Annotated in this window: 181 protein-coding genes, 2 tRNA genes, 1 rRNA gene and 1 pseudogene; 112 read left to right on the top strand and 73 right to left on the bottom strand. The window is 44.0% G+C overall.

Translation table 11 applies throughout. The features are described from left to right. The first annotated feature begins 87 nt into the window (after nt 1-87). Nucleotides 88-987, top strand: coding sequence for a fructose bisphosphate aldolase (locus FM019_RS08375; protein WP_143835472.1), 900 nt, complete (start codon nt 88-90; stop codon nt 985-987). A gap of 132 nt (nt 988-1,119) precedes the next feature. Then, nucleotides 1,120-1,458, top strand: a complete 339-nt coding sequence (locus FM019_RS08370; RefSeq protein ID WP_143835471.1) for a hypothetical protein — start codon at nt 1,120-1,122, stop codon at nt 1,456-1,458. Nucleotides 1,459-1,467: 9 nt separating this feature from the next. On the opposite strand, the gene ppx is transcribed toward FM019_RS08370, so the two are convergent. The 3 genes from ppx to FM019_RS08355 all read right to left on the bottom strand — a co-directional run bounded on the left by ppx (nt 1,468) and on the right by FM019_RS08355 (nt 5,695). Then, complete coding sequence (gene ppx / locus FM019_RS08365) at nt 1,468-2,997, bottom strand: exopolyphosphatase (RefSeq protein WP_143835470.1); 1,530 nt, start codon at nt 2,995-2,997, stop codon at nt 1,468-1,470. A gap of 39 nt (nt 2,998-3,036) precedes the next feature. Next, nucleotides 3,037-5,100, bottom strand: coding sequence for a polyphosphate kinase 1 (gene ppk1 / locus FM019_RS08360; RefSeq protein WP_143835469.1), 2,064 nt, complete (start codon nt 5,098-5,100; stop codon nt 3,037-3,039). 91 nt (nt 5,101-5,191) lie between these two features. Then, nucleotides 5,192-5,695, bottom strand: coding sequence for a glycine cleavage system protein R (locus FM019_RS08355; RefSeq protein ID WP_143835468.1), 504 nt, complete (start codon nt 5,693-5,695; stop codon nt 5,192-5,194). 336 nt (nt 5,696-6,031) lie between these two features. On the opposite strand from FM019_RS08355, the gene FM019_RS08350 reads away from it, so the two are divergent. From FM019_RS08350 to FM019_RS08305, 10 genes are all read left to right on the top strand, one after another. Then, nucleotides 6,032-6,709, top strand: a complete 678-nt coding sequence (locus tag FM019_RS08350) for a TIGR00153 family protein (RefSeq protein WP_143835467.1) — start codon at nt 6,032-6,034, stop codon at nt 6,707-6,709. Nucleotides 6,710-6,720: 11 nt separating this feature from the next. Further along, nucleotides 6,721-7,989: an inorganic phosphate transporter gene (locus FM019_RS08345; protein ID WP_143835466.1), complete on the top strand. Its 1,269-nt coding sequence runs from the start codon at nt 6,721-6,723 to the stop codon at nt 7,987-7,989. Between the two features lie 240 nt (nt 7,990-8,229). Next, nucleotides 8,230-9,141: a hydrogen peroxide-inducible genes activator gene (locus FM019_RS08340; protein WP_143835465.1), complete on the top strand. Its 912-nt coding sequence runs from the start codon at nt 8,230-8,232 to the stop codon at nt 9,139-9,141. A 74-nt stretch (nt 9,142-9,215) separates the two neighbouring features. Further along, on the top strand, nt 9,216-9,758 hold the full coding sequence (locus FM019_RS08335) for an RNA polymerase sigma factor (protein WP_143835464.1): 543 nt from the start codon (nt 9,216-9,218) through the stop codon (nt 9,756-9,758). Continuing rightward, entirely contained in the window at nt 9,751-10,422 is a 672-nt protein-coding gene (locus tag FM019_RS08330; RefSeq protein WP_143835463.1) for a hypothetical protein, read from the top strand. The genes FM019_RS08335 and FM019_RS08330 overlap by 8 nt, the downstream gene beginning before the upstream one ends. Nucleotides 10,423-10,435: 13 nt before the next feature. Continuing rightward, nucleotides 10,436-11,389, top strand: coding sequence for a hypothetical protein (locus FM019_RS08325; RefSeq protein WP_143835462.1), 954 nt, complete (start codon nt 10,436-10,438; stop codon nt 11,387-11,389). A 175-nt stretch (nt 11,390-11,564) separates the two neighbouring features. Continuing rightward, nucleotides 11,565-12,689 (top strand): beta-ketoacyl-ACP synthase III, encoded by a 1,125-nt coding sequence (locus FM019_RS08320; protein WP_143835461.1) that lies wholly within the window; start codon nt 11,565-11,567, stop codon nt 12,687-12,689. 52 nt (nt 12,690-12,741) lie between these two features. Continuing rightward, nucleotides 12,742-14,766 carry an XrtA/PEP-CTERM system histidine kinase PrsK gene (gene prsK, locus FM019_RS08315; RefSeq protein WP_143835460.1) on the top strand — a complete coding sequence of 675 codons (2,025 nt, stop codon included), beginning with the start codon at nt 12,742-12,744 and terminating at the stop codon, nt 14,764-14,766. Between the two features lie 29 nt (nt 14,767-14,795). Then, a complete protein-coding gene (gene prsR / locus FM019_RS08310) occupies nt 14,796-16,154 on the top strand; it encodes a PEP-CTERM-box response regulator transcription factor (RefSeq protein ID WP_143835459.1) in 1,359 nt (452 codons plus the stop codon). Between the two features lie 331 nt (nt 16,155-16,485). Beyond that, nucleotides 16,486-17,757: an APC family permease gene (locus tag FM019_RS08305; RefSeq protein ID WP_260681571.1), complete on the top strand. Its 1,272-nt coding sequence runs from the start codon at nt 16,486-16,488 to the stop codon at nt 17,755-17,757. 470 nt (nt 17,758-18,227) lie between these two features. On the opposite strand, the gene FM019_RS08300 is transcribed toward FM019_RS08305, so the two are convergent. After that, nucleotides 18,228-19,145 carry a GNAT family N-acetyltransferase gene (locus FM019_RS08300; RefSeq protein WP_143835458.1) on the bottom strand — a complete coding sequence of 306 codons (918 nt, stop codon included), beginning with the start codon at nt 19,143-19,145 and terminating at the stop codon, nt 18,228-18,230. A gap of 187 nt (nt 19,146-19,332) precedes the next feature. On the opposite strand from FM019_RS08300, the gene FM019_RS08295 reads away from it, so the two are divergent. After that, on the top strand, nt 19,333-19,875 hold the full coding sequence (locus FM019_RS08295) for an FISUMP domain-containing protein (protein ID WP_185969226.1): 543 nt from the start codon (nt 19,333-19,335) through the stop codon (nt 19,873-19,875). 227 nt (nt 19,876-20,102) lie between these two features. Here the strand turns inward: FM019_RS08295 and FM019_RS08290 are convergent, their stop codons facing one another. Next, entirely contained in the window at nt 20,103-20,678 is a 576-nt protein-coding gene (locus tag FM019_RS08290; protein WP_143835456.1) for a thymidine kinase, read from the bottom strand. Between the two features lie 85 nt (nt 20,679-20,763). After that, nucleotides 20,764-22,746, bottom strand: coding sequence for a putative bifunctional diguanylate cyclase/phosphodiesterase (locus FM019_RS08285; RefSeq protein WP_143835455.1), 1,983 nt, complete (start codon nt 22,744-22,746; stop codon nt 20,764-20,766). Nucleotides 22,747-23,059: 313 nt separating this feature from the next. Here FM019_RS08285 and FM019_RS08280 point away from each other — a divergent pair, with 313 nt between their 5' ends. Both FM019_RS08280 and FM019_RS08275 read left to right on the top strand, forming a co-directional pair. Beyond that, entirely contained in the window at nt 23,060-24,319 is a 1,260-nt protein-coding gene (locus FM019_RS08280) for a serine hydrolase domain-containing protein (RefSeq protein WP_143835454.1), read from the top strand. Nucleotides 24,320-24,450: 131 nt separating this feature from the next. Next, nucleotides 24,451-25,614: a pyridoxal phosphate-dependent aminotransferase gene (locus tag FM019_RS08275; protein ID WP_143835453.1), complete on the top strand. Its 1,164-nt coding sequence runs from the start codon at nt 24,451-24,453 to the stop codon at nt 25,612-25,614. Nucleotides 25,615-25,630: 16 nt separating this feature from the next. Here the strand turns inward: FM019_RS08275 and srmB are convergent, their stop codons facing one another. Next, nucleotides 25,631-26,848, bottom strand: coding sequence for an ATP-dependent RNA helicase SrmB (srmB, locus tag FM019_RS08270; protein WP_143835452.1), 1,218 nt, complete (start codon nt 26,846-26,848; stop codon nt 25,631-25,633). Between the two features lie 82 nt (nt 26,849-26,930). Beyond that, nucleotides 26,931-28,172 carry a multifunctional CCA addition/repair protein gene (locus tag FM019_RS08265; protein ID WP_143835451.1) on the bottom strand — a complete coding sequence of 414 codons (1,242 nt, stop codon included), beginning with the start codon at nt 28,170-28,172 and terminating at the stop codon, nt 26,931-26,933. A gap of 127 nt (nt 28,173-28,299) precedes the next feature. Between FM019_RS08265 and FM019_RS08260 the strand changes: the two genes are divergently transcribed. Together FM019_RS08260 and FM019_RS08255 are read left to right on the top strand one after the other, a co-directional pair. Beyond that, entirely contained in the window at nt 28,300-29,202 is a 903-nt protein-coding gene (locus FM019_RS08260) for an ExeA family protein (protein ID WP_143835450.1), read from the top strand. Between the two features lies 1 nt (nt 29,203). Continuing rightward, the gene (locus tag FM019_RS08255; RefSeq protein WP_143835449.1) at nt 29,204-30,256 is read left to right on the top strand and encodes a general secretion pathway protein GspB; all 1,053 of its coding nucleotides are present in this window, start codon (nt 29,204-29,206) and stop codon (nt 30,254-30,256) included. A 61-nt stretch (nt 30,257-30,317) separates the two neighbouring features. On the opposite strand, the gene FM019_RS08250 is transcribed toward FM019_RS08255, so the two are convergent. From FM019_RS08250 to mutS, 9 genes are all read right to left on the bottom strand, one after another. Beyond that, complete coding sequence (locus FM019_RS08250) at nt 30,318-31,502, bottom strand: HD-GYP domain-containing protein (protein ID WP_143835448.1); 1,185 nt, start codon at nt 31,500-31,502, stop codon at nt 30,318-30,320. A 119-nt stretch (nt 31,503-31,621) separates the two neighbouring features. Next, the gene (gene leuD / locus FM019_RS08245) at nt 31,622-32,224 is read right to left on the bottom strand and encodes a 3-isopropylmalate dehydratase small subunit (protein ID WP_143835447.1); all 603 of its coding nucleotides are present in this window, start codon (nt 32,222-32,224) and stop codon (nt 31,622-31,624) included. A 9-nt stretch (nt 32,225-32,233) separates the two neighbouring features. Next, entirely contained in the window at nt 32,234-33,628 is a 1,395-nt protein-coding gene (leuC, locus tag FM019_RS08240) for a 3-isopropylmalate dehydratase large subunit (protein WP_143835446.1), read from the bottom strand. Nucleotides 33,629-33,645: 17 nt separating this feature from the next. Then, nucleotides 33,646-34,746, bottom strand: coding sequence for a 3-isopropylmalate dehydrogenase (leuB, locus tag FM019_RS08235; RefSeq protein ID WP_143835445.1), 1,101 nt, complete (start codon nt 34,744-34,746; stop codon nt 33,646-33,648). Next, nucleotides 34,747-36,306 (bottom strand): 2-isopropylmalate synthase, encoded by a 1,560-nt coding sequence (gene leuA, locus FM019_RS08230; RefSeq protein WP_143835788.1) that lies wholly within the window; start codon nt 36,304-36,306, stop codon nt 34,747-34,749. Between the two features lie 358 nt (nt 36,307-36,664). Beyond that, nucleotides 36,665-37,309: a hypothetical protein gene (locus tag FM019_RS08225; protein ID WP_143835444.1), complete on the bottom strand. Its 645-nt coding sequence runs from the start codon at nt 37,307-37,309 to the stop codon at nt 36,665-36,667. A gap of 81 nt (nt 37,310-37,390) precedes the next feature. Further along, complete coding sequence (gene eno, locus FM019_RS08220; protein WP_143835443.1) at nt 37,391-38,683, bottom strand: phosphopyruvate hydratase; 1,293 nt, start codon at nt 38,681-38,683, stop codon at nt 37,391-37,393. A 94-nt stretch (nt 38,684-38,777) separates the two neighbouring features. Further along, a complete protein-coding gene (locus tag FM019_RS08215) occupies nt 38,778-40,409 on the bottom strand; it encodes a CTP synthase (protein WP_143835442.1) in 1,632 nt (543 codons plus the stop codon). Nucleotides 40,410-40,604: 195 nt separating this feature from the next. Further along, nucleotides 40,605-43,178 (bottom strand): DNA mismatch repair protein MutS, encoded by a 2,574-nt coding sequence (gene mutS / locus FM019_RS08210; RefSeq protein ID WP_260681570.1) that lies wholly within the window; start codon nt 43,176-43,178, stop codon nt 40,605-40,607. A 234-nt stretch (nt 43,179-43,412) separates the two neighbouring features. Between mutS and FM019_RS08205 the strand changes: the two genes are divergently transcribed. The 5 genes from FM019_RS08205 (at nt 43,413) to FM019_RS08185 (ending at nt 45,912) form a co-directional block, all read left to right on the top strand. Then, a complete protein-coding gene (locus FM019_RS08205) occupies nt 43,413-43,910 on the top strand; it encodes a response regulator transcription factor (protein WP_143835441.1) in 498 nt (165 codons plus the stop codon). Between the two features lie 96 nt (nt 43,911-44,006). Then, nucleotides 44,007-44,531, top strand: a complete 525-nt coding sequence (locus FM019_RS08200) for a DUF4199 domain-containing protein (protein WP_143835440.1) — start codon at nt 44,007-44,009, stop codon at nt 44,529-44,531. Nucleotides 44,532-44,544: 13 nt separating this feature from the next. Further along, nucleotides 44,545-44,883 (top strand): VOC family protein, encoded by a 339-nt coding sequence (locus FM019_RS08195; RefSeq protein WP_143835439.1) that lies wholly within the window; start codon nt 44,545-44,547, stop codon nt 44,881-44,883. Between the two features lie 60 nt (nt 44,884-44,943). Next, on the top strand, nt 44,944-45,333 hold the full coding sequence (locus FM019_RS08190; RefSeq protein ID WP_143835438.1) for a hypothetical protein: 390 nt from the start codon (nt 44,944-44,946) through the stop codon (nt 45,331-45,333). 201 nt (nt 45,334-45,534) lie between these two features. Beyond that, a complete protein-coding gene (locus FM019_RS08185; RefSeq protein WP_260681595.1) occupies nt 45,535-45,912 on the top strand; it encodes a MerC domain-containing protein in 378 nt (125 codons plus the stop codon). Between the two features lie 4 nt (nt 45,913-45,916). On the opposite strand, the gene FM019_RS08180 is transcribed toward FM019_RS08185, so the two are convergent. The 4 genes from FM019_RS08180 to rsgA all read right to left on the bottom strand — a co-directional run bounded on the left by FM019_RS08180 (nt 45,917) and on the right by rsgA (nt 49,524). Beyond that, nucleotides 45,917-46,615, bottom strand: coding sequence for a glycerophosphodiester phosphodiesterase family protein (locus tag FM019_RS08180; protein WP_143835436.1), 699 nt, complete (start codon nt 46,613-46,615; stop codon nt 45,917-45,919). 29 nt (nt 46,616-46,644) lie between these two features. Beyond that, nucleotides 46,645-47,511: a DMT family transporter gene (locus tag FM019_RS08175; protein WP_143835435.1), complete on the bottom strand. Its 867-nt coding sequence runs from the start codon at nt 47,509-47,511 to the stop codon at nt 46,645-46,647. 5 nt (nt 47,512-47,516) lie between these two features. Beyond that, entirely contained in the window at nt 47,517-48,377 is an 861-nt protein-coding gene (gene asd / locus FM019_RS08170; RefSeq protein ID WP_143835434.1) for an archaetidylserine decarboxylase, read from the bottom strand. A gap of 115 nt (nt 48,378-48,492) precedes the next feature. Continuing rightward, complete coding sequence (rsgA, locus tag FM019_RS08165) at nt 48,493-49,524, bottom strand: small ribosomal subunit biogenesis GTPase RsgA (RefSeq protein WP_143835433.1); 1,032 nt, start codon at nt 49,522-49,524, stop codon at nt 48,493-48,495. Nucleotides 49,525-49,642: 118 nt separating this feature from the next. Here rsgA and orn point away from each other — a divergent pair, with 118 nt between their 5' ends. The 8 genes from orn (at nt 49,643) to FM019_RS08125 (ending at nt 58,748) form a co-directional block, all read left to right on the top strand. Next, nucleotides 49,643-50,188, top strand: a complete 546-nt coding sequence (gene orn / locus FM019_RS08160) for an oligoribonuclease (protein WP_143835432.1) — start codon at nt 49,643-49,645, stop codon at nt 50,186-50,188. A 115-nt stretch (nt 50,189-50,303) separates the two neighbouring features. Continuing rightward, a tRNA-Gly gene (locus FM019_RS08155) sits at nt 50,304-50,379 on the top strand. A 737-nt stretch (nt 50,380-51,116) separates the two neighbouring features. Beyond that, entirely contained in the window at nt 51,117-54,470 is a 3,354-nt protein-coding gene (locus FM019_RS08150) for a TonB-dependent receptor domain-containing protein (protein ID WP_143835431.1), read from the top strand. A gap of 124 nt (nt 54,471-54,594) precedes the next feature. Further along, nucleotides 54,595-55,083, top strand: a complete 489-nt coding sequence (locus FM019_RS08145; RefSeq protein WP_143835430.1) for a DUF4442 domain-containing protein — start codon at nt 54,595-54,597, stop codon at nt 55,081-55,083. A 170-nt stretch (nt 55,084-55,253) separates the two neighbouring features. Then, on the top strand, nt 55,254-55,640 hold the full coding sequence (gene maoP, locus FM019_RS08140) for a DUF413 domain-containing protein (protein ID WP_143835429.1): 387 nt from the start codon (nt 55,254-55,256) through the stop codon (nt 55,638-55,640). Between the two features lie 193 nt (nt 55,641-55,833). Beyond that, on the top strand, nt 55,834-57,552 hold the full coding sequence (locus FM019_RS08135) for an acetolactate synthase 3 large subunit (protein ID WP_143835428.1): 1,719 nt from the start codon (nt 55,834-55,836) through the stop codon (nt 57,550-57,552). After that, entirely contained in the window at nt 57,552-58,049 is a 498-nt protein-coding gene (gene ilvN / locus FM019_RS08130) for an acetolactate synthase small subunit (RefSeq protein ID WP_143835427.1), read from the top strand. Before FM019_RS08135 ends, ilvN begins: the two co-directional genes overlap by 1 nt. Before the next feature lie 381 nt (nt 58,050-58,430). Continuing rightward, nucleotides 58,431-58,748 (top strand): hypothetical protein, encoded by a 318-nt coding sequence (locus FM019_RS08125; RefSeq protein ID WP_143835426.1) that lies wholly within the window; start codon nt 58,431-58,433, stop codon nt 58,746-58,748. Between the two features lie 71 nt (nt 58,749-58,819). On the opposite strand, the gene FM019_RS08120 is transcribed toward FM019_RS08125, so the two are convergent. Further along, complete coding sequence (locus FM019_RS08120) at nt 58,820-59,953, bottom strand: HD-GYP domain-containing protein (RefSeq protein WP_143835425.1); 1,134 nt, start codon at nt 59,951-59,953, stop codon at nt 58,820-58,822. Nucleotides 59,954-60,166: 213 nt separating this feature from the next. Between FM019_RS08120 and FM019_RS08115 the strand changes: the two genes are divergently transcribed. The 3 genes from FM019_RS08115 (at nt 60,167) to FM019_RS08105 (ending at nt 62,388) form a co-directional block, all read left to right on the top strand. Continuing rightward, nucleotides 60,167-60,892, top strand: a complete 726-nt coding sequence (locus FM019_RS08115) for a 1-acylglycerol-3-phosphate O-acyltransferase (RefSeq protein ID WP_143835424.1) — start codon at nt 60,167-60,169, stop codon at nt 60,890-60,892. 55 nt (nt 60,893-60,947) lie between these two features. Then, complete coding sequence (rraB, locus tag FM019_RS08110; protein WP_143835423.1) at nt 60,948-61,301, top strand: ribonuclease E inhibitor RraB; 354 nt, start codon at nt 60,948-60,950, stop codon at nt 61,299-61,301. Nucleotides 61,302-61,608: 307 nt separating this feature from the next. Continuing rightward, the gene (locus tag FM019_RS08105) at nt 61,609-62,388 is read left to right on the top strand and encodes a choice-of-anchor H family protein (RefSeq protein WP_143835422.1); all 780 of its coding nucleotides are present in this window, start codon (nt 61,609-61,611) and stop codon (nt 62,386-62,388) included. A gap of 28 nt (nt 62,389-62,416) precedes the next feature. Here FM019_RS08105 and FM019_RS08100 read toward each other — a convergent pair whose 3' ends face one another. From FM019_RS08100 to pepA, 11 genes are all read right to left on the bottom strand, one after another. Next, nucleotides 62,417-62,638: a hypothetical protein gene (locus tag FM019_RS08100; protein WP_143835421.1), complete on the bottom strand. Its 222-nt coding sequence runs from the start codon at nt 62,636-62,638 to the stop codon at nt 62,417-62,419. A gap of 8 nt (nt 62,639-62,646) precedes the next feature. Continuing rightward, nucleotides 62,647-62,844, bottom strand: coding sequence for a DUF4177 domain-containing protein (locus FM019_RS08095; protein WP_143835420.1), 198 nt, complete (start codon nt 62,842-62,844; stop codon nt 62,647-62,649). Between the two features lie 10 nt (nt 62,845-62,854). Continuing rightward, entirely contained in the window at nt 62,855-63,718 is an 864-nt protein-coding gene (locus tag FM019_RS08090; protein ID WP_143835419.1) for an SPFH domain-containing protein, read from the bottom strand. 244 nt (nt 63,719-63,962) lie between these two features. After that, a complete protein-coding gene (locus FM019_RS08085) occupies nt 63,963-65,615 on the bottom strand; it encodes a diguanylate cyclase (protein ID WP_143835418.1) in 1,653 nt (550 codons plus the stop codon). 7 nt (nt 65,616-65,622) lie between these two features. Then, complete coding sequence (locus tag FM019_RS08080; RefSeq protein ID WP_185969225.1) at nt 65,623-67,077, bottom strand: bifunctional metallophosphatase/5'-nucleotidase; 1,455 nt, start codon at nt 67,075-67,077, stop codon at nt 65,623-65,625. A 226-nt stretch (nt 67,078-67,303) separates the two neighbouring features. Continuing rightward, nucleotides 67,304-68,152: a hypothetical protein gene (locus FM019_RS08075; protein WP_143835416.1), complete on the bottom strand. Its 849-nt coding sequence runs from the start codon at nt 68,150-68,152 to the stop codon at nt 67,304-67,306. A gap of 26 nt (nt 68,153-68,178) precedes the next feature. Continuing rightward, a complete protein-coding gene (locus FM019_RS08070) occupies nt 68,179-69,012 on the bottom strand; it encodes a hypothetical protein (RefSeq protein ID WP_143835415.1) in 834 nt (277 codons plus the stop codon). Next, a complete protein-coding gene (locus FM019_RS08065) occupies nt 69,009-69,578 on the bottom strand; it encodes an RNA polymerase sigma factor (RefSeq protein WP_143835414.1) in 570 nt (189 codons plus the stop codon). The genes FM019_RS08070 and FM019_RS08065 overlap by 4 nt, the downstream gene beginning before the upstream one ends. 174 nt (nt 69,579-69,752) lie before the next feature. Continuing rightward, a complete protein-coding gene (locus FM019_RS08060; protein ID WP_143835413.1) occupies nt 69,753-72,518 on the bottom strand; it encodes a valine--tRNA ligase in 2,766 nt (921 codons plus the stop codon). Further along, entirely contained in the window at nt 72,511-72,993 is a 483-nt protein-coding gene (locus tag FM019_RS08055) for a DNA polymerase III subunit chi (RefSeq protein ID WP_143835412.1), read from the bottom strand. The genes FM019_RS08060 and FM019_RS08055 overlap by 8 nt, the downstream gene beginning before the upstream one ends. Beyond that, the gene (gene pepA, locus FM019_RS08050; protein WP_143835411.1) at nt 72,993-74,495 is read right to left on the bottom strand and encodes a leucyl aminopeptidase; all 1,503 of its coding nucleotides are present in this window, start codon (nt 74,493-74,495) and stop codon (nt 72,993-72,995) included. Before pepA ends, FM019_RS08055 begins: the two co-directional genes overlap by 1 nt. A gap of 252 nt (nt 74,496-74,747) precedes the next feature. On the opposite strand from pepA, the gene lptF reads away from it, so the two are divergent. Together lptF and lptG are read left to right on the top strand one after the other, a co-directional pair. After that, entirely contained in the window at nt 74,748-75,854 is a 1,107-nt protein-coding gene (gene lptF, locus FM019_RS08045; protein WP_143835410.1) for an LPS export ABC transporter permease LptF, read from the top strand. After that, nucleotides 75,847-76,908: an LPS export ABC transporter permease LptG gene (lptG, locus tag FM019_RS08040; RefSeq protein WP_143835409.1), complete on the top strand. Its 1,062-nt coding sequence runs from the start codon at nt 75,847-75,849 to the stop codon at nt 76,906-76,908. The genes lptF and lptG overlap by 8 nt, the downstream gene beginning before the upstream one ends. Before the next feature lie 62 nt (nt 76,909-76,970). Here lptG and FM019_RS08035 read toward each other — a convergent pair whose 3' ends face one another. Continuing rightward, entirely contained in the window at nt 76,971-77,486 is a 516-nt protein-coding gene (locus FM019_RS08035; RefSeq protein ID WP_143835408.1) for an RDD family protein, read from the bottom strand. A gap of 143 nt (nt 77,487-77,629) precedes the next feature. On the opposite strand from FM019_RS08035, the gene FM019_RS08030 reads away from it, so the two are divergent. From FM019_RS08030 to FM019_RS08010, 5 genes are all read left to right on the top strand, one after another. After that, nucleotides 77,630-78,295 carry a hypothetical protein gene (locus FM019_RS08030; protein ID WP_143835407.1) on the top strand — a complete coding sequence of 222 codons (666 nt, stop codon included), beginning with the start codon at nt 77,630-77,632 and terminating at the stop codon, nt 78,293-78,295. Between the two features lie 381 nt (nt 78,296-78,676). Beyond that, on the top strand, nt 78,677-79,852 hold the full coding sequence (locus FM019_RS08025) for an NAD(P) transhydrogenase subunit alpha (RefSeq protein ID WP_143835406.1): 1,176 nt from the start codon (nt 78,677-78,679) through the stop codon (nt 79,850-79,852). Nucleotide 79,853: 1 nt separating this feature from the next. Beyond that, complete coding sequence (locus FM019_RS08020; protein ID WP_143835405.1) at nt 79,854-80,135, top strand: NAD(P) transhydrogenase subunit alpha; 282 nt, start codon at nt 79,854-79,856, stop codon at nt 80,133-80,135. 3 nt (nt 80,136-80,138) lie between these two features. After that, complete coding sequence (locus FM019_RS08015) at nt 80,139-81,515, top strand: NAD(P)(+) transhydrogenase (Re/Si-specific) subunit beta (RefSeq protein WP_143835404.1); 1,377 nt, start codon at nt 80,139-80,141, stop codon at nt 81,513-81,515. A 194-nt stretch (nt 81,516-81,709) separates the two neighbouring features. Beyond that, nucleotides 81,710-81,796 (top strand) — tRNA-Leu (locus tag FM019_RS08010). A 1,143-nt stretch (nt 81,797-82,939) separates the two neighbouring features. On the opposite strand, the gene FM019_RS08005 is transcribed toward FM019_RS08010, so the two are convergent. After that, on the bottom strand, nt 82,940-85,180 hold the full coding sequence (locus tag FM019_RS08005; RefSeq protein WP_143835403.1) for a winged helix-turn-helix domain-containing protein: 2,241 nt from the start codon (nt 85,178-85,180) through the stop codon (nt 82,940-82,942). A 240-nt stretch (nt 85,181-85,420) separates the two neighbouring features. Between FM019_RS08005 and FM019_RS08000 the strand changes: the two genes are divergently transcribed. From FM019_RS08000 to FM019_RS07970, 7 genes are all read left to right on the top strand, one after another. Beyond that, nucleotides 85,421-87,115 carry a DPP IV N-terminal domain-containing protein gene (locus FM019_RS08000; protein WP_185969224.1) on the top strand — a complete coding sequence of 565 codons (1,695 nt, stop codon included), beginning with the start codon at nt 85,421-85,423 and terminating at the stop codon, nt 87,113-87,115. Between the two features lie 308 nt (nt 87,116-87,423). Next, entirely contained in the window at nt 87,424-88,449 is a 1,026-nt protein-coding gene (locus tag FM019_RS07995) for a sensor histidine kinase (protein ID WP_143835401.1), read from the top strand. Then, a complete protein-coding gene (locus tag FM019_RS07990; RefSeq protein ID WP_143835400.1) occupies nt 88,446-89,210 on the top strand; it encodes a LytR/AlgR family response regulator transcription factor in 765 nt (254 codons plus the stop codon). The genes FM019_RS07995 and FM019_RS07990 overlap by 4 nt, the downstream gene beginning before the upstream one ends. A 171-nt stretch (nt 89,211-89,381) precedes the next feature. After that, nucleotides 89,382-90,119 carry a hypothetical protein gene (locus FM019_RS07985; RefSeq protein WP_143835399.1) on the top strand — a complete coding sequence of 246 codons (738 nt, stop codon included), beginning with the start codon at nt 89,382-89,384 and terminating at the stop codon, nt 90,117-90,119. Between the two features lie 23 nt (nt 90,120-90,142). Further along, nucleotides 90,143-90,565, top strand: coding sequence for a nuclear transport factor 2 family protein (locus FM019_RS07980; RefSeq protein ID WP_143835398.1), 423 nt, complete (start codon nt 90,143-90,145; stop codon nt 90,563-90,565). A 532-nt stretch (nt 90,566-91,097) separates the two neighbouring features. Further along, a complete protein-coding gene (locus FM019_RS07975) occupies nt 91,098-91,502 on the top strand; it encodes a DUF2784 domain-containing protein (protein WP_143835397.1) in 405 nt (134 codons plus the stop codon). Between the two features lie 93 nt (nt 91,503-91,595). Next, nucleotides 91,596-92,135: a PepSY domain-containing protein gene (locus FM019_RS07970; protein WP_143835396.1), complete on the top strand. Its 540-nt coding sequence runs from the start codon at nt 91,596-91,598 to the stop codon at nt 92,133-92,135. Between the two features lie 173 nt (nt 92,136-92,308). Here the strand turns inward: FM019_RS07970 and FM019_RS07965 are convergent, their stop codons facing one another. After that, nucleotides 92,309-93,487 carry a DNA-binding transcriptional regulator gene (locus FM019_RS07965; RefSeq protein ID WP_143835395.1) on the bottom strand — a complete coding sequence of 393 codons (1,179 nt, stop codon included), beginning with the start codon at nt 93,485-93,487 and terminating at the stop codon, nt 92,309-92,311. Nucleotides 93,488-93,668: 181 nt separating this feature from the next. Here FM019_RS07965 and xylB point away from each other — a divergent pair, with 181 nt between their 5' ends. The 7 genes from xylB (at nt 93,669) to FM019_RS07930 (ending at nt 105,844) form a co-directional block, all read left to right on the top strand. Continuing rightward, nucleotides 93,669-95,123: a xylulokinase gene (gene xylB / locus FM019_RS07960; protein ID WP_143835394.1), complete on the top strand. Its 1,455-nt coding sequence runs from the start codon at nt 93,669-93,671 to the stop codon at nt 95,121-95,123. Nucleotides 95,124-95,178: 55 nt separating this feature from the next. Beyond that, nucleotides 95,179-96,498 (top strand): xylose isomerase, encoded by a 1,320-nt coding sequence (xylA, locus tag FM019_RS07955; protein ID WP_143835393.1) that lies wholly within the window; start codon nt 95,179-95,181, stop codon nt 96,496-96,498. A 462-nt stretch (nt 96,499-96,960) separates the two neighbouring features. Next, on the top strand, nt 96,961-99,930 hold the full coding sequence (locus tag FM019_RS07950) for a TonB-dependent receptor (protein WP_143835392.1): 2,970 nt from the start codon (nt 96,961-96,963) through the stop codon (nt 99,928-99,930). 185 nt (nt 99,931-100,115) lie between these two features. Continuing rightward, nucleotides 100,116-101,702, top strand: a complete 1,587-nt coding sequence (locus FM019_RS07945; RefSeq protein ID WP_260681569.1) for a tryptophan halogenase family protein — start codon at nt 100,116-100,118, stop codon at nt 101,700-101,702. 7 nt (nt 101,703-101,709) lie between these two features. After that, nucleotides 101,710-103,311: a tryptophan halogenase family protein gene (locus FM019_RS07940; protein WP_185969223.1), complete on the top strand. Its 1,602-nt coding sequence runs from the start codon at nt 101,710-101,712 to the stop codon at nt 103,309-103,311. A gap of 13 nt (nt 103,312-103,324) precedes the next feature. Continuing rightward, nucleotides 103,325-104,875 (top strand): tryptophan halogenase family protein, encoded by a 1,551-nt coding sequence (locus FM019_RS07935; RefSeq protein WP_221934366.1) that lies wholly within the window; start codon nt 103,325-103,327, stop codon nt 104,873-104,875. Nucleotides 104,876-105,166: 291 nt separating this feature from the next. After that, nucleotides 105,167-105,844 carry a hypothetical protein gene (locus FM019_RS07930; protein WP_143835390.1) on the top strand — a complete coding sequence of 226 codons (678 nt, stop codon included), beginning with the start codon at nt 105,167-105,169 and terminating at the stop codon, nt 105,842-105,844. A gap of 34 nt (nt 105,845-105,878) precedes the next feature. On the opposite strand, the gene FM019_RS07925 is transcribed toward FM019_RS07930, so the two are convergent. Then, nucleotides 105,879-107,000, bottom strand: a complete 1,122-nt coding sequence (locus tag FM019_RS07925; protein WP_143835389.1) for a glycoside hydrolase family 5 protein — start codon at nt 106,998-107,000, stop codon at nt 105,879-105,881. Nucleotides 107,001-107,117: 117 nt separating this feature from the next. Next, nucleotides 107,118-107,912: a helix-turn-helix transcriptional regulator gene (locus tag FM019_RS07920; protein WP_143835388.1), complete on the bottom strand. Its 795-nt coding sequence runs from the start codon at nt 107,910-107,912 to the stop codon at nt 107,118-107,120. Between the two features lie 181 nt (nt 107,913-108,093). On the opposite strand from FM019_RS07920, the gene FM019_RS07915 reads away from it, so the two are divergent. The 8 genes from FM019_RS07915 (at nt 108,094) to FM019_RS07880 (ending at nt 117,944) form a co-directional block, all read left to right on the top strand. Beyond that, entirely contained in the window at nt 108,094-109,260 is a 1,167-nt protein-coding gene (locus FM019_RS07915) for a Gfo/Idh/MocA family protein (protein ID WP_409553369.1), read from the top strand. 9 nt (nt 109,261-109,269) lie between these two features. Continuing rightward, nucleotides 109,270-110,340 carry a sugar phosphate isomerase/epimerase gene (locus FM019_RS07910; RefSeq protein WP_143835387.1) on the top strand — a complete coding sequence of 357 codons (1,071 nt, stop codon included), beginning with the start codon at nt 109,270-109,272 and terminating at the stop codon, nt 110,338-110,340. Continuing rightward, entirely contained in the window at nt 110,333-111,559 is a 1,227-nt protein-coding gene (locus FM019_RS07905) for an MFS transporter (protein WP_143835386.1), read from the top strand. Before FM019_RS07910 ends, FM019_RS07905 begins: the two co-directional genes overlap by 8 nt. 8 nt (nt 111,560-111,567) lie before the next feature. Then, a complete protein-coding gene (locus FM019_RS07900; protein ID WP_143835385.1) occupies nt 111,568-112,185 on the top strand; it encodes a gluconate 2-dehydrogenase subunit 3 family protein in 618 nt (205 codons plus the stop codon). Nucleotides 112,186-112,194: 9 nt separating this feature from the next. After that, on the top strand, nt 112,195-113,931 hold the full coding sequence (locus FM019_RS07895) for a GMC oxidoreductase (RefSeq protein ID WP_143835384.1): 1,737 nt from the start codon (nt 112,195-112,197) through the stop codon (nt 113,929-113,931). 52 nt (nt 113,932-113,983) lie between these two features. Further along, entirely contained in the window at nt 113,984-114,838 is an 855-nt protein-coding gene (locus tag FM019_RS07890; protein ID WP_143835383.1) for a sugar phosphate isomerase/epimerase family protein, read from the top strand. Nucleotides 114,839-115,038: 200 nt separating this feature from the next. Next, a complete protein-coding gene (locus FM019_RS07885) occupies nt 115,039-116,394 on the top strand; it encodes a GH1 family beta-glucosidase (protein ID WP_143835382.1) in 1,356 nt (451 codons plus the stop codon). A gap of 23 nt (nt 116,395-116,417) precedes the next feature. Beyond that, on the top strand, nt 116,418-117,944 hold the full coding sequence (locus tag FM019_RS07880) for an MFS transporter (RefSeq protein WP_143835783.1): 1,527 nt from the start codon (nt 116,418-116,420) through the stop codon (nt 117,942-117,944). A 36-nt stretch (nt 117,945-117,980) separates the two neighbouring features. Here FM019_RS07880 and FM019_RS07875 read toward each other — a convergent pair whose 3' ends face one another. The 6 genes from FM019_RS07875 to FM019_RS07850 form a co-directional block, all read right to left on the bottom strand. Then, complete coding sequence (locus FM019_RS07875) at nt 117,981-118,490, bottom strand: gluconokinase (protein ID WP_143835381.1); 510 nt, start codon at nt 118,488-118,490, stop codon at nt 117,981-117,983. Then, a complete protein-coding gene (locus FM019_RS07870; protein ID WP_143835380.1) occupies nt 118,487-120,829 on the bottom strand; it encodes a GH36-type glycosyl hydrolase domain-containing protein in 2,343 nt (780 codons plus the stop codon). The genes FM019_RS07875 and FM019_RS07870 overlap by 4 nt, the downstream gene beginning before the upstream one ends. Before the next feature lie 2 nt (nt 120,830-120,831). Beyond that, nucleotides 120,832-122,175 carry an MFS transporter gene (locus FM019_RS07865; protein WP_143835379.1) on the bottom strand — a complete coding sequence of 448 codons (1,344 nt, stop codon included), beginning with the start codon at nt 122,173-122,175 and terminating at the stop codon, nt 120,832-120,834. A 16-nt stretch (nt 122,176-122,191) separates the two neighbouring features. Then, nucleotides 122,192-123,685 carry a tryptophan halogenase family protein gene (locus tag FM019_RS07860; RefSeq protein ID WP_143835378.1) on the bottom strand — a complete coding sequence of 498 codons (1,494 nt, stop codon included), beginning with the start codon at nt 123,683-123,685 and terminating at the stop codon, nt 122,192-122,194. Nucleotides 123,686-123,687: 2 nt separating this feature from the next. Beyond that, nucleotides 123,688-125,238 (bottom strand): tryptophan halogenase family protein, encoded by a 1,551-nt coding sequence (locus FM019_RS07855; RefSeq protein WP_143835377.1) that lies wholly within the window; start codon nt 125,236-125,238, stop codon nt 123,688-123,690. 109 nt (nt 125,239-125,347) lie between these two features. Next, nucleotides 125,348-128,362: a TonB-dependent receptor gene (locus FM019_RS07850; protein WP_409553368.1), complete on the bottom strand. Its 3,015-nt coding sequence runs from the start codon at nt 128,360-128,362 to the stop codon at nt 125,348-125,350. Between the two features lie 387 nt (nt 128,363-128,749). Here FM019_RS07850 and FM019_RS07845 point away from each other — a divergent pair, with 387 nt between their 5' ends. Continuing rightward, nucleotides 128,750-129,757 (top strand): LacI family DNA-binding transcriptional regulator, encoded by a 1,008-nt coding sequence (locus FM019_RS07845; protein ID WP_143835375.1) that lies wholly within the window; start codon nt 128,750-128,752, stop codon nt 129,755-129,757. Nucleotides 129,758-130,092: 335 nt separating this feature from the next. On the opposite strand, the gene FM019_RS07835 is transcribed toward FM019_RS07845, so the two are convergent. The 3 genes from FM019_RS07835 to FM019_RS07825 form a co-directional block, all read right to left on the bottom strand. Further along, nucleotides 130,093-132,018, bottom strand: a complete 1,926-nt coding sequence (locus tag FM019_RS07835) for a TonB-dependent receptor plug domain-containing protein (RefSeq protein ID WP_143835373.1) — start codon at nt 132,016-132,018, stop codon at nt 130,093-130,095. An 8-nt stretch (nt 132,019-132,026) separates the two neighbouring features. After that, the gene (locus FM019_RS07830; protein ID WP_143835372.1) at nt 132,027-135,317 is read right to left on the bottom strand and encodes a VPS10 domain-containing protein; all 3,291 of its coding nucleotides are present in this window, start codon (nt 135,315-135,317) and stop codon (nt 132,027-132,029) included. A 144-nt stretch (nt 135,318-135,461) separates the two neighbouring features. After that, nucleotides 135,462-138,731, bottom strand: coding sequence for a VPS10 domain-containing protein (locus FM019_RS07825; RefSeq protein ID WP_143835371.1), 3,270 nt, complete (start codon nt 138,729-138,731; stop codon nt 135,462-135,464). 266 nt (nt 138,732-138,997) lie between these two features. Here FM019_RS07825 and FM019_RS07820 point away from each other — a divergent pair, with 266 nt between their 5' ends. Next, nucleotides 138,998-140,194 carry an endonuclease/exonuclease/phosphatase family protein gene (locus tag FM019_RS07820; RefSeq protein ID WP_185969248.1) on the top strand — a complete coding sequence of 399 codons (1,197 nt, stop codon included), beginning with the start codon at nt 138,998-139,000 and terminating at the stop codon, nt 140,192-140,194. Between the two features lie 155 nt (nt 140,195-140,349). Here FM019_RS07820 and FM019_RS07815 read toward each other — a convergent pair whose 3' ends face one another. Continuing rightward, complete coding sequence (locus tag FM019_RS07815; RefSeq protein WP_143835369.1) at nt 140,350-141,198, bottom strand: alpha/beta hydrolase; 849 nt, start codon at nt 141,196-141,198, stop codon at nt 140,350-140,352. A gap of 184 nt (nt 141,199-141,382) precedes the next feature. On the opposite strand from FM019_RS07815, the gene FM019_RS07810 reads away from it, so the two are divergent. Continuing rightward, nucleotides 141,383-143,581 (top strand): winged helix-turn-helix domain-containing protein, encoded by a 2,199-nt coding sequence (locus FM019_RS07810; protein WP_143835368.1) that lies wholly within the window; start codon nt 141,383-141,385, stop codon nt 143,579-143,581. A gap of 82 nt (nt 143,582-143,663) precedes the next feature. Here FM019_RS07810 and FM019_RS07805 read toward each other — a convergent pair whose 3' ends face one another. Then, nucleotides 143,664-144,575, bottom strand: a complete 912-nt coding sequence (locus FM019_RS07805; protein WP_143835367.1) for a type IV pili methyl-accepting chemotaxis transducer N-terminal domain-containing protein — start codon at nt 144,573-144,575, stop codon at nt 143,664-143,666. A gap of 231 nt (nt 144,576-144,806) precedes the next feature. Further along, nucleotides 144,807-145,544 carry an SDR family oxidoreductase gene (locus tag FM019_RS07800; protein WP_143835366.1) on the bottom strand — a complete coding sequence of 246 codons (738 nt, stop codon included), beginning with the start codon at nt 145,542-145,544 and terminating at the stop codon, nt 144,807-144,809. Between the two features lie 121 nt (nt 145,545-145,665). Between FM019_RS07800 and FM019_RS07795 the strand changes: the two genes are divergently transcribed. The 4 genes from FM019_RS07795 to FM019_RS07780 all read left to right on the top strand — a co-directional run bounded on the left by FM019_RS07795 (nt 145,666) and on the right by FM019_RS07780 (nt 148,650). After that, on the top strand, nt 145,666-146,337 hold the full coding sequence (locus tag FM019_RS07795) for a TetR/AcrR family transcriptional regulator (RefSeq protein ID WP_143835365.1): 672 nt from the start codon (nt 145,666-145,668) through the stop codon (nt 146,335-146,337). A gap of 52 nt (nt 146,338-146,389) precedes the next feature. Beyond that, a complete protein-coding gene (locus tag FM019_RS07790) occupies nt 146,390-146,617 on the top strand; it encodes a hypothetical protein (protein ID WP_143835364.1) in 228 nt (75 codons plus the stop codon). A gap of 346 nt (nt 146,618-146,963) precedes the next feature. After that, entirely contained in the window at nt 146,964-147,638 is a 675-nt protein-coding gene (locus FM019_RS07785) for an OmpW family outer membrane protein (protein WP_143835363.1), read from the top strand. A gap of 151 nt (nt 147,639-147,789) precedes the next feature. Beyond that, on the top strand, nt 147,790-148,650 hold the full coding sequence (locus tag FM019_RS07780; RefSeq protein ID WP_143835362.1) for a delta-class carbonic anhydrase: 861 nt from the start codon (nt 147,790-147,792) through the stop codon (nt 148,648-148,650). Here the strand turns inward: FM019_RS07780 and FM019_RS07775 are convergent. Together FM019_RS07775 and FM019_RS07770 are read right to left on the bottom strand one after the other, a co-directional pair. Further along, the gene (locus FM019_RS07775; RefSeq protein ID WP_143835361.1) at nt 148,647-149,330 is read right to left on the bottom strand and encodes a response regulator transcription factor; all 684 of its coding nucleotides are present in this window, start codon (nt 149,328-149,330) and stop codon (nt 148,647-148,649) included. The genes FM019_RS07780 and FM019_RS07775 overlap by 4 nt on opposite strands. Further along, nucleotides 149,327-150,886, bottom strand: coding sequence for a sensor histidine kinase (locus FM019_RS07770; protein ID WP_143835360.1), 1,560 nt, complete (start codon nt 150,884-150,886; stop codon nt 149,327-149,329). The genes FM019_RS07775 and FM019_RS07770 overlap by 4 nt, the downstream gene beginning before the upstream one ends. A 182-nt stretch (nt 150,887-151,068) precedes the next feature. On the opposite strand from FM019_RS07770, the gene FM019_RS07765 reads away from it, so the two are divergent. After that, nucleotides 151,069-151,299: a hypothetical protein gene (locus FM019_RS07765; RefSeq protein ID WP_143835359.1), complete on the top strand. Its 231-nt coding sequence runs from the start codon at nt 151,069-151,071 to the stop codon at nt 151,297-151,299. Here the strand turns inward: FM019_RS07765 and FM019_RS07760 are convergent. The 3 genes from FM019_RS07760 to FM019_RS20980 form a co-directional block, all read right to left on the bottom strand. Then, nucleotides 151,266-153,128, bottom strand: a complete 1,863-nt coding sequence (locus tag FM019_RS07760) for a glycoside hydrolase family 3 protein (RefSeq protein ID WP_260681568.1) — start codon at nt 153,126-153,128, stop codon at nt 151,266-151,268. The genes FM019_RS07765 and FM019_RS07760 overlap by 34 nt on opposite strands. After that, complete coding sequence (locus FM019_RS07755; RefSeq protein ID WP_260681567.1) at nt 153,121-155,343, bottom strand: glycoside hydrolase family 3 N-terminal domain-containing protein; 2,223 nt, start codon at nt 155,341-155,343, stop codon at nt 153,121-153,123. Before FM019_RS07755 ends, FM019_RS07760 begins: the two co-directional genes overlap by 8 nt. Before the next feature lie 592 nt (nt 155,344-155,935). Beyond that, complete coding sequence (locus FM019_RS20980; RefSeq protein ID WP_260681566.1) at nt 155,936-156,109, bottom strand: hypothetical protein; 174 nt, start codon at nt 156,107-156,109, stop codon at nt 155,936-155,938. Between FM019_RS20980 and FM019_RS07750 the strand changes: the two genes are divergently transcribed. Next, nucleotides 156,093-159,536, top strand: a complete 3,444-nt coding sequence (locus tag FM019_RS07750; RefSeq protein ID WP_260681565.1) for a glycosyl hydrolase — start codon at nt 156,093-156,095, stop codon at nt 159,534-159,536. The two genes, FM019_RS20980 and FM019_RS07750, sit on opposite strands and share 17 nt — an antisense overlap. Before the next feature lie 39 nt (nt 159,537-159,575). On the opposite strand, the gene FM019_RS07745 is transcribed toward FM019_RS07750, so the two are convergent. From FM019_RS07745 to FM019_RS07725, 5 genes and pseudogenes are all read right to left on the bottom strand, one after another. Further along, a complete protein-coding gene (locus tag FM019_RS07745; protein WP_143835357.1) occupies nt 159,576-160,589 on the bottom strand; it encodes a cupin-like domain-containing protein in 1,014 nt (337 codons plus the stop codon). A 9-nt stretch (nt 160,590-160,598) separates the two neighbouring features. Then, on the bottom strand, nt 160,599-161,321 hold the full coding sequence (locus FM019_RS07740; RefSeq protein WP_143835356.1) for a SapC family protein: 723 nt from the start codon (nt 161,319-161,321) through the stop codon (nt 160,599-160,601). Nucleotides 161,322-161,397: 76 nt separating this feature from the next. Continuing rightward, nucleotides 161,398-162,957: a tryptophan halogenase family protein gene (locus FM019_RS07735; protein WP_143835355.1), complete on the bottom strand. Its 1,560-nt coding sequence runs from the start codon at nt 162,955-162,957 to the stop codon at nt 161,398-161,400. Between the two features lie 80 nt (nt 162,958-163,037). Continuing rightward, nucleotides 163,038-166,010: a TonB-dependent receptor gene (locus tag FM019_RS07730; protein ID WP_143835354.1), complete on the bottom strand. Its 2,973-nt coding sequence runs from the start codon at nt 166,008-166,010 to the stop codon at nt 163,038-163,040. Nucleotides 166,011-166,643: 633 nt separating this feature from the next. Next, nucleotides 166,644-169,322 (bottom strand): annotated as a pseudogene (locus tag FM019_RS07725) (family 16 glycosylhydrolase); the annotation flags it as partial. 514 nt (nt 169,323-169,836) lie between these two features. On the opposite strand from FM019_RS07725, the gene FM019_RS07720 reads away from it, so the two are divergent. Genes FM019_RS07720 through FM019_RS07710 form a run of 3 tightly spaced genes read left to right on the top strand, consistent with a single transcriptional unit; the run spans nt 169,837 to nt 175,151 of the window. Beyond that, nucleotides 169,837-173,280 (top strand): hypothetical protein, encoded by a 3,444-nt coding sequence (locus FM019_RS07720; protein ID WP_143835352.1) that lies wholly within the window; start codon nt 169,837-169,839, stop codon nt 173,278-173,280. 25 nt (nt 173,281-173,305) lie between these two features. Continuing rightward, nucleotides 173,306-174,205: a glycosyl hydrolase family 17 protein gene (locus tag FM019_RS07715; protein WP_143835351.1), complete on the top strand. Its 900-nt coding sequence runs from the start codon at nt 173,306-173,308 to the stop codon at nt 174,203-174,205. Next, nucleotides 174,186-175,151, top strand: coding sequence for a glycosyl hydrolase family 17 protein (locus tag FM019_RS07710; protein ID WP_143835350.1), 966 nt, complete (start codon nt 174,186-174,188; stop codon nt 175,149-175,151). Before FM019_RS07715 ends, FM019_RS07710 begins: the two co-directional genes overlap by 20 nt. Nucleotides 175,152-175,290: 139 nt before the next feature. Here FM019_RS07710 and FM019_RS07705 read toward each other — a convergent pair whose 3' ends face one another. Continuing rightward, nucleotides 175,291-176,862, bottom strand: coding sequence for a sugar porter family MFS transporter (locus FM019_RS07705; protein ID WP_143835349.1), 1,572 nt, complete (start codon nt 176,860-176,862; stop codon nt 175,291-175,293). A gap of 218 nt (nt 176,863-177,080) precedes the next feature. On the opposite strand from FM019_RS07705, the gene FM019_RS07700 reads away from it, so the two are divergent. The 4 genes from FM019_RS07700 (at nt 177,081) to FM019_RS07685 (ending at nt 183,304) form a co-directional block, all read left to right on the top strand. Further along, nucleotides 177,081-178,250: a sensor histidine kinase gene (locus FM019_RS07700; protein WP_260681564.1), complete on the top strand. Its 1,170-nt coding sequence runs from the start codon at nt 177,081-177,083 to the stop codon at nt 178,248-178,250. After that, nucleotides 178,247-179,059 (top strand): LytTR family DNA-binding domain-containing protein, encoded by an 813-nt coding sequence (locus FM019_RS07695; RefSeq protein WP_143835348.1) that lies wholly within the window; start codon nt 178,247-178,249, stop codon nt 179,057-179,059. Before FM019_RS07700 ends, FM019_RS07695 begins: the two co-directional genes overlap by 4 nt. A gap of 85 nt (nt 179,060-179,144) precedes the next feature. Then, entirely contained in the window at nt 179,145-180,194 is a 1,050-nt protein-coding gene (locus FM019_RS07690; protein WP_143835347.1) for an efflux RND transporter periplasmic adaptor subunit, read from the top strand. Next, complete coding sequence (locus tag FM019_RS07685) at nt 180,191-183,304, top strand: efflux RND transporter permease subunit (protein ID WP_143835346.1); 3,114 nt, start codon at nt 180,191-180,193, stop codon at nt 183,302-183,304. The genes FM019_RS07690 and FM019_RS07685 overlap by 4 nt, the downstream gene beginning before the upstream one ends. A 16-nt stretch (nt 183,305-183,320) precedes the next feature. Here the strand turns inward: FM019_RS07685 and FM019_RS07680 are convergent, their stop codons facing one another. Both FM019_RS07680 and FM019_RS07675 read right to left on the bottom strand, forming a co-directional pair. Next, nucleotides 183,321-184,190: a DUF1295 domain-containing protein gene (locus FM019_RS07680; protein ID WP_143835345.1), complete on the bottom strand. Its 870-nt coding sequence runs from the start codon at nt 184,188-184,190 to the stop codon at nt 183,321-183,323. A gap of 32 nt (nt 184,191-184,222) precedes the next feature. Further along, entirely contained in the window at nt 184,223-185,059 is an 837-nt protein-coding gene (locus FM019_RS07675; protein ID WP_143835344.1) for a DUF2797 domain-containing protein, read from the bottom strand. Between the two features lie 134 nt (nt 185,060-185,193). Here FM019_RS07675 and FM019_RS07670 point away from each other — a divergent pair, with 134 nt between their 5' ends. The 3 genes from FM019_RS07670 (at nt 185,194) to FM019_RS07660 (ending at nt 190,174) form a co-directional block, all read left to right on the top strand. Beyond that, nucleotides 185,194-185,664: a SixA phosphatase family protein gene (locus FM019_RS07670; RefSeq protein WP_143835343.1), complete on the top strand. Its 471-nt coding sequence runs from the start codon at nt 185,194-185,196 to the stop codon at nt 185,662-185,664. Between the two features lie 174 nt (nt 185,665-185,838). Beyond that, on the top strand, nt 185,839-187,728 hold the full coding sequence (locus FM019_RS07665; protein ID WP_143835342.1) for a diguanylate cyclase: 1,890 nt from the start codon (nt 185,839-185,841) through the stop codon (nt 187,726-187,728). 67 nt (nt 187,729-187,795) lie between these two features. After that, nucleotides 187,796-190,174 carry a DNA polymerase II gene (locus FM019_RS07660; protein ID WP_143835341.1) on the top strand — a complete coding sequence of 793 codons (2,379 nt, stop codon included), beginning with the start codon at nt 187,796-187,798 and terminating at the stop codon, nt 190,172-190,174. Nucleotides 190,175-190,195: 21 nt separating this feature from the next. On the opposite strand, the gene FM019_RS07655 is transcribed toward FM019_RS07660, so the two are convergent. Continuing rightward, complete coding sequence (locus tag FM019_RS07655) at nt 190,196-190,423, bottom strand: DUF2892 domain-containing protein (protein ID WP_143835340.1); 228 nt, start codon at nt 190,421-190,423, stop codon at nt 190,196-190,198. Nucleotides 190,424-190,654: 231 nt separating this feature from the next. Here FM019_RS07655 and FM019_RS07650 point away from each other — a divergent pair, with 231 nt between their 5' ends. Both FM019_RS07650 and FM019_RS07645 read left to right on the top strand, forming a co-directional pair. Then, nucleotides 190,655-191,023 (top strand): response regulator, encoded by a 369-nt coding sequence (locus FM019_RS07650; RefSeq protein ID WP_185969221.1) that lies wholly within the window; start codon nt 190,655-190,657, stop codon nt 191,021-191,023. 78 nt (nt 191,024-191,101) lie between these two features. Continuing rightward, the gene (locus FM019_RS07645) at nt 191,102-192,229 is read left to right on the top strand and encodes a MalY/PatB family protein (RefSeq protein WP_143835779.1); all 1,128 of its coding nucleotides are present in this window, start codon (nt 191,102-191,104) and stop codon (nt 192,227-192,229) included. 11 nt (nt 192,230-192,240) lie between these two features. On the opposite strand, the gene FM019_RS07640 is transcribed toward FM019_RS07645, so the two are convergent. Both FM019_RS07640 and FM019_RS07635 read right to left on the bottom strand, forming a co-directional pair. Further along, complete coding sequence (locus FM019_RS07640; protein WP_143835338.1) at nt 192,241-193,458, bottom strand: Nramp family divalent metal transporter; 1,218 nt, start codon at nt 193,456-193,458, stop codon at nt 192,241-192,243. Nucleotides 193,459-193,643: 185 nt separating this feature from the next. After that, on the bottom strand, nt 193,644-195,905 hold the full coding sequence (locus FM019_RS07635) for a TonB-dependent receptor (protein ID WP_260681563.1): 2,262 nt from the start codon (nt 195,903-195,905) through the stop codon (nt 193,644-193,646). A gap of 217 nt (nt 195,906-196,122) precedes the next feature. On the opposite strand from FM019_RS07635, the gene FM019_RS07630 reads away from it, so the two are divergent. Next, a complete protein-coding gene (locus tag FM019_RS07630; RefSeq protein ID WP_143835337.1) occupies nt 196,123-196,776 on the top strand; it encodes a UPF0149 family protein in 654 nt (217 codons plus the stop codon). A gap of 24 nt (nt 196,777-196,800) precedes the next feature. On the opposite strand, the gene FM019_RS07625 is transcribed toward FM019_RS07630, so the two are convergent. Further along, nucleotides 196,801-197,430 carry a tetratricopeptide repeat protein gene (locus FM019_RS07625; protein ID WP_143835336.1) on the bottom strand — a complete coding sequence of 210 codons (630 nt, stop codon included), beginning with the start codon at nt 197,428-197,430 and terminating at the stop codon, nt 196,801-196,803. A gap of 82 nt (nt 197,431-197,512) precedes the next feature. On the opposite strand from FM019_RS07625, the gene FM019_RS07620 reads away from it, so the two are divergent. Continuing rightward, nucleotides 197,513-198,208, top strand: coding sequence for a DNA alkylation repair protein (locus tag FM019_RS07620; protein ID WP_143835335.1), 696 nt, complete (start codon nt 197,513-197,515; stop codon nt 198,206-198,208). A gap of 7 nt (nt 198,209-198,215) precedes the next feature. Here the strand turns inward: FM019_RS07620 and FM019_RS07615 are convergent, their stop codons facing one another. Then, nucleotides 198,216-198,980 carry an isocitrate lyase/phosphoenolpyruvate mutase family protein gene (locus FM019_RS07615; protein WP_143835334.1) on the bottom strand — a complete coding sequence of 255 codons (765 nt, stop codon included), beginning with the start codon at nt 198,978-198,980 and terminating at the stop codon, nt 198,216-198,218. Between the two features lie 269 nt (nt 198,981-199,249). Here FM019_RS07615 and FM019_RS07610 point away from each other — a divergent pair, with 269 nt between their 5' ends. Next, nucleotides 199,250-200,773 carry an acyl-CoA carboxylase subunit beta gene (locus FM019_RS07610; protein WP_143835333.1) on the top strand — a complete coding sequence of 508 codons (1,524 nt, stop codon included), beginning with the start codon at nt 199,250-199,252 and terminating at the stop codon, nt 200,771-200,773. 92 nt (nt 200,774-200,865) lie between these two features. Here the strand turns inward: FM019_RS07610 and FM019_RS07605 are convergent, their stop codons facing one another. After that, nucleotides 200,866-201,102, bottom strand: a complete 237-nt coding sequence (locus FM019_RS07605; RefSeq protein ID WP_143835332.1) for a TIGR02647 family protein — start codon at nt 201,100-201,102, stop codon at nt 200,866-200,868. A gap of 23 nt (nt 201,103-201,125) precedes the next feature. Continuing rightward, entirely contained in the window at nt 201,126-201,623 is a 498-nt protein-coding gene (locus FM019_RS07600; protein ID WP_143835331.1) for a hypothetical protein, read from the bottom strand. Nucleotides 201,624-201,780: 157 nt separating this feature from the next. Between FM019_RS07600 and ubiD the strand changes: the two genes are divergently transcribed. The 4 genes from ubiD to rlmB all read left to right on the top strand — a co-directional run bounded on the left by ubiD (nt 201,781) and on the right by rlmB (nt 207,223). Next, nucleotides 201,781-203,268 carry a 4-hydroxy-3-polyprenylbenzoate decarboxylase gene (gene ubiD / locus FM019_RS07595; protein ID WP_143835330.1) on the top strand — a complete coding sequence of 496 codons (1,488 nt, stop codon included), beginning with the start codon at nt 201,781-201,783 and terminating at the stop codon, nt 203,266-203,268. 8 nt (nt 203,269-203,276) lie between these two features. Further along, nucleotides 203,277-203,975: an NAD(P)H-flavin reductase gene (fre, locus tag FM019_RS07590; protein ID WP_143835329.1), complete on the top strand. Its 699-nt coding sequence runs from the start codon at nt 203,277-203,279 to the stop codon at nt 203,973-203,975. A 111-nt stretch (nt 203,976-204,086) separates the two neighbouring features. Continuing rightward, on the top strand, nt 204,087-206,477 hold the full coding sequence (rnr, locus tag FM019_RS07585; RefSeq protein WP_143835328.1) for a ribonuclease R: 2,391 nt from the start codon (nt 204,087-204,089) through the stop codon (nt 206,475-206,477). A 5-nt stretch (nt 206,478-206,482) separates the two neighbouring features. Beyond that, complete coding sequence (gene rlmB, locus FM019_RS07580; protein ID WP_143835327.1) at nt 206,483-207,223, top strand: 23S rRNA (guanosine(2251)-2'-O)-methyltransferase RlmB; 741 nt, start codon at nt 206,483-206,485, stop codon at nt 207,221-207,223. Nucleotides 207,224-207,296: 73 nt separating this feature from the next. Here rlmB and FM019_RS07575 read toward each other — a convergent pair whose 3' ends face one another. After that, nucleotides 207,297-210,233 carry a hypothetical protein gene (locus FM019_RS07575; protein ID WP_143835326.1) on the bottom strand — a complete coding sequence of 979 codons (2,937 nt, stop codon included), beginning with the start codon at nt 210,231-210,233 and terminating at the stop codon, nt 207,297-207,299. Between the two features lie 135 nt (nt 210,234-210,368). On the opposite strand from FM019_RS07575, the gene FM019_RS07570 reads away from it, so the two are divergent. Both FM019_RS07570 and FM019_RS07565 read left to right on the top strand, forming a co-directional pair. After that, complete coding sequence (locus FM019_RS07570; protein ID WP_143835325.1) at nt 210,369-210,932, top strand: ECF-type sigma factor; 564 nt, start codon at nt 210,369-210,371, stop codon at nt 210,930-210,932. Further along, entirely contained in the window at nt 210,933-213,755 is a 2,823-nt protein-coding gene (locus FM019_RS07565) for a serine/threonine-protein kinase (protein ID WP_143835324.1), read from the top strand. It begins immediately after the preceding gene. On the opposite strand, the gene amt is transcribed toward FM019_RS07565, so the two are convergent. Continuing rightward, a complete protein-coding gene (gene amt / locus FM019_RS07560; RefSeq protein WP_143835323.1) occupies nt 213,752-215,611 on the bottom strand; it encodes an ammonium transporter in 1,860 nt (619 codons plus the stop codon). The genes FM019_RS07565 and amt overlap by 4 nt on opposite strands. Nucleotides 215,612-215,851: 240 nt before the next feature. Between amt and FM019_RS07555 the strand changes: the two genes are divergently transcribed. The 19 genes from FM019_RS07555 (at nt 215,852) to rplQ (ending at nt 227,824) form a co-directional block, all read left to right on the top strand. Beyond that, complete coding sequence (locus tag FM019_RS07555) at nt 215,852-217,489, top strand: AMP-binding protein (RefSeq protein WP_143835322.1); 1,638 nt, start codon at nt 215,852-215,854, stop codon at nt 217,487-217,489. Nucleotides 217,490-217,632: 143 nt separating this feature from the next. Then, nucleotides 217,633-219,006 carry a DUF4397 domain-containing protein gene (locus FM019_RS07550; protein ID WP_143835321.1) on the top strand — a complete coding sequence of 458 codons (1,374 nt, stop codon included), beginning with the start codon at nt 217,633-217,635 and terminating at the stop codon, nt 219,004-219,006. A 334-nt stretch (nt 219,007-219,340) separates the two neighbouring features. Next, nucleotides 219,341-219,709 (top strand): 50S ribosomal protein L14, encoded by a 369-nt coding sequence (gene rplN, locus FM019_RS07545; protein WP_008846203.1) that lies wholly within the window; start codon nt 219,341-219,343, stop codon nt 219,707-219,709. Between the two features lie 12 nt (nt 219,710-219,721). Beyond that, nucleotides 219,722-220,036 (top strand): 50S ribosomal protein L24, encoded by a 315-nt coding sequence (gene rplX, locus FM019_RS07540; RefSeq protein WP_143835320.1) that lies wholly within the window; start codon nt 219,722-219,724, stop codon nt 220,034-220,036. Nucleotides 220,037-220,052: 16 nt separating this feature from the next. After that, entirely contained in the window at nt 220,053-220,592 is a 540-nt protein-coding gene (gene rplE, locus FM019_RS07535) for a 50S ribosomal protein L5 (protein ID WP_143835319.1), read from the top strand. A gap of 11 nt (nt 220,593-220,603) precedes the next feature. Continuing rightward, nucleotides 220,604-220,909: a 30S ribosomal protein S14 gene (rpsN, locus tag FM019_RS07530; RefSeq protein ID WP_143835318.1), complete on the top strand. Its 306-nt coding sequence runs from the start codon at nt 220,604-220,606 to the stop codon at nt 220,907-220,909. Nucleotides 220,910-220,922: 13 nt separating this feature from the next. Further along, entirely contained in the window at nt 220,923-221,315 is a 393-nt protein-coding gene (rpsH, locus tag FM019_RS07525) for a 30S ribosomal protein S8 (protein ID WP_143835317.1), read from the top strand. Nucleotides 221,316-221,328: 13 nt separating this feature from the next. Beyond that, a complete protein-coding gene (rplF, locus tag FM019_RS07520) occupies nt 221,329-221,862 on the top strand; it encodes a 50S ribosomal protein L6 (RefSeq protein WP_143835316.1) in 534 nt (177 codons plus the stop codon). A gap of 12 nt (nt 221,863-221,874) precedes the next feature. Then, nucleotides 221,875-222,228 (top strand): 50S ribosomal protein L18, encoded by a 354-nt coding sequence (gene rplR, locus FM019_RS07515; protein ID WP_143835315.1) that lies wholly within the window; start codon nt 221,875-221,877, stop codon nt 222,226-222,228. Between the two features lie 9 nt (nt 222,229-222,237). After that, nucleotides 222,238-222,741 carry a 30S ribosomal protein S5 gene (gene rpsE / locus FM019_RS07510; protein ID WP_143835314.1) on the top strand — a complete coding sequence of 168 codons (504 nt, stop codon included), beginning with the start codon at nt 222,238-222,240 and terminating at the stop codon, nt 222,739-222,741. After that, nucleotides 222,742-222,927, top strand: a complete 186-nt coding sequence (gene rpmD, locus FM019_RS07505) for a 50S ribosomal protein L30 (protein WP_409553367.1) — start codon at nt 222,742-222,744, stop codon at nt 222,925-222,927. It abuts the gene before it with no gap. 3 nt (nt 222,928-222,930) lie between these two features. Beyond that, nucleotides 222,931-223,365, top strand: a complete 435-nt coding sequence (gene rplO, locus FM019_RS07500) for a 50S ribosomal protein L15 (protein ID WP_143835312.1) — start codon at nt 222,931-222,933, stop codon at nt 223,363-223,365. Nucleotides 223,366-223,370: 5 nt separating this feature from the next. Next, entirely contained in the window at nt 223,371-224,690 is a 1,320-nt protein-coding gene (gene secY, locus FM019_RS07495; RefSeq protein WP_143835311.1) for a preprotein translocase subunit SecY, read from the top strand. Nucleotides 224,691-224,714: 24 nt separating this feature from the next. Further along, nucleotides 224,715-224,831: a 50S ribosomal protein L36 gene (rpmJ, locus tag FM019_RS07490; RefSeq protein ID WP_143835310.1), complete on the top strand. Its 117-nt coding sequence runs from the start codon at nt 224,715-224,717 to the stop codon at nt 224,829-224,831. A 130-nt stretch (nt 224,832-224,961) separates the two neighbouring features. After that, nucleotides 224,962-225,318, top strand: a complete 357-nt coding sequence (gene rpsM, locus FM019_RS07485; RefSeq protein ID WP_143835309.1) for a 30S ribosomal protein S13 — start codon at nt 224,962-224,964, stop codon at nt 225,316-225,318. A gap of 12 nt (nt 225,319-225,330) precedes the next feature. Next, nucleotides 225,331-225,723 (top strand): 30S ribosomal protein S11, encoded by a 393-nt coding sequence (rpsK, locus tag FM019_RS07480; RefSeq protein WP_008846191.1) that lies wholly within the window; start codon nt 225,331-225,333, stop codon nt 225,721-225,723. A gap of 24 nt (nt 225,724-225,747) precedes the next feature. Next, the gene (rpsD, locus tag FM019_RS07475) at nt 225,748-226,368 is read left to right on the top strand and encodes a 30S ribosomal protein S4 (RefSeq protein WP_008846190.1); all 621 of its coding nucleotides are present in this window, start codon (nt 225,748-225,750) and stop codon (nt 226,366-226,368) included. Between the two features lie 22 nt (nt 226,369-226,390). Continuing rightward, nucleotides 226,391-227,380 carry a DNA-directed RNA polymerase subunit alpha gene (locus FM019_RS07470; protein ID WP_143835308.1) on the top strand — a complete coding sequence of 330 codons (990 nt, stop codon included), beginning with the start codon at nt 226,391-226,393 and terminating at the stop codon, nt 227,378-227,380. Between the two features lie 42 nt (nt 227,381-227,422). After that, nucleotides 227,423-227,824, top strand: a complete 402-nt coding sequence (gene rplQ, locus FM019_RS07465) for a 50S ribosomal protein L17 (RefSeq protein ID WP_143835307.1) — start codon at nt 227,423-227,425, stop codon at nt 227,822-227,824. A 118-nt stretch (nt 227,825-227,942) separates the two neighbouring features. Here the strand turns inward: rplQ and FM019_RS07460 are convergent, their stop codons facing one another. After that, complete coding sequence (locus FM019_RS07460) at nt 227,943-228,707, bottom strand: hypothetical protein (RefSeq protein ID WP_143835306.1); 765 nt, start codon at nt 228,705-228,707, stop codon at nt 227,943-227,945. A gap of 440 nt (nt 228,708-229,147) precedes the next feature. Between FM019_RS07460 and FM019_RS07455 the strand changes: the two genes are divergently transcribed. Beyond that, nucleotides 229,148-230,683: ribosomal RNA gene (locus tag FM019_RS07455) — 16S ribosomal RNA — on the top strand. Nucleotides 230,684-230,686: the final 3 nt, after the last annotated feature.

Below are 230,686 nucleotides of genomic sequence, written 5' to 3'. Positions count from 1 at the left end.
TTACGAAACGATTGAAAAAAACAAGAAACGCAGAAGCGTTCTAAACAACCTTTGTATTCTACCAAGCTTTAAAAAGGAGTGTTGCGAATGGCATCACAAGCACAATTAGACATGCTGAAAAAGATTGAAACTGAGAATGGGTTTATCGCCGCACTTGACCAAAGTGGAGGAAGCACACCAAAAGCCTTAAAACTTTATGGTGTTGATGAAAGTGCCTATACAAATGACGAGGAAATGTTTGCCCAAGTTCACGCAATGCGCACTCGTATCGTCACAAGTAAAGCATTCAATGGTAAACGGGTGTTAGGTGCAATTTTATTCGAAAATACCTTAGACAGAGACATCGAGGGTAAAGCCAGCTCACGTTACTTATGGCAAGAAAAAAATGTCGTCCCTTTTCTGAAAGTTGATAAAGGTCTGGAAGACGAGGCCAACGGTGTTCAGTTAATGAAACCCATTCCAGGGCTAGATGAACTGTTGGATAAAGCAAATGCCAAGGATGTGTTTGGTACTAAAATGCGCTCAGTGATCAAACTCGCGAATGAGAAAGGTGTGCATGATATTGTGGAGCAGCAATTTGTCGTCGGTGCCCAAATTCTTGCCAAAGGTTTGGTGCCTATTATCGAGCCAGAAGTCGATATTAATAGCCCAGAGAAATCTGCTGCCGAATTATTGTTGAAAGGCGAATTGCTCAAACACTTGGATGCATTACCAACAACACAATCTGTCATGTTAAAATTGACCTTACCTGAAATCGCTGGATTCTATGACAGCCTTGTTGCTCACCCTAGAGTGTTAAAAGTGGTAGCGTTATCTGGTGGATACAGCAGAGAGGAAGCAAACCGCCGATTAAGCGAAAATAAAGGCATGATAGCCAGCTTTTCTCGTGCGTTATCGGAAGGACTGCTATATCAACTCACTGATGAAGAATTTGAAGGGACCTTAGATCTATCCATTCAATCCATTTACGATGCATCAATTACCTAATTCACTCAACGCGAGTTAATGGGGTAATGCTGTAAAAATTAGCCGAGCAATTGCTCGGCTTTTTTAATTTCCTATTTGCACAGACAATTTGCTCGTCTATATTGAAATACATCTAACGAGAAAAACGACGCAATGGACTACGAACTTCCGCTACCACTATACAAAAAATTAACGGTGACTTTCCGAGTTGAACCTGGATGTCTGGGGCCGGATGGTGCTGAGCATATTGAAGGCTTTTGCAAACACGCAAAAAAAGCAGTCGCTAATTTAGACTCTGATTTTGTCCGTTGGGTTATCACTCCTCGCTATGATAAAGCGTTGCCCGAAACAGAGTATCGAACCAATGGTAAAAAACTAGACCACGCCAAAGCATCAGCCTATTTGAATGTATTTTCAAAAGACTTGGATGAATTTGAAGAACATTTGGATGAGAAATTGTCTGAACTCATCGACGAATATCTTGGACGCTAGTTGCGTCTATTAAGCAAATTTTAATTCCAACCCCAGCGCGTTCAAATATTGCTGTTCACGACTCAAATCTGCCATGAAAATTGGCTTTTGTTCTAACCAATGCGGAGGAAATGTCAGCACTATTTTGTTTTCTGAAGCATCTACGTCAAACTCTGGAATAATGTCATCTTGACGTTTGATATTCAGCAGCACACTAATCCTCAGTAATGCCAGCAACTTAAACACGACTTGCGCGTCAAATTGCCAGAACTCGGGGATTTCTTCGGGGCGAACTTTTTTGCGATGGAACCTGATTAATATCGACAGTAAACTTTGCTGTTCTTGATTAAAACCATGTAAATCAACATTTTGTATGATATACGCAGAATGACGCTGGACCCCACGGGTATTAATTTGCAGTCCTATTTCATGTAAAAGCGCAGCCCACCCGAGCATATTGTTATTTTCCTGCCCACCAATTTTCCAACCCTTTCTGCATTGGTCGTAAATTGAAAGTGCGGTGTTATGAACTCTTTTTGCTTGTTCAGTGTCGACGTCATATCGAGTTGCTAAACTTTGCGCAGTGCGCTCTCGAATATCGCGATGAGAAAGTTGTTCTTCCATTTCATAAAGTACACCCTCGCGAAGTGCAGCAGGTGAGTACTCCATAGTTAATATCTTTAGACTTTTGAATACGCCTATGAGAACAGCGATCCCCGCGGCCAATACGGGGCGTCGATCGGGTGTGATTTGTTCAAATTGAAGGTTTTCGATGTGTCCAGCGTCTATACACTGGTTGCGAAGAATTTCCAAATCATCTAGCGCAACGAATCCTTCGGGGTTGGATTCATCAAGCGACTGTGCCAATAATACTATCGCTTTGATGGTTCCTGAGGTTCCAATACAAGTTTGCCAACCCGTTTTTAAGTACTTGTCGTCAATCAATTCTAATTCTTGCTGCGCGGCAGTTGTTGCTTTTTTAAATGCCTGGCGAGTGAGTTCGCCACCACTAAAAAACCTTTTAGTATAGCTAACACAACCCATCTGCAGACTGCGAAGCAACTTGGCGTCGAAACCTTCGCCAATAATGAATTCAGTAGACCCACCACCAATGTCTACAACCAAGCGTTGTCCTGTATCCTGATTTGTGTGCGCCACACCGGAATAAATCAGACGCGCTTCTTCGATACCAGAGATCACTTCAATAGGGTAGGGGAAAACCTTTTTAGCTGCACGAATAAACTCCTTGGCGTTTTTCGCTTTTCGCAATGTATAGGTGGCTACGATTCTTACCGTGTCGGGTTCGAATCCTTTCAGGCTTTCGGCAATGACCTTCAAGGTATCTATACCTCTGTCGATGGCTTCTTGCGAAAGTATGTTGTGTTGATCTAAACCATTGGCAAGTCGCACTTTTTGTTTGATGCGATGCAGTATCTGTACGTTGTCAGCAACAATACGAGCGACGACCAGGTGGAAACTGTTCGAGCCTAAATCTAGCGCCGCGACCTGAGTCGTTGGTCTTGACTCTATATTATCAAATACTTCACTTACGTCAGGCACGTTGGGTCACCACTTAATGTTGATGAAAGATATTTCACGTTATTCCAAGTTTTTTAGATAGTGGTAGATTTCCACTTGAGATCGCAATTTGCGGCGATTCCCCCGCTTGACGTATTTGTTGCTTTGTTTTGCGTCAATCACTCTTGCTTTAAGCGTATCTTTTAACTGTATATCTAAAATATCAATAATTCGTTGTTTTAATTCTTCATCGTAGATTGGGCAGCCGACTTCGATACGGTTATCCATATTTCTGCCCATCCAATCAGCGGAAGAAATAAACACTTTGGGTTGACCTGCATTTTTAAACACCATAACCCTCGGGTGCTCCAAAAAGCGGTCAACAATACTAATTATGCTGATATTTTCACTTAATCCTTTTACGTTTGGTAGCAAACCACACATGCCTCGGAGGATAATTTGAACCTTCACTCCCGCCTGGCTCGCCCGATACAAATCATCAATCAGCTCCTGATCAACCAGATTGTTTACTTTTAGTGTAATACCGTTTGGTAGACCTTCTATCGCGTTTTGAATTTCTTGTCTGACAAGAATTTGAATTTTAGTTCGAGCATTCAAGGGCGACACCTGCAAATGCTGGAACTTTGTGCGCCTGTACGGAAGTTGAATCAGGTCAAACACCAATAAAGCTTCCTGAGCTAATTCTTGATTACGCGTAAACAAACTAAAGTCGGTATAAATTTTGGCGGTTTTTTCATTGAAATTTCCCGTACCAAAATGCGCGTAATTCACCAGCTGTCCATTTTCTTCGCGACTGACCACACATAATTTGCTGTGTATTTTAAATGACGGAGAACCCAGAACAACACGAATGCCCGCGTCAGTCATGGTTTTTGACCATTCTATATTGGCTTCTTCGTCAAATCTGGCCCTAAGTTCCACCACCACAGTAACCGTTTTTCCGTTGTCCACGGCATCAATCAGTGAACTGACGATCCGTGATTTGTTGGCAACTCGATAAATGTTTAATCGAATGTTTTTTACGCTCGGGTCAAAGGCAGCCTGCCGCACAAATTCAGTAAAATGCAAAAACCGATGGTAGGGGTAATAAAGTAAGATGTCCTTGTGAGTAATAGCATCAAAAACGGTATCAAATTCGGAAAATACCTTGCTATTAATTGCTGGTAGTTTTGGATTTTCTAAATAGCTTCTGCCAACGTTAGGGAAGCCAATGAAGTCCTTAAAATTACGATAGGACCCGCCAGGAATAAGGCTGTCATAAGATGAAATCTTTAAACGCTTCTTAAGGTTTTTAAGCATATCTTCTGGCATATCACCATCGTAGATAACACGCACAGGTTCAGCAATGAGACGCTGTTTCATACTTTCTGACATCTTCTCGACGAAACTTTCATCAATCTCATCGTTGATTGAATATTCAGAATCTCTAGTGACCTTAAAGGAGTATGCGTAAAGCTCGTCAAATTCTACAAAGCCTTTGAAAATGATATCTAAACAAAGTTGGATAACATCATCGATTAAAATTATGTGCTTCTTTTTGCGACTGTTTTCAGGTGGAATTAATATAAAGCGCGACATGGCCTCGGTCGGCAGTTCAATAGTGGCATACTTAGTGGCCTTTCCTTCTCTGACGATGGCCACATAAAGAAAGGTACCAACATCATTAAGCCGCTTTACAAGATCAACTTTTTTATGCAACAGAATTGGCGCGATATGTCTTAAGATTTTGTTACGAAAATAATCAATTAGCCAACTTTTTTGAAAGTCACTGAGCTGATCTTTTTGAATAATATGAATGTTGTACTTACTCAACCCCTTGATTATGTCTTCGTAAAGCTTCTCAAATTGTTCAGTCATGATTAAAACTTTATGCTGAATCTTTACCATCAATTCTTTTTTTGATGCGGCAGCCACCTCGTCATCTTCGTCCATATGGATATAAATCTGACGTTTAACCTCTGCGACACGAACACGATAGAACTCATCCATATTACTGGAAAAAATACCAAGAAAGCGTATACGTTCTATGATGGGATTATTTTTATCAGCGGCTTCTTGTAACACTCTTTCGTTGAAAGACAACCAACTGAGTTCTTTAGGATAATACAATTCTGTTACTGACATAGCTTATACGTTGGGCCTCTTTTATGACACAAACAATCCATAATCCACAAATTAGATGAACTTAGTATGACAATAGGTCGTTTACTCCAGACTACTTGATAGTGACATCAACGACGAGATCATTGGCGACCCCCTCTAATGCGCCGGTCAGTTGGTCCGTATCAAACCCCTCGGGTATTGTTACGGTTGCCTGGGCTTTAAACAATAAACTTCCCCAATTGGGGGCGCTTTCACAACCAGAAGTGAACTTGACGATATTTATATTGAAGCCATGCAATACTGAGGTTAGCTCTTGGACTATTCCAGGTTTATCGTTTCCAATAATTTCAATTTGTGCGACATTATCGGATGATTCGTCAGCAGATTCTGTGCTCACTGAATGAATGGTTAGGTCAGGGTGACTATTTAGGTATTCAACAAATCCTTGATGCTTGTCTGCGGGAATGTTCAACTCCACAAATCCAGCAAACTGACCAGCCATATGAGAAAAATTACTCGATAACCAATTCCCTTCTATTGAATAAACCTTTTGTGCTAGAGACTCGATCAGCCCTGGCTTGTCGTTTCCTATCAAGGTTAAAATAATCGGTTTCATTTCAGCTTCCTTAATTTTAAAACTATGCCTTTTAGCATAGCCTAAAGGCGCGGTTAAATAAGCTTAATTATTTGATTTTTTGAGATAAGTTAAGCTCAGATATGATTTGTTAAGCGATATCGCAATGTCGATGCAATTGTTAGCTTACTTTGACATCGCTTTGTTGTTGTTTGTCGTTAACTTTTACTCGGTTTTTCTGCGTTAGTGAGCTTAAATTATCATTGGATTGAAATTTACCCGGCTCGACTTTTGTGCGTAAAAGTCATGTAAAGCTAAGAAAGTTTCAAGTATGATGCGTCGCAGTAATGGCCAAACGAAAGTTAAAAGAGAAATCTTATGCCTACAAATTCCTTTTTGGGAGTGTTTGCTAAATCGCCCCTAAAGCCATTGGAAGACCACATCAATAAGGTCGACCAATGTAGTCAGCTACTTACATCTTTTTTTCAGCACGTTTATCAAAACGATTGGGACGCTGCAGAACAGGTTCAACAACAAATCTCAAAGCTTGAGAAAGAAGCAGATAAGATTAAACGAGAATTGCGAACCAATTTACCTAGCGGACTGTTCATGCCAATTCAGCGTTCGGACATTCTGGGATTGCTCACTCAGCAAGATAAAATTGCCAACAAAGCAAAAGACATATCGGGTCGTGTGCTCGGCCGGAAACTGCAAATTCCAGCGCAAATTAAAGATGGGTTTGCCCAATATTTAGAACGTTGTCTGGATGCCACTTCACAAGCAAAAAATGTTATCAATGAGCTTGATGAGCTACTAGAGGCAGGTTTTAAAGGGCGCGAAGTTGATTTGGTTGAAACCATGATCAAAAAATTAGACCTCATCGAAGATGACACAGACTTCATGCAAGTCGGATTACGAAGAACGTTGTTAGAACTTGAAGCAGACTTAAACCCAGTGGAAGTGATGTTTTTATATAACATCATTGAATGGGTTGGCGAGTTGGCTGATGTAGCGGAGCGCGTTGGCGCTAGACTCGAATTGATGTTGGCAGGTTAAGGTTTTTCGCAATGGAAATTATAAATAGTTACGGGATTATCCTGATAGTAATCGCGGCTGCGGTCGGCTTTTTAATGGCATGGGGGGTTGGTGCGAACGACGTGGCCAATGCCATGGGCACATCCGTAGGTTCAAAAGCGCTTACGATTAAACAAGCAATCTTTATTGCCATGATATTTGAATTCGCCGGCGCCTATTTGGCGGGCGGAGAAGTTACAGCGACTATCCGAAAAGGTATCATCGATGCAGCCTATTTTGTCGATACTCCGGAGTTATTGGTATTCGGCATGATATCTGCGCTGCTCTCAGCTGGAATATGGCTAGCTGTGGCATCCTATTTGGGTTGGCCGGTCTCAACAACGCACTCAATTATTGGCGCAATCGTTGGCTTTGCCGCCGTGGGAGTGAGTGCTGATGCCGTTGTATGGTCGAAAGTAGGGGGTATCGTTGCTAGCTGGGTGATCACACCGGCGATTTCGGGATTCATCGCTTACTTGATCTTTATTAGTGCTCAACGGCTTATTTTTGACACTGATAATCCATTCAAAAGTGCTAAACGATATGTGCCGTTTTATATGGCGCTTGCCGGTTTTGTAATGGCGTTGGTTACCATCAAAAAAGGATTAAAACATGTTGGTCTAAACCTTAGCCAAATTGAAGGGTACTCATGGGCAATTGGCATAGCGATAGCCATCGGTTTGGTTGGGCGGTTTTACATCAACCGAATTAAATTTGATGAAAGTTTAGACAAATCCATGCACTACACCAATGTTGAAAAAGTCTTTGCGATATTAATGATCGTCACAGCTTGTTGTATGGCATTTGCGCATGGTTCCAATGACGTTGCCAATGCTATCGGGCCATTGGCTGCAGTTGTGTCAGTAGTAAACAACGGTGGTGAGATTGTTGCAAAGACCCCTCTTGAATGGTGGATTTTACCCCTGGGAGCCTTCGGTATTGTAGCGGGCTTAGCATTGTTTGGTCACCGCGTTATCCGTACTATCGGCAAGGGAATTACACATCTTACGCCAAGCCGAGGTTTTGCTGCCGAATTAGCAGCTGCGTCTACTGTCGTAATAGCTTCTGGTACAGGCCTACCCATATCAACCACACAGACACTTGTTGGGGCTGTGCTGGGTGTGGGCATGGCAAGAGGAATTGCGGCATTGAATCTTGGCGTGGTCAGAAATATTGTTGTTTCCTGGGTTATTACTTTACCGGCGGGGGCAGCGCTGTCAGTTGTTTTCTTCTATATGTTAAAGGCCATATTTACGGTTTAACGTATTACAATTTTGTAAAAAGGCGCGTTAGCGCCTTTTTTTGTGACCTTTAACTCACAAAGTATTAATGCATATCAATTGTCGGAAGAGATTGTAAATCAAGCTTTCGCCTGATTGCCGCATCCCAATTCCGATTCGCTAACTGTGCGAATTTTTGGCTGGAACGAACAGGTAAGTAACAATATTTAAAAAATTGATTTAAACTAGTGATACTAATCAGTTTTTCAGAATCGCGTTTGTATGAAATGGCCAAACCTTAAACACCTTCAGTATCTTGTCACCTTGCATCAAGTGCAGCATTTTAATAAGGCAGCACAACAGTGTCACGTTAGCCAGTCGACGCTGAGCACCGCTATCCAAAACTTGGAGGAACAGTTTGGTTGTCAACTGTTAGAAAGGGATCACAAAACCTTTGTGTTTACACCGTTTGGGTTGGAGCTTGTTGAGAAAAGTAGAAAACTGCTAAATGATGCAAATGAATTGGTTGATTTTGCGCAAACTGCCGGCAATTGGCAGGCAGGAAATCTAAAGCTCGGGGTTATTCCAACCATTGCGCCTTTTGTATTTGAAGATGTTATTAACACTGTGAATAGCGAGCTGCCGGATATCAATTTGCAGTTGCAAGAAGATACTACTGAGAATTTGTTAAAACAGTTGGGCGATGGCGAACTCGACATATTGATCCTTGCTTTACCAATGGATACGCCTGGATGTAAACAGCTGGTTATTGGTCATGATCCTTTTCATTTAATCGCCCACAGTGATCTCGTCAGCACATTGCCACAACCCATGGATGTCTCGGCATTGCCAAAACAAAGTGTATTTTTACTGCAAAAAGAACACTGCATGACAGGACATGCGGTTAGCGCATGTGGGTTGCAACATGCAGAACAGGTTAACAATCTAGCCGCTTCAAGTTTATATACGCTGGTTCAGATTGCGAATAGCAAATTGGGTTATACCTTTATGCCTGAATTAGCTATCAAACATCATATTCTTAGTACTTCACCGCTGATCTCGATGCCTGCCGAAAACAATGCGTTTCGCGAAATTGGCTTAGTTTGGAGAGCGGGTACTACACGTATCCGACTATTCAGATTATTAGCCGAATTATTGTCGCCACTAATGCCTATTCCTACCTTAACTAAATAATTATTGTTGATATCCAAACTTTTTTAAAAAGCGTGTCGACTTTATCAATAACTAAAACAAAGGATTACTAATAAGTGTTTGAGAAGAGCGATGAACACCTCATTCAAAAGGCATTAAGCGGAAACAAACGTGCCTGGTTGAATTTAATCAAACGCTATGAAGCCCAAATATACAATTATGGTATTCGCATGACAGGGAACAACCACGATGCGTTGGATTTGATGCAAGAAGTTTTTATTTCTGTGTTTCGAAATCTAGCAAACTATCGCGGAGACGGTAGCTTCAGAGGCTGGTTGTTTAAGATTGCACACTACCGCTGTATTGAGTTTTATCGGCGTAAAAAACCGCACCAAGGGCTAGAAGATAGCCCTGAAATAGAGAGTACAGAGCCGAGTTTGGAACAAGTGTTAGCCAAATCTCAGCATAATCATCAATTAGTTGAAGCTATGCAGCGATTGCCGATGTCTCAAAAGGCCGTTGTTGAGCTGAAGTTTTTTGGTCAGTTTACGTTTGATGAAATAGCAGAACAGCTGGGGATTTCATCAAATACTGCAAAATCGCAGTTGTACAGTGCGCTCGCAAAATTAAAAACCTTTATGGAGGTTGAATATGCCTAATTTGAACGAACAACAATTACTTGCCGCTTGGATGGAAGGCGAGTTAGATGACCAACAACGTCAGGCGTTTGAACAACGCTGTGCACAAGATGAAGAATTTGCCCAGCAAGTTCAAATGGTCAACAGCACACTGTTGAAAGCTCAGGACTACCAAGCAGCTGAGGTGCCAAATTGGGATCGTGCCTCTACTTTTGAACAGGGTGAGCAAACAAAATGGTGGCAATGGTCAGGCTTTCCAGCGTTGTCTACAGCGTTATCTATCTTCGCCGTTGTATTGGTTTTTAGTGGGTTCGAAGCACAGGTTGAAAACGGCCAATTAACAGTGAGTTTCAATAAAAATCGTTCTTCAGATGTGCAAATGATAGTCGATCAACGACTTGCTGAATTCCAACAAAATCAACAACTTGCAATGAATGCTTATGCCCAGTCCTTGCGAGAACAACAGTTGGATGCGAGTACTCAATTGACCAACTATTTGCTGGCCTCTAGTCGACAAGAACGTAAAGAAGATTTCGGCGAACTGATCAAATTTATCAATGAGCAGCGTAGTGAAGATCAAATTTTTTACGCGCGTCAACTAAATCAATTACAACAAGAAATATTCGATAGTGCCAACGCACAACCCTGGTCCGGTGAAGCGTCGTTACCTGTTACAAACGAATAATTAGGAGTAGAAAATGAAAACTTTTAAGAGCACAAAACGAACGTTGATTTCCGCCAGTATCGCAATGCTAGTTTCCAGTATGTTATGCGCAAATGCTATGGCTAAAACTAACCTGGTCGAGCTTAACAATGAGCTGGAAATTATGAGCAATATCTTAAAAACATCGCTGAAACAGGGTGATAAAAGAGAAGGGATTACGGTCAGAAATTTTGAAGTGACTTATTTGGCGAATCAAGGTGTTGTGTTTGAAGTGAGCACAAGTTCGGGTCGTAATAGCTTTTCATTCGAATTCTGGGACGGGCACGACATGATTGTTGCACCTAAACCTCCTGTACCACCGCTTCCAGCTATTTCTGGTGGTGAAGGAACCTATCTCATTGATATTGATGATAGTGAATGGTCAGAAGAAGTCGAAGCAGCAATGGAACATGCGCATGAAGCAATGGAACAAGCCAGAGAAAGGCTAAGAGATCTGCGTCAGGAAGAACGTGATTACTCTTGGCAACGCAGGAACAACGAGCGTCGGTTAAGAGACATTGAATTTCAAATGCGTAATGCTGACGGCGAGCGCCGAAAAGAATTAACAGCAGAAAAAAATGAACTGCAAACTGAAATTAACACCTTGCAATCGCAGCAAGAAGAGGTTGAGAAGCTCAGTAAAAAACTCGCTGAAGAGCAAAGACAAAGGAACGCTGAAAAAGTCGCCTTGCGGAAAAAGCAATATGCTGAGTTTCTCGCGCAGTTTGAAAGCAATGTTGCCACTACGTTATGCAAATATGGTAATGGCCTAAAGGCACTCCCCGAATCTGAAAACATCAGTTTCGTTTTGTCGAGGTTCGGGTCTGCCGAGCAGCGTACTCGCCAGGATCGAATCTATGTCTTCAAAAACAAAGACGTACAGTCATGCGTAAAAGATAATCTATCGGTTAAAAAATTGATAGAAAGGTCCGAAGGCTATGTTTTTTAGCGGAGAACTGACGCATCATACGAAGAAATAAAATATACTCTAGTCATCTTTTAGGCTACTCAATTGAGTAGCCTTTTTTGTACAAGGCCCGACCACCATTTGTGTCATGACTTTTGGCAATGAAACCGCTAAGCTTATGCGGTTAATAGTTGTTAAAAATATCGGATTCTAATAAATGACAAAGCAAGTCGTAATAAGTGGGTCAGGCCTATGGACGCCTCCACACAGCATATCAAACGAAGAACTGGTGGATAGCTACAACGCCTTTGCAGAAAAATTCAATCAAGAGTACAAAATCGAGATTGAAAACGGTGAAATTGAAGCAAAACCTTTTTCGAGTGCTGAGTTTGTTGAAAAAGCATCTGGGATACAAAGCCGTTATATTTACGAAAAAGACGGTGTGCTCGATGTCGATAGAATGCGCCCAAGAATTGCGGAACGTGCTGACGATGAACTTTCTCATCAGGCAGAAATTGCGATTGAAGCGGCGCATAAAGCACTTAAAGCAGCGAATAAAACCCCAGCAGATGTTGATGCTGTGATAGTTTCATGTGCTTACACGCAACGTTCCTATCCAGCAATTGCGATAGAAGTTCAGGGTGAACTGGGGATCAAAGGGTTCGCATTCGATATGCTGGTCGCCTGTTCAGCAGCAACATTTGGCGTACACAGAGCTTATGAGATGATTGCGGCGCAAACCGCTAAATGTGTGTTGGTAATTAATCCTGAGTTGGTATCTCCACAGATAAATTATAAAGATAGAGATAGTCACTTTATTTTTGGCGATGTCGCCACGGCAATGGTCATTGAAGATCGGGAAACTGCAACCAGTGAACATCAATTTGATATTCTAAGTACTAAAGCCGTTACCGATTTTTCGAACAACATTCGATCCAATTTTGGCTACATGAGCCATGCTTATGAGTCATCCCCATATACTGAGGACAAATTGTTCCATCAAGCAGGACGTAAGGTGTTCAAGGAAGTTTGCCCTATGGCTGCCGAGCATATTGCCGCACATTTACTTCGTCACGACCTGACCCCAGAGAATGTTAAGCGTTGGTGGTTACATCAGGCCAATATCAACATGAACACCTTAATTACTAAAAAATTGCTTGGTCGACAACCAAGCACTGAAGAGGCACCTATCGTGCTAGATCGTTATGCTAATACAGCATCTGCTGGTTCCATCATTGCGTTTAATTTGCATCATCGAGACTTACAATCTGGTGACTATGGACTGATTTGCTCGTTTGGTGCAGGCTATTCAATTGGTAGTATGGTCGTGCAAAAACGCTAGTGGTTAATGAGAAAGGTGTTTTAGTTGTTGAAAATATTAACGTGTTACTGCCATGATTGCTGATCTCGGTTTTGCATTGAGTGCAGTGAGCTACAGCTTACTGTTGTTACTGCTATTTACTGTGCGTAAATCTGGATTAGCAAAGTATTTGTTAATACTAGCTACTGCAGGCACTGCGTGTTGGTCACTGTTTCATATCAATATGTTGTTCGGAGCCATTAATCTGCACAATTTGTTGGTATTTGATACATTTAAGCAATTGATTTGGTTGGTATTTTTGCTTTCGTGTATAAAAAACGACTTCAGAAGCTTGAAGCAAGTTCTTGCCAGCCCGTTTTCATTGATAATGATCGCAATACCTGTTGCATCGATCGCATTGTCATACACGGTCGTTATGCCTGTGTCCTGGAGCTTCGTTATCCAAACCGTTATTGCCTTGCAAGTATTGGTCATGCTTGAGTTGATTTATCGTCAAGCTGGAGAGCATAAGTGGGCCTACAAACCTTTGATTCTATACCTGGGTGCAACAAATTTATTTGAGTTTGTTACCTTTGCTAATGCTGCGATGGTCGGCAGTATTGAAGTGAATTACATCGCCGCTCGTGGATATATCTATACAGCGCTGTTGCCGTTGTTGGTTTTGGCGATACGCCGAATCAAACATTGGGGGGTTGATATTTTTATCTCCCGTGAAATCGTCTTACATAGCTCGTTGTTGATGGTGGCAGGGGGCTATTTGTTTTTAATGGCATTAGCCGGCTATTTCGTCAAATATATTGGTGGCGAGTGGGGGGGCACAATTCAGATTGTGCTTATTGCGCTTTCGACTGCCTTGCTCATGACACTGTTTTTATCCAATAGTTTGCGGGTGAAAATTCGTGTATTCATCACCAAACACTTCTTTGCAAACCAGTTCGATTATCGAATTGAATGGTTGAAGTTGACCGAAGCATTACCTTCAAACGAGTCTGACATCAGTGCCGTATACCAAAACGCGTTGAATGGGTTAATGCAGGCTATCGAATATGAAGAAGGAATGTTGCTTAAAAAAGAAGGTCAATTGCTCAACGTAAAAGCGTCAATTCATCAACAAGAATTGACTGACAAAGAATGGCAGTTGGTTCAGGAGTTATGTCAATACTGTGAAAACAAAGAGTGGATCATTGATATCGAAGAGTTGCGTTACAAGCCCTTCGTTTACGAAGGGCTAAAACTTAACCATGCTTTATTAAACGAATGCTCATTCCAAATTGTATTACCGATTTATAAGTCAGGATCTCTGTGGGGGCTGGCTTTACTCAACAACCAACAAGAGTCGAGAAAATTAAATTGGGAATTGCGAGACTATTTGTCTGCAGTGACGGCACAGGTGTCTAGTTATGTTTTTCACAATGAAGCGGGTAAAGAGGTTGCTGAGAACGCGCAGTTTGCGGCATTCAATAGAATGTCTGCCTTTGTCTTGCACGATCTAAAAAACGTGCTTGCTCAGATTGACCTTATCCTTGCGAATGCAGAGCAGCACAAAGATAATCCAGAATTTATTGCTGACACCTTTGAAACCCTTGAACACACCAAAGCACGAATGGATAAAATGCTTAGGCAGCTGACGGATAAAAATGAACAGCAAAAAAGTCACCACAAGTTATGCGACGTCTCCGAGCGTTTGCATGACGTTATTCATCAAAAGTGTTCTGGCAACCTCCCTATACCAAAATTAAATGTTGTGCAGGAAAAACAACTGGTGATAGATGAAGAAAAATTCTGTAATGTTATGTATCACCTGATCAGTAATGCACAGCAAGCTACGCCAGACGATGGTGAGGTAATTATTACCGTTGATTTGTCCGTCGATCATCGTTTCTTGTTGGTTATCATTACCGATTCAGGTGAGGGAATGAGTAAAGATTTCATCGAAAACCGCTTATTCAAACCTTTTGACACGACAAAAGGAAATGCCGGGATGGGTATAGGTGCCTATGACGCAAAGAACTTTGTAGAGAAAATTGGCGGTAGCGTTAAAGTTGAAAGTGAGCAAAATAAAGGCTCAGTATTTACGTTGAGTTTTCCGACAGAATAATAATTACAAAGAAGTGGAGCCAGGATTAAGTGGACAGAATATTAGTTGTTGATGATGATTTGGGGATACAAAAACAGCTCAAATGGAGTTTGAGTGACTATGAGGTAGTGTTTGCAGAGGACAGACAATCTGCAATCAATCAACTTCGACGTTATGAGCCTAAGGTGATTACGTTAGACCTTGGACTTCCCCCCGATCCCGCCAATGCATCTGAAGGATTAGCGGCTCTGGAAGAAATACTGGCATTAGCGCCACAAACAAAAGTGATTGTGGTGACAGGCAATAACGACAAGGAAAATGCGTTAAAAGCCATTTCACTTGGTGCTTATGACTTTTATCAAAAACCAATCGATTCAGACACCATTCAAATACTCATCAATCGAGCGGCGAATTTATATGATCTCGAGCAAGAAAACAGGCAACTAGCAAAAACCTCTTCTTCAATGAGTAAAATCATTGGAAACAGCGAAAGCATTCAACAGGTCAGCCGCAAAGCAGAAAAAATCGCACAAACTGACATCAGTACTTTATTACTTGGTGAAAGTGGTACAGGTAAAGAAGTTTTCGCCCGCAGTATTCATGATCACAGTTTGCGTAAAGACAAGCCTTTTGTGGCCATCAACTGTGCATCGATCCCTGAAAATCTGTTGGAAAGTGAACTTTTTGGTTATGAAAAAGGCGCTTTCACGGGGGCAAATAAAACGACGTTAGGAAAAATAGAGACGGCCCAAGGAGGCACTGTATTTTTAGATGAAATTGGTGATATGCCGCTGGGTTTGCAGGCAAAAATGTTACGATTTTTGCAGGAGCGTATAATAGAGCGCGTTGGCGGACGCAGTGAAATTCCCGTCGATATTCGAGTCATTTGTGCGACACATAGGAATCTTCAGGATATGGTCTCCGAACAGACATTTCGTGAAGATTTGTTTTACCGGGTCGGTGAAATTATTATCAGCATTCCGCCTCTAAGAGATCGTGAAAACGATGTTATTTTGTTGGCCAAAACCTTCCTCAATCAATACAACGAAGAGTTTGGCACTAAAGTTAAAGGTTTGAGTGATGGCGCAGTTAAAGCCATGCTGCAACACAAATGGAATGGCAACATTCGCGAGCTTCAAAACAAATTAAAATCGGCGGTTATTCTCGCGGAAGGTAGTACCATTCAAGCCGATGATTTGGGTTTAGTTTATCGTGAGAACGGCGAAGAAAGTGAAAGCTTGAATTTGCGTGAAGTGCGTGAGCAAGCGGAAAGTAAGGCCATTAGGCGTGCTTATTTCCAGTCAGACAAAAATATGTCTCGCACTGCGGAGTTACTGGGAGTCACCAGACCAACATTGTACTCGTTGATCGATAAATATCATTTGGACGATATTAAAACTGGGGCTTAGTTCGTCTTGTTGAATAGCAGATCCCTGCAGACTTCTCAAAAAGCACAAAGTAGGGATCTTTTGAAGACCAGGATATTTACTCAACTAGTTTTGTAAACTGTTTTCCTGCTCATTAGATTAAAACTGAGATTCGTCAAACATATTGTTAGTAGTACATAAGATTAAAAAGACCTTTAGTTGATTGTGCGCCATTTGTTTTATGGTAGCTGAGGTTTAGATGCTATTGGTAAATTTCAGCTTTCTGCGTTTTAACGTTATCAAGTCACATTACTTTCACCTACAATGCAACTAAGTTGCTGATTATTATATTAATATATCCTGGAGGGGCTGTTTGAAGAACACTATCTCAAAGTATCGTCGTGACATGGGAATGCTCGGTGTCTTTTTCATTGTGGTGAATGGTCTGATTGGCGCAGGCATTTTTGGACTCCCCGAAGCGCTTCATGCTGCCGTCGGCACTTTTGCACCCTGGTTGTTACTCTTAGGTGGGGTATTGGTCATGACTATCGTACTTTGCTTCGCCGAGCTCACCAAACTCACCGATCGCTCGGGCGGACCACAGCGTTACGTAGGCGATGCGTTCGGTGCCTATCCGGGGTTTGTCGTTGGCTGGACATTCTTTGCCGCACGACTGATCAGCCAAGGCGCCAATGTACTGGTGATGGTCGCTTATGCGGCAGCTCTTTGGCCGGCTGTTGGCGAGGGAACGGCAAAAATTGCACTGATCATCTGTGTATTGGGTGGACTTACTATTATTAACGTTATCGGCATAAAGAGAGTCGTCGCCGTACTAGGTACTATGACTCTATTTAAGCTTTTGCCCTTGTTGATTTTGATGGTCATTGGCATTGGTGCAGCCTCAAACGATGGTGAAGTGGTGCTACCGCAATTTAGTGCTGTTGAAGGTATTGCTTTAGCCGCCCTTTATGCCTTTGTAGGCTTTGAGAATGCAACCATTCCGGCGGGTGAAACAAAAGATCCCAGATTCGCTATGCCGCGCGCGTTGATGATTGGCCTCGCAGTCGTCACGCTGATTTATTTTGGACTGCAATGGGCATACAGTCACAGTGTAATAGCGGGAACAGGGCCCGAGGCTCCATTGACGTCGTTAGCTGGTGAGTATGGCGGCGATATTGGCGCGTTGCTGGTCGCTGCGACTATTGTTGTGAGTGTATTGGCTAACCTCACAGCAGGCCATACTTCGGCGAGCCGAATGCCACCGGCACTTGCGGATGATGCACTGTTACCTGCCTGGTTCGGTAAGGTATCGCGTTGGGGCACACCTGCTAACTCCATTATTTTTTTTGGGATTGGAGCGATCTTGTTTTCGTTATGGGACGATTTCCTAGCGCTAGCAGCTGTAAGCACACTGGCTCGATTGCTCGCTTATATCTTATCGATCATTGCGCTGCCGACTCTTCGTCAACGCGCTGGCTATCCGGCATTTAACCCAACTATTTTGATTGCAGCGCCCATTGCGCTGTTACTTAGCATCTGGTTAACGACACAGACTAATGTGACGCAATGGCAGACCCTCGGTGGCTTCGTGTTGGTTGGCACATTCTTGTTCTTTATTGCTCGAAGAAGTAACCGCTCAGATTAGTATCAACACTGAGCCTCAATTCAAGTGGGAATAGAAAAATCAGGTCCGATGTAAGGAATTATCTGATTTGTAAGGTTAAGCGTTACAGAGCGATTCAAGCTGCCTATACAATCAGGCATGAGACATCACGGGGAACATGAGTTTGTTGTTCTCAAAAATTCCGTGTTTGTCGTCGAGTACAAATAGAACATCGTCAGGAATCAGTTTATGTATGTCAAATGCACCGCTATCAAGCGGGGTAAAGCCTAGCACTACCGTATACCAATCCACATAAAGAAGTGATCAGTCAGAATGCGCCCAGCGGTTTTTGAACAAAGCGTCGCTATGCCCGAAGGGTGGTTCCCTTTCAAATAGCGACAATGCAGGTCAAAAGCCGCTGGGACATTCCCTTCGGGCGAGATTTAAATGGGCGTACTCAGCGTTGCTTGAACTTAAAAGAGCCCCACTCTTCCTTCATTCAAGCGCCTTGATTACGCCCATTTACTTTCTCGCTGCCTGACCACTTCTTTGTGTGGATTGGTATTATTAACGGCATCGTTTGCGAGCGCAGATACCACTTCATCTAATGCCACATCACTCTGAGAATAAACATCGTGTAAATACATGACGCCATCTTCAAAGTCTGCTATCGCTAAGGCATTAAGTTCATCAATCTGATAAACGTTTTGTGCCAAAAAAACGGTGTAGTAAAACAGAACAAGTGAAGCATTCTGGATCATAGAAAGTTTAGATACAGGAATCGAGCAATTGATTTTATCGTGCAGGAGTTGCTTGTTTTCAGGCAATGACATATCAAGTTTAGTGACGTTATGATTGTTGCCTTTAGCAATAATTTGTCTAGCGTATTGCCACTGGTCTATTTGTCTAAAACCAAATTTTGGATAGAAATCGAGAACGGTATTATTTGCAAATAGGTAGATTAAATCGCAATTATCACGCCAATCTTGCAGCACTTTTTCAAGCAGAAGCTTGTTTAACCCTTGATGTCTTTTGTCCGGATTGGTCATGACGGAGCCAATTTGAATAAATGTGCGCTTTTTTTCATCAACCAGAAAATCAATAATGCTTATCGATACATTGGATACCATCTCATCGCCTTGCATCAATGCATATGGGATGTATTTCTCACCCCAGTATCCGTGCTGGTGCCAATTCTCAAAATCGAATCCATATACTCTCTTGGTTAGTCGATTAAAGGGGATTCGAAGCGAGTCGTCATCCCTAAAACCAATGTGTAGAGTGTATTTTTGACCTTTGTGAAAAATTGATTCCATAATAGATTTATTGACCGTTATCTTGGAATTGTATGACTGTAACTGAATATTTTCGACTGTCCAAATTAGTTTGAGGGGACGTGAAATTTCATCAGGCGTTTCGTTCAGATACATTTTGCAGTAACCCTATTCGCATGATTCCTGCCCAGTCTCAAGAAAACAACCGTTAAGTCAAATACACCAAAAAACAAGATTAAGAGAGTTTCACTGACGAGTGAAAGGTGTCAGTATCGCTTTATATTCTCTGTTGCAGAAAGTAATCCGCATGCTCTCGAATAAACTTCTCCTCCTAAGTCTTTCTATGTTGTTGACAGTCGATGCTTATAGTCAGGTAACAGATATAGATGGTAATCAATACCAAACCATCGAAATTGGCAACCTGGAATGGATGGCATCAAACCTTCGAGTCACAAAGTCATCAGAAGGCAGGCAACTAAACATCTATCCCCCAAATCAACAACAGGATAAAACGGAGAAGTATGGATTACTTTATGATTTCAACAGCGCCACACAAGCCTGCCCCCTTGGCTGGCGCCTTCCAGGAAATTTTGACTGGCTAGAGCTGTTCGAGGGTGAGTTGCAGTCAAATGCGGGTAACTACAAAGCAAAAAATGCCTGGGGGGTAGAGGTAAACAAGGATACAAGCGGATTCTCTGCTCTCCCTGCGGGATACGGTAATAATGGCGAACATCCCAATAAGTTTACTAAAGTAGCAATTTTTTGGTCTAAGGATATGGAAGACAAGGAATTTGGATGGACTTTCATACTGGAGCTCAATTCAGAGGATATACGCCAGGCTTCGCAACACCTTGAATATGGATTTTCAGTACGCTGCGTCCGTTAGAACTCCTAAGCAGCTTTAAAAGGGAATTAATTCCATTTGGATTTTGACATACTCTAAAATTGCACTAGCTGGTATTGTCCTTGCGATAAAGTCACTCGTTATTTAGACCGAAACATTCCGTAGGCTAATCTCACCAATACACTTAATGTACCTTACTACTTAAAAGTTCCCTAACGGCTTATTTTGCGTGCACCACGAAGCGGGGATCTCTATTAGAAAAGAGGCTTTTACCAAACTAGTTCTGTAAAGTGTTTACGACACATAGATTCGTAGGAATCATTTCCGCCCACCTGTACTTGCGCCCCTTCTTTAACCGCAACGCCTTTGTCGTCGCGCCGCACCACAAAATTTGCTTTGCGACCGCAGTGACAGACAGTTTTTAGCTCTATCATTTTGTCTGCCCAGGCGAGTAAGTAATGGCTGCCTTCAAAGGTTTCGCCCAAAAAGTCGGTACGCAACCCATAAGCCAGCACCGGAATGCGCAGTGAATCCACAACTTGAGTTAGTTGTTTGACCTGTTCTTTCGATAAAAACTGAGATTCATCAATAAACACGCAATCAATCTTGCCTTGTTCGGAAAGTTGTTTGATGTCCTCAAACATATTGCTTTGAGCACTAAACAAGTTGGCTGTTGCATGCAAACCGATTCTCGAAGAGACCTTGCCCTGACCATAACGGTCATCCAAAGCCGCTGTAAAGATCTCAGCACGCATCCCTCTTTCTTGATAATTATAGGCTGATTGCAACAACGAGGTCGACTTACCTGCATTCATAGCAGAGTAATAGAAATAAAGCTGGGCCATAGGAGCTTCTCAAATTCGAAACGCAGTATTGTGCCCGTGGCGCGGTAAACTTTCAATTCGGATATTGGAAGTTAATCAGGATTTTTTAAAATGCGGAGTTTGTGGTTAGGTGCGCGGTTTCCTGTTTTTCCACCCACAGACGCAAATCATCATTGGTCATAGGTTTGGCAAACATAAATCCTTGAAGGAAATCCACGCCCATTTCAGACAACTTGATCGCCTCGTGCTCTGATTCAATACCTTCAGCAACAGTTTGGCTACCAAATTCGTTGGCGATAAATAAGGTTGCTCTGATAATCGCTTCACCGCCAGATTGCATATTTTGAACAAATGAACGGTCAATTTTAATCACGTCAAAATTCAACATTTGCAGCTGGCTCAAAGAGGAGTAACCGGTGCCAAAATCATCAATGGAAACCTGAACCTTACGGGACTTGATGGCGTCAAGTTGGTCCCTGACACGCTGTTTATTGTCAGCAAACATGGATTCAGTAATTTCAAGATGCAGTCTTTCCGGGGGTAATTTACTGGTTTCGAGTGCTTTATCGAGAATTTTAATGAAATCTTCATCCATTAATTGAATGATCGATACGTTAACCGATACCGATGCATCTGGACTATGTTGCCATTGACTTGCATCGATACAAGCTCTATTAAGCACCCAAGCGCCAATATCGTGAATAAATCCCGATTGTTCAGCTAATGGAATAAAGATATCAGGACGGATTAATGTGTTGTCAAAGTTCCAACGTAGCAAGGCTTCAAATGACCAGGGTTCTTTTGATTTACAGCATATAATCGGCTGGTAACACAGGTAGAGTTGCTTTTTATTAATAGCTTCCTGAAGTCCATCTCGTAACGCTTCGACATTCTTTAGACTTTGGAACAGATCATGGGTAAACATGCGAGGTGTGCTTAGTTGCAACTTTTTCTGTTCAAACATGGCGAAGTCGGCTAGTTGGATCAGTTCGAGTTCATCGGCTGTATGCTCTGGTAGCATTGCGATACCAATAGTGGCATCAAGGTGCAGTTGATTCGACATCACATCCAACGGTTGAGAAATTCTAGCCTGCAGTGCGTTGGCGACAGACATAGCGGTGTCGCTATCGGCATAGGGCAGTAACATTAAAAATTCATCACCACCCCATCGACCCGCTTGGTAATCATTCGCGAAGGCACCTAAACGGTTGGCTATTTCAACTAACACGGCATCACCCACCTGATGACCCAAAGTATCATTTATCTTTTTAAATCCATTCAAATCAATAAAAAGCAAGGCGATCGAGTGGCCCCTTTCTACGCTTGCATCAACTGTCGCTTTCAGTTGTGCAATGAATGCTGAACGATTATAGAGTTGTGTCAATGGGTCGAGGTTGGACAGTTCACGGATTTCCTCTGTTCGCCTCTCTACTTCTTTTTCAAGCGAGGAATTTGCTTCGTTTAGACGCTCGTAGGCATCTGAAAGTTGTTTGTGAACATCGTCTACTTGTGCGATTTCACTATGCATTTTGTCGACTAATTGCTTATTCTCATTGCGCAAAGCAACGGTTTCGCTGGTTAGTCTAGCTGTCTTGACCCCTGACATACTTAGCGCAACACTAAACATCAAACCTAAAATTCCCAAATAAAAATGAATTTGGGTCCCCGCTATGACGGCCATTGATGAGATAGGTACCAGCATAAGCAAAACAAATAAAATCGCTGTTTGTTTGTGGCCAGACAATACACTGTTTGAACCTGCGGCGATGCTACATAAAATAGCCATGGTTACGGCAAACTCAGTTTCTGACATAGTGTCAAAAAATCCTACCGCAAATACACTCCATAACAACGCGGTTGCTACAGCACCGGTGATAAAACGAGTGATCGCAGCTCTGCCTTCAAAATTGGTATCTTTAAGACGGTAATACCAATATAAGCCGTCGACAATTCTTACTACCATAAGCACGCAAATTGCACTGAACCAAAGAACTTTTAGACTGTGTGTGGTTGGCTCGGCAAACCCAAATACTAACACTGCAGCCGCCACGATACTGCCAAGCATTCCGGGAATGACGTTTTTATACATGACGCTGGCTTTATCGCGCAGATTATCTTCGATAATTTTTGTAGTATTAATAATTCAAACTCTTGGCAGCCCAGAGAAAAAGCACTAAATGCGAAGTGCTGAAGGACGATTATAATACACTTTTAGCAAACAGGTAAAAAATCTGATAGGTAAAACTGATTCATCAATAATCTCAGCCAAGGTGCTGAATAACCAGTTAAATCCACTATTGTGATTATTTATATTTGGCTATTCAGATTTATCATACACTGCGACCTTGCCTGTGACGATTAGCTAGCTAGACTGTGATTAACAAAAATAAACGGAAGCGCTAATGAAACACACTTTTGCCCTAATCTTGGCTTTGACGCTATTCGCGTGTCAGGCCACTTCATCTGTCGATTTAGACTTTGCTGCCCAACAATCAAATCAAGGGTTTTCTGAACAAAGGCTTGCTCGTATTGCTCCGGTAATGCAGCAATATATTGATGACGAGAAGTTGGCTGGCGTAATGACTTTGGTTGCTAGAAACGGCCAAGTAGTGCACTGGGCAACTCAGGGCATGCAAGATCGGGAAAACAAGGTGCCGCTAAGTGAAAATACCATTTTCCGAATCTATTCAATGACTAAACCTGTAACTGCTGTGGCAGCGCTAACGTTGTGGGAGCAGGGCAAGTTTCATATGCAGGATCCTATCGACAAATATTTACCTGAATTGAAAGATCTCAAGGTTTATGTGAGTGGCTCCGGGGACGATATGGTAGTTGAAGATGCAAAATTTCCGATCCGCATTATCGACTTATTTACCCATACCGCCGGTTTTAGCTACGGATTTAGCAATAGTGAAGTGGACAAGCTTTATCAAGCCCTGATAGCCGAAGGACCGGCAAAAGATTCCGCTGAAGCGCTACGTTCCATTGCCAAATTGCCTTTAAATCACCAACCTGGAACTGCTTGGCATTATGGTGTGAATACCGACATCATCGGCTTTTTAGTTGAGCGCATCTCTGGTATGAAATTGGGTGAATATATGCAGAAACATATTTTCACTCCACTTGCGATGAATGACACCGGATTCAGCGTTTCTGCGGAAAATCTTGATCGTTTTTCACAAATCTATACGGTTGGCGACAAAGGCCAAACAATCGTTATGGAAAATGAGCCTTTAGGTGACTACATGAGTGATCCTGCTGTTCACAATGGCGGTGGCGGCTTGACTTCGACCATGACCGATTATCTTAAATTTGCGCAAATGTTGTTAAACGGTGGCGAGTACAATGGCGTACGGGTCCTGGGACGTAAAACCGTTGAATATATGCGCAGTAATCACCTCCCAGATAACCTTATTCCTTTTAATGCAGAGTCAACAGGGGAAGGTTATGGTCTTGCTATGTCAGTGACAGTAGATCCAGGCCAATCAAGGTTTATGAGCTCAAAAGGGAATTATGGTTGGGGGGGCGCAGCGTCTACCTACTTTAGAATTGATCCAAAAGAAAATCTGGTCATGATATCTATGGCGCAGTTTATTCCCATTGGGTTTCATCGTTATCATGACGACTTTAGAAACTTGGTCTATCAATCACTTGTGGACTAGCTAACCCACCATGAGTAGTGAATGCCCAATTAAGTGGGCATTCTTGTACGATTTTGGCGGTCGCTAGAAAATTAGCGTTCGAAAGCGTTTTAATTTAGGCTGTTAGCACAATTTGGTTGCAAGGAACCGCTATGGCTCAACGACTATCGACCGCTTCTCGCAGAATGTTTTTAAAGACTGTCTCGCAAGGCATGGTGTTAGCCGGTGCTGGACTGTTAATTCCGGCATCTTTTGCTCAATCAAGTTCTTTTCTGGCGTCTCGACAGGGAAAATCTGAGCTATTGCTTCACTTCAATGAAAACTCACTGGGTATGTCAGCCAATGCTCTCAAAGCAGCAAAGAACGCTGTTGAGCTTATGGGGAACAGATATGCTGACAAGGGGGTCAATATTCTCAGGTCAGAGCTAGCAGCCCAACATGGTGTCAAATCAGAGCAGGTTTTATTAGGAAATGGGTCTACCGAAGTTATTGGTGCTGTGGTGACCTATGCGGCGCACAACAAAGCCTCAGTGTTAGAACCAAATCCAACCTTCGGCGATGTAAAGCGACGCAGCCAAGCTCAAGGTATGGCAGTTCAGCGAGTTGATGTGGGTGAGGGATTTGTCACTGACATAGCTCAACTCAAGAAGCAGGCCAGAAAAATTAAGGGTCCTTTGCTGATCAACATATGTAACCCAAATAATCCAACGGGCACTATTGTTGATCAATCGGCTTTACATGAGTGGGTCTTAAACGCGCCTGATAATCATCTGTTTTTGATCGATGAAGCTTACTTCGAATATGCGCAGCTCAATCCTAATTACGCCAGCGTATTACCTCTGATTAAATCGGGTAAAGAAAACCTGGTGCTCACACGTACGTTTTCAAAAATCTATGGCATGGCAGGTATGCGTGTCGGATATGGGATCGCTGCGCCGGCTACCGCTAAAAAAATTGAGAAATTTGCGACTACCTTTAATCTCTCAGCGGCAGGCGTAGCAGCTGCCAGTGCCTCCCTCAAGGATGACGCTTTTTATCAGCACAGCTTAGCATCAAACCAACAAGCCAAAACAATCCTTACCGATACACTCTCAAAACTGCATTTGCCTTTTGTTCCTAGCAATACAAACTTTGTTTTGCATAGGATTAACAGCGACTTGGCTACCTACAGCGAACGAATGAAACAAAATAACATCCGTGTTGGCAGACGGATGACAAAAGAACACGGTTGGAATCGAATATCCGTTGGGACGCCAGAAGAAATGCAGGAATTCACTCAGGCGTTGAAGGCTTTTAGGGATAGGGGCTGGGTTTAGGAAAACACGCTCTAGCCTAGCGTTTATTCTTCTTAGGCTTTTTCACTTTTTTCTTTTCACCTTTGGGCTTTTTCTTCTTCATCGGCGGCTTAGCTTCTTTGTTCTTTGGTCTAAGCTCGTCTATCACCCGGCGTTTTAAGCGCTGATTCGTGTAACGCTCAATTTTTGCGACAATCCCCATATCGTGAGCTTCTGCGATAGAAATAGCCGTCCCCTTTTTGCCAGCTCTTCCTGTGCGGCCAATTCGATGAACGTAAATATCTGCAGTGCGCGGCATATCATAGTTGATCACATGGCTGATGTTTTCCACGTCGATACCGCGAGCCGCGACGTCTGTAGCGAGTAAAATTTTAATTTCGCCGGCTTTAAAGTTTGCCAAGGCAGCGTTACGTTTGTCTTGAGGCATTTCGCCTTGCAACCAACAAACGGTAAACCCATCGCGCTCTAGCATCTGTTTAAGCTGATTGAGGCGGTCTCGAGTTTTAACAAAAACCACAGCAGAAGTGACTTGATGTTCTAATATGTGTTTTAACAACGCATATTTGTGATGTATGTCATCAGCTAAATGTAACCACTGTAATATTTTGGCGTGTTCTTTACGGCTAGGGTTGGCTTCTAATAGCACCGGCTCGTTTAATAAGTCTTTGGCAAAACGGGCAATCCCAGCACCTTCCAACGTGGCAGAAAACAGCATACTTTGTTTGCGCCATCTTGCTTCGGCAGCGATTTGATTAACAATGGCACTAAACCCCATGTCTAACATGCGATCAGCTTCGTCCAAAATGAGACTTTCGATTTCTCGGCAATCAAAACTTTCTTTTTCTATGTGTTCAAACAATCGGCCTGGTGTAGCGACGAGAATATCTAGGTTTTGCGCGAGAGTATCTCTATCTGTTCCATAGTTGATACCACCTGTGATCACCCCACAAACTAAATTTGTATATTGGGTGATTTGCACTGCCTGCTCGTATACCTGTACGGCCAATTCTCGTGTCGGTGTGAGGATCAGAACGCGACAAGCACCGGGCTGTTGTCGAGGAAAATCGAGCAAAAATTGACAAACTGGCAGTAAAAACGCGGCGGTTTTACCCGTGCCCGTGGGCGCACTAGCGAGAATATCTTTGCCTTCCATAGCGGGAGGAATGACAAGAGACTGTATGCTGGTGGGTGATGTATAACCCATTTGGGCCACGGCACTGCATAATTTGTCATCCAGATCTAATTGTTCAAACATAGTCTCTCGCGTTCATGATTAAGGGGTTGTGTGGAATCGGCGCAATTATAGATGACTATTGCCACCGAAGGCACTTAATTTGTTAGTTTGCTTCAGGCACCGGCGTATTGCGCTTTAGCTCAGCGATAGCTTGGGTGCGTTTTTCGTCCAATTTTATCTTGATGTCTTTGCCCTTAAATCCATCAGATACAATCTCTTGTACGTCTACTCGTTGCGCCACATCAAGGGTTTCAAGTAAATAATCTGCCTGTTCATAAGCGATATGTTCAAAGCCAGTTCTTCCACGTGCATCCGCTTTACAGGTGGTTAACATATCTTGGTATCGCTGCGGTTTGCGCCAAGCATCACATCTGTTGAGCATGTTTAAAATTGTCGACGGCTTAAGCTCGAAGGCGCGATGTACGTGACTGTGGAATTCACTCATAAGCACCGCAAGGTCATTGCAATGATTGGGAACCTTTAATCTTGCACTCAATGCATTGATGGGTTCGATTCCCAGTTTTTCATGACCACGATGAGAAGGCCACAGTGCTGGATTAGTCAGCCCTTTTCCAAAGTCATGCACAAGTGCAGCATAACGAATTGACAGATCGTCAGACAACATTGCAGCTTGTTGCAAAACCATCATTGTGTGGACCCCCGTATCGATTTCAGGGTGCCACTTGGCAGGGTTAGGGATACCCCAAAGTTTGTTTAATTCTGGGAACCATACCCGAAGCGCACCACATTCCCTGAGCAATTCAAAAAAAACTTGAGGAGCAGGTTCTAGCAGCGCCCGTGAGGTTTCTTTCCACACCCGCTCAGCAATCAAATGGTCTAGTTCGCCATCCCTAACCATCAACGACATAAGCTCCATAGTTTCTTCTGCTACCTGGAATCCTAGATGATGATAGCGGGCGGCAAATCGCGCAACACGCAGAACCCGCAATGGATCTTCACTAAAAGCAGGGGAAATATGGCGTAATATTTTGTTTTTCAGATCTTTTTGACCATTGTAGGGGTCAATAAGCTGTGCTTCTTCATCCATTGCCATAGCATTAATCGTTAGATCTCTGCGCAACAGATCTTGTTCAAGTGTTATGGTTTGACTGCTGTCGACTTCAAATCCGGTATAACCTTTACCGTTTTTTCTTTCGGTGCGAGCTAAGGCATATTCTTCTTTTGTTTTGGGGTGCAAAAATACCGGGAAATCATTTCCAACTTGGATATAACCTCTGTCCAACATGGCTTGCTCAGTTGCGCCAACGACCACCCAGTCTTTATCACTGACTGTCAGGCCTAATAATTGGTCGCGCACTGCCCCCCCAACAAGATAGATATTCATTCGATTTCTTTACTCCTCAACTGCCATATTATTATGCCTGAAAACCCCTGCAAATGCAGTCTTTGACATCAATGCAATAAGTGTTACCTTATCGTTCGACAATCTGTACTGGCTCGTAAAAAACAACATGTATCTGAATTATTTTGGATTATCGGATAATCCTTTTTCCATTGCACCTAATCCGGACTATCTATATATGAGTCCGCGGCACCAGGAAGCGCTTGCTCACCTGACTTTCGGTCTCAGGGAAAGTGGCGGATTTGTAATGTTGACCGGTGAAGTAGGTACAGGTAAAACCACGGTTTCAAGAAAGCTTTTGCAGCAACTTCCAGAAAATACCCAAGTGGCGATGATACTCAACCCGACATTATCGGCGATTGAACTGTTAGCCACTATTTGTGATGAATTGAAAATTCGTTATCTAAAAAAACAAGCAAGTCTTAAATATTTTACTGACAAAATTCTCACCAAACTGACCACCAATCATCATAATGGCATCAATACCGTACTCATTGTTGATGAAGCACAACATTTGTTACCAGAAGTATTGGAGCAATTGCGATTGCTCACTAATTTAGAAACTAATCGCGAAAAGCTGCTTAAAGTGGTACTCATCGGTCAACCGGAGTTGCAACAGCTGCTCAAACGCAACGAGTTAAGGCAGCTCGCCCAGCGCATTACCGCTCGCTATCATTTGTTGCCTCTGTCACCTGCCGAAGTCAGAAACTACATTGCTCACAGGTTGTCGGTAGCTGACGGCAATGAACATATATTTAGCAAACCGACGATACAGGCGATTTACCAGATTACCGGTGGGATCCCTCGCGTCATAAACTTGTTATGCGACCGAGCATTAACCCTTACTTTCACCAAGCAGCATCCTTATGTTCATAGGCATATTTTTATCGCTGCTGCGCGACAAATACTGGGTGATGACGTTGTCAAACAGCGTCAAGGAAGACAATGGACAGCAATACTGGCGTCATGTTTTGTCTTGTCGGCACTGTTAGGTTTCTGGGTAGGGACTTGAGATGACCAAACGGATTAATATTTCAGATTTGAAAGAAGGCATGGTGATTATCAAAGTCACTGCGCAAAATGGCCCAGTGAAGATCAAAAAATCTGGTTTGGTTAACAGCCGCGATATGATCAATGCGTTAACCGAGATGGGGGTACAAGAAGTTGAAGTCGACCCCGATATGACGGTTGAAATTAAAAAGCCTAAAATTACCAAATCCAAAACACAACAATGGTTAGAAGACACCGGCAACTACGCTCAACAAAGCGATCAAGGAATATCTGAACAATTTAACCGTAGTTTATTTTTGCCAACGGTTCAGGAGCTTCCTGAAGCTTGGCAGTATTATGGCAAGAAAGTCGGTATCGTTGTGACAGTTGTCGTAGGAGGTTTTTGCATAGGGTTAGTTGGAGCAAACCTGACCTCTTGGGTGCAACAACTCTCTCAACCAAAAGTGGAAGTCACGCAGCAGACACCCGCTGACACAGCGATGCCGCCCGCTAGTCAATCAAACTCTTCGACTATTGCGCCTGCGCCTGAAACAAGTGCTCCAGCTTCTACTCAATCTAATCCACTCGTTACAAATCCAGTATCTAGTGCACCAAATGAAAAAGAGGTGGATGCACTACCTGAGCAACAAGCTCCTCAGGAATTAGTGTTGGGCGTGCCCTTAGAAGAACGAGAGGCCAATTTAGCCAATCAAGCCGATAACGTAGAAGCACAAACTGTCATTCCGCCCGATCTCATCAAGCGCTTTCAAGATGCCATGACGGCATTAGGCGATACCCAACCGCAAGACCCCGCGGTTGACGTTCAACCGATTAAGAATGTGCCACCGGTGACTGAGTTACCTGCTTGGGTTTTAACTCAGCTTCCTAGTATTTCCTTTTCAGCCCATTTATACGCATCGGAGCCAGAGGAACGTTGGGTAAGAGTGAATGGGCGAAGAATAACAGAAGGGCAAGAAATAGAAGAGGGTCTGCGCGTCGTAGGGATAGAGCCTCAACACGTTATAATGGTGTTCAAAGGACAAGAGTTTAGTATGGATGCCTTGTCTGATTGGTAAGCGGCAAGGACATCACAGTATTTTCCGAATCATTGAGGTTGAGGCCACAAATTCCGGGCAATTAAATCGTGCTGGCAAATATTTCTCGGAAGAATTTCGTCAGGTTTAAACCAAATTCTTCTGGTCGAACCGCACCCTCGATTTGCACTTTTGATTGGCTCAAGTCGATCTTTTTCACTTCAGAATAGTTACCCGTTTTCAGGTGGTAAAAGGTTGCAACGACGGGTTGGAGAGGGACGTCTTTGTTACCCCTGACGACAATTCCTAAACGATCATTATTAAGTTTTACCAAGGAACCAACCGGGTGGACACCAATGCATTGGATAAATTCTGCGACCAGTGTTTGATCGTATCCGTTATCCTGCAATAGTCGGCGAAGTGCTCTGGATGGCGTGATGGCTTTTTTGAACAAGCGTTCACTGATCATCGCATCGTAGCTGTCCACAATGGCTGCCATACGAGCATACTGACTAACATCTACATCACTTTGAGCATCTGGATAACCCGAACCGTCGAAACGCTCGTGATGGTTATAGATGACGTCGCGAACATTGTCAGAAATTGAACCGCAGCGTTCAACCAAATCCAACCCTATGTCGACGTGAGTGGTAACCACTTCTTTTTCAGCGTCAGTGAGCTTTTTGCTGGATTGTGTGATGTCTTTTGGCATGTTTGTCATACCGACATCCATCAGTAAACCGGCTAAACTCAAATCTTCGATTTCAGTCTTAGACATACCCTTATGTTGGCCAAACATGGTCATTAAAATGGAACAATTAACCGAATGTTCTAACAAATATCGACCGGTTTTGTTGAGCAACGACAAGCAACATAAACCATTAGGCATCTCAAAAACGGCATCAATGATCCCTAAACTGAGATCTTTGACTGCTTCCAAAGAGGGAGTGTCATTTACTTCCAAACGTTTGAAAAATTTGCTCTGAATAGTAAGGGCTTGATCATACAGCTTGATAGCCGCTTCAATCTGTTCTTGATCTGTCATCTCGCGGGGCGAGGATGAGGCACCAGCACTGTTTTTAGTAGGTTGATCTGCAGGCTGTTCTAAACCGTCACCACGTGTTAAATCGATTTCCAACTTAACAACGCCTTTGGCCTTTAACAAAGCGACCGATTTTTCAGTTTTGACCAATCCCTTTGTTTTGATTTTCAAAGTGCCGGTTTGTTCGATCACGTTGTTGACGAACATCCCTGGCTTTAGATCATCAATGTCAATTGCCTGCAGCATTTACCACTCATCTCGTTGCTTGTTGATAAAAACCGTATACTAAATCAAAGCGCCTAACAAATCTTCCTTAAAATCACGATTTTAAGTCACTTTGTTAAGCGAAACTTGACGATAATAAACTATCTCATCCAGGTCAGTGCATTTTCTTCATATTGAAGAATTTTGTCGTCCAATTCTAGCGTTTGACCAATCGCATCCAAACCTTTAATCAGGTTGTTTTTATGGTGCTCTGCAATCTCAAAAGAAAATGTGTGTTCATTAACTTTGACAGTTTGCGCCGGTAAATCAACCAAAATTAGAGTGCTTGCTTGAGCCTTGACGGCGTCGAAAATACTATCCATATGTTGGCTGCTAAGCGCAATCGGGAGCAGTTGATTATTGATACAATTACCATAAAAAATGTCTGCAAAACTTGGGGCAATAATTACCTTAAATCCGTAATCATCAAGCGCCCAAGGGGCATGTTCTCGGCTTGAACCGCAGCCAAAATTTTCTCTTGCTAATAAAATACTGGCACCTTGATGCTCAGGCTTATTTAAAACAAATTCTGGATTGGGTTCTTTTTCGTGAAGGTCTAGGTAGCGCCAATCGTGAAAAAGGTGTTTACCATAGCCGCTGCGGGTAACACCGGTTAAAAATTGTTTTGGGATAATCTGGTCCGTATCAACATTGGCTTGATCAAGGGGGACAGCGTTACCGATGTGAGTAGTAAAACCTGGCATAAATTGCTCCTATAATTCCCGAACGTCTGCGAAACGGCCTTTAATGGCTGCAGCTGCAGCCATTGCTGGAGAGACTAAGTGAGTTCTAGCTCCTCTACCTTGCCTACCTTCAAAGTTACGGTTACTGGTTGATGCACAGCGATCACCTTGAGTTAATACATCATCGTTCATACCAAGACACATGGAACAACCTGGCAATCGCCATTCAAAACCGGCGTCGATAAATATTTTATCCAGGTTTTCCTGTTCAGCTTGCTTTTTCACCGACACCGACCCGGGCACCACAATTGCGGTAACCCCTTGTGCAACCTTGCCTTTCTGAGCGACTTTTGCTGCTGCCCGTAAATCTTCGATTCGGCTATTTGTACAGGATCCAATAAAAACATTATTAATTTCTACATCAACCAACTTGGTGCCGGGTTGTAAATCCATATACTTAAGGGCTTTAATCGCTGATTCGCGATCGATAGGATTGGTAAAATCGTCCGGTGAGGGAATCGGCACATTTACGCCGATTACCTGACCTGGGTTAGTTCCCCACGTAACCTGTGGAAGAATGTCTTGAGCATTGAGCTCAACCAGGGTGTCAAAGGTTGCGCCTTCATCTGAATGCAGTGTTTGCCAATACGCCAGGGCTTTGTCCCATAATTCGCCTTTGGGGGCATATTCTTTGTCTTTTAAATAGTCGAATGTCGTGTCGTCGGGTGCGATAAAACCTGCTTTGGCCCCGGCTTCAATGCTCATATTGCATACCGTCATGCGTTCTTCCATGGACAGTGCAGTAATAGCTTCTCCGGCGTATTCGATGACGTGGCCGGTCGCTCCTGCATGACCGATTTTGCCGATGATGGCTAAAATAACATCCTTGGCAGTGATCCCTTCGTGGAGTTGACCATCCACTCTAACCAACATGCTTTTTGCTTTGGATTGTTTTAACGTTTGCGTGGCAAGTACATGCTCAACTTGTGATGTGCCTATACCAAACGCCAAAGCACCAAACGCGCCATGGGTAGCAGTATGTGAATCACCACAGACCACAGTCATACCAGGTTGGATAATCCCTAACTCAGGACCTATGACATGCACAATACCTTGTTTTTGATGACCAACAGGAAACAGCTCAATGCCATGTTCGTCGCAATTCTTTACCAGCGTCTGCAGCTGTAATTGATTGTCTGGACCACAAGCATCCAGTGCCAACGAACGTGTAGAAATACTGTGATCCATGGTGGCGATGGTTTTTTCAGGACACCGTACTTTGCGTTGTTTGTCATTTAATCCTGCAAAGGCTTGAGGTGAAGTCACTTCGTGGATCAAGTGACGATCGATATAAACTAACGAGTCGTCTCCCAATTCATCCACAATATGTGCTTGCCAGATTTTGTCGTATAAAGATTTAGCCATTGGTTTGTCCCGTGATATTAGTTTTGATCTGACAAAATCAGAGCGCAAATGTAGTCGCCTACTTCTGACGTTGAACGTGCAGCATGTCTATTTTCAGGTGCAAGAAGCTCACCGGTCAATACACCGTCAGCCAGCGTTTTTATTACTGCTGCTTCTATACGGTCCGCTGCCTCAGATTGGTTCAGACTGAATCTTAATAACATTGCAGCTGAAAGAATTTGGGCAATTGGATTAGCGATACCTTTGCCTGCAATGTCTGGTGCTGAACCGCCCGCTGGCTCATAAAGTCCAAACCCATTTTGATTGATGCTGGCTGAAGGCAATAAGCCCATCGAGCCGGTGATCATGGCACATTCGTCAGAAATAATGTCGCCAAATAGATTAGAACACAACATCACATCAAATTGATTTGGATATCGCAGCAACTGCATGGTCGCGTTGTCGATATAAATATGTTCGAGGGTAACCTGAGGATAATCTTGTGCGACTTCTTCAGTGATTTCACGCCAGAGTCTTGAACAAACCAGTACATTGGCTTTATCAACTGAGGTGACGTGTTTACCTCTTTTCATCGCTGCTTCGAAGGCACTAACGGCAATTCGGCGGATCTCTTTTTTGCTATACCGCATGGTGTCATAGGCAAATTGCTCTTCACCTTCCCCTTCAATCCCTTTAGGTTGGCCAAAATAGATCCCACTGGTCAGTTCGCGAACCACCAATACATCGAAGCCACTTGCTGCAATGTCGGCGCGAAGCGGAGATAACGACTCCAAGCCTGGATATATTTTTGCAGGTCGCAAATTACTGAATAAATCGAAGTGGCTTCGCAGCTTTAACAGTGCAGCCCGTTCAGGCCTCAGCTCCAAAGGCAAATCGTCCCACTTCGGGCCGCCAATTGAACCAAATAATATGGCGTCTGCTTGTTCACAGCCCTCCAAGGTATATTCAGGTAGGGCATGACCATGGTTGTCAATGGCACAACCACCTACATCAAATTCGTTTAATGAGAAGCTGAGGTCGCTGGTGGATTCAATCGCTGCCAGGACTTTTTTGGCCTCAACCATGACTTCTGGACCAATACCGTCTCCCGCTAATACCGCGATGTTATAGTTTGACATTTATACCCCTGCAATTTTAACTTGTTGTTTTTTCTGTTGATCAATTTGGTCAGCTAAATGAGTGTTATTTAATACATATATTAATGCCTTAACACCACTTTCTACGATGTCTGTTGCCAGACCAATACCATTAAAACGTCGACCATTATATTCTGCCACCACACTCACTTGTGCCAGCGCGTCGGCGCCTTTACCTTTTGAATCCAATTTGAAGTCAACCACTTCAACTTTGTTGTGGCCGATGGCTTTGGTAATGGCATTATAAGCTGCGTCAACGGGTCCATTTCCTATCGCAGATTCAGTGACTTCTGTGTCTCCGATACGCATTTTAACCGTTGCGCTAGGGATAATTTCCCGTCCGGAATTTGCTTGTAAATAAAGTAATTCGTAGTGCGCTTCTTCTTGTTTTTGTTGATTAAAAAACAGTAACGCTTCCAAATCGTAGTCAAATACCTGGCCTTTTTTGTCAGCCAATCGAACAAAGGCTGAATAAATATCTTCCAGATTATAGTCGCTGTTCTGATAGCCCAATTCACTCAACCGATGTTTAATCACATGGCGACCTGAGCGAGAGGTCAAATTAAGGTTGTTCTTGTTAATGCCGACACTTTCGGGTGTCATAATTTCATAGGTGTTTTGCGCTTTAAGCACGCCGTCTTGGTGAATACCTGATGAGTGACTAAACGCATTCGCACCGACAATCGCTTTATTGGATTGCACCGGCATGTTACACAACTGACTGACAAGTTTTGATGTGCGAGAAATTTCTTGTGATTTGATGTTAGTTTGCATGCCTAACATTGCCTGACGGGTTTGCAAAATCATCGCAATTTCTTCTAACGAGCAGTTTCCGGCACGCTCCCCTATGCCATTTATTGTCGCTTCAACCTGACGAGCACCTTGTTCTACTGCGGCCAATGAATTGGCTACCGCTAGGCCCAAATCGTTGTGACAGTGCACTGAAATAGTCGCTTTATCAATATTTGGTACACGGTTGAATAAGGACTGAATAATACCACCAAATTCTGTTGGTGTAGTATAGCCAACGGTGTCGGGAATATTAACTGTGCTTGCCCCAGCGTCAATAGCGGCTTCTACCATTCGACACAAATAATCAATATGTGTACGCCCCGCATCTTCACAGGAAAACTCGACATCATCGGTATATCTTCGAGCGTGTTTAATGGCGTGAACAGCCATCTCAACAACCTGTTCTTGTGATTTTTTTAGCTTGGCGTCGACGTGAATGTCTGAAGTGGCAATAAACGTATGGATCCGGAATTGCTCAGCGACGCGCAAAGATTCTCCGCAGGCATCGATATCTTTTTCCAATGCTCGGGACAATCCGCACACGATAGAGTTTTTCACTTCTCGGGCAATGCTTTGCACTGAGGCGAAATCTCCTGGCGAAGAGACAGGGAAGCCGGCTTCGATAATATCTACACCTAATCGTTCGAGGGCCAGGGCAATTTGTAGTTTTTCCTTAACAGTGAGGCTTGCAGGCAAGGCTTGTTCACCGTCGCGCAAGGTTGTGTCGAATATTTTTACTTGATTTGACATCATCTTTCTCCTGTTATCCTCGATTCCAATTGAGGATTGCCCATACAAAAAAACCCGTGCGATGCACGGGTTTTGAAAATTGGTTGTGACTAATACAACCTACCCGTGCAGTCTCGCTGCCAGAAGGAGTAGGATGTTGAGTAAAATAGCAAAAGGTTTGTTCACTTTTGTTCTCTTAGTACGTTTATTCTCTTTAGTGCTTAGTTGATTTCTAAAGCACTTTGTCACTATGCGTATTTGTATCGTCATTCGCGTAAAGCGTCAACCAAAGTTAACATCTTCGTATATATCGCTTTGGAATAAGTAACCCTTATAAGAGATTAAGTAATCCCATCGGCAGATTACAGAACCACTTTCGCTAGCCTTTAAACGTCTTCCAATTGATCTTGGTCGACAACAGAAGTTCGCGCAAACTCAGTGCGCGAGGCACCGACTTACCTTTGTGATTCCAGGTATGTCCACAACAGGCTGCGGTGAGGTTTAGTTTGTTCGGCAACAGCAAAACCTTCTTTTGGTGAGGATGCGAGGGTTCGCCTTCAAAGCTGCCGTCTAAATGAAACCAACCGTGTTTGTTTACATGTAAACGATGGCTATCTTGTTCAATACGGTCTATCGAATCCAATTCAATCGATTCAATGCCCATATCGTTGACATAAACCGGTACGGGTAATCCCATGCTCGCATGGCTATGGAACCAGGATTGACTTTTCTCGCTATTATGTTTTTGTACAACGCATTTAGCAGATTGTTTCGCCTGCCAACTGCCATTGTGAATATCTACTTCAATCGGTGCAGTATGATCGAGTAAATATTCCGCAGCATTTTTTATATGGTAGGGGAGACCAGAAAGTCGTCTTTGTAACAATTTGATATTATTAGGGGCTTTTTTACCTAACGCATACAGTTCCCGTTCGTACAGGGCGTTGCACAGCTCGGCAAAGTGGCGCTGTCTATTATCGTTAGCGAAGATATCAACTTGCTGTTGAGGACTGGTATCGGACATCTTCAGAGTTATATCAGACAACTACCTGTTTTGTCAGCAAGTGTCTGAGCGCTAAGCCCAGACACTTGATAAACGAGGTGGCTATTGGCCTTTTATTTCTTTACGACCTGCATAACTTGCAGCACTTCCCAGCTCTTCTTCAATGCGCAGTAATTGGTTGTACTTTGCAACGCGGTCAGAACGGCAAAGGGAACCGGTTTTAATCTGACCCGCTGCGGTACCTACCGCCAAATCAGCGATTGTCGCATCTTCTGTTTCTCCGCTACGGTGGGAAATTACAGCAGTAAATCCGGCATCTTTAGCCATTTTGATGGCATCTAATGTTTCTGACAACGAACCAATTTGGTTAAACTTGATCAGAATAGAGTTACCGACGCCATTGTCGATGCCGCGCTTCAAAATTTTAGTGTTGGTCACAAAAAGATCGTCGCCAACCAATTGTACCTTGTCACCTAGAATTTTAGTCAGGTAAGCCCAACCGTCCCAATCACTCTCGTCTAGCCCATCTTCGATGGAAATGATTGGATACTTCGAAGAAAGTTCTGCAAGGTAGTCACTAAACTCGTTGGAGCTAAACACTTTACCTTCGCCTTTCATGTCGTACTGACCGTCAACATAAAATTCAGACGACGCACAATCAAGTGCTAAGGTCACATCGGTATCCATTCTATATCCGGCGTTTTCTACCGCTTGAATAATCACTTTCAGTGCTTCTTCGTTAGAGCTTAAGTTAGGCGCAAATCCACCTTCATCACCCACAGCCGTGTTTAATCCTTTGCTTGATAACACTTTTTTCAAACTATGGAATATTTCAGCGCCCATTCGAAGCGCTTCACGAAAGTTTGGTGCACCGACAGGCTGGACCATAAATTCCTGAATATCTACGTTATTGTCGGCATGCTCTCCGCCGTTGATGATGTTCATCATAGGCACCGGCATAGAGTATTGACCTGCGGTACCATTAAGCTCTGAAATATGCTGATAAAGTGGAATTTTCTTTTCCATTGCCGCCGCTTTTGCTGTCGCTAACGACACCGCAAGAATGGCATTTGCACCAAATTTTTCTTTATTTTCAGTGCCATCAAGATCAATCATGACTTGGTCAATATTACGTTGATCGAGGGCGTCCAATCCAACCAACGCAGATTGAATCTCGTTATTTACAGCAGCAACAGCGGTTAATACCCCTTTACCTAAATAGCGGCTTTTGTCACCGTCACGTAATTCCAACGCTTCGCGCGAACCCGTTGATGCACCCGATGGTGCACATGCGCGACCCCAAGCACCACTATCCAAATAGACGTCTGCTTCTACAGTTGGGTTACCACGCGAGTCCATTACCTCACGGCCAATAATCTTGCTGATTTTTGCCATTTTTGTTGCCTTATAAAAATGTTAATTGATTCTTGTTCCCCAATTGCCCTAATTGAAAAAATTATTGTTAGGCGCGCACTGGGATGTTTACCTACTAATTATTATTTTTATGATATTCCCCCGCAGCTTTGACAAACCCACTAAACAATGGATGTCCGTCGCGAGGAGTAGAGTTAAATTCAGGGTGGAACTGGCCTGCTATAAACCACGGATGTTCTGGCAATTCGATGACTTCGACCAAACGTTTATCTGTCGACAATCCAGAAACTACCATCCCGGCGGATTCAATTTGCTCGCGCAAATTATTATTCACTTCATAACGATGACGGTGACGTTCATAAATTTCGATATTGCCATAAGTCTCGTGAGCTTTTGTACCAGGAATTAAATGACACAGTTGACTCCCCACACGCATTGTACCACCTAGATCTGAGCTTTCATCTCTGACCTCTGTGCTACCCGCTGCATCGAGCCATTCTGTAATTAGGCCAACGACTGGGAAAGGGGATTCAGGATCAAATTCAGTGCTATTGGCTTTTTCCATACCTACAACGTTGCGAGCAAATTCGATAAGAGCTACCTGCATGCCCAAACAAATGCCTAAATAAGGCACATTATTTTCTCTGGCGTATTTAGCTGCGGCAATCTTACCTTCAATTCCGCGTTCGCCAAATCCACCGGGTACTAGAATCGCATCTAGGTTTGTCAAAGCTTGTTCGCCTTTACTCTCTACATCCTGCGAATCAATATAACGAATGTTGACGTGGAGACGATTTTTAAGACCCGCATGCTTTAGGGCTTCATTGACCGATTTGTAAGCATCTGGCAACTCAACGTATTTGCCGACCATACCAATATTCACTTCACCCGTAGGGTTTGATTCTGCATAGAGCACTTGTTCCCATTCGACAAGATCGGCCTCAGGGCAATCCAAACCAAAACGATTGACGACTAATTCATCCATGCCTTGGGCTTTGAGTGCCGCAGGGATGCGATAAATACTGTCTACGTCTTTTAACCCGATAACCGCTTTTTCAGGCACGTTGGTAAATAATGCTATTTTTGAACGTTCGTTAGAAGGCAGTGCGCTCTCTGAACGGCAGACCAAAATGTCAGGCTGAATACCGATTGAGCGTAACTCTTTTACTGAGTGCTGGGTAGGTTTGGTTTTCACCTCACCAGAAGCGGCCATGTAAGGAACTAATGTAAGGTGCATGTACATGGCACGTTCACGGCCTAATTCTGCGCCTAGCTGACGAATTGCCTCAAGAAACGGTTGTGATTCAATATCACCTACCGTGCCGCCAATTTCTACAATGGCAATATCGTTGCCTTCAGCACCATCGATGACTCGCCGTTTTATTTCGTTAGTAATGTGCGGGATAACCTGAATGGTCGCACCTAAATAATCTCCACGACGCTCGCGCTTTAATACTTCTTCGTATACACGGCCCGTCGTAAAGTTGTTTCTTTTTGTCATGCGAGTGCGAATAAAACGTTCGTAGTGACCTAAATCCAGATCGGTTTCAGCACCATCGTCTGTGACAAATACTTCTCCGTGCTGAATGGGGCTCATGGTACCAGGATCAACGTTGATGTAAGGATCCAGTTTAAGCATGGTTACCTTCAATCCACGAGCTTCTAAGATAGCCGCAAGTGACGCAGCAGCAATACCTTTTCCAAGTGATGAAACCACACCACCTGTGACGAAAATATAATATGTCATGTAAAACCTAAGACGTTTGGAGTTGAGTAAGAATACGTGACCAAGGTACCGACAATTTTCGGCTAATGGACGGCGTAACAGTATACTAAAGGGCGACGAACCATACAATTGCTCCAACCAACTTTATTGATTTTTTTATAGGGTTTGGCACCTCAGCCACTACACCTATTGAGCCTACCTAAACGCTAATAGGCCTCAATCGCTAAGCTTCTTTAGGATGTAGAGCAGTTCGAGTGCTTGTTTAGGTGTTAGTTCATCGGGATCAGTATTGCGCAGCTTTTCTTTTAGCGGGTCAATTTCATCCAGTAAATCCATTTGGTGTAAGTGATCACTCACTTCACTTAAATCTTTTTCGACGACTGGCTCAGATTCCAATAACTGCAGTTTTTTCTTGGCTGATTGGATCACACCGCGGGGCACGCCAGCCAATTGTGCAACTTGTAATCCATAGCTGCGGTTTGCTGGTCCTTCCTGTACGGCGTGCATAAAACGAATCGTATCTTGGTGTTCCACTGCGTCAAGATGCACATTTGCCATATGCGATTTATCATTTGCTAATTGGGTTAATTCAAAATAATGCGTCGCAAACAAGGTAAACGCTTTAATTTTATTGCCTAAATACTCTGCACACGCCCAAGCTAACGATAGTCCATCATAAGTGCTGGTGCCTCGACCAATTTCGTCCATTAACACCAGACTATTAGCGCTAGCGTTATTTAAAATGTTAGCTGTCTCAGTCATTTCAACCATAAACGTCGAACGACCTGAAGCTAAATCATCCGATGCCCCAATTCTGGTGAAAATGCGATCAATTGGTCCAATGACAGCCTCTTGAGCAGGGACAAAGCTGCCGATATAGGCCATCAACACAATCAACGCACTTTGCCGCATATACGTAGATTTTCCTCCCATATTGGGACCAGTAATCACGAGCATACGTCGGGAGCTAGACAGGGCAAGTGGATTGGCAATGAAAGGGTTTTGCATCACCTGTTCAACAACAGGGTGGCGACCTTGTTCGTAGAAAATGCCCGTATTATCACTAAGCGTTGGACGATGCCAATCCAGGGACTCAGCACGCTCCGCCAAATTACACAAAACATCTAATTCCGCTAAACCCAAAGCACATGCCATCAACTCGTTTAAATGAGGAAGTAATTGATCGAATAATTGCTCGTAAAGCTGCTTCTCTAAGGCTAACGCACGGCCTTGGCTGGTTAACACTTTGTCTTCGTGTTCTTTTAGCTCAGTGATGATATAGCGTTCATTATTTTTTAAGGTTTGTCTGCGCACATAATCCGCCGGCACTTGATCAGCGTAACTGCGGCTCACTTCAATATAATAGCCGTGAACTTTGTTATAACTGACCTTGAGCGTTGGGATGCCGGTTCTTTGTTTCTCTCGTTGTTCTAGTTCATCCAGGTAGTCGGTTGCGCCTTTGGCGAGGTTTCTTAATTCATCTAATTCTTCGTTATAGCCATGTGCGATGACACCGCCGTCACGGATCAGGACCGGCGGATTATCAATAATGGCTCGTTCCAACAAATCCAAGAATTGAGGGAATTCAGATATATCCTTACGCATGTTTGCGAAAGCGGGTGATAACGCTTTGAGTTGAGCTTGGATGTCGGGAAGTTGCGCTAAGGCGCTGTTGATGCGCGAAAAATCTCTGGGGCGGGCAGAACGTAGCGCTAATCGAGCGAGCGCCCGTTCCATGTCGCCAACCTGTTTAAGATTGGATTGAAGCGCATCGTAATCGGATTCGATCAGGGATTGGATCCTTTCCTGACGGTTTTTCAAACAGTCAATATCGCGAATTGGGCTTTGTATCCAACGTTTCAAAAGTCGACTTCCCATTGCCGTTTTGGTGTGATCCATCACACTGGCTAAGGTATTTTCAGTTGAGCCAGATAGGTTAATAGTCAGCTCCAGATTGCGCCTTGTGGCGGCATCCATTAATACTGAATCTGTGGTGTTTTCCATTTTAATCTGGCGCACATGGGGCAGTGCAGCGCGCTGAGTGTCTTTAACGTATTGCATCACGCAGCCAGCGGCGCAGATGGCAAGGGGCGCATTTTGCACACCAAATCCATCCAAGGTTTGTGTGCCAAACTGCTGGTTCAATTGTGTGGTGGCCGTTTGAAAATCAAATTCCCATTCTGGTCTGCGTCTGAGTCCTTCACGATTATCAATCAAATGTGAAAAGGCAAAATTCTCTGGATAAAGCAGCTCGGCAGGATTGGTACGCTGCAATTCTGCTAATAAAGATTCTTCTTCCGCCAACTCTACGACACAAAAACGGCCGCTGGTCAGATCCAATGTCGCATAACCAAACCGTAATTTACGCTCAAACACTGCCGCCAACAAGTTGTCGTGTTTGTCTTCCAGCAGGGCTTCATCAGTGACTGTGCCTGGGGTAACAATACGCTGAACTTTACGCTCGACCGGCCCTTTGCTGGTGGCCGGGTCACCGACCTGCTCACAGATTGCAACCGATTGGCCCATCTTAACTAGGCGCGCCAAATAATTCTCAACAGCATGGTAAGGAACACCCGCCATTGGAATAGCATTGCCCCCGGACTTCCCCCGGGCTGTTAACGAAATATCCAATAACTCTGCGGCCTTCTTAGCATCATCAAAAAACAGTTCGTAAAAGTCACCCATACGATAAAACAACAAAATATCTGGGTGTTCAGCTTTGATTGTCAGGTATTGACGCATCATAGGCGTATGGTTATCGAGTTCGCTAGGGAGCGCGTTTTGAGTCATCGAAAAAGTGGGCTCTTTGATTACAGCAAGCACACCTTGATATGGGTGTTTTTTGCCAAGTTGTTATTTTAATGCAGAGCATTATAAAAGCTAGGGTAAGATTTGCCATAGACAAACTTGGATTTGTTTTTACAATTTCTAAATGATTGAATTGACGGACAACAACTTTGATCATTCTACCGCTCGTTGATAGCATCAGAGGTGAAATCTATTCGCAAATGGTAAACCTTGTTCATGAATAAAGAAGCTAAAGCATCGATCTGGCAAGAAATCTTGCAGCGAATACGTAACATTCCTTTGATCTTGCGTTACGGTCTTATCCTCAGTTTAGGTCTAGTGTTAGTTAAAACCCTTGAATATCAATTGTTTTCCTATCGTTTCAGTATGGAGTTATACACTGGATTGTTGGCGGTATTTTTCCTTCTTGTTGGGATAGCGACAGGTCTTGGATGGTTGCAAACCAGAAAAGTAAAGATGGATAAACCGGACATCAAGCGCTCCAGCGAAACGGTAATTGAAGAACCTTTGACGGCCAAAGAAAGAACAATATTGCAAGGGTTGCTCGCCGGCATGAGTAATCAGCAAATAGCGGATTCACAACATGTTTCTGTGAACACCATCAAAACACACCTTAAAAACCTTTATCGAAAGCTATCTGTGGCAAACCGTGCCGAGGCGGTCGCTAAAGCTCAAGATTTGGGATTTGAAAATCGACCCGTTCAGGTGAAATGAAAACCACCCGTTTTTCACCCTAAATTCACTCCTACATTTTCAAAACAATTAGCTATAGTTAGCACAACTTAAAATCGTATCTGTAAGGAAAACAAGATGGGCAATCTCGTTGTTCGCTATGGGTGTTATTATGGTCTCGCACTGATGGTTGGATTTGGCTTGTCCTATATTCTGATCGGCACATCTCCTGAAAATTTCACCAAAAGTGAGATTGCTGGCTACAGTGTCATGGTGCTCAGTTCAATCAGTATTTATTTTGCTACGAAACAATATAAGGTCAATAAAGAAGGGCAACCCATGCTGTTTTCAGATGGGCTTAAAGTTGGGTTAGGTGTGAGTGCAATTGGCGGACTCTTTTTTGCTCTTTACAATTGGCTTTATGTCAACGTGCTCGAGCCAGGTTTTCTTCAAACTTATTTACAGTATTCAGAACAACAGATCCGTGAAAGTGGCGAAGACGCTGCAACAATTGACAGGCAACTTCAAGAGCTAGCAAGTTACTCTGATTTGATGAACAGTCAGCTATTTTATTTGTTCGTGATGTTTATGACGGTGTTTTTGATAGGCGTTTTGTTCACTTTAGTGACAGCCATCGCGATGAAAGACCAACCAAACAATTGAAAGAGGAATTAATATGGAATTAGGACAATTTTCTGTCAGCTTAGCCGTTAAGGATATCGTTAAATCGAAAGCATTCTACGAAGATCTTGGCTTTGTGACACATGAAGAGTGCGGAGGAATTGAAGATAAATGGTTAATTTTGCAGAAAGGCGAGGTGGTAATCGGCCTTTTTCAGGATATGTTTGATCACAATATTCTGACTTTTAATCCGAAAGACGCCAGAGCGATTGAAGCCCATGTAAAGGGCAAAGGTCATGAAATAGAAACTGCCACGACAGGAGAGAGTGGCCCCGCTCATTTCATCATGAAAGACCCTGATGGAAATGTCATCATGTTTGATCAGCACCAATAAGCTTGTTTCGTTTACATTGTTGATTTAGATTGAGACAAGATCTATTTCTGGACCCTGATTATGCACAATGATTTGTCATGCTGGCAGTGCGGCGTTGAACTGACAGACGTTATTTTTCCGATGTCGCGACGGGAGGAATGCCCGCAGTGTGGCGCCGATCAACATGTTTGCAGAATGTGTAAAGAGTACGATGGTCGGGGAGGGTGCAATGAACCTCGCGCCGAACATGTCAGCGATAGAGAAAAAGCGAATTTTTGTGACTATTTTTCTCCTTCAGGCCAAAACTTTGAAGTGACTGGAAATCAAAAAGCGCTAAAGGCCAAAGCGCAACTCGCTGCGCTGTTTGGCGAGGAGCCTGATTCAGAAGCAAATACGTCAAGCGAACAGCAACAAAACCTAACCCCAGCGCAAATCGCAGAGCAGAAGCTTCGCGATTTGTTGGGGGAATAGTCCTATGGAGTCATTGCCTATCACAATTGGTGTTGCTTTTCCCAATTGGCAATACTAGTAACCCAGTACAATAGATCTAGAGTGCGATAATCCAAGTAAGAAAGGCTTGCAAAATTCACGAAATGTTATACTATAACGTCCGTTTTACAAAAGATGGCTATCAGGAAACATTTCGTGGCACAAATACAACGCAAATCAATAATGGATAGGGTAGGGATCTGGACATCCAGTCTCTGTGCTTTGCATTGTTTGTTGTTGCCCATTTTGATCCCTGTTTTGCCTTTTGTAAGCGCCTCTTTTTTTGCAGAAGATTGGTTTGAAAAAACCATATTGTCTTTATCCATGATCATTGGGTTTTGGGCGTTGCTTTCTGGCTTTTACCGTTATCATCGTCAGCTTTATCCTATTTACAGTCTGTTGATTGGCGGTCTGGTCTACTGGAATAAAGATATGTTTGGTGAAGCGTACGAACCATTGACGATAGGGTTCGGCGCGTTGCTTATCGTTGCCGCACACGTACTGAATATTAAGTTATGTAAAAGTTGTAATTCGTGTCAAGAGTGCAGCTCTGCGCACTAACCACCTACTTTAAATTTTTAATGATCCGCTTAGCGTTTGCTGGGTGATTACTAAATACCATATCTACTCCCCAACTTTTAAGACGCGCCAAATCCTGTGCTTGGTCAACGGTGTAGACACCAATTTTTAGTCCTCTAGCATGGGCATCTTCAACAAATGCCTGATCGACAAAGGTGACATCTGCATTCATATATTCCGCCTGTAAATCTTCTGCGAATTTTGCATAGGTCAGAGGTTTGTTAGCGGTAAGTGCACCTATCCGTGCGTCGGGTTGAAGCGATTTTATTTCTTTCAGTAAATGATGATCGAATGAGGAGTAGATGATGTTATTTGCAGGAATGTGTTGCTCAGTAACAACTTGATTAACGTAAGACAAGATTGCTTGAGCGTCTTGTACGCCTTTCATTTCGATATTGATTTGGCATGCACCAGAAATTCGGGTCAACACTTGTGCCAAGGTAGGGATTTTTTCACCCTGTCCAGCATTGAATGCCTGTAGCTCTGCAAGTGTAAAATCGTAGATATTGCCTCTGCCGTCGGTGGTTCGGTGTAACCAACAATCATGGATCAGGATAAATTCATTGCCGTGTTGGTAAACGTCAAATTCGATACCATCTGCGTTGTGTTGAACGGCAGCAGAAATCGCCAATAACGTATTTTCAGGCGCTATGGCACTGGCACCTCGATGGGCAAAAACGAGCAAAATGACTCCTTAGATCGCGCGAAGGTATATTATTTGCGATGTAATTTTTGAGCATTAACAGTTTCGTAAATTGCGGCGGATATTACCAGTATTCCACCAACAAAAGTTTGCCAATTGGGTTTTTCGTCTAAAACCAATATCGCCAAAATCACACCATAAAGGGGTTGCATACAAGCGACCAGAGCAAATGTTTTGACACGCAAATGTTTGAGGCTCGCCGCTATCATTGCATGGGGCAGGGCGGTCAAGAAAATTCCTAGTACAATCAACCAGGTATAGGTTTCACTGCTGGCAACAAACAAATCTTCAGAAACGAAGAATAACAGACTGACAAAAATGACCAGAGTTTGGTAGGTCATGGCATGCGCCCCGCTATAATGCGAGAAATACTTGCGATGAAATAGATTTCTTAGGGCGTACAAAATTGCAGAAAAAACACCAATCAGAATCCCCAGAGTAACGTCGTTTTCCAGCGAAACCTCTGGCACAATCAAGAAAATTCCTAAGAAGACAACCAACGCGCTGACAAGATCTTGCCAAACTAGCCGGATCCCTTCAAAAAAAGGCTCTAATAGCACTGCGATTACCGGGAAAGTAAATAATGCGATCATGCCTACTGACACCGAAGAGTATTGCATTGCGGCAAAATAGGTGACCCAGTGTGCGGACATTAAGAAGCCTAGTGCGATAGCAAAACCATAATCTCGCAGAGATTTGAGACGTAATCGGGTCCCAGACAGTTTGACAATCAGTGCCAAAACCACAAATGCCACAATTGAACGACCAAACGTGATATCGGTGGCAGACAAAGGAATGATTTTAGACATTAAGGCCGTCGCACCCAGTAGGATGACAGTTAGGTGTAACGACCAGAGGCTTTTTTTTACTGGGTCCACGCTGATCAGTCTTTCAGCGTCGCAAAAACTTCACCTAGTCTCGTTACATCGCCACTTTGTTGACCATTAAATTCAACCATACCTGGCTCGAAACAAGCCACGATTGTAGAGCCGAGCTTGAATAAGCCCATTTCTTCCCCTTTTTTAAGGCTTACAGTATTTTCGCTATCTGCGGGGTAGCGCCAATGTTGTACATTTTTGCCAGCAGGCGGTGTGACTGTACCTGCCCATATTGTTTCGATGCTGGCAACAATCGTTGCACCGACCAATACAATTGAAAATTTACCTTTGGGTGAATCAAATATACATACAACCCTTTCGTTTCTGGCAAACAGACCGGGAACGTTTTCTGTGGTTAGGGGATTTACCGAAAATAAATCACCAGGTACATAAACCATATCGGTCAAAACTCCATCCATAGGCATATGAATGCGATGGTAATCTTTAGGAGATAAATAAATGGTGGCGAATTTCCCACCTTTGAATGGTTCTGCCAAATCTGGGTTCCCACCCAACAACGTTGTTAAGCTGAAATCGTGACCCTTGGCTTGAAAGATTGTATCAAAGTCGATATCGCCAATTTGACTTACTGTCCCGTCAACGGACATCGCTAGCTGATTTTGTTCTGAACAGATGGGTCTGACGCCGTCTTTTAGTTCGCGAGTAAAGAATTCATTAAACGTGCGGTAATACGCGGGATCTGGATTTTTGGCTTCTGACATATCAACGTCATACTGCTTAATAAAAAGTTTAATTAATGACGTGGTTAAGGAACCTGCTTCAGCCGCTGCCAGTTTGCCCACAAGACGAGACAGAAGGTGTTTAGGCAACATGTACTGAAACTTAATTTTTAGCCAATTTATCAAGGTCGGAAACTCCAAATTAAAACCGCCGAGATTGTATCTTACTTTTGACTTGGCGTGTGAGAATCTGTCGGTCTAACTCATAATTTTTTTGTTGTATTACCCACTGCAAAATCCTTTACAGCGGGATAACCCTGTTTGGCCTATTTTCCAGCATTGAAGCCAATATCTTGTGGTAGCTGTCATAACGTAACATGTCGATTTCCCCTTGCTCCGCAGCCTGCCTTATCAAACAGCCTGGATCGTCAAGGTGCTTGCAATCGCGGAATTTACAGCCGCCTACATAGTCACGAAACTCAACAAACCCGTTGGTTATACTTTCAACGGGTAGGTGCCATAAAGCAAATTCTCGAACCCCAGGGGAGTCGATAAGATCACCGCCTTGTGGAAAATGCAGCAGTTTTGCTGCTGTAGTGGTATGTTGGCCAAGTCCTGAATTATCAGAAATTTCACCAATGGCTTCGTCTGCATCAGGCAGTAGCTGGTTAACAATACTGGATTTACCAACACCAGACTGGCCGACAAAGACGCTTATCTTGTCTTTCAACAACCCTGTCAATTCATCTATGCCTTCACCGGTTTTGCAACTGGTTAACATGACTTGATAGCCAATATCTCGATACATATCTAGTTGTTGGTTGACTTCTTTTCGAGATGTTTCATCAAGCAGTTCAACCTTATTTAACAGTATGATGGGTGTGATCCGGACATCTTCGGAGGCCACTAAATAGCGATCAATAATATTGAGTGATAATGCAGGCAGTACAGAGCTGACGATAATAATTTGATCAATATTGGCGGCTATCGGTTTCACTCCATCGTAAAAATCGGGGCGTGTTAACACTGAATCTCTATCATGCACAAGTTCAATTATGCCATTAACCGATTGGGAGGCGTCTTTACCGGGGCGGAATTCAACTCTGTCTCCGCATACCACACTGTCTACAGTGCGTCTGATATGACACTTTGTAATGACACCGGAAGACTCTTCTACATCTGCATGCTTACCAAAGCGACCAATGACAACACCTGCTCGGCTTTCACCAAGTTGTTCGTCGTCGCTAAAGGTGTCTTTTGATGATAGACGTTTTTTACGGTTGCTTGATACTTGCCGTTTTTGTTTATGTGTTAACTTGGGTTTTTTTGCCACGTTATAAAATACTGTATTGTTTCAGAAAACACTTACATGTTAACTTCAATAAGAAATATGAAAGGCATTCTATCACTTGCTGGTGAGGATTTCATAAACGCTTATAAAGGGCCTGCTGATGACTATCAATAATGAAAATTTGGTTTGGATTGATCTTGAAATGACAGGGTTGGATCCCGCAACCGATGTGATCCTTGAAATTGCCACCATTGTCACGGATAAGAATCTAAATATTTTGGCTGAAGGTCCAGTATTGGCGATAAAACAAAGTGATGAAATATTGGATAACATGGACCCGTGGTGCATTGATGTTCATGGTAAGTCAGGGTTGACGCAAAGGTGTCGAGACAGCAAAGTCAATGAGCAAAAAGCAGTGGATCAAACCATCGCTTTCCTCGAAAAGTATGTTCCCTCTGGACAATCACCCTTATGTGGCAACACTATCGGCCAAGACAGACGTTTTTTAGTAAAATACATGCCAGCTCTTGAAAATTATTTTCATTACAGAAGTATTGATGTCAGTACCATTAAAGAGCTAACCAAGCGCTGGAAACCAGAAGTGCTAGATGGATTTCAAAAGAAAGGCACGCACCAGGCGCTAGACGATATTCGTGAATCCATCGAAGAAATGGCTTTTTATCGTCGCCAAGTGTTTAATATTTAAGCGTTAGTTAAATTAATTAAAAATAACGCTTGCTTCGCGTCATTATTTTTGTAAAATGCGCACCCGGTTTAGGATGAACCGCACCAAATATACGGAAATTTAGCACCACCTCTATGCGGGAATAGCTCAGTTGGTAGAGCACGACCTTGCCAAGGTCGGGGTCGCGAGTTCGAGTCTCGTTTCCCGCTCCAAATTTTTAAATCCAAAAAAATTGAACCCACAATTTCAGACAGTCTTTCACTTCATCAGCGAAATCTTGGGTGCTTGTCAGCGATTCATCTTTAGTCTTTAGCACGCTCAATTTTTTCATTCCATTATTTGGTCATCATACTCGCCTTTGTTTACACCACCCCATCTTGATTTGAGAGAATTCGAATTTGGATAAACACGCTTGTAGTCAGGGTTAATTATGAATCAATCATGATTCTTTGCTGAAAATGCACTTTTTGCATAATCATGCACAGTTAATTTCCTGTTTTTACTCAAAAAAAAAGTACTAAATTCTTAGTATTGAATGATTAGTCACATATTCGTTGAGCATTTCTGGTGCTTTCGTGCACGTTTTTGGGAAATTTGTGATTTTTTTATGAAACATGCTATGTTTCAAACAAGCCTGCTGCACTTTGTTGGTGCGCACATGGGCTTGAAACAGTGAAGTTTTGCACTTGTGTGCGAGTGAACTGAATAATTATTCATTTTTAACTCGATTATCACTTGTTTAACTCACGTGGTGATGCGAAATCAGGCATGATTCATGCTTCTTCTTTTGTGGAGAGGGTTACAAAGAATCACCGTTTGCTTAGCGAGAACCAATCGGTCGTACGGGTAGTGACAGAAATAAAATAATAATAATTAAAATAAGAAAACGTATACACAACAACTGTTTAACAACAAATTTGGCATTTTCGCCATGTTGTAGGAGACCACAATGAAATACCATAAAAACCCGATGTTGAAGCTGTCGGCATTAGCCTTAGCTATGTCTGGAACAAGCTTTAGCACATTGGCACAGGACGCCGCAGCACAAGAACAAGATGTAGAGCGTATAGCCATTACTGGGTCACGCATCATCCGTGATGCGAATATCGGTTCTGGTGCACCCATACAATCGGTTTCAGCAGAAGACATCCGATCTTCTGGTGAGTTTAATATTTCCGAAGTTGTCAACGATATTCCCGCATTGTTTTCATCAACAACTACCGGGACTGCAAATTCCAATAACGTCGGTGATGCAGGTTTGGCCGATGGTGCTAACGTGTTAAATCTAAGAGGCCTCGGTGCTAACCGAACGCTTGTATTGGTCAATGGCAAGCGCCATGTGGGCGGTGCGCAAGGTTCTGGTGCCGTGGACATTGGTTCAGTTCCAACCAACTTAATACGCGACGTAGAAGTATTAACCGGTGGTGCATCGGCCGTTTACGGAGCGGATGCGGTAACCGGTGTAGTTAACTTTATTCTCAAAGACGACTTTGAAGGGTTTGAGTTTGATGCGCAAGCAGGTACTTCTTCAGAAGGGGATGCGTCACAGTTCAAAATCAGCGCACTATTTGGTGAGTCGTTCGACAACGACAAAGGTAATGTGGTTATCAGCGTCGAGTACGGAAGTAATGATGGATTAAAAGCCTCTGATCGCGGTGAAGAAGGCCTATTCGTGGGAACGGGACGAGATTGGACTAATCCAGCAAAACGTTTTCAACAAGGTGATATTCAAGCCAGCAATATGCCGAATTTTGCACAATTCTTTAGCCCTGCCAATGATCGTTCTTCTTTCGGTTTAGCGGTGCCCGGCAGTGCTGACGCCTTTATCGAAGATTATAACGCTGCCTTTGGCAGTGATCCTGATTTAACCCAGGCTGAATTAGACTTTATCTCTGCGGCTGCAGCAGCGCCGCAAAGGGCTGTTTTGCCTGGCCGGACTTTCCCGTTCACTTCTGGTTACGGGCTAATCGTTCCGGGCAACGCTTTTACATTTGACGGCTTTGACCCCAATACCCCGATCGACTTAAATAACAACGGCGTGCCAGATTGTTACGACTCATCGACAGGTTACCAGTCTGTCTTTGGCACAGAGTCTTTTGGCGCAATTGGTGGATGCTGGACAGTGTTGGCAGACGGGACAGTTCGCCCTACTCAAGATGGTTTGGTGTCTAGTGCCACTCAAGGTTTCGGAGGAGATTCATTTGATACTATCCAACGCGCAGATAGCTATTTGTTGATCCCCGAAGAGAAGATCACTGTCAATTTGCTAACTAAATATGATATCAATGACGATACGCAGATTTATGGCAGTATAAAATACTCTGCGCAAGAGGTTGAAAACAATGCTCAGCCCACATCATTCTGGGATTTATTGCTAGGTAAGCCTGATAACCCATATCTACCTACTTTTATTCAAGATACAGCTCGAGCAACTGGCGGCGTGAGTATTACTATTGACCCGATCTCCATTGGAGATGGTGATACCAAAAACAAACGCGAAACCTTTCGTGTTGTTGGTGGAATCAAAGGTGTTTTAGATAACGATTTCAATTATGAAGTTAGTGCTGTTTATGGTCGATTTGACCTGGAAACCACGCGCAATAATGCCGTCATTAACGATAGATTCTTTGCAGCGATAGATGCAGTGACTGATCCCGCTACCGGCGAAGTAGCCTGTCGTTCGCAAGTCGATCCAACAACTGAAGCACAAACAACACCTTTCGATATTCCAACATACGACCCGGGATACTTCTCATTCACTCCTGGAGACGGTACCTGTGTACCACTAAATATCTGGGCTGGGGCTACAGGTATTACCCAGGAGGCAGTCGATTGGGTAACCGTTCAAGAACGTGACAAAATCACCCTTGAACAGACGATTCTCAGTGCAAGTTTAGCCGGTGATTCGTCAGAATATTTTGAATTGCCAGCAGGTTCAATTGCGTTCGCAGTGGGTGCGGAATACCGAAAAGAAGAGTCTGAAGCGCGCTTTGACCCTTGGCAACGAGGCGTCATTCCTGAGGGGGCCCCATTTGCTGCAGGAACACTTCTAAACACGGTTTCGGACAATAACAAACTGACTTTCCGTCCCGCTACATTAACCATCGATGAAACCGGTGATTATGACGTCACAGAAGTGTTTGCCGAATTATCTGTTCCACTGCTAGAAGGAGCACCGGGTGCAGAAGAACTGACGCTAGACTTAGCTGCGCGTTACTCTGATTACTCTACTATTGGCACCACGACTACCTGGTTAGCTAGAGTCGTTTGGGCACCTTATGAGGACTTACGATTCCGCGTTAACTTGTCTGAGGCTGTACGTGCACCGAATATCACCGAGTTGTTTGGGCCGCGTACTGGAACCACTTTCCGCCCAACTGACCCTTGTGATGCGGCGCAATTGCAAGCATTACGTGACGGTGGACAGGCAGACTTGGCTAATAGCACACAAGCCAACTGTGTAGCATTCTTCCAGGGCATTGGCTTCGATCCAACTGATGGAGCAGGTAATTATGTTTTTGCTGATCCATTAACCGCTGCATTTGGTGGGATAACGGGTGGTAACCCCAACCTTCAAGAAGAAACCGCTGAAACAACCTCTTATGGGTTTGTTTTCACACCGAGCTTCTTGGAAGGCTTTAGTTTAAGTATCGACTATTGGGACATCTCAATTGAAGATGCCATCAACGCGGTCAGTGGGCAAAACATTGCTGACGGGTGTTTCCAAGGTAATAGTTTGAATCAACAGTTCTGTTCATTATTATCGAGAAACCCTGCTAATGGCGGTTTCAACTTCATTGAATCAGTATCAATTAACTTCGCAAAACGTGAAACCAGTGGTTACGATTTCTCGTTAGCCTACGAATTTGATATCGATGCTCATGAATTTGAGATCAAAGTTGGTGGCACTAAGGTTAATGAGTTGGATGATTTCACCAACCCACTTGATCTAACAGAAGTTGATCCTGAACTAGGCGAAATTCGTCGTCCAGAGTTGGCAGGTAATGTCACCTTGTCTTGGGAATACGAAGGCTTGCGTCTATCGTTGCAAAACCAATATGTTGACGAAATGCTACTTGGTTTCTTAGAGATCGAAACCGCCCAATCCTTGTATGGAGATTCTGTATTCCAGGATGAAATGTGGGTACATGATTTATCATTTAGTTATGATATTGATGAGTCACTGCAAGTCTATGGCGGGTTGAATAACATCACAGACGAAAAGCCATTTATCACCAACTATGCTTACCCAGTAAGTGCGGTTGGCCGATATGCATTCTTGGGTTTCAATGTGAAAATATAGTTAATCACACAGGTGTAACAAAAAGCTCGGCAATCGCCGAGCTTTTTTTGTGCTTGAAACTTTAGTAAGAAAGGTTCAGACTTCTAGTGGTCCAACCAGATAAATTAATAATAAAGGTTTTATTATGGCAGTTGCTAATCCGCTTAGAAAATTCGTCGACAAAGTTAATGGTTATCCAACATGGCTGAGTTCATTTCTTATGACCATGGTCTTTCGGCACACCGTGAAATTAGCGGGTACGGTGAGAGTTAATATTCTCGGAACCGACGGCAAGCAAGTTACCTTTAAACAAAAGAACATTCGTAAAGTACGTAATCACATTGGTACTGTGCACGCGGCGACTATGGCGCTCTTAGCTGAATCTGCGACCGGTTTTATCGTAGGAATCAATCTGCCAGGAGACAAATTACCATTGATAAAGACAATGAACCTGAACTACGTCAAGCGCTGTTCTGGTGACATTATAGCGGTAGCGAGTCTAACAGATGAACAAATAGCATTGATGCAACAAGAACCTAAAGGCGAGGTGAGTGTAAAAGTGACTATTACAGATGGTGCCAACATCACCCCAATGGAAGCAGAAATGATCTGGGCATGGGTGCCTAAAAAGTAAACTTTTTGAACCTCACCAACTTATAAAATAACGGGTCGCTGTTTAAGGTTGAGTTTCGACACAAAAATGTCATGTGATTTTTATTGACACAAGGTCAATTTGATTCTAAATAACAGGCTGAAAACGACGCTTTACTCTTTTAGTTATTTTGTATTTTGGGATGTTCACTAATGGCAAATGTTTCAAGAGAATCTTTAACAAAACGCATCTTCAACGACGCTAAAAACTATCCTTATGGTTTTTCTCGTTCAGGAGATTTTTCGATTAACGAAAGCAAAGCACTCAGTCAATTTGGTGCTTTGCTTGCCGCTTTGGTGGATGGCCAAATATCTGCCGAGTCTGCAGAGGATGAGCACTTTCTCATGGTTGCTTATGGAAAAGCGGAGCCAGAGACGATTGCAGAAAGAGCTTGGTTAAAATACCAAAAACGTATTAATCGTCCTAAATTAGGCAGCATTTATGGCAATAAGCCAACCCGAGTGAGTGAGGATGACGATACAGACATAGAAGATGACGACCTTGAGCTAGAGGTGGATTTAGATGACGAGAGCTCTTAATTTGTAAATCAAATGTAAATATATCCTAATATATAGCTTGAAATTGTCTCAAAATAGGATGCTTGTCCTAAAAAAGCTGTATATTGGGATACGTATCTCACTTTATCGCCTTTTGCTGTTTTATCTTCCTAATCTGTCACGTATAGTCCACTTAAATTAGAATTTAATTGTTTTGTCCCTAGGAGGAACGCTGGTGGAAATGATGTCAGGAGCAGCGATGGTTGTTCGCGCGCTCAAAGATTCGGGAGTCACACATGTATTCGGTTACCCTGGTGGAGCCGTTCTTGATATTTATGATGCGCTTTATGCACAAGATGATGTCAAACATGTACTCGTCCGCCACGAACAAGCTGCAGCACATATGGCAGACGGTTATGCCCGTTCGACAGGTAAGACAGGTACAGTTCTTGTTACTTCTGGGCCTGGGGCAACAAACACGATTACCGGCATTGCTACCGCCTACATGGATTCGATTCCTATGGTTGTGTTGTCTGGACAGGTTCCTTCCATGCACATTGGCGAAGACGCATTCCAAGAAACTGATATGGTGGGTTGTTCGCGTCCTATCGTTAAGCACAGTTTTTTAGTTAAACGCGCAGAGGATATTCCTAAAGCTATTGCCAAAGCCTACTACATTGCTAACACAGGACGCCCTGGACCTGTTGTGGTGGATTTACCTAAGGATTTGGTCAGTATTCTTGACGAACATCCGTATCAATATCCAAATGATGTGACGATGCGTTCATACAATCCAACGCTTAAAGGGCACAGCAAACAAATCAAGAAAACGGTAGAAACCTTACTTGGCGCTAAACGCCCTGTACTTTATGTTGGTGGAGGAGCGATTACTTCTGAAGCCTCGGAATTGATTACCCAGTTAGCTGAAAAGCTTAATGCGCCCGTAACGTCAACATTGATGGGCTTAGGTGCGTTTTCTGGTATACATGAACAATTTGTTGGCATGCTTGGTATGCACGGCACCCTTGAGGCCAATAAAACCATGCACAATGCTGATTGCATATTCGCTTTAGGTGCAAGGTTCGATGACCGAGTAACAAACAATGTCAGCAAGTTTTGTCCACACGCAACGATTATTCATGTGGATATCGACCCCGCGTCAATTTCAAAAACGGTTGCTGTGCATATCCCTGTTGTGGGGTCCGTAGACAAAGTATTAGAACAAGTACTTAAACAACTTGAGAATCAAGACTTGTCTGAACAACCGGCAAAACTGGCTGACTGGTGGAAACAAATTGATCAGTGGCGGGCGCGCAAGTGTTTGCATTATCAGACTAGTAGCGAAGTAATAAAGCCCCAGCAAGTGGTTGAGTCAGTATACAAACACACTAACGGTGATGCATTTGTTAGCTCTGATGTGGGGCAACATCAAATGTTTGCAGCCTTGTATTATCCTTTTGCCAAACCACGCAGATGGATCAACTCTGGCGGACTCGGCACCATGGGCTTTGGATTACCTGCCGCGATGGGTGTGCAGATGGCAAATCCTGATGCGGTTTCGTTAGTGATCACGGGTGACGGCAGTATTCAGATGAATATTCAGGAGTTGTCAACCTGCTTGCAATACAACTTGCCAGTAAAAATAATCTCGTTGAATAACCGCGCTCTGGGCATGGTGCGCCAATGGCAGGATATGATATACAAAGGGCGTCATTCCCATTCCTATATGGATTCGATGCCGGATTTTGTTAAATTGGCGGAAGCCTACGGCCATGTTGGGATCAAAGTGGACCATCCATCTGAACTCGACGATGCAATGCAGCGTTGTTTTGCAGAGAAAGACCGATTGGTCTTTATGGATATCTCAGTTGATCAAAATGAACACGTTTACCCCATGCAAATAAAATATGGTGCTATGGATGATATGAGACTTAGCAAGACGGAGCGCACTTAATGAGACGAATCATTTCAGTATTAATGGAAAATGAACCCGGCGCATTGTCTAGAATCGTTGGTGTGTTCTCGCAAAGAGGGTATAACGTCGACTCACTCTGTGTTGCACCAACAACAGATGGCAGTTTATCTCGCCTAACCATAGTGACACATGGTGACGATAAAGTGATTGAACAAATCACCAAGCAAGTGAATAAACTAATCGATGTGTTGAAAGTCACCGACTTAACAGAAGGCACTCATGTTGAAAGGGAGCTAATGTTAATCAAGGTTTCTGCAAAAACTGATGCTGTGCGTTCTGAAGTAAATCGCACCGTTGATATTTTCAGAGCCCAAATCGTTGATGTCGACGCTAAGAATTACACAATTCAAATAACTGGAACTAGTGACAAATTGGATTCGTTTTCGCAAGCGATGTCTCAACAGACTGAAGTTATTGAATCTTCAAGAACGGGAGTCTGTGGTTTAGCAAGAGGTGAAAAAGTCCTACGCTTATAAAATGTGAACGGTTATTTTCCCGAAAAGCAGCCTCTAGTGGCTGCTTTTTTATTGGATTTACATAGAAAACCCCTGGATTTAGGTTAAATTTTTTAACAATTCTGAAAGTTTCACTAATTATTGCGATAATATGTAATAAAATTACATACCTTTTTAGACGTAATAGGTTTAAGAATATTCTATTACGTTATATTGGATTTAGTATAAATCATTTAAATACAAATGTTTACGATTTTTACTGTGTGGTTTTGACTATCGTTTACATCAATTTAAACTAACTTAAACAGTAATAAAACAACAATAATTTGTAATTAAATTACAATATCTCTCGCTGGTTAGATAAACCATGCATTTCAATTTTATTATTTAAGAGGTATTGATATGAAAAAAGTAATTCTAGCAACTTTGTTCTCAGCAGCGGTTTCGTTCACAGCTTCAGCATCTAATGCTCCAGCGAACGTTAAGTATGTTGGTGACACTCACTTCGCGCCATTTTGTAAAGCCGTAATCAACAATGATGTAAAATTGTTCAAGATCGCTTTGAACCGTTTTGTTGGTGAATTAGGTTCGTCACAAAAACGTGTTCTTAACCGTGTACTTGAATCCAACAGTGTAACCTGTGCTGGTCAAGACCTTGTAGATTTCGCACAGTCTCGCAAAGCAACTGCTATTGACTCGTTCATCAGCACCAAGGCGTAATTGTGAGTAACCTTCGACGAGCTGGCGCAGTAAAATAAGCCAGCTCGTTAACCTTTCTGTAAGTAGCGAGTTTATTTAGTTAACAGCGCTGCCATACCGCGATTAAAGTGGCCCATCCAAGTTTTACAAAACTGACCTTCAGCGACGCGATTAATTTCAATTACGGCTTTCTTTTTGGGGCGCTTGACATGACCCGTGTGAGCACGCGAGTGAGTGAGTGCGTCAAAAGTGTCCAAGATAGCAAGTAACCTGGCACCATCGCATATCTCTTTTTCTTTGATCCCAAGTGGATAACCACTACCGTCAATCCGCTCGTGGTGTTGCATCACGATTTTACGAGCACCATTCCATTGATCCAGATGCTCGAGCAAGCGCGAGCTTTTATATACATGTGAGCGCATTAGGTTAAATTCGTTCTCTGTCAATTTGTCTTGTTTATGCAAAATTTTGAGTGGCATAAATGCCATACCAAAGTCATGCACATAACAAGCAACAGCAAGCTGGTCCTCTTCAATTGGTTTGTCCGCGAGATTGTTAATATAAAATGCGAGTTTTGCGATCCGGTCACCTCTGCCTTCCCAATACATTGAACGACGCTCAATAGGTTTCATGATTTCTCGGAAAAACAGTACATCCATTTGCTTTTCACTGCTCAAGCCTTTTGGAATACCAGTATTTGCTAAAGTAACGGATCTAGAAGGTGTTGCATCTTGTTCTGCATCTTCTTGACCAAGGTCAAGACTTGGATCAAGCAACAGGACTGCATCTGCAAGCAATTTCTCATGTTGGGTAGGGTTTTCTGGCGAAATTTTTGATACGTGACTGACAAGCAATTTGTACAATTCAGGGTCATATTCAGCTTTGCCTTTTTTGAAACAGCCTTCGACGAATATTTTAACCCTATCCATTGTCAGCAGCACCAAATCACTCATGGTACTTGTGTACTTAATCTGGCCTTTTCGCAAATAGTCCAGCAAGTCTTCCACATGCTGCAAAAGCGGGATCATAGGGGAGAAGCTGACGAGACCTAGGTCCCCTTTAATAGTGTGTACAGAGCGAAATAAAGAACGTTGAAGTTCATTGTCTTCTGGACGCAATTCCAATTCAATCAAGGTCTGCTCGCTTGCCTCGTAAAGTTCGTTAATCTCTTCGAGAAGGTCGTTAAGAATATCGTCATCTAAGTCTTCAGGAGTAAACGTTTGCATTGGAAAGGATCACCTCGTTTTAAATTGGCGCTGTGCGCATGACGTCTTTTTATCGGCCACGGTGTATTAACTTTAGCTTATGATTTGACCTTAGCATGTCAATGTATGCTTTAACAGAAACTCATCAGACGAGCGGTGGATTTTGTCGTATTGAATTTGGCATCCAAAAGAAACGATGTATACTCAGCGCCGGTCAAAATTTTGAGAGTACACGTGTTAGCTTTAATTCGCATCGTCTCCATTTTTATATATTTTATTTTCGCCAATCTTCTGTTGATATTGATGTGTGTTCTGCGTCCATTTCATCGGGATAACGTTTACGTTATTGGCAAAGTGTATGGCGTCATGTCCAAAATGGTGGGTGTGAAAGTTGAATTAAGAGTACCGGATTCAGTAAAACATGGCGGTCCTTATGTGTTCATCGCCAATCATCAAAATAGTTATGATCTGATCACGGTTTGCTTGTCAGCGCAAAAAGGCGTAGTCACAGTAGGTAAAAAAAGCCTAATCTGGATCCCAGTCTTTGGCTGGCTTTATTGGCTATCGGGTAATATTCTTATTGATCGAAAAAACAAGGGCAGGGCCCATGACACCCTCGCGCAAACAGTTGAAAAGATCAACAAACGACGTTTGTCAGTGTACTTCTTCCCCGAAGGAACACGAAGTCGTGGTCGTGGTTTACTGCCATTTAAAACGGGTGCGTTTAGAATCGCCCAAGCGGTCAATGAACCGGTAGTGATGGTATGCACCAGCAATTTGCAAAATAAAATCAAGCTCAATCGTTGGAATAATGGCACCTTACTCATTGAGCTGTGTGAACCTGTTGTTGTTGATGACAGCAAAGATGCCAAACAATGGGCTGACTATTTCCGCACTTCAATGGCGGCTAAAATCAGTGACCTTGATGAGCAAGTTGCGCAACTAGACAAAGTTCAATAGATTAGGCATACCTTTTGTCATCTTTAAATGAATAAAATTTTCAAGGATATCTTTGATGAGCAATGAACAAGAAAAACAGGAATGGTATGAGTTTAATCAAGAGACCGTTGACGCTTTGATAGAAGATGGCAGCAACAAAAGCTTACCTCACACTATTGAATATCATTTTGCTCATGCGAATTTTGATGTGTTAGAGAAAGCAGCCGTAGACGCATTTAAAGCCGGTTTTGAGGTCGGTGACGCTGAAGAATTGATGCTGGATGATGGTGGGACCATATTCTGCTTTGATGCTGTTGCTGAACGTATGTTGGATATTGATGCGATCAATAAAGATACTGACGCTCTATTAACCATCGCCGACAAACACAGTATTCATTACGACGGCTGGGGAACATATTTTATCGAGTAATCGTAGCCTGACGATTTAACTACTTAATCTCAATTCGATGTATAGACTCCACCACTGTAGCTAAGCTGGAGTGGTGGAGTCTATACATAGAGTTGCGGCTACTTATATTTTCTGAGTCTCGCGCTGCAAGTCATGCAGCGCTCACTTCTACATCATTCACCCCAGATCCTGGATTGAGAAATTTTCCTTACCTCATCTTATTCTCATCAGAATATTTTTTAGCGGTTAAGTTTGTCTTCAGCTTTTATTCATCTTTGTCTTGTCACAATACACTTAAGAATTAAGGAAAAGCTCAACTGGAGGTCTCATGACTCGATTTACATTGCTAAGTTTTTTGTTTTTATCTAGCGTGCCATTTACCCAAGTGGTCAACGCCCAGGAGTCGACTCGAACTGAGCAGATCAGCGTATCATCTAAAGAGTCACAACATGGCCAACAACTTGCCATAGTTACTAAGAAAGGGGTTACTAAGAAAGGAATGACTGGAAGCGATAAACCTACGTCTTTGGAGGGAACGGCTGGAAAGCTCAGTAAACATCAGGCCAAGCAATTGGCTGCGCCTCTTTCCAAGCCCTTTGATAAAGACTTGCGTACTTCAGTGCCTGACCCTGATTTTTGGATTTATGATGCGTTTGTCACCTTCAATGTTGACGAAGATTTTGATGGCTATTATTCAACCTTTACCGTTGAATTTGATGCCGATACTGTTTACAGCGAAGCAGAAGTCTACGCTAGGTTGTACTTAACACGAGGTAGCGTGTTTGAAGAATATCATACCACCTCACTGTTTATTATTAATGGTGATTCAAGCACTGATAGCTTTGTGGTCGAAAGTGATTTATTGAGTGGTTTCCCCAGCGGGGACTATGAATTGCTAATCGAGTTATACGACGGGTTTGATGACAGTTTAGTCGCCACATTTGATGGATTTAATGACGCGGACCTAACCCTTTTGACCCTTGAAAGTAAAAGTTTCGAAGAAGTTGATACGGTGGTCGTAGTAACTGAATCTGGTGGAAGTTTTGGAATTCTTGCCTTGCTGTTGATTCCTGTACTAATGCGGAGGATCCTCTTCACAAAAAGTTAGTCAGGTTAGGTAAGATTTTCGGGAGGCATTAGCCTCCCTTTTTTTGGTTTTGCTCTAAATCAACGGTTTGTTCAACAACCTGAGTGACAGCTTGTTGAACCAGTTTAACTCGGCCACTTTTAACTAATGCCTCTCTCAACACATATTCGATTTGAGCATTGAGGCTGCGTAACTCATCGTCAGACCAGCGTTGCATTGCGGCGAGTACATCTTCGTTGATCCTTAATGGATAGGCTTTTTTGGCCACAATATCCTCTTCTATTTAGGCCGTTTTAACACGGCGCTGAATGCTTTGCTGCCAAACCCAGTCATGTTGGGTGGAGAAAAGCTCACTAACTCCCAACCGTTTCGACCAAGCTCGTTAAGGTAGTTTTCTACCTCTTGCGTTTCCCAACTGCTGTTAAACAATCCTTTTTGTTTTGCAGCAATATCAATGATCTTGTATTCCCAGCTCATTGTTTATTCCTTAATAGATAGTTCCTGTGTTGACGATAGGCTGAGTGCTCTTGTCTGCACATAAAACGACTAGCAGGTTGCTAACCATCGCTGCTTTTCGCTCTTCATCTAATTCTACGACATTCTTTTCTTTGAGACGATCCAGTGCCATCTCTACCATGCCCACAGCTCCTTCAACAATTTTATTTCGTGCGGCGATAATCGCTGTTGCTTGTTGGCGTTGTAACATTGCGCTAGCGATTTCCTGTGCATAGGCGAGGTGGCTTATTCGTGCTTCGTGCACAGTAACGCCAGCTTTGCCTAGTCGGTCTTGTATTTCTCGTTTTAGATTTTCAGAAACCTCTACAGGATGACTACGTAATGATATGTCTTCCTCATTTTGAGGATCATAGGAATAAGTGCTGGTTAGATTTCTCAACGCCGATTCACTCTGAATAGTGACATAGCTTTCATAATCATCCACTTCAAACACTGCTTCTGCAGTATCGGTCACTGACCAAACAACAATGGTCGCTATTTCAATCGGATTGCCCAAATTGTCGTTGACTTTAATTTTGCCACTTTCGAAATTACGAATTCTTAGTGAGATGGATTTACGCATAAAAAAGGGTATGGTCCAACGCAACCCATTGCGCTTTTCTGTGCCCACGTAGCTTCCAAATAACGTCAATACTTTGCCTTGGTTAGGTTGGACCATAAAGAATCCTGCCAGGCAACCTAAGACAGCGATCATGTATATCAAAATGATAACTTCAGAAATATTAAATGGGGCGTTGACGTTGCTCATCATTGTAAATCCCACTAGTAAGGCGACTAGCCAAATAATAATTGCAACATAACCATTTGCTGAAAATCCTTGTTTTTCATTCACCATGCTGTTTCTCCTCATACAAAGTGATATCAAATTGATATCATAATAGATCGTGAATTTGGTTATTGCAAGCATTGATGAATTAAGGGAATGGCCAAGTTGCGATGAGGAATAAAAGAATTAGGTGACACTAAAGTCAGCTACAGTGGCGCGAATTATGAGAACTTAAAGGGGTAAAGTTTTAGCGTCGGACGCTAATTGCAGTGCTAGAAAGTATAAGGACATACCCCGAGTTTAACCAGGCTTTTTAAGCTTGCTCCGCTCGATTTCTACCTAGTTTTTTCGCACAATACAGCGCCATGTCAGCTTGTTTAATCAACTCATCTGCCGTTATTGTCTTTGCGGATTCTTCAGTCATCGTGGCGAAACCAATACTAACCGTGACGACGTCGGAGACTTCACTGCTTTCATGTTTGATAGCGATATTCTCAACAGATTCTCTGAGCGAATTTGCCACTGTTTTGGCGCCTGCCTGGTCAGTATTTGGCAGGATTACAGCAAACTCTTCACCACCGTAACGTGCGACAAGATCGATATCGCGTTTTAGCCTATTTTTGAATATCCCAGCGATCACTTTTAAGGTGTCATCACCCATTTGATGGCCATATAAGTCGTTAAAGTTTTTGAAAAAGTCTACGTCGATGATAAGTATCGATAAGCTTTGATCAAATCGTTTTGCTTGAGAATATTGTTTTGCCCACTCTTGATCAAAGGCTCTTCTGTTGGCAATCCCGGTTAATCCATCTAATAGCACTAACTTTGATAGTTCTTCCTGTTGCGCTTCAATTTTTTGAGTAAATTTTTGGAAAGTTTCAGCAATATCTGAAATTTCGTCATTTCCACCTATTTCTATTTTTGTGCTCTCCATACCAATTTTGCCTCGGACCATGCTGTCTAGTTCTGTTAATCGGTTGATGACTCTCGACTTAAGAAACCATGTGATGGCAAACAAAATCAGCAGCGAAATTCCCAAAGAGATAGATATGATGTTCACTTGCTGGTCTATCGCTCTATTTTTTTCGATGGATTCTGCTAAAACGTCTTGGCTAATCAGTGAAGCTTGGAAACGTACTGAACGAGCAAAGTCAGAAACCAGATTGACCGTAAAGTGGCCTCGCCCAACTGCTCTGCCTTCGATCCTAAGTTGTTCCATTCGCTGATTTATCAGTCCTTTTTCCGACAAGACAAATAAATGAAAATCTTTGTACATGTCATTTATTCTTGATTGCGCTAGTAGAGTAGGAAATGAAGAAGAAGCGGGTAAGTTTTCTACCGAAGCGGAAATTTGACTTTTCAGCAATCGAAGTTCATTGAGCTGTGTCAGTGTTAGGCTCTTGGTAACCAAAGCAAATAAGTCCGAGTACTGCTTCGTCCAATTGCGATTGAACGTATCACTAAACCCTTCGGAGTCCAAATTGGCAAATCGTGTCAACAAGTCATATATTTGTTGCTCAGATTCTTTTAGCTGGTCGACAATTAGTAAGCGCTTGGCAACTAAATTTGATAATTCTATGAGCTCATCTGAAATGGTGGCAAATTCCGCCACGGTAATCGAATCAAAATTAACCTTATAAAACAACTCACTTATTTCCTGCACCTTTGCGTTCGTCTGCGCCCTGGCGATCCTTAATGAAGGAGGGTTTCTGGCACTGGATAGCTTTTCTGTATAGTGCCTCAACTCACTGGCAATATTGGATATTTTTTCAAACTCCAATATTCGAGGTATGGAGGTGTCTGCCATCTGCTTAAACACCTGATTAGTTTGCACCAAACGATAAAAAGTAAAGGTGGTAACCCCTGAAAATAAAAAGAACAAGGCGCTAAGTGACAAGGTGAAGACAAATCTAAGAGAGTGTCTTTTGGCGCGTTTGTTTTGTTGATTCTTGTTTAAAACCGTCATGCTTAAATCATTCACCAATATTGACGATGCGTTGCTGTTCAATTGAATTAATTATTTTCTCACGGCTTAATTTGTATCTAACAACTTCAGCTATGGTAACTAATGGTTCGCTATATTTTGCAATCACGGGCATATTCGTAAAACTGACATACCCATCACCACCATCATGCAAATAATCCGTTGTTGCCAGTTTGTAGGTCTTTTTAGGAGATATCGGCTTGCCATCAATGGTGATAGAGACAAGTCGTTCATTCACAGGTCGCTGACTATCGAAGGTGATCTGCATGTTGGCCACCTGAGGAAATTTCCCTTTGTTTAAATGATATTCATCAAGGGAATCTTCAATTGCCTGAAGTAAACTGGCGCCATCAATTTCTACGACAATCAAACCAGATCTGAACGGCAGTTCTGTTGCTAAACTTTTGCGCGTAAATGCCTCACCAGTTTGGTAATAACGATCGCCTCTGATAATACCGCTGTTGATCAACGCAATATCAGATTGTGTCAATTCAACCATAGCGTCGGTGACAAGATTTCCGAAGGCACTCTCATTTGAACGGACTTCGTTTCTCAATGTGTTGAACGGCGTCTCTACTTTTGCCAGAGGTAAATTCATCAATCGATTTAGGCGTTTTGCATAGTCATCCCGAAGCTCTGCAATATTTGGTTCTTCTTGCAGTGACAGAATGGACTCCTTCTGCCACGAAATTTGCTTGGTGTTTTCACTAACGGCCATGTTAACGACTGCTATATCGCCAGGTTCTGTCAAAAACACAGCTTGTGCATCAAAAGGTGATGAGAGTGTTGGGCGGGCGGTTGAGTAGCGATCTTTGACCAAACTTAAATCGATAATACCCTCGACGATGAGCTCTTCGATCTCCGGGAAAATTTTCCCATGCATGACCGCAATAATATCTGCGCCTTGTTGTCGAAGCTTTTTTGATTCTTTCCTCAAGCTCTCTTCGACGTCGAGTATTTCGATGCGCTGCAACAAATACTGCTTTTTGGCTGCAGGATCAATCACTGCGAGAATGCCAAGTTTGATGCCTCCTCTGTCCAATAGAACCGATTTAACCAGACCATCTTGCATCGCTTGGTTTAAGGGATCATATAAATTGGAAGCGATCATTGGAAAGCCGGCTTCATAGGCTCTCAATGAAAGTTGTTCCTCGTAATAACTATATTCTCTTTTTGTCACTCCCATGGCGTCGGGCTCTAGACTATTGAGTAAATCAACAATATGGGAACCACTGTCGTAAGTAGACATTGGGCTTGGGCCGAGACTGTTGCCGCCAAACAGGAAAAAAGTGGGGATATTGCTTTGCCGATACAAGTACAGTGCGGTACCGAGTTTTGGGTAGGTGCCTTGGCTATTATCACTGATAATTGGCATGTCTGCCGCAAAAATTAACTTGGCTTGTTTTTGTTGTCCATGGGCGCTTTGGGCTGGAATTAACAACATGGCCAATATCCAGACGAAAACTGGTAGCATCGTTGCAATCTTGATGTAAAGGTTAGGTATAACAACCCTTGTTGAATAAACCTGCATGAAGTCCCGTCCGAGCATAGGCCATATTAATTGTTAGCTTTAGAATTAAAAGCTTATCAAAGAATATGGCTCTGTTGGGATGTTATTGTAAGTTTTTTAACTATTCGCTGTATCAGTTTAAAAATTCACACTGACCAAGCTATTGGCGCAGGTAAAAGTCACCGCTATAGGAAACGAGGGTTAACGTTTGTTCCCCTCCATTGACAGTTGCGGCTAACATGCTTCCAATAACAATTTCTTGTCCGGAACGATCTGCGTTACGTTTAACTTGATCTTCCGAAACAAAATCAGCACTCAGCCCAGAATAAATTTCGCCCTTATAGTTTTGCAGTTTTATTTTCGCTTTGCTTTTGTTCGATAAAGTGACATCGATATTGCCACTGTGACTAGCTATTGACGACGGGTTTTGCTCACTGAATTGGCTAAACGCGACAACGATATCAGAGTCGTAAGTTTCGGCAACTATTGGTCCAGTCACTCCCTTAGCAACAATTCCAGCTCGCCAGGTTTCTAATTCCAAAGCACCAGTAATGTTGTCAATGTTGATTTCGCCACCACGATACACCTCTGCCGACACGGAGGCACGTTTAGGGACTCGCACAAGGATTTCGACAAATTTGTCCGATCGTTCACTTTCAATATAAACGCGATTATTAGACTCTCTAATACTGACCTGTAATGCGTTGCTACTAATTTTGCGTAGGCCTTCAGAAGAGCGTGGTGGGTTCTTCTGTTGCTGACGGGTGTACTGTTGATGTTTTTCCTTCACATCGCTTTCTTTGGGTAAATCAGCTCGGGCATTGACCATAACAATGATCTCTTCACCATCGTAACCTTGAACATTCACCGAACCGTAATAGACGTCAACATTTAAGTTGACAGGTTCCCCAGGTTTAGACAAATCAACTTGGTACTCTTTTTCTTTGCCTACAGAAGGCATACAGGTTAGTGCTAGTGCAGCAACTAACGAGGCTATAACGATTTTCATATTACTTCTCCTAATCGATGTCTGATCTATGTCGATGCTGTCGCTTTGATGTCATTGATCCACTGGCGCAAGTCCGGATGCAATTGCTCTTGCTTACCCAATTCTAAAAGTGCTTGTATTGTCGAAGGCGACCCCTGTGAATACAGCAAACGACTCAACTCTATTTGCACAAGAACATTGTTTTCTGCTTGAATAATCTCGAGCAATGCCAGCTCAAAGCTGTCGATGGCGTTAGCTGACAGAGCATTAATGATGGCCAGTTTGACCGGTGTTGCACTATCGTTTCGCAGAGTTTGCAGCATTAAATTAGACAATTCTTGATGGTGTAAATTGGCTTTTTGGGTAAACGCCACACCTGCTAACCGCTCACTGGCATTGGGTTGCTGCAACAATGAAATCGCCATCATGGTATTAAGCGACGATACTTGTTCATTAAGTGCATCTAGCTGCAGACTTGAAGCGCGATCACTTTCGCTACTGTTCAGATAAAACCCAAGCATGAAAACAACAACTAGTGAGGCAAATTGTGCAATGTGTTGAGGTGTGAACCAACGCTTAATTCGACTGAATAAGAGGTCGACCTTTGTGCTTACTGCACTCGATTCTGCCGTCGGTATGGATGGATATCTTGCCTGAGCGGACTGGGCACTGGCTAACATTTTGTAAAAGCCCAAGTCTAGATCAGCAGAGGGCTGTTGCAGTGACACAGTATTTGGATGCCAAATCGCTTCTAGAAAGGCGATTTCCTGTTTAAGTTCTGGATTTTGTTCGATAAGTGCTTCTCCTGCACTGTCGATAGGCACATATTGCTCACCACAAAGTTGCGCGATTTTACTTTCTAAAATTTGTTGTTTGTTCATGATGAAGGGTCTCCCTCATTCGTTAAATCTTGATATTTTTGGTGCAATCGATTGAGCGCTGCCTGCATTTTTGATTTCAACGTATTGACGTTGCAGCCCAGTAACATGGCGATGTCCTCGTATTTCAGTTGATGTACACGACTGAGTAAGATAATTTCGCTGTCTTGCACCGATATCTGTGCCAAACAGCGTTGAAAAATATCCTGCTGTTGTGCCTTGTGTAGCTTCTCTGTCAAGTCATTACCTTCACCACTTTCAGTAGAAGGTTGCTGTGCATCTAAGGATTCGTGTTGATCGCTTTGTTTGTGTTTTCGATAGTGATCAACGGCAGTATTCCTAGCCACACCGTAAAGCCAACTGCGGAATGTACCCTGAGCACCGAAGCTATCCCGATATGCCAAAACTTTTGTAAAGGTTTCCTGCACCAAATCTTCACTCGCGCTTCGGCTATGCCCGCGCTGCAAAAAATAGTTAAACAATCTGACCTTGTATGCTTCAAAAAGCGGCGCTAATTTGTCCAGTTGGCCTTGTTGAACAAGCAACATTAGCTGGCATTCTTCTGTCATTGTGTTCCTGGTTGAATGCGTTAAATTTAATTCTCTTGAATAACTACAGCACTTTTTTCAAAAAGTTGAATTTAAAATGAAATTAATTTTTATTTCTCGCTTTAAAGGCGAACAATGCAATCAAAAAACCCCAGCATAAACTGGGGTTTTTTTGTAGTTAATGGCGGAAAAACATCAAAGTGCTTCGATGGTCTCTCGCTGTGCTTTTAGCTTGTCGAGCTGCATCTGGAAATCTTCCAGCTTGGCTTTTTCTTTGTCGATGACTGCTGCTGGGGCATTGCTGACAAATTTTTCATTGCTCAATTTACCCTGTGTACGAGCATAGTCTTTTTCGATTTTATCCAACGCTTTAGCAATGCGTGAAAGTTCAGCGTCTTTGTCGATCAAACCCGCCATGGGAATAAGGATTTCCATCTCACCCACGAGTGCGGTCGCTGAGGCTGGGCCTGTTTCACCTGCAGATAACTGCGTAATGCTTTCAAGCTTGGCCATTTTAGCCAGGAAGCTATCACTAAGCGCTAATCGTTGTTGATCTTGTTCACGGACATTTTTAAGCAGCACATTCAACGGTTTATTTGGTGAAATATCCATTTCACCTCGTATGTTGCGGATACCAACGATAAAACTCTTCACCCATTCTATGTCTGATAAAACCTGGGCATCTTGCCTGTTGGCATCTTGCACAGGGAAAGGTTGAGTCATAATGCTGTCGCCCTCAATTCCGCACAATGGCGAAACACGCAACCAGATTTCATCTGTAATGTAGGGCATAAATGGATGCAACAAACGCAGCAAGTTTTCCAATACATTTATCAGCGTGTGACGGGTACCGCGTTTCTGTGCCTCACTGCTAGCGTCGGCATTTAACACAGGCTTTGATAGTTCTAGATACCAGTCACAGAATTGATTCCAGGTAAACTCATAAACCGCTTGTGCTGCAATGTCAAAACGATAATCCTTTATTGCGGATTCAAATTCATTAAGGGTGTGTTGGAATCTAGCCCATATCCACTTGTCTGCAAGGCTTAATTCCAGTTCACCACCGTTTGAACCGGTGTCCTGATCCTCTGTGTTCATCAACACAAAGCGAGAGGCGTTCCAAAGCTTATTACAAAAATTGCGATAGCCTTCCACCCGGCCCATGTCAAAATTGATGTCTCGACTTGTCGACGCCATCGCAGCAAAAGTGAAACGCAAGGCATCGGTGCCGTAAGCATTGATTCCTTCTGGAAACTGCTTTTTGGTGCGCTTAGTTATGGCTGCGGCTTTTTTCGGCTGCATCATTCCCGCTGTGCGTTTTTCGACTAACGCATCAAGAGAAATACCGTCAATCAGGTCAATGGGATCGAGCACATTGCCTTTAGATTTTGACATTTTGTCGCCCTGTTCGTCGCGAATAAGGCCTGTAATGTAAATTTCTTTGAAAGGGATTTTGCCAGTAAATTTTTTCGTCATCATGATCATTCTGGCTACCCAGAAGAAAATGATGTCAAACCCTGTGACCAAAACCGAACTTGGCACAAAGGTTTCCAGTTCTTTGGTATCGTGCGGCCAACCCATAGTGGCAAAGGGCCATAATGCCGAAGAAAACCAGGTGTCGAGTACATCTTCGTCTTGGCGCAGTGTTACATCATCCGAAAGTTTATGTTTATTTCTTACTTCTGCTTCATTTCGGCCAACATAAACATTGTTCTGTTCGTCATACCAAGCAGGGATGCGGTGTCCCCACCACAATTGGCGTGAGATACACCAATCTTGAATGTTATACATCCATTGATAGTAAGTCTTATTCCAGTTCTCTGGTACAAACTTGATTTCGCCACTTTCTACTGCTTCGATTGCGGGTTTTGCCAGTGATTCAACCGCTACGTACCATTGATCGGTAAGATAAGGTTCAATGACCGCACCGGTGCGATCTCCGCGGGGCACTTTGAGTTTGTGATTTTCAACTTTAACTAAAAGGTTTTGCTCTTCAAGCTGGGCAACAATTTGCTTGCGCGCATCAAATCGATCGAGTCCACGTAACGATTCTGGGGCGTTATCGTTTATCTTGGCGTCAGCCGTAAAGATGTTAATCATTTCCAGGTTGTGACGTTTTCCCATGTCGTAATCGTTAAAATCATGGGCAGGGGTAATTTTAACGCAACCAGTACCAAATTCTGGATCTACATAATCATCTGCAATGATGGTGATCAAGCGATCAGTAACGGGCAATTTAATTTGTTTGCCAATCAATCCTTGGTAACGTTCATCTTCAGGGTGAACGGCTACGGCGGTGTCACCGAGCATTGTTTCAGGACGCGTCGTGGCAACGACTATCTCACCTGAACCGTCTGCCAGTGGATATCGCATGTGCCACATGAAGCCATCTTCTTCTTCGTTGAGCACTTCAAGATCGGATACTGCTGTGTGTAAAACCGGGTCCCAATTCACCAAACGTTTACCGCGATATATGAGACCTTCCTCGTGCAATTTCACAAAGACTTCTTGAACCGCTTCAGACAGATCCGGATTCATGGTGAAAGCTTCTCGCTCCCAATCCGGCGAGGTACCTAAACGACGCATTTGTTGGGTGATAGTGCCACCGGAGTGTTCTTTCCACTGCCAAATTTTGTCGACAAAGGCTTCCCGTCCGAGATCGTGACGGGTTTTATTTTCGGCATTCAACTGACGCTCTACAACCATCTGGGTGGCGATCCCAGCGTGATCGGTACCACACTGCCAAAGGGTATTGTCGCCTTTCATTCGATGATATCGGATGAGCGCATCCATAATTGTGTGCTGAAATGCGTGCCCCATGTGCAAACTACCGGTGACATTGGGCGGTGGAAGTAAAATACAGTAAGGGTCACCTTGACCACTTGCCTTGAAATAGCCACTGTCTTCCCAATGTTGATAGCGTTGTTGTTCTATATTTTGGGGACTAAAAGTCTTATCCATTTTGGTTCTCGTAAATGCTGCTAGCGGGCAAAGAATGCATGGTAAACCTTGCCGCTCGATATTGTTTGTATCTCTCTCTGGCCTGTTGTTTGGCGGTGTCTTCCACAGGGACAAAGTCGAAAACATGTTTTAAGCCTTGTAAGTTCGAAGGCATGTCGTCGGCCAAATTGATTAGCACCGGCCTTGTATGTGTTGTGGTTTGCTGCCAGCTTATTTCAACTGGCGCACCTCCATTAGGGCCTTCGCCAACCAGGTTATGAGGAATGAAGCCATCGAGTGGCCGTTTCCAAAGTAAATCGTCGAGGGCTTCTGCTTGCTGTTGGTTATTACACAACACTAGGCAGCGCCTTTTGTTGCGATAGCATTGAGCGACAACTTCGCACGCCGTGACCCAATGGTCCGGCGCACTAGGGTCTGTTGAAGCTTGCAGATTTGACGATTCTGCTTCGTGAGTATAAAAGGTCACGTCAGCCATTAATCTTCGCTTTCAATACCTGCACGATTCATCAAAAACTGAGAAAGCATTGGCACTGGACGACCTGTTGCCCCTTTATTTTTGCCACTGCGCCAAGCGGTGCCAGCGATATCCATGTGCGCCCAATTATATTTCTTGGTAAAGCGCGACAAGAAACACGCTGCGGTGATTGTGCCAGCGGCACGGCCACCAAGGTTGGTCATATCGGCAAAAGGACTGTCTAGTTGTGATTGATATTCGTCCCAAAGTGGCAAACGCCAAGCTTTGTCGCCACTTTGCTCAGAGGCATTTAGTAGCTCATGAGCCAGAGGATTATGGTTACTCATGATCCCCGTTGCGTGCGCGCCCAAAGCGATAATGCAAGCGCCAGTCAGGGTAGCGACATCGATAACCAAATCTGGTTCGTAACGTTCGACGAAGGTCAATGCATCACACAACACTAATCGGCCTTCTGCATCTGTGTTTAGTACTTCTACAGTTTGCCCTGACATGGTTGTGAGGATATCACCGGGGCGGTATGCATTGGCGTCAGGCATGTTTTCACAGCCCGCTAAAATGCCAATTACATTAATGGGCAAGTTAAGCTGCGCAATAGCGTGCATAGTACCTAACACGCCCGCGGCGCCGCCCATGTCGTACTTCATCTCGTCCATGGCTTCGCCAGGTTTGAGAGATATTCCTCCTGAATCGAAGGTCAAACCTTTACCAACAAGCACAACAGGCGCTTCGCCTTCTTCACCACCTTTGTGATGAATAATCGACATGATCGATTCGTTTGCTGAACCGCGACCTACCGCTAAGTAGGAATGCATTCCTAACTCATGCATCTGTTTTTCATTCACTGATTCAACAGCTACACTGGGGTACGTTTCAAGTTCTTTTGCCTGATCGAGTAGGTAAGCGGGATTACAAATATTCGGCGGCATGTTCGCCACATCTTTTGTGGTTTTCATGCCAGCAGCGATTGCCAAGCCGTGCTCTACCGCTCTCTCGCCGATAGGTAATTCGCGCCGAGTAGGGACGTTAAAGACGATTTTCCGCAGTGGACGTCTTGGCTCCCCCTTTTTGGTTTTCATCGCCAGGAAGCTGTAAAGCGTATCTTGGGTAGTTTCTACTGCCTGACGAACCTTCCAGTAGATGTCACGGCTTTTAACATGCAACTCGCTAAGGAAACATACAGCTTCCATTGAACCTGTTTCGTTGAGCGTTTTGATCGTTTTGGAAATGATTTGTTTGTATTGACGTTCGTCAAGCTCACGTTCTTTGCCACAACCAACCAGCAATACTCGTTCACTAAGGATGTTGGGTACGTGGTGCAAAAGCAGCATTTGGCCAGCTTTACCTTCCAGGTCTCCCCGTCGTAGTAAATTGCTGATATAACCTTCACTGATCTCGTCTAATTGTTCTGCAACCGCAGTCAACCGGCGTGGTTCGAATACACCGACCACAATACAAGCGCTGCGTTGCTTTTCAGGGCTTCCGCTTTTAACGCTAAATTCCATGCTGATTCCTCACTTCTACGAAACTTTTTGACTGACGAGCAGACTAATTGTGCAAGTCATCAATCAGGTTTATGTTAATTTTTGGGATTATCTGCCATTGCGGTTCACAGTGCCGAAGGACATAATCTATGAAATTCAAGTTTAGAGTGGCTTTATTTCAGGCCATTCATACATTAAACTTGTCAAAACATTAAGTTTACTTAAAATTTCGCATCATGCCACTAAAAATGCGACTTTTCCTTTGGGATATGTGTGCTGATATTTCGCTATTTACTTAAAGAAACTGTGAAATCGCAACTTGCGGTTTTTATGGTCATTATGGCTATTTTCCTCACGCGCAACTTTGTTAGGGTGCTCGCGGACGCGTCTGATGGCGAAATACCTGCAAGTCTTGTCTTAGGCTTCTTAGCCCTGAGCACACCTTATCTAGCCTCGCTTATCCTTCCGCTAAGTCTGTTTTTGGGCATTATGCTCGCTCATGGTCGTTTGTACGTCGACAGTGAAATGACTGTCATGCGCGCTTGTGGGATCAGTGAATGGTACATCACACGTATCATGCTGGCATTGTCGGCATTTATGGCGGTCATCACCGCTGTGCTAACCCTTTGGTTGGCGCCATTGTCTGTAGAAAGTGAATATCAACTGCAAGAAAAAGCGGGCTCCGAGAGCGGGCTGACCGCGCTGCTTCCTGGGCGTTTCCAAGAGACAGCAAATAGAAGAGCGGTCATATTTGTGCATGACATCGATTCTGATAACGCCAGCTTGAACAAGGTTTTTCTAGCGCAACATGATAAGCAAGACGAAGAAGGCGTCCACATCGTTTATTCGCAAAGCGGCACGGTGCGTCTTGCGGATGATGGCTCTCAGCAATTAGTGTTAGAACAAGGTTTGCAATACGAAGGTGAGCGCGGTGAGGTGGATTATCAAGTGATTGAGTTTGATGAATATCAAATCCAAATATCGGAGCAAGCTGCTGAACAGAAGCGCCGTAAGATGACCGCCATACCAAGTAATGAATTACTTAATGACAATTCAATCGAAGCGATAGCTGAGCTGCAATGGCGAATAGCGATACCTTTGTCTTTACCTTTTCTGGTGTTAATTGCCGTGCCGCTTAGTGCCGTGGACCCTCGGCAGGGTCGATTTGGCAAAATGTTCCCAGCTTTGCTGCTGTATCTCGGCTATTTTATGTTGCTCATGGCTGGGCGCAAAGTGCTAGAAGATGGCAAAATCCCACCACAATTGGGTTTGTGGTGGGTGCATGCCGTTATCTTCCTGATCGGCGTTACCCTCGTGATGAAAGGCCGGCCCATTGGCGTGCGTTTTCGCGCTGCGTTAGGTGGGGGTAAAAATGTTTAAAATCCTCGATCTTTACATAGCCAGAACGCTACTGGGTACAACCGCCATTAGTCTATCGGTTTTGGTTGGTTTAAGTGCGTTGATTAAATTTATTGAACAGATGAAAAGCGTCGGGCGTGGCAGTTACGATATGACCGTCGCTGGAGTCTATGTGTTGTTAAGTTTACCCAGAGAGCTTGAACAATTTTTCCCGATGGCGACATTACTCGGCGGGCTGATTGGCATGGGGATGTTAGCCAGTAATTCAGAACTTGTAGTCATGCAATCAGCGGGACAGTCTCGCTGGGACATCACGGTTTCTGCGATGAAGTCGGCACTACTTATGGTGTTGTTTGTGATGGCCATAGGTGAATGGGTGGCGCCCATCACAGAAGCTAAAGCTAAAGAAATACGCACCCAGGCAATATCCGGCGGTAGCTTATTCTCATCAGATCGTTTGGTTTGGGCAAAAGATGGCGACAACTTTGTTAGTATCGGTGAGGTAGTCGATCGGACTAATTTGCTAGACATTAATGTGTACGAATTTGACAATGAGTTGAACCTCCGGCAGATCACCTCCGCTGAATCAGCGGTTTTTGTCGATGACAAATGGCAACTTACCGATGTGAATTACACCTTCATTGGCGATCAACGTATTCGTGGTCAGGCAATAGAATTAGGTGACTGGCAATCTACCTTAACGCCCGACAAGTTGGGGGTCGTTACGGTTAAGCCTGAAGCCTTGTCAATCCTAGGGTTGTATGACTATGTCAATTACTTGGAGAACAATAGCCAGGACTCTGGTCGTTATAATCTGGCGTTATGGCGTAAAATATTTCAGCCTATTTCGATTGGTGTGATGCTGCTAATGGCGTTATCTTTTGTTTTTGGGCCACTTCGAAGTGTGACAATGGGCGCAAGAATTATCATGGGGGTGCTGGCAGGGTTTGCTTTTTTCATCAGCAATGAAACCTTTGGCACTTTCAGTCTGGTTTTCCAAATCCCACCCATTTTAGGCGCACTAGTTCCAAGCTTCGTTTTTGCCGGTATCGCAGGGTTTTTGCTTCGACGCTAAAGCCCTCATACAATGGCTGAATCACTCTTGGCATGTCTTGAGTCATGCCAAGTTGAGATTACTCAATCCTGAATCGACTTCCATGCTTTATGATGGTTTGCATCTTTTGTCAGTACCAACATTTCTGTTTTTGCCAGTCTGTCCTGCAGCGATTGCTTGTGTTTAATATCCAGTAAAACCAGCAGTGTGCCTATTCCGCCCAGAGAACACAGCACCCTCAATAATGCGCGCCCATAGCCCATTGGGCGGTCTGTTGTGCTAAACAATCGAAGGCGCCAAGCTCGCATTCCAATTGTTTGCCCACCATTACGCCAGAACCACAAGAAAAATCCTAAAACCCAAGCACCAACCCAGAGTTGCGCAAGTGTTTTATACAGCAAAGATTGCTGGAAAAAATCCATGAAGTGTTCGTAACCTTGTTTGGGGATCAATCCATTCTCAAAACTTAACAACATAAACAGCATAAAAACCAAACCCGCGCACATGGCGACCGCCACGGCGACCAGCAAATCATATATCATTGCTGCTAACCGTCTGAAAAAACCTGCTCTTGGGAAGCCGCTTTGTGCCTTTGTCATGGATAACCCTTACGTTATTTGTGTACTTAGCTAGTATTTTTGGGTAGATCGAACTTCTCAAATATTGTGGGGACTCATAATACGTATCATTACGAGTTTGTCGATTGCCAAAAAAGTCAATAGCGCCTAATGTATAGGCATGTATGTCTGATCTACTTATTATGACTAAAACAACGACCTCTGCCTACAACGCAGATATAAAACTTCGTGAAATCAATCGTCTAAAACAAAAAATCACCTTTGGAAATGTTCCGGCATTTTATCATGCCGTATCGACATCGCTAGGTTTGGCAGAAGGAATGTTTCGGTACGGCTTTGAGAACTCCTTGGATCTGGTGTTGAATCAGGGAAACTGGAATCCAAAAATGCTCGAAGGAAAAGACGGTGAGCTGGGATCAACAATATTTACTCAAAGCCCGAGGCTGTCAATCTACAAAGTGTTTACGCATAGAGGGTTCGAGATTCATTGCATTCCATGGATGAAGAATCGTGAGGTAGATACAGAGTTAATCAATCATCCAGATATGGAATTTAAACGATGGATCCCATCGACGATGAAGGTGCTATTTCGCATCGCACAATTGCATACATTTGTGCAATCTTATTTTGATGTGGGTGACGAGGCCGATTTGGAACTGATCAAATATGCGCACAACATCACCGAGGATTTTATTGAAGATTTGCAAACCAAATTAAACGTCAAGAAGGCGCATGGAATTTCAATCAAAGCGTTTTTTGAAGTCATGCAGAAGAAGCATAAAGCAGGAGAAGATTTCTATTTGCCAAAAGTTTATGACTTCAGTGAATGAGTTCAACCCCATTCATTCATGAAAGTAATTCCCAGATTAAGTTCGATTTATTGGTCGCCTCGATAATACTGATCTTCTATAAAATTAGGCCTTCGAAAACCCGTTCAAAGCGAAAATTCGGCAAAGATCTAGCGTAAATCTGTTGATTAATATTCGTACAAGTTTAAATCGGCAAGATAAGCCACCAAACATCACACATTAAATTAGTATCCTATCTATTTGATAAATATCTAAAAAATGCTCTAAAAGTATCATTGGGATTGTGACTTCACGCAGTCTAACAACCTAATCTATGCCCCACATAAATATTATGAATTACATGTTTTAACTCTATAAGTGCATAGTCGTTGGAACGTTTTGCACGTTTTAATTGGAGGGGGCATGCCCAATATTGCTTTTCCTAAAGAGGAAAATACCGCTGAAAAACGATGTTCGCTTTTACCCATCAATGTCAAAGCTTACAAGTCCATGGGCGCAGAAGTGCTGGTTGAAGCAGGTTTGGGGAATCACCTTTTTATTTCAGATGAAGAATACAAAGCGCACGGCGCAACCATCGTAGAAAATCGAACAGAATTACTGAATAAAGCTGACTTAGTTCTGACGCTGCACAGATTACCAAAGCGCGACTTGCCTCATCTGGCAAATGAATCGCCTATTCTGATCAGTTTTCTCGATCCATTTAATGAGTATCAGTACGTAGGTGAACTTTGCGATTTGGGAATTACCGGCATCAGCATGGAAATGATCCCAAGAATTAGTCGCTGTCAAAAGATGGACGCATTGAGTTCTCAAGCGAGTCTCGCTGGCTACGTAATGGTGATGAAAGCGGTAAATCATTTGCAAGGGGTGTTGCCAATGATGATGACCCCCTCTGGCACACTAAAGCCGGCAAAAGTGTTTGTTATTGGTGCTGGGGTAGCGGGTTTACAGGCTATTGCTACGGCCAAACGCCTTGGTGCTAGCGTAACGGCATTTGATACAAGAAGTGTTGTTGCTGAACAAGTCCAATCCTTAGGTGCCAAGTTCCTAGAGATCGATTTAGGTGAAACCGGTGAAACTCAACAAGGGTATGCACAGGCGTTGACGCCAGCTCAGTTGGAAAAGCAACAGAAAGAGCAGGCCAAATGCATCATCGAATCCGACATCGTTATCACTACCGCCCAATTATTTGGTCGAAAACCGCCGTTACTGATCGATGCCGACGTGGTAAGTCAGATGAAACCTGGTAGCGTAATTGTTGATATGGCTGCTCAAAACGGTGGCAATGTTGCTGGCTCTGAAGGGGGAAAAACGGTCGAAAAAAATGGTGTCACTATCATCGGAACAGGGGATTGGGCTGCAGGTGTTGCTATACATGCAAGTCAAATGTATGCCAATAACCTGTTCAATCTTGTCAGTGAATTTTGGGACAAAGAACGCAATCTTTTTGACATTAATATCAACGACGAAATTCAATCAGGATGTGTGATCACTCACCAAAAGGAAGTGGTTAATAAAACCATCAAAGAGTATTACGCGTCATTCGATCAACTAAATAAAACGGCAGGAGCGGCGTAACATGGATGCAATCTATCTTTTATTCATATTGATACTGTCAATATTCGTGGGATTTGAACTGATCCATAAAGTCCCTGCGACCTTGCACACACCATTAATGTCAGGCGCAAATGCCATTTCAGGTATTACCGTTGTCGGGGCAATAACCATTTCTGGTGGCCCTCTAGATCAATACGCTACCTATCTCGGTGCATTTGCAGTATTTCTTGCCACCATTAATGTGGTGGGAGGGTATTTAGTGACGGACAGAATGCTCGCCATGTTTAAAAAGAAGGAGGGCTAAACCATGGAAACTGATTTAGTTATCAACTTCACTTATGTATTGGCGGCAATTCTGTTTATTTTGGGCTTAAAGTTTTTAGGACACCCATCTTCAGCTCGTAAAGGAAACGCATTATCAGGGGCAGCCATGTTGCTGGCAATTGTTGTGACACTTTTGGATCGGTCGATCGTTTCTTTTGAATGGATTCTCTTGGCGATGTTTGCAGGATCCATCGTGGGGATCTTTGCTGCAAGATTGGTAGCGATGACAGCGATGCCTGAAATGGTCTCTCTGTTTAATGGCATTGGCGGATTGGCCAGTTTGTTTGTTGCCTGGTCAACCCTTGAAAAAGGCATTAACTTGAGTCAATTTGTATTGATAGCAACAATGTTGGCGCTTTTAATCGGTGGAGTGACATTTTCTGGCAGTATTGTCGCGTGGGCAAAACTTAGCGAGAGGATCACTGGCCGTGCCGTTGTATTTCGCGGGCAGGCCATCGTAAATAGCGCCATTGTTGTCGCAATACTTGTAGCAGGTTATGTGCTAGTGACCCAACCAAATATACCAAATATACCAAATATTTTATATATCGCTATGGCCTTAGCACTAGTTATGGGCATCATGCTCGTCATGCCAATTGGTGGCGCGGACATGCCTGTTGTTATTTCCCTTCTCAACAGCTACTCAGGATTAGCCGCTTGTGCAGCCGGTTTCGCGATTCAAAATAACCTGCTTATTGTAGCGGGATCATTGGTTGGAGCCGGTGGGATTATTTTAACAAGTATTATGTGTAAGGCGATGAACCGCTCGTTAAGCAATGTATTGTTTTCTGGGTTTCAGCCTGTTCACACTTCAGACATGGTTATAGAGGGCGAAGTTAAACCCCTGAGTGCAGATGACGCATATTACGTGCTGGAAGCCGCCCAATCGGTGGTGGTTGTTCCCGGTTACGGGATGGCGGTGGCGCAAGCACAGCACGCAATGAAGGAGCTGCAAGAATTGCTTGAAAACAATGGAGCAGAAGTGGCATATGCGATTCATCCGGTAGCGGGGAGAATGCCAGGGCACATGAATGTATTGTTAGCCGAAGCTGACGTGTCTTATGAGCAACTTTTTGAAATGGACGAAATCAATAATCGTATTGAAAACTTTGACGTGGCGTTGGTGATAGGCGCAAACGACGTGGTAAATCCAGCCGCGCGAGAAATGCAGGGCAGCCCGATTTATGGAATGCCGGTTATCAACGCGGATTTGGCTAAAAACGTTTTTGTTCTTAAACGAGGTATGGCTTCAGGATTCGCTGGAATAGATAATCCACTGTTTTTTAAACCAAACAGTAGAATGATTTTTGGTGATGCTAAAGACACCTTGAACAACATGATCAGACAGTTTGCAGATTGAAGGGGTAGGGGAGTTGTGAGAGGTTGTTCGAATAGATTGAATGACACGGTTAAATTGATGTGCATGAAAAATCACCAAACGTTCGATTCCTTTCACAAAATGCTTGCAAGCTTTAATGGGCCCGCTATAATGCCTGCCACTCTTTAGCACAGCGAGTGACTACCTGATTTAATCACAACGATTAAATTCCCGATGCCAGAGTGGCGGAATTGGTAGACGCAGCGGATTCAAAATCCGCCGCCAGTAATGGTGTGCCGGTTCAAGTCCGGCCTCTGGTACCAAACATCTAAACCAACTTTTTAGTTGGTTTTTTTGTGCCTGAAATTGGAGGTTGTTTTCACTCGCCGGACTACAGTTTAGGGGCGTTACTTCGAATAAGGTCTGCACAAAACGCAGAATGAACCCGTCCTTGGTAACGCACCCAGCCTTGCCATCCATGGCAAGTCGTTCAGTCGGGCGCAACTCCGTTGCTAAAAAGACCGACTTCACCCTCTGGTACCAAACATCTAAACCAACTTTTTAGTTGGTTTTTTTGTGCCTGAAATTGGAGGTTGTTTTCATTCGCCGGACTAATATTACACGTCGTCCCGGCAACGCTTTTAGGCCGGGATCTGGTGGGCTGTTATACAGATCTCCGATAAGAGCACTCGGAGATGACGTTTTGGAAGGTTCGGAGATGATCTTGGGGGAGAGCACTAGGAGATGACGTTTTGTAAGGTGCGGAAATGAAGATGGTAGAGAGTGCTCGGAGATGAGGATTTATGCGTTTGATAGGTGCGACACTTCTAATTTATTCAGCACAAAAACGCAGAATGAACCCGTCCCTGGTAACGCACCCAGCCTTGCCATCCATGGCAAGTTGTTCAGTCGGGCGCAACTCCGTTGCTAAAAAGACCGACTTCACCCTCTGATACCAAACTTTAAACCAATTTTTTAGTTGGTTTTTTGTTTTCTGCGTCTAGGTTATTTCATCTCGCCGGATTAATATTACACGTCGTCCCGGCAACGCTTTTAGGCCGGGATCTGGTTAATTTCTCTGAGGTGTAAAAAAGATCTCCGCCAAGAGCGCGCGGAGATGACGCTGTGGGGGAGAGCACTCGGAGAAGACGTTTTGGAAGGTTCGGAGATGACGTTGGTGGAGAGTATGCGGGGAAGGCATTGGGGGAGAGCGAAGATGACACTTTGTGTTGATTTGCATTGGTCAAATACTCAATCTGAAACAGTCGCTAGTGATGTACCAAATCATATTCACAATTCAAAAGTTAATTCTCTTAGTTGGGTATGGACGTGGGTTGGAAAGATGGCATTAAAAAAACAATGCTCTAAGTAGCGGCAATCAAGCGTGTTTCCCCATACGCGACAATATCACTGTCTGCCACTTAAGATAGACCAATAAGTTTATCATTTTTCATTTAGACCACTGATTAGAGCGTTTTTGGTGAACTAATGGGTTTTTGCCACAAAGGTTGCAGTGGTTGTAATGCTAAAAAGTAAGTGTTGGGTTGCCATCCTACTTTTTGTAAGTGCTGCAGCAAGTTATTGGCCTCTGTAAGCTGATTGTTCATGACTAATAATAGCAATTTGGTGAGTTGGATTTGCACGCCATTGGGGGCATTTTGTTCAAACGACTCAATGTGACGACTTAGTACTTCTTGACTATCTATAAACAACGCCTTTTCGCCGGCGAGTTGATAAGCAAAACTCAAAAAAGGACGGAATTCGAGAATAAACGTGGGATCTTGGCCACTCTCACTATTTAGAGCGTGCTCCAAAAATTCAATTGCTTGCGTTAGTTGATTATTGAGCAGCAAGGCTATGCCAGTGCGTGCCGCAAATACTGGATAGACAAAACGTTTTTCATTAACTGAGGGCGACGCTGCAATTTTCTCTAATAAGGCTTTGCAATACTCGAGCAAAGCTTGATGTTCACCACTTAACCACAGCCACAAGAAGTAAGTACGCCGAATCTGCAAATGTGAACTGTTTTTCGCATCGATATATTGCAATATCTCGCTTGCCTCAGAAAAGTTTCCTAGTTGCAGGTAGATGTATGCCAGCGCACTTTGATTCAGAGGATCATCTGGCTGTTTTTCCACCGCATGCTTTGCCCACTGTTCTGCCATTTGATGTCGGCCTACGTTGCTAGCAACAATGGCTGCGTATCGATGGTAGCTTAAAGGGACATCTGGTTGTGCGAACACGGTTTCATAACGCTGCAATCCAGGAATAATATCGCCTTTGTATATCAGTGCTTCTGCCAAATTCACATTGATAAGAGGATCCAGTGGCGACAATTTAACCGCCTTACTTAATGATTCAACCGCGAGGTTGTATTGCCATTGACTAAGGTGCAATAAACCAATTCGCATCCACACTTCAGCGTTGTTAGGGGCCAATTCCAATGCTCTGAGGTACGATCGCATGGCACTCTCATTGTCGCCGAAAGTGGCTTTTAGAAAGCCAAGGACTGCATGTGCATCGGCGAGTTGACTGTCTAAACTTAGGGCGGTGAAAACGGCTTTTTCGGCCAAAGATTCAATCTCAGCCTTTTCCTGCTCCGTATAAAACGAAGAGAGAAGGTATGCCTTGGCAAGGGCGCTAAATGCGGGTGCCATTTTAGGATCCAATGTTGTAGCTTGAGACAACAATGCAATGGCTTTTTGTAGCGATTCCGGCTGCCGTTTATCGATATGAAATTGCCCCAGAAGATATAAATCGTAGGCGACAAAGGGGATGGGTTCGGCGGTTTTTTTTTGTTGACTAAGGCTAAATACATTTAGAACGGGCTTCACGATTTTCTCGCTCACGAAGGCCAGATTATTTAGCCCAATGGATACTGACTGCCGGTGCACAACTTTTTGACTATGGATGTCTGTTAATTGAGTTTCAATCTTATAACTTTGTTTTAGCTGCCGCACTGAGCCCGAAAGAACATAGGAAATTTCTAGTTGTTGTGCCATATCTTCCAAGCTAAGTTGAGCGACGCCGGGGCGGCGGGTGGTCGTCATATCGAGTAACTGTAATCTATGATTGGTGCTTAATTGTTGATGAATGTTATCTGTTATGCCATGCAGAACGTGAACAGGAATGTTTGAATCGCCTTTTTGATTGAACGGCAGTACAGCCATGTATATCTGTGTGGCAACATTGTGCACTGCGGTTTGTTGGGCTGGAGTAGGTGACAGTCTTTGCAGCCACCACGAGCTAATTGTCACTACACATACCAAGAACACAATCAAGGCAGTTGACCCCCACTTTACCCGTTGGCTAGTTGCGTTTTTTACTGCCTGATCCCGTTGCGTTGGCGCCAATAGTTCATGCCGATTGTCGGGAATAGCCTTAGTGTTTGTTTCAATGGTTAGTTTGTAACCTACTTTTGGGATGGTATGGAGTAAAGTCGGTGTTGTTGGATCGTCCATTAAGGCTTTTCGAATTTTAGCAATAGCATTGGTAATCGCGTTATCAACTACTGGCGTTCCGAGCCATACCTGTTCTGCAATTTGTCCTCGGGTTACCACTTGATGGTTGTGCTGCAAAAGAAAGACAAAAAGTGCCATGGTTTTCGCTTGTAGTGTAATGACCTCACCCGAGGTGCCAAGTAACTGATTGGCTGTCATATCCACCTGATAAAGTTGGCCATTATTTAACTTAACTGAAAGTGTCAACCGCTATTCCCGTGAAGTATTTATGTGCAAAAACTAGAAAGATACTAGCACAATATCACAAAACTCCAGAGTATTAGCTGTTTGTAAATACGCAACTTTAATATCTAACTTATTGAAATTTAATAAAATAAATTTGGTTTGTTTTTGGTGTGCAAAAAATCACATATAAATTTTGCCCAGATGAGTACAGCCTTCAATCACTCAGGTTTAATGCCAGTCACTTTGACAGGAGGTATTTCAATGAATATTAAACAACACTCTAAAAATACGATAATTCGTCCACTACTAATTCCCGCTCTTATCATGACGTCGCTAAACACTTACGCCGCTGCTGATATAGCAGGAGTTATTTCACCCGATGGCAAAAAAATCGCATTTGTAACAGACAGAGAAGGCGACTACGAAATTTATGTGGCAAATCGGGACGGTAGTAATCCGACAAACTTGTCGTTTAATCGCGGTCAGGATTTATGGCCAACGTGGTCGCCAAGTGGTAGTCAGCTTGCATATTCGCATGGTGCAGGTGCCACCGGACAGCGATTTGTATATATTATTAACAGTGATGGCAGCAATAAAACGCGCTTAACCGAGGGTAACGACCCAGATTTTTCTCCAGATGGTAAAACCTTGTTATTTACACGTTATGGTGAAAAAGGCAACCGCTCTGCCACGCTACACACGTTTGATCTCACCTCAAAATCTCTTAAGACCTTGCAGTTCGGAGCCCAACCGGATCTCGTTGCAGCGCCGCGTTTCTCAGCGGATGGTAAACACATTGTGTTGGTTGCCACAGACGATACACAAACTAATCAATTGGTAGTGTTAAATACCGATGGAACGGATCCTAAAATCATATACAAAACGGCGAATAATATCGCCTACATAGATTGGAGTAATGACAACAAACAGGTCGTGTTTTCAATGCGCACTAACGGCAATGACCATATATTTACTATTTCACCGACAGGGAAAAATTTAAAACAACGCACTTTTGGGCACAGCAATAACCGTTACCCGAAATTTGCACCTGATTCAAGCAGCGTCACTTTTACCTCGAACCGTCATGGTGGATTAGGGTTTGATGGCGACTTATATCAATTGTCCCTCGCTGATAATAGCGTTAAACGTATCACCAAACGAAACCTGGATCATCAGTACCCTAGTGTGTCTGAAAATGGCAACCGCGCCTATGTCAGTAGTCAACATGGTAACAGAGAGTTGATGTTGCATAGAAAAGGGCAAGAGCAGCACCATCGCCTCACACATTCCCAAGGCTTTGAAAGTGAAGCCGAAATATCACCTGATGGTCGTTATATTGCTTACACAACAATGGTTGGCAATAACAAGGATATCTTTGTCCTCGACACAGGTACCTTAAAAACGCGCAACGTTACGCATTCCAAAATTAATGAGCAAGATCCTCGTTGGTCTAAAGATGGTAAACAACTGATTTTTAGTGGGACACAAAATAGACAAACGAGTATCTATCGAGTGAACGTTGATGGAACAAATTACACGCAGATTTCCGGTGATGATTTATGGCACTACCGCCCACATTGGGTAAGTGAAGAGTATCCAATCATCTTTTCCAGTCCAATCGAAGGTAATTGGGAAGTGCTTGCAATGAATCAGGCAAATGGTGAATTTATCGAATTAACTCAAAATCCATCTGCCGATTTTGATGCGAGCCTGTCACCCAATGGCCGATTAATAGCCTTCGTATCTGACCGTAGCAATGGCAGTGATAACATTTTTGTGATGAAAGCGGATGGAACTGAGGTAAAACAACTTACAGAATTGACCGGTGCCGTGGCATCGCCTCGCTGGTCAACCGACAGCCAATTGGTGTATTTTGAAGCCGATGTGAAAGGTCGGCGTCACATTTTTTCTGTAGATATTAACGGAAAACACTTGCAAGACCACAGCCTTGAATAACTGATAATGTGATGCCAGGAGTGTATCCCGATGCACTCTTGGATACCAATTTTCCTCCTGGTTAATGTACAACAAGCAGGAGTTCTATTGACAAAATGCGCACCAACTAATTAGAAACGATTCGGACATGAAAAGGTTTATCGTTTTTTGCGGCTGCTACGACAAACGTAGATTGCTTTTTTCTTGCTGCGATACGCTATTCTCAACCATCATATCGTTGATTGGTACTCGAACTGCCATCAGGCTTTTAATTTGCGCATGCGTCATACTAAACTAAAGTGGTGATCACGTTTTTTAACGGAAATTCCTTGTATCAATATCCCTTTCTGCGCATAGCTCATGTTTTGTTTTGGCTTCTCTATGGCGCCGCTGAGCATATTAGTCATGTCATGTATGGAGAAAATCATTGGCAAGGTAGCTTGTTCGCACCGATGACGGCCATGATCTGTACTGCTATCTTTGCGTTAATTTATGAGCGCACGGAAGATCGCGCGCTGGTGTTTAGAGTACCTGTACTTGTTTCAGTGGGTCTGGTTTCTGTATTTATCTGGCACAACCTGAGCCGACTTCTACATTATCATATTACCTTCGAGGAATTGCTAAAGTCGCCGTTTCTTAACTTGTGGGAGGGGAGTTCTTATAGTGTTTTGGTTATATTAGTTTGGGCAGGATTGTTTGTTAGTGCTCACATTTATTTACAGAAAAAAGCCCAACAAGAAGAATTACTAAGTATTAAAAGTAGTGCAAGAGACGCACAACTACAGCAATTACTCTACCAGCTTAATCCGCATTTTTTATTCAACGTTTTAAACTCTATTGATGTTGCTATTTTGCAAAAACAAAACGATACCGCACATAATATGGTGGTGAAACTTAGTAGGTTTTTGCGCAGTACGTTGGAGCACAAGTTTAATAATAAAATCCAGCTACAGCAGGAACTCGATCTGTTGAATAATTTTGTAGAGATAGAACAACAACGGTTTCATCAGCACATTCAGATTAAGAATCATATTCAGGAAGCGGCACTTACGGCTTTCCTTCCGCCATTACTATTGCAGCCACTGATGGAAAATGCCATTAAGTTTAGTTGGCAATTAGGGGGTAAATGCACTATCGAACTTAGTGCTAGCATTACACAAAAACACCTTAAGATATTGTTGAAAAACCCCTATGATGCGTCAAAAGTCGGGTCATCAGCAGGTACCAACACAGGGCTTGAGAATGTGGCTAATCGACTGAAATTGCTTTACGCGGAGAATGGCCAATTGCAGACATTCTGCAATGATGGCCAGTTCGAGGTCATTGTAACATTGCCACTTGAGGTGGCTTTATGAGTATTCGTTGTTGGATTATCGATGATGAACCGGCCGCCCACAAAGGAATTGAAATAGCGCTTGGTGCTCATTCTGATATCGATATTCAATTACATGGTTATTCAGTGACTGCAATAAAAACAAAAGCGCTAGCAAAACCTGACTTGGTCTTTCTGGATATCGAATTGCCCGGTGAAGACGGTTTTGGGCTGCTAGATCTCTGGCCAGATAATCCGCCGTTAATTGTGTTTATTACCGCTTATAACCAATATGCGATAAAAGCCTTCGATAACAATGCCTTGGATTATTTGCTCAAGCCCATCGAACAACTTCGATTTGATGAGATGATGCAAAAGGTCAGGCGGCGTCTTCAGGAACAACACTTGATGTTTAAAAAAGACACTGTGGATGCTCTATTTCAACAAATTAAATCTAACGAGTCTCAACTGGGTCTTAGTGTGAAAACCGGTGACGGCTTGTACCGTATTAAACAGAAATACCTGATTTACCTTGAATCAATTGGCGACCATCTGGCTTTGTATTACCACGATGACCAGCATGATCGACACGCTACGTTGATCACCCGCGACTCATTTAAACGACTGGCGACAGAGTTGGATCCGGCGTTTTTCTTTCGCACTCATAAATCCTTTATGGTGAATTCTGCTCATGTGGTGCGTCTTGAAAGGGGGCGATTTGGAGATGGATTTGTAGAAATGAGTAATCAAAAACAAGTCAAATTCAGTCGACGATACAAAGATCTCCTTGCTGTTTTGTCGTAAGCCTGCAAATTATTATTCTTCAGACCCTATACTTTTGTCGTCGCTTTCACTGGTGTTTTTAAGGTTTAACAAGCCGCTTATCGTGAATATGTTGCCGCCTGTATTGTCTTGTCTATGGGTTATTTTTTGTTGTGACATATTGGCGACGATTTCGAATTAGCGGAGATTGTTATGAAATTAGGAAAATATGCAGGTCTTGTCACCTTATTGGCGGGGCTCAATGCTACTGACGCATCAGCAATAGTACCATCACCTTATTTTGTGGTGGCTGACGACACCATTGCCCCTCACCTTGTACAAGATCATGAAACTGCCTTGGCACGTTTCAAACAAAAGGTAGATGAAACTGGCTATCAACAAAGCTGGCGTTTTTATCAATTTGATGACGGTCGTCATGTAGCGTTCAATGCGCAAAAAAGCCATGACTATCAGGCACAAAGTGACGCCGATTGGGCTGAAGTGGCAGAGCATTTTGATGCTGAATTTCTTGCCAGCAATGGCGCTGTTTATACGAAAACTATAACGCAACAGGATTATTTTCTCATCAGTTACAGAGATAGCATGTCATCGGAACCCACCAAAGAGATGAAATCTCCGTATTCTCATATGGTGTTTGTAGAGATTCAATTAAATCGTGATGCGAATATTCGCAAAAGTTTTAGCGAATGGGTAGTAACTCAGAAAAAAGCAAAAGCGCCCCTATATTTTTCTACTTATGTGAAACAGTACGGAAGCAATTTGCCCACAGTCTTTTTGGTATTTCATAGCGATTCAATTATTGAATTTTATAAAAAGCTAGAACAAAAAGGGGTCTTTGACCCTGTGCAATTATTGCCGCAAGAGGTGAAAGAAGGCATCAGCGAATATCGAATCAGCCTTGCAAAATATCTCCCTGAAATTAGCTATTAATTTAAGATTAGGGGCATTGACAAATGAAATACTTAGTTAACTTATTCGCGGCAACCATACTGTTGACTACCTGCTTACCTGACGCTTTTGCAAGAGATAAGTCCGGTGATTTTGATGGGGTGTTAACCGCATTGCAGAAATACTTTGACGGCACTTCCAAAGGCACGCCAGCAATACTCAAAGACGTGTTTATGCCGGGAATGAAATTACAGTTTGTGCGAGACGGTAAGGCCATTTCATGGAATGCTGAGGATTATGTCGCCGGATTCAAGGAAGGGGTAATGTACCCTCGTGTTGGACGCGTTATCAGTATAGATATAACAAACGCCGTTGCCATGGTAAAAGCGGAAATCGAAATGAACGACCAGATCTATGTAGATTATTTACTACTATTAAAAGAAGCAGGTCAGTGGAAAATCACTAATAAAGTTTTCTCAGTGCGGTAGTAGAAATGCAACTGCGAAACAAGGCATTAAAACACTTGATTCAACATTTTCATTCTCGTTACAAAAGAAGGCACTATCGCTGCTACGACACACCGTGATGACGTTAGGAGAGCGCTCGGAGATGACGTTTTATGCGTTTGATAGGTGCGACACTTCTAATTTATTCAGCACAAAACGCAGAATGAACCCGTCCCTGGTAACGCACCCAGCCACGCCATTCTTGACGTGTCGTGGGGTTAGGCGGAGCTTCGCTCTTAGGAAATCCAACCTTACGCTCTGGTACCAAGAGAGGAAACGTGATCCCGCCAATGCTTTTAGGGCGGGATCTTGTTAGACCAATAGAAGTATTAAAAGATCTCTGATAAGAGCACTCGGAGATGACGTTATGGGGGCTTTCGAGGATAAAGCTTAAGGAACTCTTGGGGGGAGCTCAGTGTGGTGGCGCATATTTTAGCGTCGAGCAAGCGTTGAGCTACCGATAACATGCGCAATAAACTATTATTGAAATACCAACGCTAACCGCTAATTGTTGATGGCTAAAGAAACTGTTTATTTGGTTCTGGCAGACAGCATTCTTATTGTTCACACCTTATTTGTGGCATTTGTCGTGGTTGGATTAGTGTTGATATACATGGGTTACTGGCTGATCTGGCCTTGGGTAAAAAATTTTTGGTTTAGGTTAGGTCATCTCACTGCGATTACCTTTGTGGTTGTTAGCACATGGCTGGGTAACGATTGTCCACTGACTGTATGGGAAATGGCGCTACGAGAAGCAGCGGGGGAGTCGGTTTATCAAACATCCTTTATTCAATATTGGCTGCATCAAATTTTGTATTACACTGCTCCTGACTGGGTCTTTGTAGCGATATACACTGCATTTGGTGCTCTGGTTTTAGCCAGTTGGTTTCTGATCCCTCCTAATCCTTTGAGAAAATGACAGCCGTTTTCATTAGATTCGTCGTGAACTCTAAATCTATGTGATGAATTTTGATATGCTATTGAATCAATTTAGGTTGTAGTAAAGAGAAATATGAAAGTCCGTCTTCGTCAGCTCAGTCGTTCGCTTCACCTTTGGGGCGCACTTGTTATTTTTATTCCCATTGTGATAGTGATTGGAAGTGGATTGCTACTGCAGGTAAAAAAGCAAGTTGAGTGGATCCAACCTGCGACACAAAAAGGTGAATACAAAAGCCCTTCACTGTCTTTCGATGTGATTTTGCAAATCGCCACGCAGGTCCCAGATGCAGGCATTGACACTTGGCAGGATATCGACCGACTTGATGTGCGACCAGGCAAAGGGATCGTTAAGATCCTCAGCAAAAATAATTTTGAAATTCAAATTGACGGGCACACAGGAAAGGTATTGCAGGTCGCTTATCGTCGCTCAGATACCATCGAAGCGATCCACGACGGTAGTTGGTTTTTTGAAGACGCTAAACTGTGGGTATTTTTACCCGTTGCCGTTGTGCTTCTGTTTCTTTGGATGAGTGGGCTAGTGCTGTTGTATACCACATTCACTTCGCGCTTTAGACGCAAAAAAGCCAGAATTCAACAACATACGTCGGACTAGAATACATAGGTTAAATTGAATCGAATATTTGGGGCCATAGCATTGTCTTAGTGATGCTAGTTAGTCGAGGCCTTGTCAGGTCAGTTATGACGGTAAACCTCCCCTCATTATCTGTCGCTAAACCATGCAAACTGGGTGGGTTCAATATGACATTTATGTGCTTGATTCAAGCTTCACAATACGTTTGATCGGTTTTGCTGCTGATACTGCTTGGGTGTGAGGTTATAGTGTTTTCGAAACACCGCGTACATATAGGGGAGCGATGGATAGCCGCTAAGTGTGGCAATTTTTGGTAACGGCTTATCTCCTTGCGCAAGCAACTGGCATGCTTCTTTGAGCTTTCTTTCGTGGATTGCATGATGAATACTGTGACGACATTCCTCCATGAAGCGATTTTCCAAGTTAGAACGTGAAATACCGACATAATCTAGTACCTGCTGCACTTTAATACCTGAGCAGGCATTTTGACTGATAAAGTGGATCGCCTGTGCAACAAAAGGATCGCCCAGCGCTTTGTAGTCAGTGGATTGACGGCCTATGACGCCTACTGGTGGGACGGTTACGATTTTGTTTTTAAGGTTAGGATTGTCGAGTCGGCGATGAAGCAGCTTCGCCGCTTGGTAACCCATTTCCAACGCTCCTTGGGTAACTGAGCTTAGGCTAATTCGACTTAAATTACGGGCTATGTCATCGTCATCTATGCCGACAATAGAAATTTGCTCAGGCACCAATTTGCCAATTTGATCACAAGCTTGCAGTAAATGTCTTGCTCTGGCGTCTGTGACCGAGATGATCCCGACAGGTGAAGGTAAACTTTGTAGCCATTCAGATAAGCTGTTCATAGCGCCTTGCCAGGTTTCTGGTCGTGTATGATGCCCCCGGTAAACAAAACATTCATAGCCATCTTCATCACATAGTTGAACGATCGCTTTTTCTCTTTCGATAGCCCAGCGGTGATAGTCATCTTGCGGCAAACCATAAAAAGCAAAACGTTCCAATCCTTTTTGTTTTAGGTGTTCGTAAGCGGCTCGAATTACCGCTAAGTTGTCGGTCGCTACATAGGGCACATCGGGATAGTCTGCCTGGTCTTGATAGGAGCCTCCAACACCCACTATCGGCAGTTTGCTGTGTTGCAAGGCGCGTTGAATCGACGGATCATCAAAATCCGCAATGATGCCGTCGCCTACCCAATTTTCAATGCGCTCTATGCGAGCTAAAAAGTCTTCTTCCAAGTACACATCCCATGCCACTTTGGAAGATTGCAAATATCGACCAATGCCCTCTATTACTTGCCTGTCGTAGACTTTGTTTGCATTAAACAACAACGATATACCATGTCTTGATGTGTGCATTGTGTGCCAGTTACTCCACTCTCAAACATTACTTTTTTTATTATTGAATTTAGCTTAATACAAAATTAAGTAAATGGAGACAAATACGAAATTACGGAATTTAATTATCAAATTTCGTAATTGATTATTGTTTGATTCTCGTAAAAAATTTGTTAACAGATTTTGAATCGGAAAACGAATTATGTATCTAGGCGTTGATTTGGGCACATCCGGGATTAAAGTGATCCTAATGCTCGACAATGGAAAAGTCTTAGATACCGAAAGCTATGATCTGAGCGTTTCGAGGCCCCAGCCACTTTGGTCAGAGCAAGATCCCAATCATTGGTGGCATGGGTTGGATTCGTGTATGACGTCTTTGTCTGAGCGCCAAGATCTCAGTCGAGTGCTGGCGATGGGGTTGTCCGGTCAGATGCATGGAGCGACCTTGCTTGGCGCACAAAATCAAGTACTTCGGCCCGCAATATTGTGGAATGATGGGCGTAGCGAAGCGCAGTGCCAAGAATTGGAAGCGTTAGTACCTGATAGTCGCACGATTACGGGCAATGTCATGATGACAGGGTTTACAGCGCCTAAATTGTTGTGGATTAAGCAGCAAGAACCCGATCTCTTCTCCTTGATCGCAAAAGTATTATTACCCAAAGATTTTTTACGATTTTTACTCACCGGTGACTTTGCGTCTGATATGTCTGATTCGGCAGGGACAGGTTGGCTTGATGTGGGTAAGCGCGATTGGAGTGAAAGGCTTTTGGAAGCCTGTGATCTTAATCGCTCACAGATGCCAAAATTGTTTGAAAGCAACCAAGTTACAGGTTATGTCAAGCTTGAACATGCCAGGCGCTGGGGCATGTCTAGTGTTCCAGTCATTGCAGGTGCAGGCGATAATGCTGCAGGGGCAATGGGTGTCGGACTCACCCAAAGCGGTCAAGCGATGATCTCGCTCGGTACGTCAGGCGTGTATTTTCTGGTTACCGATGGGTTTACAGCAAATCCTGACAGGGCAGTACATAGCTTTTGTCACGCGCTACCAGATCGATGGCATTTGATGTCGGTATTGCTCAGTGCGGCAAGTTGTTTGCAATGGTTTGCAGACAATATCGTACAAAAAGAGGTTGCGGAATTACTCGATGAACTGGGGGCCGCGCAAGTTAACAAAAAAAGCGCTCCGCTTTTTCTACCTTATTTAAGCGGTGAGCGCACCCCTCACAATAATCCTCATGCAAAGGGTAATTTCTTTGGATTAACCCATTCAAATGATCGTGCCAGTTTGACCCATTCGATACTCGAAGGTGTCAGCTTTGCGTTTGCAGACGGTGTCGATGCGCTTCATGAATCCGGTAAAGCAGCCCAAGAAATTAACTTGATAGGCGGTGGGGCGAAAAGCCAATACTGGCGCCAAATGTTGGCAGATGTGTTGGGCAAAAAAATCATTTATCGTGCAGGCAGCGAGGTTGGGCCCGCAATCGGAGCAGCGCGACTGGCGCAGTTAGCCATGCAACCTGAACGACCCATTGAACAGGTTTGCCCTGTTCCTCAAATTGAGCAAGTGCATACACCGGATCCGCAGTGTTTTGAGCTTTACCAAAAGCGGCGTCAACGTTTTCAATCGCTTTATCAACGACTTCACGACTTATGTTAACTCAATTATTTACTTGGACAGGGCGCGTATCAATGCCACATCAGGAGGTTTATTAATGGCCACTTACTTTGAACATATTAACCCTATTCAATTTGAGGGCACACAGTCAGACAACCCGCTGGCTTTCCATCATTATGACCCTGACGAGGTGGTACTGGGAAAATCCATGAAAGAGCATTTGCGCTTTGCGGCGTGTTATTGGCATAACTTTTGTTGGGATGGGACAGACGTATTTGGGCAGGGCACATTCAATCGCCCTTGGTTACAACCTGGCGATCCGATGCAACGTGCGAAACAAAAAGCCGATGCAGCGTTTGAGTTTTTCAGCAAATTGAACATTCCTTATTACTGTTTTCACGATATTGACGTAGCGCCAGAGGGCGACTCCATTCGAGACTATGTCAACAACTTCGAAGCTATGGTTGACCTCCTGGAAGCAAAACAAGCTGAAACAGGCATGAAACTATTGTGGGGTACTGCGAATTTATTTAGCCATCCTCGTTATGCGGCGGGTGGCGCAACCAACCCCAATCCTGAAGTGTTTTCATATGCGGCTTCCCAAGTGTTTCATGCTATGAATGCGACGCAGCGTTTGGGCGGAGAAAATTATGTGTTGTGGGGTGGGCGTGAAGGATATGAAACCTTACTCAATACAGATCTTCGGCAAGAACGAGAACAGTTGGGACGCTTTATGCAGATGGTGGTTGAGTACAAATACAAAATTGGCTTTGAAGGTACCTTGCTAATAGAACCCAAGCCACAAGAACCCACCAAGCATCAATACGATTATGATAGTGCGACGGTTTACGGTTTTCTGAAACAGTTTGGTTTGGAGCAAGAATTTAAAATGAACATCGAGGCCAATCACGCAACGTTGGCAGGGCACTCATTCCATCATGAAATTGCTACCGCTATTTCATTGGGCATCTTTGGTAGCATCGACGCCAATCGAGGGGACCCTCAAAACGGTTGGGATACCGACCAATTTCCCAATGCAGTAGATGAGCTTACTTTAGTTATGTATGAAATTCTTCAAGCCGGCGGATTTTCAACTGGAGGGTTGAACTTCGACTGTAAACTTCGTCGCCAGAGTTCAGACTCTGCGGATTTGCTCTATGGACACATCGGCGGCATGGACCATATGGCACTTGCATTAAAAAAGGCTGCGGCAATGATTGAGGACAACTTTCTCGCTGCAAACGTAGCAGAACGCTACGCTGGCTGGAACACCGAATTAGGTCGACACATCATGGCCGGTCAACACAGTTTGGCATCCCTAGCTGATACAACCCTTAATCAAGATTTCAAACCGGGTCACGTGAGTGGCCAACAGGAATTTCTAGAAAATAAAGTGAATCGGATTTTGTATGGTTAATAACAATCAGATTTTAAGCTTTTGTATACGCACAGTTTGTCGTTATGAAAAAAATGTATAGCGCTTACAAAATGGTGGGTTTTATGGGTGATTTTTGAGTTGCTTGAGGGCCAGCGAAATCTTGGATTTTATCTTTAGCTCAGCAAAATAAACCGAAGTCATTCTACGAAGTTATAAATGTTAAAAACATTAACAATAGGGCGTAAAAGGTGGTTAAAATGTTAAAATACTGTTGCAAATGTCGATTTCAGCACTTATTATCATTACAAGTGACGAGTTTTTTTGTCTTATTCCACTTAGGAACCACTCCTAATTTTGCACATAAAACTAAAGGTAAAATAAACAAAATATTAATAATATAATTAAAAATGTAAGCGCTTTCTAATAATAAAATAGCTTACAGAATTAGCATTTGTTTTTTAATAAATTTTCAACACACATTGACTCCGGAAGGACAGATAGATGAAGAAATACAAGAGCAAAAACGCCGTTCACGCTCGAAACATCGAATGGTCACCTTTTAAAAAATCATTTTTAGCGGTATGCATTGGTGCTGCCACTATGAATGTTCCCGTTTACGCTCAAGAAGCTCAAGAAGACGACACAGATCAAATTGAAGAGCGTATTGAGGTCCGAGGTCAACGATTAAGCTTGACCGAGGCGCAAGCAATAAAACGAAATGCAGATACCTTTGTAGACGCGATTTCTGCCTCGGATCTTGGTGCATTGCCAGACGCAAGTGTGGTTGAAGCATTGCAACGTGTGCCCGGTATTGCGATTGAACGATTCGCGGCACCTAATGATCCGGATCACTTCTCAACCGAGGGTAGTGATGCAACCTTGCGTGGTCTTCCTCAAACCCGCACGGGCATTAACGGCCGTGACAGTGTCGCCGCGGATTCGACAAATGGATTGGGCTTTGACGACATTTCTCCACAACTACTCGGTAGCGTTGAGATTTTCAAAAACCAAACTGCGGATATGATTGAAGGGGGTATCGCCGGTACAATCAATTTGAACACGCGTAAACCGCTAGATAGCTCATCGCGTATTGTGAGTTTCGAAATTCAGCGCAGCGAAGGTAATTTGTCAGAAGAGCCTGAATTTGGCTTCTCCGGTTTGTATTCAGATGTGTTCAGTATTGAAAGCGGTGAAATTGGCTTCTTGGTTAGTCACAGTGATGTTGACTTAACCTTCAGAGCTGATGGTTCTGAACTGGGTCAACACAACCTGGTAGAGGACGCTGCCGGTGCCGGACAAGATCGCTATGTACCAATCAATGCAGGGGTTCGCTCAACCACTACAGAGCGTCAACGGCAGGCATCTTCTGCTTCTGTGCAATATCAGAATTTGGATGAAACCTTGCTGCTAACCGCAGAATACATCCGCTCTGACTCGACTACCAAGTGGCTGGAGTATGCCTTTTTCTCTGATGATCAAGCCTATGGCAGTTTGGGCGATGACGTAACCTATAATGATGTTTCATTCACTGGAGGTACCTTAGTTAACATTCAAGGTGGACTGGGTCCTCAAACACGTCAAAGTAATGCCGAAGAGATTCTCGAGGAATTTACCTTTAATGCACAATATCAAGTAAATTCTGACTTACGGGTTGAGTTCGACGTGCAAAGAGTCGACGCGACAACCGACATCGTTGATTTGTCAGTTTTTGGCGGTTTTATCCCAAGTTCGGGTAGCGGTATTAACATTCTGGTCGATGCACAGGGTGATACACCTGTAGTAGACTTTTTGACCCCTAGTACCAGTACTCAAAGTGCCGAAGATTTCTTCAACGACCCAAGTAACTTTTTCTATCGCGCAGCGATGGATCACCTTGAAGAATCAGAAGGTGATCAAACAGCATTCCAATTTGATGTGGACTATGAACTTGATCATGAATATCTCGATTCGGTAGAAGTCGGTGCACGTTACGCAGAACGCGATCAGACCACCCGTTGGTCGACCTACAACTGGCAAAATCTTTCCGAAGAATGGGCCGGCGGCTGGGTTGATTTTAATGGTGACAGACGTGCACCCTCATGGGACGGCGACCCCTTTGCTGACATCGGCGATGTGCCTATCGCAGCCCCAGTACAATTTGGCTTTGACGGGTTCCACAATGGCAATGCAGGTGGCGCAGTAAATGGCTTGTTTGCAAATCCTAGTTTGGTGGCAGACTACGACAGCTTCATAACTGGTTTGGCTGGGTTTGGCAGACCACCGTTGTCTGCACGTGGCGGTGCGGTGGATGGTACAAGCTATTTGCCCGGTGAAATTAACCGTATAACTGAAGAAAATACAGCATTCTACGCAAAGCTAAACTTTGGCGGTGAGTCTCGCTGGTCAGGTAATGTAGGGTTACGCTACGTGAATATTGATACCAGTGTTGCGGGGGGAGAAAACTATCCTGTGCAAACATCAGCGAACTTGCAGCTAACGCCAGAACAAGCCGCTTTCTTTAATGGAGACAGCATTGTTACGTCGACAAGCAGTAGCTATTCAACCGTGTTACCCAGCTTAAATGTGAAGTATTTGATTGGTGAAAATCTAATTGCCAGATTTGCATTTTCGAAGTCTGTTGCTTTTGCCGACTCGGGTAATTTACGCTACAACTACAATTACACAGCGGACACCGTTGAAGTCGATCCAAACCTTGAACAATCTCCAGTCGTCATCGACGAAATTGAGCGGCGCAGCGGTAACCCATTCCTGGATCCAATGGAATCCACAGACTTCGATCTGTCTCTGGAATGGTATTTTGACGATGCAGATTCGCTATCTGTTGGTGTTTTCCACAAATCAATTGAAGGATTCTTTTCCAATGACACCTTTAATCAGGACATTACTCACAACGGCGTGACATTGCCGGTAAGTGTGTCGACAACCATCAATGTCGGCGACGGCAATTTGAGCGGTTTAGAGGTGGCCTATCAACAATTCTTTGACGAATTACCCGGGATATTTTCAAATTTGGGTGTGCAGTTCAATGCGACATTCTTAAGAGAAAGTGGGGTGCCTAATCAAAATACGCGACCGAATGAATCAGGTAGTCCATCGGATGTATCAAGGGCGGAGCTACCTTTTGATAACCTGCCGCTGCAAGGATTATCGAAGCGCACATACAACTTTGTGGGAATGTATGAAGACGACGATTTTCAGGCGCGTATTGCCTACAACTATCGCTCTGATTATCTGCTGACAATTCGCCAGGTCAACCTTGGCGTGCCCATTTTCAACGAGGCAAGAGGGCAGGTTGACGCGTCAATCTTCTACAACTTGACTGATGAATTGCAAATAGGTGTGCAGGGGCAAAACCTCACAGAGTCTGAATCCAACACTCGGATGCAGGTTAACCAAGGAGGGGACACTGTGGTGAGGAGCTCCTTTACCAATGATAGACGGATCTCCTTTATTTTGAGAGGGTCTTTCTAAGGCCTATGATTGGAACTAAAGGGACGCTTCTTTGGCGTCCCTTTTTATTCGAATGATGGACTATTACGTTCTCTTATCAACATCAAGCTGCTAAGCTAACAAAAAGAGTACACGCCGAAAAAGTTCTATAATGTTGGATGTCGCAAACTGGGCAAATTGATACGCCCGCTCGAAGTGTAATTTCTATGCAAGAAGAAAAAGAAAAACAAAAAAAGCAAGACATGCAAGATGACTCCATAAAGTCGATAATTATTGTAGGTGGCGGCACGGCTGGCTGGATGACAGCAGCGGCCCTTTCAAATCTATTGACGCACACTAACATCACCTTAATCGAATCTGACCGAATTGGTACAGTTGGAGTGGGTGAAGCGACATTGCCCCATCTGCGCTATTTTATTAAGCGTCTTGGTATTGACGAACAAGAATTTATGCGAGCAACCAATGCTACCTATAAGACCGGTATAGAATTTGTTAACTGGGGCAAGGTAGGAGATGCCTATATTCATCCGTTTGGCGACTTTGGCGAGCCTATCAAAGGTATTGATTTCCACCATTACTACGTTAAATTGCGACAAAACGGGCACATCAATCCAATTGGCGATTATTCACTTCCTGTCGTAGCGTCCAAAGCGCAGAAGTTTGATTATCCTGACACGGATGAGCGGTCGATTTTATCAACTTTCTCTTATGCGTTTCATATGGATGCGGGATTATTTGCAAAGTATCTGCGTGAATATTCAACCCAGCGAGGAGTCACCCGCCAAGAAGGGATCGTCACCCAAGTTAAACAACACCAGGATTCTGGCTTTATCCAATCGGTAACCTTAGAAGATGGTACCCAATTAAGTGCTGACTTTTTTGTCGATTGCTCGGGATTTAAAGGCTTGCTAATCGAAGACTGTCTCAACACAGGTTACGATGACTGGCGTCATTGGTTGCCTTGTGACCGCGCCATCGCGATTCCATGCCAAGCCAACACGCCGCCTTTACCTTACACCCGAGCCACTGCTCGCGAGGCAGGGTGGCAATGGCGAATTCCGCTGCAAAATCGCGTTGGCAATGGACACATTTACTCAAGTCCTTACATGGACGATAACACTGCCCTAGATATCTTACTGAAAAACCTCGATGGTGAGCCGACTGCTGAGCCCAATTTTTTGCGCTTTACTACCGGCAAACGCAAAAAGGTCTGGAACAAAAATTGTGTTGCCATTGGCCTCTCTGCTGGGTTTTTAGAGCCTTTGGAAAGTACCAGTATCCATCTTATTCAGTTAGGTATTATGAAATTGCTGGATTTTTTCCCAAACAAGCATTGTGAAGCCGTGCGCGTGGATGAATACAATCGCATGATGCAACTGGAGTTTGAACGCTTGAGAGACTTTTTGGTCTTGCATTATCACGCGACCCAGCGCGATGACTCTGACTTTTGGAAATACGTGCGCACCATGCAGCTTCCTCAAGGGCTGGCACATAAGATAGACCTGTTCAAAGAGCGTGGACGCGTCGTGCAATATACCGAGGGACTTTTTCTTAAAGCTAGCTGGTTGGCGGTTTATTTTGGGCAAGGGATTATACCTAAACACTACGATTGGCAATTAGATGCTCTTCCCATTGAACAAATTAAGCGGCGTCTTGATGAGGTAAAGTCACAGGTGAGTCTGGCCAGTGCCCAGATGCCTATGCACGCAGAAAGTCTGGCCAAGCATTGTGATTTAGAAACAGGCTGGCAAACACCACCGCCACCGGCCAACTTAAGTCTGTATGGATGTTGATGTACATATGCAGCAAAAACCAATCGAACCGCTAAGCCACACTCAGCCGTCCAACACACCTTTGAATACTATTGTTGTGGTCGGTTGTGGTTTATATGCCTGGACGGTTGCAGCCTGTCTTGCTCGAAGATTATATAAAACACCAACAAAAGTGATGGTTGTAGAAGAGCTCAATGCACCGGTTGATAACCTGGGAGAATCGACGTTACCTGCCATTGACTATTTTCATCGCGTGCTCGGTTTGACAGAACGACAACTGATGGCAGTTACAAAAGGAACTTATAAGCTTGCTACTGAGTATGTATTACCGGATTCAACGTTAGCTGCAGAGACTAGCCAGTCTAACGTTTTCTATCATGCAATGAGTCCTTATGGTTCGGTGATTGACAATATTGCATTCCAACATCATTTAACCAAAGCAAAACGGGCGGGTGTTCCGATAGATTTGAACCGGTTCTCTTTGCCAGCGGCGGCTGCAGGCAAAGGCAAGTTTGGCTTACCCCAGGCTGGGGCACAGAACCTGCCATTTTCCTATGCAATTCATGTCGACGCCAAACGGTACGCGGCTGGGATGAAAGACTTTGCGAAAAAACTTGGTGCTACCAGTGTCGTGGGTGAAATCTCTGCTGTGAAAACAGTCAACATTGGCAGCGAAAATGATAAACAATGCACTCATATTCAGTCGATTTGTTTAGATAATACGCAACATATAAGTGCTGATCTTTTTATTGATTGTACGGCGCACAGCCGCTTGATTGACCAGGCGCTGCAAGTTGGGTTTGTCGATTACAGTGATTACTTGCCGTGCGACAACAGTATTCAGTATGTCACTGACAACAAACCTAAGCCTAAAGCCACCACGCAAATCAACCCCAACCAAGCTGGTTTTAATCTTAATTTTCCGTTGCAGGCGCAAACAGTGAATGAATATCACTACAGCAGTGCACATCAGACACAAGAAGAGGCGTTAGCGTCGTTAGATTTGGATTCGGCGGCTTTGGAGACTGTTATTTTCCGTCAACAGAAATCACAACGTGTTGCGTCATTTTGGGTTGGAAACTGTGTGGCAATGGGCGACGCTGCGGGCAGTCTGGGACGAATCGCAGCGAGTAATTTCCATTTGGTGCAATCTGCTGTGCTAAGACTGATTGATCTGTTGCCAGACAGAAGCTTGAACGAACATGTTGAATGTCCAAGTAGAGATGAGTACAACAATCTCTGTGAAGAGGAATATGCCAGGGTGTTAGATTACCACTGTGCGTATTTTGCGCTCCTAGCCCGAGAAAAAGCCCCCATCGATAGTCCGTTCTGGCGCGCCCAAACGCAAGCCAAATGCCCCGAATCCTTGATGCACAAAATGAAGCTTTTTGAGCAAACCGGCCGTTTCCCTTTTTACGAGCGAGAAACCTTTTCCGAGAAAACATGGTTGTCTTTGTTTTTAGGATTGGGATTGTGGCCCAAGGAATACGATCGTCTACTAGATGTCGGGCAACAAAACTTGCAAGACAGCTTGGATGCATTTGAGCAACTGGCAGGCTTAATAGACCAGATAAGCGACAAGATGCCAGCGCATTATCATTTTTTACAGCAATTCTGTGGTGCAAAATAGGAGTCTACCCACCATGCAACAAACTCATGCTTCCGAACCGGCGCTAATTGCTGATGAACAAGTCAGAGACGTTCTTATTGTTGGTGGTGGCACAGCTGGATGGATGGCGGCCGCTGCACTGTCAAAAAGTTTCTATAAAAAAGGTCGTCGAATACGATTGGTCGAGTCAGACGAAATCGGTACGGTAGGTGTAGGTGAAGCCACAATCCCGGCAATACGCACTTTCAACGAAGTGCTTGGCATAGATGAAAATGAGTTTATTAGAGAAACTAAAGGGACCTTTAAGCTCGGTATTGAATTTGTTAACTGGGGCAACTTGGGTGAACGATACATTCACCCCTTTGGTGTATACGGCTCACCGATGGCCGACAATATTCCTTTTCACCATTACTGGTTAAAACTCAGAGATGCAGGATACGATACTGATCTATCGGATTTTTCTCTTTCTATCGCCGCGGCAAAACGTGAGCGCTTTTCTAGGCCTAAAAACATCCCCAATTCCCCTCTTGCACAGATGGCGTATGCGTTTCAGTTTGATGCAGGGCTTTATGCAAAGTATTTACGTAAGTTCGCCGAAAAACGAGACGTACAGCGCATAGAAGGAAAAGTGAGCTCTGTCTCTCTGCGCCAGGACGACGGGTTTGTTGAATCGATCACCTTGGAAAATGGCGAAGTATTGACGGCAGATCTATTCATCGATTGCACAGGTTTTCGTGGCCTGTTAATTGAAGGTGCATTAAAAACCGGATACGAGGATTGGACACACTGGTTGCCATGTGACCGCGCAGTCGCCGCGCCTTGTGAGTCAAACGGTCCGCCTATTCCTTATACGCGCTCCACTGCACGAAAAGCTGGCTGGCAATGGCGAATCCCCTTGCAACACCGCATTGGCAATGGGCACGTTTATAGCAGTCAGTACATGAGTGATGATGAAGCCACGTCTATTCTACTGGATAATTTAGAAGGTAAATTACTAGCCGAGCCAAAGTTACTGCGTTTCACCACCGGACGACGCAACAAATTCTGGAACAAGAATTGTATTGCAATCGGCCTGTCTGGTGGATTTATGGAGCCGCTGGAAAGCACCAGCATACATTTAATTCAAACTGGCGTGACCAAACTCATGAGCCTGTTCCCTGATAAGCGCTTTAGCCAAAGTTTGATTGATCGATACAACGAGTTGACGGTATTCGAATATGAGCGGGTGCGTGACTTCCTAATTTTGCACTACAAAGTCAATCAACGTACCGATTCCACGTTTTGGGAATACTGTCGAAATATGCCCATTCCTGATTATCTTTCGAATAAATTGGAGTTGTACAAAACCGGAGGCCACATTTTCCGCGACAACGAAGAGCTTTTCGGCATCCCCAGTTGGCTGGCAGTGATGGAAGGGCAGAATTTCCGGGCTCAAGGCCATCATCCATTGTCTGATGCCAGAGAGGCCAGCCGACTCAACGAGCATTTATCCAAGATGAAACAGGTGATTGCACATTGTGCGGAGAGTTTGCCAACGCACGCTGAATTTATCGCACAACACTGCGCTCATACTGACCAAGATTGATATCCTGAGCAGCCTTTAGTCCTGGATGTCGCGCCATACCAGACATTTTTTTTGTGTGGAAGAGCGAAAGAGACTTTACGTGAGCATTTTGTAGTAAGTGAAAGCTTGGTAAATAGGAAAGCGATAGATAATCATTTGAATGGCGCTGTGAACCCATCCCTGGGCGCTTGGCGAAATCGTCCCTGATTTCCACACATTCAAATGTTTATCTATCGTTTTCCTAAAAAGTGTCAGTCGATTAAATTTTAAAATGGCTAATAAATTGTCATTAAATTTGGTAAGGAGAACAGTATGAACAAAACACCTTCAGGTAAAATATCTAAGTCAAGCTTGATGACACCTCTACGTCCTAAAACACATGGAACCATAGCTTTGGTGCTAGCTCTGTTTTTATCTATATGTTCTTTTGCAAGTTGGGCACAGGATAAATCAAAAGAGATTGATATCATTTATGCCAAACTTATCAGTGAAATGCCCGTTGAAAGCAGTCTAATCGCTGTACCTTATGCAGACTCAATTAATCATTTTGGTGACATTGCTAGCGGCAAACTTAATCAAAATAGTGATGCTGTTGGTGGTGCATCTTATGAAATCGACGTCAAACAAGCGGGCCGTCAGCCATACGATGCTGGGGCCTATATGACGATTGGTGGCGAAATCAAAAAAGGTGACGTTGTGTTTGTTTTATTCTTTGCTCGCTTGTTAAGCGATGAGGGAGGGGATATTCGCCAGGCCGCATTGCAGCTTAGTCAGTCACCTTACTCCGCCAGTTTCAGCAAACGATTTTCGATCAGCTCACAATGGGCGTCCTATACTTTTGCAGGAAAAGCCCATACCGACTTTGCTAACAATGAATCACAAATTAGTTTTCAACTGGCGGCACAAAAACAACGCATTGCGCTGGGTCCTGTGTATGTGTTGAATCTTGGCAACGAGGTTGCTATCAAAGAGCTACCCTTTCTCGATTAGCAGCACCTATTCTAGAGGTGCTCAACCGACTGTGCTACTCGGTTAAAATCTCCATTTCAAAACCCCAGGTATTTGTGCTGCGGTCATAGGTGCTAAAAGACCCACCATCATCCCAAAAGGTGGCCGCAATACCGTATTTTTTGATCATGGCAACCGAAGTGCGCAAATAATCAGCGCGTTCGCTCGACGCACACACGTTTTGTGGATTTTGAAAATCAAATTTCGCTGAGCCAAACTCGTTCATCATGATCGGAATGCCGTTAGTATCTGACCAATCCCTGGCGTGCATGTAGTGGTTCTCCATATTGGTTTTGTCTTCTTCGCTTCCCCACGGTTGCACACAAATTCCCGCGAAATTCCATGGATCGTAGCTATGGAAATTCGCTATGAGGTACTCATCTTGCGGATAAGGGATAGCAACATTAAATAAGTCATCCAATGCAGACCACTCATTGCCAGCGTAGATGATAATGCGGTTACGGGTTTGGTTACGAATAATATCCATGGTGCGCAAATTGAGTTGGTTGATTTGATTGATACTCAATCCACGAGGCTCGTTTATTATCTCAAAAAGTAACTTGGCGGATTTGTTTTTGAACCGCTCGGATAGGGTTAACCAAATGGTATCGAATCGATTGCGTTGACTGATGTCGTCATAGTTTTCCTTTATCCAGCTGTCGTGGTGAACATTGATGATGGCGTACATGTCTCTGTCTAATACCCAATCTACAATCAGTTCCACCCTATCCAGAAAATCAGCATCGATCGTGTACGGCGCTTGCTCCTGAATCCGGTTTCCCCAGGTGATAGGTATTCTTACATGCTTGAACCCGGCATCTTGAAACGCCTGAATGTAATATTCTTCAGCTGCCAGTGCCCAGTCCCCTTCGTTTGGCGCATCAAGGGTATTACCGAGGTTAATGCCAATCCCCATCTTAGCAATAACGTCTGCCGGCATCTCTGCGTCAGCAAGCGTATTTTGATTGACAACAGGCAAAGGTAAAGGTGACTCTTGTGCCACCGTAGGCGGGCTGCTCGGTGGTATTGGAGTGGGATCTGCTGGTGAATTGGAACTGCTACCACATGACATTAAGCCAGTTAGAATCAGGGCGAAACCCATCGATTGCAAAACCGTTTTACTTAACACTGATTTCATCTTGTCAGCCTCATATTATTGCTACTGCAGTATAATTACTCCAGTGTATAGAAGAGTGTGTTCGACAAACTAAGACAAATTCTCCTTGTTATGCCACGAAATCGGCGATATTGAATATCAAAGATGTTGATCCTGCTCTATCGCATCCAGATCCGAAGTGCTGACCTTGCGCGTGACTTCTTCACGTAAGTCTGAAGGCAGTACGCCGAACATTGATTTAAACTGGCGACTGAAATAGCTATGTTCTGCAAAGCCGCATTGGTTGGCGATCTCCAGGATTGGCAATCGCGTTTCAATGAGCTTTCGACGGGCATTCTCCAAGCGAATTTCGTTAATAAATTGCTTAGGCGTTTTGCCCAAATATTTTTTAAATCGACGTTCCAGTGCACTAACCGACAAAAACGAGATTTCTGCCAGTTCGGTGACGCTGATTTCTTGGTGGAAATTTTTTCTGACAAACTCAACCGGTGCTTTGATGGCTTCAACGTTTGAGAGAGTTTGTGCGCTTTGCTCCAATGAATGTGTGAATCCGTAAGAACCAATAATGTTGTGGTGACTATCGAACAAAGGGCGTTTGGATGTTGAGTACCAACTGAATTCGCCAGACGGCTCCATGTTGAGCTCGACGCGATTTGTCACTATTTCTCCGGCCATCACTTTCTGATCATCTGACATATATTGGCGGGCCAATTGCGGGGGAGAGATCGCGTAGTCGGTTTGCCCCAAAATGTTACTGATACACCGTAAACCACTGTGTTCGACAAAGAGTTGGTTGGCATGAATAAAGCGACAATCTTGGTCTTTTATCCAAAACAAAGTCCCGGGTAGCAGATCAAACATACTGATTAATTGCGTCATATCCAGTTTTTCTAGCATCGCAACTGCCTCTTCGCGAGTTCTCATTGACATCATTTACCCCAAATATCATTCAAAAATTTTAGTGACGCCGAATTTGTTGCATACAGCACCGATTTTTTAATAACACTTTTCGGGATTAATTGGTAATACTTATTACAATTATTTTACATCTCGATGTGGCACTTGAACTGAGTTTCAAGCTCGCTCAACAAAGCGAAGTTAAAACGAAATTATCATGGTAAGAAAAATAAAAATGGGTATGGTCGGCGGCGGTGAAGGTGCCTTCATCGGTGAGGTGCACAGAATGGCATCCCGTATTGATGGCCAGATAGATTTAGTGTGTGGGGCTTTTAGCTCAGACCCAGAGCGGTCGATTAATTCAGGCCGGTCTCTGTATCTTGATGAAAAACGCTGCTACTCAGATTTTAATCAAATGTTAACGGCAGAGGCGAAGCTTCCAAGTAGCGAAAGGATGGACTTTGTTGCAATAGTAACGCCTAATCATTTACATTTTCCCGTCGCCAAAGCCGCCTTAGAGGCGGGTTTTCATGTGTTGAGCGATAAACCCGCGACCTACTCTCTTGAAGAAGCGCTAGCGCTCGAAAAGGTGGTTAAGCAAACGGATCAATTGTTTGGTCTGACCCACACTTATACGGGTTATCCCATGGTTAAGCAGGCGCAAGCTCTCGTGGCAAGTGGCAGGCTTGGAAAGGTAGTAAAAATCATAGCCGAATATCACCAGGGATGGTTAGCCGCTTCGGAAGATGCAAGCTCCAAACAAGCAAGTTGGCGGATCGATCCCAATCGAGCAGGTGTGAGCTGCTGTATGGGAGACATCGGTGTGCACGCTGCCAATCTAGTGGAATTTGTCACCGGTTTACACATTACCGAACTGTGTTCCGATCTTGCCTCTGTAGTGAACGGCCGGCAACTAGATGATGACGGCACTGTGCTCATGCGTTTCGACAATGGCGCACGGGGAACTTTGATGTCGAGTCAAATCGCTGTCGGAGAGGAGAATAATCTCACCTTGCGTGTCTACGGGGAACTTGCAAGTTTGTCGTGGCAACAACAAGAGCCAAACAGTCTTTGGTTGAAACAGAATAATGCACCAAGCCACCTGTATCGCACAGGTGTAGGAGACATGGCTACCACTGCGCAAGCAGCGACCCGCACACCCGCTGGCCACCCTGAAGGATATTTAGAGGCGTTTGCCAATATTTACCAGGATTTCGCTAAGCAAATTCTGGCTTACGAAAGGGGGCAGGAGGTCGCCAACCCCGTGCCCGGAGTCACAGATGCGATTCGTGGTATGGCGTTTATTGAAAACGCAGTCGCTGCTAGCCAATCAGAGACCAAATGGCATCCGTTTGAAACCACCAAAACACCCTTGAAATCATAAAGGCATAGTATGAATCAAATTAAAGGCCCTGCAATTTTTCTCGCTCAGTTTGCATCGGATGACGCGCCATTCAATAGTTTTGACAGCATTTGTGAATGGGCCGCTTCAAAAGGATTCAAAGGTGTCCAGGTGCCAACATGGGATGCGCGACTCTTTGATCTGGAACGCGCGGCTACAAGTCAAACATACTGTTCTGAGTTGATGGGGATTGCCGCATCTCATGGGCTTCAAATCACAGAGCTTTCAACCCATTTACAAGGACAGTTAGTCGCGGTTCATCCTGCTTATGACAGCATGTTTGATGGATTCGCACCGGATGAAGTCAAAGGCAATCCGCAAGCGCGCACGCAATGGGCGAACCAACAAATGATGTGGGCAGCCAAAGCCAGTCAAAATTTTGGATTAAATGCTCATGCGACGTTTTCTGGTGCACTGCTTTGGCACACATTTTACCCTTGGCCACAACGTCCGAAAGGCTTGGTTGAAACAGGATTTGCCGAATTAGCCGACCGTTGGGTACCGATACTGAACAAATTTGACGAATGCGGTGTCGATGTCTGCTATGAACTGCACCCAGGTGAAGATTTGCACGACGGTGCAACCTTTGAACGCTTTCTTGAGGCAACAAATCATCACCCCCGTGCAAATATTCTTTATGACCCAAGCCATTTTGTGTTGCAACAATTAGACTACTTAGCGTTTATCGATTTGTATCATGAGCGGATCAAAGCCTTTCACGTCAAAGATGCTGAGTTCCATCCATCAGGAAGAATGGGCGTTTATGGTGGCTACGAAGATTGGATTAATCGCCCTGGAAGATTCCGATCACTGGGCGACGGGCAAGTCGACTTTTCGCAAATATTTAGCAAGTTGACCCAATACGGTTATGAAGGATGGGCGGTATTGGAATGGGAATGCTGTATCAAACATCCAGAGGACGGCGCCACTGAAGGAGCTCCTTTTATCGCCAAACATATCATTCGTCCTACCGATAAAGCGTTTGATGATTTTGCTGGTGGCGAAACTGATGAAGCAGCTAATCGACGCACACTAGGATTGAAGGAGAATCACAATGGATAAACTGCGAGCGAATAAAGTATTTATTCTTTGCTGTCTAGCACTCACTGTAACATCGATGACGTTTGCCATTCGTGCAGGCATTTTAGGTGAGCTTGGTGCGCAGTATGGTTTGTCTGCCAATCAGCTGGGCTGGGTAAACGCGATGGCGTTTCTAGGCTTTCCGTTAGCCACTATGTTCGGCGGTATTTTGTATAACGCAATGGGCGCCAAGAAGCTCATTACGTTAGCCTTCGTCTGTCACTTACTTGGTCTAATTCTGACAATTAGCTCAGGCGGTTTTTGGGGGCTATTGATTTCAACATTTTTAATCGGTTTTGCTAACGGCTCAGTTGAAGCAGGTTGTAATCCACTTATTGCTGAAATATACGAAGACAATAAAACCACTATGCTAAACAAGTTTCATGTCTGGTTCCCAGGGGGCATTGTCATTGGTGCACTCATTTCAAACGTGATGACAAGCGCAGGACTGGGTTGGCAGTTACAGGTTGCTACGATCATTGTCCCCACACTCATTTACGGGTATATGCTGCTATCAAGTGAATTTCCTGAGTTTGACCGCTCGCAACATTCTACCGTTGACAACATTAAACACCTTTTTACACCGCTATATATCTTTCTCGTCGCCTGCATGACATTAACGGCAACAACAGAGCTTGGCACACAACAGTGGATACAGGGCATTTTAGGCGCATCAGGTGCATCGCCAATGATTATTTTGGCTCTGATGACGGGCATTATGGCGGTGGGTCGCTACTATGCAGGCCCGATCGTGCATCGCTTGAACCCAGCGGGTGTCCTATTGTTCTCAGCTATTTTTGCAAGTATTGGTATGCTAATGATGAGCATGGTGTCAGGTGGAATGATTTATCTAGCGGCAATCATATTCGCAGTGGGTGTATGTTATTTTTGGCCTACAATGCTTGGCTGTGTTTCAGAGTATTTACCCAAGACAGGCGCACTTGGACTGTCCATCATCGGCGGAGCCGGCATGTTTGCAGTTAGCATGTGGAACCCCGTGATAGGCACCTGGATTGACGATGCGACAGCCAGTGCAGAGGCGCAAAATCTTGACCCGACTCAGGTACAAATACTCGCAGGTCAAGAGGTGTTGCAAAACTTGTTACTCTTCCCTGTGATTTTAATCGTTGCCTTTGCAGTGTTGTTTTTTATTGTCAAACGAATAACCGGTCAGCGCATCGCTACCGCAACGCAAAACTAGGACGTGTGATGAGTAAACAAAACATCTCAAATTCGCAGGATAGCCGACGCTGGTTTTTAAAAAAACTCGGCGCCACCCTTGGTACTTCTGTTGCTGCGACCTTAGTTACTGCAACAGGCGTAACATCTGCGTTAGCTTATACACCTAAAAATGATAGCCACTTAAGTGATGGTAAAGTGTTGAATAAAAAACAAATGCAGGTATTGCGCGAGCTGTGTGAAACTGTCTTGCCGCGCACGGATACACCCGGTGCAGCAGACGTAGATTGTCACGGATTTATCGACCATCAACTCAGCCAATGTCATTCAAAACAACAACAACAATCGGTGAGAGAACTTATCAATACAGTAGAAGGCCGTGCGCAAACCCTCAAGGTAAGTTCCTACACTAAGATGACTCCGCAACAGAAAACTGATCTTCTGGTTAAAATCGAAAGCAGAGACGGGTTTCCAGAGACGTTACATGCAGATTTTAAGTTTCTCAAGGGGCTCATTCTTTTTGGCTATTTCACCAGTGAGATTGGCGCCACGCAGGTACTCAATTATCAAGCAGTGCCTGGCGGCTACAAGGGCTCAGTTCCAGTGACAGCGGAAACCAAAGTCTATGGCTCATTGAATTATTATTAGGCAATATTAATGCAAGTGAACGACATTTTTGTAAAAGACACCCAACAAGAATTTGATGTTCTTGTGATTGGATCCGGCGTCACTGGAGGCTGGGCAGCCAAAGAATTCACCGAACGTGGTTTCAAAGTGCTAATGGTAGAGCGTGGTCGTAAAGTCGAACACAGAAAAGACTATATAACCGAAGGCAAAGGCCCTTGGACATTTGCTGAGCGCACTAAAGTTAATAATATCTTAACGCAGGAACAACACCCAGTTCAGTCAAAATGCTACGCGTTTAACGATGCGACCAAACACTTTTTTGGCAATGACAGGGATTTGCCTTATTCCACGGAAAAAAACACCGATTTCAATTGGATTCGAGGCAATCAATTGGGAGGGAAATCCCTCACTTGGCACCGACAATCCTATCGTATGAGCGAGTACGATTTTAACGCCAATAAAGCGGATGGCCATGGCAATGACTGGCCTATTCGTTACAAAGACTTGGCGACCTGGTATCAATATGTAGAAAAACATGCCGGTATTTCTGGTGCAAAAGATGGGCTGGCTCAACTCCCTGACGGTGATACGTTACCGCCCTTTGAAATGAACAAAGTGGAATTGGATCTGCAAAAGCAATTGGCGCGATACTTTCCAGAACGTCCAATGGTCATGGGACGAACTGCACACTTATCGGTGCCAACGGAATATCATATGAGCCATGGTCGGGTGATGTGTCAAGCGCGTGATGAGTGCCATAAAGGGTGTTCATTCGGAGCCTACTTTTCGACACAGAGCTCGACGTTGCCCTTTGCCGCAGCCACTGGCAATTTGACCATCGCCGTTGACAGCATCGTTCACAGTGTGATTTACGATGAAAAGACTAACCGCGTCAAGGGTGTCAGAGTCATAGACGACAAAGATTTATCCACTCGTGAATACTTTGCCAAAGTGGTTTTTCTATGTGCTTCAACCTTAGGGTCGACGCAAATTATGCTGAATTCGACTTCGCGCAAATTCCCTAATGGGATTGCCAATACGTCAGGTGTGCTGGGTCATTATCTAATGGACCACAATTATAATGCTAATGCCGGGGGCATAGTTGAAGGCTTTGATAACGAGTATTACTCGGGCCGACGACCCACGGGTATTTATGTACCAAATTTCCAGTTTGAACCGAGCCGCTATAAAAAACATTATGTGCGTGGTTATGCTTTGGGTGGCGGCGCAAGCCGAGGTAATTGGAAGGGCGCTGAGCAAAAAGATGGCATCGGCGCTGATTACAAAGCGAGTCTAACCCGTCCAGGTGATTGGTATTTTGGGTTTTATGCGCAGGGTGAGATGCTGCCCCGATTTGACAATCAAGTGACCCTCCATCCTACCAACAAAGACAAGTGGGGAATGCCGCAACTGCATTTCAATGTGCAGTGGTCTGAAAACGAAAAGTTGATGATGGAAGATTGCGCAGAAGAATGTGAAAAGATGCTCAAGAAGGTGGGGGTAAAGCATGTGTCTAGCCGTGTGACAACCGACTCAAACCCTCCGGGGTCAGCCATTCATGAGCTGGGCACCGCGCGAATGGGCCGTGACAAGAAAGACTCAATACTCAATGGCTATAACCAAGCCCATGATATTCCAAATCTATTTGTGACTGACGGAGCTTCTTATTGTTCATCGGCGACGGTTAATCCGTCATTGACCTTTATGGCGTTAACCGTTCGCGCCGTAGATTTTTGCGCTCAGGAAATGAAGCAAAGACGAATTTAAGTGTATCTGCCAAGGTTGCAGGTTCAGACTGACAGCACTATGTGAGAATACGATGAAAAAATTAAAATTAGCCCTTCAGGCCAGTGTGATATTACTGACTACCTCGATCTCATCAACGCTGTTCGCCCATGAAATTGGCCTGCAACTATACAGCTTGCGACACCAGATGGAAAAAGACCTGCCTGCAGCGATTGCGGCTGTCGAAGAGTGGGGATTACACTCAGTCGAGGGCGGTGGGAATCTCTATGGTCATTCATTGAGTGATTTTAAAGCGTTGTTGGACCGCCACCACGTGCAAGTTGTCAGTGCTGATACGAGTTATGAAGAAGTCAGAGACAATCCGATTGCTGTAGCTTATAAAGCGAAATTCTACGGTGCTCGATTCGCAACCTTTTATTGGATTCCCCATGAAGGTGTATTTAGCATTGAGGACGCAAAGGCCGCTGTTGATGTACTTAACAAGGCAGGCAAGATACTTGCTGCCAACGGCGTGACGCTGCAATACCATCCCCATGGTTATGAATTCTTCCCATACGAAGATGGCACCATTCTCGACTATATGTTGAATAATGTTGAACACGCGACCTTCCAAATGGATGTATTTTGGATTAAACAAGGTGGTCAGGATCCTGTGGATTTTCTTACGCGATACCCGGGTAAATTTACTTCATTGCATCTAAAGGATCGTAAACATGGCTCACCTGATAGTTCAGATGGTCGTGCTGATGTTGAAGTGAATGTCGTGTTAGGCACCGGTGACGTGGGAATCGACAAAGTCGTTGAAGTCGCAAAGCAACAGGGCATACGTTACTTTTTTATTGAAGATGAATCATCAAGAGTGATGTTGCAGGTACCCGAAAGTATTCGTTATTTGATGAAGCTAAATGGTCAAACCGTCAATCACTAAAACCAAGCATTTCGCAACAAGTCTCAGCACTTAACCTGCCTGTTGGTAAGCCTCGTATGCCAATACAAAATGGAAAATAAATGCGCACTTTAATGAAAGCGCTTTCATTTGCGGTTGAATTAAGCTATAAACTGTATTCATTAACATTTTTTTAATCTTTGGCGACTTAAATGTTTGCCCTACCAGTTTGAGTGAGTACCATGAATAAAGCTTTGCAACTCCCTTCTCAGTCTCCGATGATGGACCGTTCTTTTATATTCGGTGTTGCAACGTCTTCATTTCAAATCGAAGGGAGTGCTGATGAGCGTCTACCCAGTATTTGGGATACGTTTTGCGCAACGCCCGGCAAGATTGCAGACAATAGCCATGGCTTGATTGCTTGCGAACACATAAAACGTTTTCGAGACGATGTGAAAATCTTAGTTAAGTTGGGAGTGGATGCATACCGATTTTCGATTTCATGGCCACGGGTGATGACTCAACAAGGCGAGCTAAACGAGAACGGTATTCAATTTTATGAACAATTGATTGAAGCATTGCGGGCAGAGGGCATTCGTCCTTTTGTGACCCTGTACCATTGGGACTTGCCACAATATTTGGAAGACGCAGGTGGTTGGCTTAATCGTGACACAGCCTTTGAATTCGAAAAGTATGTTGATGCAGTGGTTGGCCGGTTAGGGGACTCTGTGGAGTCCTATGCGACATTCAACGAACCCTTTTGCTCGGCTTATTTAGGCTATGAAGTAGGCGTGCATGCACCTGGGCTTACAGGGGTGAGTCAAGGCCGTACTGCTGCACACCACATTTTATTAGCCCACGGCCTGGGGATGAAAGCTATTCGTCGAAACACCGAAAAGGCGCTGGCAGGAATAGTACTGAATTTTACTCCTTGTTACCCATATTCTAATGATGAAGCAGATCTCATAGCAACCAACGATGCTGATCAATACATTAACCAATGGTACATAAAACCTTTATTTGATGGTTGCTATCCAGATGTGATTGACAAACTGCCTGAGGCTCATCGTCCGCCAATTCAAGAGGGCGACTTTTCAATCATGCAGCAAAAGATGGATTTTTTAGGGATTAATTTCTACACCCGGTTAAGGTATTCGGCCTCGGATGATCCCGCCCAGTTGTACTTTGAACATCCTCATTTATCGCCCAAGACAGACATTGGATGGGAAATTTATCCGGCAGCACTGACTTACTTGCTTACCAGATTGCACGAGATGTACTCACTACCGCCCATTTATATTACAGAGAATGGGGCGGCAATGGATGACAAAATGGTAGATGGTCAAGTCTATGATCTTGACCGAATCGAATACTACCAAATGCACTTAAAGGCGGTGCACGACGCAATGGAAAGTGGTGTTGTCATCAACGGGTACTTTGCTTGGAGCCTGATGGACAATTTTGAATGGGCAGAGGGTTATTTAAAACGTTTCGGATTAATTCATGTTGACTATGCTACGCAAAAACGTACGTTTAAAGCCAGTGCTCATGCCTATCGTGGATTGATTGAAAAACGTAATTTCGCTACAGCCGTATAAAAGTAGAGATTGTCGAGATGCAGATTGAACAACTAAAACTACAAGAAAAAATCGCCTATGCACTTGGTGATGCAGCCGCAAACTTGGTTTGGCGTGGTGCACTTGCTTATCTTGCCGTCTTTTATACTGACACATTTGGGATCTCAGCCAGTGCAGCGGCACTTCTTTTTCTGGTTGTTAGATTGTCGGACGGCATCACGGACATTATTATGGGTATGGTTGCCGACCGCACCAATACGCGCTGGGGAAAGTTTAGACCCTGGATCTTCATATCAACACCTTTTCTAGGGTTGTTTATGGTGTTGTGCTTCACCACCCCTGATTGGTCGGCACAAAACAAACTCATTTATGCCTACGCTACTTACATTGGCTTGACACTGGCGTATACATTTAACAATGTGCCGTATTCGGCGTTAATGGGCGTGATGACTAGCTCTGACGTAGAACGTACGTCGTTGTCTGGATTTCGCTTTGCGGGTGCATTTTTAGGTGGTCTGTTTGTGATGGGCTTCCTCCCCGACATGGTTGCTTACTTTGGAAGTGGCAATGATGCGATTGGCTATCAATACAGTATGTATGTGTTTTCTGCGCTACTCATGTTTCTAATGTTAATTACTGTTGCCGGCACCAAAGAGCGTGTTGTTCCTGTGGCTAGCACTGACTCATCTTTGTCCCGCGAAGTCATTGATTTAAGTAAACAATTGCCATTTATTCTGCTGCCACTTTTGGCGATTACCTTGTTTTTCTATTATCGCAGTTTACCTACCTTTGTTTTTTTAGTGCTGATAGCAGCGTTTACAGCGTTTGCTATCAAAAGGCTGAAGAATCAACCAGAAAGTGAACGTTCTCGCGTGCAACAGGATATGGTGGATTTATTATCCAACAAACCCTGGCTTATCTTACTGGCACTGGGTTTTTTAACGATGATGTTTAATGGCATCAAGTATGGTGTTGTTGCCTATTATTTTAAATATTATGTCGGTGATGAGCTACTTGCAGGTAAATACTTTGCAGCGCTGCTGATCGTGTCTGTCATCGGTGCATTGTGTACTGAATTTTTCGTCAAACGGTGGGGGCGAAAACAAGTTTTTATCATGGCATTGATTGCCAGTGCTGTTTTGACAACGTCAATGTATTTAGTGGGTGCCGAGCAAATCTCCTTGATCTTCATTCTCGGTTGCAGTGCTGAGTTTTTTGCTGCCATGATGCCCACTTTGTTCTTTTCAATGTTAGGGGATTCTGCTGATTACTCCGAATGGCGAACAGGTCGCCGTGCAACTGGGTTAGTATATTCCGCAGGCACTTTCGTGCAAAAAACCGGAGGGGGCTTTGCTGGTGCGCTGGTGCTGGTGGTACTCGCGTCTTATGGTTATAACGGCATGGATGTGAATACCGCGGTGCAGTCTATACCTGGCATGCTGTTGTTAATGAGCGTCATCCCATCTGTATTTGCCTTACTCGGAGCAGCGGTGATGATGGCTTATCCCATCAATAACCAGATGCAGGCGACTATGACAACTGAACTGATTGCCAGGCGGGCAAGCGTATAACGCTAGTATCGGCTTGTTACGGCTTTCAAAGATAATTCAGTTAAAGCCCAGACGCGCTGTTAGTGAGTCCTTCAAACTTGCTAGTGGCTGATTGGCGTCCATTAACATAATGTGTTCGTCATCGTTGGGTAATTCCAGACTTTCAAATTGCGAATGCAATAAATTGGCATCAAAGAAGTGCTCTGAGCGCCTTTGTAACCTTGCTGCAATCACCTGTTTAGACGTCTGCAGCATAATGCACTGAACAGAATAAGGGAGTGCTAAGAATAACTTTCGATGCGCTTTCCTCAGTCCTGAATAAGCCAGCACAAAACACTTATCTTCTGTCAGGTTTTGCTCAATAAATTCGATTATTCTGCCTATCCACGGCAACCTTTGCTCGTCCGTTAGCGGCACTCCAGCCGCCATTTGCTGTCGAGCAGACTCTGAATGAAAGTCATCCGCATCCAGAAATGAAGCACCAATTTCATCGGCTAACTGCTGTGCAACGGTGGTTTTGCCGCTTCCGCTCACGCCCATGATTATGATGAGGTGAAAAGGTTTCATGGGCTCACCGGTAACTTAACGACAACCGAAACATGTTTGTTGTAGGGTTCACATACCCAATGTTGTTGAATGACGCTCGCACCTTGGGCTGAAACCTGAATGTCTGTGACCTCAGTATCGCGTTCGTACTGAACTTGGTAGTAAACGCCTCTAAACCACCTCGCTGCCGAGGCCTTGTGCCAATCCGATGGCAATTGGGGCGCAACACATAAGCCTTGCACACCACCTTTTAATCCAAACAAACCTTCAATGACGGTTTGGTAGTACCATGCCATCGTGCCCGTGTTGAATAAATGACTGGATCGTCCTGCATGTTGTGGAAACTGAAAATAGGCTCCCCGGTAATAGTTTGGAATGTAGACCGGAAGTTGGCCTCTTTGCGAGACATCTTCTTCAGATGGCAACATGTTTTTCAACACTGCATAACCCTTGTTTCCGAACCCAGCTTCAAACAGTGCACACGCATAAAATACAGCAGCATGATTGTAAACGCTTCCATTTTCAGCCACGCCGGGAGATTTTTGGGTTACGCGGCCGATATCAGCGCGGAACTTGGTGTAACTGGGTGCCAATAACATGGGACCATAGGGAGTGTACAAATGCTTTTCGACTTGCTCAATGATTGTGTTGAGTTCATTTTCATTCTCTATGGCGCCACATAACACTGCCCAGCTCTGAGGATTAAGAAATATCTTCCCCTCAACATCCGTTTCTATTCCAAACACGTTATTGTCGTCAGTTATACCTCGAGCAAACCATTTACCAAGCTTAAAAAATTCTCGGATCTGTTGATTCAGTTGGTTTTGGCACGCTCGCCAATACTCTGCTGTTGCTGAATGGTTTGATTGCTCACATAAGGCTGACCACAACTTAAAACTGTAGGATGTGGCCATGCTAAGCCAAGCCGAAACACCTTTTCCTTTGTGACCCACCATGTTCATTGGATCACACCAATCGCCCTGATGAATCAGCGATAACCCTCGTTCATCCAAGTTCTTGTATAGGTGCTGCATCGCAGCTTCTACATGGTCGAATACGGTCTCTGCCCCGGCATCTGCGTAGGGACAAAACTCATTTAATATTTGCCTGTCGCCCGTCTCTCGTATGTAAGCATCAAGGAAAATGATTAGCCATACATTGTGGTCTGAATGGGGAACTTGATTGATATATTTCAGTTCAGCGTCGGGATGCAGCAAAATACCATCTGGCATTTCGCCCGATGAATGCTGTTGCCGCAGGGCAAATAGGAATGCGTCTTTTGCTTTCTCAGGATTGAGATAAAGCATCCCCATTTGATCTTGCAGATAATTGCGCGTTTGTGGATCGGTTGTTAAGCGGTTAGATTCTCCGTGATACTTCACCTGACGTGGTAACCACGTATTCACAAAGGTGCTAAAATCTGTATCGGGGCAGTCAATCTCAATCGGTGCATTGGTTGCACTGTCGGGCTGGTTGTTTGGGCCCTTGAATATAGAGAGTAAGCCGCGGATTTCATCTTCGTTATGAGCGGGACCAAACAACCACTGAAAGGATTCACAGTCACCTGGTTCAATGGTTAAGTCGAATTGCATTGCCGCAGTAGGTACTTCGTAACACGCGTTTTGTTGTGGCAACTTTGGTTGCATCACGCCATCAGGCTGCTGCAATCCGCCCATTCCTTCAAAGCTTTGTTGCATCGCTGTCCAGCTATCTGGCGTCCGATCTGAAGCGAAAAACGATTTGTCCTTTAATGCACTGATTTTCGCTTGGTCAGAGACTTTTTGGTAAGGCGTAATGCTGCTGGCAATTATCGTGTTAAGCTCTGGCGAAAACACTGCGCTTTGGTTCATCCACGACATGTAACCGAAAGGAAAATACGGATAGATTGACAAACTCCGGGCAACCTTGCTGAGGTTTTCAATCTTCAATGTCCAATGTTCAACAGCTTCATCTTCTGCTAGCGTTAGCGTTAAAGTATAACGGATAGATTGCTCTTCGATCACCCAGCGCAGTTTATTCTGAAAGTGTTCAAACAAGTATATCTCCGGAGCGTGCCTTACTGGTTCAAAGGGCATAGAAAACAGCGATTTCCCTGCTTCTTTAACGTAAACAAAACGCCCAGGGTGATGAGCAAAGTAGTGATGTTCTGGTTGCATGAAGGTTTGCGCTTCAATGTTCGGCGGTCGCGCATATTTTGCCGGTTCAGGCTGCATGAATTGGGCAACCGCATAACCTCGACAATTCATCTGAATCATCATTTTGGGATTCCACAAGAAGCCACATGCATTGGGTATTGCGGTTGGACTATGTAAATTGACTGACGCAGTGTCTGAATTAATCGAATAAATCCCAGACGGCATAATTAGGCTCCTTGAGTGGAGCGTTGTTGCGCTAACTGTTGATGAATGTCAACCATCTGCTGTTCACTCAATTTGTAAAGGGTTATACAAAACACAGATAGCAGTGCAAATACGCCAGGAATGATGGATATGAGCAAAACGATACCATGATTGGATTCGTGGGTTTGCACAACATTTGCTTGGTATCCAACGGCCGCCAATACCCAGCCAATGGAAGCGCCAGCCAAAGCGCCACCGAGTTTTTGTGAGAATGCCGCGGCGGCAAAAACCATAGCCGTTGAGCGTCGCCCTGTTTTTAACTCGGAGTAGTCTGCAGTATCTGCATACATGGAAAAAACTAAGGGAGACTTTGGTCCCAAACACAAACCAATGGCGATTTGTAACGCAAATATAAGTTCAATCTGGTCTTTTTCAACAAAATAGAACATGACTGAAAACACGGTGACAAGTGACATAAGCAGGATTAACAGTTGCCTTTTACCCAAAAGCTTTGTCAGTAACGGGGTACTGGCAGCACCAATGGCGAGCGAAATCATATATAACCCGGTAAATAGACCAATCAGATCTTCTCGCTCGACAAAGTACTTAAAATAAAAGGTGCCGACACTGGCTCTGATGGTAATGGTGAGCATGATGATCAGTGCCAGAGAAAACAGCACGATCCAGGGTTTATTGTGCAATAAGTCTTTGATGTCTTGCACAACCGAATGGGTTTCTTTCGCTATGGGTTGCACACGCTCTTTGCAAGATAAGAAAGTGATGCTGAATAAAACGGCGGCGATAACACCATAGGTAACCATGGTAAGTTGCCAGCCTACTGCATCATCTCCATTTCCATACCAACTTACCAGTTCCGGCGTAATATAAGCGACAATTGTGCCGCCTGAAAAGGCGCCAATGAATCGAAAGCTACTTAGCGCTGTTCGTTGTTGACTGTCCTGACTGATTACGCCCAACAGTGCACCATAAGGAACATTAATAAAGGTGTAGGCTAGCATCATAAAAACGTAAGTTGCGTAGGCCCAAATCAGGCGGCCATCTTGGTCCAAATCCGGTACGGTAAAAGTTAATACGCCGGCCGCGGCAAGGGGAATGATGCCCCACAATAGGTAGGGGCGAAACTTGCCAAATCGGGTTTTAGTGCGGTCAGCCAGTGCACCCATCATTGGATCAGTGAACGCATCGATGAGGCGAGTTACCAACATCATAGTGCCAACAGCGGCAGGAGATAGGCCGACGATGTCGGTGTAGAAGATAAATAGAAACACATCAAACACGCGCCAGTAGAAGTTGGAGGCTACGTCGCCCATCGCATAACCGAGCTTCTCTTTTAACGGCACGTGCATGTTACTTTCCTTTTGTTTATTGTTGTTTTAAGTAATGAGATAAGAATTCGGTGTGACTGGGTAGTGAAGTTAAGCGTTTGTCCACATCGTTTTTGATGGTTGCCATGAAACGCGACAATTCAGCTTGGTCCATTTCATCTACGATACGATGAAACTGTTTAGGCACTAGGCCCTGGCCTAACATCACTTGGGTCCAGGAGTCGACTCTAAATATGTCAAATTCATCCAGAAACACGCGTCCAGTGTCTTCAAACAACTGGAGTTTGTGCGCCAAAGAATCAGGTACATCCATCTGCTTACAGTAGCGCCAGAATTCGCTGTCATCTCGCTGAGTCACTTTGTAGTGCATTGTGATGAAGTCGAGAATACAGTCCATTTCGCAGCCAAGTTTGCGATTGTATTCGTCGGTTGCACTCTGAGTTACACCGTCAAATGGAAATAGCCGCATGAGCCTGACAATAGATGTCATGATAAGGTGAATACTGGTTGATTCAAGGGGTTCAATGAATCCCGAAGATAAACCAATTGCAATACAGTTTTTCTTCCAAGGTTGCTTACGTTTTCCAGGACGAAAACGAATATGATTGGGCTGATTGAGCGGCTCTCCGGTGACATTTTCACGTAGACGTTGTTCCGCTTGTTCTTTTGACAGGTGAGAACTGGAATACACCATGCCATTTCCGACCCGGTTTTGCAGTGGAATTTGCCACCGCCAGCCCGAATCATGAGCGATTGAGCGCGTGTACGGCAATGGCGCCTCTGTGGGTGAAGTTTGCATTGCCACGGCACTGTCGCACAACATATAGTGCGACCAATCTTCGTACCCAGAATGCAGTGCTTGCTCAATTAACAAGCCTCTAAATCCGGTGCAATCGATAAACAAGTCAGCGGTGAGCGTTTTACCTTTGTCTAAACTCAAACTAGAGATAAATCCAGTTGCCTGATCTACGCTCACCTTGTCGATTTTACCTTCAACCCGTTTTACGCCATGCTTTTCAGCGAACACACGTAAGAATTTTGCATAGCCAATAGCATCTAAATGATAGGCAAAGTTGATAGGGTTCTGCTCGTTGAAGCCAAATTTCTGTTGCTGTGCCGCTTTAAGCTCAAAGCAATAATCGCCAAACGCTTCGGCAATACCAAGCTGTTGCGCTTTTAGCCAAAAATGATGGAATTCACCGGCCCAACACTCTCTGCCCGTTACACCAAATGAGTGAATGTATACGTCATTTGCGGTGCGCCAATTTTCAAATTGAATGCCTAATTTGAAGGTCGCTTGTGTGGCGCGCATAAAGTCTCGTTCGTCGATGCCTAACAATCGATGAAAGGTGCGGATAGGTGGGATGGTCGCTTCACCCACACCTATGGTGGCAATTTGGTCTGATTCCACCAAGGTAATATCAAGTGATTTGCCAATTAACTTTGATAGGGCGGCTGCGGTCATCCAACCTGCAGTGCCGCCCCCTGCGATAATCACCCGTTTGACAGAATTTTGATAAGTCGTATTCATTTTTAACCTGTTTGTGCCAATCCACTTTGGGATTTTGCTGTCAGCCAATCACGATTAGAAGGTAATCCCTGTAACAGGCGAGAAACATACTCTGTATTTTTTGCGAATAATTGCTGACAGTGTTCAAGTTCAGCAGTGGACAACGAAGTGGATTGAGTGTGATAGTCCATTCCGTACAATACATATTGATAGCTGGCTGATGGGAAGACTTCTTCGTTTTCGATGAAGTCATACCTAGAGGGTGATTGGTGGCGCCAAAGCTCTAATAATTCGTGCAAAGAGTCTGGAATACTATTTTGGCTGCGGTTGTCTCGCCAATATTCGCTGTCTGTGCGCTCACTGATAGCATAATGAAGCTTGATAAAATCAATTACTCTTTGCCAACGATAACGAAAGCGTTGGTTGAATCGCTTGCGCACGGTGGGCATTTGCGTCATTAGACTAGGTAAGTGGTCACAGAGCATCGTCGCTGATAACTCGACCATAGCAAGAGCGGAAGCCTCTAGAGGTTCGATGAAACCCGAAGACATGCCAATTGCTACGCAGTTGCCTTTCCAGAATTCTTGTCTGTAGCCGGGTTTAAAATGCAAGACCCGCGGCGTTAATGCGCTCATAGCATCTTTACTCATTGAGCGTGCTAGATATTCTGTCAGCGACTGCTCAGCAGTCGCAGCATCGGTATATTGGCTGGCAAAAACATAACCTACACCCCGTCGGTTGCTTAGACCAATATCCCAAATCCAGCCTTCGGACTGCGCTGTGGCTAGGGTTGTTGAAACAATATCAGTTTGTGCAGAGTCATAGGGGGCCTGAACCGCTACAGCAGAGTCGTTAAATAGTACATGGCGTTGTGATATCCAAGGGACGTTAAAATGCTGGCCAATTAGCAGGGAACGCATGCCAGTGCAATCTACAAAAAGATCCCCCTGCACCATGCCATGTGTTTTACAGGTGACGGCATCGATATCATTGTTTGGATGTGCCGTAACGGATTCAACATGATCAACTAAGCAATTCACGCCTAACTGATCAATACAATGGTTTTTGACCAATTCGACAAATTTGTCCGCGTTGAAATGGTATCCATAATTGGTCACGCCAGCATAATCTGGTGTTTGAAGTTGTTTGGGTGCTTTACCATATGCACAGACTTGTGATTGTGCGCTTACGGTATCTGAGTAGGCTCGGTCTGGGTGCAATGCTCGCCAACCCGATGCGATATCTAGCTCTGCATAACCCGGTGGAGTCGTAAACGGATGTACGTAGTAGTCATTTTTTTCACCCGAACGCCATCCGTAAAAACTTGAACCTTGTTTGAACGACGCGTTGCAATGCAGCATAAATTGGGTTTCTGGTATGCCAATCTGTTGCAGTGTGTGCCGCATAGATGGCCATGTGCCTTCACCGACACCAATTGTCGCGACATCTGGGGATTCTATCACCGTGATTTTGATACCTTGTGAACGCTGAGCAGTGATTCGTGCTGCTAGCAGTCCAGCAGTAAGCCAACCGGCACTTCCGCCGCCAACAATGACAATATGATGATTATGCATTTACAGTTACTGGTTGTGATTATTAACTTCAGAATAGCCTGTGTCGATCCCTAAGGGAAGCTGCCATCCTTGGCAGACTCACACACACGACTTTCACAGAAACAGTGGCTTAAAACGAGGCCCTAATACCCAGAGCGTAGCGGGCACCTAATTGTTCCAAGCGCCATAGTTGAGCAGACGTTCGACCATGTCGACGACTGTTCTCTTCAGTGATATTGATCCCTTCAAGGAACACCGTCATTGTGTCGTTGATTTCGTAAGAAATGTTGAAATCTATTTGCGACAAGGACTCCGTATAACCCGGTTCGTTGACATATTGTGTTGCGTTGTCGAGGAAGTTGTCGCGCCAGTTATAGGCAATCCGCGCTTGAATGGCATCTTTTTCGTACATCAAAATCAAGTTTGCCGTATCACTCAAACCAACTAGTGCAAACTGTGTAACAGACGGGTCGGCGTTATTATCAAAGCCTACATCGCCGTTTACGGTTGTGTAGTTAGCATGGACGCCGAAACCACTGTCTCCGAAGAAATGTTGCGCAGCTAATTCGAACCCATAGATATTGGCACTTTTGTTATTAACGGGTTTAGCGTTAATAAATGTTAGCAAAGGGTCGCTATCGTTAGGCAATACATCGAATTGTGCTTCAAACTGCTCATCACTAAGAGAGAAGTAATCAATACCATTTTCCATAGCCGCAACCATATTGAATAGCGTGGTATCACTTAGTGGAATGCCCAAGCGCTCCAATTCGGCTTGCGCTGCTTGAGCACGAGGACCAGCGGTGGCATCACGTAATCCGAATACGCTTTCTTCAACCTGTTCGTTACCAATGAAGTTGCGCACACGTTTGTCATAGAAGCCGACAGACACGTAGCTTGTTTCATCGAAATAGTATTCAAAGGACAAATCCAAGTTGTCAGACTCTAGTGGCACAAGCGATGGGTTACCCGAACTAGCTGTTGCGGTTGCCTCTCCGGTGATCAACGTAGGGCCGCTTGGAGGACTCACTGTTGCTGCTGCACTGAGGTTGTTATAGGTGGGTCTGGCTATCGTTTTACTGTATGAGAACCTCGCCATCATGCCTTCAGCAACTTCAAGGTTAAAATCTAAAGCAGGCAGAACATGGTCGTAAGAGGACGTCACGCTCACATCTTCCATGGCACTTCCGAAACGCACGTTAAAATCGTTGTTGCCTTCCCATGCAACACCACTTGGTAAGCTAATGTTGGCAATAGACGTTGTTTCAGTATCTTCGTATCTGACACCAGCAAGAACGTCGTAAGGCATGCCGTTAAGCTCGCCACTAATATCAAATTCAAAATAAAGTGCAGTGATGTCTTCTTCTATTGTTCGATTAGTTGCAAATGGATTGTTTGCTACAAAATCAAAACCATATGCTTGCGAAGCAAATGCACCCAGTTCGGCGACATTGCCAGTGAAACCTTGACTAAAGATACCACTGGTATTGTAGTCATTAAATTCTTCAGCGAGGCTGATGGGAGAGAGGATACCAGCAGGCAATTCACCAGGGTTCTCGATACCCCAGTTACCCATTGTATGCCGAGTAAGCGACTGCATGGATGTGCTTTCCATTGCACGTGACTCAATACCAAAATTAATACTTCCGTCATCAAACATGTACTGACCATCAATGCGGGCTTGAGTTACGTCGGTTTCTTGGGAACTAAACTGCATGTCCAAAATCGATGTGCCGACATCGTCCTGATCCAGAACTCCATTTGGATTCAAGTTCCCACGAGCTTCGTCATCAAAATCAACTAACATGATTGGGAATTCGCCGCTAAAGTCAACACCTTGACCTCGCACAACATTTGCCCCTAAACCAAGGTTGGTCCAAGTACCATAGGGCGCATCGGGAAGACCATCAGCTGAAGAACGGTGGAAATCAAATGCCAAGAACAGATCATCGGTGACATTGTACTCAACATTTAGACCAATAGATTTGTTTTCATTAACCTGGTTCAACTCTTGAACGGCTAACCCTAAGTCTCGCGGTAATAAGTCGCGACGTTCTTGGCGAATGCCAATAGGGGTTTTGACCGTTTCATTATCAAACGTCAGTTCAGCAAAATAGCGATCATCCATCCAAATCGACTGTTCCGCTCTGGCTTCAAATAAGTCTTGTTTAGAATAGGTGTAATCTAAAGTTGCAACAATGTCGTCACTCGGTGCAAATTGCACTGTCAACTGTGCGTTTGTTCTTTCACGCTCTCGGTCAGCGATAAAGTAGCGTAAATCAGACGGTATTGCGAAAAGCTGCCCCATAGCCGGAGCATTATTTAACACAACGGGGGCACCACTGGCAGGGTTGTTTGGATCGGGTGATTGCGGCACAGTGCCGTCAAAAGGATTGACCCGCCACTGGTTAACGAATGCGCCCACGGCAGCACTGTCACGGTCTTGGAAACTTGCAGAAAGTGAAACACCAAAACGTTCGTCTTCATCAGTCCAATTAACAAACGTCGAAACTTCAGGGGTGACATCATCACCTACACGGTTGGTTGTATCGTGAAGTGCCTTGATACCAACGGTAGCTGAAAAACCCGATTCAACAGCGTCAAAAGGACGCGCAGTACGAATGTTGATTGAAGCACCAATACCACCCGTGGCAATACTTGCTCTGCCGGTTTTATACACTTCTACCGCACGCACACCCTCTGATGCGAGATCGGAGAAGTCGAATGCTCGGGAATTAGCCGCCCCGCCACCGGCAGGTAGCGCAGACCCCGGCATTGTCCGACCATTCAACGTCACCATATTGAAGTCAGGACCAAACCCACGCGCGGTAACCTGATTACCTTCACCATTATTTCTTGAGATTGAAATACCGGTAATACGTTGTAAAGATTCAGCCAGATTAGTGTCTGGGAATTTACCAATATCCTCTGCAGAAATGGCATCAACGACGCCCGATGATTCTCGTTTTATGTTCATGGATTCTTGAACACTTCCACGGATACCAGTGACCTGGATTACTTCAACATCATCTGCATCTTGTGCAAGAAGCGGAAATGCAGTACCCACACCAAGAATAACCGACACGCTTCTCGCGATTAAGGTGTGTTTAAAATTAGTCTGTTTAGCTTTCATGTATAAGCCCATAGTATGTTAATTGGAGCCCCTAAACAGAGCCCTTAGTGTGCAATTGCTCATTGCTGTTGTTACGGCAATGAGTCACGCTTTGTAATATTTTGGTGTAAGCGCTTACATTTAAGCCTAATTCATGACTTGTATTTGATCAACTTATTTTTAACATTAAATTAAAATATCACGAACATAATTATTATATTGTTGATATTAAAGGATAATAAAACTCGTCTGGAATCTAAGTTTGGCTATTAAATGTACTGTGATTGTTGGTGTAAAAAGTAATAAAAAATGAATTACGCTTACATTTTTGGTGTTTTCTTTGTGCGAATATACACAAAAAAGTGGTGTTAAATTTTATCGGTGTGTTATAAGTAAGCGTCGATGTAAGTGAAGTGATTTATGGCAACTATATATGAAGTATCTAAATTAGCTGGGGTATCGCTGGCTACTGTGTCTCGCGTTATTAACGACAGCAGCGCCGTCAGAAAAACCACCAAAGATAAAGTTGAGCGGGCGATGAAGCAGCTCAATTACAAGCCTAATTCGGTTGCTAAGTCATTGGCTTCTAACCGATCTGATTGTATAGGTGTATTGGTAAGCGAGTTAAAAAGTCCTTTCTTTACTCGAATGATGGGAGCTATCGACGCGGAGTGTCGACAATTCGAAAAACATATCGTTGTCACAGCCAGTGAGAATGACCCTTTGCATGAAAAAGAAGGCATTGAATTTCTCATCGGCCGTAACTGTGATGCCTTAATCCTGCACGTTGAGAGTTTGTCCGACGAATACTTGATAGAGTTGAGTCAGGGCAAGGTACCTATCGTGATATTGAATCGTCAAATTCCACAAATTAGTGATCATTGTATTAGTCTGAACAATGAATTGGGTGGGTACTTGGCAACAAAAGCGGTTATCGAGCATGGGCATAGGAACATCGTATATATATCTGGCCCCGAACATAAAAAGGATGCTATACAGCGTTTAGCAGGCCACAGAAGGGCCCTAATGGAAGCAGGGATAGGTATTGATCAGACACGAATTTTTACTGGTGACTACTTGCAAACTGGCGGCCAGGAGGGGTTTAAACACTTCCATGACAGCGGCATACAATTCAGTGCAGTGGTGTGCGGAAATGACGAGATGGCAACAGGTGTAATGGCTACTGCTCGAGAATGTGGTTTGTCTTTGCCTGAGGATTTATCTGTCATGGGATTTGATAATGTCGTATTTTCTCGTTATACCTTTCCCCGTCTTTCCACGGTAGACAACCCAATTACTGACATGGGCAAGATGGCTGCACGCATCATAATGGAAGATGTATATAAGAAATCGATGGGCTCGATTAACAAATCATTCGAACCGTCACTTGTAATTAGAGAATCTGTGTCTCGCATAACGAAGGACTAAATTAACATAGAGGCCTATTACCCATTATTGAACCTGTCAGCATTTAAGCTTTCTTTTGAAGAAAGCGCCATGCAAGTACCTAACTTAAGGCTCTGGGCATATAACCTAAACAGCAATGTTTAAGTTAACAAATATTGAACACGTTAAGAGTGCTGATTCTATAAAAACGTCTGGTAACAAGTGTTATATTGTTGATGATTTGTGCTTAAAAAACTTTGTCTACCTGGCGAAACACTTATGGCGCGCACTCGTTATTTTTATTCCTGTTGTGATAGTGACTGGAAGCGGTTTGCTACTTCAAGTAAAAAAGCGAGAATTCAACAAATTACTTCCGACTAAAATACATAGGTTAAATTGAATTCAATATTTGGGCCCAGCGCATTGGGCGCTAAGTCATCAGTGCTTAGCGCATAGACCTTATCAGTGATATTTGATGCCAACACTCGCATGGACAAAGACGGCGATATCATGTGCTGGTAACCGGCACGAAAATGTACAACTTTCTTTGTGGGTAACTCACTACTGCCTACTCGTCGATGTGCGTGTCGATAAGCCATGTTGATCCACAGTTCATGTGAGTCCTGATGCCAGCCCAGTTTCATATTGTGTTGATGTGGGCTCACATCATTGATGGGCATGTCATTATTATCTTCACCCCACAACCACTGCCCATGTAGTTTGAGGTACAGATTCGGCGACAAGATCCAATGAGAGTGATAACTGACACCATCAATTTCAGCATCGCCCAGGTTAACGTATTGTTGAAGCAAAGAGCTCAAATCAATACGTTCAATGTAATTGTCGATTTGTTGATGGAATACGCTGACACCCAATGAAACATGTTGCCCTTGATAATCAATATCTAGCTGTATATTTTTAGCGTTTTCAGTCTCAAGGTTAGGGTCACCTTGGGATATCCCTCGTGGCGTATTGCCAAAAAAGAAACGTTCGGTGAGTGTGGGGGTGCGAAATGCGCTACTCAAATAGAAGCGAGTTGACCAGCTCTGGGACCACTGTTTTTTAGCAACCAAAAAAGCACTAAGATTGGAATCACTGACACTTATTGACGTTCCCACATCAGAGTGCTGGGCTATGTGCTCGAGTCTCACTCCAGTCGCTATGCGCCAATCTTTCAATTGCCGAACAATATCCGTCGATAATGACCACGCTTGCTGATGAGCATCAAGGTTGGTTCTATCAAATACCAATTCTCCTTCAGCTGTTGCCTCTTGTTCGGAAGCCTTTACGCCACGACGGGCGTCAAACGCCAGTTGCCAATCTAATTGCCAATTTCCAATAAATGACGTGTCGCCAACTCTGGCTCCCCAACCAAGGGCCGCGTTTTGTAGGGAATTGGTTCGTTGCTCTGGACGCACGATCGATGTATCAAGGCGAGCTTTGTGCGCATAAACCCCGGCATTGAGCCAATCAAAATCCAGCTTAGCAAGCCAATGATCGTTATTGGGGTATCGCGTTAGGCGACTGTTGATGGGATCAGAATTGGCTTTACCTATGTTATTCGCGCTCGAAATAACAAAGAGTGCATCGCTTATTGAATATTCTTCCGATGTTTGTCTGATCCAAATGACTGACTGTTCAAAGCCATTGAATAGAGGCTGGTTTGCGCTGTCTTTACCATTGTTAGCGTGACGAAGGCTTCCCCCCCAATAAAGGCGGCTGTTTTCTAAAACTCGTCCACCTAATGTCTGAATGCTTCGATAATCTTGTTGCAGATCCAACGTCGTGCTCAGCGTTGGAGTGGTGGTGGCGGCAAGTTGTAAATCGATACCACCACCTAATGCGCCTGATCCTAACTGTGTTGACGCTGCGCCTGACAACACATAGGCACTGCCAACCATACCTGGGGCGATAAATTCTGCGGCGTTACCCGATCGCCTTTCACTATGGATAGGCACACCTTCGATCATTGTTTGAATGCGCCATCGAGATAGGCCGCGAATGCTGAGAGTTTGCAGTAGTCCCCCTTGACCATTAAAATTTACGCTTGGTGAGGCAGTAAACAATTCCGCAATAGAGCCTGTTTGCTCAATGGCTGAAGTATCGACAACGTCTATAGGCAGTAACCCATTGAGGTCGTTCAGGTAACTCGGCTTTTTGCCGACAACCAGCACATGGTCGTTCACTTGTTCAGATGCGTGTGTAAGCAATCCAATTGTGCAGGATAATAGAGCAAAAATTCTTGGAAAAAGGATCATAGATGAAAGCGAAATCGAGTCGCCGCCAACAGTGCGACGACTCATAGTTAGCCTTATAGTGTTGGCAAAGGTTGTCCCGGCGCCCAAGGTGCGCCAGCATCTTTAAGCTTTTGTTCAAACGCAGGGATACGTTGCTCAAGGATGATATTCAGTGCCTTGCTAAGCTCTCGCAATTCCTCAGTCGCGATGTTCAGACTTTCGCGTATCGCGGGCGTTGGGCCATAGGTCGATCTAAATGTACCAATACTCGCATGGCTGAGCCGATCGTAAATACCCGGATGATTCCATGCACCCACCTGATTTTTCGCTTTGTTACCATTAAGTTGGCTGTCTAGAGCGTTCAAGCTATTTCTAAGTTGGGTATATTGTGCATCCAAGGTTCCCGGTGCCGACAATGCTCTGTCCATTGCGATTTCTAAAGAGGCCAAATGCTTATTCGCGCCTTCAAGTGCTTCACTGACTGCACTAGCGACGCCTTGCACATTGGCTAATTGCTTCCAAAATGCAGCGACTTCTTGTGGTGTTGCACCGTCCAAGGCGCCGCCTTTACGCAGTGGTTCAACCTCAAACGTTTGCTCACCGGATAAATCTGTAACCACGCCATTGACCTCTTTGCTCATGGACAAAGAATAGGTACCGGGAGCAACCATCATGCCTTGAGGATCTCCCAACCAAGAGCCTTCGGTAATACTCACCGCTTCATGAGGTGGCCAACGCAGGTCCCAAGTTACCCGCTGGATCCCTTTTTTGGTTGGCCCTGATATACGACGCACAACATTGCCTTGAGCATCTTTAACGGTAAACCAGATGGCAGTTGGTTGTTCACGTTCCTCTGCTTCTAACGCTTCCCAGCTTGGGAAAGAAATCTTCTTTTTGTCTTCTTTCAGTTCTTTTTCTCGCTTTTTGCGAAGGGCTTTTTGCGTTTTTAATTCGTCTTTTAAGTAATAAGTAAAAGTGGCACCATACTCTGGATTAGGGGCGGCGTATAAACTTGCGCCTTGCGAACCTTTATCTCTTAAGCCTAGGGTGCCTCTTTCGATATACCACCACGCTTTGCGAGTAGGGAATAAGATCGCCTCCTGTTGCAGGGCTTTTTCTGATAGGTTACGCAAAGCTGAGTAGTCATCAAGGACATAGAATCCTCTACCGAAACTTGCACCGACTAAATCATTTTCACGGCGTTGAATGGCTAAGTCACGGAACGAAATTGTGGGTAAACCACCGTCCAGCTCAACCCATTTTTTGCCACCGTTGGGCGTGAAAAATAAACCAAATTCAGTACCAGCGAACAACAAGTTTCTATCGACATGATCTTGCACCACGCGCCAAACCAAATGTTTGTCAGGTATGTTACCTGCAATAGATTTCCACGATTTTCCTCGGTTAGTGCTTTTTAAAATATAGGGTTTGAAATCGCCATATTTGTGGTTGTCCAGGGTGACATACACGGTGTCTGCATCAAATAAGTCAGCTTTGATATCATTCACAAAAGCGGTGTCAGGTACCTTGGGTAAATCACCAACTTCTATCTTACGCCACTTTTGTCCGCCATTCTCAGAGACTTGAATGAAACCATCATCAGTACCAGCGTAAATCAAGCCTTCTTGCAAAGGTGATTCAGCCAGAGATGTAATGGTTGAGTATTGTGACATTGCATAGATATCCCATGCACCGTCCCAGCTTTGTTGGCCCCCCATAATAGGCTGTCGAATTCGTTCGCGATTTCCAGTCAGATCGCCCGAAATGGCCTGCCAGGTATCGCCACGATCTTCTGAGCGCCACACCCTATGAGAAGCAAAATATAAACGGGTTGGCTTGTGAGGACTCACCAAGATTGGTGCATCCCAATTGAATCGCTCCGGACCTTCGCCTTTGGCAGGTTGAGGTTGTACATAAACCATCTCACCATTGGTGCGATCAAAACGTGTTAAGTTTCCCTGTTGCCACTGGGCATAAACGATGTCTGGATTACCTGGTTCAGTAGCTGGCTGATGGCCATCACCAAAAAGAATAACTTCCCAATCCGCATTTAAAATCCCATGCAAGGTGTCAGTACGAGAGGGACCACCTTGAGTGTTGTTATCTTGTGTACCACCATAGATATTGTAAAAGGGTGCTTCATCATCAACGGCGACTTTGTAATACTGAGTTATTGGCAGGTTGCTGACGTAACGCCAGTTTTCTCCATTGTCAAAGCTCTCATAGATCCCGCCGTCAGATCCTACCATCATGTAGTTTTTGTCAGAGGCAACAAATTCCATCGCATGATTGTCAGAGTGTTTATCCTCTTCTTTCATAGTGACGAAGGTCTTACCGCCGTCTTTAGATTCTTGCATACGCACGCCAGCAAGATAAATATGATCGAAATAGTGGGGGCTGACATAGAGTTCCTGATAATAATGTGGGCCGGTTCCACCGGCTACCGCGTCAGCGCCTTTCTCCCAAGACGCGCCTCGATCTGATGAGCGATACACTGCCCCTTTGCGGCGATCAAGTTCTATCGCGGCATACACTACATCAGGCTGCATAGGTGAAATGGCTAAACCAATTTTACCCATTTCACCTTCAGGCAAGCCATTCTCAAGCTCAGTCCAGGTGTCCCCTCCGTCGACCGATTTATGGATGCCAGATCCTGGGCCACCACCATAATAAGCCGCAACTGTTCTATGCCGTTGCCAAGTAGCCGCATAGATCACATTCGGGTCTCGTGGATCCATGACAATATCAGTAACGCCGGTCCACTCATCGTCGCCAAGTGTACGGGTCCAGGTATCGCCACCGTCGGTAGATTTGTAGAAGCCACGCTCCCCACCTTTGGCCCACAGGTTGCCTTGTGCAGCGACCCAAATCGTATTCGAATCTTTAGGATGAACGATGATTTCAGAAATATGTCGACTGTCTTTGAGCCCCATATTTTTCCATTTGTTACCGCCATCTTGACTGCGATAGATACCGTCTCCAAAACTAACGTGTCGGCCACCAACATTTTCCCCGGAGCCTACCCAAATGGTATTCGAATTCTGCGGATCCAGCACTACTGCACCAATAGAATATACCGGTTGTTTATCAAAAACGGGCTTCCAGGTTACGCCAGAATTGACGGTTTTCCAGACTCCACCTGATCCAACGCCAACATACCAGGTACTTTCATCGTTGGGGTCGATGGCGATATCGGCAATTCGGCCAGACATAAACGCTGGCCCGATATTACGAAACTTCAGTTCTTTAAACGTTTCACTGGATAAAGCTGAATCATCTTTATCGTCTTTTGCTATCGCGGTTGACATAGAACAACTGATAGTCAACGCGGCGGCCACAATTAGGCCGTTTATGCGTTTAAACATAGTATTTCCCTAACTCTTTATTGTTTTTTGGGGTAAAAAATCGTTCAGTCCAAGATTTGTATATAGAAAATTGCGTTGAGACTCAAACACGCTCGGTTAAGTGTTTTAATCAAAGCCGCCTAATGAAAGGCGGCTTTTTTCTACTTACTCTATCGTGGGAATCCGGCCCGGTGTCCAGGGCGCACCAACAGATTCAAGCTGGTTTTCGAGCGCCGTTAACTCAGACTGTAACACTTTGAGTTGGTCTGCTACGCGAGTATATTCAGCTTCTGCGATATCCAATGACGCCAAATGGTTACCCGATACTTTGTTCTGACTACCACTAATTGCGTAGTACAAGCTGAAAGTACGGCCTGATACAGACCAGGGAACCGGTTCTTGGCGAGCTCTTACTGTAGCATCTCCATCCAACAGCACGCTTAATTGTGCCAGTCTAGCTGTTAGTGCTCGAACTGCCTGGGCATGTTGCTCAGTCGAAGACGGTGTTAAGTCTACTGCTGCAGTTAAATGCTTGATACGGTCGCGCAATTCACCTTGTGCTTTAGACGCTCCACGCACTGAGCGGAATAAATTAGCAGCCCGCTGCTGAACCGCCAGCAATCCTTCGCGGTCATTGGTGATTTCAGGGCTGTTATTCAACAGTTTTAAGTTGAATGTTTGTGGTTCAGACAGCGCTGATACTTTACCGAATTGTCGCTTTTTAAGGGTGACGGTGTATTGTCCGGGTAATGCGATAGGGCCTTTAGGCGGGATTGCCCAAGGTGGCACATAGCCTGAAGGTTTAGATAGGTTGACTGGCGCAGAAGACGGATAGTGCATGTCCCATGCGACACGATGAAAACCCTTGCTAGCAGTAGCATCAACACGGCGAATGACTTGACCTTGCGCATCTTTAACTTCTAGAAATACACTCGGCGCTTCTTCTTGATCTTCTTTTCGCAAGGTATCCCAGCTAGGGTAGGGGGTGTCACCACCTTCTTTTTCAATGACTTTTTCTTTTTCCCGTCGTTGTTTTTGTAACGTCTCAAAACCATCTCTCAAATAGTATGAGAATACCGCTCCATAAGCAGGGTTGTCGGCAGTGAAAAAGGCATCACCATTAGATCCATTGCGTTCGCCGCCGTATTGATAGCCTTGCAGATACAGCCAGCTATCTTTAACCCCAAACAGTGTCGCGGTCTGCTTTTTCAAGTCATCAGCTTTTGTCCGCAGTGGCGAGTAATCGTCCAAAATGTAAATCCCGCGGCCAAAGGTACCAACAACTAAATCACTTTCACGACGTTGGATTTCCAAATCACGCACGGCGATTGTGGGGAATTTTCCTTTCATGGGAGACCAATTTTTACCGCCATTTTGACTAACAAACAGGCCAAACTCAGTGCCGACAAACAACAGGTTTGGATCAACATGATCTTCAGCTATGGTATGCGCCGAGCCCCAATCTGGAAGGTCGTTGCTGATGAGTTTCCAGCTTTTACCTTTGTTGGTCGTTTTGAATACATAAGGTTTATAATCACCACGTTTGTGATTGTCGAATACCGCATAGGCTACATTTTCGTTGTGCAGAGAAGCGATAATATCTTCCACTAAAGACATGTCGGGCACACCGCGGAAACTGTCCTCGGTACGCCAATTCTGTCCGCCATCCTCTGTAACACTGATCAGTCCGTCATCTGAACCGACGTAAATCAAACCTTCTTTTAAAGGACTTTCGTTGAGTGCAATGATCGAGCCGTACATGGATGTCGACGCATTCTTAGCGATAGTGTCCACACTCCAAACTCTATCCATCACTTTTAACTTGTTGCGGTCGATTTGGCGAGTTAAATCAGGGCTGATAACTCGCCACGTTTCACCGCGATCATCAGTTTGGAACAATTTCTCTGCGGCGTAAAAAAGTCGAGTTGGACTGTGTGGACTCAATAATAACGGCGAATTCCAATTCCATTTGTAGGCATTTTCTCCCATTTTAGGGTGAGGTGTAATTGACACACGTTCTCGGGTACGCCTGTCATATCGAGCTAAGCCACCGTATTGGTATTGGGCGTATATGATGTTTGGGTCATTTGGGTCAATTTGCGGTTTATACCCGTCTCCACCAATGACGATATTCCAGTCTGCATTGGTGATGCCATGAATAACCTCGGTGCGAGAGGGGGCGCACAAGGAATTGTTGTCTTGAGTGCCACCGCATACGTTATAAAAGGGTTCTGCGTTATCGGGTTGTGCGCGGTAAAACTGCCCAAGTGGCAGATTTTGCGCCCATCGCCATTTTTGGCCTCTATCCCAACTTTCGTAAACGCCGCCATCACCACCCATGATGAGGTGATTGGTATTTTTTGGATCTATCCAAAGAGCATGATCATCGACGTGACGAAATTCATTGGAAAGAGCGTTGAAGGATTTTCCGCCATCTTCAGACACTGTGGTAAAGGTATCAAGGGAATAAACACGCTCTGGATTTAGCGGGTCTACCACTAATTCGTTGTAGTACTGTGGACTGCTGGTCATGTGCCCCGAGCGTTTATTCCACGTTTGACCAAAATCTTCAGAACGGTAGACACCCTTATCTTTGTCGTTGGATTCAACAATGGCATACAACATGTTGGGAGATGAAGGCGCCATTGCAATGCCAATGCGGCCCATGTTTTCTGCAGGCAGGCCTGACGAAATACGCGACCAGGTTTTTCCGCCATCGGTAGTTTTGTGTATACCGCTGCCTGGCCCACCATTAATCAGCGTCCAGACATGCCGACGACGTTGGTAACTAGTGGCAACAATGTTGTTGGGATCGGCCGGGTCGACAACAAATTCATTCACCCCAGTGTAAATATCAATATCTAAAATACGTTCCCAAGACTTTCCACTATCTGTGGTTTTATATAAGCCTCTGTCACCACCATTACTCCAAAGAGGGCCTTGAGAAGCAACTAGGACATGGTTGATGTCGTTGGGATCAATCCAGATTTGTGAAATGTGGCCTGAGTTTTTTAAGCCCATATGCTCCCACGACTTTCCGCCATCCGCAGACTTGTAAACGCCATCACCATATGCCACAGAACGCTGCGAATTATTTTCGCCTGAGCCGAGCCATAGTACATTGGAGTTTGAAGGTGCCATTTCAATGACCCCAATCGCATAGGCTCCTTCTTTTTCAAAAAGGGGAGTCCAGGTTGTCATGTTGTTTGTGGTCTTCCAGAGATTCCCAGAAGCAGTGGCAACATAGAATTCGTTTGAGTGATTAGGGTTGACTGCGAAATCAGAGATTCGCCCTGAAATCATTGCTGGTCCTATGTTGCGCAAAGGAATATTAGCGAGTGGATTTTCAGGTGCATCTTTAGCGACGATGTGCGTTGATGTGACAAAAAACGCGACAGCAAGACTACCTAATACTAGATATTTAGATATTGACATGATTTTGTTTCCTGAGGGGAAAGTCCCTTTTCTGACGTTTTATTTTGTTTTTTATTTACACAAACATAACACAATCAAGCATATTCGCTATTTGAAAAATAAAAGTAATTGTCGATCCACAACGATTTTTGTATGGGTTTATGTACTAAATATTAATTTCCAAACTTTCTATACATGCAACTTAATCTGGGTTTACAATTTTTGAATTAGTATCTTCAATACACTCGAGTGAGGCATTTGTGGCGCGGAAAACGTTTAATGGGAGAATGACCGTGAATAAGTTACATCTGCTCTGGATATTTTTATTGACCGCATGTAGTGCAGTAACCCCCGAACCTAACGAGTCCAAGTCGATTACCATTGCGAGTTTTAATGTCAGCATGGAAGCGCGCAATTATACCGATCCTGATAATCAATCTGAACTTGCTCCGGGTCCGCAGGTATTGATGGAGCATCTAGCGACCGGACAGCATCCTCAAATTAAAAATATTGCGGAAATTATTCAACGTACGAAGCCAGACATCGTGTTATTGAACGAATTCGATTTTATCGACAATCCAAAACACGGCGTGCAAGCGTTTGTTAAAAATTACTTGGCTCATTCTCATAATGGCAGTGTACCGATCCATTACCCCCATGTTTTTTACGCGCAGTCAAATACCGGGTTACCGACACCTTTTGATTTGGACAACAATGGTGAATATGAAAAATTCGGCGCCGACGCTCAAGGCTTTGGCATGTATTCTGGTCACTATGGAATGGTGTTGTTATCCAAATATCCAATCGTTAACGAAGACATTCGAACCTTTCAGCGCTTCCTTTGGGCGGATATGCCCAATGCACTTGTTCCTATAGATCCGGTGAGCGGCAAGCCTTTCTATAATGAGTGGGAATGGGGAAATTTAAGGTTATCCTCGAAGTCTCACTGGGACATTCCTGTGCGAATTAACGATGAAGTCATTCGAGTATTAGCCAGTCACCCAACACCACCTGTTTTTGATGGGCCTGAAGATCGAAACGGCAAACGTAATCATGACGAAATTCGCTTTTGGCTTGATTATATTACACCGGGGCAGGATGATTACATTTACGATGATCGGGGGAACTATGGTGGCTTAACTAACGGGGCAAAGTTCGTTATTTTGGGTGATCAAAATGCCTCGGCCGACAGAGTCAATGACACCAAATCAGTGATTGCACAGTTGTTAGCATCTAATCAAGTAAATGATGTTTTCACACCGCAAAGCGAAGCCGGTAGACTAAACCGACCTGAAAATCCTTATGCTAAGTATCATACTGCCAGTTGGGGAGCCCGTGCGGATTATGTGATCCCATCAAAGCACTTTGAGGTGCTCGACGGAGGCGTATTCTGGCCGAGTCATGATGACGCCCTACATCGACTAGTCGCCGATCGCGCTAGTTCATCAGATCATCGTTTAGTCTGGTTGCAACTGTCGATGTAAAGGAAAACGCCTATGCGCTTGTTGATAATCATAGTGGCTTGTTGAAATTTCCTCTGCTAATCCAACGCCATCAAGCTCAGTCATTCTGGTTAGCGAAGTCTTTAGCCTATCATGATCAATTCGCTTATCTATAAGATGATAAATACAACGATGATTTATTTTACATCCTTTTCGTTTAGCAACTCAGCTAACCACGTAACGCCGCTGATACCTGTGGCGGGAAATGCGCTTTGATGATCGCCTTTTATTACCTTGTGAGTAATGGCCAGTTTTTTGTCGTTTCTTTTATTCAACAGTGCTACAAAGGTTGCGATAGGTTCGCTGCTAGTGGTCTCTAAATCACCGTGTGAAATATAAACATTGGCATCGATGTTTTTGCTGGTGAACTCAATGGCAGAATCCTCCTTAGTTAGCAATTGAACCGAAGGGCTGCCGAGAATGTAGTGTTTGAAGGTTTCGGGTTGAGTGAGTAAGGTGTAAGCGCCAAATAATCCACCTAAGGAATAGCCAAAATAAGATCGATTATCGGGACTAGTTTGATAGTTGCTTTCGATAGTTTTAAACACATCATTGCGAATGAAAGCCAAATGACTATCAGCCTGGCCAAATTTCAGCAAAGGGTGGTTAGGGTTGGTTTTGGTCCAAAAAGAATAGTCAGTAAAACGACTAGCATGATCACCATATTTTTGTTGCAGCGCACTACTAATATCTGTTTGCCAGGAAACGCCAACCAAAATAACGTCTTCGAGTATAAACGCCGTTGCTGCGGACAGTAATTCAATATGCCATACAGCATCGGTGAAATACACCACTGGGTATTTTTTGTCTTTATTGTCAGCGTACCCTTCTGGCAATTTAACATAGAGTTCATACTGTTTGTTTGACTGAGAATCTTGAATCGGAATGACTTGAGTTCTGGGAATTTCGAATGGCTTATATTCGCTTGCCTGAACCTGAGTGAAATGTAGCAGAGTTATCAAGATAAAAAGTACATATTTGCTCATGTTGTTTGCCGTCCGTCAAAGTGCTTGGTGAGCCAGATTGAAGCAAATGAAACTCAAACACATGAAGGGATTGTGAAATTTCGCTGATTTTTTGCTGACGTTTTGTTTTACTGGGTAGTCATGAGCTGAGCTTGTGTTAGGATTCTGACCTGTTTAGTTTCTTGTTTTTCAGGTATCCGCTTTTATGGCAAAACAATACTGGTTGGGTGAATTCTTTGTCGACTTATCCAGAAACCAGATCAGCCAACATACTCAGTCACAGACACTACCTCCCAAAGCGTTGTCAGTGCTCACTCATCTTGCTGAGAATCGTGGAAGGGTCGTCAGTTATGACGAGTTGCTCGACAAAGTGTGGCCTAATACTGTTGTCACGCCTAATACGCTGCAACGCAGCATTGCACAATTGCGTAAGGCGCTCGGAGAAAACAGTAAAACACAAGGCATCATCAAGACCCACGCGAAACAAGGCTATAGTATCGAATGCGACGTTAACTGGTCTGACAGTGCGCGCGCAGTTGCAGCTGAAAATGATAACGTTGCGCAAACTGAAGAAATGTCTGCTGACATTGGCGATATCCCACCTCAACAGGATGTAAGCTATTCTGTTAGCCAACAGACTGTAAAAACAACGTTAGATAACAAAAAGACACATAGCGCCTACGTTTGGCCAATGATTATTGTAGCGTTGTTGATAGCATCGTTTGCACTATTTAGGTCCCAGAATACGGCGTCAGACTTGAAGCTTAGGGAGCTTAACTATCTAACAGCCACTGACAACAAAGAATACGGTGCAGCGTATTCACCCAACGGCGAATACGTGCTTTTCCATCGCTACTTTGACAAAGTATGTATGAATAATATCTGGGCGAAAAATGCCAGCACATTGGAGGAGTACCAGCTAACCAATGAACGCGGAACTTACGCTGACCAGAACCTATCGCCAGATGGCAAAAGGCTGACCTATATTAAAGAAGAGGACTGCACCAAACCAATCACTCAAAATACCTGCTACAAGCTAATGAGCTTGGATTTCGAACAAGCATTACTTGAACCTCAAACGGCAGAAGTGCTTTTGCACTGCCAAAATTCAGCGATAAGAAAACCCATTTGGCTGGATAATCAGCATATTGCAATGATGCAAAGGGAAGACCAATACTGGCGCCTTATCCGTTACTCAACTGAGAATAAAAGCAGCTCAAACCTCTATCAAATTGAAGGAGGGCATGTATTCAACTATGCATGGTCGGCGCAGCGGCAATTGTTCGCAGTTAACACGGTTAAAAATGACGGCGAGCATCACATCGACATTCTGTATGCAGATGGCAGTGTAAAATCAAGCCATCCGATCAAATTTCCAGATAATTCGCCGCGCCTATTGAAGTTGCACTTTCAGTTTGTTCCCAACACTGAACACCTTGTATTGAACTATGCTGGGCAGCTATTTAGCTTGTCTGAAAACGGCGAAGTTGGTTCGGTGGATTTTCCGTTTGATACAAATATTGGCGGCGCAAGCTTTCACCCCGATGGCAGTCGAGTGTTACTCATCAAGGGGCGTTACGACAATGATGTTGCTCGCCTAGTGCTACCCAAGCTTTTAGAAAATGAAGCAAATCATCTTGAATCCTTGACTGGAAAAACCTTGGAAGTTTCTGTTTTCGAACGGTCGATAGACAGTGAATATATCGCCAAATTTCAGCCTAATGAAAATTCAATTGCCATGGCCTCTGGGCGCACAGGAAGTGAACAGATTTGGATGTTTGGAGACCACCCAGCCAAAATAATGAGCAATTTCCCTAGAGGCTTTTACATTAGGAATATGCTTTGGGATCCTCAAGGTACAGAGCTATTGGTATTAGCTGATATGGGTTTACATCTGTTGCATCCTAACGGGGATAAAACCAGAATCGATTTCTCTCACATGGTTACTGATGTATTTCATTGGGATGCCGAGAGTCAAAGTGTTACGGCAAATATTCGGGTCAATGGTCTTCGAAAACTGGTTAACATCGATTTAAACACCCGCGATTATCAGCGTATTAATGATAAGGGCGTGCAATGGGCAGCACAAAGTCAAAGCGGGGCCTTGATATTTGTCGACCAAATGCATCGATTCTGGCAGCGAGGAGGTATTGAGGATACATTGATTGAGCCGCTGTTAGAACAAGGTTCATCAAAACGATTTGTGATTGAAAATGATGTGATTTACGGCATCAATCGTGACAACCAGCTCTGGTCTTTTGATCTCAAAACTGACTCGCTGACTGTACTCGGTTTTGTTTCGCCCGACATTGATTACATCACCGATATCCGTGACGGCGAGTTGTTGGTGACACTGGTCGCGTCAGAGAAAAAAGAAGTGATTGAGTTGTCGGTCGCTAACTAACCCCTATTCGGGATAAGTAAGACTGAACGCAATCCTGATATCGAAATTCAAAGCAAAAATTACAGCTAGTGATACTTCTATATCATTGTGTTTCGTAAGCTAACGACTCATACATTTCGACTGCGTGATTCATATTGCGCAATAGTACTAGATTCAGATGTGACAGTGAGTCAAAAAAGACTTCTTGATCTTTTGGATTTTTGTTAGTTCCGCATGACTTAAGTAATGTTTTAAATGAGAGCCAGTCTTCGGACACTTTTGACAATTGTTGTTTGATTTCAAATGTAGGCTGGACTTGCAAATTTAGACTTTCATTTCCTCGCACTAACCCATGGTGAACTTTCTCAAACTCCTTTTGACTATTGCTAAGCTTTTGCAGGTTCGTTTGTCGTTCCATACCCGCTTCGACAAGTAAGCACTCTTTAGCCATTTTTTGCGACAACATTCGCTGTCTGCCGGCAAGGTTAATGGTAGTAGGTAGAGTTTCGGGCAAATTAGATAACTGCTCATCAGCAACGTTTTGAAAAACCACAACCATTTCATCTAATTCGATTAACAACTTTTCATTGGTCTCAGTGACCAACTCGACTAATTTGTCATCAATGCTGCGGGAAAGTACCGAATCTTCCAGTGCCGAAAAGTAGGCTTCCCAAAGCGTCAATATGTTTTGCATTTTCTTTAGTTGCGCTTGATCGGTAGTTTTTGGAAGTCCCAGCACCTCGCTACCGTGCATTAATCCTAACTGTGCTTGGTGGAATTGCGTCGCTGTGTCGGCAAGGCTGGTTAGCTGGTGGACCTTCGATGTTTGCAACTTGGAAAAAAGTACTTCTTTGCTGATCTTTTGTATCAACATGAGCTGCTTACCTGCAATATTAACCGCGGTGGCGTAAGCGCTTTTGTTTTCTTGAGTAAACGCTCGAGCTGAGATAAAAACACAGGCGACAGCCACGCAGAATAAAGCTACTTGTTTGACAATAAACAACGTTTTTCGCAAAAGATTAGGCCTTATTGATTGGTCTTAAGACATACAAAACATTCTAATCACACTGAGTACGCCAACTCAATGGGTTAAGTTCATTTTTGCTTCAATGCTTATTTACTTCATAATGAGCTAAAGTAACCGCACTAAAAGAGTTTAATGCGGTTTGTCTAAACGAATTAGCGAATAGATAAAAAGTTATTTGTATCGGCTAATTTTTAGATATGGGACAGAATTGTTAAAACCTTATTCCCCTCCTAAATCAGCAGTCACGAAATTATCGGCATAAGATTTGTAGCCTTCGCCAAACATTTTAGCCATCTCGTCAGGGAAGGCGTGGAATTCGTCTTTTTCCAATGCCTCTAAAATACTTTGCGCGACCACACTTGCTGGCGCAACTTGATCAAATCCTGCTTGCGCACCCATATCCGTATCAATCGGGCCGGGGTGAACACTAACAACCTTGACTCCTTTGGGCGCTAAGGTTTCTCTTAAAGCTTGAGTCAAAGAATATGAAGCAGCCTTTGATACCGAATAGGTCGCAAACGCTGAAAAATTGCGAATCGATACGACTGAGTTAAGTTGGACTAAAGCACCCTTATTTTGCTCTAACGCTGGGGCAAATGCGTTGGCTACATTAAGCAGTCCAAATAAGTTTATATCAAGTTCGTTCTTTAGGGCGGCTTCTGTGTCGGCTCCAATAGCTGGAGCGCTTGCCAAGATACCCGCATTATTAATGACGACATCCACATCGGTTGCTTGTTCTGCTAACGCTTGTATAGAGCGCTTGTCCGCGACGTCAGCTCTCAGGGTTTTTACTCTATCACCGTAAGATTTTTCAAGTTCACCGGTTGAAGCGGTATTACGAACGGCTAAATAAACTTTCTTAGCGCCATTTGCTAATAGGTGTTCAACGATGCTTTTGCCAATTCCGCGATTTGCGCCAGTAACCAATGCGATTTTGTTTCCAATTGTGTAGCTCATTTTTATATCCTCTTAAATTTAAAAAATATTGTACCGTTCGGTATGGTTGATAAATTTATACCGTTCGGTACAATAACGCAAATAAAAATCAAAATTTAAATATATCTAACGGAGATATCTTATGGCAGGTGGGAGAAAGTTATCATTTAACAAAGAGTTAGCGCTCGAAGCGGCCATGCAAGTATTTTGGCAAAAAGGGTATGTCGGAGCGTCATTGTCTGATCTTACTCAGGCGATGGGGATCAATAAGCCGAGTATGTACAGTACTTTTGGCAACAAAGAGGCCTTGTTCACCCAAGCAACAAACTTATATGTGGAACAGCAAGCGGCTCCTCATCTGCAATGGTTATACAAAGTCAATATGACGATTGAAAAGAGAATCAAGGAATTTTTAATGTCGACTGTTGTTGGTCAATGCGAGAATACTTCGCCTAAAGGTTGTTATATCAGTGCGTGCATTAATGAATCAAGCAATGACACTATACCGAGGGAGTCTCGCCAACTGATCGTTGATCTTAATCAGCATATGCAGACTGAGCTTGAGAGGTTGTTGCGTGAAGATGAAGAATCTAAATCACAAGGTTACGACAAGCGTGCCAATGAAATTGCCCTGAGTCTAAATTCGTTATTATGCGGCACGGCTACCATGGCAAAAGCAGGTCGCAATGAAAAGGAGTTGGAATCCGTCGTCAACACCATGTTGTTGGGCTTGGGGTTGGTCGAAAGCCGGCAGCACCCGTTCCGTGAAAACAAAACGCCGTCACAACCAAGCGACGGGGCGGGCTTTACTTAGCAGCAAACTATTTACGCTACTTAACCAAAATGAAGATTAGAATTTGTAACGAATGCCTTATCGAACCTTGCGGCGGCTTATTTTAACGGGGGCAGCAGCAAGAAGCAGAGAGCCTTTTTGTGCGCTTAAATTTCTTGCTGATACATCCTATGTTCCACCAACACTATTAGCCAATGTTGCCTTCACACAGGGAAACGCGGATGACGGCTTCGAATATCTTCAGCAGGCTTTAAAAGATCGCTATACAGACATCATCTTCATTACGTTAATCGAATGTTAGATGGATTGCGAAGCGATCCTCGTTATATCTTGCTGGTCGACAGGTTAGGAGTTCTTTCCAACTCGCAAAGTCTTCCAAGGCTATTGAGCATTACCCATCCAAACCGCCAATCTTAGTGCTCAATAAAATCACGAGAATCTGTAAAGAGCCTGCATTCTGCCTGCAATTCTGACGGCTATAGCAATGCATGTATATCAATAATGTGTATAAAAATCATAGGGGTAACGTTTTTACACTTGCCTAAAACACCCAATTTTTAATCTAATTTTAATGTTTGTGTAAAGTCTTTTTCAGGTTCTTTCACTACCATTGCGGCTGTCAAAAACAACCAATATTAAGGTACGTTATGAAAAAAAGCAGCGTCACTCTACTGGCCCTATCTACAATCTTTGCATCACAACATGTGCTGGCGTTTGAAAAAGGCGATTTTATCATTCGCGCAGGACTTGCCACGGTTGCTCCTGATGAGTCATCGTCAAATATTGTTGTAGGTGGGAATGATCTGGGGGTTAATTTGACCGTTGACAATAACACCCAACTAGGACTTAATTTTGCGTACTTTTTCGCGGACAACATGAATGTTGAGGTTTTGGCAGCAACGCCATTTAAGCATGACGTGAATTTTGGTGTTAACGACCCGTTAGGTACCGGCGATCAGTTAGGTGAAGTAACTCACCTTCCGCCCACAGTGTCGATAAATTACTATTTCACTGATAGCTCCAGCCAATTCCGTCCTTACGCTGGTCTTGGACTCAACTACACTATTTTCTTCGATGAAGAATTCACGTCTGCTAATGGAGGGGCAGGCTTAGCTGATTTGTCTTTGGATAATTCATTTGGTCTAGCCGCCCAATTGGGTGTAGATTACATGTTAAACGATAAATGGTTTATTAATGGCTCAGTTCGTTGGATTGACATTGATACCGAAGCTTCCTTCAACTTGAATGGCACCGCAGGATCAGTCGACAGTATCGAAATTGATCCTTGGGTTTACACGGTTTCAGTGGGGTACCGTTTCTAAAAGTAAAGCGATATTTACAACAGTAGATAGGTGTAATGTGAAACTCATCAGATGAGTGAAAAAACTCCGTTATTAAGTGAGCCAAAAACGATAAAGTAAAGTATTTACGATTAGCAATAATTTTATCGTATATATTTATAGAGGAATAAACATGAGTAAAATCAGTGTAATTGGTAAAAAAAGCGTCATAGCTCTAGCGTTAACCAGCGTTTGTGTATTCTCAGCTTCAGCGAAAGATGTAGCTGACAGTGTCGTAGAAAAACAGCGCGCCTCGCTTGAGAAGAATACAGACGGAAAGGGCTTTGGCCCTCAATCCCCTCGTGATATCGATCAAGATTATGGCACCAACCAGCGTGTATTTGGTTATGCGCCAAATCGCAGTCAAATGAATTTATGTAATATTCATTTCCACAAAAATGCTGAGCACAAGGGTGGTGAATTTACCACCTATGCAGGCAATGGCGACGGTAAAGGTAAAAACACTGGTTACGTCTACAACGGCCAACTGTCTCAAGCACAACTTAAACAAGTTAGAGGTGGTGTCTGTGCAGCTAAAGGTGATCCTCTACAGGCAGGCGATACCATAGAAGTGCATTGGGTTTTCTCTGCGGCACAAGTGCAGCCCGGTCCAACTTTAGGTGCATGTTTGGCTGACTCAACCATGAATCCGGGCCTTCGCGTTGAAGGGCAGGTTTTTGTATTGGCTAACGATGAAAACGCGCTAGATTTTAACGAACTTGCTGCCATTAACAATGTCAATGGTTATGCTCAGGCGCCGAACATCCCAAGTAATACAGGCTCTCCCGTTGAGTATCTTGGCTCAACCACTGGTCCCTCATACAACGAGCAGGGCTCGCCGCTTCAAGTTAGCTGGAGTGTTAGACCACAGGTTGCGACGCTGGACATCAATTCAGTTGGTGATTGGTGTAAAGACAACGTATTTAACGAAGATCATGCACACGGTGTGCGCAATTTAGTAACTAACCCAAAACTATTGTCTGCTATCAACTAGCCCTCGTTTGAGCTCAGGCGATAACCATTTCCCCTAAGCGTTTGGATGGTGATCTTAGGGTCACCATCTAGCTTTCTTCTCAGTTTACTTATATAGACATCCACAATATTGGTTTGCGGATCGTGATACGTTTGCCAGACGCGACTTAAAATACGCTCTCTAGACAATACTTTCTTTTGATTTTCCGCCAGATACAGCAACAATTCGAATTCAATCTTGGTTAGCGATATTTCCTCGCCCTTTAACAATGCTACACGTTCATCAAGTGCAATTTTTAGTTCGCCAACCTCGATAGTGTTTTGATTAGGTTGAATGGCTTTATCAACCCTTCTTCGCAAGGCAGTAATGCGTGCTAGCAACTCATCAAAATCGAAGGGTTTACACAAATAATCGTCAGCACCGTGTTGCAGTCCTTTGACCCTTTCGCTGACTTCGTCCAAAGCGGTGAGCATCAAAATCATAGGAGGAGACGGTAATCCTTTAATTGCTTCGATGATGCTGATGCTGTCTTCACTGCCAAACAACCTATCTAACACCATCAGAGGAGGCTTATTTTTTCTGACAAAAGGTAGCACTTCATGCAGCGTGCTAATCGTATGACATTCGTATCCTTCGGCACGCAGACCACGCTCCAAAAAGCTCAATAGCGGTTTTTCATCATCAGCTAATAATATTTTCATGAGCGCGTCTCTGCGGGAATTGTAATTGAGAATGCGGAGCCTTCTCCTTGGTTTGATTCAACAGTAATTGTACCTTTATGGGCTTCAATTATCGCTCTGGCAATGGGCAAGCCTAGGCCCAACCCTTCATTATGTTTGCTAAAGCGCACAAATCGCTCAAATATGTTTTCAATTTCTGCTGCGGAAATACCAGCGCCTGAATCCTTAATAGTCACGCAAGCAAATGATCCTTTAGCAGCAACGTACACTTCAATTGGTTGGTCAACGGCAGAATACTTGGTTGCATTGTCCAGTAAAATTGATAGGACTTGCTGAATTCGAGGCGTGTCCGCAAGCACATTCATGGTGTGCAGTTGAGTGTCAGTTTGCAATGTAATTTGGCGAGATTCATGTAAACGTTGCCATTTGGCTATTTCTGCGCTCACTAGAGGTAGAATATCAATAGCACTAATTTCTAAGTGAAGTTGATTCATTTCCGCACGAGTAAGCAACAACAAATCATCTACTAGTCGACTTAAACCTACGGATTGTTCCAAAATCGCTGCCAGTGTTGCTTTGTAATCCTCTTCAGAGGCGGAGTGCATCCTCAAAGTCACTTGTGCTTCACCTCGAATGATAGTTAGCGGAGTGCGTAACTCGTGAGAAACATCTGCAATAAACTGCCTGCGCCGTGAGTCAATTTTTGTTAACTGTAAGTTTGCATTAGTGAGTTCATGTGTGCGCTGTTCAACTTCAAATTCAAGCTGTTTTCTTGATTTGATTTCATAGGCTTGGTGTTCCTGCAACTGCTTTGCAAGCTGGTTAATCGCCGCAGCTAATGCTTCAAATTCATCATCGAGTTTTTCAGAAATCGGACGGTCATAATGCCCGGCTGCAATGGCGTTCGTTGCGCCTTTGATTAAGATTAAAGGTTGATAGAGCTGGTTGAAAAGCCAGTAACACCCGTAGATGATGAGTGGAACTGATAACGCCCCCAATCCAATCGTAAACCAAACCATGGCTGTATTGAGTGTATCTATTCTTGCGTTGATTGCTGCTACAACACGACTCTGTCTGGAAACTGCTGCGTTGATGGCTTCTCTAAATTCATTGTCGATGGTGTCTTCAAGCAATCTACGTAATCTTTCTTGCTGATTCAATGGTGTTGCATCGTTACTACCCACGACACCTTGGAATTCTGCAATAATTTGGTTAATCAAGGATTCAAGCTCACTGGTATCTTCGACGCTACCTTGGGTAACGGCTGCGCCCAATGCTTCTCTTTGCTGCAGCTCAAGTTGGCGGATATTGGCTATAGACTGAGTTATCATGGTCTGCTTTTTACGCACTTCAGATTGATTCGCATTTTGGCCGAAGATAACTTCGTCGGTGAGTTGCTTGAATAGTCGATAAGAAATACTGGATAACTGCTGATGCTCCACCAACAGTGTTTGGGCAACAGTGCTTTGTTTCAGATTTTCTCGAGTGAGTTGCGCTGAGATTGCTGTGCAGATCAGCGCGACTAACAAAATGAAGGCGGAGGTCAGGCCAAAATAGAACAGTTTCCGTTTGTACATTTACTTAATTTAACTCAGTGACGATAGTAGAGTAACTACGCTGATTTCACAGTAAAGGACCAACAATATTTGTGCTCTTTTTATTGGCTGAAACGCTTTATGCAAGCCGACTAACCAGATCCGATTAAGCCAGATGGCTATTGCCATGAACGCCTATATTGTTTTCTATTTCAAAGAGATTAATGCTAGAGGTAACAGCAGCAAACGCATTGCCAAAGAGCCCAAAAAGATTTGCTGTGCAGCTAGAGCTTTCATCTGAAGATGCATCAACGTTCCACTGCAAAGGAAAATATTCTCCTATTGGACGTAAACAGACCTTTGGAAGCATTGATTTAATCGGTGTTAATGCACTTGGTATCGGAATTAGCGAATTAAATCCCTATCCCGCTTTGGCAGATAACGAATTGTGTTGATATGACATCCCATAACCGATGGCGAATTTAGGTTCGTAAGGTTCATCGCCGATATTCACAGTCGGGAATGATGTTTCTGGCCAGCTAAAGGCGAGTTTGCCGGAAAAATCGACATCACCAAATAGTACATCAGCCACTCCTAAACCTTCAGAACCGGGTAGCCAAGCCGCAACAAAAGCATCACAAGCATTCAATACATTATTGATAATTAGCGGACGGCCAGAAATCATGATGGTAACCACGGGAATTGACTTTTGGTTGAGATGCTCAATGATCTCGAGATCTTGGGGATGCAATGCACATAGCTCAAGTGTGTGCCCTGAGGCCTCTTGTAACTTAATTTGGCCATTAATACTTTTTCCAGATTGCATAATAAAATGGTCATCGCCACGAATGTCACCGTGACCTTCTGCATAGGGTGTTTCACCAATCACCACCACAGCAATGTCGAATTGATCTTTTTCTACGTGTTGAATGTCCTCTGGTGCCACCAATTTCGATTCGGACGCCTTCTGTTGAATTCCCTCCCAGATAGATGAACCGCCAATGATCTCATCGTTGCCATCAAAACCTTGCCAGTTTACGGTGAATCCACCACATTGATGACCAATATTATGCGCATTTTTGCCGCAAACAAGCACTTTCTGGTTATGCCGTAAAGGCAACCTATTCCTATCATTTTTCAGCAGTACCAGCGATTTTTGCACGGCTTCTCGGGCGATATGGCGATGAGGTTGCTGGCCAAAATCTGCCGACAAACTGGTTGGCCGTTGCGAGGGACGAGGTTTATCAAAGAGGCCCGATGCTAATTTAACAGTGATTATTCGTCTGACCGCATCATCGATTCTTTCCAGCGAAACGGTACCCAGTTCAATATGGCTTGTCAGGTTTTCTATAAACTCTCGCCAGTTGTCAGGTACCATGAACATATCAATACCTGCATTTACGCCCTGCGCTACGGCCAAATAAAAATCATCTGCAAGGTAGTCGATGCCTTGCATATCTGAAATGACTATGCCTTCAAATCCCATGTCTTGCTTGAGTACCTCTTTGATGAGATGGTGATGTGCATGACATTTGTCGCCATTCCACGAGCTGAAAGACACCATAATTGAGTGCACGCCAGCTTCGATGGCTTGTACATAGGGGGCAATATGAATTCTTTTTAAATCATGCCAATTCAGTATGGTGTCACCCTGATCAATGCCATTGATCGTTCCACCATCTCCAATCCAATGTTTTGCACAAGCGATGACTCCTTGGTTTGAAGAGTTGTCTTGCAAACCTTTGACCATGGCTGTAGCAAAACCACCGACTAGTTCCGGACTCTCAGAATAACTTTCATAGGTTCGTCCCCAATGGTAATCCCTAGCTACTGCAAGATTAGGAGAAAATACCCAATCAACGCCAGTGGTAAGCACCTCTGAAGCGGTAACCCGAGCAACTTTTTCAACCAAAGCTAAATCATACATAGCACCCAAGCCAATATTGTGAGGGAAAATCACAGCGCTTTTTAAATTGCTATTTCCATGTACTGCATCGACACCATACAAAATGGGAATGGGAATGTGGTGATCATCATCCGCCATTGACGCCAACCAATATTGATCGTTCATAGTGACCCAGTCTTGCGGCGTATTGTCGCCAGGACGGGAGCCAGCCGCGCTAAGCACCGAACCCAAATGAAAACGGTAAACATCATCTGGCGAGCAAGTCGTTCGCTCAGCCTGAGTCATCTGGCCAATTTTCTGTGCTAGATTCATCGAGTTGAGGATTTCTTCAACTCGTTGTTTGTCAACGTTTTCATACGTAGAGCGCTTTTTAATCACTAATTAACTCAAACTCTGTGCGCAAATTCGCTGCAGAACTTCCTCCAACCCAAAGGTGAAATCGGCCTAATTCTGTTTTTCGACGGTTATCTCGCGCATAAAATGCAAGTTCGTCGGCATTTAGCTCAAATTCCACTTGTGTACTCGTTTTAGGTTCAACCCTTAAGCGTTGAAACTGTTTCAATTCTTTAACTGGTCGTGTAACGCTGCCCACCAAGTCCCTCACATACAGTTGCACTACTTCTTCGGCAGCACATTCACCTACATTGCTTAGTGTGGCGGTTATCGTTAAGGTTCCGCTTTGGTTAAGCTTATGTGAATTTAATTGTAATCCGCTGTATTCAAATTGTGTATAAGAAAGTCCATAACCAAATTCAAAAAGTGGGGTGAAATGCGTGTCTAAGTGGGTGGCAGCCATCCCCAACGATGTCTGTTCAGCTCGCTGGGGAATATTGTTCATGTGTACGAAGTTGTCATTGGTAGCGGGTTTCCCACCATGCTTTTGATTATAATAAATAGGGATTTGACCAACGACTCGAGGAAAGGTTACTGGCAATTTTCCCGAGGGCGATACCTCACCAAATATGATATCTGTCAATGCTGGGCCAGCCATCGTGCCTGGATGCCATGCAAATAAAATACTATCAACTTTCTCTAATATAGGTTCAATCGTCAGTGGTCTTCCGGCCATGATAACCAGCACGATAGGTTTGCCGACTGAAGATAAACGATCTATCAGCTCATGTTGTGCACCAGGCAACGAAATGTCCGAGCGGCAGTGTGCTTCACCAGATAAAATCGATTCCTCACCAAGACATAAAATAATGGCGTCACTTTGATGTGCCGCTTGGAGTGCATGGTCAAACAAATTAGTATCAGTCGAACGACTATTTTTTAGTCCCTGACTGGCGAGGATTTCGACATCTTCTGGCAAATAGGATTTCAAGCTGTCTAATAGGGTTACACTGTGATGCGCTTCACCATCAAAAACCCATGTGCCTAGTTGTTCGTACCCATCATCTGCCAAAGGTCCAATTACAGCTAAGCGTTTGATTGACTCTTTACAAAGTGGCAAACATTGCGCTTTATTTTGTAAAAGTACGCAGCTCTTTATGGCCAGTTCTTTGGCTGTAGCCAAATGCTCAGGTAAGTAAAAATCAACGGGATTGAAGCGGTTAGATTGCTCTTCGAACAATCCCAAACTGAATTTAGTTTCCAAAATACGCAGGACACAGGTATCTATTTGCGCTTCGCTTATCTTGTTTTCATCGATTAGAGACTGGAGATGTTCAGAGTAGGATTTTGAAACCATCTCCATGTCCACACCAGCGTCAAAGGCTAGTTCAGCCGATCCTTTGTCATTCTCAGTCACTCCGTGAACTTGTAATTGTGAAACGGACTCCCAATCGCTGACCACAAATCCGTTGAATCGCCATTCATCTCGTAAAATATCCTTTAGTAGCCACTTATTGCCACTTGCTGGAATGCCGTCCAAGTCACTAAACGATGACATAAAAGTGCATACTCCCGCTTTGGCGGCAGCATGGAAGGGCGGCAAATAGATATTTCGGAGCTCGTTTTCTGGAATATTTGTTGTGCAGTAGTCGCGACCACTTTCTGATGCACCATATCCAACGAAGTGTTTAGCACATGCAGCAATGCTAGTCGGTTCGCAAAGGTTTTCACCTTGAAACCCCTTGACCATTGCGGCACCCATCACAGAACAAAGCATTGGGTCTTCACCCATGCTTTCAGCAATGCGACCCCAACGTGGATCTCGGCTGATATCGATCATTGGAGCAAATGTCCAATTGATGCCCACATTAGATGCTTCAAATGCAGCGATTGATGCAGCTTCTTTTACCAATTCTGGTGACCAACTGGCAGCTTGACCTATGGGAATAGGGAAAATCGTTTTAAAACCATGGATCACATCTCTACCAAACAATAACGGTATACCCAGGCGTGTTTGGTGAACGGCTATATGTTGAAGTTCTTTAAGAGTATTAGGTTCAACTTCGTTGATCACAGAACCTACTTTGCCAGCCCGAATATTTTCAGCTAGATCATGACTGATCTGCCCGTATTCGCCGGAAACCTGGCACATTTGACCAATTTTTTCTTCCATTGTCATTTGTGCTAACAATGACAACGATTTTTCAGAATATGTGAGCTTAGCTGAGTATTCACTCAACGCCACGACTTGATTTTGCATAGGGTATCCCAACGCTCTTATAGTTTTATTGTTGGAGTGTAAATTTGTTCTCAGCGAACTTACCTTTGATAACCTTAATTCACCTTTCTCCCATATCAATTGAAATAAGACACGAAGGACTTATCGACAGTTGAAATGGACCTGCGCGTTCTTAACTTAGACTAAGGTCTAAGGTACCGATGCCGCCTTATCTCTAAAGATGCCACGTCTCACCGTATTTGCATTGTTCAAATGCTAATACGGTGTAACGTATTTGTTAACATTTGTACCAACGTATCGAAGGCATGATGCATATTTACAACTGGTGCAGACGATGGAAAGAATATGATCTTTTTGTAGTTGTTGTAAAAGATCTTATTTTCAAAATTTGTAAGTCATGCAAGGGTTGCTAGCGTTGGCGAACAAGCTCTCTGCGGTTTCTACAAGGCCGCTTCTATTTAAATGGTTAACTTTGGTTAATCGGTGAATTCGTCTCGTTTCCATTGATGTATATTCACTTCTGTTTTGGATAAAAAATGAAAACGAGATCAATCATTGCATCTAGTGTTTGTCTGGCATTTCTGACTGCCTGTGGTTCAGGCTCAAATTCTACTCAAGAAGGTCCATCGGTTGCACCCCCTGCCGTACCCGAGCCGCCACCACCACCACCGCCGCCACCGCCACCGCCGCCACCGCCGCCACCGCCACCGCCGCCGCCACCTCCACCTGTGGGCGAATCTGCTAAGGTGACAAACTTTGGTGCGGGCAATGTGGTAGATAAGTTCAATGAAGAAGGTTATCGGTGTACCGAGGACTATGGTTTCTGGGTTTATAACGCAGGCGTAGTTCAACCAGGCGTCAGTGGATGCACAACGGATAACAAACCTGTAGGCACTATCACCAAACGTTTCCCACAAGTCACTGGGCCAGCCGCTGAAAAACCCTTTGCGTCTCATCGTTGGTGGGGTTCAGTATCGTTTTTGGGAGAGATGACACTCCAGGACCCTGACAGCGCTGCATACATTACGCCTGACCCTATTATCGCCAGAATCAGCCAATCAGGTGTTCGCGTTATGGGTATTCCTAGCGGTTTGCAATCAATGGATGAGATAAATTTCCAATATCCGATCCCGGACCCTTTTGCAGAAGTGTTTGATGGAATTGCTGTTGCAAATTCAATGCATTTCAATTTAGAAGGTTATTTGAAAGAAAGTAGCGATGGTTCAATGACCATTGAATGGCAGGCCTCAGGTAACCCTGTAATGGAAGCCACATTTTTGCATGGTTCGCCCTATGTGTTTTTTAAAACCTATGAGGGTGACTTTGTAATCAAAACATTAAGAGAAGATGGTGGCGAGAAAGGAACGTTTTCAACAGGCGATAATAGTTTAGGGCTGTGGACAAGGGTCGCTGGGAATAAAAACACTTATTTATTAATTGGTGATGAAGGAACAACTTTTAGCGGTGCGACATCCAACAGCATCACTATCAATTCGCAGACTAACGAATTCACCCTAGCATTGTTGCCACCGTCGAACTTAGACACGCCAACTCAAGGTACGGTAGATGAATTCAAACTTTACGCCAGAAATGTGGTCAGTAAGGTCGACATTACCTACCAAATCGAGAGCGAGTCGCAAGCCGTTAACATTACTCATCATTATCTCGATCAGTCTGGTGAGCCTTTAGACACAATGATGGGACTGCATCCTCTGCATTGGAAAAATGCAGGTGACATTATTTCAACACAAAGTGTGCGCAGTGCCAGAGGAACCGTTAAATTTTTACCAGGTCAAGACTTTTCCTATCAAATACCTTCCGTGGGAGTACTCCCATTTTTGCCAACCATCGACGGTAGCATAGATAGGGCAGTGTTGACGCAACTTGTCAATGACTTTATCGCACAAGGTCAAGACAATTGGAATACCTTTACAGACACCTATTGGTCGGGTAAAGCTTATTCAAAAGTTGCCGAGCTAGCGGCAATTGCGCGATCTGCTGGGCTTGATCAACAAGCCGACGTATTCATTAATTGGCTTAAACTCGAGCTTGCAGATTGGTTTACCGCTGCAACTGGCGATACTTTCGATGAAGACAAGTACTTTGTTTATGATGAAGATTGGGATACGTTATTAGGGGTCAGTGAGTCCTTTTTATCCCATCAAATGCTTAACGATCACCATTTTCATTATGGATACTTTGTCCGCGCAGCCGCTGAAATATGTCGAGTCGATTTGGCGTGGTGCTCCGAAGCACAATATGGCCCTATGATTGAATTACTGATTAGAGACTATGCGGGTGGGCGTGATGACGAGATGTTTCCTTATTTACGCCATTTTGATCCAGCAAATGGCTTCTCTTGGGCATCGGGGATGGTCAATTTTGCCAGAGGCAACAATAACGAATCGACTTCTGAGGCAGCTAACGCCTATGGAGCAATTACGCTCTATGGATTGATAACCGGGCAACAAGACTTGGTAGATCGCGGCACCTATTTGCATGCCTCTACAGCCGCAACTTATTGGCAGTACTGGAACAACATTGATCATTATCAGGGTAAACCCGAAGAGTATAATAATTTTCCTTCAACCTACGATAAAATCACAACGTCAATCATATGGGGCGATGGTGCCGTATTTTCCACTTGGTTTAGTCCGCGTTATGCCCATATTCTAGGAATTCAGGGTCTGCCTATTAATCCCCTTACTCTCCACGTTGGTCAATACCCAGATTATATGCGCGACTACATTGAGTTGGGAATGTCTGAATCAGAAAATGGTAAACCTTCTGGGTTAGATGAAGACCAGTGGAGGGACGTTTGGTGGAATTTGTGGGCAACCAATGATGCCCAAGCCGCATTAGACGACTATGAAAGTATGGCAGATTATGTGCCAGAGTTCGGCGAAACTAAAGCACATACCTACCATTGGATACACACCTTTACTCAGCTGGGGAATATGCTTACAGGAAACGGCGATGTTACCGCAGATGACCCGGCTTCAATGGTGTTTGAAAAAGACGATAATCGCACTTATCTGTCGTATAATTTTTCCGAACAGGAAAAGACCGTCAATTTCTCAGACGGCGTATCGCTGCTTGTTCAACCAGGGGTCATGACACGAGTAACTACCCAAGAGCTTGAATTGGATGATCAACTGCCGCCAGAATTTGCGGGTGACGTCATGGTGTCTAACGTGAGGCGAACATCCGTTGATTTGGGCTGGGACCCTGCAACGGACAACGTTCGTGTTGCATCCTACGAAATTCAAATTCAACAAAACGGTGTCACGGTTCAAACTGTTGTGAGTACATCAACTTCGAACCAAGTCCAAGGTCTGTCGGATAACACAGCTTATAGCGTGATTGTCACGGCCTTGGATGTGGCAGGAAACCGTTCAAATTCAATTGAAGCTGAGGTGACAACGGCCGATCTCAATGCCGATTTACCTCCTCAAATGCAAGGTGTTTTGGCCGTCGAGAATATCACCGCAACACAGGCTACAGTGCGCTGGCAAGCAGCGGAGGATGAGGGCAGTATAAATAGCTACAATGTCGTGCTGTCTGGACCGGATAACTTTGAAGTGGTGACATCGGTAAACCGTCTAGAAACCACCCTCAGTGGCTTGTCCGAACAAACGACTTACACGATTAGTATCAGTGCCTTAGATGACAGTTCGCAAGAATCTATTGCTATAACAACAGAGTTTCAAACAGCGTCGTTGATAGCGCCACTGGTATTGCTAGATGATCAACTTCAAGATGGCTACAGCATCGGAAACTTTCCGGGAAATAACGAAGCAGACAATGACAGTATTACACTCAATAGTGGCACGTTAGAGGCTGATTTTAGTATGACAGGCAATGTTTATCTCATTGCTCCAGTAGTCCTTGATCTAAGTGCTTACGAACAGGGATTTCTGCGTTTTGATTTAAGGCTAGCGAGCCTAGGAAGCCATACGGATGTGTTCGTTAAAATAGATTCAGGTTGGCCAAATCTAAGTGACGTGAATTTGTCCGATTATGGTGGACTGCCCGTTGAAGGAGGGGATTTTCAGTCATACAGTATCCCTGTTTCAGATATTAGTGCTGCGAGTAATTCGCTATCACCGGGAAATCAGGTGGATTTAACCTCGGTAATAAATCCATTTGTGCTGGAAGGAAATGACGGTGGTCAAGATCTGCATATTGTTGTAGAGAGTATTCGAATTGAATAACCACTTTTGATAGACCAAATGGGTATAAGTAGCCTGTTGCTAACGATTGAGTTTGTTGATTAATGCTGCACGGATTTGCCGTGCAAGGGTTTCATCCAGTGGATTCAAGCTTCCCCGTCGCTCAGGAGGAATATGGGTTGGCTCCCGAGCCGAAAATACGTAATGCTCAAACATGTTTCGCCATATATCTCTTTGTGCTTTGGGCAAATCTCGAATACTTAAGATCCCATGATTTAACGCATCGAGTGGCGTACCCATAAAATTGGGGACTTGCCGCCACCAGTAGTTGACTAAAACATTAAAGTCCTCCAAGCCCTCGACATGATGCCACCACATACTAGGAATAAATAGCGCGTCGCCGGGCGCTAGTTCTATAATAATGCTTTGCTCAATGGCCTCTTTAAATTTCGGAAACTGACGGTAGTCAACATTATGAAAGTCGACCATGCTGGCAGACTGTCCAGCGGGAGTGAAATCTAACGGGCCTACATATAAATTATCTATTTGATCTGGTGGAAACAAAGTAAATCGCCTTTTTCCAGTAGCCACACAGGCCAAGTTATCTGGGATGTCATAGTGAGCGGCGATCCGCGAAGGCGTACCTACCCATATGCTCACTAAGGGCGAATCTTTGAGCAGATCAACTTCGTTGTGCAAACGAAACTCGGGCAATATGTGATTGATTGATGTCGAACCCAAATAAGTTGAATCTAAAGCTGGATTATTTGCATGAGCAAAAATATCGTCGATTACGTTTTTGAAGTTTGTTGTTTTTGGCGAGAAATTAAAGCCATCCATTGTTTCGTTGTAAAAAAAGCGGCCTTGTTCGGCAGCACCAGCCACGAAGGCTTGCACGGGACGGTCATTCGCACTACTGGTTAAATAGTCTGCAGCATGCTGTGCGCTTTTCTCAGCCGCTTGTACTAATGGCCAGGATTTAATAAGCCCTCTAAGAACAGCGGGTTCATTGCAACATAATAACTCAGAGGTCAAATCTGATTCGCTGGCAGAATGTATCTCTTTAATCGTATTTTTCGAGCTAAATGACAGCACTTTGCATCTCTATAGGGTCGCGTTTTTCTTTTCTATCAACGGAGAAAGATTGGCCATTGATGCCTCGATCATATGGATCATTTGCAAGTAGCCTTTGCTATGTAAATTTTGCAAATCCTCGCCGCTCAGCGCTGCCACTTTTTCTTCGTTGATTGTGTAAATGCCTGTGAGTTCGTTGTTACTTCCATCTTTGACAGTGACTTTTATGCTAACCGATTCAATCAAATCCTGTGAAAGCAGTTCTGCAACAAATTCATCTGTGAGTTGGTGCCCTTCGTTAACAGCCTTAAGTACCGATGTCATGTGCTGTAAATAATCGCTTTGCCCCCCTTGTTCCAAAAATACAGGCTCACCAATTTCTTCAGAAACTCGTGGACTATCCATATCAACAAAGACCACAGGTTCCTGAGTTAGTACACCATCAACTTGAGTATTTTGAAAACCAATCAAGAAAGGGCGACGTTGAATACTCAATGGCACATAGTCGCCTTGCCAGCCTTTTTCGGTTAAATACAAATTCTCCATTTCAGCAAAGCCGAACATGGCGATGGCTTCAAATTTTCCTGACTCTGAATTCTTTCTAAAAAAGATCGGATAAACACCTTGTACTTGTCTGAACTCAGATACAAAAATATTCGCATAGCTGACATCGTCACCGAGTCTGGGAAGCATGTCGGTTATGATTTTTAAATCTTTGTGCGTCACATTGTCGAGTACTTGATGGTTTGGCATAGAGTGTCCTGATTAGTTATTGTATTTCTTACTAGCACCTAGACTAGTTGTTGGTTTGATTGTCTCGTTTTCCGAGTTAAATGCGCTGCAATCCAAACTGACGTATTTTATTGATGAGTGCCCGATTTGTTGGCAGTCCTTTTATAAGCTTTTGGGTCAGTTGTTGGTTTTTGCGAAAATTCTCCATCGCAAGTTGTTTATCTAATGAGCGTCTTTGGGTGCCAGCAGATTCGGTTTTAAATCCCATTCCATACAACACATATTGATAGCTGGCAGAAGGGAATACTTCATCAATTTGCGTGAAATCGCTATGCCAAGGGCTATGATATCGCCATAGCTCCATTAGCTGTCTAAGGTCTTCCGGGATCGTTTTCTTATCGCAATTATCCACCCAATAATCGGTATCGGTGCGCTTGGTTAAAATGTAGTGAAGTTTAAGAAAATCAATGATTCGATCCCAGCGATACAGGAACTTATCGTTAAAGCGTTTTGCGACAATATCCATTACACTGCGCGTTGCGGGCATTTGCTCGCTGATCATTGCAGCCGACAGCTCAACAAGCACTAACGCTGACGCTTCCAGCGGCTCGAGGAACCCTGCTGATAGCCCTACAGCAACACAGTTTTTATGCCAAAATACCTGCCTGTGGCCAGGCACGATGGGGATTTTTCGAACCTTTAATTCATCCGCTTTATCACCAATGCTTTGCTTTATGTAGTCTCTCAATTCCGTTTCTGCATGCTCAACCGTGGTGTGGTCAGAAGAAAAAACATGGCCTACACCGCGTCGAGAGGGCAGTCCAATGTCCCAGATCCAGCCTGCACTTTGCCCCGTTGATATAGTATGAGACGCAATAGGGCTTTGTTCAGTTTCATAGGGCACGTGCACTGCAAGTGCAGTGTCATTGAAGAGAATATGGCGTTTGTTAATAAATGGAATTTGGTAATGCTTACCGATTAATAGTGCATTGAAACCTGTGCAATCAACGAATAGATCCGCTTCCAATTCCCCTGACATTTTCGTATTGATAGAACGGATATCGCCGTTATCGTGACTGTTAATGTCGGTAACATGGTCAAGGATATGAGTTACGCCAAGTTTCTCGGTGCAATGTTTAGTCAAAAATGTGGAAAATTTACCGGCGTCAAGATGATACGCATAGTTTGCAACATGGGCATATTCTGGCGTGGTATTTTGTTTTGGGGCCAAGTGCTGATCACATAGGTGCCCTTGAAATGAGACGGCATCGGCAAACGAAACCTTGTCGGCTTGTTCTTGCCAAAACGGCGCTAAGTTAATTTGCTCGTATCCTTGAGGAAGAACAAGTGGATGATAGTAGGCATCATCTTCAGCACCTGTAACCCATTTGGCGAACTTTGCCCCTTGTTTGAACGAGGCGTCACATTCGCGGATAAAATCCGTTTCGCTAATTCCCATTTTGCGCAAGGTTCCACGCATAGTTGGCCAGGTACCTTCGCCAACACCTATGGGGCTCACGTCCGGCGATTCTATCAAGGTTACTGATATTCCTTGCTCAGAGTTGGCTAAATGTTCTGCAGCAATCACACCCGCTGTCAGCCATCCAGCGGTGCCACCACCGACGATAACAATTTTTCTAATTTGATGATCGACCACTTCTTACTCCAAGTGAACAGATTAAAAAAAGCATATCAAAAAGCCGCTTAAAAAGCGGCTTTTTTCATAACAACCTTCGCTTAGAAGGTGTAACGTGCACCTAGGTTGTAACGGGAACCATATTGACGAGCAAACAAGAATTGCTCTTCGTAGCGTCCGTAACCTTCCTCGGTTTCATTGGTTATATTTAAACCTTCAAAAAACACCGTTAGATTTTCAGTAATATCGTAGTTAATACTGATATCAGTTTGTGCGTATTCTTTACCGAATTGAGGCGGAGATTCAGCAGAGCCTTGCTGTTGACCAACACCAATCAAATAATCATCACGCCATGCGTAAGTAATTTTTGCTGAAAGGCCATCTTTTTCGTAGAACAATTGAATATTGGCTGAGTCACTCAGGCCGTTTAAAGGTGCTTGTCTTTCAAAGCTGTCTACGTCAAATTCTACGTCACCATCAACTATTGTAAAGTTAAAGCCAGCACCAAAGCCGGTTTCACCAAACATATGCTGGATCGCGAATTCAAATCCATCTACAGTCTTGTCATCACCATTTTCAGGACGACTCACCAACCATTCAATAAGTGGGTCATCAGGGTTCTGACGGATGATCTGGGTTTGACAACAGGCGTCATCGATTCCTTGGCCACTGTCAATCAACTGCTGCCAAATTGCACCGTCAGTAACAGGGATTCCGGCAGCAACGAGCTCAGCTGTCGCTTGCGCGGCACGTGGACCATTTAGCGGGTCACGTAAACCTTCGAAAGTCAGCAGCGTCTGATTGTTGCTTATAAAGTTTTTCACGTCTTTTCTGAAATACCCCAGTGCAATATAACTCGCTTCTTCGTAATAGTACTCAACGATCAAATCCAGGTTAGTCGATTCAAAGGGTTGCAAGTTGGTGTTCCCCGCCGCACCATTTCTGCTACCTGGTTTAGGGGCTGGCGATAGTGAACGTGCACCAACTAGATTTCCTAGCGGTGCTCGGGTAATCGTTTTACTTGTAGAGAGTCTGGCAATAATATCGTCGGTCACCTCTACCTTAATATCCAAGTTTGGTAGGTACAAATCATGCTCGCCGGTAAACTGAACGCTGCCGGTCTCGCTTGGTCTAAAGCGCAACTGCCACTCCGTTGGGTTAGTCCAAACAACAAAGTCTTCAACATCCTGATCGACAATACTGATTACGTCTGTCTGTTCATAGCGCACTCCCACATTGACATCTACCGGCATATCTCCGATTTCGAAGTACATGTCTGCTGCGACATAGGCACTTTGTGTTTCTTCGGTCAAGTCTGCTAGGCCTTCCGTAACAAAAGATTCAAACGGATCTGGATTAAAGCCAAAGAAAGACTGCAATCTACCAACTGCCTCAGCATAATCAAACGCGTAGTAGTAATCGGTAGTGAGGTTTGCACCGCCATTAGAAAATTCGTCAAGGAAGTCACCTGAATCTCGTCTTACAAACATGCTATCTGGGAAGATAGCTTGGTTGCCATTGTAACCGCCGGGACCTTGGTTGCCACTAAAGGCGTTTCTTCCACCAAAGGTTTGGTCGGTAATGGCAATACCAGCACGAACGCTCATTAGGAAGCTATCATCAGGGTTAACCCATTCGGCATCTAATTGCAGTTGTTCGACGGTAGACTCGCCCACACCACGGCTAAATTGAGCAAACAACGGATCAAAATCGGCTGGACTTGCCTCGGCGGCGTTATCTGGCCAGGTCATGACAAATTGCGGAATGCCACCTTCAGAAAAATCATAGGTTTTAGTCACGATGTTGTTCGGTCCGAGAATGATGTTACCAGAGTGTCCAGTACCATCATCAGCACCATTGTCGGTCTCGGTTTTTGAATCGTGATAATCCAATTCAAAATGAATGTCGTCAGTGATTTGCCATTCGAAATTAAATCCGATGGAATCACTTTCTACCAATAAAGTTTCTCTATTGGCGGAGTGCGCAAAATCATTGGCGGTTTCGGTAAAGCGAATGGCCGTTCCGCGCTCATCCAATTCATAACTTGTCACATTTCCGCCAAAGTTAAACCAGATGCCATAGCCTAAACCCGACGTCGCTGTTTCCGCTTCAGAATAAACATAGTCCAGAGTAAAGGTCATATCGTCTCGAGGCGCATATTGCAAGGTTGCTTGCCCGTTGAAACGAGAGCGTTGAACATTGTTAATGTTATATGAAATCTGGCGGGGGAAATAGGTATGACCGGCCTTACCATCGGCAGTGGTCGTGCCACCCATTATGTCTTCTTCTTCATTGGCTGCGTCTGGACGCAAATCTATTGCCGAAGTCGCGTTGCCAAATGGCCCTTGGTCGGCTTGCCAACCTGGAATATTTGCACTTTGTTGTTGGAAGTCACGATCTTGCATCGACAAAGATATGGCCAAACCAATAGTATTGTCTGCGTAGGTATCGCTATACAAAGCAGACAATTCTGGAGTGACATCATCCCCTTCAACGTTTGACTCATCATAAATTCCTTTGGCGGACAATGAATATTTCAAACCAGGAGATGCCAAAGGTCTTGCTGTGACAATATTTACCGTTGCACCTAGTCCACCGGATGGAATATCTGCACGGCCAGTTTTATATAACTCCAAGGCGCTAACACCTGACGATGACAAGTTTTCCAATTTGAAAGAACGAGTATTACCTGTTCCTGGCATTTGACGACCATTTAAGGTAATCAAGTTAAAATCTGGACCAAATCCCCGCACGGTAATTTCACTACCTTCACCGTTGCTTCTGCTTACCGTGACACCGGTAATACGTTGCAGTGATTCGGCAAGGTTAGTATCGGGGAATTTACCCATTTCTTCAGCGGATATAGCGTCAACAACGCCTTGTCCGTCGCGTTTTAAATCTTGCGCGCGCATTAAACTGCCGCGGATCCCTCGTACAGCAATGACTTCTACATCCCCTCCAGCGGCATCGGCATTATCTGCCTCTTGCGCTGAAATTTGAGGTACAACTGCTGTGCCCAAAAGCACAGAGATGGATGCGGCAAGGTATTTCTTACTGAAGTTCATGTCTTTCATAGTTACCCTACTTATAATTTTCTTCATGTGGCTGTTTTATCCCGCTGGCGCATTGTGTAAAGTTCCGCGGGATAAAACCCTTAGTGTGTTCAGTATCAATTAATTGGTTGTGATCATGGCGTTGTCGATACGATAAATCGCTCCACCGCCCGTCTGCCATGCTGGGAAAACCATCACTACATCAATTGCACTAAGGTCCAGGCCTGCATCAGACAAAGCGAGTAGATCGAATGTATAGGTTTGCCATTGTCCTACTACGGGGTCTTGTCCTTCATTACTGGTGTTCAAATTAACTTCCGCAAAAGACGTGTTATTGTCTGCTTCAACTTTAAGCAGCCAGTTTGTATCGCCTCCTGAAGGAGGCGTCACGATTTTCATTTCGAAAGTCAGGGTACCAGTCGTTAGGTATGCACTAGCATCTACAGGTGAACCCGCATCCCGGCTGTAGAAGCCAAGCACTGTTCCTGCGTTATCAAGGATTTGGAATTCTGCTGTTGCGCCGTGATCTGCATCGTCAGCAGCCACTGTTGGCGTAGTACCGCCGCAACAATCCCAAAGCGGCCACTCTGCATTGGCGTCATCTTTGAAAAATGTGACAAGTGAGTTGCCATCTTGCGCTTGACCCGTATCACCAGGATTTCCAATCACCAGATTATCTACGCGGTAAACTGCGCCTTCTCCGGTCTGCCATGCAGGGAATATCATGATGACGTCAATAGCACTGATATCTAGCCCTGCATCGGACAAGGCTGAGAGAGGGAAGGTATAAGTTTGCCACTCACCCGTCACTGGGTTAGCCCCTTCAGTGCTGGTATTTAGTGCTACTTCAGCGAAGGATGTATTATTGTCAGCTTCAACTTTCAATAACCAGGTCGTATCTGCAGTCGGCGGACTTACGACTTTCATTTCAAAGCTAAGGGTTCCTGTGGTTAACAACGCTGAGGCGTCAAATGGCGCGCCATCATCGGGAAGTCTGCTATTAAATCCAAGTACAGTCCCATCATTATTGAGGATCTGGAACTCAGCAACTGCACCATGATCAGCATCATCGGTTTCAACTGTTGGCGTGGTTCCGCCGCAACAATCCCATAGTGGCCAGTTTCCGCTCTCTGCATCGGCAAAGACCACTTCACGAGGACCTGTTGGTCCACTCGTAGCATTCGGGTTGAAGATTTTGGCGTTGTCCACGCGGTAGATAGCCCCTTCACCGGTTTGCCATGCAGGGAAAATCATTAAGACATCAATCACACTGATATCTAAGCCCGCATCAGCAAGGTCTGAAATCGCAAAGGTGTAAGTTGCCCACTCTCCGGTCACAGGATCTGCACCACCATTACCGGTTGACAAGTCGACTTCTACTGCCGATGTGGCACCGTCACCTTCAATTTTGAACTTCCATACTGCATCAGGTGAAGTTGGTGCATTGACAACTTTCATTTCAAACTGCACGACACCATCAGTAAGTAGTGCTGACGCGTCAAAGTTAATGCCAGAACCATCCGCTGGTTTGAACCCAAGTACAGTGCCGTCATTGTTTAGGATTGAAAATTCAGCAACCACGCCATGATCGGCATCATCCATTTCTTCAGTAGGCGTTGTACCACCACAGCAATCCCACAATGGCCAGTCTGGATTGGCTTGGTCTTCAAACAGCACTAACTCAGGGAACACCTGGCCACCTGGCTCGGCAATTTCTACGTTATCAACGCGATAGATTGCGCCTTCACCGGTTTGCCACGCTGGGAATATCATAATGACATCAATTGCGCTGATATCTAAACCTGCATCGCTCAACGCTTGTAAAGGGAAGGTATAGGTTTGCCACTGACCAGTAACCGGATCTGCGCCTTCGACACTTGTGTTCAAGGCAACTTCGGCAAATGAGGTGTTGTTGTCCCCTTCGACCTTTAACAGCCAGGTCGTATCAGAAGTCGGCGCATTCACAACCTTCATTTCAAAGGATAAATTACCCGTCGTTAACATCGCCGAAGCGTTAAACGGTGTGCCACCTTCTGAAACATCAGGGCGGCTATTGAAACCTAACACTGTGCCGGCGTTATCCAGTATCTGGAACTCAGCGACTGCGCCATGTTCGGCATCATCAGTTACAACAGCAGGTGTTGTACCACCACAGCAATCCCAAAGCTTCCACAAAGGATTTTCAGCATCGTCAAATATAGTAATAGGCACTGCTACGTCAGGCGTTGGAGGCGTTGGCGTAGGTGCTTTACCTTCAACCAAAGTGTTTTCGTCTTTGTAGCCACCACGAACGGTTTCACAACCCGCTCCTGTGTCAGGATCGATAGAACATTCGTAAACACGAACGTAGTCAATTTGGAATGCTTGTCCGCCAGCGAAGGCTGACTCATCAATACCCAAATTGTTGACGTTTTCCGGCCAGCTCCCGCCAACAGCAAAGTTTAGGATTAAATGAAAATCCTGATCAAAGGGTGAGCTATCCCAAAATACTTGTTGCTCGCCTGTAGCGATGTCGAAATATTCTGCAAACCAACCTCTATGGATCAAGCCAACTGCTTCATCTTTGCTATTGAAACGCACCTCAGAGGCCATTTGTGTGGCATAAAGGTAACCATCCATATACCAACGAATTTCGCCTTCTTGCCATTCAATCGCATAGGTATGGAATCCGTCTGATGGATTCACGCCATTGGGAAGAAGATAAGGTTGGCCTGAGCTTTCATTGTTAGGAAAGTCGCGCCCATAATGAAGGGTTCCGTAGATATTGCGCTCTTCTACGCCTTCTTCTGAAACCACTCCTAAGTTAACGGATTCAAAAATATCAATTTCGCCAGATTTTGGCCAGCCACCATAGACCTCATCTGTAGGAAGCATCCAAAACGCGGGCCAACTGCCTTGGCCAAAGGGCACTTTGGCGCGCATTTCAATGCGGCCGTATCTAAAGTCACCTTTATTTTTCGTAACCAGGCGAGCTGACGTGTAGGGAAGCGGCAAACCCGTATCCACAGACTCAGAAGTTGGCTTAGCGACTATGTTTAACATACCGTCGGCAACAAAAGAGTTTTCGTCAGAATCGGTGTAGCACTGCTTCTCTTGGTTACCGCCGCCAGCACAATTTACTTCATGTGTCCATTTGTTGGCATCTATTCCGGCGCCATCGAATTCATCATTCCACACCATTACCCAGTCAGAGACTGGCGCGGACGTGTCAACCGCTTTTATATCGGTATTTGTATTTGAACCACCACCACACCCGCTAAGGGTCAGTGCTGCCAAAATACTGGCTGTAACCGAAAGTTTGTGCGTCTTATAATTAACGCTCTTAATTCCCATGGTTTTCTCCGAACAATCAAGGTGACTTTGCCTAACACAACCATTATTGCTCAGTGTCGAGAAACAGCCGTGAGCGCACAGTGGTGGTGCTAGATGTTAACTACCTGTTTACATGTGTAACATAAAGGTTAATAGCCTTGGAATTAAATACGGTGAGACGGGACAGCAAAGAGATGGAGCGGACTGGTACTATAAAAGAGGTGTTTACATTTACATTTATAAATGCCTAATTGAGTGCGACTGATAAACAATTTATCCGCCCATTGTGATACAAATCTGGTAAGCAATACAGCCTCCTTGCCGCAATAACAGTCCGCTTGAGCTTGTTTACGTTGCACCCCTTCATTCATCGAATAAGGTTTGCGGTTGAGACCAATCATTTCGACAAAAGGTATAGGTATGAAAAAGAGTTAGTTCAGGACAAGAAAAACTGGCAATAGTTTGTGCAAATTTTTCGCACAATAAATACAAACTAGCTAATCGCTTTTTCTAACTCTTTTCAGAATAAAAAATTATGAACAGTACTAGTACACAAAAAGTTTCGGGTCAATTCGTCAATTTGGGCGAAGATCGCTTTTATAAAATAGCGCATGTCGATCAAATGCCGCCATTTTTTATCAGCTTGATATCGCACAGTGATCATTGGTTGTTTGCTGCGTCCAACGGCGGATTAACAGCGGGTAGAATCTCGCCTGAGACAGCACTGTTTCCGTATGTAACCGTAGATAAAATCTACGAGAGTACGCCTCATACAGGCTGCAAAACGCTGTTAAAAGTAAAAACATCCGAAGGTCAGTTTCAATGGGAACCTTTTAACGTAGAACGTTTCCACACTGACAAGATAGAACGCAATCTATATAAAAGTGTTTTGGGTGACGTGCTGGTATTCGAAGAAATCAACCTGACGTTGAATCTTAGCTTCACGTATCGTTGGTCGTTTAGTGAAGAGTTCGGATTTTGCAGAGATGCCAAGGTTACAAATTTGCGCAACGATGTGACAAGTATCGAAGTAATCGATGGCCTCACTAACTTATTGCCTGCGGGTACACCTAGGTTTACTCAAACCCAATCGAGCAATCTCGTCGACGCATACAAATTTTCAGAATTGGACGCCGATACAGGGCTGGGGATATTTTCGCTCTATTCTGGCATCACGGATCGGGCGGAACCCAGCGAGTCGCTAAGAGCTAATACGGTGTTCTGTTTGGGGCTTGAAAACACGCAATTTCTGCTATCTGAACAGCAACTTAAGCATTTCCGCTTGGGCCAAAATGTGATAACCGAGTCACATTGTCGAGGTATGCGAGGTGCTTATCTTGTTCATAGTAAATTTGAGCTTGCGGCAAACGGTTATAAAACCTGGAAAATTATCGCCAATGTTGAACAAGACCAAACTCAAATTGTGGCGTTATTGAGTCAACTCAATGAGCTTGAGTCACTTGCAACAGCGTTGAATGATTCGATCAAACATGGTCATGATCAATTGGCTAGAATTATGGCATCTAGCGACGGTATGCAGTGTACCGAAGAAGAAAATGTCTCGGTACACCACTATGCAAACACCCTGTTTAACGTTTTGCGGGGCGGTATTTTTAATGACCAGTATCGTATTTCTGCGGAAGATTTCTCCGCCACCATCAAGTCATTCAATAAAAAGATTTATCAAAATCATCAAGACTTTTTACAAAACCTGCCACAAGTTATTAGTGTTCAAGAGCTTCACACACGGGTGGAGCAGCAAAACGACACACAATTATTGCGGCTTACATTAGAATATTTGCCCATTACATTTGGACGCCGTCATGGAGACCCAAGCCGCCCTTGGAATCAGTTTGCAATTGAGTTAAAGGACAAGCAGGGCAACCCACTCCTCAGTTATCAAGGAAACTGGCGCGATATATTCCAAAATTGGGAAGCGCTTACCTTTAGCTATCCTGAGTTCATCGAAAGTGTGATTGCAAAATTCGTCAATGCCTCAACGATGGACGGTTACAACCCTTATCGTATCACTAAGCAGGGCATTGATTGGGAAGTGGAAGAGCCAGATGACCCCTGGAGTTACATTGGCTATTGGGGAGATCATCAGATCATTTATTTGCTTAAGATGTTGGAATTGTCAGAGCAGTTTCATCCACAAACGCTGACTCAGTTATTATTTAAGCCGGTGTTTTGTTATGCCAACGTTCCTTATCGAATCAAGCCTTTTGAAGAGTTGGCCAAAGATGCCAAAAGCACTGTGCTGTATGATGAAAAGGTTGCTGCAAACATCGACGAAGTTGTCGAAACTTTGGGTGCTGATGGCAAGTTAATTCTTACTCCAGATAATGAGGTCTATCAGGTCAATTTATTGGAAAAGTTGTTAGTACCCCTGCTAACCAAATTAAGCAATCTGGTGATTGATGGTGGGATTTGGTTAAATACGCAAAGACCAGAATGGAACGATGCTAATAATGCCTTGGTTGGCCAAGGTTTATCCATGGTCACTCTTTATTACATGCGTCGCTACATTGCTTTTGTGCAGAACTTGGTTGCGACTCAATCCGGGACTGTCGAGTTATCCAGTGAAGTGGCACATTGGCTAGAAACAACGGCCAGTGCGCTGCAAACAATGAGCAAAACGTTAGATGACGGTCCTGTGACTTCACAGCAGAGCTTGGCGTTTTTGCAAGAAATTGGGCGTTTAGCCAGTGATTATAGACAGCAGGTTTACGCCAATAATGGCTTTGCTGATAAGACAACTCTTGAGTGCGAGCTGATTAAGGAATTGTTAGCCTCGTCAATGAGTTGTATAGAGCACAGTATCAAGCAGAACCAGGGCGACGATGGTCTCTATCATGCCTATAATTTGCTTGCAATTAAGTCTGACGAACTGCAGGTTAAACACTTATATCCTATGCTTGAAGGTCAGGTTGCGGCACTTAGCAGCGGTGCAATTAAAGGCCAACAGGCAGTGGATGTGCTCGAAGCCTTGTTTGAAAGTGACGTCTACCGGGACGATCAAAATACTTTCATGCTCTATCCAGACCGCAAACAAACCCCATTCTTGCGGAAAAACGTTATCCCAAGTGAATCAATTGCAAGCATTCCGGTGGTCGCACAAATGCTGTCAGACAATGACATGCGATTACTCACTTGTGATGCACGAGGCGATCATCGATTCAATGCAGACATTAAAAATGCAGGAGATTTGGCTGACGTATTAGCACAACTTAAAGGTAAATACGGCCAATCTTTAGAGCAATCGATTCCTACCATAATGGCGCTTTATGAGTCGGTATTTCAGCACGCTGAATTCACCGGACGTTCAGGCGGAATGTTTGGTTTTGAAGGATTGGGCAGTGTTTATTGGCACATGGTTTCAAAACTCTTGTTGGCGGTTAAAGAGCAGTTCTTTTGGGCCATTGAGGATGGTCAAGATCTTGCCGTGATCCATCGATTGGGTGAGTTATATTATAAGGTGCGTCACGGGATTGGATTTAATAAAACGCCTGAAGAATATGGTGCCTTCCCAACCGACCCTTATTCACATACACCGAAACACGCCGGTGCACAGCAACCGGGAATGACAGGTCAGGTGAAAGAAGAGGTGCTGACGCGTTTTGGCGAACTTGGCCTTCAGGTAAACAAAGGCAAGGTCAGTATTGTGCCTAAGTTATTGCGCCAAAGAGAATTCCGTAAAACAGATAGCCCATTTTACTATTTGGACGTTTCTGGAGAGTGGCAACTTCTAAATATTGAAAAAAATTGTTTGGGCTTCACTTGGTGCCAGGTTCCGTTTATTTACTCGCTAAATGACGGCGAGCCTGCGGGTATCACGGTGTTTGACCAAGGACAAAATGCCCAGTGCAGTGACGAACTAGCTTTGACACAAGAGCAGGCAAATCATTTGTTTAATCGAACAGGGCAAATCTTGAAGGTTGTTGTTAACTTGAACTCGCACCAACTCTTTGGCCAGTAGTGCACCGACTAAAAAGGAAAGAATAATGTCTAGCCGTTATTACAGACGCAGAAATCTGGCGGGGATCAACTATAAGAGTCTGAGCCTCGATCAAAAAAAGCAATTAGTAAGTGAACGCTTAAAACAAAAAATTCATGGTATTTCGTTTAGTCCGTATATTCGTGGACAGGGGCCTGGCACAGAGGTCACAGAAGAGCTTATCGATATGCGACTTTCTATCATTAGCCCTTACGTCAACTGGATCAGAACCTTTTCTTGCACTGAGGGTAACCAATTGATCCCTAAAGTCGCCGCAAAAAAAGGTCTCAAATCTTTAGTCGGCGTTTGGCTTAGTGACGACTTGGAAAAGAACGAAGTTGAGATACTTAACGCCATCGAAGTCGCTAAAAGCGGTCACGCCGATATGATGGGCGTAGGTAACGAAGTTTTGCTTCGCGGTGAGTTAACTCCTGATCAGTTGATTGACTACATTAAACGGGTACAAACCGCTGCGCCTGGTGTTCCCGTAGGCTACGTAGACGCTTACTTCGAATTTGTTGATTATCCAGAAATTGCCGACGCTTGTGATGTGATTTTTGCTAATTGTTATCCGTTTTGGGAAGGGTACCCGATTGAGCACGCACTTATATACATGAAAGACATGTATCGTCGTGCCCAGTCTGTAGCAAAAGGCAAGCCGGTTGTCATAAGTGAAACAGGTTGGCCAAATGTGGGAAGCCCTGAACGAGGCTCAGTGCCTTCGTATAACAACGCGATTGAGTATTTCCTGAGTACGTACAAGTGGGCTGATGAGGAAGACATCAATATATTCTATTTCTCGTCCTTTGATGAAGCCTGGAAAGTCGAAGATGAAGGTGATGTTGGCGCGTTTTGGGGCCTGTGGGACGAAGAAGGTAAAGCAAAGTATGGGCAATATGATGACTGATTTTTCATTACAGTTAAAACATAAAAATGCCATTTGTTATTCTGGCTATCGTCACGGACAGGACCCTCGCTCAGGCGTATTTCCCAGCTATGAACAGATTAAAGAAGACCTACTAATTCTAGTTCAACATTGGTCTGTTCTGCGGTTGTATGATTGTAGTCACCATGCTCATATGGTGCTAAGCGTTATTAGAAATGAGAGTCTACCTTTGCAAATCATGTTGGGTGTCGATCTTGCCGCTGAAGTGAGTAACCCAAATTGCCCCTGGGGAGCGCATTACCCTGAACATGAATTACAACTCAACCAACATGTCAATCAGCAGCACATTATGCGCATGATAGATTTCGCTAATGCCTATCCGGAGATTGTTTTTTCGGTGTCTATTGGTAACGAAGCGAGTGTCGAATGGAACGATCACATGGTACCCGTTGATAGGCTTATTCATTATGCGCGACAAGTAAAAGCCGGCTGCACACAACCGGTTACCTTTTGTGAAAATTATGTGCCTTGGACTAACAAACTGCTGCCGCTGGTTGAGCATCTCGATTTTATATCCATTCATACCTATCCTGCCTGGGAGTATAAGTCTGTTGACGAAGCTATTGCTTATACTCAAGAAAATTATCAACTGGTAAAAGCGGTTCACCCAAAGGTTCCCATTGTCGTTACAGAAGCAGGCTGGACAACCCGTTCAAACGGACGCGGCATTGAAGTGCACAATGCCAATGAACAAATTCAGATGAAGTATTATCAAGATCTTATGCATTGGGCTGAGCTGAATGATGTGCTGACCTTTGTTTTTGAGGCGTTTGATGAACCTTGGAAGGGGTCTGATGATGAAAATGAACCAGAAAAACATTGGGGACTTTTCTACGAAAATCGACAGCCAAAACCTGTCATGCAAGCTCTGTTTGACCAGCCTCAAAGGTATAATAAAGCGGTGTGACGTTTTTTATCAATCAAAATTAATGTTGCCGAATGAAAAAGGGAGACTAAATTTAGTCTCCCTTTTTTAAGTCTGGGTTACTGCATATTCATTGGGCTTTAGGGCTCTGCTGGACAGCTATGCTTATCTCTAGTTGAGGTTATCTAGCTAATTCGACCTCTAACTCTTCCAGTGAGCGCCCTTTGGTTTCTGGTAGATACCTGATCACTATCATTAACCCTAGGGTTGCAAACAACGAATAAAGTGCGAAGGTCGTTGATGCACCAAGGGTTGCAAGTTCCCAGGGGAATATAAACTGCACAAGGAAGCTGATGGCTGAATTGATGAGGCCAACAAAAGAGATTGCAATGCCTCGCACTTTGTTTGGAAACAACTCTGAAAATAGCACCCACATAACTGGGCCTAAAGACACAGCAAAACACGCTACAAATCCCAGCAAACCAACCAATACCACCTGTTGATTAAGGTTAATGGCTGCCGCGATCAATGAGGATTCATGTTGGCTGGCAATGTCAGCGCCAAGTTGCGCAACAAGTGCTGCTTTGAATGACACATCGTTAGAAAAGACTTGCCCGATTAATGGTAATTGCTGCAATGACGGCGAACTGACAAGGATTTGCTGGGCATCTTCAATTGATAGCTGATAAGTGGCAGCACCAAACTGATAGGCGAGTGTTGCCATACATAGTGCAATACCTCCCACACCGACGATTAAAAGCGCCTTTCTGCCAATTTTATCGATTAATGATATCGCTAGTATGGTAAATACCAAATTGATAATACCCACTAAAATAGCTTGCATGAAAGACGCGTCTGTACCAAATCCACTTTGTTCAAATATCATCGGCGCATAGAAGAATACGGCGTTGATACCAGTAATTTGCTGAAGTACAGCGATAGAAATACCGATAAGTAGCACGAAACGCAAAGACGGGTTTAGCAGATCTCGAATAGCGCCTTTAGCCTTTGCTTTATCATGATGAATGCTTTGGTTGATCTCGACAATGGCGGCGTCTACTGCTTCTTCTGAGGCCGTATTGAGCAGTACATTCTTCGCTTTTTGTTGTTCACCTTTTAGTAGCAACCAGCGAGGACTTTCGGGAACAAATAGTAAAGCAACCAAATAAAGCACTGCTGGAATGGCCTCAACCCCTAACATCCAACGCCAGTTGTGCTCGGCAAATTGCAGTGCCTGCTGCCACGCCTGCTGTTCTTGTGACCACTGAAGGATCAAATAATTACTAAAAAACGCAACGGTGATCCCAATGACTATGTTGAGTTGATTAAACGAAACAAGCCGGCCACGTAGATGTGCAGGAGCAATTTCTGCGATGTACATGGGCGCAATGATAAGCGCTGCCCCCACACCCAAACCACCTATCATACGGGCCAGAATCAAGGTGATAAAATTGGGTGCAAAGGCAGACAACACGGCTGAAATTAGAAATAAAAGTGCGGCAATCATTAAAACGGGTTTTCTGCCCAGCTTGTCGGCTAATGGACCAGAAATCATCATTGCCAAGGTTGCTGTTAGCGTTAAAGATGACACAGCCCATCCCAACTCAAGTTCGGACAAATTGAATTCAAGTGTGATGAATTTATTCACACCGGAAATGACAGAGGCGTCAAAGCCCATTAAAAAACCACCCAGCGCGACGATGAGTGAAATGTAAGCGACGTAAAAAACGTTATGACTATTTTGAGTATGCATGGGCTGAAAAAGAACTCTACAAATAATTGAATTAATGGCTAATGCCGATACTATTAACATTTGTGCAACAAGTTAGCGCGTTATCCTATTCATTATTCATGATTTTTAGGGCCAATTGCGATAAACCGGACTTACAGTCGGATGGATAGGACAACGTAACTGGTCGACATCCAGAGCAGCGTGTAGACTCTTTGCAGCTCAAAACTTGGGAAGTATCTGTGACAACACAATATTCTAAAAACAGAGTGTCATCTTTTCACACCCCCAGAGATTATTGGTTGTGGCAATCCGGTTTTTGGACTTTTGTTAGTATTAACAGTTTTGTTATTTTGACCCTATGGTACGGCCCATATGGCCAATCACACCTCTGGCATATCGTATTACAAGCAATCGTCGGGTTCATTTTGTCTGTGCCGCTGTATTGGACCTTCATGCGTATTTGGGATCGGTCAATCCGATATCGATTAGTCGTCGGTTCTGTCGTGGTGTTTATCGTTTCATTTATCTGGACATTAGCCCGGGTTCAGATTTTTATCTCGCTGACAGGGGAAACCGAAGAATGGGAACAGTTAGGTGGCTGGCACTTCGCCAGTATCTTCATTTATTTTTGTTGGACGGGGTTGTTTCACGGACTCCGATACTACGAACTATTGCAAACTGAGCATGTCATCATGTTGCAAGCAGAATCAGATGCCCGTGAAGAACAATTGAAGCGAATGAAGGCGCAGAGTGTCGCCCGAGATGCACAGCTTAAAATGCTTCGTTACCAACTTAACCCACATTTTTTATGCAACACACTCAACGCAATTAATTCCCTAGTGGAAGACAATGAAACTCAAAAAGCTCAGAATATGACAGTGCAACTCAGCAAATTTTTGCGTCACTCGTTGGATAATAATCCCGATACAAAAATCACTCTTGAGCAGGAAGTTAAGGCGCTTAATTTGTATTTGGAAATTGAAAAAACGCGTTTTGAAGACCGGCTTCAACTTGATTTTAACATCGAACCTCAAGCTACTTTAGCCCTGGTGCCTAGTTTGTTGTTGCAGCCAATTATCGAAAACTCAATGAAACATGCCATAGCAAAGAGTGAAACAGGCGGCACTATTTCCTTGTACGCGACAGCAAAAAATCACAGATTAGCATTACAACTTAGCGATAGCGGGTCGGGCGCTAAGACAGCCAATACCAAATTGCATAGCTCCACGGGAAGGGGGGTAGGCCTGCGAAATACTGACGAGCGGCTCAAAGCTCTGTACCACGACAATTATTCAGTCAACATCCGCTTGTTGCCATCCGGTGGATTAGAAACGACAATCGATATTCCATTGGAATTTCATTCTAAACAGAGTAAACACATCCAAACTAAAGATGAGACAACTGCATGACAAAACTTACCGCGATTATTGTTGATGATGAACCTTTAGCGCTAAAACTGCTCAGGTCTAAGCTGCAACAACTCGACATGGTCGAAATTATCGGTGAAGGTAAAAATGGACGTGAAGCCATTCGGTTGGTGATGGATTTGAATCCTGATATCGCCTTTTTAGATATTGAAATGCCAGGGCTTAATGGTTTTGATGTGGTGAAAAACTTGCAAAGCGATATCTTGCCCTTGGTCGTTTTTACCACAGCTTATGAGCAATATGCTCTGGATGCGTTTGACATTCATGCGGTGGACTACATACTCAAACCTATCGATCTTCAACGAATCGAACGAGCAATTGAGCGGGCTATAAAGCGCGTGGCTGTTGACAAGGTTCCTGAAAACAAACCTCGAATATTGAGTGCTATCAATACCATCAACAATTCAGGTAACGAAGCTGATCTTGCAGAACCTTCACCTGCGCAGTCTAGTGCTCCGGTTGAAAAGAAGATCGTTATCCGGGAGCGAGATGAAATAACACTGCTTAAACAATCAGAAATAAAATGGATTGATGCAGCAGGGGATTACGTTTGTCTGCACGTAGATGATGTGACACATATAAAAAGAAGCACTTTAAAAGAGTTATTGAGTGAACTTGATGAAGATATATTTAAGCGGGTTCATCGATCTACTATCGTTAATCTGAATTTTATCGAGAAAGTGATCCCGCATACAAAAGGAGAGTTTTTTCTGGTCCTAGGCGAACACGATCGCATCAAGGTCAGTCGAAATTACAAAGATGCAATTAAGGATTTTCTCAAAACGCCATAATACTAGTTTTAGCTTTGATTAACGAAGGTGATCAGATATCGAAGAATAACAGTATCAGTTACAACCTAATAAGAATAGATGATCCATGAAAAATCACTTAACTCAGAGCTCGTTATTAGTCGTCTTCACATCATTTTTATGTGTCAGCTCTGCTTTAGCGCAACAATCCCGCGGTGGCAACAGGCCTGCCAATGTTATCGTTGAACCAGTAAAAATCGATATTCAACAAACTGTTGTGGAAGCTGTAGGCACTGCAGAGGCAATTAACTCGCTAGCGATTTTTCCGGCCGCCGCGGACAAAGTGGTGGCGGTGAATTTTGTACCGGGCCAATGGGTCGAGAAGGGCAGTGTGCTAATCGAGCTGGACGCCAGACGACAAGTTGTAGCCTTACAACGAGCGCAAATTCAGCTTAAGGATGCAACACGAAACCTTGAGCGGCTGGAACAAAGCAGAGACAAAGGCGCGGTGACTCAAAGTGCCCTAGATGACGCAAAAACGGCGAAAGAATTGGCCAAAGTGGATGTGCTTGATGCTCAAGCTGACCTGCAAGACAGACAAGTGATAGCGCCTTTTAGCGGTACGGTTGGCCTAACTGAAATTGAGGTAGGAGATCGGATCACGCAACAAACATTGATCACAACCTTAGATGATCGCAGCCAGTTGTATATCAATTTCAGAGCACCTGAGTCTTCTGTGGCCATGTTATCTAATGATAGCCAAGTTACTCTGCAACCATGGACAAATCGTGGAAAAAGCCTAGTCGCTAAAATTGCTCAGTTAGATTCGCGTATTAGCACTGACGATAGAACGTTACGCATTCGCGCCATTTTAGACAACACTGCCGACGAATATCGCCCTGGAATGAGTTTTAGAGTCAATTTGACTGTTGCCGGGCAGGCATTCCCTATGGTGCCTGAATCTGGTCTATCTTGGGGTGCATCAGGGGCTTTTGTGTGGAAGGTCGTAGACAACAAAGCCGTAAAAGTGCCAGTACAAATCAAACAACGTTTGCGCGGGTATTTGCTCGTCGAAGGGGACTTATCTGATAACGACACGCTCATCACTGAAGGGATACAACGGTTGAGGCCTGGGCAAGAAGTAAACTCGCAGACTGCATTGGCACAATTACCGTGAAACCCTCTTTTACTGATTCAAATACCGCTCTTACACAAAACGACTTGCCTTCATTGTCGGTGAGGCGCCCTGTACTTATTGTCGTTGTGAATTTGCTCATTATGATCGCAGGATTGGCGGCCCTAAGCGGATTGGAAGTACGTGAACTGCCCGATGTTGACCGACCCCGATTGACTGTCACAGCCAACTTTCCAGGCGGTTCCCCTGAGACGGTAGACACCGAAGTGACTAGTCGATTAGAAGGCGCGATTGCGCGCGTCAGCGGTGTGACCTCTATTCGCGCCCAAAGCGAAGAAGGTTTTTCTAGAACCGTGGTCGAATTCAGACCCGGTATCAATTTGGAGGATGCCGCCAATGAAACCCGCGAAGCGATAAGTCGCGTTCAACGAGAGCTTCCCGATGACGTCGAACGTTTGTCGATTATCAAAGCAGACAACGACGCACAAGCTGTGGTCAGCCTCGCTGTGTCAAGTCAATCGATGAGCATGGAAGCGATGACCGATATGGTTGAAACAGATGTTGCGCCAATGTTTCTAAGCATTCCCGGGGTTGCCGATGTCCGGCTCAATGGTGAGCGGGAGCGGGTTTTGCGCGTGACGATCGATCCATTGCGATTGACCAGTTTTGGTCTGTCGGTCACTGAAGTTGCTTCAGCATTACGACTTGCGCCTTTTGATGTACCTGCCGGGAGCTTGCGTTCAACCGATCAAACATTGATAGTCAGAGCGGACGCTACCTCAGTTAATGCACAACAAGTCGAAAACATCATTGTTCGTGGGGACACCCGAATCGGCGATGTGGCTAGCGTATATTTTGGTCCGGCTGATGCGCAAAGCATGGTGAGATTAGACGGCACACCCGTTATCGGCATTGGTGTGCTCAGACAAGCAAGTTCCAACACGATCGAGATCTCCGACGAAGTGCTTGCTATGGTCGAACAGTTACAAACCCGTTTCCCCAATTTGGAGATTACTGTTACCTCAGATGATGCGGAATTTATTCGAGGCTCCGTTGAAGAGGTGTTAACGTCGCTGGCATTTACCATCACTCTTGTTGTTCTGACATTGTGGGTGTTTATTGGCTCAGGAAGAGCGACTATCGTTCCAGCGTTTGCTATCCCTGTGTCACTCATTGGTGGCTTGGCCGTTATGTGGGCGCTGGGGTTCTCAATTAATATATTGACCTTGCTCGCGCTAGTATTAGCTACCGGATTGATCGTTGATGATGCGATTGTTGTGTCAGAAAATATCCAGCGTAGACGGGGCATGGGGTTAGGGGCTAGGGCATCTGCGGTCATTGGTAGTCGCGAAGTTTTCTTTGCTGTCGTTGCGACAACGGCTGTGTTGGCAGCGGTATTTATCCCCATCGCATTTTTACCTTCAACAGCAGGCAGGTTGTTCCGCGAATTTGGCGGAGTATTGGCCAGCACGGTGATCATTTCATCGTTTGTTGCCCTGTCGATTGTGCCAGCACTTACAGCACGGTTGCCCCTCAAAAAGAACAACAAACACTTTTTAGGGGGGATAGGTCAACGCATTTTAGATGGCTACCAAACCAGCCTTAAGTGGAGCTTAAAATTTTCCTGGCTTATCGTTTTGCTGAGTCTAACTACCGCAGGAATTGCAGCTTACTTGTACACATCTCTAGATAATGAACTCCTGCCGCCTGAAGATCGCGGAAATATACGGATTTTTGCTCGTGGGCCTGATGGTGTAGGTATCAATTTCATGGATAGGCAAGCGATCAAAATGGAAAACATTTTGCTACCTTATGTCGAAAAAGGTGAAATCAAATCCATTTATACTGTAGTGGGGCAGTGGGATCCCAATATCGTTTTTATTACAATTCCTCTTAAACCTTGGGACCAGCGCAGCGAGTCCCAGCAAGAAATCATCGATAAACTGCGCCCGCAAATTGCTGCAATACCCGGTGCACCGGGCCGAGCATTTGGCTCGAATAGCTTGAATTTGCGTGGCCGTGGAGGCGGTTTAGAGCTTGCACTAACTGGTGAAGATTATTCGCAAATCTATCAAGCAGCACTGGATTATAAAACGCTAATCGAACAAGAATTAACATTGTTTGGCAGTATACGCATTTCATATCAGCCAACCCAACCACAGCTAAGGGTCAACATCGACCGCAGGCGTGCAGAAGAACTCGGTGTGTCATTTGCGGACATATCCAGTACATTGCGAGCCGCGATCAATGGAGATGATATCGCTGATCTTAATGTGGGTGATCAATCCATCCCCATTATTTTACAGGCTTCAAATGCTAACCTCAGCAATCCTTCTGATCTTACGAACCTCTATGTGGCGTCAAATAACGGCGGTCTGGTGCCTCTATCCAGTTTAGCGTTTATTACCGAAGAGGGCGTCGCTGCGGAGCTAGAGCGACATGCTCAACGTCGGGCAATCGAGCTGGATTTTGAGCTAAATGAGGGCGTTACCATGCAACAAGCGGTTGAAAGCTTGCGTGGTTTAGCGCAAAGCAGCTTGCCGGATGGGATTGGCGTGGTGTTTTTGGGCGAGGCAAAAACTTTCCAGGAAACCTCCCAGCAAGTGCTGATGACCTATGTCTTGGCCTTTGTTATTGTGTTGCTTGTACTTGCTGCACAATTTGAAAGTGTAAACAGTGCCTTGGTCGTTATGATTACCGTGCCCTTCGGTATTGCAGCAGCGTTATTTGCCTTGTATTTCACCGGTACATCAATCAACATTTATTCGCAAATTGGCTTAGTGATGCTTATCGGTCTGCTAGCCAAAAATAGTATTTTGCTGGTGGAATTTGCTGATCAGTTGCGTGATCGAGGTGCCTCAGTATACGACGCTATCCTAGAGGCTGGTAAAGTTCGCCTGCGTCCGATCATGATGACATTGGTATCCACAATCCTCGGTGGGCTTCCTTTGATCCTATCGACTGGAGCCGGTGCTGAGGCCCGCAATGCGATTGGTTGGGTGGTCTTTGGTGGCTTGGGGATTGCGGTCGTATTTACTTTGTATCTTACTCCCGTTCTATACATGGCACTTGCGCGTTTTACGCGCCCAAGAGCAGATGAAGCCAAACGTTTACAAGAAGAGTTGGAAAGTGCAGGGCAACACGTCAATTAGTCGTGTAAAAGGTTTCTTATCCAAATAACTTGGGTATCAGCACTGGCGTAGTTTGTTTGTATGCTAAATAGTCGGGATTATCTGACCACTTGCTGTCAGCTTTTTGTTCTAACATAGGTACGCCACTTACTTTAGTAAGCAATAAATATACAAAAACTGGTGACATCAACACTAGATGTTGCCAACCTGAAAGCATAGGTAAGGCTGCGATAGCAACACCTACCCATAGGGTGATTTCACCAAAATAATTTGGGTGCCGAGACCTTGCCCACAAGCCATCTCGAATAAAGTCGCCATTGTTTTGCGGGTCACGTTTAAATCGACGTTTCTGATCATCTGCTATCACTTCAAAGGCAAATCCAAATAGCCAGATCAAGACACCAATAATAGTTAGATAATTCAAGTGGCTTTGTTGGGTTGAGGTGATCACCATGAAAGCCGGACTGGCAGTGAGAAACACCCAAAGACCTTGTAATGTCCAAGCAGAGAAAAAGCGATATTTGTTAGGTTTTATTTCGTTAAACCGATTGTCGCTGCCATCTTTAAGGATCCTAGAAAACAAAAATGTACCCAGTCGAGCCGACCATATGATGACCATCGCAGCAAGTAAGATAGACGTGATGGAAAGATCCCGTTGTGAATACAGTGCAAGAAAGGTCACACAAACAAAAGTAATGCTACCGGTTAAGTCGTAAAAACGCTCGGTTTGATAAAGATAGGAAGGAATAAACACTAACCACTGAATTAAGAAAGCGATCAGCGCACACAATAACATCGGCGACTCAAGTAAATTAGTGTGATGTTGTGTGCCATGGGCCCAGGTTAAAACCGCGGTAAATAAACTAGCAATCGCAACAACTATAAGTGCCCGAAGTGCGCTATTCATGCTCTCACCTTTTATGATTGTTTGTTAAATCGTTATACTTCTATGCTCAAATCATAACCCGAATATTTGCGCATGTTGATGACACGGTTATTGTCGAGTAGCCAATATTGTCCTTTTATACCTTGCAAGACCCCTTCAAACTCTAGCTCTTTATCAAGATTAATCGATTTAATTTTGTCTGGGTAATGGGTAACCGGATATTCTATATCTACGGCTGGCATGTCGACCAGGCTAATAGCTTGTAATCCATGTTCAGAAGTAATTTGATCCAATTCCATTTCAACCAGTTCAAATAAGCGTTCTCGCAATGCAATAAGGTCTTGTTGATCAGGTTTGCCTTTAAGCATGGTACGCCAATTGGTTTTGTCAGCAATATGTTGTTTAAAAACGGTTTCAACCAAGCCACTTAACAAACGATTTTTTACTCGCATAATCGGGATCGCCTGGGTTGCACCCTGATCTACCCAGCGGCTGGAGATACCGTCAGTCACATGCCGCGTAATACCCACTTTTACTGCGCCCGTGTTGGCCAGATAGACAAAATGGTCTTGTAGACAGTTGGCTTCACCCCATTCAGGTTCACGGCAGGTGCCTTGATCATAGTGGCAATTTTCAGGTTTTATTATGCAGCTATCGCACTGTGCTAATTTCATTAAACAACGATAGCAATATCCCTGATTAAAGCTCTTCTTGGTCTTCGCCTGGCAATGAACGCAGTTTATCGTTTGCGAGAATTGAACACTAATGGGTGAGCCAATAAGTGGATTCACATCCAGCAGGTCATTGCCGATTGGCAGTTGATAGGCCACTGTATCACCAATGTGCGCGTGTCCCTGCATTTTACGTATATTACCCTGATAAATTGTCATCTAAGTTTTACTTTTGTTGTTATCATTAATCTGTCTATTAGAAACTAAAATGCAACGGTATTTCCAGTGTTTAAGCAGGTATTACACAATATCGTGCCGCAACCTTTGGGAAGCCAGACAATTCGGGAACCTTTATGCGCACATTCATGCTGACTTTGCTGATCACTTTTTGTTTACCCTCTTTTGCTTACGAGCTTTACTTAGTGCGACATTTTGAAAAACAAACTAATCAATCCGACCCTGAACTCACCTTACAAGGTTTAAAACGAGCGGAATCTTTGGTTCATGTCTTGACAGATAAACAATTGGCGGTGGTTTACAGCACGGATTATCGACGCACTCAGCAAACTGCGACACCAAGTGCAATAGCCAATGATTTAAACGTAACGTCATACGACCCTTCGAATTTGCAAGATTTTGCTCAGCGGCTCAAAAGTGATCAACAAAATGCCCTGATTGTTGGGCACAGCAATACAACACCGGAGTTGTTATCGCTATTAGGTGGTGAATCGAAAAAGATCGGTGAAGCGGATTATGGCGAATTGTTTATTCTTATCATGCTGGAGGACAAGGTAATCACCCAAAATATCATTGTCAGTGATTAACCCGCTCTCGTAAAAGGTTAAAGTCCAATCAAAAGGTATAAACGTCAATAATTTTGATTCCGTGCAAATGTTGTACACTTTAAATACTGCTACTCAAGTAAAGAAATCGATTAATTTTACTTTTCTTTATTAACGATGTAACGGTCTATCAACTTGAAGGATAAGAGGTGTGCATTGCGTCGATTAAATTGGCTACTAGGATTGTTGTTGACGCTGACATGTATGAGCGCTATCGCTGCGCCCATTCGTGAATGGAGCGATCCGTATCGCGAATGGATTATGCAAATCCCCAAGTCTCCCGGTGATGTATTGGCTGCATTAAATCAAATTCCTCCGGCTCAATTACAAGACCCCAATGTTATCGCACAGCATCATTCGGCACTGAGTATGGTTTACTTTGCGTTGAGCTATCCTCAGAAATCTCTGGACAATGCGCAAACCGCGCTCAAATACGTGGATAGAGAAGAACAACCCTGGCTGTTTCACATGACAAAGCTCAACGAATCACAAGCATTTGACATTGTAGGTACGCCTAATAGTGGGCTGTTAGGAGCCAATGCGGCTGTAATATGGGGAGAATTAAACGACGATTTGGACATGGTCGTTAATGGACTTTTTGTACGGGGTGTATTACGAAACAGTCTGGTTGACTATCAAGGTGCATTAAAAGACTTGCAGCGGGCATATGAATTGGCCCCCAGCGCAAAAAACCTAAGCCGAGGTGACATTGCTGGCATGCTCGCTTTGGTTTACGAATATCGTCGAGAAGACGCACTGGCAATCCCCTTTTTTGAAGAAGCCGCTGAATTCCATCGAGAAAATGAAAACGATTTAGAATTGAGTATCGCACTGTACGGTCTCGGTAAGGCTCACAACAATTTGGGTAACACCGAGCTAGGACGTTCGTTATTAACCCAATCAAAAAATCTGGCACAAGTTGCGGGTGATTTGCAGGGCGTGGCTTATGCATTAAAGGAGTTAGCGGGCATATCTCTGACGACAAATGATTTGCAAAGTGCCGAGGAACAATTGCAACAAGCTCTGGATATATTTTTGCAAAGTGACAACAAGTTCATGCTGGTAGAAGCTTATAAAAATATGCTTTTAGTTGCCCTTGCAAAAAATGAACTCACTGAAGCCGAACGTTATTTAAACTTGGCAGACAGTGTTATTGATAAGCAAAATATGCCAATACAAAGCATTGAGTTAGACGAGACTCGAGCCCTGTTTTGGGCAAAAAAAGGTGAAAATCAAAAAGCGTTTGAATTGTTATATGAAACGGTTAGTGAAAAACAGCAGTTGCTTAGTCAGCAGAGCACCAGACAGTTGCACAGTTTACGGTCTCAATATGAGATTGATATGAAGGAGCGAGAGAATCAACTACTCGAACAACAAAATCAACTGCAAAAATCCGATCTCAATGCCGTAGAAACAAAAAATCTACAGCTACTTTTATTGTTTGGGGCAACACTGATAATTTGTGGCCTGTTGATCATTATGGTCTATCGCGCCCTAAAAAATAGAGCGAGATTCGAAAAACTCGCTAACACCGATAGTCTGACCGGACTTTCCAATAGACGCAGCGCAATGGAAAAACTACATAATCAAATGGAGCTTGCTCAGCGCCATAATTTGCACCTGGCAATTGCGATCGCTGACATCGATCTGTTCAAAAAAATTAATGATACATACGGTCACGCAGTAGGGGACAAAGTGCTTAAGCGCTTTGGACAATTGTGTACAAACACGTTCAGGCAAACTGATGTCGTGGGGCGTATTGGTGGAGAAGAATTCTTAATTGCTTTGCCTCATACCAGTTTACATGATGCGGAAAACACCTTGAAAAGCCTTTCTTTGAAAGTCAAAACTCTGTCAGAACAGTTTTCCCAAGAAGGACTAAAGCTTTCAATTTCCATTGGATTGACGCAGTTTCAGCAAGGATTAAGTGCAGAGGAAGTGCTACTTCACTGCGACACCGCATTGTATCAGGCAAAAAGAGGAGGACGAGACAAAGTGGTTATTTATGACAAAGAGGACCCAGCAATGCTGCAAATGGAATTGTGAACACGTATACTTGCCTCAATCGATTTAAGCAAGCACGCAAGCGGTCAAAGGAGCAAAGTGTCTGAATTTGTGTGAGCATCAGCAAGGGTTTATTCTCACTAGAAAACAACTAGAGCTGCGCGGTAAAACTTATCTGGAATTTTGGCTATCAACGAACAAGGGACCTGTAAAATTAGTCACAGAAGCCCAGCGTTTGGTTCTGTTTGTGGCTCAACAAGACGAAAAAACAGTCAATGCATTGTTGCGACGCAATAACCTCAATGCAAATAGCAATGTTACATACCTCACGTTAAAAACCTTCTCGCATTTTCCGGTATGCGGTGTGTATTTTCAGTCCTCGTTCGACTTCTATCGAGCCCGCGACATTTTTCGGGTCGCTGGCATCAGTTGTTATGAAAACGATATTCGTGTCTCAGATAGATATTTAATGGAGCGTTTTATTTATGGCGCGGCAGCTTTTGTCGGGGTGACGCAATCACAACAACAAGGTGATTTAAAACCGCTTACAGTGATCACCGACGCAAAGTTGAAGCCTTGTGAATATTCACCAGACTTAACGCTTCTATCCATCGACATAGAATGCAGCATGCAAGGCGAGCTTTTTTCCATCGGTTTAAGCAGCGGAGTTTTTAAGCAAGTCATCATGATAGGTGACCCTCAAGATGCAGAGGAATGGATTGTATGGGTTAACAATGAACGCCAATTACTGCAACACTTTGTCAAACAGGTTCAATCGTTTAACCCGGATATTATTATCGGCTGGAATCTGATCAATTTTGATTTTAAAGTTTTGGTCGAACGCGCTAAGTTGAATAACGTTAAGCTTAACCTAGGGCGAGACAACAGCGAACTAGAATTTAGGGATGCAAGAGGCGATTCGAATCAGTGTTTTGTCAGGTTGGCTGGGCGAGTCGTCGTCGATGGCATTGATAGCTTAAAGACAGCGACTTACCAATTTGAGAGTTTCACCTTGCAACATGTGGCACAAGAATTATTGGGCATGAGCAAGGATACTGAGGATGTTGACAATAGGGTGGAAACCATTGCTCAGGATTTTCAGCATAATAAACCTAAACTTGCACGATATAATCTTCAGGATTGCGTTCTGGTTGAACAGATATTTTCGCACACAAAGGTTATGGATTACTTAATTCTGCGAAGTCAAATTACGGGGTTAGAGCTCGACAGAATGGGCGGCTCGGTCGCGGCCTTCATCAATTTGTATCTACCTAAATTACACCGTGCAGGGTATGTCTCTCCTAATCGTCCGGCTAATGGGGGATTAGCAAGCCCAGGCGGCTATGTTATGGATTCTGCACCAGGTTTGTACAAACATGTATTGGTGCTCGATTTCAAAAGCCTTTATCCTTCCATTATTCGCACATTCAAAATTGATCCAATGGGGTTAGTAGAAGGACTTCGTGATCCTGACGATGCCATACCTGGGTTTAAAGGCGCGCTTTTTTCACGAAATAAGCACTTTTTACCCGACATCATTTCAAGCTTGTGGGACCAACGTGATGAAGCCAAGAAAAACAATGATCAGGCCCGCTCTCAAGCTATCAAAATACTGATGAATTCGTTTTATGGCGTGTTGGGTTCTGGAGGATGTCCATTTTACGATACGCGACTGGCAAGTTCGATTACCTTGCGTGGACATGACATTATGCAAACCACTGCAATGTGGATCCAACAACACGGCTACAAAGTCATATATGGTGATACGGACTCAACCTTTGTTTGGTTGGAAAACGTTGAAAACGCTGCGCAAGCTAGGGAAATTGGTGAAAAACTCGAGAGCGAAATTAATTCAAAATGGCGACAAAAACTGGCATCAGAATTGTCGCTGGAGTGTTTTTTAGAAATTGAATTTGAAACGCACTTTGAAACCTTTTTAATGCCTACAATTCGCGGCTCAGAGCTGGGAAGTAAAAAGCGTTATGCCGGCGTTAAAGCGCTGGCTAACGGTCAAACAGAATTGGTTTTCAAAGGCTTGGAAACGGTTCGTTCCGATTGGACTAAATTAGCAAAATCCTTCCAACCTAAACTGTACAAAATGGTGTTTGAAGGCGCCGATGTGAATCAGTTTTTGCGAGATACTGTGGCAGAAATTCGTGCTGGAAAAGTTGATCAGGAACTGGTTTATCGCAAACGCCTCAGACAAAAATTGGAAATGTACACAAAGAACGTTCCGCCTCATGTGAAAGCTGCCAGAATTGCAGACAAGCGCAATGAGGAGTTGGGCAAACCTTTACAATATCAACGCAAAGGGTGGATTAGCTATGTCATCACTCTCGATGGCCCGCAGCCAATTGACTACATATCTTCGCCTATTGATCATGAGCACTATGTGGACAAACAAATCCGTCCCATTGCTGAGGGAATTTTGCCTTTTGTCGGATTATCCTTTGAGCAAATCACCAGTGATCAGATGGGACTTTTTTAAAAAGCCCCAAAAGCATTTGACCTAATGAGGATGATAAGAGTCATCTTTGAAATCAGGGTAGGTATCAATTCCCAGCGCCTTATAAATCATGCATATGCCAAAACTTGATGTGACAAACATTGCCGTGCCTACTACCGCTAGAATTATACTCACGGTATTGCTGTAAATTCCTTCAAACGCGATTGCCAATAATACGCAAGCAATGATTGAACGAACTGCAGTGTCTAATATGCCAACATTCTGTTTCATAACGGTCTCCTTAGTTGATATGGCTATCGTAATTCGATGCAGAATAGGCGGTATTGATCTGAATCAACGAATACTATTGAAGTGAAACTTTATTGACCTTAGTAATTTGAAAGTAACTTAGTAAAACACGTTTGGCTGAATTGGCATCTCATAATTCTAGGTGAAATAGAGTTGGTCAATTATCAGATATGCAGGTATATTTTATACATGCTAACAGTGAGGATTTGTCTCGTGCACAATGTCTTAGTGGTCGATGATGATCAAATAACACTTGAATTACTGCAGTTGATTTTGGAAGAGTTCATTGAAGGTAAAATTACTACTTTAAGCAGTGGTACCCAAGCCATAGAATACATTTGCTCAGATAAAATCAGTGATATTAACCTAGTGATATGTGATTGGCAGATGCCCGAAAAAGATGGCATTGAAGTGCTTAAAACCTTGCGTAAGCGCGCCCCTAATCTCCCCTTTTTGATGTTAACGGGAAACGCAACGCGAGATTTGGTCATCACGGCGCGTAAAGAAGGGGCGACGGACTTTGTTGCCAAGCCATTTAAAAATTATGACTTGACTGAAAAAGTTAATAATCTACTCAGCTAGTTAGCATTCCAGCCAAGGAATTATGCAATGTCTTTTTTGGCATTCTCACAATTTTCACCAATGGTTAAAGGCCAAATCATGCAGTTTGATGAAATCATCGATAGATCTTCCACTCACGCATATAAATGGGAAAAGTACAAAGGTAAGGATATCTTACCCATGTGGGTGGCGGATACCGAATTTGCCAGTCCTTTGCCCATACAGCAAGCGTTAAAAGCGCGTTGTGATCATGGTTTATTTGGCTATACATTACCAGCGCAATATGAGCCTGCAAATAAGGCGGTGATGCGTTGGTTGGCAGATAAACACGATTGGGAAATAGAACAAGATTGGATAGTTTGGACCCCTGGTGTGGTGCCGGCATTTAATGTTGCCTGTAAAGCCTACTGTCGGACAGGGGATACAGTTTTAGTCCAAACACCAAACTACCCTCCGTTAAGAGCGGCTCCTGCTATCAATGGTTTGCAAAGGGTCGAAATAGACTCGGTTGAAGTGGACGGACGCTGGACGCTGAATTTTGAACAACTTGAGGAGGCCGCCGCCGATCCAAAATGCAAACTGTTTATAATTTGCAATCCAATGAATCCTGTTGGCTCTGTGTTGTCACAACAAGAACTGGAAAAAGTAGCTGAAATTTGCAATCGAAATAACGTTAAACTTTGCTCTGATGAGATCCATTGTGATCTCATCCTGGATCAAAGCAAACAGCATATTCCCGCTGGGCGTGAACAGAGCTTGCGTGACTCATCGATTACCTTGATGGCGGCGAGTAAAACCTTCAATATCGCTGGATTAGGGACGTCATTTGCGATAATACCCAACCGTTCATTGCGCACAAAATTTGTGTCTGCCACGCAGGGATTTGTCCCCTGGGCGAATGTCATGGGACTGGTTGCAACTGAAGTAGCGTTTACCCAATGCGATGAGTGGCATCAAAATTTACTGGATTATTTGCGCGAAAACTTGGCGTACGTGGAGCAACAGGTTCAAAGCATCGAGGGGCTAAGGTTGCTAAAAGTTGATGCGACCTTTTTAGCTTGGATCGATGCCAGTGGACTAGGTGTTGAAGACCCTCAGGCTTATTTTGAAAGCAAAGGGGTCGGCCCATCTCCAGGAGTAGATTTTGGAGATAAGCGCTTTGTGCGAATTAATTTTGGTTGCCCGAGAAGTCAACTTATCGAGGCGTTTACGCGGCTTAAGGCTTAAAGTTAATCGCGTTAAAAAAATAAGCTTATCAATTTATAAAGTCCAAGCGCAGAGACAAATAGCACAATCAGACCACCGATTAGGTTGCCTATCATGCCATTTCTGTGATGGCCCATAAGTTGAGAATTATTCATTACCCAGATTAAAAATAAAGCTATTATCGGTAACAGCAATCCATTAGTAGCTTGCGCAAACAAAATTGCAGCAAGAGGTTTTAAACCGAGGCTGGCGACGAGTACTCCGGCCAACATTACGGTGAGCCAAATTGCTCTGAATCGCGGGCTATTTAGTTGAGCATTCCAACCCAATGCACCGCTGACAGCATAGGCAGCGGCTAATGGTGCTGTAATTGCACTGGTCAATCCCGCAGCAAACAATCCCAAAGCAAAAAATAGATTTGCATAAGACCCTAGCAAAGGCTCCAACTGAGCAGCGATATTGGACGTCTGGACTTGTGTTTGTGTGGCAAAAAACACTGACGCTGAACATGCCAATATTGATAGGGTAATGATCCCTCCTAAACCGATAGACATTGCCGCATCAAAACGGTTTTCTGCAATGGCCTGATCTAGATCGGTTGGGCCTTTTGGGTCTTGTTTTGACTCATTACGTTTTGCCGCAACAATACTGGCATGCAGAAATAAATTGTACGGCACTATGGTTGTACCAATTAGCGCAATCACTACCAAAATACTGCCATTAGGGATAGAAAAACTGAGCGCACCTTTCAACATTGCCGACCAATCCGGCGAGGCCATCAACATGGTCGAAAAGAAAACCAGAGACATTAATCCAACCAGGCCAATCAGTACTCTTTCTAACAATCCATAACGACCGAAGTAGAGAAGGGCTGTGGCGACCAATCCTAATACCCAAACCCAATTGCGTAGTTGTCCTGGGGCAACAGAGCTCAAACCCAAAGCTGCTCCCGTAAGGTTTCCCGCCTGGTATGCAGCATTCCCTATGCCTATTGCGCAGACAATCAATCCGACTACTGCCCATTTTACCCAACCTGTAAATTGCTCTCGAATTGCCTGAGCAAGTCCACTACCTGTAGCAAGACCTAAGCGTGACGCCATTTCTTGCAATACAAATGTCGCAATAACAGAGAACAACAATGCCCACACTAGCGCAAAACCATAGCTGCCGCCTGCAAGTGATGCAGTGGTAACGGTTCCAGGGCCAATAAACGCAGCAGTGACTAGCAGAGCAGGACCGATTTTTTTCATTTTAATCAACACGCTATAAAACTTTATTAAACGTTAACAGTGTCAAAATCAAAATGGTAGGGGGGCGGGATAAAACGATACTGAGGCGTGGTTTGCTTTAGCGTAGAAAGTTGCAGCGAATTGAGATGTATTTGTGGGGATATTGACAAGGGGCAAGCCCCTTGTCTTAACGGAAAGCTTACAGACTAGAACTGCATTCTCGCGCCTAGTACAAAGGATCTACCAGGTAACGGTGCATCATCTTTAATGAAAGATGCGTGCACGCGAGCTTCGCGGTTGGTTAAATTATTGCCTCTGACAAATATCACGAGCTCTTTGTCTGCTACATCCATGTAGTAACTATATGCCGCATTCATCAGCGTGTAACCTTCTGTGACGGTCTCAAATTCTGCAATATTGTCTTGTTTTGCATAATAGGTTGCACCTATTTCAGCATGCCAATTATCTTTCTCCCAATGCAATTCAGCGCCTATCCGAAGCGGCGGAATTCTTGGTACATTTTGTCCATCAGATAACTCAGCGCGTGTCACGTCAGCGAAGGTTTCTAGCCGCAAATTGTCATTGAAGTGCCAATCTACCTCGGCTTCAAAACCATATAACTCAGCATCTTGTTGTCTGAAAATGAAGATTGGAATGCCTTCTTCGTCAGACTCATGCATATGTTCGCCTTCGTGCTCTTCCTCATGCTCTTCTTCGTGAGCGCCATGGCCATGTTCACCATCGAAATTGAAGCCAGTATTTTGTTGAAACAAATAGTCATCAATTTTGTTGTAGAAAACACTAAAAGTAGCTTCAACATGCTTGTTGGTCAGATGCAAGGTGATATCGAGATTATTAGCAACCTCTTTTTCGATTCGTTGCTCATTTCTGACAATTTCATATTCATCTGGGTCTTCACCCACTTCAATATCAAATGCCGCACCTAATTCAAATGTATTAGTAGCAATATGAAGTCCATTGGAAAATATCTCGGACGCAGAAGGGGCTCGTTGCGAATGAGCTAAATTAAATGACAATGTGTGGGCACTATCGATCGTCCACACAGCCCCAGCAGATAAACTAACTGCGGAGAAGTCCTGATCGTCAAAAAAGAACGCTTCTTCTTCATGCTCTTCCTCATGTTCGCCCTCGTGCTCTTCTTCGTGCTCGTCATGGTGTTCAAAAAAACTATTATCTACGCTGATGGTGATGTCTTCATATCGCGCGCCAAATTGATATAAAACATTGTCAATGCGCTTTTCTTCGAGCAAAAACACGGCAACCGAATCCGTTTCAGAGGCCGGAGTAAAGGCTTCATCACCCAAAGCTTCGAAATCACTGTTAACATAGTTAAGGCCTAACACACCTTCCCAACCGTTGGTTTTACGGTGCTTAGCCCATAATCGGGTTTCTAACGATTCATTACTAAAGGTGGTGCCGATTTCGCCATCTTCTACTTCATTATGAGAATAGTCTGTGTAAGCACCTCTAACACTGACTTCGCTAAAGAAGCCATCAAGGTTTTTCCAATCTAACAGGGCTTGCACACGATCTTGCTCTAATTGTCCAAAGACAACCTCTTCTTCTTCGTCATGCTCGTGCTCATCTTCATGTTCACCTTCATGCTCTTCTTCGTGCTCATCCTCATGCCCGTGCGCATGGCCCGGAATTCCGTATTCACTTTCGAGGTTTCCAAATGCCAAAGCGGCATTGAACGAATCAGTTGCCCAGCCAATACCTACATTGAAGCCATTGGCATCAATAAATGAGTTTTCCAAGACACCGGTATCTTCGTCACTACCAATTTCAGCGGGCCCCGGAATGTCGTAATCGTCTGTTTCTCTATCAAATGCGTCAAAGTGGAAAACGAAATTGCCGCTTCCACCGTCAACATTGACGTTAAATAGATCTTCACTCGAAACGGTGTCGTGTAAATAACTAGCACTGCCTTCAAATCCGTCAATGGGAGTAACGGGTAAACGATTGTCGACTACGTTGACCACACCACCAATTGCACCACTTCCATACAATAAGGTGGCAGGACCACGAAGAACTTCAATTTGTCTGGCGTTTGATGTTTCAGTTGAAACGATATGGTCAGGGCCAATTCGCGATGCATCAGAAACATCTAAACCGTTTTGAAGGACTTTGATCCTTGGACCGTCCAATCCGCGAATTATGGGGCTGCTTGAGACGGGGCCAAAGTATGTACTGTGCACGCCAGGGACATTTTTCAGGGTTTCACCTAGCGTCGGAGCGACTCTGGATTGTAAATCTTCGCCAGTGATGATTGACACTGGTGCCGCCGATTCAAGAACACTACGATTGAGTGGGTTTGCCGTGACAACTAAGGTTTCAACTTCTTGTTCATCTTTTTGCGTGGGTTTGGTTTGCGCAACGGCATGTTGGCTCAACCCCAAAGCGATTGATATGGCGCTAACGAGAATAGTTTGTTTGGACCGCAACACGGGAAATTCCTCTATGATTAATTTTTATGGCTTGGAATGTTATACTGTAACAATTGATACATTATAACGTTATTAAATGGATCAATGTCAATGTAAATCATAAAGTTTTCCGTCATTTAACTTAAAAAAGCGATGAAGCTCATATATCCTCAGGCAGTATGAGCGTCTCTTTTAGACTTTCTATTTAAGACAACGCTGCAATGTTTAGGAGAACTGATTGCCAATTGCCCAACCTGATTACGCACTGAAGTTAAAAACGCTGACAGAAAAAAAGCATGTCGGCGTATTACACAATGCTAATTATTTGCAAGGTTTAGTGTTTGCCGTTTGCGCAGCTCCAGAGATCCCTATGCCTGAGGTTTGGTTAAACTGGTCTTTTAAGCAGCATGGAAAGATCCCCTCTATGCAAGAGGCAGATGAAATTGCCGAAGTGTTAATGGGGTTACTACAGGAGCAGTTAAAGGCTATGCGCTCAGAACGCTTTGACTATCCAGGTCAAGGACAGCCATTACCTGATGACGCAACGCCTGAAATGCATTGCAGCCAGTGGTTACAAGGTTTACTGGCAGGACATACGCATCTTGAGTCTTTATGGCAAAGCTGTTGGCAAAACGTGCAAGAAAGTGAGCCTGGCAAAGTAGAGAGATATCAACGGGATCTGAAACATTGCTTAATGATGTTCAGTACGTTCGCAGATGTCCCTTTAGCGAAACAACAGGCCCAACGAGTGGGTAACAACAAGCTTATCGATTCTTTGCCGGATATATACCTATCCTTGCCCAAAGCACTAAAGACCTATGTTGATTTGGCAGGGCAGCTTGCAAGTTATTTACCTGAACAGTTTGAAACCTTTAAACAGCCTACCAATTAAATGAAGAAGATTGCGAATCAGTCTTTAACTATCCAGCGGACGTCGAGCCGTTCTAATCGCTTTTGGATGCATTAATTTCTCTAAGTCAGACATACACCTGGCAACTTTAGAGTGAAGGTCTTTGTCATCAGTTATTGCATTGTAAAGCCAGTGATAAGCATCCTCATAATCGTAAGGGCTACCAAAACCCTCTATAAACAGGTCGGCAAGTTGAATTTGTGCGTTGAGGTTGCCCAGTGCAGCGGCTTCCCGTAAATATATGACAGCCCGTTGTTTATCTTCTTGGACTAACTTTCCCTGTGCATAGTAACGACCTAGTTGCTCTAGCGCAGGCGCCAATCCTTGGTCAGCCGCTTCCTTCATGTAACTGATCCCGCGCACAGGCTCTGCGTCAACACATACACCCCATGCCAACATATCACCCCACAAAAATTGAAAAGCGGGGATTTTCAATGTTTCAGCACGCGCTTCGATATCCTGCACAAGTTGACAGCGGTCAAGCACGACGCGGGACAAGTGTTCATTCTTTTGGATCAGAGAAAGCAATTCGTCTTGGCTGTAGAGTTCGACCGCTTTGATCGGTTCTGCGGCAAATGATTTGGAACAGCCAACAATACAAAAAAAACTGAATGCAACGAAGCGACCTAAACGCATAGCAAAATATCCATTGAAAAGTAATTCAAAAGGTTCATGCTAAGTGTATCGACATTTTCGCTAAATACTAAATAATAAACGCATGACACACCCGATTATCGGTGAGCTTGAAAGTCTACAAAATGCAACCGATGCTACTGCTAAACAAAAATTCTTTAAAACTGGAGAATCTCAATATGGGTATGGTGATAGTTTTTTAGGGATTCGAAATCCGGTTTTGCATACGCTTTCTAAAAAATATAAAAACATTACGATTGAGGACATTCAGCACCTGCTCACTCACCGATATCATGAAGCCCGGCATCTGGCACTACTAATTCTCGTCCTACAATACAAAAAAGCCGCTGCTCAACAACAAGAAGATATCGCGCACTTTTACTTGGCCCATAGTCAATATATTAATAACTGGGACTTAGTGGATGGGTCTTGCTATCACATCATTGGTCCTTATTTTTTTAGTCGCGATCGCACCAAGTTGTATTCACTTGCGGCCTCGCCATCCATGTGGGAAAGACGTATCGCTATCGTTTCAACGCTTCATTTTATTCGTCATGAGCAATTTGATGACACGCTTAAGCTAGCTTCAATGTTACTCGATGACCCCGAAGATCTGATCCACAAAGCAACAGGCTGGATGTTGCGTGAAATGGGTAAACGAAATGAAGCTGTACTGCTGAAATTCCTTGATGAAAACTTGCCGAAAATGCCCCGAACGGCATTAAGGTATGCCATCGAAAAACTATCTAAATCCCTTCGACAGGATTATATGAGTCGCTAACTTAATTTTATAAATTATTCATTGTTTCAAAATCCAGCGCTTTGTTTTCTGCTGAATAAGGAGACAAACCACAGTGGATCGATAGCGAACCATAAACCTCTAAAAATGGCGTTGGGCCAAAACTAAACCTGCTAACTTTGCAATCCTTTAAGTTTTGAATTTCCGTTACGTTTTTAATCATGAGATTGATTGGCAAGGAGGTGTGGAGTTGCTCAACAATGTCTCTGCTGTTTAAGCCGGGAATAAAGATTCCATCTGCACCAGATTCTTCATATCTCTTTAGTCGCGCTTGCGTTTCCTTCAATCGCTGTTCTTCCGCTACGATAGAATGCAAGTATGTGTCTGTCCTGGCGTTCACAAACAGCAATTTACCCACTGCTGATTTAATCGTTCGAATTTTTTGGATGAGAAGTTCCGGACTATCTTTCCCGTCTTCAATGTTAATGCCTTGAACACCGATATCGACCAAAGCATGTGCAAGCTCTGCAATGTTCTCTGGCTTGTCGCTATAACCATTTTCGATATCAACGGTTAAAGGAATTGTGGTCGCCCCGCGGATACGCTTGATTGCTTCAAGGTGAAGATTGACTGGGATATTGCTGCCATCAGCATAACCTAAAGACCATGCAACCGCCGCGCTACTAGTGGCTAACGCTTCTGCGCCTGAAAATTCAACAATTTTGGCACTTGCAGCATCCCAAATATTAGACACTATGAGTGGATCAGCTTGATGTTGGCGTTGTTTGAAAAAATTCGTATTTGGTTGGGTCATGTAGACATCCTTAGTTGGTCTAAAGAATGAGATACTAACCACAATTGCCCGCTCAGGAGCGCCGAAATCGGAACTGAACGTCAATTAACTTGCTATTGCACCAGCGTTATCGACATACGATTATTTTCCATAGCTATAACTGACAATTACTCTTAATCATTTTAATAGGGCATTTTTGCATGCTAGCTTAGGAATAATCGTTTTAAACAATTGCCACGCTCGGATATTTTTGTTTAAAACAGTACACCGTGGAACTAAACAGGCGCCGAATGAAAAACAAAACTAACAAAAACCTCGATGATGAACTAGCCCAACGCCTCAATAAAACCCTGGATGCATATCGTCTGGAACAAACAGAAAAACGACATAAAAAAGGCTTTAATACGGCCCGGGAAAACCTTGCCAAGTTATGCGTGCTTGAAAGCTTTATAGAATATGGTCAGTTAGCTGTTGCGGCTCAACGTCAGCGCAAAGATTATAGCGATTTACAATCCTCTACCGCTGCCGATGGCGTGATTACAGGAATTGGAACGGTAAATGAAAACACCATTGAGTCGGATTCCCATGCCACGGCGCTGATTATCAATGACTATTCTGTACTTGCTGGCACGCAAGGGTATTTCCACCACGCCAAACTGGATCGGATGATTGATATTATCCGGCAACAAAAGTTGCCCGTAATTATGTTGACAGAAGGGGGAGGTGGACGCCCCGGCGATACAGATATCACAACGGTGATTTCCGGATTGCAGTGCACAACGTTCAGTAATTGGGCAGGTTTATCAGGGCTTATTCCCCGAATTACAGTAAACAATGGCTACTGTTTTGCTGGCAATGCGGCCCTATTTGGCGCTGGTGATATTACTATAGCAACACAAAATTCCAGCATTGGAATGGCTGGCCCGGCAATGATTGAGGGCGGAGGTCTGGGCAAATATGATCCAACCCAAATTGGCCCGATAGAGTCACAAGCGGCAAATGGTGTCGTGGATATTGTGGCTCGAGATGAGGATCACGGGATCCAAATCGCTCAGTTTTGTCTTGGCTTTTTTCAAGGCAGGGCCAAACAATGGTATGAGCCAAAAAAGCAGCTGCTTTTATCGGTTTTACCCGAAGACAGACGATTTACCTACAACGTTTTTGATGTCATTAAAAATGTACTCGATAGTGATAGTTTCATCGAACTTGGCGCCCAGCATGGCAAATCCATTGTTACCGGTTTAGCAAGATTGGAAGGTCAAGCGGTTGGTGTAATCGCCAATAATTGTAAAGTGCTTGGTGGTGCCATTGATGTGTCCGCTGCAGAAAAGCTAAATCGATTCATGGCGTTGTGCAACCGCTTTGCTATTCCAATGGTTTCTTTTGTGGACACACCTGGCTTTATGGTGGGACCAGAGCATGAACAACAAGGAGCAGTGAGAAAGCTCACGGAATTGTTTACAACAGGGGCCGGAATATCGGTAAAATTCGTCGCTGTGGTTTTACGAAAATGTTATGGGCTTGGAGCTCAAGCGATGCTGGGTGGAAGCACCAAAAAACCTTGTTATATGGTGTCATGGCCAACGGGAGAATTTGGCGCAATGGGACTAGAAGGTGCCGTTAAACTCGGCTTTAAAACCGAGTTAGAAAGCGAAGATGATCCTGAAAAAAGGCAAAGGCTGTTTAATAAATTAGTGGCGCAGCAATACGAAAAAGGTAAGGCAATGGAGGTTGCAACTGTGCTGGAATTGGACGCAGTGATTTATGCAACTGACACAAGACAAACGTTAGTCAACGCACTGTCTATTAGCTAAAGCCAAGCACATACAACCTGCGACATTGCCTTTACTCAAAATAGTCATCAACAATAGACACGCTCGAGTGTCTGTAGAGTTTTATTTGTCGATTAGGTATGTGTTAAAGCGGATTGAATAACCTGAGCGTGCTCGGCCAAGTCGTGACCTAAATCAGTTAAATAACCACCATCGGGTTGGCTGACAATGCCTTTGTCAAACAATCGTTGTGCCGCTGATACCATTGCAGGATCGGCATCATGGTGGATTTTTAAACCTTGCATCAGGCTTTTGTTTGGAAATTTTAAGATGAGGTTTAATTCATCGGTTAATTCTTGGTTGAATGGCATATAGACCTCATTTTCTGTATTAATTATTTTCGTTTAACGTACTTTCCATCAAACACTGTGCTCCACGATTTACCTTCATCAGTACTCGACTCCCAGTGCTGACGGACACTTCCATCAGGAACAGGCGTCCAGGTAATTCGATGCAATATGTCTTGGCCCTGGGGGTTTTTACCTTTGCCTTGCAACACCATGGCGTTGCCTTCAAGTTGCCCGTATAAAGACAGCAGCAGGCCAGTGTTATCTACCCAGGTTTGATGCCATTGACCGGATATCCGATCATATATATTAAAGCTTTGCCCTGTGTAACCAGACGGCGTTGAATAGTCTTCTTTTAAAATACAATTGCCTAGCTGTTTGGAAATCGTATTTTTTCCCGCAATTTGACCTTGGGCGGTATACACGTCCCATTCACCAACCCAAAAATCAAATTGTCTGTAAACCGTGTTATCGCAGGTTGGAGCCTGTGCAACCACACTGAATGAAGTTACCCACAAAACTGTGCAAAACAATAAGCGTTTCATTCGGATCCTCTCGCAAATTCATTATGTCTTAGACTATCGCTGAATGAAGTTAATTACAAAAAATTAACAATGAATATTTCAAACTAAAGTGTCAGTCTGCTCGTATATCTGCCCTCACAGGTTTATACTTAGCGCATTCAAGAGGTAGCGGTTCAATATGAAATACAAAGACTTACGTGATTTCATCGCGCAGTTAGAAAAAATGGGTCAGCTTAAGCGTGTCACAAAAGAGATCGACACCGATTTGGAGATGACAGAAATTGCAGACCGAACGCTCAGAGCGGGTGGTCCGGCGATCTTATTCGAAAATCCAAAAGGGCATTCAATACCTGTACTGGCGAATCTGTTTGGCACACCCGAACGGGTCGCATTGGGCATGGGACAAGAATCCGTTGAGGCCTTGCGTGAAGTGGGCAAGTTACTCGCCTACTTAAAAGAACCTGAGCCGCCCAAGGGAATCAAAGATTTGTGGGATAAATTGCCCGTCTTGAAACAGGTACTCAATATGCCTGCAAAAGAAGTACGCAAAGGCGTCTGCCAGGAAGAAGTGATTTCTGGCGATGACGTCGATCTCAACCAGTTTCCCATTCAACGCTGTTGGCCTGGAGACGCTGCACCATTAATCACCTGGGGCCTTACCGTAACGCGCGGGCCGCACAAAAAACGTCAGAATCTAGGGATTTATCGTCAACAAGTCATTGGCAAAAATAAGGTTATCATGCGCTGGCTCTCCCATCGTGGCGGTGCATTAGATTTTAGAGAGTTCTGTCAAACTAATCCCGGCGAAAATTATCCTGTTTCTGTAGCGCTCGGGGCTGATCCTGCTACCATTTTAGGCGCAGTCACACCTGTCCCTGATACCTTATCTGAATATGCCTTTGCGGGTTTGTTGCGCGGTGATAAAACCGAAGTCGTGAAATCGATAAGTAATGATTTGCAGGTGCCAGCCAATGCTGAAATCGTTTTAGAGGGTTATATTGCGCCAGGAGAAACTGCTCCGGAGGGCCCCTATGGTGACCATACGGGTTATTATAATGAAGTGGATGAATTCCCTGTTTTTACAGTCACTCATATTACTCATCGCAAAAAACCCATTTACCATTCAACCTATACCGGTAGACCACCAGATGAGCCTGCTATTCTAGGTGTAGCACTTAACGAAGTGTTTGTGCCTATATTGCAAAAGCAGTTCCCCGAAATTGTCGACTTTTATTTACCACCAGAGGGGTGCAGCTATCGTCTCGCCGTGGTAACCATGAAAAAGCAATATCCAGGTCATGCGAAGCGCGTCATGATGGGAGTTTGGTCATTTTTGCGCCAGTTTATGTATACCAAATTTGTTATAGTATGCGATGACGATGTCAACGCCAGAGACTGGCAAGATGTGATTTGGGCAATTACAACACGGATGGATCCTGCCAGAGACACCACGATGATCGAGAATACGCCTATCGACTATTTGGATTTTGCGTCGCCAGTTTCAGGGTTGGGATCCAAAATGGGTATGGACGCAACCAACAAGTTTCCTGGTGAAACAGACAGAGAGTGGGGCGTACCTATTGAAATGGATCAACAAGTCAAAGATAAAATCGACGCTATTTGGGATGAACTCGATATTGTCCCTACACAAATGAAAAGAGACTAGAACGTTACATGACACCAATACGATGCAAAGTAGAATCAATTGAGGCATTTACCTCTGTCGTAAGTAAAGTTGTATTGACGCCAGATACGTCTATGAAGTATCTGGCTGGGCAATATTTGCGAGTAGTGATGGGAGAAAAAGATCTTAGACCTTTTTCAATTGCTAATGCGCCAACGCCGGACAATCAATTGGTTCTGCATATCGGCGCAGGCCCAGACAATGCTTATGCTTCAGAAGTACTTGAAAAAATGCAGCAAGATGGAGAGGTATGGGTCGATGGTGGTCACGGAGATGCGTTTTTAAGAGAAGAACGAATTAAACCAACCATATTACTCGCTGGGGGCACTGGGTTTTCTTATACGCTGGCAATTCTACAAAAACGCTTGTCGTTACCCTGTAAAGAACCGATTTTTTTATATTGGGGCACACGCACTCTTGATGACATGTACGCCTATAACATGCTAAAGACACTGCAACAACAGCATTCTCATTTTACTTTTCAACCAGTCGTCGATGAACCTTCTGCAGATTGGAAAGGCAAAGCGGGTTGGGTACACAAAGCTGTAATGGCCGATTTTGTCAGCCTAGAACCCTATCAGGTCTATGTTGCTGGACGATTTGAGATGGCTGGTGTTGCCCGAGAGGATTTTCATAATCAAGGCCTACTGTTAGAAAACCTGTACGGTGATGCATATCAGTTTATCTAGCTTACAGGCATTGAGTTAAATTATGCTTGCGAAGAGACTGCGTAGAATAAAAAATGCACATATTTCCAAAAAAACATAGTTTGTTCGCAATCAGAAGCTATAATGCCGCCCATGAATATAAAAAATGAACAAAAACTAAAAAAAGACGATCCACACTACCAACGCGAAAAAGATAAATACGACAACCCAGTAGCTAGCAGAGAATATTTATTGCAGGTACTGGAAAGAGAAAAAACTCCCCTTACCTTTCTTGAAATTTGCCAATTTGTTAACGCCGACGATGAAGATAATCGGGTAGGTATTCAGCGCCGTCTCAGAGCGATGGAGCGTGAAGGTCAAATTGTTTTCAACCGTCAGAAAAAATACGGTCTTGCCGAGAAAATGGAACTTATAAAAGGCCGAGTTATTGGACATCGTGACGGCTTCGGTTTTCTTAAGCGCGATGATGGAGAAAAAGACTTATTTATCCATCAGGCTCAAATGCAAGCATTGTTACATGACGACGTTGTGCTAGCCAAAGAGAGTGGAACGGACAATCGTGGCAAACGCGAAGCGCGTATTGCGCGAGTCATTGAGCCTCGTAGTGAACCTATTGTCGGCCGCTATTTTGTCGAACATGGTGTGAGTTTGGTGATCCCCGACGACAGTCGTATTTGTCATGAAATTATGATCCCTTCGGAAAGTGTCAATGGTGCTCGACAAGGCCATGTTGTGGTGGTTGAAATCGTGCAACGTCCCAGAAAACGGGTCAATCCCATCGGCAAGATTAAAGAAGTTCTTGGCGAACATATGGCCCCTGGGATGGAAATCGAAATGGCATTACGCACTTTCGACATTCCCCATGATTGGCCAAAAGGCGTTAACAAGCAGGTTAGTCATCTCACTGATCAAGTGCCAGAGGAGGCAAAGCAAGGTCGGATAGACTTACGACAACTGCCTTTGGTCACCATAGATGGTGAAGATGCAAGAGATTTTGATGATGCTGTGTTTTGCGAGCCTTTGGATGAAGGAGGCTGGACGCTGTGGGTAGCGATCGCCGATGTGAGCTATTATGTGCGGACTGGTACTGCTCTAGATCAGGAAGCCCAAGCGCGCGGCAACTCGGTGTATTTTCCTGAACAGGTTGTACCCATGCTGCCAGAGGTTTTGAGCAATGGGTTGTGCTCGCTAAACCCTGAAGTTGATAGGTTGTGCATGGTTTGTGAAATGACCGTAAGCGCCCGTGGGAAACTTCAAGACTATCATTTCTATGAAGCGGTGATGAACTCTAAAGCCCGGTTGACTTACACCAAAGTGGGCGAAATCCTAGATGGTGATCCACAACTTAACAAAAGATATGCAGAGCATGTTCCGCACTTGCGCAACCTGCATGACATGTATCGTGCATTAAAACGCAGCCGCAACAAACGTGGTGCGATTGAGTTTGAAACTCAAGAAAGTAAATTTGTGTTCAATGCCCAACGGAAAATTGACCATATTATTCCTGTTGTGCGCAATGACGCTCATAAACTTATCGAAGAGTGCATGATCCTGGCGAACGTGTCTGCTGCACAATTCCTGGAAAAAAATAACGCGCCAGCGTTGTACCGGATCCATGATGAACCCAATGAAGATCGTTTAACTAGCTTTACTTCTTACTTGAAAGAAGTAGGTATAGAACATCGAATTGGCAGCGAAGCAAAACCACAAGATTTCACCGATCTGGTCAGCAAAATTCAAGGCCGACCCGATCAGGAATTAATCCAAACCATGTTGCTGCGTTCCATGAAACAAGCGGTGTATGACAATGACAACATTGGTCACTTTGGCTTGGCATTAGAAGCGTACGCCCATTTTACCTCGCCTATTCGACGCTACCCTGATTTGGTTGTGCATCGCGCAATCAAAGCAGTCTTGAACAAACAGGCCAACAAAAAAAGTCAAACTGGCGGAAAATCATACTCTGCGGATGAAGTAGAAGCCTTGGGTGAACAATGTTCAATGACAGAACGCAGAGCTGACGACGCCACCCGTGATGTGGCAGATTGGCTTAAATGCGAATTTATGCTTGACCATGTAGGTGATGTATTTGACGGCGTGATTGCGTCGGTAACAGGTTTTGGTTTTTTTGTCAGATTAAGTGAGTTTCATATCGACGGATTGGTGCATATTTCATCGCTGGAAAATGATTATTATCACTTTGATGAAGTTAAACAGTGCCTGGTGGGTGAAGCTATGGGTAAACGTTACCGTTTAGGAGATGCCCTGCAAGTCAAAGTGGCAGCTGTTAACCTGGATGAACGTAAAATCGATTTCATTTTGGATGAGCCAATGATTACCCGTGGCAAAAAACAACAGGCCAAGAAAAAAAGCGCCGCTAAACCTCGAACGTCGACCGAAGGAGCGGCTGCGAAAAAGAAGCAACCTAGTAAAACCGTAAAAAAAGACGATCAGAAGCGCACAGGCGTTAAACCGTCAAGTAAAGCCCGTCGCTCGACCAAGCGCAGTTCGAAAAGGAAATAATATCTATGGCTCAGAATGAGTGGTTGTATGGCATACATGCGTTAGAAGCAGTCGTTAACAGAGAGCCCGAGCGCCTCATTGAATTGTTTGTTTTAAAAGGGCGAGATGATCAACGCCTGACAAATATAATTAATCAAGCCAGACGATTTGGCATCGCCGTGCAGTTTTGCCACCGAAAAGTGCTTGACGATAAAGTAAATGGCGAGCAACACCAAGGTGTTGTTGCTAGAGCTAAACCTGGCCGTCAATACAGTGAAAACGATTTGGATGAGATTGTGAAGGCCAATGAGACACCGTTTTTACTTGTGTTAGACGGTGTAACTGACCCACATAATCTTGGCGCATGTTTGCGTACCGCTGAAGCGGCAGGTGTTCACGCGGTTGTAGTGCCAAAAGACAAGTCTGCAGCATTGACGCCAACAGTCAGAAAAGTCGCAAGTGGTGCGGCAGACGTAATTCCCCTTGTGCAGGTAACAAATTTGGCCCGCACCCTACGTGACTTACAGCAAGCGGGTGTTTGGATCATTGGTACTGCTGGTGAAGCAAAACAAAGCTTATATGAATGTAAAATGACTGGGCCAATAGCATTGGTTATGGGGGCCGAAGGTAAAGGTATGCGTCGATTAACCCGTGAACACTGTGATGATTTGATTAAGCTCCCCATGGCCGGTACCGTCACCAGTTTGAATGTCTCGGTAGCAACCGGCGTGTGTCTGTTTGAAATCGTCAGGCAAAGGCAAAACTAGAGGGTTGATTTGGCTATTTTCTCCTGATTAAAAGCGCCGGCATAAAGCCGGCGCTTTTGACTCATTTCTTTAATTAAAACTTCGTACAGGCCTCTCCAAAAGTGGCAATGGTAATACAAGCTCTAGGGATGGGGTCGAATTGCAGCGAACCTCGAAGCGCTTCGTAACCATCAAATTCAGCAGTCACTACACCATGTATACCAGTGATATCCAAAGTGGCCTCAATCTTCCCTTCAAAATCATAGTCGATTACTGGGATGTGTTTGAATGGCAATTTCGCCACCTCAAGCGCAGTAATGGCAACCCCTTTTGCTACAATGACCGCCGCCACTTTCGGGTCTAGATCAACTGGGGCAACTTCAGTTAATTCTTCTAATCCGCGCAGAGACAGTTTGGCACCTTCTAAAGCTAATTTAGCTGCAACGATGGTTGCTTTAAATACGCCTATGGCGGCATAGTGTTTGGCTATGACTGCGCTGCGCCAAGCTTTTTCAGCTTTATAAGCTGCCCAGCGTCCGGCTTTTTGATACCACTTCGCTTTTTTGTACCATCTATATTTGCTAGAAATCCGTGATTTTTGATAGCTAATACCTTTGTATTCTTTTGCTACCAGGGCATTCAAACGGTTAACTTCATTTTGTGCGAAGGTTACAGCAGCTTGGGCTTTTTGTAGCGCTGTGGCATGTTTAGCGCGACGTTCAATGACCTCTTGACGTAACCTGTCTATTTCAATGCTCAATCGGTTGACTTCGGCTTGCGCTTTGGTCAAGGCTTCAGTGGCGTTTTTCATTGCGCCGGTAATGTCGCCAAGCCCAAGTGAGATGGTGGCATAGCCTGTTAAGGCTGGTCCACGGTTAGTGATCGAACCTAACATTGCCATCTCAGTCAGCGGTGTAACAAAAATGCCGTTGATAAACATACCTTCACGTGAAATAGCGATACTGACTTCATCTAGGCCAACGCCAAAGACATCCGCTTTACCCGCAAGTTTGAGGCTAAATTCGTCAGGGTTGATAAAAGGAATATCGACTTCAACAGAAATTGCTCCACCAAATGCAATATCTGGATGAATTTGACTCTCAGTAATACCATTTAGGCTGAATCCGGTGGGGCTAAGCTGTGCTTTTCCTTGAACACTTTGCAGGTTGTTTAAAGGTACACCAATCAAATCACCAATTAACTTGGCCCCAAGACTGAAGCTTCCTTCTAATGAAATATTTGTATCCACTAGATTGTTATCAATGTAACCAGCTGCAAGGACTTGGCCTTCAGGGGTTATCGGAAGAAGCTTTTCAAAAAGTCCTGTGTCAGGCTGCATGACGCCACTGATAAATGCCATTTGCCGGTCGTGGACTATTTGGAATGTGGATGAGGCACTGCCTAAATAGAGAGAAAAATCAACCGGTTCTGGCAATGCTGGAATTGTGAAGGCAAGGTCTCCATTGCCACCCATGGTAAAGCCTTGTTCACCAATATAAGTAACAACTTCACCATCAAGTACCAAAGTACCGTCCATAGTGATAGCACCTTTCATGTAAAGGTTGCCGCTAAAATGACGTGAGTCATGGGGAACACCGTATGTATTCTGCGCTTCATAAGGCAACCAACCATTTTTTGAAAAAGCGAACGCATCGATGCCCAATTCAAATTTACGGCGTTTTTTGTTGTCTTTAGGTTGAGCAGCTGGGTCGAGGTCGCGAGCACGGGCAGGATCACTAACGTCTTTGCCCTGAGCTATTTCATTTTTGTTGAAATAGTCACCATCATTTTTATCAGCGCCATCACGCACAAAATCTCCGGCAGCATCTTGTTGATAGAAACTCACAGTCATATGACCATTTTTATCAAAATCTTGTTTGACCATTGAACCTGTTGCCGGGTCATAGAGGAACTTGCTGACCAAGTTGCCTTGGTTATCGTGGTACTCGGTAATTTCGCGTTTTATCGAACCATCTGCATTTCTTTCGTCTTGATTTACCACACGATAGCCTGACATCCGTGTTCTTGCGCTATCATTCACATCAATGCCGTTATCGAGTTCAAGCAAGTTGAAGTGATCACCATCTTGCTTATCGGCACCCTCGCGGACAAAGTCGCCAACATCGTCTCGTTGGTAAAAACTCACCGTAACTTGACCATCTGCTGCAATATCGTGTTTGACCAGTGCTCCAGTATGGGGATCGCGTATGAATTTATTCACCAACCGTCCCGAATCATCATAATACTCTGTGATTTCTGAAGTAACATCGCCATGCTCATCGATCACTTGGCTGTTGATAGCCAAATAGGTTTTTTCAGGTGCAAGCTTACTTGGTTCATCTTTGTTTAAATTTTCCAATTTGATAGAAAAATCCTGACCGGTGAATAAGTAAGGGTCATGCACATCAAGGGCAAAGCTCACACTTTTTTGACCCGGAATTGAAATCGCAAATGACGATTTGTCGCTCATTCCCAATTTGAACATTTTGTTTAAATCAAGAGATAGGCCACCCGTGCTGGTATGAAAAACTAGATATGGTTGAGTGGATTGACGCTGGCTGCCGTCGAGTGCAACAGCATTGTTCAATGGGATCATGCCATCAAATAAGTCTTCCACAGTTTGTTGTTGAAACAAACCGACCACGGCCATAGGAGGCTCAGCATCCAGGCTTAAGTTATCTAGAATAGACCACTCGTCAAGTGGCATTTTTGCTAAACCATAAAACTCCATTAATTGTCCGGTATTTGGGTCCGTTTCCATTACCAACTGTGTGTCACCAAGCGGTAAATCTATTCCTTGTGCAATTAAGCGCACGTCACCAACAATTTCGATTCGACCTGGACTCTGGGAGTCGTTAACATTTCCTGCTCCTGCAATCAGTTGCAAAGCGGGGGATAAGTTGACTGTGCATTGTGTTGCGTCGCAATCAAATGCAGATGCGTTTGCCAACGTTGAAAAAGCTTGGAGACTTAAGCTGGCTGCGATTACGGCTGCTGAGCTAACCTTCGTCCATTTATTAAAAAAGTTCATCGTATTTCTCCATTTTTCAGGCAGTTCAGCCCGCCCTTATTAACGTCAGCGAAAAACTACGAAAGAACCCGTCAAAATAATTGAATATTTTTTAATCAGGTCCTAGCATGGTATGAGTAGCTTTAAGGAATCTCGATGCCAAATACCGCCGACGTCACGCAGCTTTTAAATCACATAGGAGACGATAAAAACGCCGTAAGCAAGGCCATTGCACCTATTGTATTTAGCGAGTTACATCGCCTTGCTAAACGCTATATGCAAAACGAAAAAGCCGGCCATACCCTTCAAGCAACGTGTTTGGTAAATGAAGCATTTATAAATTTGGTTGATAAGGATGTTAGTTGGCAAAACCGTGATCATTTTTTTGCTATTGCAGCTAAACAAATGCGTCGGATTTTAGTCGATCACGCGCGACAAAAAATGACCCAAAAGAGAGGAGACAATGCCGTTTCCTCCACTTACACCGAGTCTCTGTTTGCGCAGAATGTCGATCCATCTGAAGAGCTGGTGTTAATCGACCAATTGCTTGACCGCTTGGCGAAAAAAGACCAACAGAATGCAGAAATTTTTGAACTCAAATATTTCGCGGGTTTGACGTTGTCTGAGATAGCGCTCCTCAAAGGACTTTCACTTTCAACAGTCGAACGTGAAATGCGTTTTTCCAAGGCCTGGTTAGCCAAGCAATTAGGCGTAAAATAAATGGCCGACGACAATTGGCATCAAGCTAAATTACTTTTCGAACAAGCGTTAAGTCAACCAGTCGAACAGCGTCTGAATTTTATTAGCAGTGCCTGTAACGACGATAAAGCCTTGTACCAAACCGTATGTTCAATGTTGGAAGCGCAAAGTGATGTTGATGATCTTGGTTTGTCTCAGCTTATGGCTGAGCAAACTTCAGATGTTGTGTCGAGTTTGTTTGAGCTTGAAATTGGCAGTTTGATAGGTCATTTCCAAGTGACAGAAAAAATAGCGGAAGGAGGAATGGGCAGTGTTTACTTGGGTAAACGAGTAGACAATAGCTATGAACAAAATGTCGCGATTAAGCTATTACATGCAAGACTTTTTTCTAATCAAGCAATTGAGCGTTTCCAGCGAGAACGCCAAATTCTGGCAGACTTGGATCACCAAAATATTGCACGGCTACTAGATGGAGGTACAACAAACCAGGGTATCCCTTTTTTAGTGATGGAATACATTGATGGGAAGCCACTTACTACATGTATTGAAAATGATGAGCAAAATTTCCAACAGCTATTAAGTATATTTTTACAAGTATGCGATGCGGTAGAATATGCCCACCAAAACTTAGTGATTCATCAAGATATTAAAGCAGAAAACATCATGGTCACCGCTGAAGGTAGGGTCAAATTGTTGGATTTTGGGATAGCGACCATTGACGACAATGATGAATCGTTAGACAAACAGAAGACCACGCAGGCGATGACGCCTGAAAGTGCCAGCCCTGAACAGGTTGCTAAGCAAAATATCACTACGTCCACGGATATTTATTCATTGGGAGTATTGTTGTTTAAATTGTTAACCGGAAAATCACCCTACCAAGGGCACTTTGAAAATATTGAAACCTTAAGTCGAGCAATTCAAACCTTACGGCCAAAATTGATGAGTGAGGTAGTGGAAAGCGCTAAAGTGAAAAGCTTGCTCAAGGGTGATTTAGATGCAATCGCTCAGATGGCATTGGAAAAGGAACCAGCACGGCGTTACCCCTCAGCTTCGGCACTTGCAGATGATATTCGTAACTATTTTAGAAAGCTGCCGGTTAAAGCACGACCACAAACGTCAATTTATCAAATCAGTAAATTGGCGACACGCTTTCCAAAAACGTTATCATTTGGTGGCGCTGCATTTGTGGCGTTTGTGGCAACTGTATTGTTTTACACCTTTGAAGTATCGAAACAGCGAGACCTTGCCCAACAGCGATTACAAACTGCACAGCAAGTCAGCGACTTCTTGGTAGATGTATTTAGTATCTCCGACCCCATCGAATCGCTCGGAAATCGAGTCACCGCAAGGCAAGTACTCGACCAGGGAGCAATTCGAATTAATGCGACCCTGAGTAGCCAACCGGATATTCAACATGAACTAAATCATACTATCGGTAGAGTTTATCTAAGTTTAGGTATCGTTAGCCAAGCACAGACTATTTTAAGTAAAGAACAAAACTACAGGGAGCAACGGGTTAGCGAAAATCCTCAGGCACTGGTAAGGAATTATAAAGAACTTGCGAAGTTGTATTTTTTACAAGGGGAATACAATCAGTACGATGCAATTTTGCAAAAGGCACTGCAGATCCAACAAGAGGTGATGGGACCTGACTCCCTGGAAACTGCAGAGATTTTGTTAGCCATGTCGAAATCGGCTGAAGAACGAGGGCATTTGCAGCAAGCACGTTCCTTGCACGATAAAGGACTGTCTATTCAGCGACAGCATTTAAAAGAAGATTCCAAACAAATTATTGATACCTTAATCGCACAAAACCTATTGCTTGCCTCTGAAGGAAATTACACGGGGGCTATTCAAGGTGCTCAGAGAGTGCACCAGCTAATATTGAAGACCTATGGAGAATTGCACCCCGTCACCGCTCAGAGTTACAGCGACTGGGGATATTTTGTTGATCAAATTGGTGAATTTGAAACGGCCAAAGATTTGTTACTTAGAGCCTTGGAAATTGACAGGCAAATTTATCCTGAAAGTCACCCGGTGATAGCAGGCGATTTACTCGACCTGGGGTCGACAATGAGTTTTATCGACGAACAACAGGGGATTGATTATTTACAACAAGTTATCGATATGGGTCGCGAGTCAATGGGAGAGATTCATCCAGCCATTGGCATAGCACACAATGATATCGCGGCAATTTACGCGCAACAAAAACAAGTTAAAAAGTCGGAATTTCATTATCTAGAGGCGCTACGAATAAATAATCAAATTTTTGATGAAGTGAATCCGGAAATCGCCACCAATCATAGCAATTTAGGCGTGTTGTACTTGCGCAATGGGCGACTTGCGGAGTCTGAGTATCATTTGTTCAAAGCCAAGGCGTTACGAGAACAATTGTTTGACGGCGCTCATCCGCACTTGGCAGCGAGCTTAAGCGTGATTGGGAGCTTTTATTTTGACTCCAAAAAGTTTCCGGATGCTCTAGACTATTTTCAGCAATCTCTAGAAATGAAAAGACAATTCTACCCAGACGCAACCTCAATGATTATTACCGCGAGGGCCCGTGTTGTGAAAACACTTATGACCCTAAATGATTATGAGAAAGCGCACGCAATACTAAATATTATGCACGAGGATATGCAAAACAATAATCATGCCACATCATTTGAAAATGGCTACGTGGCCAAGACATTCAAAGACTTCCTGATGCGTCTTAACGACTGTAATAGAGTAGTGTCAAATTATACCAACTGGCAAAAAACCATTGTGTTGGCTAACCCAGATGAGCTCTTAGAGTTAGAACAACACCTAAGCTCTTGTAAAACATCAAATGTAGTGAGTTAAATGTAAGTAATTACCTGATTTCGATCGTTTTTCTTTGCTCGATACAGCGCAAAATCTGCTCGCTTTAACGTATCAGATATAGAGTCATCCCGTTTGAACTCAGTGACACCGATGCTGACCGACAGTTCGATCTTTTTGTTTTCATATATGAAAGGTGTATTGAAAATACTCGTTCTGAGTTTTTCAAGGATCTCTACTGCTTTGTCTAGATGAGTTTCACTAAACAAAATACAAAATTCTTCACCGCCAATTCGACCGACTGAATCGTCGCGTCTAATTCCCTTTTTAAGCAAATCACTAATTTGTATTATTGCCATGTCACCAGCGTCATGACCAAAGTCATCATTAATTTTTTTGAAAAAGTCGACATCAACAATACACACTACCGATGACTTGGCTGCTTTGGCTAAGTGCCCTTTTTCGCTCTCCAATACCGAGGTGAATGCCCGTCTATTCAGTAAACCGCTTAAAGGATCTCTTTGTGCCTGCCATTGCGCCTTTTTTAAGGCAAGCTCTTTTTGGTTCTGCAGTTCACTAAATTTGGCTAAAACTTCATTATAATAACTGGCAAAACTGTGGCTTGATGATTGGGAATCAACAGCCGCTTTTGTTGCGAAGTCACCACTTTTTATTTGCTCAGACATATGTTTTATCAATTCGAGCTGGGTTTCAACTACGCCATGTTCATATACATTCAAGCCTACAAGTTCAGCTTCTTCACTTACCCGCAACCTGAAAAAACGATTGGTAATCTTAAGGATCGAATAAGCGCAAATAAATACGAATCCACCCACTACCATAATGCCAATAAGTTGGATTGATAGGGCATCAATACGGCTTTGGTTAGGCAATAATTCAACATAAAAGCCAGCCACTAAAGTTCCCCATATCCCTCCTGCTAGATGCACAGGAATGGCACCAATGGCATCATCGATTTTGAACTTATTTAGTATGCATTGTGAAAGTCCAGGCAGTAAACCCGCTACCAAGCCAATAAAAAGTGCATGATGCAGTGCGATAATATCTGCAGCTCCTGTCACCGAAACCAGCCCTGCCAAACCCCCATTCATCACCAGCATCACACGTGCTTTCTTGAAGACAACATGAGAATAAACCAAGGCTGAAAAAATGCCACTGACACCACCTATCATGGTGATCAATAGTATCAAGGGGGTTTTGGCGTCCATTTGCAAGCTACTGCCGCCATTAAACCCTAACCATCCAATCCAAAGCAAAAACACACCCAGGGAAGACAGTGGTAACGAGGAAGGCTCAATTTTATTTGTTTTTGGGCCAAACCTGCCTAGTCGTGGCCCGATTACCAGCACGGCGGCCAGTGCAATCCAGCCTCCAACCGAATGCACAACTGTTGCTCCAGCAAAATCATGAAACCCCAACCTTGCTAACCAACCAATGTTTGCATCTTTGGACAATAGACCTCCCCAAATCCAATTCCCAACTACAGGATAGATGAGCGAAGCAACGACAGCAGCCAGGAATAAATAACCATTAAATTTCATTCGCTCAGCGACAGCACCTGACACAATGGTAATTGCGGTGGCGCAAAACATTGCCTGATATAAAAACACGACATAATAATGAGAATTGGTTTGTTGCTCAAAAATGGAGATGGTTAGGATACTTTGCCATTGGCCTTCGAACATGAGACCAAAACCTAGGATTGCAAAAATTAAAAAACTAATGCACAAATCGGCAAAGTTTTTCATTACAACGTTAACATTGTTCTTAGCTCTTACAGCTCCAGCTTCTAAACAACTGAATCCAGCTTGCATAAAAACCAGCAGACACGTACAAAACAATACCCATATCGTGTCAATGGGTTGAAATTCTGCCAAGAAAATTATCCTTATTGGTCAAGTTGTTAAACAAATAACTAATGTTGAGGGGCATTAGATAGGTTATTTAAAACAGTCCTTTTTAAGTTAGCAGGTTTATTTATCTATACAATGTATCGAATGTGTTAGCTTTTTGTTAATTAGAATATTAATCTTGAGTAACTTGAACCCTTATTACGAATATTTACATACCTTCTACAGGTTTATTATTCATTCGTTTAAAACATGTTAGGTAGCCAAATGACAATAAAAACACCTCTGGAAATGCTCTACGAGCAAATAGAAAATCGCCCTGATCAATTGTTTTTGAACCAACCTGTAAACGGGCAGGTTAAACAGTTCACTTGGAAGGATTTTGATCTTCAGGTGAGAAAAGTCGCACAAGGATTAAAAAATTTAGATTTACCAGAGGGCAGCCATATTGCGCTAATTTCTAAAAACTGCGCGGAATGGTTTATCACCGATTTAGCCATAATGCTTGCGGGACACATATCGGTTCCAATTTTTCCAACGGCGGGCCCAGATACAATAAAATATGTTTTGGATCACGCAAAATGCCCGGTCATATTTGTTGGCAAATTAGAAAATGCAGCTGAACAAATCAAGGCGGTGCCAGAAGAGGTTAAAAGCATAGGCTTCCCTTATGAAGGGGTTAAATGCGATATAGACTGGCAGTCGTTTACTGATGTCGAACCTTTTGAAGGAAAACGTGTACCGGCAATGGATGAAGTAATGACTATCATCTACACCTCAGGTAGCACCGGCAATCCAAAAGGTGTTGTACATACTTATGAGGCAATAAGTTGGACGGGGAATAGCTCGCTTGATGCATTGACCGTCGATGATAATGACCGAATTTTGAGCTATTTACCATTGTCGCATATAACTGAACGTATTCTTGTTGAGATGGCAAGTTTGTATTCAGGTATGCAAATATTTTTCATCGAATCATTGGATACCTTTAAAACAGATATACAACGAGCGCAGCCTACGCTCTTTATCTCTGTTCCGAGATTGTGGACGCGTTTCCAGATGGGGGTTCTGTCCCAGATGCCTCAGAAGAAACTCGATTTCATGCTAAAAATTCCAATTTTTGGCGGAATCGTCGCGAAAAAGATTCGAAATGGATTAGGATTAAATAACGCGCGCTTATGGGCGAGTGGGTCTGCTCCCATATCCCCTGCAACAATCAAGTGGTTCAGCAAAATCGGTATCAACATTTCTGAAGGGTGGGGGATGACCGAAAACTGTGCCTATGGCACAAGTAGCGTGCCTTTTAGAATGGACAAAGTGGGATGCATTGGTAAAGCCTATGAAGGAGTCGATGTGCGTATTTCTGATGAAGGCGAAATTCAAGTCAAAGGCCCTTGTAATATGAAGGAATATTATCTTGAGCCAGAGAAAACCGCAGAAGTGTTTACCGACGATGGTTATCTACGTACTGGTGATAAAGGCGAAATTGATGGCGACGGATATGTGCGTATTACTGGTCGATTAAAAGACATTTTTAAAACAGCAAAAGGAAAATACGTTACGCCTGTACCGATTGAATCAAGTCTGATGGAAAACTCTAACATTGAACAAGTGTGCGTGACCGGCAGCAGTTTGAAACAACCGATTGCGATGTTGGTTTTGTCTGAAGATGCTAAAAAACTCGATAAAGAGACTGTCACAGAATCGTTGACCACAACATTAAACGACGTGAATGCCAAATTGGAAAGTCACCAAGTCCTAGACCGTCTTATTGTGGTAAAAGAAGAATGGACGATTGAAAACGACATGTTGACGCCAACATTGAAGATAAAACGCCATGTGTTAGAGAAAAAATACCACGACGTCATTAATTCATCTTACAAAGACAAGGTAGTTTGGTTATGATACGCGCCTGAAAGCGACTGTTGCGGGTTTTTTTGTAAAGATTTTACAAAGGTTTGAACTTTTATTTAGTGTATGAATCGTAACTTCGTTATAGAATCCCCCGCAATTTGATTTTGCGCTTGTTATGAAAGGAAAGTGTTTTAATGCGAAGTAAAGTTAGTATAGCCCTGATGGGTGCAGTTTTAGCCACAGGGTTAACCGCCTGCAGCAGCTCAGACGATGATAACCAACAATTTTCAAATGCCGGTTTCATTCAGTTTTATAATGGATCATCAAACAGCGCAGTCACCACGATTCGTGGAACAGAGCAGACCCGTATTTTGGGTTCATCTTCATATGGAGATGCAACCACTCTATTTCAGGTAGACGGTGGATTCACCGAAATCGAGTTTTTCAGGACTGATTCGGATGACGAAGAAATTATTTTAGAAACTCGTGAAATCGATATTCCTACTGGTCAAAAAACGCTAGTGATGTTGACAGGAGACTTCGGTAACCCGACATTCAATGAATATCGTTTTAACCGCGAAGAACTTGAAGATCACTTCAGATTGTTTGCTGTGTCTGTCACAGACGACCAGAGCAGCTATGACTTGTATATGAGTGATTCGGGTGCACCTTTCACCGCTGCAAATTTGTTAGGAACGATCAACTACGAAAGTTTCGAAGAGCAAACTTTCTGGGCCCCTGACTCAGATAGCGAAGATTTCGACGAAGGCAGCTACACAATTTATCTTACTGAACCGGGTTCTCAAGAAGTCATTTTTGAGAGTAATACGGTTTCTTTCCAATTCGCCACTGAGTACGTGCTAGTTATTCGCGGAAGTAGTGGAGCCATTCAGTCAGGCATTGAAGTAGACCTGATTCTGAATTCATCTACGGTTGGTAACTTGGATGATATCGATGCAAGTTCGCAATATCGTCTGTATAACAGCCTAGATAATGACGCAGTAAGCATCGCCCTTGACGGAACAGATGTTGTGACGCCTGCTGTCGAGTTGGCAGCAAATACACTTTCTGGTTTTACAGAGGTAGAATTTGGGGACTATCGTTTGTCGGCGAACTCTACAACGAACGCCGAACTGACTTTCAACAATCGCCTTGTAACGCTAAATCAAGGGGAAAGCAAAGCCATTGTCATTTATCAGGATGAAAATGATGCGTTAACATCTTTGTCATTTGATGAAAGCACGCAACCACAAGTATTCGATAAACAAGTGGTCGCGGCAAACCTGGTCTCTGATTTTACAGATGTAGATTTATATTTTGTTCGTAAAGATGAAACGATTGAATCAGCGCAGTTCTTGATTGCAAGTATCGATTTCGGTGAAGCGAAAACGGTAACCTTACCAAGCGATTTTTATGAGCTAGTGGCCGTTTTCGATGATAACGAAGATACGCAGGTGTTGTTGGACAGAACCGAACTGCTTGGTTTGAATGAAGAAGCCAACTATATCATCATGATCGAAGAATCTTTAGATTCGCCAACGGGATACAAAATCTCTTTATTGTTCTAATCAATAGATTGTTGATGTAAATTTAGATGGCTCCTTAGGGAGTCGTCTTGCTTTTGGGGCGGGGTAAATTGATGCTCAACTTTAACTCTCTGTTTGCCCTTTTGATCTAAGATTTACACCCTATATTCTAATTAACAAATTAGAATCACGATTACTGTCATTTTTTTTCAATTTGCGCTACCGCAGTACATTCTTTTCTGTTATCATTTCGCGCCCTTTTTATCGGGGTATGTATAAAAAGTCAGCAAGTATTCGGTTTTTAAATCGATTTCGGGTTGTCTTTTTGCAGCTTAAACGACTCGGGAGAGTCTTAATTTAACAGCGGAGCACTAACATGATCCAAATGCAAACTAACCTGGATGTAGCCGACAATTCCGGCGCTCGCAGGGTTCAGTGTATTAAGGTTCTTGGTGGCTCGCATCGCCGTTATGCACATATCGGTGACATCATCAAAGTTACTGTCAAGGAAGCAATTCCTCGTGGCAAAGTAAAAAAAGGTGACGTTCTGAATGCAGTGGTGGTGCGTACTAGGAAAGGCGTTCGTCGAGCTGATGGTTCTACTATCCGTTTTGATAACAACGCAGCTGTTTTGCTTAATGCAAACAAGCAACCTATTGGTACGCGTATCTTTGGCCCGGTCACTCGTGAACTTCGTGGAGATTCCTTCATGAAGATCATTTCATTGGCCCCAGAGGTACTATAAGGAGTCACGATAATGGCTAGAAAAATTCGTCGTGATGATGAAGTAGTCGTATTAGCAGGCAAAGACAAAGGAAAACAAGGCAAAGTCCTTAAAGTACTAGCGTCTGAAGACAAGCTAATCATAGAAGGTGTGAATCTGGTTAAGAAACACCAGAAGCCTAATCCTCAATTGAATGTCCCTGGTGGCATCATTGAAAAGGAAGCAGCAATTCACGTATCAAATGTAGCGATTGTTAACCCGGCTACGGGCAAAGCAGATCGCGTTGGTTTCCGTTTAGAAGAAGAAAAGAAAGTGCGTTTCTTCAAGTCTAACGGCGAACTTGTTTAATTAATTGGAGTGTACGATGGCGAAACTGCATGATTTCTATAAAGAAACAGTAGTGGGAGAACTTGCGAAGCAGTTCAACTACAAAAGCGTCATGCAAGTCCCTCGGATCGAAAAAATCACCTTGAACATGGGTCTTGGTGAAGCGATTGCGGACAAAAAAGTTTTAGAGAGCGCGCAGGCTGATATGGCTGCTATTGCTGGTCAAAAACCAATTGTTACTGTTGCTCGTAAATCCGTTGCGGGTTTTAAAATCCGTGAAGGTTATCCGATTGGCTGTAAAGTAACCTTACGTGGCGAACGTATGTGGGAATTCTTGGAGCGTTTGATTTCAATCGCAATTCCTCGTATCCGTGACTTCCGTGGCTTGAATGCAAAATCATTCGACGGCCGTGGTAACTACAGCATGGGTGTTCGTGAACAAATTATCTTCCCTGAGATCGACTTTGATAAAGTTGATAAAATTCGCGGTATGGATATCACTATCACTACTAGCGCAAACTCAGACGATGAAGCTAAAGCGTTGTTATCAGCGTTTAACTTCCCGTTCAGAAAATAAGGTGTAGGGTTATGGCAAAAGAATCAATGAAAGCGCGCGAAGTAAAACGCGCCAAGCTAGCAGCAAAGTACGGTACTAAACGTGCTGCGCTAAAAGCGATTATCAGCGATGTTAACGTTTCTGAAGAAGAGCGTTGGGATGCTGTGCTTAAGCTACAACAACTTCCACGTGACTCAAGTCTCTCTCGTAAGCAAAATCGCTGTCGAGTGACTGGACGTCCACATGGGTTCCTACGCAAATTTGGTCTAAGCCGTATTAAGCTTCGCGAAGCAGCGATGCGCGGTGAAGTCCCTGGCCTTAAAAAAGCCAGCTGGTAAGGAGTAGCATAAAATGAGCATGCAAGATCCTATCGCGGATATGTTTACCCGCATACGTAACGGCCAATTGGCTAGCAAAGTTAGTGTGACTATGCCTTCTTCAAAACTTCGCGTTTCTATAGCAAAAGTTTTGAAAGATGAAGGTTACATTGCAGACTTCGCAGTCTCTGGTGACGTTAAGCCTGTTATCGAAGTAGCACTTAAGTACTTCGAAGGCAAAAAAGTAATTGAGAGCATTGAACGAGTCAGCCGTCCTGGTTTGCGCATCTACAAGAAAAAAGATGAGCTTCCTAAAGTGATGGGTGGTTTGGGCATTGCTATCGTGTCTACCTCAAAAGGTGTGATGACTGACCGTGCAGCGCGTAAAGCGGGCATGGGTGGTGAGATCATCGGTTATGTAGCATAACGGGAGATAGAAAATGTCACGTATAGCAAAAGCTCCTGTTGATATCGCGTCTGGTGTAGAAGTATCTATCGCTGGTCAAGAGATCACAGTTAAAGGAAAAAACGGTACCCTAACTCGCGTATTTAATGATGCGGTTGAAGTTGTACAAGAAGAGAATCAATTGAAAGCACTTCCTCGTGAAGGTGTTGCTAACAATTGGGCTCAAGCTGGTACAGCTCGCTCAATCTTGAACGCAATGGTTCTAGGTGTATCACAAGGGTTTGAAAAGAAACTACAACTTAATGGTGTTGGTTATCGTGCTCAAGCACAAGGTAGCAAACTAAACCTAACGTTGGGCTTCTCTCACCCTGTCGTTTATGAAATGCCTGCTGGTATTTCAGTTGAGACTCCTACACAAACTGAAATCGTCGTCAAAGGCGCCGATAAGCAGCAAGTAGGTCAGGTTGCAGCTAACATCCGTGGATACCGTCCACCAGAGCCTTATAAAGGTAAAGGTGTTCGTTACGCTGATGAAGTTGTGCGTCGTAAAGAAGCTAAGAAAAAGTAGGTAGGTGATACGATGGATAAGAAATCAGCTCGCTTGCGCCGCGCTACCCGCGCACGCAAAAAAATTAGTGAACTGGCCGCGCATCGCTTAGTTATTAACCGCACACCACGTCACATTTACGCGCAGTTAATCGCGCCAAATGGTTCTGAAGTGTTGGCGGCAGCGTCTACAGTTGAAGCAGATCTTCGCAAAGCCGTTAAATCAACGGGCAATGCAGAAGCTGCAGCAGCAGTAGGAAAAGCGATTGCAGAACGAGCTATCGAAAAAGGAATCAAAGAGATTGCTTTCGATCGCAGCGGTTTCAAATATCACGGTCGAGTTAAAGCATTGGCTGATGCTGCTCGTGAAGCAGGCCTTCAGTTCTAGGAGTTAGTTATGGCTAAAGTAGAAGTTCAACAACAGGGTGACCTGTTAGAAAAACTAATCGCTGTAAACCGTGTATCAAAAGTAGTTAAAGGTGGTCGTATCTTTAGCTTTACTGCTTTGACAGTAGTTGGTGACGGAAATGGTCGTGTTGGTTTTGGTTACGGTAAGGCGCGTGAAGTTCCTGCTGCTATCCAAAAGGCTATGGAAAAGGCACGTCGCAATCTTGTGAACGTTGACCTTAACGGCAACACGCTACAGCATCCGATTAAAGGACGTCACTCGGGCTCTAAAGTCTACATGCAACCAGCATCAGAAGGTACTGGTATCATTGCCGGTGGTGCAATGCGTGCAGTACTTGAAGTTGCGGGTGTACAAAACGTACTTTCAAAATGCTACGGCTCAACAAACCCAATCAACGTTGTTCGCGCAACAATCAACGCTTTAGTAGAGATGAACTCTCCTGAAGGGATTGCCGCTAAACGTGGATTGCCTGTTGATCAAATTTTGGGGTAAATGAACATGGCAACGATTAAAGTAAAGCAAACTAAAAGCTCTATTGGTCGTCTTCCTAAGCACAAAGCTACGCTTACTGGTTTAGGTCTACGTCGCATCGGTCATGTTCGTGAGTTGGAAGACACCCCAGCAGTACGTGGCATGATCAACCGTGTATTTTACATGGTTGAAGTAGTGGAGGAGTAATTGATGAGACTTAATACACTTGCTCCTGCACCTGGAGCTAAAAATTCTGGTAAGCGCGTAGGTCGCGGTATCGGTTCTGGTCTTGGTAAAACTGGTGGCCGCGGTCACAAAGGTCAAAAGAGTCGCTCTGGCGGTTCTGTTAAGCCTGGTTTTGAAGGCGGACAAATGCCAATCCAACGCCGTCTACCTAAGTTCGGTTTCACATCTCGTGTATCTATGGTTTCTGACCAGGTTACATTGGCTGAAATCGCTAAAGTAGAAGGTGATGTGGTTTCACTTGAGACGTTAAAAGCAGCAGGTCTTGTCAAAAAAGAAATGCTACACGTTAAAGTCATGAAAAGTGGTGAAATCTCACGTGCAGTTACTGTAAAAGGTTTAAAGGTATCTAAAGGCGCACTTGAAGCAATTCAAGCAGCTGGCGGAAAAGTAGAGGAATAAGCTAGATGGCAAAACCAGGACAGGACTCAAGCGCCAAAGGCGGCTTGAGCGAGCTTAAATCAAGACTGTTGTTCGTACTAGGTGCGATCATTGTATTTAGACTCGGTTCATATGTACCTATTCCTGGTATTGATGCCAATGTGCTCGCTCAATTATTTGAGCAGCAAAAGGGCACCATCGTGGAAATGTTTAATATGTTTTCAGGTGGTGCGCTTGAGCGCGCATCGGTTCTTGCCCTAGGTATTATGCCGTACATTTCAGCGTCAATTATTATGCAGTTGCTCACAGTTGTGCATCCGCCAATGATTGAACTGAAAAAAGAAGGCGAAGCGGGACGTCGTAAAATCAGCCAATACACACGTTATTTCACGTTGGTATTAGCCACTTTCCAAGCAATTGGAATCGCGACTAATTTACCTAACCTTATCTCAGGTTTGGTAATTGCACCAGGCTTCGGTTTTTACTTTACTGCGGTAGTCAGTTTGGTCACCGGTACCATGTTCTTGATGTGGTTGGGTGAGCAGATTACCGAAAGAGGTATCGGTAACGGTATCTCCATATTGATCTTTACTGGTATTGTTGCCGGTTTGCCAACAGCGATTGGGCAAACTGCGGAACAAGCCAGACAGGGTGATTTAAATATACTATTGCTATTGTTGATTGCGGTTATCATTGTCGCCATCACATACTTTGTAGTGTTTGTTGAGCGTGGCCAACGTCGTATCGTCGTTAACTACGCAAAGAAACAGCAGGGCCGCAAGGTGTTTGCAGCGCAAAGCACACATTTACCGTTAAAGGTAAACATGGCGGGTGTTATTCCACCAATCTTTGCATCTAGTATTATTTTATTCCCTGGAACCATCGCAAGTTGGTTTGGTCAAAATGAGTCATTTTCTTGGTTGCAAGATGTGGCTTTGATGTTGTCCCCAGGACAGCCTTTGTATGTGATGTTGTACGCTGCGGCGATCATCTTCTTCTGTTTCTTCTATACAGCGTTGGTATTTAACCCACGTGAAACGGCAGATAACTTGAAGAAGTCTGGTGCGTTTGTTCCAGGTATTCGTCCTGGTGAGCAAACCTCACGTTACATCGATAAAGTAATGACACGCCTTACTTTGGCAGGCGCACTTTACATAACCTTTATTTGTTTGGTGCCTGAGTTTATGTTGATCGCCTGGAACGTTCAGTTCTACTTTGGCGGTACATCACTACTTATTATTGTAGTGGTCATCATGGACTTTATGGCGCAGGTGCAGACTCATTTGATGTCACATCAATATGAATCTGTTCTTAAGAAAGCGAATCTTAAAGGCTACGGCCGGTAAGATAAGCGTTTACGGAGTGGTGATATGAAAGTTCGTGCATCCGTTAAAAAGATTTGCCGTAGCTGCAAAATCGTTAAACGCAATGGCGTAGTACGAGTAATTTGTAGCAATGACCCTAAGCATAAGCAAAGGCAAGGCTAATCAAAGTGGTATTTGGGTGAAATCGGTCATACTACCGACTCACCCAAGCTTAATTTGCAATTTGGTCATCGGGTAAGTATCCTATCGGGCTTTTTAGGCTGATGACATTAATTTAAGAGGAGTGCTGTTAATGGCCCGTATCGCTGGCATTAACATCCCTGAACACAAGCACGCTGTGATTGCTATCCAATCAATCTATGGCGTAGGCGCGACACGTGCGAAAAGCATTTGTGCCGCTGCTGGTGTTACAGAGTCAACCAAGATTAAAGATCTTGATGAAACAACGATTGATAAGCTTCGTGACGAAGTCGCGAAATTCATGGTAGAGGGTGACCTTCGCCGTGAAGTATCAATGAACATCAAACGTTTGATGGACCTAGGTTGCTTCCGTGGTATTCGCCACCGTCGTAGCTTACCTCTACGTGGTCAGCGCACTAAAACTAATGCGCGTACCCGTAAAGGTCCTCGTAAGCCAATTAAAAAGTAAGCGAGGTTAGTTATGGCTAAAGCACCTACAAAGAGCACGCGTAAGCGCGCTAAACGTCAAGTTGCAGACGGTATGGCTCATATCCATGCGTCTTTCAACAACACAATTGTGACTATTACTGACCGTCAAGGTAATGCCTTGGCTTGGGCAACGTCAGGTGGTTCTGGTTTCCGTGGTTCACGTAAATCTACCCCTTTTGCTGCACAGGTTGCTGCTGAGCGCGCAGGCGTTGCTGCTCAGGATTACGGTTTGAAAAACTTAGAAGTATTCGTTAAAGGTCCAGGTCCAGGTCGTGAGTCTGCGATCCGTGCTTTGAATGCTACTGGTTACAAAATCACAAACATTACCGATGTGACACCTATTCCTCACAACGGTTGTCGTCCACCGAAAAAACGTCGCGTTTAATCGACGGACAGTTGGAGAAAGATCATGGCTAGATATTTGGGTCCAAAACTCAAACTTAGTCGTCGCGAAGGAACAGATTTGTTCCTTAAAAGTGGCGTTCGAGCAATTGACTCGAAATGTAAAATAGATACTGCTCCTGGTCAGCATGGTGCCCGTCGTGGCCGTTTGTCTGATTACGGTGTGCAGTTACGTGAAAAGCAAAAAGTACGTCGTATGTATGGCGTATTGGAAAAGCAGTTCCGTAATTACTATAAAGAAGCAGCGCGTCTTAAAGGCAACACAGGTGAAAACCTGCTTCAGCTTTTAGAGCAGCGTCTTGACAATGTTGTTTACCGCATGGGTTTTGCAAGCACACGTGCTGAAGCACGCCAGCTTGTAAGCCATAAAGCAATCATGGTTAACGGTAAGGTAGTAAACATACCTTCTTATAACGTTTCTGCTGAAGACGTTGTTTCCGTTCGTGAAAAGTCTAAGAAGCAAGCGCGTATCGTTGCGGCTTTAGAATTGGCGGACCAACGTGAAAAACCAACTTGGATTGAAGTAGACAGCAAGAAGATGGAAGGTGTGTTTAAACGCATTCCTGAAAGAACTGACTTGTCTGCTGAAATTAACGAACAGTTGATCGTCGAACTTTACTCTAAGTAAAGCATAATCAAGAGAGGAAACAATGCCGGGTTCTGTAACTGAATTCCTAAAACCAAGGTTAGTGGAAATAGAAAACTTATCACCAACACGCGCTAAGGTCACACTTGAACCATTAGAGCGTGGTTTTGGTCATACTCTTGGTAATGCGCTTCGTCGCATCCTTTTGTCATCTATGCCAGGTTGCGCAGTGACAGAAGTAGAAATCGATGGTGTATTACACGAGTACAGCACCAAAGAAGGTGTACAAGAAGATGTCATCGAGATCTTGTTGAACCTTAAAGGTTTAGCTGTGAAAATCGAAGGCAAAACTGAAGCTACCCTTACTTTAGTTAAGTCTGGTGCGGGCCCTGTTACTGCTGGTGACATCCAGCATGATGGTGATGTGGAAATCGTCAACCCTGACCACGTGATTTGTACGCTTACTGGCGACGCCGAGTTAAGCATGCGCATCAAAGTGGAAATGGGCCGTGGATACGTTCCTGCATCGACACGCCGTTCCTCCGAAGAAGATGATCGACCAATCGGTCGTTTGTTAGTGGATGCTTCCTACAGTCCGGTAGAACGTATTGCTTACAATGTTGAGTCTGCACGTGTTGAACAACGTACAGACCTTGACAAATTGATCATCGACATGGAAACCAATGGAACTTTGGATCCCGAAGAAGCAATCCGTCGTTCAGCTACAGTTTTAGCTGAGCAATTAGACGCATTTGTTGAACTTCGTGATATCTCTGAGCCAGTGGCTAAAGAAGAGAAGCCGGAATTTGATCCGATTCTTCTTCGTCCAGTTGACGATTTAGAGCTAACCGTACGTTCTGCTAACTGCTTGAAAGCAGAAGCTATCCAGTACATTGGTGACCTGGTGCAACGCACCGAAGTTGAGCTTCTTAAGACGCCTAACTTGGGTAAAAAATCTCTTACTGAGATTAAAGATGTGTTGGCATCACGTGGTCTTTCTCTGGGAATGCGCCTTGAAAATTGGCCACCAGAGAGTATCGCAGAAAAAGATTAATCAGGTCGCAAGATAAACTGATTTGTAAAGAAGGATAGAGCTATGCGCCATCGTAACAGTGGTCGTCAGTTAAATCGTAACAGCAGTCATCGCCAAGCTATGTTTAAAAACATGGCGGGATCTTTGGTAAAGCATGAAGTGATTAAAACAACTTTGCCAAAAGCGAAAGAATTGCGTCGCGTAATCGAGCCTCTTATCACACTTGCTAAGCAAGACAGTGTCGCTAATCGTCGTTTGGCGATGGCTCGCACTGGTGATAAAGAAGTAGTAGGTAAATTATTCAACGAACTTGGTCCGCGCTATGAAGCTCGCCCAGGCGGTTACATCCGTATTCTAAAATGTGGATTCCGCACAGGTGACAATGCGCCAATGGCTTATGTTGAACTAGTTGACCGTCCTGTTGTAGAAGACGTTGAAGAAACGGAAGAAGCAACAGAGGAGTAAGACTCCAAAAATAGAAAAGCCGAGCAACTGCTCGGCTTTTTTGTATCTGATGTTAGGTCTTATGTCATTTCTTAAGTGAAGGAGATAATCGCGTATCGTTTCTCGATAGTAGTAAAGTCTACTGGCTTTCTACAAATGCTAAATGTTCTTCGCTGGCCCCTGCATTTTTAGCATATTTGGCTAATTCATCCGGTGAAACACCTGCATTGATAGCGGTAGCCATAATTCTTCGCATGCTTTCTTGTTCGCCTATAGATTCTCGTAGCGCCGTTGTAACGACTTGCTCAGCTTCATCAGGAAAAGAAGCCAATAATGCGTCGACCACATATTCGCCTACAAAAGGTACGGCACTCACAGCAGTTTTGATGATCTCAACCATTTCATTAGGGTGTGATCTAGAGAGGGTCTGAACGATGTTGTCCGCAGAATCAGGTTCTGTTTCAACTGCAATTCTCACTATATCGTCGAGCTCTTCAGGTGTGGAATAAGCTGCAGCGCGTACAACAAAGTCAACATAACTAGGCTCAGCATTTATTGCGGTTTCAACAATGCTTGAACAACTACTAATTCCTTTTTCTAGAGCGAGGGTCACGACTTCGCCTGTTAACGCAGGTTCTGCTGATATGGCCGCATGTATAATCTCTTTATACTTTTCAGGATATAAATCTAACGCAGTATCGACAACAGTAATCGCTTCGCGTGGGTAATGACTAATAATACTTTTTATAGCACGGCCAATAGACATAGATTGACTGACCTGCTTTTGGACAAAAGCTGCCGTTAATTGTGTTTCTTTCTTTTTATCATCGCCATTTACATTGATGGCATAAGCTTGATGGCAAAAAGCACCAATAGTGATTGCGACACAAATAAACTTCTTCATTACGGATACCTAAATAAACATCTATTTACAACTTCTCAGACATCCGTATCAGACAAGAGTTTAAAAGTAACAGCAAATTTACAAAATTAACACCAAATTCACCGAGAGTTTAAAAAATAAACTCGATTGGAAGAGATTAGACTAAATTTGATTTTTTTTCGGTATGAGGGTTGACCTATAGTTATAAATCACTAAAATGCGCCCAGCTTTTCGGAGTCACCTGCTTCAAAATGGGCAACTTTGAAAAGAATGGATGATAATTTGAAAAACTTAAATTAATAGGTTGACAACATCCAAGGGGCGTGTAGAATTCGCGTCCCGCTTGAGAGAGGCTCGGTCCACTCGAAGAGCGAAACGTTCTTTAACAATTTGCAACAAGACAATCTGTGTGGGCACTCATTATAAGAGTGCTTACCAAAAAAGTTCATATTTCGAAAGTTTAATTGAAGAGTTTGATCATGGCTCAGATTGAACGCTGGCGGCAGGCCTAACACATGCAAGTCGAACGGTAACATTTCTAGCTTGCTAGAAGATGACGAGTGGCGGACGGGTGAGTAATACTTGGGAATGTGCCTTTGCGAGGGGGATAACTATTGGAAACGATAGCTAATACCGCATGATGTTTACGGACCAAAGGGGGGACTTGTTCCTCCCGCGCAAAGAGCAGCCCAAGCGAGATTAGCTAGTTGGTGGGGTAAAGGCCCACCAAGGCGACGATCTCTAGCTGTTCTGAGAGGAAGATCAGCCACACTGGGACTGAGACACGGCCCAGACTCCTACGGGAGGCAGCAGTGGGGAATATTGCACAATGGGGGAAACCCTGATGCAGCCATGCCGCGTGTGTGAAGAAGGCCTTCGGGTTGTAAAGCACTTTCAGTTGTGAGGAAAGGGTGCTGGTTAATACCCAGTATCTGTGACGTTAGCAACAGAAGAAGCACCGGCTAACTCCGTGCCAGCAGCCGCGGTAATACGGAGGGTGCGAGCGTTAATCGGAATTACTGGGCGTAAAGCGCACGCAGGCGGTTATATAAGCTAGATGTGAAAGCCCCGGGCTCAACCTGGGAATAGCATTTAGAACTGTATGACTAGAGTCTTGGAGAGGGGAGTGGAATTCCAGGTGTAGCGGTGAAATGCGTAGATATCTGGAGGAACATCAGTGGCGAAGGCGACTCCCTGGCCAAAGACTGACGCTCATGTGCGAAAGTGTGGGTAGCGAACAGGATTAGATACCCTGGTAGTCCACACCGTAAACGCTGTCTACTAGCTGTTTGTGTATTATATACGTGAGTAGCGAAGCTAACGCGCTAAGTAGACCGCCTGGGGAGTACGGCCGCAAGGTTAAAACTCAAATGAATTGACGGGGGCCCGCACAAGCGGTGGAGCATGTGGTTTAATTCGATGCAACGCGAAGAACCTTACCTACTCTTGACATCCAGAAAATTTGGCAGAGATGCCTCAGTGCCTTCGGGAATTCTGAGACAGGTGCTGCATGGCTGTCGTCAGCTCGTGTCGTGAGATGTTGGGTTAAGTCCCGCAACGAGCGCAACCCTTGTCCTTAGTTGCCAGCATTTAGTTGGGCACTCTAAGGAGACTGCCGGTGACAAACCGGAGGAAGGTGGGGACGACGTCAAGTCATCATGGCCCTTACGAGTAGGGCTACACACGTGCTACAATGGCGAGTACAGAGGGAAGCGAGACAGTGATGTGGAGCGGACCCCTTAAAGCTCGTCGTAGTCCGGATTGGAGTCTGCAACTCGACTCCATGAAGTCGGAATCGCTAGTAATCGCAGGTCAGCATACTGCGGTGAATACGTTCCCGGGCCTTGTACACACCGCCCGTCACACCATGGGAGTGGGATGCAAAAGAAGTGGATAGTCTAACCTTCGGGGGGACGTTCACCACTTTGTGTTTCATGACTGGGGTGAAGTCGTAACAAGGTAACCCTAGGGGAACCTGGGGTTGGATCACCTCCTTACAC

It is taken from the genome of Aliiglaciecola sp. M165 (assembly GCF_007197995.1).
Taxonomy (GTDB): Bacteria; Pseudomonadota; Gammaproteobacteria; order Enterobacterales; family Alteromonadaceae; genus Aliiglaciecola.
Note: the sequence above shows the minus strand (reverse complement) of the source record. Positions and strands in the feature narration are given on the sequence as shown.

Coding starts and splice junctions, on each gene's coding strand:
- FM019_RS08375 (WP_143835472.1), top strand. CDS start 88: ATGGCATCACAAGCACAATTAGACATGCTGAAAAAGATTGAAACTGAG.
- FM019_RS08370 (WP_143835471.1), top strand. CDS start 1,120: ATGGACTACGAACTTCCGCTACCACTATACAAAAAATTAACGGTGACT.
- ppk1 (WP_143835469.1), bottom strand. CDS start 5,100: ATGTCAGTAACAGAATTGTATTATCCTAAAGAACTCAGTTGGTTGTCT.
- FM019_RS08355 (WP_143835468.1), bottom strand. CDS start 5,695: ATGAAACCGATTATTTTAACCTTGATAGGAAACGACAAGCCAGGGCTG.
- FM019_RS08350 (WP_143835467.1), top strand. CDS start 6,032: ATGCCTACAAATTCCTTTTTGGGAGTGTTTGCTAAATCGCCCCTAAAG.
- FM019_RS08345 (WP_143835466.1), top strand. CDS start 6,721: ATGGAAATTATAAATAGTTACGGGATTATCCTGATAGTAATCGCGGCT.
- FM019_RS08340 (WP_143835465.1), top strand. CDS start 8,230: ATGAAATGGCCAAACCTTAAACACCTTCAGTATCTTGTCACCTTGCAT.
- FM019_RS08330 (WP_143835463.1), top strand. CDS start 9,751: ATGCCTAATTTGAACGAACAACAATTACTTGCCGCTTGGATGGAAGGC.
- FM019_RS08325 (WP_143835462.1), top strand. CDS start 10,436: ATGAAAACTTTTAAGAGCACAAAACGAACGTTGATTTCCGCCAGTATC.
- FM019_RS08320 (WP_143835461.1), top strand. CDS start 11,565: ATGACAAAGCAAGTCGTAATAAGTGGGTCAGGCCTATGGACGCCTCCA.
- prsK (WP_143835460.1), top strand. CDS start 12,742: ATGATTGCTGATCTCGGTTTTGCATTGAGTGCAGTGAGCTACAGCTTA.
- FM019_RS08300 (WP_143835458.1), bottom strand. CDS start 19,145: ATGTATCTGAACGAAACGCCTGATGAAATTTCACGTCCCCTCAAACTA.
- FM019_RS08295 (WP_185969226.1), top strand. CDS start 19,333: ATGTTGTTGACAGTCGATGCTTATAGTCAGGTAACAGATATAGATGGT.
- FM019_RS08290 (WP_143835456.1), bottom strand. CDS start 20,678: ATGGCCCAGCTTTATTTCTATTACTCTGCTATGAATGCAGGTAAGTCG.
- FM019_RS08285 (WP_143835455.1), bottom strand. CDS start 22,746: ATGTATAAAAACGTCATTCCCGGAATGCTTGGCAGTATCGTGGCGGCT.
- FM019_RS08280 (WP_143835454.1), top strand. CDS start 23,060: ATGAAACACACTTTTGCCCTAATCTTGGCTTTGACGCTATTCGCGTGT.
- FM019_RS08275 (WP_143835453.1), top strand. CDS start 24,451: ATGGCTCAACGACTATCGACCGCTTCTCGCAGAATGTTTTTAAAGACT.
- srmB (WP_143835452.1), bottom strand. CDS start 26,848: ATGTTTGAACAATTAGATCTGGATGACAAATTATGCAGTGCCGTGGCC.
- FM019_RS08265 (WP_143835451.1), bottom strand. CDS start 28,172: ATGAATATCTATCTTGTTGGGGGGGCAGTGCGCGACCAATTATTAGGC.
- FM019_RS08260 (WP_143835450.1), top strand. CDS start 28,300: ATGTATCTGAATTATTTTGGATTATCGGATAATCCTTTTTCCATTGCA.
- FM019_RS08255 (WP_143835449.1), top strand. CDS start 29,204: ATGACCAAACGGATTAATATTTCAGATTTGAAAGAAGGCATGGTGATT.
- FM019_RS08250 (WP_143835448.1), bottom strand. CDS start 31,502: ATGCTGCAGGCAATTGACATTGATGATCTAAAGCCAGGGATGTTCGTC.
- leuD (WP_143835447.1), bottom strand. CDS start 32,224: ATGCCAGGTTTTACTACTCACATCGGTAACGCTGTCCCCCTTGATCAA.
- leuC (WP_143835446.1), bottom strand. CDS start 33,628: ATGGCTAAATCTTTATACGACAAAATCTGGCAAGCACATATTGTGGAT.
- leuB (WP_143835445.1), bottom strand. CDS start 34,746: ATGTCAAACTATAACATCGCGGTATTAGCGGGAGACGGTATTGGTCCA.
- leuA (WP_143835788.1), bottom strand. CDS start 36,306: ATGTCAAATCAAGTAAAAATATTCGACACAACCTTGCGCGACGGTGAA.
- FM019_RS08225 (WP_143835444.1), bottom strand. CDS start 37,309: ATGTCCGATACCAGTCCTCAACAGCAAGTTGATATCTTCGCTAACGAT.
- eno (WP_143835443.1), bottom strand. CDS start 38,683: ATGGCAAAAATCAGCAAGATTATTGGCCGTGAGGTAATGGACTCGCGT.
- FM019_RS08215 (WP_143835442.1), bottom strand. CDS start 40,409: ATGACATATTATATTTTCGTCACAGGTGGTGTGGTTTCATCACTTGGA.
- mutS (WP_260681570.1), bottom strand. CDS start 43,178: ATGACTCAAAACGCGCTCCCTAGCGAACTCGATAACCATACGCCTATG.
- FM019_RS08205 (WP_143835441.1), top strand. CDS start 43,413: ATGAATAAAGAAGCTAAAGCATCGATCTGGCAAGAAATCTTGCAGCGA.
- FM019_RS08200 (WP_143835440.1), top strand. CDS start 44,007: ATGGGCAATCTCGTTGTTCGCTATGGGTGTTATTATGGTCTCGCACTG.
- FM019_RS08195 (WP_143835439.1), top strand. CDS start 44,545: ATGGAATTAGGACAATTTTCTGTCAGCTTAGCCGTTAAGGATATCGTT.
- FM019_RS08190 (WP_143835438.1), top strand. CDS start 44,944: ATGCACAATGATTTGTCATGCTGGCAGTGCGGCGTTGAACTGACAGAC.
- FM019_RS08185 (WP_260681595.1), top strand. CDS start 45,535: ATGGATAGGGTAGGGATCTGGACATCCAGTCTCTGTGCTTTGCATTGT.
- orn (WP_143835432.1), top strand. CDS start 49,643: ATGACTATCAATAATGAAAATTTGGTTTGGATTGATCTTGAAATGACA.
- FM019_RS08150 (WP_143835431.1), top strand. CDS start 51,117: ATGAAATACCATAAAAACCCGATGTTGAAGCTGTCGGCATTAGCCTTA.
- FM019_RS08145 (WP_143835430.1), top strand. CDS start 54,595: ATGGCAGTTGCTAATCCGCTTAGAAAATTCGTCGACAAAGTTAATGGT.
- maoP (WP_143835429.1), top strand. CDS start 55,254: ATGGCAAATGTTTCAAGAGAATCTTTAACAAAACGCATCTTCAACGAC.
- ilvN (WP_143835427.1), top strand. CDS start 57,552: ATGAGACGAATCATTTCAGTATTAATGGAAAATGAACCCGGCGCATTG.
- FM019_RS08125 (WP_143835426.1), top strand. CDS start 58,431: ATGAAAAAAGTAATTCTAGCAACTTTGTTCTCAGCAGCGGTTTCGTTC.
- FM019_RS08120 (WP_143835425.1), bottom strand. CDS start 59,953: ATGCAAACGTTTACTCCTGAAGACTTAGATGACGATATTCTTAACGAC.
- rraB (WP_143835423.1), top strand. CDS start 60,948: ATGAGCAATGAACAAGAAAAACAGGAATGGTATGAGTTTAATCAAGAG.
- FM019_RS08105 (WP_143835422.1), top strand. CDS start 61,609: ATGACTCGATTTACATTGCTAAGTTTTTTGTTTTTATCTAGCGTGCCA.
- FM019_RS08095 (WP_143835420.1), bottom strand. CDS start 62,844: ATGAGCTGGGAATACAAGATCATTGATATTGCTGCAAAACAAAAAGGA.
- FM019_RS08090 (WP_143835419.1), bottom strand. CDS start 63,718: ATGGTGAATGAAAAACAAGGATTTTCAGCAAATGGTTATGTTGCAATT.
- FM019_RS08085 (WP_143835418.1), bottom strand. CDS start 65,615: ATGACGGTTTTAAACAAGAATCAACAAAACAAACGCGCCAAAAGACAC.
- FM019_RS08080 (WP_185969225.1), bottom strand. CDS start 67,077: ATGTTGTTAATTCCAGCCCAAAGCGCCCATGGACAACAAAAACAAGCC.
- FM019_RS08075 (WP_143835416.1), bottom strand. CDS start 68,152: ATGAAAATCGTTATAGCCTCGTTAGTTGCTGCACTAGCACTAACCTGT.
- FM019_RS08070 (WP_143835415.1), bottom strand. CDS start 69,012: ATGAACAAACAACAAATTTTAGAAAGTAAAATCGCGCAACTTTGTGGT.
- FM019_RS08065 (WP_143835414.1), bottom strand. CDS start 69,578: ATGACAGAAGAATGCCAGCTAATGTTGCTTGTTCAACAAGGCCAACTG.
- FM019_RS08060 (WP_143835413.1), bottom strand. CDS start 72,518: ATGGATAAGACTTTTAGTCCCCAAAATATAGAACAACAACGCTATCAA.
- FM019_RS08055 (WP_143835412.1), bottom strand. CDS start 72,993: ATGGCTGACGTGACCTTTTATACTCACGAAGCAGAATCGTCAAATCTG.
- pepA (WP_143835411.1), bottom strand. CDS start 74,495: ATGGAATTTAGCGTTAAAAGCGGAAGCCCTGAAAAGCAACGCAGCGCT.
- lptG (WP_143835409.1), top strand. CDS start 75,847: ATGTTTAAAATCCTCGATCTTTACATAGCCAGAACGCTACTGGGTACA.
- FM019_RS08035 (WP_143835408.1), bottom strand. CDS start 77,486: ATGACAAAGGCACAAAGCGGCTTCCCAAGAGCAGGTTTTTTCAGACGG.
- FM019_RS08030 (WP_143835407.1), top strand. CDS start 77,630: ATGTCTGATCTACTTATTATGACTAAAACAACGACCTCTGCCTACAAC.
- FM019_RS08025 (WP_143835406.1), top strand. CDS start 78,677: ATGCCCAATATTGCTTTTCCTAAAGAGGAAAATACCGCTGAAAAACGA.
- FM019_RS08020 (WP_143835405.1), top strand. CDS start 79,854: ATGGATGCAATCTATCTTTTATTCATATTGATACTGTCAATATTCGTG.
- FM019_RS08015 (WP_143835404.1), top strand. CDS start 80,139: ATGGAAACTGATTTAGTTATCAACTTCACTTATGTATTGGCGGCAATT.
- FM019_RS08000 (WP_185969224.1), top strand. CDS start 85,421: ATGAATATTAAACAACACTCTAAAAATACGATAATTCGTCCACTACTA.
- FM019_RS07990 (WP_143835400.1), top strand. CDS start 88,446: ATGAGTATTCGTTGTTGGATTATCGATGATGAACCGGCCGCCCACAAA.
- FM019_RS07985 (WP_143835399.1), top strand. CDS start 89,382: ATGAAATTAGGAAAATATGCAGGTCTTGTCACCTTATTGGCGGGGCTC.
- FM019_RS07980 (WP_143835398.1), top strand. CDS start 90,143: ATGAAATACTTAGTTAACTTATTCGCGGCAACCATACTGTTGACTACC.
- FM019_RS07975 (WP_143835397.1), top strand. CDS start 91,098: ATGGCTAAAGAAACTGTTTATTTGGTTCTGGCAGACAGCATTCTTATT.
- FM019_RS07970 (WP_143835396.1), top strand. CDS start 91,596: ATGAAAGTCCGTCTTCGTCAGCTCAGTCGTTCGCTTCACCTTTGGGGC.
- FM019_RS07965 (WP_143835395.1), bottom strand. CDS start 93,487: ATGCACACATCAAGACATGGTATATCGTTGTTGTTTAATGCAAACAAA.
- xylB (WP_143835394.1), top strand. CDS start 93,669: ATGTATCTAGGCGTTGATTTGGGCACATCCGGGATTAAAGTGATCCTA.
- xylA (WP_143835393.1), top strand. CDS start 95,179: ATGGCCACTTACTTTGAACATATTAACCCTATTCAATTTGAGGGCACA.
- FM019_RS07950 (WP_143835392.1), top strand. CDS start 96,961: ATGAAGAAATACAAGAGCAAAAACGCCGTTCACGCTCGAAACATCGAA.
- FM019_RS07945 (WP_260681569.1), top strand. CDS start 100,116: ATGCAAGAAGAAAAAGAAAAACAAAAAAAGCAAGACATGCAAGATGAC.
- FM019_RS07940 (WP_185969223.1), top strand. CDS start 101,710: ATGCAGCAAAAACCAATCGAACCGCTAAGCCACACTCAGCCGTCCAAC.
- FM019_RS07935 (WP_221934366.1), top strand. CDS start 103,325: ATGCAACAAACTCATGCTTCCGAACCGGCGCTAATTGCTGATGAACAA.
- FM019_RS07930 (WP_143835390.1), top strand. CDS start 105,167: ATGAACAAAACACCTTCAGGTAAAATATCTAAGTCAAGCTTGATGACA.
- FM019_RS07925 (WP_143835389.1), bottom strand. CDS start 107,000: ATGAAATCAGTGTTAAGTAAAACGGTTTTGCAATCGATGGGTTTCGCC.
- FM019_RS07920 (WP_143835388.1), bottom strand. CDS start 107,912: ATGATGTCAATGAGAACTCGCGAAGAGGCAGTTGCGATGCTAGAAAAA.
- FM019_RS07915 (WP_409553369.1), top strand. CDS start 108,094: ATGGTAAGAAAAATAAAAATGGGTATGGTCGGCGGCGGTGAAGGTGCC.
- FM019_RS07910 (WP_143835387.1), top strand. CDS start 109,270: ATGAATCAAATTAAAGGCCCTGCAATTTTTCTCGCTCAGTTTGCATCG.
- FM019_RS07905 (WP_143835386.1), top strand. CDS start 110,333: ATGGATAAACTGCGAGCGAATAAAGTATTTATTCTTTGCTGTCTAGCA.
- FM019_RS07900 (WP_143835385.1), top strand. CDS start 111,568: ATGAGTAAACAAAACATCTCAAATTCGCAGGATAGCCGACGCTGGTTT.
- FM019_RS07895 (WP_143835384.1), top strand. CDS start 112,195: ATGCAAGTGAACGACATTTTTGTAAAAGACACCCAACAAGAATTTGAT.
- FM019_RS07890 (WP_143835383.1), top strand. CDS start 113,984: ATGAAAAAATTAAAATTAGCCCTTCAGGCCAGTGTGATATTACTGACT.
- FM019_RS07885 (WP_143835382.1), top strand. CDS start 115,039: ATGAATAAAGCTTTGCAACTCCCTTCTCAGTCTCCGATGATGGACCGT.
- FM019_RS07875 (WP_143835381.1), bottom strand. CDS start 118,490: ATGAAACCTTTTCACCTCATCATAATCATGGGCGTGAGCGGAAGCGGC.
- FM019_RS07870 (WP_143835380.1), bottom strand. CDS start 120,829: ATGCCGTCTGGGATTTATTCGATTAATTCAGACACTGCGTCAGTCAAT.
- FM019_RS07865 (WP_143835379.1), bottom strand. CDS start 122,175: ATGCACGTGCCGTTAAAAGAGAAGCTCGGTTATGCGATGGGCGACGTA.
- FM019_RS07860 (WP_143835378.1), bottom strand. CDS start 123,685: ATGAATACGACTTATCAAAATTCTGTCAAACGGGTGATTATCGCAGGG.
- FM019_RS07855 (WP_143835377.1), bottom strand. CDS start 125,238: ATGCATAATCATCATATTGTCATTGTTGGCGGCGGAAGTGCCGGTTGG.
- FM019_RS07850 (WP_409553368.1), bottom strand. CDS start 128,362: ATGGGCTTATACATGAAAGCTAAACAGACTAATTTTAAACACACCTTA.
- FM019_RS07845 (WP_143835375.1), top strand. CDS start 128,750: ATGGCAACTATATATGAAGTATCTAAATTAGCTGGGGTATCGCTGGCT.
- FM019_RS07835 (WP_143835373.1), bottom strand. CDS start 132,018: ATGAGTCGTCGCACTGTTGGCGGCGACTCGATTTCGCTTTCATCTATG.
- FM019_RS07830 (WP_143835372.1), bottom strand. CDS start 135,317: ATGTTTAAACGCATAAACGGCCTAATTGTGGCCGCCGCGTTGACTATC.
- FM019_RS07825 (WP_143835371.1), bottom strand. CDS start 138,731: ATGTCAATATCTAAATATCTAGTATTAGGTAGTCTTGCTGTCGCGTTT.
- FM019_RS07820 (WP_185969248.1), top strand. CDS start 138,998: ATGACCGTGAATAAGTTACATCTGCTCTGGATATTTTTATTGACCGCA.
- FM019_RS07815 (WP_143835369.1), bottom strand. CDS start 141,198: ATGAGCAAATATGTACTTTTTATCTTGATAACTCTGCTACATTTCACT.
- FM019_RS07810 (WP_143835368.1), top strand. CDS start 141,383: ATGGCAAAACAATACTGGTTGGGTGAATTCTTTGTCGACTTATCCAGA.
- FM019_RS07800 (WP_143835366.1), bottom strand. CDS start 145,544: ATGAGCTACACAATTGGAAACAAAATCGCATTGGTTACTGGCGCAAAT.
- FM019_RS07795 (WP_143835365.1), top strand. CDS start 145,666: ATGGCAGGTGGGAGAAAGTTATCATTTAACAAAGAGTTAGCGCTCGAA.
- FM019_RS07790 (WP_143835364.1), top strand. CDS start 146,390: ATGCCTTATCGAACCTTGCGGCGGCTTATTTTAACGGGGGCAGCAGCA.
- FM019_RS07785 (WP_143835363.1), top strand. CDS start 146,964: ATGAAAAAAAGCAGCGTCACTCTACTGGCCCTATCTACAATCTTTGCA.
- FM019_RS07780 (WP_143835362.1), top strand. CDS start 147,790: ATGAGTAAAATCAGTGTAATTGGTAAAAAAAGCGTCATAGCTCTAGCG.
- FM019_RS07775 (WP_143835361.1), bottom strand. CDS start 149,330: ATGAAAATATTATTAGCTGATGATGAAAAACCGCTATTGAGCTTTTTG.
- FM019_RS07770 (WP_143835360.1), bottom strand. CDS start 150,886: ATGTACAAACGGAAACTGTTCTATTTTGGCCTGACCTCCGCCTTCATT.
- FM019_RS07765 (WP_143835359.1), top strand. CDS start 151,069: ATGCTAGAGGTAACAGCAGCAAACGCATTGCCAAAGAGCCCAAAAAGA.
- FM019_RS07755 (WP_260681567.1), bottom strand. CDS start 155,343: ATGCAAAATCAAGTCGTGGCGTTGAGTGAATACTCAGCTAAGCTCACA.
- FM019_RS07740 (WP_143835356.1), bottom strand. CDS start 161,321: ATGCCAAACCATCAAGTACTCGACAATGTGACGCACAAAGATTTAAAA.
- FM019_RS07730 (WP_143835354.1), bottom strand. CDS start 166,010: ATGAAAGACATGAACTTCAGTAAGAAATACCTTGCCGCATCCATCTCT.
- FM019_RS07720 (WP_143835352.1), top strand. CDS start 169,837: ATGAACAGTACTAGTACACAAAAAGTTTCGGGTCAATTCGTCAATTTG.
- FM019_RS07715 (WP_143835351.1), top strand. CDS start 173,306: ATGTCTAGCCGTTATTACAGACGCAGAAATCTGGCGGGGATCAACTAT.
- FM019_RS07710 (WP_143835350.1), top strand. CDS start 174,186: ATGGGCAATATGATGACTGATTTTTCATTACAGTTAAAACATAAAAAT.
- FM019_RS07705 (WP_143835349.1), bottom strand. CDS start 176,862: ATGCATACTCAAAATAGTCATAACGTTTTTTACGTCGCTTACATTTCA.
- FM019_RS07695 (WP_143835348.1), top strand. CDS start 178,247: ATGACAAAACTTACCGCGATTATTGTTGATGATGAACCTTTAGCGCTA.
- FM019_RS07690 (WP_143835347.1), top strand. CDS start 179,145: ATGAAAAATCACTTAACTCAGAGCTCGTTATTAGTCGTCTTCACATCA.
- FM019_RS07680 (WP_143835345.1), bottom strand. CDS start 184,190: ATGAATAGCGCACTTCGGGCACTTATAGTTGTTGCGATTGCTAGTTTA.
- FM019_RS07675 (WP_143835344.1), bottom strand. CDS start 185,059: ATGACAATTTATCAGGGTAATATACGTAAAATGCAGGGACACGCGCAC.
- FM019_RS07670 (WP_143835343.1), top strand. CDS start 185,194: ATGCGCACATTCATGCTGACTTTGCTGATCACTTTTTGTTTACCCTCT.
- FM019_RS07655 (WP_143835340.1), bottom strand. CDS start 190,423: ATGAAACAGAATGTTGGCATATTAGACACTGCAGTTCGTTCAATCATT.
- FM019_RS07645 (WP_143835779.1), top strand. CDS start 191,102: ATGCAGTTTGATGAAATCATCGATAGATCTTCCACTCACGCATATAAA.
- FM019_RS07640 (WP_143835338.1), bottom strand. CDS start 193,458: ATGAAAAAAATCGGTCCTGCTCTGCTAGTCACTGCTGCGTTTATTGGC.
- FM019_RS07625 (WP_143835336.1), bottom strand. CDS start 197,430: ATGCGTTTAGGTCGCTTCGTTGCATTCAGTTTTTTTTGTATTGTTGGC.
- FM019_RS07620 (WP_143835335.1), top strand. CDS start 197,513: ATGACACACCCGATTATCGGTGAGCTTGAAAGTCTACAAAATGCAACC.
- FM019_RS07615 (WP_143835334.1), bottom strand. CDS start 198,980: ATGACCCAACCAAATACGAATTTTTTCAAACAACGCCAACATCAAGCT.
- FM019_RS07610 (WP_143835333.1), top strand. CDS start 199,250: ATGAAAAACAAAACTAACAAAAACCTCGATGATGAACTAGCCCAACGC.
- FM019_RS07605 (WP_143835332.1), bottom strand. CDS start 201,102: ATGCCATTCAACCAAGAATTAACCGATGAATTAAACCTCATCTTAAAA.
- FM019_RS07600 (WP_143835331.1), bottom strand. CDS start 201,623: ATGAAACGCTTATTGTTTTGCACAGTTTTGTGGGTAACTTCATTCAGT.
- ubiD (WP_143835330.1), top strand. CDS start 201,781: ATGAAATACAAAGACTTACGTGATTTCATCGCGCAGTTAGAAAAAATG.
- fre (WP_143835329.1), top strand. CDS start 203,277: ATGACACCAATACGATGCAAAGTAGAATCAATTGAGGCATTTACCTCT.
- rnr (WP_143835328.1), top strand. CDS start 204,087: ATGAATATAAAAAATGAACAAAAACTAAAAAAAGACGATCCACACTAC.
- rlmB (WP_143835327.1), top strand. CDS start 206,483: ATGGCTCAGAATGAGTGGTTGTATGGCATACATGCGTTAGAAGCAGTC.
- FM019_RS07575 (WP_143835326.1), bottom strand. CDS start 210,233: ATGAACTTTTTTAATAAATGGACGAAGGTTAGCTCAGCAGCCGTAATC.
- FM019_RS07570 (WP_143835325.1), top strand. CDS start 210,369: ATGCCAAATACCGCCGACGTCACGCAGCTTTTAAATCACATAGGAGAC.
- FM019_RS07565 (WP_143835324.1), top strand. CDS start 210,933: ATGGCCGACGACAATTGGCATCAAGCTAAATTACTTTTCGAACAAGCG.
- FM019_RS07555 (WP_143835322.1), top strand. CDS start 215,852: ATGACAATAAAAACACCTCTGGAAATGCTCTACGAGCAAATAGAAAAT.
- FM019_RS07550 (WP_143835321.1), top strand. CDS start 217,633: ATGCGAAGTAAAGTTAGTATAGCCCTGATGGGTGCAGTTTTAGCCACA.
- rplN (WP_008846203.1), top strand. CDS start 219,341: ATGATCCAAATGCAAACTAACCTGGATGTAGCCGACAATTCCGGCGCT.
- rplX (WP_143835320.1), top strand. CDS start 219,722: ATGGCTAGAAAAATTCGTCGTGATGATGAAGTAGTCGTATTAGCAGGC.
- rplE (WP_143835319.1), top strand. CDS start 220,053: ATGGCGAAACTGCATGATTTCTATAAAGAAACAGTAGTGGGAGAACTT.
- rpsN (WP_143835318.1), top strand. CDS start 220,604: ATGGCAAAAGAATCAATGAAAGCGCGCGAAGTAAAACGCGCCAAGCTA.
- rpsH (WP_143835317.1), top strand. CDS start 220,923: ATGAGCATGCAAGATCCTATCGCGGATATGTTTACCCGCATACGTAAC.
- rplF (WP_143835316.1), top strand. CDS start 221,329: ATGTCACGTATAGCAAAAGCTCCTGTTGATATCGCGTCTGGTGTAGAA.
- rplR (WP_143835315.1), top strand. CDS start 221,875: ATGGATAAGAAATCAGCTCGCTTGCGCCGCGCTACCCGCGCACGCAAA.
- rpsE (WP_143835314.1), top strand. CDS start 222,238: ATGGCTAAAGTAGAAGTTCAACAACAGGGTGACCTGTTAGAAAAACTA.
- rpmD (WP_409553367.1), top strand. CDS start 222,742: ATGAACATGGCAACGATTAAAGTAAAGCAAACTAAAAGCTCTATTGGT.
- rplO (WP_143835312.1), top strand. CDS start 222,931: ATGAGACTTAATACACTTGCTCCTGCACCTGGAGCTAAAAATTCTGGT.
- secY (WP_143835311.1), top strand. CDS start 223,371: ATGGCAAAACCAGGACAGGACTCAAGCGCCAAAGGCGGCTTGAGCGAG.
- rpmJ (WP_143835310.1), top strand. CDS start 224,715: ATGAAAGTTCGTGCATCCGTTAAAAAGATTTGCCGTAGCTGCAAAATC.
- rpsM (WP_143835309.1), top strand. CDS start 224,962: ATGGCCCGTATCGCTGGCATTAACATCCCTGAACACAAGCACGCTGTG.
- rpsK (WP_008846191.1), top strand. CDS start 225,331: ATGGCTAAAGCACCTACAAAGAGCACGCGTAAGCGCGCTAAACGTCAA.
- rpsD (WP_008846190.1), top strand. CDS start 225,748: ATGGCTAGATATTTGGGTCCAAAACTCAAACTTAGTCGTCGCGAAGGA.
- FM019_RS07470 (WP_143835308.1), top strand. CDS start 226,391: ATGCCGGGTTCTGTAACTGAATTCCTAAAACCAAGGTTAGTGGAAATA.
- rplQ (WP_143835307.1), top strand. CDS start 227,423: ATGCGCCATCGTAACAGTGGTCGTCAGTTAAATCGTAACAGCAGTCAT.
- FM019_RS07460 (WP_143835306.1), bottom strand. CDS start 228,707: ATGAAGAAGTTTATTTGTGTCGCAATCACTATTGGTGCTTTTTGCCAT.